General features: G+C 66.3%; 208 protein-coding genes (2 of these 208 cut by a window edge). 117 read left to right on the top strand and 91 right to left on the bottom strand.

Translation table 11 applies throughout. The annotated features are described in order from the left end of the window. Nucleotides 1-2,869, top strand: partial view of a 3-keto-alpha-glucoside-1,2-lyase-like domain-containing protein gene (locus EV560_RS08290; protein ID WP_131855259.1) — the 3' portion only. It extends 3,362 nt beyond the left edge of the window; the window shows 2,869 of its 6,231 coding nt (coding positions 3,363-6,231); its start codon lies off the left edge, out of view; the stop codon is at nt 2,867-2,869. 240 nt (nt 2,870-3,109) lie between these two features. On the opposite strand, the gene EV560_RS08285 is transcribed toward EV560_RS08290, so the two are convergent. From EV560_RS08285 to EV560_RS08275, 3 genes are all read right to left on the bottom strand, one after another. After that, complete coding sequence (locus tag EV560_RS08285) at nt 3,110-4,492, bottom strand: aldehyde dehydrogenase family protein (protein ID WP_131855258.1); 1,383 nt, start codon at nt 4,490-4,492, stop codon at nt 3,110-3,112. 25 nt (nt 4,493-4,517) lie between these two features. Further along, the gene (locus EV560_RS08280; RefSeq protein ID WP_131855257.1) at nt 4,518-6,176 is read right to left on the bottom strand and encodes an acetolactate synthase large subunit; all 1,659 of its coding nucleotides are present in this window, start codon (nt 6,174-6,176) and stop codon (nt 4,518-4,520) included. 123 nt (nt 6,177-6,299) lie between these two features. Then, nucleotides 6,300-7,235 carry a glutaminase gene (locus EV560_RS08275; RefSeq protein ID WP_131855256.1) on the bottom strand — a complete coding sequence of 312 codons (936 nt, stop codon included), beginning with the start codon at nt 7,233-7,235 and terminating at the stop codon, nt 6,300-6,302. Between the two features lie 218 nt (nt 7,236-7,453). Here EV560_RS08275 and EV560_RS08270 point away from each other — a divergent pair, with 218 nt between their 5' ends. Then, nucleotides 7,454-7,975, top strand: a complete 522-nt coding sequence (locus EV560_RS08270) for a hypothetical protein (RefSeq protein WP_131855255.1) — start codon at nt 7,454-7,456, stop codon at nt 7,973-7,975. Between the two features lie 103 nt (nt 7,976-8,078). Here the strand turns inward: EV560_RS08270 and EV560_RS08265 are convergent, their stop codons facing one another. From EV560_RS08265 to EV560_RS08250, 4 genes are all read right to left on the bottom strand, one after another. Continuing rightward, nucleotides 8,079-9,254 (bottom strand): GGDEF domain-containing protein, encoded by a 1,176-nt coding sequence (locus EV560_RS08265; RefSeq protein ID WP_248311940.1) that lies wholly within the window; start codon nt 9,252-9,254, stop codon nt 8,079-8,081. A 182-nt stretch (nt 9,255-9,436) separates the two neighbouring features. Further along, a complete protein-coding gene (locus tag EV560_RS08260) occupies nt 9,437-10,006 on the bottom strand; it encodes an NADPH-dependent FMN reductase (protein WP_131855253.1) in 570 nt (189 codons plus the stop codon). A 153-nt stretch (nt 10,007-10,159) separates the two neighbouring features. Beyond that, entirely contained in the window at nt 10,160-10,960 is an 801-nt protein-coding gene (locus tag EV560_RS08255) for a class I SAM-dependent methyltransferase (RefSeq protein WP_348982198.1), read from the bottom strand. A gap of 125 nt (nt 10,961-11,085) precedes the next feature. Continuing rightward, a complete protein-coding gene (locus EV560_RS08250; RefSeq protein ID WP_131855252.1) occupies nt 11,086-11,841 on the bottom strand; it encodes a Crp/Fnr family transcriptional regulator in 756 nt (251 codons plus the stop codon). Between the two features lie 203 nt (nt 11,842-12,044). Here EV560_RS08250 and EV560_RS08245 point away from each other — a divergent pair, with 203 nt between their 5' ends. The 3 genes from EV560_RS08245 to EV560_RS08235 all read left to right on the top strand — a co-directional run bounded on the left by EV560_RS08245 (nt 12,045) and on the right by EV560_RS08235 (nt 15,319). Next, nucleotides 12,045-13,850: an ABC transporter ATP-binding protein/permease gene (locus EV560_RS08245; RefSeq protein WP_131855251.1), complete on the top strand. Its 1,806-nt coding sequence runs from the start codon at nt 12,045-12,047 to the stop codon at nt 13,848-13,850. A 119-nt stretch (nt 13,851-13,969) separates the two neighbouring features. After that, on the top strand, nt 13,970-14,251 hold the full coding sequence (locus EV560_RS08240) for a hypothetical protein (protein WP_131855250.1): 282 nt from the start codon (nt 13,970-13,972) through the stop codon (nt 14,249-14,251). 189 nt (nt 14,252-14,440) lie between these two features. Beyond that, on the top strand, nt 14,441-15,319 hold the full coding sequence (locus tag EV560_RS08235) for a transglutaminase family protein (RefSeq protein ID WP_131855249.1): 879 nt from the start codon (nt 14,441-14,443) through the stop codon (nt 15,317-15,319). 18 nt (nt 15,320-15,337) lie between these two features. Here the strand turns inward: EV560_RS08235 and EV560_RS08230 are convergent, their stop codons facing one another. The 3 genes from EV560_RS08230 to EV560_RS08220 are packed head-to-tail and all read right to left on the bottom strand — an operon-like array spanning nt 15,338 to nt 17,761. Next, the gene (locus tag EV560_RS08230; protein WP_131855248.1) at nt 15,338-16,987 is read right to left on the bottom strand and encodes a histidine kinase dimerization/phosphoacceptor domain -containing protein; all 1,650 of its coding nucleotides are present in this window, start codon (nt 16,985-16,987) and stop codon (nt 15,338-15,340) included. Then, complete coding sequence (locus EV560_RS08225; protein WP_114828726.1) at nt 16,987-17,547, bottom strand: sigma-70 family RNA polymerase sigma factor; 561 nt, start codon at nt 17,545-17,547, stop codon at nt 16,987-16,989. Before EV560_RS08225 ends, EV560_RS08230 begins: the two co-directional genes overlap by 1 nt. Further along, entirely contained in the window at nt 17,534-17,761 is a 228-nt protein-coding gene (locus EV560_RS08220; RefSeq protein ID WP_248311939.1) for a NepR family anti-sigma factor, read from the bottom strand. The genes EV560_RS08225 and EV560_RS08220 overlap by 14 nt, the downstream gene beginning before the upstream one ends. Before the next feature lie 235 nt (nt 17,762-17,996). On the opposite strand from EV560_RS08220, the gene EV560_RS08215 reads away from it, so the two are divergent. Then, nucleotides 17,997-18,791, top strand: a complete 795-nt coding sequence (locus EV560_RS08215) for a response regulator (RefSeq protein ID WP_131855247.1) — start codon at nt 17,997-17,999, stop codon at nt 18,789-18,791. A gap of 149 nt (nt 18,792-18,940) precedes the next feature. Here the strand turns inward: EV560_RS08215 and EV560_RS08210 are convergent, their stop codons facing one another. Further along, nucleotides 18,941-19,162 (bottom strand): DUF1328 domain-containing protein, encoded by a 222-nt coding sequence (locus EV560_RS08210; protein WP_131855246.1) that lies wholly within the window; start codon nt 19,160-19,162, stop codon nt 18,941-18,943. A 248-nt stretch (nt 19,163-19,410) separates the two neighbouring features. Here EV560_RS08210 and EV560_RS08205 point away from each other — a divergent pair, with 248 nt between their 5' ends. Then, nucleotides 19,411-20,163, top strand: coding sequence for an extensin-like domain-containing protein (locus EV560_RS08205; RefSeq protein ID WP_165923382.1), 753 nt, complete (start codon nt 19,411-19,413; stop codon nt 20,161-20,163). 16 nt (nt 20,164-20,179) lie between these two features. On the opposite strand, the gene EV560_RS08200 is transcribed toward EV560_RS08205, so the two are convergent. Beyond that, entirely contained in the window at nt 20,180-20,428 is a 249-nt protein-coding gene (locus tag EV560_RS08200) for a hypothetical protein (protein ID WP_131855244.1), read from the bottom strand. 119 nt (nt 20,429-20,547) lie between these two features. Here EV560_RS08200 and EV560_RS08195 point away from each other — a divergent pair, with 119 nt between their 5' ends. Both EV560_RS08195 and EV560_RS08190 read left to right on the top strand, forming a co-directional pair. Next, nucleotides 20,548-21,051, top strand: a complete 504-nt coding sequence (locus EV560_RS08195) for a DUF992 domain-containing protein (RefSeq protein WP_131855243.1) — start codon at nt 20,548-20,550, stop codon at nt 21,049-21,051. Between the two features lie 191 nt (nt 21,052-21,242). After that, nucleotides 21,243-21,602, top strand: coding sequence for a response regulator (locus EV560_RS08190; protein ID WP_131855242.1), 360 nt, complete (start codon nt 21,243-21,245; stop codon nt 21,600-21,602). A 39-nt stretch (nt 21,603-21,641) separates the two neighbouring features. Here EV560_RS08190 and EV560_RS08185 read toward each other — a convergent pair whose 3' ends face one another. The 10 genes from EV560_RS08185 to EV560_RS08140 all read right to left on the bottom strand — a co-directional run bounded on the left by EV560_RS08185 (nt 21,642) and on the right by EV560_RS08140 (nt 33,646). Continuing rightward, nucleotides 21,642-22,544 carry a sensor histidine kinase gene (locus tag EV560_RS08185; RefSeq protein ID WP_131855241.1) on the bottom strand — a complete coding sequence of 301 codons (903 nt, stop codon included), beginning with the start codon at nt 22,542-22,544 and terminating at the stop codon, nt 21,642-21,644. After that, nucleotides 22,466-22,966: a CHASE3 domain-containing protein gene (locus tag EV560_RS08180; RefSeq protein ID WP_165923381.1), complete on the bottom strand. Its 501-nt coding sequence runs from the start codon at nt 22,964-22,966 to the stop codon at nt 22,466-22,468. The genes EV560_RS08185 and EV560_RS08180 overlap by 79 nt, the downstream gene beginning before the upstream one ends. A gap of 258 nt (nt 22,967-23,224) precedes the next feature. Further along, nucleotides 23,225-23,653 carry a hypothetical protein gene (locus EV560_RS08175; protein WP_131855239.1) on the bottom strand — a complete coding sequence of 143 codons (429 nt, stop codon included), beginning with the start codon at nt 23,651-23,653 and terminating at the stop codon, nt 23,225-23,227. 2 nt (nt 23,654-23,655) lie between these two features. Then, nucleotides 23,656-24,006 carry a glycine zipper domain-containing protein gene (locus EV560_RS08170; protein ID WP_131855238.1) on the bottom strand — a complete coding sequence of 117 codons (351 nt, stop codon included), beginning with the start codon at nt 24,004-24,006 and terminating at the stop codon, nt 23,656-23,658. A gap of 98 nt (nt 24,007-24,104) precedes the next feature. Then, nucleotides 24,105-25,244: an AI-2E family transporter gene (locus tag EV560_RS08165; RefSeq protein WP_131855237.1), complete on the bottom strand. Its 1,140-nt coding sequence runs from the start codon at nt 25,242-25,244 to the stop codon at nt 24,105-24,107. Nucleotides 25,245-25,455: 211 nt separating this feature from the next. Next, nucleotides 25,456-28,506: a DNA polymerase I gene (gene polA / locus EV560_RS08160; RefSeq protein WP_131855236.1), complete on the bottom strand. Its 3,051-nt coding sequence runs from the start codon at nt 28,504-28,506 to the stop codon at nt 25,456-25,458. Nucleotides 28,507-28,777: 271 nt separating this feature from the next. Continuing rightward, nucleotides 28,778-29,716: an aldo/keto reductase gene (locus EV560_RS08155; RefSeq protein WP_131855235.1), complete on the bottom strand. Its 939-nt coding sequence runs from the start codon at nt 29,714-29,716 to the stop codon at nt 28,778-28,780. Nucleotides 29,717-29,819: 103 nt separating this feature from the next. After that, nucleotides 29,820-30,323, bottom strand: a complete 504-nt coding sequence (locus EV560_RS08150) for a hypothetical protein (protein ID WP_165923380.1) — start codon at nt 30,321-30,323, stop codon at nt 29,820-29,822. Nucleotides 30,324-30,397: 74 nt separating this feature from the next. Then, nucleotides 30,398-32,221 (bottom strand): translational GTPase TypA, encoded by a 1,824-nt coding sequence (typA, locus tag EV560_RS08145; protein WP_131855233.1) that lies wholly within the window; start codon nt 32,219-32,221, stop codon nt 30,398-30,400. Nucleotides 32,222-32,359: 138 nt separating this feature from the next. Beyond that, nucleotides 32,360-33,646, bottom strand: coding sequence for a TAXI family TRAP transporter solute-binding subunit (locus tag EV560_RS08140; protein ID WP_165923379.1), 1,287 nt, complete (start codon nt 33,644-33,646; stop codon nt 32,360-32,362). A gap of 121 nt (nt 33,647-33,767) precedes the next feature. Here EV560_RS08140 and EV560_RS08135 point away from each other — a divergent pair, with 121 nt between their 5' ends. From EV560_RS08135 to EV560_RS08100, 8 genes are read left to right on the top strand one after another with little or no spacing between them, the layout of a single operon-like run. Then, the gene (locus EV560_RS08135; RefSeq protein WP_131855231.1) at nt 33,768-34,436 is read left to right on the top strand and encodes a phosphoribosylanthranilate isomerase; all 669 of its coding nucleotides are present in this window, start codon (nt 33,768-33,770) and stop codon (nt 34,434-34,436) included. A 16-nt stretch (nt 34,437-34,452) separates the two neighbouring features. Continuing rightward, on the top strand, nt 34,453-35,670 hold the full coding sequence (gene trpB / locus EV560_RS08130) for a tryptophan synthase subunit beta (protein ID WP_131855230.1): 1,218 nt from the start codon (nt 34,453-34,455) through the stop codon (nt 35,668-35,670). Between the two features lie 31 nt (nt 35,671-35,701). Beyond that, entirely contained in the window at nt 35,702-36,427 is a 726-nt protein-coding gene (locus EV560_RS08125) for an SIMPL domain-containing protein (protein ID WP_131855229.1), read from the top strand. A 41-nt stretch (nt 36,428-36,468) separates the two neighbouring features. Beyond that, on the top strand, nt 36,469-37,317 hold the full coding sequence (gene trpA, locus EV560_RS08120; RefSeq protein WP_131855228.1) for a tryptophan synthase subunit alpha: 849 nt from the start codon (nt 36,469-36,471) through the stop codon (nt 37,315-37,317). Between the two features lie 36 nt (nt 37,318-37,353). Next, nucleotides 37,354-38,259 (top strand): acetyl-CoA carboxylase, carboxyltransferase subunit beta, encoded by a 906-nt coding sequence (accD, locus tag EV560_RS08115; protein ID WP_131855227.1) that lies wholly within the window; start codon nt 37,354-37,356, stop codon nt 38,257-38,259. A gap of 33 nt (nt 38,260-38,292) precedes the next feature. After that, nucleotides 38,293-39,615 carry a bifunctional folylpolyglutamate synthase/dihydrofolate synthase gene (locus EV560_RS08110; RefSeq protein ID WP_131855226.1) on the top strand — a complete coding sequence of 441 codons (1,323 nt, stop codon included), beginning with the start codon at nt 38,293-38,295 and terminating at the stop codon, nt 39,613-39,615. Nucleotides 39,616-39,652: 37 nt separating this feature from the next. Next, on the top strand, nt 39,653-40,066 hold the full coding sequence (locus tag EV560_RS08105; RefSeq protein ID WP_131855225.1) for a hypothetical protein: 414 nt from the start codon (nt 39,653-39,655) through the stop codon (nt 40,064-40,066). A gap of 40 nt (nt 40,067-40,106) precedes the next feature. Further along, nucleotides 40,107-40,949: an aldo/keto reductase gene (locus EV560_RS08100; RefSeq protein ID WP_131855224.1), complete on the top strand. Its 843-nt coding sequence runs from the start codon at nt 40,107-40,109 to the stop codon at nt 40,947-40,949. Between the two features lie 181 nt (nt 40,950-41,130). Here the strand turns inward: EV560_RS08100 and EV560_RS08095 are convergent, their stop codons facing one another. Further along, a complete protein-coding gene (locus EV560_RS08095) occupies nt 41,131-41,889 on the bottom strand; it encodes a sulfite exporter TauE/SafE family protein (protein ID WP_131855223.1) in 759 nt (252 codons plus the stop codon). Nucleotides 41,890-42,135: 246 nt separating this feature from the next. On the opposite strand from EV560_RS08095, the gene EV560_RS08090 reads away from it, so the two are divergent. Next, nucleotides 42,136-42,804 carry a L,D-transpeptidase gene (locus tag EV560_RS08090; protein ID WP_131855222.1) on the top strand — a complete coding sequence of 223 codons (669 nt, stop codon included), beginning with the start codon at nt 42,136-42,138 and terminating at the stop codon, nt 42,802-42,804. Nucleotides 42,805-43,065: 261 nt separating this feature from the next. Here EV560_RS08090 and EV560_RS08085 read toward each other — a convergent pair whose 3' ends face one another. Continuing rightward, a complete protein-coding gene (locus EV560_RS08085) occupies nt 43,066-43,956 on the bottom strand; it encodes an aldose epimerase family protein (RefSeq protein ID WP_131855221.1) in 891 nt (296 codons plus the stop codon). 69 nt (nt 43,957-44,025) lie between these two features. Then, nucleotides 44,026-44,817 carry an IclR family transcriptional regulator domain-containing protein gene (locus tag EV560_RS08080; RefSeq protein ID WP_465246994.1) on the bottom strand — a complete coding sequence of 264 codons (792 nt, stop codon included), beginning with the start codon at nt 44,815-44,817 and terminating at the stop codon, nt 44,026-44,028. A gap of 64 nt (nt 44,818-44,881) precedes the next feature. On the opposite strand from EV560_RS08080, the gene EV560_RS08075 reads away from it, so the two are divergent. The 10 genes from EV560_RS08075 (at nt 44,882) to EV560_RS08030 (ending at nt 55,156) form a co-directional block, all read left to right on the top strand. After that, nucleotides 44,882-45,739 (top strand): CoA transferase subunit A, encoded by an 858-nt coding sequence (locus EV560_RS08075; RefSeq protein ID WP_131855220.1) that lies wholly within the window; start codon nt 44,882-44,884, stop codon nt 45,737-45,739. A gap of 11 nt (nt 45,740-45,750) precedes the next feature. Next, on the top strand, nt 45,751-46,521 hold the full coding sequence (locus tag EV560_RS08070; protein WP_131855219.1) for a CoA-transferase subunit beta: 771 nt from the start codon (nt 45,751-45,753) through the stop codon (nt 46,519-46,521). After that, nucleotides 46,518-47,228 carry a protocatechuate 3,4-dioxygenase subunit beta gene (pcaH, locus tag EV560_RS08065; RefSeq protein ID WP_131855218.1) on the top strand — a complete coding sequence of 237 codons (711 nt, stop codon included), beginning with the start codon at nt 46,518-46,520 and terminating at the stop codon, nt 47,226-47,228. The genes EV560_RS08070 and pcaH overlap by 4 nt, the downstream gene beginning before the upstream one ends. Continuing rightward, complete coding sequence (gene pcaG, locus EV560_RS08060; protein WP_131855217.1) at nt 47,221-47,799, top strand: protocatechuate 3,4-dioxygenase subunit alpha; 579 nt, start codon at nt 47,221-47,223, stop codon at nt 47,797-47,799. The genes pcaH and pcaG overlap by 8 nt, the downstream gene beginning before the upstream one ends. A gap of 187 nt (nt 47,800-47,986) precedes the next feature. After that, complete coding sequence (locus tag EV560_RS08055) at nt 47,987-49,114, top strand: tetratricopeptide repeat protein (RefSeq protein ID WP_165923378.1); 1,128 nt, start codon at nt 47,987-47,989, stop codon at nt 49,112-49,114. A 5-nt stretch (nt 49,115-49,119) separates the two neighbouring features. Then, the gene (locus tag EV560_RS08050) at nt 49,120-50,961 is read left to right on the top strand and encodes a tetratricopeptide repeat protein (protein ID WP_165923377.1); all 1,842 of its coding nucleotides are present in this window, start codon (nt 49,120-49,122) and stop codon (nt 50,959-50,961) included. A gap of 69 nt (nt 50,962-51,030) precedes the next feature. Next, entirely contained in the window at nt 51,031-51,927 is an 897-nt protein-coding gene (locus EV560_RS08045) for a 2-dehydro-3-deoxygalactonokinase (RefSeq protein WP_131855214.1), read from the top strand. Further along, nucleotides 51,924-52,832, top strand: a complete 909-nt coding sequence (locus EV560_RS08040; protein WP_131855213.1) for a ribokinase — start codon at nt 51,924-51,926, stop codon at nt 52,830-52,832. Before EV560_RS08045 ends, EV560_RS08040 begins: the two co-directional genes overlap by 4 nt. A gap of 144 nt (nt 52,833-52,976) precedes the next feature. Beyond that, on the top strand, nt 52,977-53,510 hold the full coding sequence (locus EV560_RS08035; protein WP_131855212.1) for a retropepsin-like aspartic protease family protein: 534 nt from the start codon (nt 52,977-52,979) through the stop codon (nt 53,508-53,510). 146 nt (nt 53,511-53,656) lie between these two features. Further along, complete coding sequence (locus EV560_RS08030; protein ID WP_131855211.1) at nt 53,657-55,156, top strand: phosphomannomutase/phosphoglucomutase; 1,500 nt, start codon at nt 53,657-53,659, stop codon at nt 55,154-55,156. Nucleotides 55,157-55,364: 208 nt separating this feature from the next. On the opposite strand, the gene EV560_RS08025 is transcribed toward EV560_RS08030, so the two are convergent. The 3 genes from EV560_RS08025 to EV560_RS08015 all read right to left on the bottom strand — a co-directional run bounded on the left by EV560_RS08025 (nt 55,365) and on the right by EV560_RS08015 (nt 57,296). Then, on the bottom strand, nt 55,365-55,904 hold the full coding sequence (locus EV560_RS08025; RefSeq protein WP_165923376.1) for a TadE/TadG family type IV pilus assembly protein: 540 nt from the start codon (nt 55,902-55,904) through the stop codon (nt 55,365-55,367). Between the two features lie 95 nt (nt 55,905-55,999). Further along, complete coding sequence (locus EV560_RS08020; RefSeq protein ID WP_131855209.1) at nt 56,000-56,614, bottom strand: TadE/TadG family type IV pilus assembly protein; 615 nt, start codon at nt 56,612-56,614, stop codon at nt 56,000-56,002. Nucleotides 56,615-56,792: 178 nt separating this feature from the next. Next, complete coding sequence (locus tag EV560_RS08015; RefSeq protein ID WP_131855208.1) at nt 56,793-57,296, bottom strand: pilus assembly protein N-terminal domain-containing protein; 504 nt, start codon at nt 57,294-57,296, stop codon at nt 56,793-56,795. Nucleotides 57,297-57,706: 410 nt separating this feature from the next. Between EV560_RS08015 and EV560_RS08010 the strand changes: the two genes are divergently transcribed. From EV560_RS08010 to EV560_RS07970, 9 genes are all read left to right on the top strand, one after another. Beyond that, a complete protein-coding gene (locus tag EV560_RS08010; RefSeq protein WP_131855207.1) occupies nt 57,707-57,877 on the top strand; it encodes a Flp family type IVb pilin in 171 nt (56 codons plus the stop codon). Between the two features lie 215 nt (nt 57,878-58,092). After that, nucleotides 58,093-58,605, top strand: a complete 513-nt coding sequence (locus tag EV560_RS08005; protein WP_131855206.1) for an A24 family peptidase — start codon at nt 58,093-58,095, stop codon at nt 58,603-58,605. Between the two features lie 117 nt (nt 58,606-58,722). Next, nucleotides 58,723-59,502 (top strand): Flp pilus assembly protein CpaB, encoded by a 780-nt coding sequence (cpaB, locus tag EV560_RS08000; protein ID WP_131855205.1) that lies wholly within the window; start codon nt 58,723-58,725, stop codon nt 59,500-59,502. Beyond that, entirely contained in the window at nt 59,499-60,947 is a 1,449-nt protein-coding gene (locus EV560_RS07995; protein WP_131855204.1) for a type II and III secretion system protein family protein, read from the top strand. The genes cpaB and EV560_RS07995 overlap by 4 nt, the downstream gene beginning before the upstream one ends. Before the next feature lie 32 nt (nt 60,948-60,979). After that, nucleotides 60,980-61,711 carry a CpaD family pilus assembly protein gene (locus EV560_RS07990; protein ID WP_131855203.1) on the top strand — a complete coding sequence of 244 codons (732 nt, stop codon included), beginning with the start codon at nt 60,980-60,982 and terminating at the stop codon, nt 61,709-61,711. Next, nucleotides 61,711-62,976, top strand: coding sequence for a CpaE/TadZ family protein (locus tag EV560_RS07985; protein ID WP_131855202.1), 1,266 nt, complete (start codon nt 61,711-61,713; stop codon nt 62,974-62,976). The genes EV560_RS07990 and EV560_RS07985 overlap by 1 nt, the downstream gene beginning before the upstream one ends. Before the next feature lie 73 nt (nt 62,977-63,049). After that, nucleotides 63,050-64,495 (top strand): CpaF family protein, encoded by a 1,446-nt coding sequence (locus EV560_RS07980; protein WP_131855201.1) that lies wholly within the window; start codon nt 63,050-63,052, stop codon nt 64,493-64,495. Nucleotides 64,496-64,519: 24 nt separating this feature from the next. Further along, entirely contained in the window at nt 64,520-65,497 is a 978-nt protein-coding gene (locus tag EV560_RS07975) for a type II secretion system F family protein (RefSeq protein WP_131855200.1), read from the top strand. Nucleotides 65,498-65,507: 10 nt separating this feature from the next. Next, nucleotides 65,508-66,485, top strand: coding sequence for a type II secretion system F family protein (locus EV560_RS07970; protein ID WP_131855199.1), 978 nt, complete (start codon nt 65,508-65,510; stop codon nt 66,483-66,485). A 196-nt stretch (nt 66,486-66,681) separates the two neighbouring features. On the opposite strand, the gene EV560_RS07965 is transcribed toward EV560_RS07970, so the two are convergent. The 5 genes from EV560_RS07965 to EV560_RS07945 are packed head-to-tail and all read right to left on the bottom strand — an operon-like array spanning nt 66,682 to nt 72,303. After that, a complete protein-coding gene (locus EV560_RS07965; RefSeq protein WP_131855198.1) occupies nt 66,682-68,286 on the bottom strand; it encodes an ABC transporter substrate-binding protein in 1,605 nt (534 codons plus the stop codon). 46 nt (nt 68,287-68,332) lie between these two features. Continuing rightward, nucleotides 68,333-69,325, bottom strand: coding sequence for an ABC transporter ATP-binding protein (locus tag EV560_RS07960; protein WP_131855197.1), 993 nt, complete (start codon nt 69,323-69,325; stop codon nt 68,333-68,335). Continuing rightward, a complete protein-coding gene (locus tag EV560_RS07955; RefSeq protein WP_282568841.1) occupies nt 69,325-70,407 on the bottom strand; it encodes an ABC transporter ATP-binding protein in 1,083 nt (360 codons plus the stop codon). Before EV560_RS07955 ends, EV560_RS07960 begins: the two co-directional genes overlap by 1 nt. A gap of 11 nt (nt 70,408-70,418) precedes the next feature. Beyond that, the gene (locus EV560_RS07950; protein WP_131855196.1) at nt 70,419-71,354 is read right to left on the bottom strand and encodes an ABC transporter permease; all 936 of its coding nucleotides are present in this window, start codon (nt 71,352-71,354) and stop codon (nt 70,419-70,421) included. A gap of 16 nt (nt 71,355-71,370) precedes the next feature. Then, entirely contained in the window at nt 71,371-72,303 is a 933-nt protein-coding gene (locus tag EV560_RS07945; protein ID WP_131855195.1) for an ABC transporter permease, read from the bottom strand. Nucleotides 72,304-72,495: 192 nt separating this feature from the next. Here EV560_RS07945 and EV560_RS07940 point away from each other — a divergent pair, with 192 nt between their 5' ends. Next, the gene (locus tag EV560_RS07940; protein WP_131855194.1) at nt 72,496-73,206 is read left to right on the top strand and encodes an isochorismatase family protein; all 711 of its coding nucleotides are present in this window, start codon (nt 72,496-72,498) and stop codon (nt 73,204-73,206) included. 96 nt (nt 73,207-73,302) lie between these two features. Here EV560_RS07940 and EV560_RS07935 read toward each other — a convergent pair whose 3' ends face one another. Further along, nucleotides 73,303-74,727, bottom strand: coding sequence for an amidase (locus EV560_RS07935; protein WP_131855193.1), 1,425 nt, complete (start codon nt 74,725-74,727; stop codon nt 73,303-73,305). A gap of 4 nt (nt 74,728-74,731) precedes the next feature. Further along, nucleotides 74,732-74,920 carry a hypothetical protein gene (locus tag EV560_RS07930; protein ID WP_131855192.1) on the bottom strand — a complete coding sequence of 63 codons (189 nt, stop codon included), beginning with the start codon at nt 74,918-74,920 and terminating at the stop codon, nt 74,732-74,734. A gap of 223 nt (nt 74,921-75,143) precedes the next feature. Between EV560_RS07930 and EV560_RS07925 the strand changes: the two genes are divergently transcribed. From EV560_RS07925 to EV560_RS07915, 3 genes are all read left to right on the top strand, one after another. Continuing rightward, nucleotides 75,144-76,748, top strand: coding sequence for an ABC transporter substrate-binding protein (locus EV560_RS07925; RefSeq protein WP_248311938.1), 1,605 nt, complete (start codon nt 75,144-75,146; stop codon nt 76,746-76,748). Between the two features lie 67 nt (nt 76,749-76,815). Continuing rightward, nucleotides 76,816-77,022 (top strand): hypothetical protein, encoded by a 207-nt coding sequence (locus tag EV560_RS07920; RefSeq protein WP_131855190.1) that lies wholly within the window; start codon nt 76,816-76,818, stop codon nt 77,020-77,022. After that, a complete protein-coding gene (locus EV560_RS07915) occupies nt 77,019-78,455 on the top strand; it encodes an amidase (protein WP_131855189.1) in 1,437 nt (478 codons plus the stop codon). The genes EV560_RS07920 and EV560_RS07915 overlap by 4 nt, the downstream gene beginning before the upstream one ends. 121 nt (nt 78,456-78,576) lie before the next feature. Here the strand turns inward: EV560_RS07915 and EV560_RS07910 are convergent, their stop codons facing one another. From EV560_RS07910 to EV560_RS07900, 3 genes are all read right to left on the bottom strand, one after another. Continuing rightward, nucleotides 78,577-79,281, bottom strand: coding sequence for a GntR family transcriptional regulator (locus EV560_RS07910; RefSeq protein ID WP_165923374.1), 705 nt, complete (start codon nt 79,279-79,281; stop codon nt 78,577-78,579). A gap of 154 nt (nt 79,282-79,435) precedes the next feature. Further along, complete coding sequence (locus tag EV560_RS07905; protein WP_131855187.1) at nt 79,436-80,383, bottom strand: DMT family transporter; 948 nt, start codon at nt 80,381-80,383, stop codon at nt 79,436-79,438. Nucleotides 80,384-80,412: 29 nt separating this feature from the next. Further along, on the bottom strand, nt 80,413-81,120 hold the full coding sequence (locus tag EV560_RS07900; protein ID WP_131855186.1) for an isochorismatase family protein: 708 nt from the start codon (nt 81,118-81,120) through the stop codon (nt 80,413-80,415). Between the two features lie 452 nt (nt 81,121-81,572). On the opposite strand from EV560_RS07900, the gene EV560_RS07895 reads away from it, so the two are divergent. Genes EV560_RS07895 through EV560_RS07870 form a run of 6 tightly spaced genes read left to right on the top strand, consistent with a single transcriptional unit; the run spans nt 81,573 to nt 87,524 of the window. Continuing rightward, complete coding sequence (locus EV560_RS07895; protein WP_131855185.1) at nt 81,573-81,785, top strand: hypothetical protein; 213 nt, start codon at nt 81,573-81,575, stop codon at nt 81,783-81,785. A 1-nt stretch (nt 81,786) separates the two neighbouring features. Further along, nucleotides 81,787-83,202, top strand: a complete 1,416-nt coding sequence (locus EV560_RS07890; protein WP_131855184.1) for an amidase — start codon at nt 81,787-81,789, stop codon at nt 83,200-83,202. Beyond that, nucleotides 83,202-84,215, top strand: coding sequence for a DMT family transporter (locus EV560_RS07885; protein WP_131855183.1), 1,014 nt, complete (start codon nt 83,202-83,204; stop codon nt 84,213-84,215). The genes EV560_RS07890 and EV560_RS07885 overlap by 1 nt, the downstream gene beginning before the upstream one ends. Before the next feature lie 12 nt (nt 84,216-84,227). Continuing rightward, nucleotides 84,228-85,178, top strand: a complete 951-nt coding sequence (locus tag EV560_RS07880) for an acetamidase/formamidase family protein (RefSeq protein WP_131855182.1) — start codon at nt 84,228-84,230, stop codon at nt 85,176-85,178. Nucleotides 85,179-85,199: 21 nt separating this feature from the next. Then, nucleotides 85,200-85,976: an SDR family NAD(P)-dependent oxidoreductase gene (locus EV560_RS07875; protein ID WP_131855181.1), complete on the top strand. Its 777-nt coding sequence runs from the start codon at nt 85,200-85,202 to the stop codon at nt 85,974-85,976. A 33-nt stretch (nt 85,977-86,009) separates the two neighbouring features. Beyond that, complete coding sequence (locus EV560_RS07870; protein ID WP_131855180.1) at nt 86,010-87,524, top strand: MFS transporter; 1,515 nt, start codon at nt 86,010-86,012, stop codon at nt 87,522-87,524. Nucleotides 87,525-87,694: 170 nt separating this feature from the next. On the opposite strand, the gene EV560_RS07865 is transcribed toward EV560_RS07870, so the two are convergent. Beyond that, nucleotides 87,695-88,081 (bottom strand): nuclear transport factor 2 family protein, encoded by a 387-nt coding sequence (locus EV560_RS07865; protein ID WP_131855179.1) that lies wholly within the window; start codon nt 88,079-88,081, stop codon nt 87,695-87,697. A 426-nt stretch (nt 88,082-88,507) separates the two neighbouring features. Here EV560_RS07865 and EV560_RS07860 point away from each other — a divergent pair, with 426 nt between their 5' ends. From EV560_RS07860 to EV560_RS07835, 6 genes are all read left to right on the top strand, one after another. After that, nucleotides 88,508-90,340: a gamma-glutamyltransferase family protein gene (locus EV560_RS07860; protein WP_131855178.1), complete on the top strand. Its 1,833-nt coding sequence runs from the start codon at nt 88,508-88,510 to the stop codon at nt 90,338-90,340. Between the two features lie 143 nt (nt 90,341-90,483). Beyond that, the gene (locus tag EV560_RS07855; protein ID WP_131855177.1) at nt 90,484-92,004 is read left to right on the top strand and encodes an ABC transporter substrate-binding protein; all 1,521 of its coding nucleotides are present in this window, start codon (nt 90,484-90,486) and stop codon (nt 92,002-92,004) included. Nucleotides 92,005-92,022: 18 nt separating this feature from the next. Beyond that, nucleotides 92,023-93,039, top strand: coding sequence for an ABC transporter ATP-binding protein (locus tag EV560_RS07850; RefSeq protein ID WP_131855176.1), 1,017 nt, complete (start codon nt 92,023-92,025; stop codon nt 93,037-93,039). Continuing rightward, a complete protein-coding gene (locus EV560_RS07845) occupies nt 93,036-94,157 on the top strand; it encodes an ABC transporter ATP-binding protein (protein ID WP_131855175.1) in 1,122 nt (373 codons plus the stop codon). The genes EV560_RS07850 and EV560_RS07845 overlap by 4 nt, the downstream gene beginning before the upstream one ends. 3 nt (nt 94,158-94,160) lie before the next feature. Further along, nucleotides 94,161-95,102 (top strand): ABC transporter permease, encoded by a 942-nt coding sequence (locus tag EV560_RS07840; protein ID WP_131855174.1) that lies wholly within the window; start codon nt 94,161-94,163, stop codon nt 95,100-95,102. A gap of 2 nt (nt 95,103-95,104) precedes the next feature. Beyond that, on the top strand, nt 95,105-95,986 hold the full coding sequence (locus EV560_RS07835) for an ABC transporter permease (RefSeq protein ID WP_131855173.1): 882 nt from the start codon (nt 95,105-95,107) through the stop codon (nt 95,984-95,986). Nucleotides 95,987-96,007: 21 nt separating this feature from the next. Here EV560_RS07835 and EV560_RS07830 read toward each other — a convergent pair whose 3' ends face one another. Beyond that, nucleotides 96,008-96,289, bottom strand: coding sequence for a GNAT family N-acetyltransferase (locus EV560_RS07830; protein WP_131855172.1), 282 nt, complete (start codon nt 96,287-96,289; stop codon nt 96,008-96,010). 26 nt (nt 96,290-96,315) lie between these two features. Then, nucleotides 96,316-97,551 (bottom strand): MFS transporter, encoded by a 1,236-nt coding sequence (locus tag EV560_RS07825; RefSeq protein ID WP_165923372.1) that lies wholly within the window; start codon nt 97,549-97,551, stop codon nt 96,316-96,318. 354 nt (nt 97,552-97,905) lie between these two features. Between EV560_RS07825 and EV560_RS07820 the strand changes: the two genes are divergently transcribed. From EV560_RS07820 to EV560_RS07795, 6 genes are all read left to right on the top strand, one after another. Next, entirely contained in the window at nt 97,906-99,501 is a 1,596-nt protein-coding gene (locus EV560_RS07820; RefSeq protein ID WP_165923371.1) for an ABC transporter substrate-binding protein, read from the top strand. 124 nt (nt 99,502-99,625) lie between these two features. After that, a complete protein-coding gene (locus EV560_RS07815) occupies nt 99,626-100,669 on the top strand; it encodes an amidohydrolase family protein (protein WP_131855169.1) in 1,044 nt (347 codons plus the stop codon). Nucleotides 100,670-100,929: 260 nt separating this feature from the next. Then, nucleotides 100,930-102,006 (top strand): toxic anion resistance protein, encoded by a 1,077-nt coding sequence (locus tag EV560_RS07810; protein ID WP_207907968.1) that lies wholly within the window; start codon nt 100,930-100,932, stop codon nt 102,004-102,006. 26 nt (nt 102,007-102,032) lie between these two features. Then, nucleotides 102,033-103,625, top strand: a complete 1,593-nt coding sequence (locus EV560_RS07805) for a substrate-binding domain-containing protein (RefSeq protein ID WP_207907981.1) — start codon at nt 102,033-102,035, stop codon at nt 103,623-103,625. A 3-nt stretch (nt 103,626-103,628) separates the two neighbouring features. Continuing rightward, entirely contained in the window at nt 103,629-104,285 is a 657-nt protein-coding gene (locus EV560_RS07800; RefSeq protein ID WP_131855167.1) for a 5-bromo-4-chloroindolyl phosphate hydrolysis family protein, read from the top strand. Next, on the top strand, nt 104,286-105,392 hold the full coding sequence (locus EV560_RS07795) for a type 2 periplasmic-binding domain-containing protein (RefSeq protein WP_131855166.1): 1,107 nt from the start codon (nt 104,286-104,288) through the stop codon (nt 105,390-105,392). Between the two features lie 10 nt (nt 105,393-105,402). Here EV560_RS07795 and EV560_RS07790 read toward each other — a convergent pair whose 3' ends face one another. Beyond that, complete coding sequence (locus EV560_RS07790) at nt 105,403-106,596, bottom strand: citrate synthase family protein (RefSeq protein ID WP_131855165.1); 1,194 nt, start codon at nt 106,594-106,596, stop codon at nt 105,403-105,405. Nucleotides 106,597-106,826: 230 nt separating this feature from the next. Here EV560_RS07790 and EV560_RS07785 point away from each other — a divergent pair, with 230 nt between their 5' ends. The 8 genes from EV560_RS07785 to EV560_RS07750 all read left to right on the top strand — a co-directional run bounded on the left by EV560_RS07785 (nt 106,827) and on the right by EV560_RS07750 (nt 118,114). Continuing rightward, complete coding sequence (locus EV560_RS07785; protein ID WP_131855164.1) at nt 106,827-107,969, top strand: M20/M25/M40 family metallo-hydrolase; 1,143 nt, start codon at nt 106,827-106,829, stop codon at nt 107,967-107,969. Between the two features lie 127 nt (nt 107,970-108,096). Next, on the top strand, nt 108,097-109,638 hold the full coding sequence (locus tag EV560_RS07780; protein ID WP_165923370.1) for an ABC transporter substrate-binding protein: 1,542 nt from the start codon (nt 108,097-108,099) through the stop codon (nt 109,636-109,638). 33 nt (nt 109,639-109,671) lie between these two features. Further along, nucleotides 109,672-110,625 carry an ABC transporter permease gene (locus EV560_RS07775; protein WP_131855162.1) on the top strand — a complete coding sequence of 318 codons (954 nt, stop codon included), beginning with the start codon at nt 109,672-109,674 and terminating at the stop codon, nt 110,623-110,625. Next, a complete protein-coding gene (locus EV560_RS07770; protein ID WP_131855161.1) occupies nt 110,622-111,506 on the top strand; it encodes an ABC transporter permease in 885 nt (294 codons plus the stop codon). The genes EV560_RS07775 and EV560_RS07770 overlap by 4 nt, the downstream gene beginning before the upstream one ends. A 13-nt stretch (nt 111,507-111,519) precedes the next feature. Next, nucleotides 111,520-112,896: an MmgE/PrpD family protein gene (locus EV560_RS07765; RefSeq protein WP_131855160.1), complete on the top strand. Its 1,377-nt coding sequence runs from the start codon at nt 111,520-111,522 to the stop codon at nt 112,894-112,896. A gap of 17 nt (nt 112,897-112,913) precedes the next feature. Next, nucleotides 112,914-114,770, top strand: a complete 1,857-nt coding sequence (locus EV560_RS07760; RefSeq protein ID WP_165923369.1) for a hydantoinase B/oxoprolinase family protein — start codon at nt 112,914-112,916, stop codon at nt 114,768-114,770. 10 nt (nt 114,771-114,780) lie between these two features. Then, nucleotides 114,781-116,832 carry a hydantoinase/oxoprolinase family protein gene (locus EV560_RS07755; protein ID WP_131855158.1) on the top strand — a complete coding sequence of 684 codons (2,052 nt, stop codon included), beginning with the start codon at nt 114,781-114,783 and terminating at the stop codon, nt 116,830-116,832. Further along, nucleotides 116,723-118,114, top strand: a complete 1,392-nt coding sequence (locus EV560_RS07750) for an MFS transporter (RefSeq protein ID WP_131855157.1) — start codon at nt 116,723-116,725, stop codon at nt 118,112-118,114. The genes EV560_RS07755 and EV560_RS07750 overlap by 110 nt, the downstream gene beginning before the upstream one ends. A gap of 69 nt (nt 118,115-118,183) precedes the next feature. Here EV560_RS07750 and EV560_RS07745 read toward each other — a convergent pair whose 3' ends face one another. Then, nucleotides 118,184-119,092: a LysR family transcriptional regulator gene (locus EV560_RS07745; protein WP_165923368.1), complete on the bottom strand. Its 909-nt coding sequence runs from the start codon at nt 119,090-119,092 to the stop codon at nt 118,184-118,186. A gap of 92 nt (nt 119,093-119,184) precedes the next feature. Here EV560_RS07745 and EV560_RS07740 point away from each other — a divergent pair, with 92 nt between their 5' ends. The 5 genes from EV560_RS07740 to EV560_RS07720 all read left to right on the top strand — a co-directional run bounded on the left by EV560_RS07740 (nt 119,185) and on the right by EV560_RS07720 (nt 123,734). Next, the gene (locus tag EV560_RS07740) at nt 119,185-120,324 is read left to right on the top strand and encodes a PrpF domain-containing protein (protein WP_131855155.1); all 1,140 of its coding nucleotides are present in this window, start codon (nt 119,185-119,187) and stop codon (nt 120,322-120,324) included. 22 nt (nt 120,325-120,346) lie between these two features. Beyond that, a complete protein-coding gene (locus EV560_RS07735; RefSeq protein ID WP_131855154.1) occupies nt 120,347-121,294 on the top strand; it encodes a tripartite tricarboxylate transporter substrate binding protein in 948 nt (315 codons plus the stop codon). A gap of 155 nt (nt 121,295-121,449) precedes the next feature. After that, complete coding sequence (locus EV560_RS07730) at nt 121,450-122,862, top strand: CoA transferase (RefSeq protein WP_165923367.1); 1,413 nt, start codon at nt 121,450-121,452, stop codon at nt 122,860-122,862. A 62-nt stretch (nt 122,863-122,924) separates the two neighbouring features. Continuing rightward, entirely contained in the window at nt 122,925-123,110 is a 186-nt protein-coding gene (locus EV560_RS07725; protein WP_131855152.1) for a hypothetical protein, read from the top strand. A 231-nt stretch (nt 123,111-123,341) separates the two neighbouring features. Further along, nucleotides 123,342-123,734 (top strand): hypothetical protein, encoded by a 393-nt coding sequence (locus EV560_RS07720; protein ID WP_131855151.1) that lies wholly within the window; start codon nt 123,342-123,344, stop codon nt 123,732-123,734. A 63-nt stretch (nt 123,735-123,797) separates the two neighbouring features. On the opposite strand, the gene EV560_RS36010 is transcribed toward EV560_RS07720, so the two are convergent. The 4 genes from EV560_RS36010 to EV560_RS07705 all read right to left on the bottom strand — a co-directional run bounded on the left by EV560_RS36010 (nt 123,798) and on the right by EV560_RS07705 (nt 127,838). Beyond that, nucleotides 123,798-124,613 (bottom strand): ABC transporter permease, encoded by an 816-nt coding sequence (locus EV560_RS36010; RefSeq protein ID WP_207907966.1) that lies wholly within the window; start codon nt 124,611-124,613, stop codon nt 123,798-123,800. Beyond that, complete coding sequence (locus tag EV560_RS36005) at nt 124,610-125,446, bottom strand: ABC transporter permease (protein WP_207907965.1); 837 nt, start codon at nt 125,444-125,446, stop codon at nt 124,610-124,612. The genes EV560_RS36010 and EV560_RS36005 overlap by 4 nt, the downstream gene beginning before the upstream one ends. A gap of 154 nt (nt 125,447-125,600) precedes the next feature. Further along, nucleotides 125,601-126,731, bottom strand: a complete 1,131-nt coding sequence (locus EV560_RS07710) for an ABC transporter substrate-binding protein (RefSeq protein WP_131855149.1) — start codon at nt 126,729-126,731, stop codon at nt 125,601-125,603. 15 nt (nt 126,732-126,746) lie between these two features. After that, on the bottom strand, nt 126,747-127,838 hold the full coding sequence (locus tag EV560_RS07705; protein WP_248311937.1) for an ABC transporter ATP-binding protein: 1,092 nt from the start codon (nt 127,836-127,838) through the stop codon (nt 126,747-126,749). A gap of 140 nt (nt 127,839-127,978) precedes the next feature. Between EV560_RS07705 and EV560_RS07700 the strand changes: the two genes are divergently transcribed. Further along, entirely contained in the window at nt 127,979-128,494 is a 516-nt protein-coding gene (locus tag EV560_RS07700; RefSeq protein WP_131855147.1) for a 2'-5' RNA ligase family protein, read from the top strand. A 12-nt stretch (nt 128,495-128,506) separates the two neighbouring features. Here the strand turns inward: EV560_RS07700 and EV560_RS07695 are convergent, their stop codons facing one another. Genes EV560_RS07695 through EV560_RS07670 form a run of 6 tightly spaced genes read right to left on the bottom strand, consistent with a single transcriptional unit; the run spans nt 128,507 to nt 135,412 of the window. Next, nucleotides 128,507-129,091 (bottom strand): NUDIX domain-containing protein, encoded by a 585-nt coding sequence (locus EV560_RS07695; RefSeq protein ID WP_248311936.1) that lies wholly within the window; start codon nt 129,089-129,091, stop codon nt 128,507-128,509. Then, complete coding sequence (iolB, locus tag EV560_RS07690) at nt 129,088-129,891, bottom strand: 5-deoxy-glucuronate isomerase (protein WP_131855146.1); 804 nt, start codon at nt 129,889-129,891, stop codon at nt 129,088-129,090. The genes EV560_RS07695 and iolB overlap by 4 nt, the downstream gene beginning before the upstream one ends. Nucleotides 129,892-129,904: 13 nt before the next feature. Beyond that, entirely contained in the window at nt 129,905-130,804 is a 900-nt protein-coding gene (gene iolE, locus EV560_RS07685; protein WP_131855145.1) for a myo-inosose-2 dehydratase, read from the bottom strand. 12 nt (nt 130,805-130,816) lie between these two features. Next, complete coding sequence (gene iolD / locus EV560_RS07680) at nt 130,817-132,658, bottom strand: 3D-(3,5/4)-trihydroxycyclohexane-1,2-dione acylhydrolase (decyclizing) (protein ID WP_131855144.1); 1,842 nt, start codon at nt 132,656-132,658, stop codon at nt 130,817-130,819. Nucleotides 132,659-132,669: 11 nt separating this feature from the next. Further along, the gene (locus EV560_RS07675) at nt 132,670-134,571 is read right to left on the bottom strand and encodes a bifunctional 5-dehydro-2-deoxygluconokinase/5-dehydro-2-deoxyphosphogluconate aldolase (protein ID WP_131855143.1); all 1,902 of its coding nucleotides are present in this window, start codon (nt 134,569-134,571) and stop codon (nt 132,670-132,672) included. Next, nucleotides 134,564-135,412: a MurR/RpiR family transcriptional regulator gene (locus EV560_RS07670; RefSeq protein WP_131855142.1), complete on the bottom strand. Its 849-nt coding sequence runs from the start codon at nt 135,410-135,412 to the stop codon at nt 134,564-134,566. The genes EV560_RS07675 and EV560_RS07670 overlap by 8 nt, the downstream gene beginning before the upstream one ends. A 112-nt stretch (nt 135,413-135,524) precedes the next feature. Between EV560_RS07670 and EV560_RS07665 the strand changes: the two genes are divergently transcribed. From EV560_RS07665 to EV560_RS07640, 6 genes are all read left to right on the top strand, one after another. Then, nucleotides 135,525-136,325 (top strand): SDR family oxidoreductase, encoded by an 801-nt coding sequence (locus EV560_RS07665; RefSeq protein ID WP_248311935.1) that lies wholly within the window; start codon nt 135,525-135,527, stop codon nt 136,323-136,325. Between the two features lie 36 nt (nt 136,326-136,361). Next, on the top strand, nt 136,362-137,357 hold the full coding sequence (gene iolG, locus EV560_RS07660) for an inositol 2-dehydrogenase (protein WP_131855498.1): 996 nt from the start codon (nt 136,362-136,364) through the stop codon (nt 137,355-137,357). Nucleotides 137,358-137,359: 2 nt separating this feature from the next. After that, on the top strand, nt 137,360-138,142 hold the full coding sequence (locus tag EV560_RS07655; RefSeq protein ID WP_131855140.1) for an inositol monophosphatase family protein: 783 nt from the start codon (nt 137,360-137,362) through the stop codon (nt 138,140-138,142). Between the two features lie 92 nt (nt 138,143-138,234). Beyond that, nucleotides 138,235-139,266: an ABC transporter substrate-binding protein gene (locus EV560_RS07650; protein ID WP_131855139.1), complete on the top strand. Its 1,032-nt coding sequence runs from the start codon at nt 138,235-138,237 to the stop codon at nt 139,264-139,266. A gap of 27 nt (nt 139,267-139,293) precedes the next feature. Beyond that, entirely contained in the window at nt 139,294-141,483 is a 2,190-nt protein-coding gene (locus EV560_RS07645) for an ABC transporter permease (RefSeq protein WP_131855138.1), read from the top strand. 7 nt (nt 141,484-141,490) lie between these two features. Then, nucleotides 141,491-142,552, top strand: a complete 1,062-nt coding sequence (locus EV560_RS07640; protein ID WP_131855137.1) for an ABC transporter ATP-binding protein — start codon at nt 141,491-141,493, stop codon at nt 142,550-142,552. A gap of 36 nt (nt 142,553-142,588) precedes the next feature. Here the strand turns inward: EV560_RS07640 and EV560_RS07635 are convergent, their stop codons facing one another. Then, entirely contained in the window at nt 142,589-143,347 is a 759-nt protein-coding gene (locus EV560_RS07635) for an IclR family transcriptional regulator (protein ID WP_131855136.1), read from the bottom strand. A gap of 99 nt (nt 143,348-143,446) precedes the next feature. Here EV560_RS07635 and EV560_RS07630 point away from each other — a divergent pair, with 99 nt between their 5' ends. From EV560_RS07630 to EV560_RS07580, 10 genes are all read left to right on the top strand, one after another. Next, on the top strand, nt 143,447-144,208 hold the full coding sequence (locus EV560_RS07630; RefSeq protein WP_131855135.1) for an SDR family NAD(P)-dependent oxidoreductase: 762 nt from the start codon (nt 143,447-143,449) through the stop codon (nt 144,206-144,208). Between the two features lie 202 nt (nt 144,209-144,410). After that, nucleotides 144,411-146,456, top strand: coding sequence for a hydantoinase/oxoprolinase family protein (locus EV560_RS07620; RefSeq protein WP_131855133.1), 2,046 nt, complete (start codon nt 144,411-144,413; stop codon nt 146,454-146,456). Further along, nucleotides 146,453-148,441, top strand: a complete 1,989-nt coding sequence (locus EV560_RS07615; protein WP_131855132.1) for a hydantoinase B/oxoprolinase family protein — start codon at nt 146,453-146,455, stop codon at nt 148,439-148,441. The genes EV560_RS07620 and EV560_RS07615 overlap by 4 nt, the downstream gene beginning before the upstream one ends. Further along, nucleotides 148,438-149,181 carry an SDR family NAD(P)-dependent oxidoreductase gene (locus tag EV560_RS07610; protein ID WP_131855131.1) on the top strand — a complete coding sequence of 248 codons (744 nt, stop codon included), beginning with the start codon at nt 148,438-148,440 and terminating at the stop codon, nt 149,179-149,181. Before EV560_RS07615 ends, EV560_RS07610 begins: the two co-directional genes overlap by 4 nt. Nucleotides 149,182-149,210: 29 nt before the next feature. Beyond that, nucleotides 149,211-150,779, top strand: coding sequence for an ABC transporter substrate-binding protein (locus EV560_RS07605; protein ID WP_131855130.1), 1,569 nt, complete (start codon nt 149,211-149,213; stop codon nt 150,777-150,779). Between the two features lie 33 nt (nt 150,780-150,812). Then, a complete protein-coding gene (locus tag EV560_RS07600; RefSeq protein ID WP_131855129.1) occupies nt 150,813-151,817 on the top strand; it encodes an ABC transporter permease in 1,005 nt (334 codons plus the stop codon). Beyond that, nucleotides 151,814-152,656, top strand: a complete 843-nt coding sequence (locus tag EV560_RS07595) for an ABC transporter permease (RefSeq protein WP_131855128.1) — start codon at nt 151,814-151,816, stop codon at nt 152,654-152,656. The genes EV560_RS07600 and EV560_RS07595 overlap by 4 nt, the downstream gene beginning before the upstream one ends. Before the next feature lie 3 nt (nt 152,657-152,659). After that, nucleotides 152,660-153,646, top strand: coding sequence for an ABC transporter ATP-binding protein (locus EV560_RS07590; RefSeq protein ID WP_131855127.1), 987 nt, complete (start codon nt 152,660-152,662; stop codon nt 153,644-153,646). Next, nucleotides 153,639-154,625, top strand: a complete 987-nt coding sequence (locus EV560_RS07585; RefSeq protein ID WP_131855126.1) for an ABC transporter ATP-binding protein — start codon at nt 153,639-153,641, stop codon at nt 154,623-154,625. Before EV560_RS07590 ends, EV560_RS07585 begins: the two co-directional genes overlap by 8 nt. 16 nt (nt 154,626-154,641) lie before the next feature. Next, entirely contained in the window at nt 154,642-155,871 is a 1,230-nt protein-coding gene (locus EV560_RS07580; protein ID WP_165923366.1) for an MFS transporter, read from the top strand. 39 nt (nt 155,872-155,910) lie between these two features. Here the strand turns inward: EV560_RS07580 and EV560_RS07575 are convergent, their stop codons facing one another. From EV560_RS07575 to EV560_RS07560, 4 genes are read right to left on the bottom strand one after another with little or no spacing between them, the layout of a single operon-like run. Next, nucleotides 155,911-156,717 carry a shikimate dehydrogenase family protein gene (locus tag EV560_RS07575; RefSeq protein WP_131855124.1) on the bottom strand — a complete coding sequence of 269 codons (807 nt, stop codon included), beginning with the start codon at nt 156,715-156,717 and terminating at the stop codon, nt 155,911-155,913. Between the two features lie 30 nt (nt 156,718-156,747). Beyond that, on the bottom strand, nt 156,748-157,824 hold the full coding sequence (locus tag EV560_RS07570; RefSeq protein WP_131855123.1) for a LacI family DNA-binding transcriptional regulator: 1,077 nt from the start codon (nt 157,822-157,824) through the stop codon (nt 156,748-156,750). 34 nt (nt 157,825-157,858) lie between these two features. Beyond that, nucleotides 157,859-158,548, bottom strand: a complete 690-nt coding sequence (locus EV560_RS07565; protein WP_131855122.1) for a DUF4286 family protein — start codon at nt 158,546-158,548, stop codon at nt 157,859-157,861. A 10-nt stretch (nt 158,549-158,558) separates the two neighbouring features. Continuing rightward, nucleotides 158,559-159,302: a 3-ketoacyl-ACP reductase gene (locus EV560_RS07560; protein WP_131855121.1), complete on the bottom strand. Its 744-nt coding sequence runs from the start codon at nt 159,300-159,302 to the stop codon at nt 158,559-158,561. Nucleotides 159,303-159,447: 145 nt separating this feature from the next. On the opposite strand from EV560_RS07560, the gene EV560_RS07555 reads away from it, so the two are divergent. Beyond that, on the top strand, nt 159,448-161,073 hold the full coding sequence (locus EV560_RS07555) for an acyl CoA:acetate/3-ketoacid CoA transferase (RefSeq protein WP_131855120.1): 1,626 nt from the start codon (nt 159,448-159,450) through the stop codon (nt 161,071-161,073). Nucleotides 161,074-161,085: 12 nt separating this feature from the next. Here the strand turns inward: EV560_RS07555 and EV560_RS07550 are convergent, their stop codons facing one another. Then, nucleotides 161,086-162,021 (bottom strand): ketopantoate reductase family protein, encoded by a 936-nt coding sequence (locus EV560_RS07550; RefSeq protein ID WP_165923365.1) that lies wholly within the window; start codon nt 162,019-162,021, stop codon nt 161,086-161,088. 181 nt (nt 162,022-162,202) lie between these two features. Between EV560_RS07550 and EV560_RS07545 the strand changes: the two genes are divergently transcribed. From EV560_RS07545 to EV560_RS07520, 6 genes are read left to right on the top strand one after another with little or no spacing between them, the layout of a single operon-like run. Continuing rightward, nucleotides 162,203-163,066, top strand: coding sequence for an ABC transporter permease (locus EV560_RS07545; protein ID WP_131855118.1), 864 nt, complete (start codon nt 162,203-162,205; stop codon nt 163,064-163,066). A gap of 50 nt (nt 163,067-163,116) precedes the next feature. Next, nucleotides 163,117-164,115, top strand: a complete 999-nt coding sequence (locus EV560_RS07540; RefSeq protein ID WP_131855117.1) for an ABC transporter substrate-binding protein — start codon at nt 163,117-163,119, stop codon at nt 164,113-164,115. A 58-nt stretch (nt 164,116-164,173) separates the two neighbouring features. Next, nucleotides 164,174-164,686, top strand: a complete 513-nt coding sequence (locus tag EV560_RS07535) for a MaoC/PaaZ C-terminal domain-containing protein (RefSeq protein WP_131855116.1) — start codon at nt 164,174-164,176, stop codon at nt 164,684-164,686. A gap of 11 nt (nt 164,687-164,697) precedes the next feature. Beyond that, nucleotides 164,698-165,531, top strand: coding sequence for an ABC transporter ATP-binding protein (locus EV560_RS07530; protein ID WP_131855115.1), 834 nt, complete (start codon nt 164,698-164,700; stop codon nt 165,529-165,531). A gap of 2 nt (nt 165,532-165,533) precedes the next feature. Continuing rightward, the gene (locus EV560_RS07525) at nt 165,534-166,337 is read left to right on the top strand and encodes an enoyl-CoA hydratase/isomerase family protein (protein WP_131855114.1); all 804 of its coding nucleotides are present in this window, start codon (nt 165,534-165,536) and stop codon (nt 166,335-166,337) included. A 31-nt stretch (nt 166,338-166,368) separates the two neighbouring features. Continuing rightward, nucleotides 166,369-167,181, top strand: a complete 813-nt coding sequence (locus EV560_RS07520; RefSeq protein ID WP_165923364.1) for an IclR family transcriptional regulator — start codon at nt 166,369-166,371, stop codon at nt 167,179-167,181. 111 nt (nt 167,182-167,292) lie between these two features. Here the strand turns inward: EV560_RS07520 and EV560_RS07515 are convergent, their stop codons facing one another. Further along, a complete protein-coding gene (locus EV560_RS07515; RefSeq protein ID WP_131855112.1) occupies nt 167,293-167,559 on the bottom strand; it encodes a hypothetical protein in 267 nt (88 codons plus the stop codon). 304 nt (nt 167,560-167,863) lie between these two features. Here EV560_RS07515 and EV560_RS07510 point away from each other — a divergent pair, with 304 nt between their 5' ends. From EV560_RS07510 to aspT (EV560_RS07495), 4 genes are all read left to right on the top strand, one after another. Next, nucleotides 167,864-170,623 (top strand): aminotransferase class I/II-fold pyridoxal phosphate-dependent enzyme, encoded by a 2,760-nt coding sequence (locus tag EV560_RS07510; protein ID WP_131855111.1) that lies wholly within the window; start codon nt 167,864-167,866, stop codon nt 170,621-170,623. A 42-nt stretch (nt 170,624-170,665) separates the two neighbouring features. Next, nucleotides 170,666-172,357, top strand: a complete 1,692-nt coding sequence (gene aspT / locus EV560_RS07505) for an aspartate-alanine antiporter (RefSeq protein ID WP_131855110.1) — start codon at nt 170,666-170,668, stop codon at nt 172,355-172,357. 123 nt (nt 172,358-172,480) lie between these two features. Next, nucleotides 172,481-174,124: an aspartate 4-decarboxylase gene (aspD, locus tag EV560_RS07500; protein WP_131855109.1), complete on the top strand. Its 1,644-nt coding sequence runs from the start codon at nt 172,481-172,483 to the stop codon at nt 174,122-174,124. A gap of 99 nt (nt 174,125-174,223) precedes the next feature. Continuing rightward, nucleotides 174,224-175,909 carry an aspartate-alanine antiporter gene (gene aspT, locus EV560_RS07495; protein ID WP_131855108.1) on the top strand — a complete coding sequence of 562 codons (1,686 nt, stop codon included), beginning with the start codon at nt 174,224-174,226 and terminating at the stop codon, nt 175,907-175,909. A gap of 48 nt (nt 175,910-175,957) precedes the next feature. On the opposite strand, the gene EV560_RS07490 is transcribed toward aspT (EV560_RS07495), so the two are convergent. The 3 genes from EV560_RS07490 to EV560_RS07480 form a co-directional block, all read right to left on the bottom strand. Further along, nucleotides 175,958-176,167: a hypothetical protein gene (locus tag EV560_RS07490; protein ID WP_131855107.1), complete on the bottom strand. Its 210-nt coding sequence runs from the start codon at nt 176,165-176,167 to the stop codon at nt 175,958-175,960. Nucleotides 176,168-176,308: 141 nt separating this feature from the next. Further along, complete coding sequence (locus EV560_RS07485; RefSeq protein ID WP_131855106.1) at nt 176,309-177,562, bottom strand: hypothetical protein; 1,254 nt, start codon at nt 177,560-177,562, stop codon at nt 176,309-176,311. After that, the gene (locus tag EV560_RS07480; protein ID WP_248311934.1) at nt 177,559-178,752 is read right to left on the bottom strand and encodes a glycosyltransferase family 4 protein; all 1,194 of its coding nucleotides are present in this window, start codon (nt 178,750-178,752) and stop codon (nt 177,559-177,561) included. The genes EV560_RS07485 and EV560_RS07480 overlap by 4 nt, the downstream gene beginning before the upstream one ends. Nucleotides 178,753-178,901: 149 nt before the next feature. Here EV560_RS07480 and EV560_RS07475 point away from each other — a divergent pair, with 149 nt between their 5' ends. After that, on the top strand, nt 178,902-180,077 hold the full coding sequence (locus EV560_RS07475; protein ID WP_131855105.1) for a DUF1972 domain-containing protein: 1,176 nt from the start codon (nt 178,902-178,904) through the stop codon (nt 180,075-180,077). After that, the gene (locus EV560_RS07470) at nt 180,074-181,321 is read left to right on the top strand and encodes a glycoside hydrolase family 5 protein (protein ID WP_131855104.1); all 1,248 of its coding nucleotides are present in this window, start codon (nt 180,074-180,076) and stop codon (nt 181,319-181,321) included. The genes EV560_RS07475 and EV560_RS07470 overlap by 4 nt, the downstream gene beginning before the upstream one ends. On the opposite strand, the gene EV560_RS07465 is transcribed toward EV560_RS07470, so the two are convergent. Then, entirely contained in the window at nt 181,290-182,615 is a 1,326-nt protein-coding gene (locus EV560_RS07465; RefSeq protein WP_131855103.1) for a VpsF family polysaccharide biosynthesis protein, read from the bottom strand. The two genes, EV560_RS07470 and EV560_RS07465, sit on opposite strands and share 32 nt — an antisense overlap. Continuing rightward, a complete protein-coding gene (locus EV560_RS07460) occupies nt 182,616-184,766 on the bottom strand; it encodes an exopolysaccharide transport family protein (RefSeq protein WP_131855102.1) in 2,151 nt (716 codons plus the stop codon). Between the two features lie 140 nt (nt 184,767-184,906). Here EV560_RS07460 and EV560_RS07455 point away from each other — a divergent pair, with 140 nt between their 5' ends. Continuing rightward, a complete protein-coding gene (locus tag EV560_RS07455) occupies nt 184,907-186,520 on the top strand; it encodes a glucosamine inositolphosphorylceramide transferase family protein (protein ID WP_248311932.1) in 1,614 nt (537 codons plus the stop codon). Between the two features lie 98 nt (nt 186,521-186,618). Here EV560_RS07455 and EV560_RS07450 read toward each other — a convergent pair whose 3' ends face one another. Then, nucleotides 186,619-187,773, bottom strand: a complete 1,155-nt coding sequence (locus EV560_RS07450; RefSeq protein WP_131855101.1) for a GNAT family N-acetyltransferase — start codon at nt 187,771-187,773, stop codon at nt 186,619-186,621. Next, entirely contained in the window at nt 187,770-188,768 is a 999-nt protein-coding gene (locus tag EV560_RS07445) for a sterol desaturase family protein (protein WP_131855100.1), read from the bottom strand. Before EV560_RS07445 ends, EV560_RS07450 begins: the two co-directional genes overlap by 4 nt. A 498-nt stretch (nt 188,769-189,266) precedes the next feature. Here EV560_RS07445 and EV560_RS07440 point away from each other — a divergent pair, with 498 nt between their 5' ends. Next, entirely contained in the window at nt 189,267-189,827 is a 561-nt protein-coding gene (locus EV560_RS07440) for a polysaccharide biosynthesis/export family protein (RefSeq protein ID WP_131855099.1), read from the top strand. 136 nt (nt 189,828-189,963) lie between these two features. Here the strand turns inward: EV560_RS07440 and EV560_RS07435 are convergent, their stop codons facing one another. Further along, nucleotides 189,964-190,653 carry a GntR family transcriptional regulator gene (locus tag EV560_RS07435; RefSeq protein WP_131855098.1) on the bottom strand — a complete coding sequence of 230 codons (690 nt, stop codon included), beginning with the start codon at nt 190,651-190,653 and terminating at the stop codon, nt 189,964-189,966. 167 nt (nt 190,654-190,820) lie between these two features. On the opposite strand from EV560_RS07435, the gene EV560_RS07430 reads away from it, so the two are divergent. The 6 genes from EV560_RS07430 to EV560_RS07405 all read left to right on the top strand — a co-directional run bounded on the left by EV560_RS07430 (nt 190,821) and on the right by EV560_RS07405 (nt 195,702). Next, nucleotides 190,821-191,810, top strand: coding sequence for a TRAP transporter substrate-binding protein (locus EV560_RS07430; protein WP_131855097.1), 990 nt, complete (start codon nt 190,821-190,823; stop codon nt 191,808-191,810). 89 nt (nt 191,811-191,899) lie between these two features. Next, on the top strand, nt 191,900-192,448 hold the full coding sequence (locus tag EV560_RS07425) for a TRAP transporter small permease (protein ID WP_131855096.1): 549 nt from the start codon (nt 191,900-191,902) through the stop codon (nt 192,446-192,448). 5 nt (nt 192,449-192,453) lie between these two features. Beyond that, nucleotides 192,454-193,734 carry a TRAP transporter large permease gene (locus EV560_RS07420; protein WP_131855095.1) on the top strand — a complete coding sequence of 427 codons (1,281 nt, stop codon included), beginning with the start codon at nt 192,454-192,456 and terminating at the stop codon, nt 193,732-193,734. 13 nt (nt 193,735-193,747) lie between these two features. Then, nucleotides 193,748-194,584, top strand: a complete 837-nt coding sequence (gene kduI / locus EV560_RS07415) for a 5-dehydro-4-deoxy-D-glucuronate isomerase (RefSeq protein WP_131855094.1) — start codon at nt 193,748-193,750, stop codon at nt 194,582-194,584. Next, nucleotides 194,584-195,354 (top strand): 2-dehydro-3-deoxy-D-gluconate 5-dehydrogenase KduD, encoded by a 771-nt coding sequence (kduD, locus tag EV560_RS07410; protein ID WP_131855093.1) that lies wholly within the window; start codon nt 194,584-194,586, stop codon nt 195,352-195,354. Before kduI ends, kduD begins: the two co-directional genes overlap by 1 nt. 9 nt (nt 195,355-195,363) lie before the next feature. Beyond that, nucleotides 195,364-195,702, top strand: coding sequence for a cupin domain-containing protein (locus tag EV560_RS07405; protein ID WP_131855092.1), 339 nt, complete (start codon nt 195,364-195,366; stop codon nt 195,700-195,702). Between the two features lie 21 nt (nt 195,703-195,723). Here the strand turns inward: EV560_RS07405 and EV560_RS07400 are convergent, their stop codons facing one another. From EV560_RS07400 to EV560_RS07360, 9 genes are read right to left on the bottom strand one after another with little or no spacing between them, the layout of a single operon-like run. Beyond that, nucleotides 195,724-196,164 (bottom strand): CoxG family protein, encoded by a 441-nt coding sequence (locus EV560_RS07400; RefSeq protein ID WP_131855091.1) that lies wholly within the window; start codon nt 196,162-196,164, stop codon nt 195,724-195,726. A gap of 20 nt (nt 196,165-196,184) precedes the next feature. After that, complete coding sequence (locus tag EV560_RS07395; RefSeq protein ID WP_131855495.1) at nt 196,185-196,889, bottom strand: ABC transporter ATP-binding protein; 705 nt, start codon at nt 196,887-196,889, stop codon at nt 196,185-196,187. Then, nucleotides 196,882-197,637, bottom strand: coding sequence for an ABC transporter ATP-binding protein (locus EV560_RS07390; protein WP_131855090.1), 756 nt, complete (start codon nt 197,635-197,637; stop codon nt 196,882-196,884). Before EV560_RS07390 ends, EV560_RS07395 begins: the two co-directional genes overlap by 8 nt. Beyond that, the gene (locus tag EV560_RS07385) at nt 197,634-198,632 is read right to left on the bottom strand and encodes a branched-chain amino acid ABC transporter permease (RefSeq protein ID WP_165923363.1); all 999 of its coding nucleotides are present in this window, start codon (nt 198,630-198,632) and stop codon (nt 197,634-197,636) included. The genes EV560_RS07390 and EV560_RS07385 overlap by 4 nt, the downstream gene beginning before the upstream one ends. 10 nt (nt 198,633-198,642) lie before the next feature. Further along, nucleotides 198,643-199,515 (bottom strand): branched-chain amino acid ABC transporter permease, encoded by an 873-nt coding sequence (locus EV560_RS07380; protein WP_131855089.1) that lies wholly within the window; start codon nt 199,513-199,515, stop codon nt 198,643-198,645. A gap of 34 nt (nt 199,516-199,549) precedes the next feature. Then, complete coding sequence (locus EV560_RS07375) at nt 199,550-200,788, bottom strand: ABC transporter substrate-binding protein (RefSeq protein ID WP_131855088.1); 1,239 nt, start codon at nt 200,786-200,788, stop codon at nt 199,550-199,552. A 39-nt stretch (nt 200,789-200,827) separates the two neighbouring features. Next, nucleotides 200,828-203,203, bottom strand: coding sequence for a xanthine dehydrogenase family protein molybdopterin-binding subunit (locus EV560_RS07370; RefSeq protein ID WP_131855087.1), 2,376 nt, complete (start codon nt 203,201-203,203; stop codon nt 200,828-200,830). After that, nucleotides 203,200-203,712: a (2Fe-2S)-binding protein gene (locus EV560_RS07365; RefSeq protein WP_131855086.1), complete on the bottom strand. Its 513-nt coding sequence runs from the start codon at nt 203,710-203,712 to the stop codon at nt 203,200-203,202. Before EV560_RS07365 ends, EV560_RS07370 begins: the two co-directional genes overlap by 4 nt. After that, entirely contained in the window at nt 203,709-204,569 is an 861-nt protein-coding gene (locus tag EV560_RS07360) for an FAD binding domain-containing protein (RefSeq protein WP_131855085.1), read from the bottom strand. The genes EV560_RS07365 and EV560_RS07360 overlap by 4 nt, the downstream gene beginning before the upstream one ends. Before the next feature lie 163 nt (nt 204,570-204,732). On the opposite strand from EV560_RS07360, the gene EV560_RS07355 reads away from it, so the two are divergent. Then, the gene (locus EV560_RS07355) at nt 204,733-205,404 is read left to right on the top strand and encodes a TetR/AcrR family transcriptional regulator (RefSeq protein WP_465246981.1); all 672 of its coding nucleotides are present in this window, start codon (nt 204,733-204,735) and stop codon (nt 205,402-205,404) included. Nucleotides 205,405-205,434: 30 nt separating this feature from the next. Here the strand turns inward: EV560_RS07355 and EV560_RS07350 are convergent, their stop codons facing one another. Together EV560_RS07350 and EV560_RS07345 are read right to left on the bottom strand one after the other, a co-directional pair. Then, nucleotides 205,435-206,304: a carbohydrate ABC transporter permease gene (locus tag EV560_RS07350; RefSeq protein WP_131855084.1), complete on the bottom strand. Its 870-nt coding sequence runs from the start codon at nt 206,302-206,304 to the stop codon at nt 205,435-205,437. Next, complete coding sequence (locus EV560_RS07345) at nt 206,297-207,235, bottom strand: carbohydrate ABC transporter permease (protein WP_131855083.1); 939 nt, start codon at nt 207,233-207,235, stop codon at nt 206,297-206,299. The genes EV560_RS07350 and EV560_RS07345 overlap by 8 nt, the downstream gene beginning before the upstream one ends. A gap of 182 nt (nt 207,236-207,417) precedes the next feature. Here EV560_RS07345 and EV560_RS07340 point away from each other — a divergent pair, with 182 nt between their 5' ends. Next, a complete protein-coding gene (locus EV560_RS07340) occupies nt 207,418-208,455 on the top strand; it encodes a hydroxyacid dehydrogenase (RefSeq protein WP_131855082.1) in 1,038 nt (345 codons plus the stop codon). 31 nt (nt 208,456-208,486) lie between these two features. On the opposite strand, the gene EV560_RS07335 is transcribed toward EV560_RS07340, so the two are convergent. The 4 genes from EV560_RS07335 to EV560_RS07320 all read right to left on the bottom strand — a co-directional run bounded on the left by EV560_RS07335 (nt 208,487) and on the right by EV560_RS07320 (nt 213,612). Further along, nucleotides 208,487-210,403, bottom strand: a complete 1,917-nt coding sequence (locus tag EV560_RS07335) for a DUF2264 domain-containing protein (protein WP_165923362.1) — start codon at nt 210,401-210,403, stop codon at nt 208,487-208,489. After that, a complete protein-coding gene (locus EV560_RS07330; protein WP_131855080.1) occupies nt 210,400-211,044 on the bottom strand; it encodes a ThuA domain-containing protein in 645 nt (214 codons plus the stop codon). The genes EV560_RS07335 and EV560_RS07330 overlap by 4 nt, the downstream gene beginning before the upstream one ends. Nucleotides 211,045-211,061: 17 nt before the next feature. Next, nucleotides 211,062-212,342 (bottom strand): ABC transporter substrate-binding protein, encoded by a 1,281-nt coding sequence (locus EV560_RS07325; protein WP_131855079.1) that lies wholly within the window; start codon nt 212,340-212,342, stop codon nt 211,062-211,064. A gap of 397 nt (nt 212,343-212,739) precedes the next feature. Beyond that, on the bottom strand, nt 212,740-213,612 hold the full coding sequence (locus EV560_RS07320) for a tetratricopeptide repeat protein (RefSeq protein WP_131855078.1): 873 nt from the start codon (nt 213,610-213,612) through the stop codon (nt 212,740-212,742). Nucleotides 213,613-213,736: 124 nt separating this feature from the next. Here EV560_RS07320 and EV560_RS07315 point away from each other — a divergent pair, with 124 nt between their 5' ends. The 3 genes from EV560_RS07315 to EV560_RS07305 all read left to right on the top strand — a co-directional run bounded on the left by EV560_RS07315 (nt 213,737) and on the right by EV560_RS07305 (nt 216,563). Then, nucleotides 213,737-215,122: a leucyl aminopeptidase family protein gene (locus EV560_RS07315; RefSeq protein WP_131855077.1), complete on the top strand. Its 1,386-nt coding sequence runs from the start codon at nt 213,737-213,739 to the stop codon at nt 215,120-215,122. An 80-nt stretch (nt 215,123-215,202) separates the two neighbouring features. Then, nucleotides 215,203-215,556, top strand: a complete 354-nt coding sequence (locus tag EV560_RS07310; protein ID WP_131855076.1) for a MarR family winged helix-turn-helix transcriptional regulator — start codon at nt 215,203-215,205, stop codon at nt 215,554-215,556. Nucleotides 215,557-215,705: 149 nt separating this feature from the next. Next, the gene (locus EV560_RS07305; RefSeq protein WP_131855075.1) at nt 215,706-216,563 is read left to right on the top strand and encodes a C40 family peptidase; all 858 of its coding nucleotides are present in this window, start codon (nt 215,706-215,708) and stop codon (nt 216,561-216,563) included. A gap of 3 nt (nt 216,564-216,566) precedes the next feature. Here EV560_RS07305 and mutS read toward each other — a convergent pair whose 3' ends face one another. Both mutS and EV560_RS36335 read right to left on the bottom strand, forming a co-directional pair. Further along, on the bottom strand, nt 216,567-219,305 hold the full coding sequence (gene mutS, locus EV560_RS07300) for a DNA mismatch repair protein MutS (RefSeq protein ID WP_248311931.1): 2,739 nt from the start codon (nt 219,303-219,305) through the stop codon (nt 216,567-216,569). 14 nt (nt 219,306-219,319) lie between these two features. Next, complete coding sequence (locus EV560_RS36335; RefSeq protein WP_248311972.1) at nt 219,320-219,592, bottom strand: hypothetical protein; 273 nt, start codon at nt 219,590-219,592, stop codon at nt 219,320-219,322. Between EV560_RS36335 and EV560_RS07295 the strand changes: the two genes are divergently transcribed. Continuing rightward, nucleotides 219,576-221,240, top strand: a complete 1,665-nt coding sequence (locus tag EV560_RS07295; RefSeq protein ID WP_348982196.1) for a methyl-accepting chemotaxis protein — start codon at nt 219,576-219,578, stop codon at nt 221,238-221,240. The genes EV560_RS36335 and EV560_RS07295 overlap by 17 nt on opposite strands. Nucleotides 221,241-221,383: 143 nt before the next feature. After that, nucleotides 221,384-223,669, top strand: a complete 2,286-nt coding sequence (locus tag EV560_RS07290; protein ID WP_131855072.1) for an NADP-dependent malic enzyme — start codon at nt 221,384-221,386, stop codon at nt 223,667-223,669. Between the two features lie 166 nt (nt 223,670-223,835). Here the strand turns inward: EV560_RS07290 and EV560_RS07285 are convergent, their stop codons facing one another. The 6 genes from EV560_RS07285 to EV560_RS07260 all read right to left on the bottom strand — a co-directional run. After that, entirely contained in the window at nt 223,836-224,804 is a 969-nt protein-coding gene (locus EV560_RS07285) for an SMP-30/gluconolactonase/LRE family protein (RefSeq protein WP_131855071.1), read from the bottom strand. Beyond that, on the bottom strand, nt 224,801-226,087 hold the full coding sequence (locus tag EV560_RS07280; protein WP_131855070.1) for a TRAP transporter large permease: 1,287 nt from the start codon (nt 226,085-226,087) through the stop codon (nt 224,801-224,803). The genes EV560_RS07285 and EV560_RS07280 overlap by 4 nt, the downstream gene beginning before the upstream one ends. Before the next feature lie 4 nt (nt 226,088-226,091). Continuing rightward, a complete protein-coding gene (locus tag EV560_RS07275; protein ID WP_131855069.1) occupies nt 226,092-226,613 on the bottom strand; it encodes a TRAP transporter small permease in 522 nt (173 codons plus the stop codon). A gap of 29 nt (nt 226,614-226,642) precedes the next feature. After that, nucleotides 226,643-227,659 (bottom strand): TRAP transporter substrate-binding protein, encoded by a 1,017-nt coding sequence (locus tag EV560_RS07270; RefSeq protein WP_131855068.1) that lies wholly within the window; start codon nt 227,657-227,659, stop codon nt 226,643-226,645. Nucleotides 227,660-227,723: 64 nt separating this feature from the next. Next, on the bottom strand, nt 227,724-228,743 hold the full coding sequence (locus EV560_RS07265) for a Gfo/Idh/MocA family protein (protein WP_131855067.1): 1,020 nt from the start codon (nt 228,741-228,743) through the stop codon (nt 227,724-227,726). Continuing rightward, nucleotides 228,740-228,948 carry the final stretch of an isocitrate/isopropylmalate dehydrogenase family protein gene (locus EV560_RS07260; RefSeq protein ID WP_131855066.1) on the bottom strand. It continues 901 nt past the right edge of the window, so 209 of the gene's 1,110 nt are visible here — the last part of the coding sequence; its start codon lies beyond the right edge, outside the window — the gene reads right to left on this strand; its stop codon occupies nt 228,740-228,742. The genes EV560_RS07265 and EV560_RS07260 overlap by 4 nt, the downstream gene beginning before the upstream one ends.

Here is a 228,948-nt window from a genome sequence, read left to right as displayed (position 1 = left end):
GCTGATGCTCAAGGTCGCCGTCACCGACGGTGCGATCAACATCTTCCTGGGTGACCGCAACGTCTTCGACGGCCCGGTGGTCGATGCGAGCAACCCGCTCACCCATGGCACGATCGGCGTCTATTCGAGCGAGCAGCGCAGCTCGATCTTCGACGATGTCGTCGTCACCCGCATCGGCCTCACCGCCCATGCCGGCGAGAACGAGCGCGCCTATGACCTCGACGGCGATGGCCACGCGAGCGTCACGCTCGATGCCGGCAGCTCCTTCGGCCGCGCCGATATCGCCTCCTATGTCTGGACCGACAAGGACGGCAATGTGATCGCGACCGGCAAGAACCCGGCCGTCGACCTCGCCGCCGGCCTGCACCAGCTCACGCTCACCGTGACCGACACGCAGGGCAATGTCGCGACCGACCGCGTCGATATCGACATCGTCGCCAAGGCGAAGCTCCTGGTCGCCGAGGACTTCTCCTCCGCCGCCTCGCTGTCGAAATGGACGATCGTCGACGAGGGCGAGTTCGGCGGCGTCGGCCCCGACGGCAAGTCCTCGGAATGGCACGTCACCGCCGATGGCAAGCTGATCCAGACCAGCGACCTGCAGAGCCGCGAGCTGACCTGGAACGGCGCCAGCAATCCGGATGTCTGGCAGGATGGCTGGAGCCCGCTCGGCGACGGCGTCAACGTGCTCAGGCTCGGCACCTACGCGCTCTACAACGATCCGGCGGCACGCAACTGGGATGATTACGCCATCGAGGCGACCTTCCAGACGCCTGATAATGACGGGCTCGGCTTCCTGTTCCACTACACGGACAACAAGAATTACTACAAGCTCGAGCTCGACGCCGAAGGCACGCTCGACCGCAGCCCGGGCAACGGCGCCGGCAGCATCTTCAACCTGATCCGGATGCGCGACGGCATCGAGGAGATCCTGGCGCAGGTGCCCGGCAAATATGAGCCGGGCCTCGCGACCCAGCTCCGCGTCGAGATCGTCGACAACCGTGTCCAGGCCTGGCTCGGCGGCGATCAGCTCTTCGCCTATGCCATCGAGGATCACGGCAACGAGAAGGGCACGTTCGGCCTCTATTCCTGGGGCAACCAGGGCCTGACCTTCGACGATGTCCGTGTCACCGACCTGACGCCGGTCACCGCTGGCGGCAACAATGGCACGCCGGGCGACGACGCGCTGACCGGCACCGCCGGGGATGACGTCATCGCCGCCGGCGCCGGCGACGACCAGGTCATGGCTCTCGCGGGCAACGACATCGTCCGAGGCGAGGCCGGCGACGACGAGATCGACGGCGGCGCGGGCAATGACCAGCTCTCCGGCGGCGAAGGCGACGACAGCTTGCTCGGCGGCGCGGGTGACGACGTCCTCGCGGGTGGGGCTGATGACGACACGCTCGACGGCGGCGACGGCAGCGATACGGTCGATTATTCCGGCGACACTGCCGGCGTGACGGTCGACCTCGCAGCGGGCGAAGCCTTCGGCGACGACTCCGGCGCGGACGAGCTGTCGGGCATCGAGAACGTCATCGGCGGCGCAGGGAACGACACGCTGCTCGGCGATGCCGGCGCCAACGCGCTGAGCGGCGGCGCAGGCAACGACATGCTCGAAGGCGGGGCGGGTGACGATACGATCGATGGCGGCGAAGGCAGCGACACGCTCGTCCTCGCCGGCGCGATCGGAACCGTCCTGCTCGACCTCGGCGCGCATACCGCCTCAGGCCAAGGCATCGGCAGCGACAGCTTCCACGCGATCGAGCGTGTCCTGTTCGGTGACGGCGACGATACGATCCGGCTCGCAGGGGCTTCGGTCGTGACCTCCGCCATCGCCTCGGCCCCGATTGCGATCGACGGCGGCGCCGGCCATGACGTGCTGGAACTCGCCGGCACCGGCGAGAGCTTGCTTGGCCCGATCACGGGGATCGAGGAGCTGAAGCTCGTCAGCGGCGCCTGGCTCGTGTCGCAGGAAGGCGTGGCGATCGACTTCCAGGACGGCGCGCAGACCCTGCGCATCGATCTCGACCTGCTCGGCGACAACCAGTTTGCCGGCACGATCTCCGGCTTCGGCCAGGAGGACCTCATCCAGATCCAGGGCATCGGCGACGCCAACGCCGCGACGCTCGGTGCCGGCAACCTGCTGACCGTGCTTGGCGGCGCGACCGGCCCGATCACCCTGCAGCTCGATCCGGCCGAGGATTTCGCCGGCATGGCCTTCAGCGTGACGTCGGACGGCAATGGCGGCGTCAACCTGAGCTATGCTCCCGCTGCCACCGACGACGTCCTGACCGGCGGCAATGGCGATGACACGCTCGATGGCGCTGCCGGCAACGACACGATCACCGGTGGCGCCGGCAACGATACGCTCTCCGGCGGCACTGGCACCGACTCTGTCGATGGCGGCTCGGGCAACGACCTCGTCTCCGGCGGCGCCGGCGACGACCAGCTCAAGGGCGGCTCAGGCGTCGACCAGATCGACGGCGGCGACGGCAACGACGTGATCGACGCCGGCTCCGACAATGACACCGTCCTCGGTGGCGCCGGCAACGACCAGCTCAAGGGCGGCTCCGGCGACGATCGTCTCAATGGCGGCGCCGGCGTCGACATGCTCTCCGGCGGTTCCGGGCACGACACTTTCGTGTTCCAGGCCGGCATGGGTCGCGACGTGATCGCCGATTTCACCGTGACCGGCTCGAGCTCGGATGTGATCGAGTTCTCGCTCGAGCTGTTCGCGGATTTCGCGGCGGTCATGGGCAGCGCCGAGCAGAATGGGCGCGATCTGGTGATCACGGTGGACGAGCAGAGCTCGATCACCCTGGCCAATGTCACGCTCTCCTCGCTCCAGACGGACGATTTCCGCTTCGTCTGAGCCGGGGAAAGCCATTCTCCAATACGAAGGGGCGCCATGGGCGCCCCTTTTTCTTGCCTGGTCTCAGCCGGTTTCTAGAGCGCTTGCTTTATCGCATCGTCTTCACGCGAACCGGTGCCCACTTCGCTCGACAATGCTCTAGAGCATTTCCGCGTTTCTTCGAATCGCGAAAATTCTCTATCTACTTGTTTTGACGCATTTTCTTCACGCGAACCGGTATCCACTTCGCTCGAAAATGCTCTAGCGCCGGTGCAGCAGGATCATCTTCTCCTGCGTCATGTCGCGCATGGTGAAAGGGATGCCGCCGGTGCCGTAACCGGATTCCCTGCGGCCCGCGAAAGGCATCCAGTCGGTGCGGAAGGTGGTCGGGTCGTTGACCATCACCGCCGACGCATCGAGCCGCTCGGCGGCCCGCAAGGCGACGTCGATATCCTGTGCGAAGACGCTGGCCTGGAAGGCGACGGGCAGCGAATTCGCCTGCGCGATGGCATCGTCCAGCTTCGTGTAGCGGTAGATGCAGACCACGGGCCCGAACACTTCGAGCTGCGAGACCTTGGCGTCGGCCGCCGGGTCGAGCAGCACGGTCGGCTGCAAGGTGGTTTCCGAAATGCGTCCGCCGCCGGTCGCGATCTTCGCTCCGCCCTTGACCGCCTCCTCGATCCAGCCAGCGACGCGATCGGCCTCGCGCGGCTGGATCAGCGGGCCGACCTCGGTATCGCCGAAGGTCGGGTCGTCGACCTTGAGTTTCGCGACCCGGGCGACGAGCCGCTCGGTGAATGCGTCGGCGATGTCCTGATGCACGAAGATGCGCTGGGTCGACACGCAGACCTGGCCGGCATGGTAGTAGCCGCCCTTCACCATCGGCTCGATGATCTGGTCGAGAGCAGCGCTGCGGTCGACGATCGCGGGTGCCGCTCCGCCATGCTCGAGCGCCGAGCGCGCGCCATGGGCAAGCTTGGAATGCAGGTACCAGCCGACCTTGGCCGAGCCGATGAAGCTCAGGAAGGCGATGCGCCGGTCGGTCGCGAGCCTCTCGGCGAGCTCGGTCGTCTCAGGGATGAAGGTCTGGCACCAGGCTTCCGGCAGCCCGGCCTCATGCACGAGCGCGACGAAGTCGCGGCAAGAGAGCGGCGTCGTCCCGGCCGGCTTGATGATGACCGGACAGCCGACCGCGATCGCCGGTGCGACCTGATGCACGATCAGGTTCAGCGGGTGGTTGAAGGCCGAGATCGCCGCAACGATGCCGATCGGCTCCTTGGTGGTGAAGGCCCAGCGCCCCGCCGCGGCCGGCGAAAGCCCCATCGGGATCTCGCGGCCGGCGAGATTGCGCAACTCGTCGGCGGCGTTGTGGATGCCGTCGATGGCGCGTGTCGTCTCGATGATCGCGTCCGGCAGCGGCTTGCCGCCTTCGCGTGCGATCTGCCTGGCGAAATGGTCGCGCTTGCCTTCGAGCAACCCGGCGAGCTTGCGCAGGATCGCCATCCGCTGATGCGGCTTCAGCCAGTTGTCCCGATCGCGAAAAGCCTTTTCGGCGGCCTGCAGCTTGGCTTCGAGCGCGGCCGCATCATCGGTTTCGATCTCCTCGATCGGCGCGCGATCGAATGCCTGCACGACTTGCAGCATGGGAGTTCTCCTTGAAAGGCCGTGATCAGGCCAGCTCGACATTCGGCGTGCGGTTCTGCAATTCCTCGACGAGCACGCGGGTATTCTCGGAATAGTCGATGGGAACATCGACGAGATGGACGCCGCCGCCGGCAAAGGCCGCCTCGAGCGTCGGCAGAAGCTCCTCGACCGCCGTCACCCGCGAGCCCTTGGCGCCGTAGGATTCGGCATAGCGCACGAAGTCGGGATTGCCGAAGGTCAGGCCGAAATCGGGGAACTTGTCGACCGCCTGCTTCCAGCGGATCATGCCATAGGCGCTGTCGTTGAGGATGAGGACGACGAGGTTGAGGCCGAGCCGGACGGCGGTCTCCATCTCCTGCGAGTTCATCATGAAGCCGCCATCGCCGCAGACCGCCATGACGCGCCGGTCGGGATGCAGCATCGCCGCCATCATCGCCGAGGGCAGGCCGGCGCCCATCGTCGCCAGCGCATTGTCGAGCAGGAGCGTGTTGGCGACATGGGTGCGGTAGTTCCGCGCGAACCAGATCTTGTACATGCCGTTGTCGAGGCAGACGATGCCGTCCTCCGGCATCACCGCCCGCACATCGTGGACGATGCGCTGCGGCGTGATCGGGAAACGGTCTTCCTCGGCGCGGTCGTTGATCCGCGCCAGGATTTTCTGGCGCAGATCAAGCATGGCGACATCCGGGTCGAGCTTGCCGCCGAGCCGGTCGGCGAGCGCGACGACTGTCGCGCCGATATCGCCGATCACCTCGGCATCGGGATGGTAGACCTGCTCCACATTGGCGGATTGGTAGCCGACATGGATCACCTTCGGCCCGCCCGCGCTCTTCATCAGGAAGGGCGGCTTCTCGACCGTGTCATGGCCGATCGAGATGATCAGGTCGGCGAGATTGACCGCTTCATGGACATAGTCGCGCTCGGAGAGCGCGGCCGTGCCCATATAGAGATTCGAGCCGCCGGTGACGGCGCCCTTGCCCATCTGCGTGTTGAAGAAGGGCAGCCGCGTGCGCCTGACGAAGGCCGAGAGCGGCTCGACCAGCCGCGGCCGGTTGCCGGCGGCGCCGATCATCACCAGCGGCCGCTTGGCGGCGAGGATCATCTCAGCCGCCCGGTCGAGCGCGGTCGCCTGCGCCACCGGCCGTTCCAGCGGATGGACCGGGATCAGCGGCACGTCCTCGATCTCCTCGCCGGCAATGTCCTCGGGCAATTCGAGATGGACCGGGCCCGGCCGCTCTTCCATCGCAACGCGGAAGGCGTCGCGCACCATCGAGGGAATGCTGGCGGCGCTGACGATCTGACGCGTCATCTTAGTCAGCGGCTTCATCGAGGCGACGACGTCGACGATCTGGAAGCGCGCCTGCTTCGCCGTCATGATCGCCTTCTGGCCGGTGATCAGGATCATCGGCATGGCGCCGAGATGGGCATATGCCGCACCGGTCGAGAAATTGAGCGCGCCGGGCCCGAGCGTCGCGATGCAGACGCCGGGCTTGCCGGTCAACCTGCCATGGGTCGCCGCCATGAAGGCGGCGGCCTGTTCGTGCCGGGTCAGGATGAGCTGGATGCTCGACTGCCGGAGCGATTCGACCACATCGAGGTTTTCTTCGCCGGGCACGCCAAAGATGCGATCGACACCCTCGTTCTCAAGCGCCGCAACCAGAAGATCAGAGCCCTTCTTCTTCATCGCCCGCCGCCTTTCCCAAGAGTGCTGTGTGGTGTCAGCGCATGAAGCTATGGTGTCGCGCCGCCAAGGAAAAGGCGTCGCAGGGCGGACATGCAGCCGAAGCAATGGCAGCGGCGAAAACGTTCACCGCGGCGGGCTGAACACCGACCAGCCGGTCGCCTCGGCGATGCGCTCCAGCGCGAGCGTGCCGAGCAGGGAATTGCCGTTCTCGTTCAGGCCCGGCGACCAGACGGCGATCGAGGCTTTGCCCGGCGCGACGGCGAGAATTCCGCCGCCGACTCCCGACTTGCCGGGCAGGCCGACGCGGAAGGCGAAATCGCCGGAGGCATCGTAATGGCCGCAGGTCAGCATCAGCGCGTTGATGCGGCGCGCCCGCTGGGCCGAGATCACCCGCGCACCGCCGGGTTCGAGCAGGCCGCCGAGCATCAGGTAGCGACCGGCCATGGCGAGCTGGCGGCAGCTCATCGCGATGGCGCATTGGTGGAAATAGACGCCGAGTGTCAGCTCCGGCGCATGCGTCAGGTTGGCGAAGGCCCGCATGTAGTTGGCCAGCGCCACGTTGCGGAAGCCGGTCTCCTGCTCGGAGCGCGCGACATGCTCGTCGATCAGGATCGTCTCGTCCTCGGCGAGATAGCGGATGAAGCGCAGCAGCTCGCCGATGGCGACGCGCGGCGCATGGCCGGCGAGGTTGACATCGGCGACGACGAGCGCGCCGGCATTGATGAACGGGTTGCGCGGAATGCCCTGTTCGCGCTCGAGCTGGACGATCGAGTTGAACGGCGTGCCGGACGGCTCGCGCCCGACCCGGCGCCAGAGCGTGTCGCCGATCTTGCCGAGTGCCTGCGTCAGCGCAAAGACCTTCGAGACGCTCTGGATCGAGAACGGCTCCTCGGCATCGCCCGCGCTATGGACCTCGCCCTCTGCGGTGACGATGCAGATGCCGAAATGCTGGGGGTCGACCTTGGCGAGCGGCGGGATATAGGTCGCGACCGCCCCACGCTCGGCCTGTGCCGCCATCTCCTGCGCCACCTCGCGGACGATCCTCGCAATATCTGCCACGCCCGCTCTCCGCTTGACCCGCCCGCACCAAGCTCGACCACCGGGAGGTGGTCAAGCCGACGCTCGCGCGGCGATCCGATAGAGCATTTCCGCGTTTCTTCGAACCGCGCAAGTGCTCTATCTCTTTGGTTTGACGCATTTTCTTTACGCGAGCCGGCGTCCACTTCGCTCGAAAATGCTCTATGCTCGCTCCCGCATTCACGCGCTGGGGAGCGATCATGCGATTAGCCTTGATCATTGCCGCGATGGTCCCGGCCGTCCTGGCCTTGCCGGCCGCGGGTCGCCCGCTCGAGCGCGAATTGCCGCCGAAGCGCGATGCCTGTTGGGAGCGCGTCTATGACGAAGCCCATCTCGGGGCCCATCCCGGCCAGAAGGTGGCGCGGATCCGCCTGGTCCATTTGCCCAGCAGATGGGCCGACGCGCAGGCCCATGGCTTCTACGTCACGCTCTATATCAACCTGCGCCAGCACAAGGCGGCGACGGGGTTTGACTACCAGCTCGGCGGCTTTTGCAAGCCGAGCGGAGAGGGCTTGCGCTGCGAGCCGGAATGGGAGGCGGGCACCTGGCGGATCGAGCGCGGCCCCAACGGCACGCTCCGGGTCAGGAATAACGGCATCACCGCCAACCCAAACCCCTATGATGCCGAGGAGATCGCGGACAACGCCGTCCGGATTCCGGCGAAGCCCGATGACGGCATCTGGCAGCTGGCCCCGGCGAGCGGTCGCTGCGAGCTGGAATAGGGGCTCGGAATTTCCGCGTCTCTTCGAATCGCGAAAATTCTCTAAAGTTTTGTTTTATCGCATTTTCTTCACGCGAAGCGGTAGCCGCTTCGCTCGAAAATGCTCAGTGCAGCCGCCGGACGTTGGCGGGCAGCGTCGCCTCGGCGAAGGGATTGGCGTGCGGACCCGGCGGCGCGATCAGGCAGCGTGACTTGCCTTTCGACTTGGCCTGGTAGAGCGCCATGTCGGCGGCGCTGAGCAGGCTCGCCATGTCCATCCCGTGCTCGGGTGCAAGCGCGATCCCGATCGAGGCGCCGACCGTGACCGCGCTGCGGTTGTCGAGCTCGTAGGGCAGCGAGATCTCGCGGATCAAGCGCTCGCCAAAGCCCATCAGCTGGGCGGTCTCGGTCTGCTCGGAGAGCACGATGAACTCGTCGCCACCGATCCGGGCCGCGAGATCGCCGGAGCGGATCATGCCGCGCAGCCGTTCGGCGACGAGCTGCAGCAGCCTGTCGCCGGCCATGTGGCCATGGGTGTCGTTGACCGCCTTGAAGCCATCGAGATCGAGATAGATCAGTGCGAGGCGACGCGGGTTGGCCTCACGGGCGAGGCGAGTGTCGAGCGCCTTCGACAGGCCGGCGCGGTTGGAGAGGCCGGTCAGCATGTCGTGGCGGGCATGGAACTCGTTCTCGCGCTCGGCCCGCATGGTCGAGACCAGCATGGCGTTGAGCTTGAAGCCGGCCATGGTCATGCTGAACAGGTAGAACGGGATCTGGAAGAAGACGATCAGCATGATCGGCTCGCCCAGAAACGGCGCGGCGAAGCAGCAGGCGCCGAGCGTCAGAACGATCATCAGCCCCGCCATGCGTGGCGCGCCAAAATTGCGGAAGCAGATGCCGCCGACCATCGCTGCCGCCGAGAGGCAGGCCAGCGTGGCGACGACCCAGTCGCCGCTCGTCAGGCTGATGAAGGTGCCGTAGCCGACCCCGCCCGCCCAGGCGAGACCGAGCAGGATGTAAATATCGGTCGGCGTCGACTGGCCCTGCAAGGCCCGCTTGTTCGCCGTGATCAGCACGGCCAGCCGGACCAGGCAGCAGATGATCTCGAAGGCTGACCAAAGGATGAAGGGCAGGGTCGGGATGCGCAGCGTGATCAGCAGCGAGACAGCGATCGTGTTGATCACGCCGCCTGCGAAGATCGGCAAGGTGCCATAGAGCGAGCCGATCAGCGCCACCCTGATCTCGGCCGGAACGTCCGGGCCGGCATCCGTCAGCCAGCGCGTCCAGCGCCAGCGTGGCAAGCTATAACTCGGAGCCTCCGCCCTCATTCGCCCTGCACAACCTTCACGCCAAGGTTGCAGGCCCTGGGCCTGCAATCCTTCTGCGCTCTTAGATCGCAGGCGTTACGATTCAGTATGAGGCATCCGCATCTTTGCATGAATTGCGCAGCTGCGCGCTTATGCCCCAGCCACGTTGCATCCCGTCAAATGTCGAGGGCGGCGAGCTTGATCAGCCGCGCCACCTGCTTATCGAGGAAGCCGTTGTTGCGCGCGTCGACAAGCTCGCCGGCATCGTCGAAAGCCTTGTGGGCCGTGGCGATGGCGACCATTTCCGGCACCATCAGTGCGCCGAAGCCCAGCTCCAGCGAGGTCCTGAGCTGAGTCATGCCGCGATAGGCGCCGCGCTCGCCGGGCGAGGCGCCGCCGAGCGCCACGACCTTGCCGGCAAGGCCGCTGGCCGAGGGGCCGCCCTTGGCGACCGAGGCCCAGTCGAGCGCGTTCTTCAGCGCGGGCGCATAGCCGCCATTATATTCGGGGCTGGCGATATAGAGCCCGTCATGCGCGTCGATCACCGCATGCAGGTCATGGGCGACCTGTGGGGTGGTGCTGAAGCCGGTCGCGTCCACGAGCGGCAGCGGGTAATCGCCGAGCGAGATCTGCCTCACCTCGCCGCCGGCGGCGCGCAGTCGCTTCGCTGCGAGGGTGGCGAGCTTGGTGTTCAGCGAACCCTCGCGCCAGGAACCGGAAAAGACGAGAATCTTGGGCGCGGACATGGAGGCCTCTCAGGACGTTGCCGCAGGACATGGCCTGCGGATTGAGCTCTACCCCTCGGGCTCGGCCCGACCAAGGCAGGCTCTCGCCAGCACCTGATTGCGCCGATGCATAGGCCAATGCGCCGGAAGGCAGCGCCGGGCGGGAAGAACGGGTCAGACGTACTGGCGATAGACCCAGACGCGTGCCGGCGGGATGTTGCGCAACACCCAATCCGAGACGAAGGCCTTCAGGCCCGAGCCCTTGCGCGGCACCGGCGAGATCACCGAATAGGTGAACTGGATGAAGGGGGCGCCTTCGACCACGAGCGTGAACGCGTCCTTGACCAGCGCGCTGCGCACGGCCGGCGGGCGCGTGAACAGCGGCAAGCTGGAGACGATGGCGGCCGCCTTCTCGTGGAGATGGTCCTTCAGCGTCGTCGACAGGGCATAGGCGTCGCCCTCGACCACGGTGGCGCGGGGGAAGCGCTCGCGCAGCAGCTTGCAGAATTCCGGGCTGTACTCGACCAGGATAAGCCTGGATTCGTCGATGCCACGTTCGATCAGTGCTTCCGTCACCGGGCCGGTGCCGGGGCCGATCTCGATCACCGGGCCCTCCTGCGCGGGATCGACGAAAGAGGCCATGCGCCGTGCCAGGAACGGGCTCGACGGCGTCACCGAGCCGGTGCGCAGCGGGTCGTCGATCCAGGATTTGAGGAAGCGGGCATCGTCGCTGAGCTTGGCTTTGGCCCCGTCGGCGGCGCGGCTGACGCGTGATCTCAACTTGTCGGCGTGGTTGCGGAACTCGTCCTCGACCTTGTAGCGTACGGCCGCGACCTTGAGCCTGGCCTCGGCGACGCTATCGGCGAGTTCTGCCGCCGTGACGCGCATTTCACCCTCGATACGCGCCGCCACGCTCGATTGGCCGAACCTGGCAGCGAGCGTGCGGGAAGCCCGTGGGGTCGAAGAGCGTGTCATGATAGGCCTCTTGCCGCCGGCAGCGGAATCGCAGGTCGGGCCGGTTCTTCGCCAGCGGCGCGACGTTAGCCGCCGGAATAAGGCCGTTCAAGGGCGGAATGGGATGGTCTCCCATGTCGTCCCCGTCAGATCAGTGGTCTTGGCACAGGTGTTTCATCGAAGATCAGTGCCATCCGCTTGGTCAGGCGCGGATTGAGCAAGGTCAGCCGGCCGTTCGACAGCGAGAACAGCCCGGCCCGGCGCAGCCGCGCCCAGGTCTTGTTGGTATGAACCAGCGAAAGCCCGAGCGCATCGGCGAATTGCTGCTGCGTCAGCGGGAATTCGAAGCTGTTCTCGCTGACGAGGCCGACCGCCTCGGCACGGCGATAGAGCGAGATGACCAGCGCCGCGATGCGCTCGCTGGCATTGCGCTGGCCGACCGAGGTCAGGTTCTCGTCGATCAGGGATTCCTCGCGCGAGCCGAGCCAGGCGATCTCGAAGGAGAGCTGCGGCATGCGCTGGAACAGCTCGTAGATCCGCTTGCGCGGAAAGGCGCAGAGCTCGATATCGGTCAGCGCCTCGATGCCGTGCTGGGCGGCGTTGAGGAGCGAGGCCTGCAGACCGACGAGATCGCCCGGCAGCAGGAAATTCAGGATCTGGCGCCGCCCGTCCGGCAGCGACTTGTAGCGGAAGGCCCAGCCCGAGAAGAGCGTATAGAGTTCCGCGTCTTCCTGGCCGGGATGGATGATGTCGGCGCCGGCCGGCAGCCAGCGATGGTCCATTTTCATCGATTGGATGAAGCGGACCTCCTCATCGCTCTTGTCCTTGAAGGCAGGCCTGAGCCGAAGCGGGCAGGCCAGGCAGGGCGCGCCGGGGCGAGGCTGGCTGCCGGGGCCGATCATATGTCGTTGCACTCCAGAATGAACCCCGACCCAACGTCGGATCGCGGCCTTTGTTCCGGCTCCATGCGTTGCAGCATCCCCGCGGCGCCTCTGGAACTGCGCCGCTCGCATGACGTTTTCAGGCTGCGGCCCTGGTTCGCGTCGAGCCGGGCCTGCCGCAATCAGTCCTGCGTTCCCGCGACTGGACGAGGAGCCGCAAGGACATGACCGAGACGCCTGCTCCCGCGCGCTCGCGCATGCGCCGCTTCTTCCGTCAGGCGCTGCGTTTCTGGACGGGAGAGACGCGGCTGCGCGCCTGGCTGCTGACCATCCTGGTCCTTGCCTTCATCGCCGCCCAGCTCGGCGCCGCCGTTGGGCTCAATCAATGGAACCGGCTGTTTTTCGATGCGCTCGACAAGCGTGACGTTGCTGCTGTCTGGAATGTCGTCACCTGGTTGCCCTTGCTCGTCGTCGCCTCGGCCCTGGCGCTCTCCGGGGTGGTGGTCAGCCGGTTGCTGCTGCAGGTGCGCTGGCGCGAATACCTGACCCATCGCATCGCCGGCTGGTGGATCGCGGATCAGCGCTATTACCGGCTGCAATTCATCGCCAAGGAGCAGGCGGCGCCGGAATATCGCATCGCCGAGGATGTCCGCCTCGCCATCGAGCCGCTGGCCGAATTCGCGATCGGCCTGATCAGCGCCTTCGTCACCGCGGCGACCTTCGCCGCCATTCTCTGGCAGGTGGCGGGCACGGCCCGCTTCACGCTGGCGGGCACGCAGATCGTCATTCCCAGCTATATGGCGATCGCGGCCATTCTCTATGCGCTCATCGCCTCCCTCGCCGCCTACCTGACCGGCAAGCCGCTGGTCGGCAGGATCTCCGCCAAGAACGAGGCGGAAGCCCGGTTCCGGGCCGAGATGACGCGGCTTCGCGAAAATGCCGAGAGCGTCGCGCTTATCAGGGGCGATGCCGACGAGCGTTCCTCTGTCGGCGAGACTTACGGCCGCGTCGTCGCGGCCTGGCTAAGTGTCGTGCGCCAGCAGGGCGTCATCGCGCTCGTGCTCAACACCAATGGCGCGCTCTTCCCGGTCGTGCCGCTACTGCTGATCGCGCCGAAATATCTGGCGGGCGAGGTCACGCTCGGTGCCGTCATGCAGGTTGTCGCGGCTTTCAGTGCCGTGCAGGCGGCGCTGATCTGGTTCGTCGATAATTTCGTCAGGCTGGCCGAATGGTTCGCCTCTGTCACCCGTGTCGACGAACTGGCCGAGGCGCTGGAGGGACTCGATATCGGCACGATCATGGAGAGCGACACGCAGATCCAGCTCGGGGAGAGCGATGACGGCGCCATCCATATCGAGAATCTCTCGCTCGCCCACAGCAACGGTCGGGTCGTCATCGCCGATGCCTCGGTGACGATCGGGCTCGGCGAAAAGGCGCTGATCGTCGGCGAGAGCGGCTCGGGCAAGTCGACGCTGATCCGGGCGCTCGCCGGGCTCTGGCCCTGGGGCTCGGGCATGATCACGGTACCGCGCGGCAAGATCATCGCCTTCGTGCCGCAAAAGCCCTATTTGCCGATGGGCACGCTACGCACCGTGCTGCTCTATCCGGAAGCGCAGTCGGCGGCGGATGAAGAGACGATCATCGCCGCCCTCAAGCGCTGCGGCCTCGCCTATCTCGCCAAGCGCCTCGACGATGACGACAAATGGGACCGCATCCTGTCCGGCGGCGAGCGTCAGCGCGTCGCCTTCGTGCGACTGCTGATTCAGCGGCCGGATATCGTCATCATGGACGAGGCGACCTCGGCGCTCGACGAGGACAGCCAGACCTCGCTGCTCGGCCTGTTCGATGCCGAGCTTGCCGATGCCACCGTGATCAGCGTCGGCCATCGCCCCGGACTCGAGGAGTTCCACGACCGGAAGATCACGCTCGAGCGGCGGGAGGCCGGCGCGCATCTAACGTCGCGGCGTCTCGGCAAATCGCTCTGGCGCCTCTTCCGCAGCCGTCAGGCGGATAATGACGAGGCCCACTGAACGCGCCACGGCTCACGTGGCCGTGAGTATGAGTCGGCGGAACTTTGTGAGTTAGATCACGTTCTCTCCCGTGGAAACCGTGCGATATCGCCGGGTCGTGGCGTCGGGGAGGAAACAGAATGTTGAACGACAGCCTTGCCCCTATCGGGCGCGCCTTCGCCTTTTTCGGAATCATGGCTACCGTCGTCGCCGCGCTGACCTTCGGCGCAGGCGTGCAGGGCGGCGCCGACCAGAGCTCGGCTGCGGTCGCCCAGGCGAAGCAGCGCCAGAACCTGCCGGCGGGGAGCGAGTTCGCCTCGGTCGATCCGGCGCATCGGACTGCCGACCGGACCAAGCGCGCGATCGCAACCTCCTCGCAGGAGGCGCATCTCGCCAATCCCGCTCGTACAATTCTCCGCTAATCTGAGATTTTCGTCCGGACAGCCGGAACCTTTCGGGGGCCGCCGCGTTCTCCATGCGGCGCTCCCCTGGCGCAGAATACGAACGAGCCGCCCTCCGGGCGGCTTGTTTTTTGGCTTGGGTCGGCCGCCAGCGCTCGTTCCGTTCGGCGCCGCCGCGTCTCGGCTTGGCGCGCGCACCAAGAGGCCAGCATGTATCTGCGCATCCGCCACGCCACCACCTACCGCTATACCGGGCCGGTCGAGTTCGGGCCGCACCGGCTGATGCTTCGGCCGCGCGACAGTTTCGACCTGCGCGTCGTCGATACCGCGCTCACGATCACGCCGCAGGCGAGGCTGCGCTGGATGCACGATGCCTATGGAAATTCCGTCGCTATCGCGAATTTCGAGGCACCGGCCGATACGTTGGAGATCGTCAGCGAATTGGTGATCCAGCGTTTCGGCTCGGCTTTGCCGCGTTCCGAGATCGAACCGGAAGTGGCCATGACGGGCGTGGTCTACAGCCCGGCCGAGAATGCCGTGCTCCAGCCCTATCTCGATCTGGCGGCGGCCGATCCCGATGGCATGCTCGATCAATGGCTCGCCGATTTCCGCGCCCGGATCGGCCAGGGCTCCGGCCATCTGCTCAGGGATCTCGCCCATGCCATCTCCACGAGCCTGACCTATGCGGTGCGCTATGACGAGGGCACGCAGCACCCGGCCGACACGCTCAGGGCCGGCAGCGGCTCGTGCCGCGACTATGCCTGGCTCTTCATCGAGCTGGCCCGGCGCATGGGTTTCGCGGCGCGCTTCGTCACCGGCTACATTCATGACCGGACCGGCGCGGGCGCCGACATCGCCTCGCCTGTGGGCCTGACCCATGCCTGGGCCGATGTCTTCATCCCCAATGACGGCTGGGTCGAGTTCGATCCGACCAACGACCTGGTCGCCGATCGGCAATTGCTCCGGGTCGCGGTTGCGCGCGTGCCGGAGGACGCCTCGCCCGTCGCTGGGAGTTATATCGGCTTGCCCGGGTCCTTCCTCGGACTCAGCGTCGGCGTCAGCATAGAGCCGGCAGAGCTGGTGGGCTGAGGCGGCTCTGGTGCGCGTTCAGCCGCGATGCACCACCCGCCAGGAACCCAGGATCTGCCTCTCCGGCTTCTTCACTTGCACCGCTTCGATCTGCGTCAGCAGCCCGGCGAAGAGCTTGGGCGGCTCGCTATAGGCGATCTCGCGGTCGGCCTCGATCATGACCTCGATCGTCTGGTCATCGATGTCCCTCACCAGAACCGCGATGCTGACATCGGGCGTGCTGCGCAGCGCGCGTGAGACGACGTCGACGATCATGAAGCCGAGTGGGATGATCCGGTCGACCGAGAGCGAGGATACGGTCTCGATCTTGCCCGTGACCCACTGATCGCGCCGGCGGATCAGGTTGGAGATCATCGTCACCACGTCGTCGAGGAAGAGATCGACGCGCACCGGCTGCATCTCGCCATCGGCCAGGGTGAAGCGATAGGCGGCCGAGAGCACATGGACGCGGCATTCCGCATCTGCCAGCGCCAGCCTGGCCTCGCCGCGATAGTCGCGCTTGGAGAGGCCGATATAGCTCTGCACCACCTGAAGGCTGTTCTTCACCCGGTGGTGCAACTCGCGCACCAGGAAGCGGTTGTCGTCGAGCGCGGTCTGCAGCCGGCGCTGGCGCACCTCCTGGTCGTCGACCATGGTGTTGAAGGCCTCGGCGACGCTGCGGATATCGCTCGGCATGTCCTCGGCCACCGCGGCGCGCGCGCTCGAGACGGTAGCGCGCGCGCGGGCGGCCGCCTCGATGCCGCGCAGCCAGCGCACGCAATGCTGGTCGATGGCGCGCAGATAGACGAAGCAGAGCAGCGCCAGCGTCAGCAGCGGCGTCACCAGCAAGGCGAGGAACTGCGTCCTCGCCGCTTGCTCGGCCGTGTCGTCGAAGCTGGCGATGACATAGAGATCGGGTTCGGCCACCATCCTGGCCGCATAGGACCGCATCGAGCCCGAGCGATTCTGAGCTTCCCAATGCGCGTCGCTCACCGGCACGATCTCCTGTGCCGGCAGCCAGGAATTATCGGTCTCGGCCGGACCGCGGCTGGTGATGACGTCGCCGCCCCGGTTCACCAGGGCGACAGCAAGACCGATATCGGCGCTGCTGACCTCGAAGACCTGGTTCAGCAGATCGGGATCGATCAGCAGCAGAGCGTCCTGCATCGCTCCATCCGTCTTGGACTGGGCGTAAACAGCCAGGTAGCGCCGACCCTTTAGCGTGATCTGATCGTAGCGGGCTCTGGCGAGCTCGGTCCCGCCCCAGACTTGAACCGCGGGCCGGGTCTTCAGCGTTTCGACTTCCCTGGCGAGCTCGTTCTCGCCGATCCCGGCCTCGAGCGAGGCCGAGCAGATCCGGCCGTCCCGCATCCGGATATGGACCGCGCGGTAGCCGACGACCTGGGTGAGCATCTCGCGTTCGATCTGGCTGCAATCGCTGTCGCTGGTCTTCACCGCGGCGAGCGTCGTTCCGACCGTCAGCAGCGAGCGCAGCGCGCCGCGATACCAGACTCGCGTACGCACCGCGAAATCCTCCGCGGTGCGTATCTGGAACGATTGGATGGAGCCGATGACCGATCGGTAGGTCGTGATCGCCGCGATCGCCGTCAGGAAGGCGATCGGCAGGACAATCGCGACCAGCAGAGCGAGAAGGCGGCCCCGGACGGTCTTGAACCGCGCCAGCCGCATCAGAGTCTGACGATTTCGGCCCCGGTTCTCTGCACGGCGGCCGCGCTTTGCCGGTCAGGTCCGAGATCGTCGAGACCGCCGATGGAAAGAAGCTCGGCCAGCTTCGTCCGGGCGCGGTTCACCCGGCTCTTGATGGTACCGATCGCCACGCCGCAGATCTCGGCAGCCTCTTCGTAAGAGAGGCCCGTGGCGCCGACCATGATCAGGACCTCACGCTGCTCCTCGGGCAGCTTCGCCAGCGCCTTGCGGAAATCGGCGAGGTCGAGATGGCTTTCCTGGTTGCCGTGCACGGCGATGCGCTCGGCATAGGTGCCTTCGGAATCCTGCACCTCGCGCCCACGCTTGCGGTAGAGCGAGTAATAGGTGTTGCGCAGAATGGTGAAGAGCCAGGCGCGCAGGCTGGTGCCCGGCTCGAACTTGTCGGAATTGCCCCAGGCCTTCAGCAAGGTGTCCTGGACCAGATCGTCGGCGAGCTGCATCGAGCCCGAAAGCGAGGCCGCGAAGGCTCGCAGGTTCGGGATTTCCTTGATCAGCCCGTCCTTGAAATCAGAGGCGCTCATTGGTCGTTCCCCCGGCGGACGCACGCTGCTCCTGTGCCTCCAACTGCGCCAGCAGAACCAGAAACTTGTCGGGTATCGGGGCGTTGACCAGATCGTCGTAATGAGCCTTCAGCGAGCGGCCGATCGACTCCTGCACCTTCGGGTCCAGGATCGGTTCCAGCTCCTGATCGTCGCCCCGGTCGGGCTCCGTCATCTCCAGGTCCACGTCGCTCATAATGCCCTCACGCCCGCGAGCCGGCCTGCTTTGCGCAGGTCCCGCTCAACTTCAACATTCAATCGGTATTCGCATCCCAGGCGGTCAAGGCCCTTACGGAAGGCAGATATACCGACACTCATCCGGCCAAGTAACAGTCTGTTGCCGGAAAAGTTCCCGTTCCAAGAAAAAATAAATCGCTTGTCAGAAAGCGACTCTGGGTGCTCATTTTCAGTAGGTTAAAAAGGACGTTTCCATGTCGATTGCGAAAGAAATTGCGCCGAATCTGCCTTATCTGCGCCGCTTCGCGCGTGCCCTCAGCGGCACCCAGGCAAGTGGCGATGCCTATGTCGTGGCAATGCTCGAAGCGCTCGTCGTTGATCCCAGTGCGTTTCCGCGCGACGTGAATTCACGCATCGGTCTCTACCGCACCTTCCTGAAGCTCTGGTCCTCGGTTGGCCTCAATACCAACCCGATCCCGATCGGCAGCGAACGCTCGCCCGCCGAGCGCAATCTCGAGGCCCTGACGCCGCGCCCACGCCAGGCCTTCCTGCTGCGCACGGTCGAGGGTTTTCCGATCGAGGATGTCGCGGCGATCATGGAGGTCTCCGCGGCGGAGGCGGCCAATCTCGTGCAACTCGCCGGTCAGGAGATCGCCGAGCAGGTCGCGACGGATGTGCTGATCATCGAGGACGAGCCGATCATCGCGCTCGATATCGAGACCATGGTCGAGGAGCTCGGCCATTCCGTCACCGGTGTGGCCCGGACCCATCGCGAGGCGATCGCATCGGTGGCGAAGAAGCGGCCGGGCCTGGTGCTGGCCGATATCCAGCTGGCCGATGGCAGCTCTGGCCTGGATGCGGTGAACGAGATCCTGAGCGCGATCGACGTGCCCGTGATCTTCATCACCGCCTATCCGGAGCGACTGCTGACCGGTGACCGGCCGGAACCCGCCTTCCTGATCACCAAGCCGTTCCAGCCCGAGGCGGTTAAGGCGGCGATCAGCCAGGCGCTGTTCTTCGATCGTCGCGCCGGGCGCAAGGCCGCCTGAGGCTCGGTTTCGATTTCGGTTTCCCGCCCGCGGCGCTTGCGCCGCGGGCATTTTCGTGCGCGCTCACCAGCCCATGAAGTAAAGCACGAGCAGGACCGGGAACGGCGCTATCAGCATGGTCAGTCCGGCCCATTGCATCTCAATCGCTCTCACACTTGTTTCTCCTCGTCGCGACCGGGCATGTCGTCGGTCAGTCTTCGTGCCCGTCGCGTCTTGCGCAGAAACGCTACCAGCCCGGCCAGCGCCGCTGCTGTGAGCGCGATCACAAAGATCACCTGCGCGATCGTGACCGCCAGCCCAGGGACCCCTCCGAAGGCCAGCATCGCTGCGACGAGGGCGACGATCAGAAAGGTCACGGCCCAGCCGGACATCGGGTATCCCTCAACGCTCGCTTAGTCGCCTTGAGAAAACCGCCGCCTGCCGGCAAAGGTTCCGACCCTCAAGCCGGCTGAAGACTCTTACCCCCGTGGAACCGGTTCGGCTTGAAACCGTTGCGCTTAGCGAAGCCGACGGCGTGAGCCGTCGTGCAATGGCGAAGCGGATGACAGGCCTGCGAGCCCATGCAAGAGCCGGCGGATTAGGCATTTTCCTTCTGGTGACAGGCTCGCTGGTGACAGGCTTGAGCGTTGCTGCAGCGGCGCCTCGTCCGATGCCCGCCCCGGTGCCGCCAGCGCGCCCTGCCGATCTGGCCCGGCCCCAGCCGCCCGCCGCAACCCCGGCTGCTCCACAGCAGGACAGCAAGCGCCAGGGCGAGGGCGCGCCGCCGGCCGCGCCCGCTACCGCCACCGAAGGCGCGTGCCTGCGCGCGCTCGGGGCGGTGTCGGGCAACAGGATCCGCCCCCCCGAACCGAAGCTGATCGCGACATCCGACCCGGCCTGCCAGATCGTCGAGCCGGTCACGGTCGAGGCGCTCGCCGTGCGCAACGGCGACGCGCCGGGGCAGATCACTTTCGAGCCGCCGGTCACCATCGGCTGCGAACTGGCGCGCGGCCTCGCCGATTGGCTCGAGGGCAGTCTCCAGCCGCTGGCGCGCGGCTATTTCGGAAGGGATCTCTCGCGGCTGCGGGTTGGCGGTGGTTATGAATGCCGCCGCCGCAACCGGCAGAGTGCCGGACCGATCAGCGAGCACGCGACGGGCCGGGCGCTTGACATCTTCGCCTTCTCGATCGGCGAGCCTAAGGCCGGGGGCTTTGATGTCGTGGTCGAAAAGCCGGCCGGCCTGCTCCAGGCCCGTTTCGTCCAGGCCATCCGCCATTCAGCCTGCGGCGCGTTCTCGACGGCCCTCGGCCCCGGCTCGGACGCGGCGCATGCGAACCACGTGCACCTCGATATCCAGGCGCGACGCTCGGCCTCGACACGATTTTGCCAATAATGAAAAGCGGATAAGATCAGAAGGAAATGTCGGAGAGATCGTCCATGCCGACCGGGATCGACGGTTCGGACAAAGCCAGAGGCAGCGATGAACTCCGCCCGCGTTCGCGCCGTTCACGGCGCAACGCCAGAACGGCGAGCGCCGTATCCCTGTCCAGCCCCGACGAGATCAGGTCTTCCAGCTCCCAGAACGGTGGGAGTTCCGCCTGGCAGACTTGCATCGGGAGATGCTTTGCGTACAGCGCATGGGGGATACGGATGGACATCTGCGTTTCCGGCCGAAGTAGAATGTTAACGTATCATCTCCGAGGAGGTTCCAGCGTGATTAGGAACTGTGGAGCGAATGCGGCGTTTTCAAGTAACCATGTTGCCTAGGAGATTCGTGATGAGCCATCGGTTTGCCAATGCCGCGACTGTGGTCGCATTCGCCGTCGCCGCCTTTGGCGCGCTTCCCTCCGCGGCTCAGGCGCAGACCGGCGCTCCCGCGGGCCGGCTCAACTGCAGTGTCGAGGGCGGAATCGGCCTCGTCGTGACGTCGCAGCGTCCGATGGCCTGCACTTTCACGCCCCGTCGTGGGCCAGTCCAACGTTACACCGGCGTCGTTCGCAGCTTCGGGCTCGATCTCGGCACCATCCGCCGCAGCACCATGTCCTGGCGCGTCTATGGTCCCTATGCGCGCGCTCCGCTCGGCGCGCTCGCCGGCACCTATGTCGGTGCGGCTGCGGGCGCGGCGGCCGGAGCAGGCGGTTCCGGAAACCTTCTGGTTGGCGGCGTCAATAACGAGGTAACGCTTCAGCCCCTCTCCTTGCAGAGCCGTCGCGGCTACAACGTCGCGGTCGGGGTCACCGGCTTCGAACTCTCGCTGGTGCCGCCGCGTCGCCGGCGTTGAACCGAATAGACCGGCGCCGAAATGCCCTTCGGCGCCATGGTTACGGTTCGATAACCTTCTTGTCGCAAGTTTAGTTCAATTTGATGCTATTCCGGCCCGATCACTGGTCTCGGGCCGGAACAACGCGATATCTCCGACGTTCCCCCCGCCATTGGGTAGGGTTCGAGTTGGGGAAGGGACGCCGGATTCACATGGCCGATATCCGCATCCTGATTGTTGAAGATGATCCGTTCATCGCGATGGACATCGAATATGCCGTCATGGAGAAGCTCGGGGACCGCGCCGAGCTGATCGTGGTCGAGTCCGTCGAGGAGGCGCGCCGCGCCGCGGCCACGCCCGTCTCCTGCGCTTTGCTCGATATCGACGTGGTCGGCGGCAAGACCTTCGACATCGCGGCGAGCCTGCTCGACCGGGGCACGCCGATCGCCTTCGTCTCGGGCTCGACCCCGAGCGACGTGCCGCTGCCGCTGCGCGCCGTGCGCTTCCTGCGCAAGCCCTTCTCGACGCGCGAGATCGTCAACTTCGTCTCGGGCGCGCTCAAGGTCCACTGACGGTCCGGGCCGGACCGAGCCTCAGCCACGACCGCCGTCCTATTGCCGTTTCGGGAATGTCAGCGTCACCCGCGTTCCCGGCCGCTCGGCGTCCGGCGACACGGCCTCGGTCGCCATCGTCGCCCGCATGCTGCGCAGCAGGCTGGCGATCACCGTCTGGCCAAGGCCCTTGGTCTCCAGCTCCAGCGGCGTTCCGACGCCGTCATCCTCGACGCTGAGGCTCAGCCCCGGCCCCTCAGATCCGTTGTTCTGGCGCAGCCCGATGATGATGCGGCCCGGAATATTGCTGGGAAAGGCGTGCTTGATCGCGTTGGTGACAAGCTCGTTGACGATGACCACGAAGGATACCGCATCACGGCCGGGCAGCCGGATCGAGTCCATGTCGAGCTCGATATGGATCGGCCGCCCCTCCGCCGCCTTGCCGATCTCGGCCAGGAGATCCTCCATATAGGGCCGGGCGTCGATCTCGTCGGTCTCGATGTCGAGGCGCAGGCGGCGCTGACCGGCCGCGATAGCCTGGATGCGCGACTGCGCCTGGGTCAGCGCGTCCTTGACTGCGGGCTCGCGTGTCTGCCGGCTCTGCACGTTGAGCAGCGCCGAGACCATGGCGAGGTTGTTGCCGACACGGTGGTTGACGTCGCGCAGCAGCGCCTCGATGCGCACGCGCTCGCCTTCGAGCTGCTGCGTGCGCTCGGCGACGATCTGCTCGAGCTCGGCATTGGTCATCGCCAGCACGGCGCTGCGGCGCTGGCGCGAGCGCAATTGCGACCAGGCCACGAAGGCGAGCGCCGCCAGCGCCACGACGATGCCGATGCTGGCCCAGAGCCGCCGGCGCGCCTCGCGGTTGTTGAGCGCGACCAGCCTTATGTTCTCGGCGAGCTGGATCTGCTGGACGGAGTTGCGCAGCTCGTCCATCGCGACGATGCCATTGCCGTCGCGCACAGGGCAAGCGCCTCCGGCCGCTTGCCGTCGCGCGCCAGCGCGATCGTTGCGTCGAGCTCGTTCAGCTTGCGGATGGCCTGGCTGCGCATGAGCTCGGCCCGCTCCCGCTGCATGGGAGCATCCTGGACTAGCCGCTCGAGCGACTCCAGTTCCGGCATCGCAGCGGCGCGACCGCTGGTATAGGGCGCGAGATACGCGTCGACGCCGGTCAGCAGGAAACCGCGCTGGCCTGTCTCGGCGTCGCGGATATGACCGAGGAAGCGTTCGGCCCGCTCGCGGATCTCGATCGAGAGCGACACCTGCCGCGCCGCCTCGACCGCCTTGGTGTTGATCCAGGCGGCGAGCACGATCGCAAGGCCGACGACGCCGATCGCGGCGATCGTCGTTGTGGCGGAGCGCAATCTCGCGCTGAGCTGCATCATCGGAAGTCGGGACGACCGATCGCGTTGCGTTGCGTGGGCGAGCATGGACACCGTGATAGCCGACGGAGTCGCGATTCCCTACGTAAAAAGATGGACCCAGTCCGTGCCCTGGCTGGCGGGTCGCCCATCCGCATCAGCGCATACGGCCCAAAACGAGCCGTGTCTGCGGGGGAGATCGTCCGCTAAAGTCTTGGCATGATACGGCTTCGTAGCTCGGGCCGGGGCGCTTGACGCGCCTTGCCCGGGCGGCGCCCATGCCTAGGCCTCCTCATCGTCGCGATCGCCGGTTGCCTTGAAGATCTGCCTGCCGAGGACCGCGCCGAGCACGACGACGGCGCCGGCAAGGCCGACTCGCCAGCCCTTGCGCGAGCCCAGCAAGGTCGCGGCGAGCGGCGCCGCAGCGAAGGCGGTTGCCGCCACCGGCCGTGCCGGGCGGGGCCTGCTCTTGATATAGGCGGCCATGGCGAACACCAGCAACGCCAGCACGAAGAGCCCGCCGGCGACGATCAGGCTGGCCGAGACCGAGCCGTAATACTGCGCCAGAGCCGTGTGGAGCGCGCCGAGCGCGAATCCCACCGCTGCGAGCAGCAGCAGGACGGCGAAGCCGTAAAGACCGTAGATCGTGACATTGCGCCTGACCGCGCCACTGACCTCGGATGTGATCAGTGCTCCCAGCCCCCCGAGCATGGTCAGCGCGCCGCGAGAAAGCCGACGAACAAGCCGACCGCCGCCGCCAGCCCGAGCGCACGCAGCGGCCGTTCACGGATCTCATCCTCGATCAGCCGTTGCAACTCGCCCGCCTGCTCCTTGGCGACATCGGCCATCTTGTCGGTGTCGACGCCGACGGATTTCAACTTGTCGCTGACGCTGGCGGCGAGTTCCTCGGCGCTGCGCATCAGCGCATCGGCCTCGCGGCTCGCGCTCCGGCTGGCCGAGGCGGCGCGGTCCACCGCCTCGTCTGCAGCGGCGGAGGCTTCGGCCTTGGCCCGCCTGACGGTGGCGCTCGCCTGGCGCTTGGCGGAAGCGGCGGTGGTGGCCATGTCTGTCATCCCCTCTGCATGAGATCGCGTGCTTGCCGAGCGTGCCCCGGCTGCTCATCGTGCCAACGTCCCAAGGGAACTCCGGTTCCGCTTCGGGTTCAAGCCGCATTGCCGGCCGCTTCGGCCTCGGCCCCGGCCTCTTCGGCCTGCGCCCGGCGATATCTGGAGAATTCCTCCTGCGCCACCAGGCCGACCAGCACGATCGGCGTCGACAGCACGGCCCCGACCGGACCCCAGAGCCAGAGCCAGAAGATGAAGGCGATGAAGATCAGGAAGGGCGAGATCGTCAGCCCGCGCCCGACGAAGACCGGCGTCACCGCATTCCCCTCGACGAGATGCATCACGTAATAGACGGCCGCTGGCCAGATCGCGCTGATCAGAAGCGGCGCGGTGAGCAGCGCCGCCGCAAAGAGCATGATCGCGACGATGATCGGGCCGATGAAGGCGAGATAGTTCAGCAGGAAGGCGAGCGCGCCCCAGAAGACCGGGAAGGGCAGGCCGGCGAGCCAGGCGATCGCCATGGTCAGCAGGCCCATGGCGAGATTGATCAGCGTCACCAGCCCGAAATAACGCGCTACCCGCGTCTCGATCTCCTGGAAGAACGAGCCGGCCGAGCGCCGCGCGCTATGGCCGAGGCAGAGCCTGAGCGCCCGCGCCTTGAGGTGCCTGCGCGTCGCCAGCCAGAAATAGACCGTCGCGACGAAGATCAGCAGGCCGCCGGCCGCCGCCGACGAGCTCATCGCGATGTCGACCAGAGGATTGCCCTGCGATACATTGAGCTCGACGCCTTCCTTGCCCGAGAGGCTCGCCGCCGCCTTCTTGAACTCCTCCATGAAGGCGAAGACGCCGGAGAGCTTGGCCCGCAACGCTGCCAGCATCGCCGGGAACTGGTCGCTCCAGGCCGCGATCGGCACGGCGAGCACCGTGATGGCGGCGAGCAGGGCGACGATACCGAGAATGACGATCGCGGCCGCCGCGAGATGCTGCGGCACGCCGTGCCGGACCAGCCAGTCGACCAGCGGTCCGAGCACGAGCCCGAAGATCATGCCGGCTGTGATCGGCAGAGCGATGACCCGCGTCTGGTAGAGCGCCGCGGTAGCGAGGATGACGAAGATGCCGACGATCGCGTAACGCAGGATCAGGTCGTGCTCATAGGGCGTCACCGCGCCATCGTCCTCGATGGTCTCGGGTTCCGCCATATAGCGCGGAAACGGCCTCCAGGCCGACGTGCTGAGCATGGTCTACGTTCCCCCGCGCGCCACGCTCCCGGCGCGTCGGGCCAATAACCTTTGGCTATCGGGGAAGTTCCGGGGCAGGCCCGAAAGCTATTGCTTCTGTCCTGAAGCCTGATCCGCAGGCTCACGCCTCGACGGATGCTCCAGCGTTCTCAGGCATATCCTTCGCGGCGCCGCCTTGCGACATCCCGGACGTGGCTGGACAGATGGCGAGCTAGTGCGCCTCGTCCCAGTTATGAGCTGCCCGTGCGTCGACCTGCAGCGGCACGCGCAGCTGTACCGCCGGGTGCGGCGCGTCGACCATCACCTTGGTGATCACCGGCAGCGCCGCCTCGACCTGGTGCTCCGGCACCTCGAAGACCAGTTCGTCATGCACCTGCAGCAGCATGCGCGCGTCGATCTTCGCAGCGGCGAGCGCGCCGTCCATCCGGATCATGGCACGGCGGATGATGTCGGCGGCCGAGCCCTGGATCGGCGCATTGATCGCCTGGCGCTCGACGAAGGCGCGCTCCGACGGATTCTTCGAGGCGACAGCCGGGAAATGGCAGACGCGCCCGAAGATCGTGGTCACCAGCCCGTTGGCGCGCACATTGGTGCGGGCCTGGTCCATGTAGTCGCGGATGCCGGGGAAGCGCTCGAAATACTTGCGGATATAGGCGCTCGCCTCCTCGCGCCCGATGCCGAGCTGATTGGCGAGGCCGAAGGCCGAGATGCCGTAGATGATGCCGAAATTGATGGCCTTGGCGCGCCGACGCACCTCGCTCGGCATGCCCTCGACCGGGACGCCGAACATCTCGGACGCCGTCATCGCATGGATGTCGACTCCATCGGCGAAAGCCTGCCGGAGCTGCGGGATCTCGGCGATATGGGCGAGGATCCGCAGCTCGATCTGGCTGTAATCGGCCGAGATCAGCTTGTGACCCTTCTCGGCGACGAAGGCGGTGCGGATCTTGCGGCCGGCCTCGGTGCGGATCGGGATGTTCTGCAGGTTCGGCTCGGAGGAGGAGAGCCGGCCGGTGGTCGTCGCAGCCAGTGCGTAGGAGGTGTGGACGCGGTGGGTCTGCTGGTTCACATAGCCCGGCAGCGAATCCGTATAGGTCGATTTCAGCTTGGCAAGCTGGCGCCAGTCCAGGATCTTGGCGGGCAGCTCATGGCCCTGCTCGGCGAGGTCTTCCAGCACGCCGGCGCCGGTCGCCCATTGGCCGGTCGCGGTCTTCGAGGCGCCGGCAAGCCCCATCTTGCCGAACAGGATATCGCCGAGCTGCTTCGGCGAGCCGATCGTGAATTTCTCGCCGGCCAGCGTGTAGATCTCGTCCTCCAGCCGGGCCAGTCCCTGCGCGAAATCGCCGGAAAGGCGCGACAGGATCTGCCGGTCGATGGCGATGCCGCGCCGCTCCATATTGGCGAGCACCTCGACCAGCGGTCGCTCCAGCACCTCGTAGACCGAGGTCTTGCCCTCGGCCGCGAGCCTGGGCTTCAGCGCCCGCCACAGGCGCAGCGTCACATCGGCATCCTCGGCCGCGTAGGCCGTCGCCTTGTCGAGGGGCACCTTGTCGAAGGTTACCTGCGCCTTGCCGGTGCCGGCGACCTCGGAATAGGCGATGGTCTTGTGGCCAAGATGCAGCTCCGAGAGCTTGTCCATGCCGTGGTTGTTCTTGCCGGCATCGAGCGCATAGGAGATCAGCATCGTGTCCTCGACCGGCGACACGGGCATGCCGTGGCGTTCGAGCACGAGCAGGTCGTATTTCAGGTTCTGGCCGATCTTCAGGATGCCGGGATCGGCGAGCACGGGCTTCAGCGCCGTCACGAGATCCGCGACCGGGATCTGCCCCTCGATCAGACCTGAATCGAACAGCCCGTCGCCGGCCCGGTGCTGCAACGGGATGTAGCAGGCCTTGCCGGGCGCGACCGCGAGCGAGATGCCGACGAGATCGGCCTGCATTGCGTCGAGCGAATTGGTCTCGGTATCGAGCGCGACATGGCCGGTCTCGTAGGCCCAGCCGATCCAGCGCGTCAGATCGGCGAGCGAGCGCACGCATTCATAGCTCGCGCGGTCGATCGGCGCCTTCGCCACCTCGTCGCGGCGCTGCGCCACCAGATCGCCCGGTTTCAGCATGCCGTCGGCCAGCGCAGGGGCGGCAGATGCAGCGCCTTCGACCACGACGGCGGCTACCGCGACATTCGCACCATCGGTCGCGACGGCGACCGCAGCTGCGACCGGCAGATCCGCTCCGGCATAGAGCGCCTTGAGCTCGGCCGCGCGCGAGCCGCCCGGTGCCAGCGCCGGATCGGGATCGACCGCGGCGACATCGACTTCATAGGCCTCGGAGACGCGCTTGGTGATGGTGGTGAACTCCATCGCCTTGAGGAAGGCGACGAGCTTTGCCGGGTCGGGCTGGGCCAGCGTCAACTCGTTGAGCGGCGTCTCGACCTTCACGTCGTCGACCAGGCTGACCAGCTTGTGCGAGACGCGGACTTTCTCGATCACCTCGGGATTGGTAAGCGTCTCCCGGCGCTTCGGCTGCTTGATCTCGCCGGCCCGCGCCAGCAGCGTTTCGAGATCGCCGAATTCGCCGATGAGCTGCGCGGCCGTCTTGATGCCGATACCGGGCGCGCCCGGGACATTGTCGGTCGCGTCGCCGGCGAGCGCCTGCACGTCCACCACCTTGTCCGGCGTCACGCCAAAATATTCGACAACCTCAGGCTCGCCGATCTTGCGCTCGGGCCGGAAACCCGCGCCCTTCTTGGCGTCGCCCGAGGCCGGGTCGTACATCGCGACGCCCGGCCGCACGAGCTGCATCAAATCCTTGTCGGCCGAGACGATCAGCACGTCGGCTCCAGCCTCGCGCGCCTGCCGGGCATAGGTCGCGATCAGGTCGTCGGCCTCGTAGACATCCTGCTCTACCGGGATCAGCCCGAAGGCACGCACCGCCTCGCGCATCAGCGGGAATTGCGGGATGAGATCGGCCGGCGGCTCGGAGCGGTTGCCCTTATAGGCCGGGTAGATCTGCTTGCGGAACGAGTTCTCCGACTTGTCGAAGACGATGGCGAGATGGGTCGGCCTGACGCCGAGCACGCCCTCGCGCACGAACTGAAAGAGCTTGGTGGCGAAGAGCCGGACCGCGCCTGAGGGCAGCCCGTCCGAGCGCGACAGGTATTTCCGGTCCTGGTTGATCGACTGGAAATAGGCGCGGAAGATGAAGTTCGAGCCATCGACCAGGAAGAGATGGTCGCCGGGCTTCAGATCGGGTGCGGTCGTGCTCATGGCGCGGACCTTATTCGGGCAGGGCGGGCCGGTCCATGCTTGTTGAAGCGGGCTGACGCAAAAGCCTGTCAGCAGTCTGACACTGCCGCGTCATTGCGAGCGCAGCGAAGCAATCCAGGCTCGTAGAGCTCTACGGCTCCTGGATTGCTTCGCTGCGCTCGCAATGACGGGAGTGAGGTCATGACGGGGGCGAGGTCGCGGCAGGGTCTTCAACCGGCCGACCTCACAAGCCCTCTCCTTACAGGAGAGGGCTCTCGCAGCCCAATCGGGCTCACTTCGTGATCGTGTCGATCTCGGCGAGTTCTTCGGCCGTCAGCGCCCAGCTGGCCGCCTTGACGTTGGCCTCGACCTGCTCCGGCTTGGTCGCGCCGGCGATGACGCTGGAGACGACCGGCTGGGCTGCGAGCCAGGAGAAGGCGAGCTCGACCAGGGTCTTGCCGCGCGCCTCGCAGAAGGCGGCCAGCTTCTCGGTCTTCTCCCAGTTCGCGTCGGTCAGCACCTCGGCGGCGCGCTGCGATTCCCGGGTCATGCGCGCGCCTTCCGGCAGCGGCGCGTTGCGCTTGTACTTGCCGGTGAGCAGGCCGTTGGCGAGCGGGAAATAGGGCAGGAGGCCCATATTGTAATGCATTGCGGCGGGAATCAGCTCCTTCTCGGCGCCGCGCACCATGAGGCTGTATTCGTCCTGGCAGGAGACGAAGCGCTCGGTGCCGAGCAGCTTGGCGGTCCAGGCGGCATCGCCGACCTGCCAGCTCGCGAAGTTGGAGCAGCCGATATAGCGCACCTTGCCCTGGCTGATCAGGTCTTCGAGCGTGCGCAGCGTCTCGTCGATCGGGGTCAGCGGGTCGTAGCGATGCATCTGGTAGAGATCGATCCAGTCGGTCTTGAGCCGCTTCAGCGAGGCTTCGACCGCATCCATGATGTAACGGCGCGAGCCGCCCTTCTTGATCCCGGCCTCGTCCATCACCATGCCGAACTTGGTCGCCAGCACGATCTGTTTGCGCCGGTCGCCGAGCAGCTTGCCCATCACCTCTTCCGAGCCGCCGCGATTGCCGTAGACATCCGCGGTGTCGAACAGGGTGATGCCGCTGTCGATCGCCTTGTCGATGACTTTGCGGGTCGATTCATCATCGATCCGGCCGCCGAAATTGTTGCAGCCGAGGCCGACGAGGGAGACGCGCAGGCCCGAGCGGCCGAGGTTGCGGGTGAGCATGGGGAGGAGTCCTTCGATGGGAAGGACGATATATCAACAGAGCCGGCGCGCCGCGGCAACAGCGTCCCACGCAACGCCGTTCAGGCGCAGATGGCGGGCCGGTTCAGGCCGGCGCCGCCGCCAGCCAGCCGATGCGATCAAGAAGCTCGCGCGCGACCTCCTGCGGCGAGCGTCCATCCGTATCGACGACCAGGAAATCCCGGGCATCCTCGCCGTTCATCCGCTTGGCCTGCCGCAGCGAGCGCTCGATCTGCGCGTCACGCCCGACGCCGATCTCGCGCCGGTCGAGCCGCTCCAGCAGCGTCGCGTCGCTGCCGCGCAGGCGCACGACCATGATCGTCGCGTCGGGGATGGCGGCCAGGATCCAGCGCTTGTCATGGGCGACATGCATCATGACGCCGGACATGATCAGCCTGTTATGGCCGAGGCTGCGATAGGTGCCCCAGAGCGCCGCCAGGTTGAGCTGGCTGACATCGCTCGCGCAGGGCTTCAGCGCGTCGAGGGCCGGCCGGTCGGGGCGCGGAAACACCCGGTCGAGCTCGTCGCTCTCGATCGTCGCATGGGGGAGGCCGGCCTCGGCGAGGCGCGCGGCGATCTCCCAGCACAATGTCGATTTGCCGATCCCTGCCGGCCCGGTGACCAGCAGGATCTCGGTCGTCGTGGTGGCGGAGGCCAGATCGCTCAGGCCACCGCTTCCTTCTGCTTCTGCGAGCGCTTGCGATCGTTGGGGTCGAGAATGCCCTTGCGCAGGCGGATCGACTTCGGCGTCACCTCGACCAGCTCGTCATCGTCGATCCAGGCCAGCGAGCGCTCCAGCGTCATCCGGATCGGCGGGGTCAGGCGCACGGCCTCGTCCTTCGAGGTGGTGCGGATGTTGGTCAGCTTCTTGCCCTTGAGCACGTTGACCTCGAGGTCGTTCTCGCGGGTGTGCTCGCCGACGATCATGCCCTGATAGACCTTCCAGCCCGGCTCGATCATCATCGGGCCGCGGTCTTCGAGGTTCCAGAGCGCGTAGGCCACGGCCTCGCCGGTCTCCATCGCGATCAGCACGCCATTGCGGCGCCCGCCGATCTCGCCCTTATAGGGCAGGTAATCGTGGAACAGGCGGTTCATGATCGCTGTGCCGCGCGTGTCGGTCAGCAGCTCGCCCTGGTAGCCGATCAGGCCCCGCGTCGGGGCGTGGAAGACGAGACGCAGGCGATTGCCGCCGGACGGACGCATCTCCAGCATGTCGGCCTTGCGCTCCGACATCTTCTGCACGACGACGCCGGAATGCTCCTCGTCGACGTCGATGATGACCTCCTCGATCGGCTCGAGCAGCTGGCCGGCCTCATCGCGCTTCAGCACGACGCGCGGACGCGAGACGCCAAGCTCGAAACCCTCGCGGCGCATGGTCTCGATCAGGATGGCGAGCTGCAACTCGCCGCGGCCGGAGACGACGTAGCTGTCCTTGTCGGAGGCTTCCTCGATCCGTAGCGCGACATTGCCCTCGGCCTCCTTGAACAGGCGGTCGCGGATGACGCGGGTGGTGACCTTGTCGCCTTCGGTGCCGGCGAGCGGCGAATCGTTGACCATGAAGGTCATCGAGACGGTCGGCGGATCGATGGGCTGGGCCTTGATCGGGGTTTCGACGATGGGGTCGCAGAACGTGTCGGCGACGGAGCCCTTCACCAGGCCGGCGATCGAGACGATATCGCCCGCAATCGCTTCCTCGATCGGCTGGCGCTCGAGGCCGCGGAAGGCGAGGATCTTGGTGATGCGGCCGGTCTCGACCACCGAGCCGTCGCCCGAGAGCACCTTGACGGTCTGGTTCGGCTTGGCCGAGCCGGAAGTGACGCGGCCGGTGATGATGCGGCCGAGATAGGGATTGGCTTCGAGCAGCGTGCCGATCATGCGGAACGGGCCTTCCTCGACCTTCGGCTCCGGCACGTGCTTCAGGATCAGGTCGTACATCGGCGCCAGGCCCTGGTCCTGCGGGCCTTCCGGCGAATGCGCCATCCAGCCCTGCTTGCCCGAACCGTACAGGATCGGGAAATCGAGCTGTTCGTCGCTGGCATCGAGCGCGGCGAAGAGATCGAACACCTCGTTGATCACCTCGGTGACGCGGGCATCAGGCTTGTCGACCTTGTTGATCGCCACGATGGGCCTGAGGCCGAGCTTCAGCGCCTTGGCGACCACGAACTTGGTCTGCGGCATCGGGCCTTCGGCGGCGTCGACCAGCACGATCGCCGAGTCGACCATGTTCAGGATGCGCTCGACCTCGCCGCCGAAATCGGCGTGGCCGGGCGTGTCGACGATATTGATGCGGACATCCTTCCAGACAACCGAGGTGGCCTTGGCCAGGATGGTGATGCCGCGCTCCTTTTCGAGGTCGTTCGAGTCCATCACGCGCTCGGCGACGCGCTGGTTCTCGCGGAACGAGCCCGACTGCTGCAGCAGCTTGTCGACGAGCGTGGTCTTGCCATGGTCGACGTGGGCGATGATGGCGATGTTGCGCATGGACATCGGAACGGGCCTTTTCATGACCGCGAGCCGGCACGGAAAGCCCGGCCGGCGCAGCCCCTCTTCAAGAGAATCTGGAATTCGCTGCGCTGCACATAAACGTTGGAGGGCGTTTGGGCAACCTCGCCGGCGCGGATGTGCTTAAGGCGCCGGGCTTTCCTGCGCCTCGACCAGCACGAGCCGCCGCTCGGCCACGGCCCGGCCGACCTGGTCCATTGCCAGCCGGTAGGCCGCGAGACCGGCCGCGTCGACATTGCCCTGGGAGAAATTGCCCAGCACGTCGGCGAGCACCGCATCGGCCTCGCGCTCGTAGCTGACGAGGGCCGCCTCGTTCTCCTCGGCGCGGATGGCCGCGAGCATGGCGACCAGCCGGTCGAGCCCGGCCATCGCCTTGCGCCGGCGCGCCGCGCTCTCCTGGCTGAGCAGGCCGGCAAAGCCGGTGCCGACCACGGAGAGAACCATCGCGCCGAGATAGAACCAGTCGCCATAGCGCTCGAAGAAGGTCTCCTGCTCGCCATCGATATAGGCGGCGGCGCCGGAATGGACCGAGAGCGGCGCATCCTTGTCGGTCGATGGCGCTTCCAGCCCCTGGATCGACGGCAGCTCGCCGGCCAACGTCATGCGCAGGCCCAGAAGCGCCTTCACCAGGTCGCCGACGGTACTGTCGTCGAGCGACTGCGCCGCCATCAGCCGCGAGGTGATCGCGATCGTCGGCAGGTTCTCCGCCGGGCGGGGCGGGTCGCCGCCGAGCGCGCCACGTACGATCTCGCCGGTCTCGATCGGCCGATGCCGCGCCGCGATCGCATCGGCCTCGCGGATCGGGATCAGGACGGGGTCGTTGCCCCAGGCCGAGCGCAGCCGGCTGAGCCCTTCGTTATTCGTCCGCGAGCCGACTGCGTTGATCGAGAAGAACGCGTCGATGCGCTTCTCCTGCGCCGCGGCGACGACTTCATCGCGGTTGAGCGGGACGATGTCGACCTCCTCGGAGCGGACCTCGTATTGCTCGAGCACCAGCTTGAGCAGTGCCAGATTGCCCTGCGGGTTGCGGACGACACCGACCTTGTGGCCGCGCAGATCGGCGATACGGCCGATCGCGCTCTCCTTGCGGGTGATGAAGAAGGGAAAGGAGCGGCGGATGATCAGAGCGGTATCGGCCTGCTCGGGCAGGGCGATATCGGGTCGCACGATCGCGAGCTCGGCCTGGCCCTCGTCGATCCGCTTTGCGCTTTCCTCGGAACCCTCCGTCAGGATGAGCCGGATGCGGATCTCGGATTTCTCCCGGCTCAGGCCCTGCACGAAGCCCGCAGCCAGACGCGCATCCTCGGAGCCGAGCGGGCCGACGGCAAGGCGCAGGGTCCTGGGCTGGTTGAGGACATAGAACACCGAGGCGGCGATACCGAAGATCGCCAGCAGGCCGGCCAGACCCATGAAACCTCGCCGTCCCATGCCGGATCACCGCCGCCTGATGTTGCCCTTGCGCCCAAGCATTGCTTTGCCCGCCAAGATGTCGCAAGTGCGGCGCGACCTGCCGATATGATATGGCGTGCAAATGTCCGGACCGACTGCTCCCTTCCTCGTCAAGATCTGCGGGCTCTCCACGCCGGAGACCCTTGAAGCGGCGCTCGCTGCCGGCGCCGACATGATCGGCCTCAACTTCCACCCGAGGAGCCCGCGCTTCGTCACGCGCGAGCGGGCGAGGGAACTCGCCGCCATGGCCCGCGACCGCGCCGAGATCGTTGCGCTGGTCGTCGATTTCGAGCCGCACCAGGCGGCCGAACTGGCGGCGGACCTCGAGGCCGACTGGGTGCAACTGCATGGCCGCGAGACGCCGGAGCAGGTCGCCGCCATCCGCGCCGCCACCGGCAGGCGCGTGATGAAAGCCCTCGGCGTCGCCGGCCCTGCCGACCTGGCCGTCATCCCGGCCCATGCAGCGGTCGCCGACCTCATCCTGCTCGATGCCAAGCCGCCGAAGGACGCCGCCTATCCCGGCGGCCACGGCAAGCCCTTCGACTGGAGCATCCTGGCCGAACTCGACCCAGGCTGGCGCTTCATGCTATCGGGCGGGCTCGGGCCTGCGAATGTCGCGGACGCCATCCGCGTCACCAGGCCGGCCGGCGTCGATGTCTCCTCGGGCGTCGAAAGCGCGCCGGGCGTCAAGGATATCGGCCGGATCAGGGATTTCATCGCCGCGGCACGCCGCGCCGCTGAGCAATTGTAAGAAGGCAGGCTTGAGCATGAACGCGCCCCGCAACCCGAACACCTTCCGCTCGGGCCCGGACGAGAATGGCCGCTTCGGCCTGTTCGGCGGCCGTTTCGTTGCCGAAACGTTGATGCCGCTGATCCTGGAGCTGGAAGAGGCCTATAACGCCGCCAAGGCCGATCCCGCCTATCACGCCGAGACCGCCGAAGGGCTGAAACATTATGTCGGCCGGCCCTCGCCGCTCTATTTCGCCGAGCGCCTGACCGATCATTTCGGCGGCGCAAAGATCTATCTGAAGCGCGAGGAGCTGAATCACACCGGCTCGCACAAGGTCAACAATGTGCTCGGCCAGATCCTGCTGGCCCGCCGCATGGGCAAGAAGCGCATCATCGCCGAGACCGGTGCCGGCCAGCACGGCGTCGCCACCGCGACGCTCTGCGCCCGCTATGGCCTCGAATGCATCGTCTACATGGGCGCGGTCGACGTCGCCCGGCAGGCGCCGAACGTCTTCCGCATGCAGATGCTGGGCGCCACCGTCATTCCCGTCGAATCCGGCACCAAGACCCTCAAGGACGCGATGAACGAGGCCCTGCGCGACTGGGTCACCAATGTCGCGACGACCTTCTACTGCATCGGCACGGTCGCCGGCCCGCATCCCTACCCGGCCATGGTCCGCGATTTCCAGTCGATCATCGGCAAGGAGACGCGTGAGCAGATGCAGGAGCTCGAAGGCCGCCTGCCGGATTCGCTGATCGCCTGCATCGGCGGCGGCTCCAATGCGATGGGCCTGTTCCACCCCTTCCTCGACGATCCCAGCGTCGAGATCTATGGGGTCGAGGCCGCCGGCCATGGCATCCCGTCGGGCTTGCACGCGGCTTCGCTGAGCGGCGGCCGCCCCGGCGTGCTGCACGGCAACCGCACCTATCTGCTCCAGGACGAGGACGGGCAGATCAAGGACGCCCATTCGATCTCGGCTGGACTCGACTATCCCGGCATCGGTCCGGAGCATTCCTGGCTCAACGATGTCGGCCGGGTGAAGTACATCTCGGCCACGGACGAGGAGGCGCTCGAGGCCTTCCAGCTCATCTCCAAGCTCGAAGGCATCATTCCCGCCTTGGAATCGGCACATGCGCTTGCTCGTGTCGCGGAACTCGCGCCGCAGAAGCCGAAGGATCACCTGATGGTGGTCAATCTCTCCGGTCGCGGCGACAAGGACATTCCGCAGGTGGCGGAGATCCTGGCGAAGCGCTGATCTTCGCCGGCCCGCCGAGAAGGAGCAGACGATGAAGAAGGCGATCCTGTTCGCGGCCATGCTGGCCCTCTCCAGCCAGGCGCAGGCCCAGAACCGCGACGCGGCCCCCGCCGAAGGCATCGTCATCCGCACTGAGGCGGAAGTCCGGGTCAAGCCGGATATCGCCACCATCCAGGTCGGCGTGGTCAGCGAGGGCAAGACGGCCGCCGAGGCCCTGGCCAAGAACACGCCCGCGCTCGCCAAGCTGGTCGAGGCGGTCAAGGCGGCCGGCATTGCACCGGGCGACCTGATGACCTCGCAGGTCTCACTGACGCCGCGCATGACCCAGCCGCCGGTGAACCCGGGCCCGCGTCCGCCGCGCGCCGCGACGATCGACGGCTATGAGGCCCGTACCGGCCTGACCGTCACCGTGCGGGACCTCGCCAAGGCCGGCCCGCTGATCGACGCACTGGTCGCCGCCGGCTCCAACGAGATGTCGGGCATCAGTTTTGGCTTGGCCGACGAGAGCAAGGTGAAGGACGAGGCTCGCCGGAAGGCGGCGGAGGCTGCGCGTGGGCGCGCGACGCTCTATGCCCAGGCGCTCGGCGTGAAGGTCGGCGAACTCGTCTCGATCGTCGAGGCGGAGGCCGAGTCGATCCGCCCTCAGGGCGACATGCGCGCCTTCCGCATGGCGGCAAGCCCCGCGCCGATCTCGATCGAGCCCGGCGAGATCACCGTGACCAGCTCGCTGCGCACCGTCTGGCGGATCGCGCCCTGAGCCCTCGCCAGCCCGCCCCCTTCATGCTAACCGCAAGCCCCATGACTGACACCGGCCAGACCCGCATCCAATCCCGCTTCAAAGCCTGCGCTGCCGAAGGCCGCGCTGCGCTCGTGACCTTCGTCACTGCCGGCGATCCGGATTTCGACACCGCCAGCGCGATCCTGAACGCCCTGCCCGCAGCCGGCGCCGATGTGATCGAGCTCGGCGTGCCCTTCACCGATCCGATGGCCGACGGCGTGCCGGTCCAGCTCGCCGGACAGCGTGCACTGAAGGCCGGCCAGACCCTGAAGAAGACGCTGGCCATGGTGGACGCCTTCCGCAAGGCCGGCCATGACACGCCGATCGTGCTGATGGGCTACTACAATCCGATCTACGCCTATGGCGTCGAGCGTTTCCTGCAGGATGCCCGCGCCATCGGCATCGATGGCCTGATCGTCGTCGACCTGCCGCCCGAGGAGGATGCCGAGCTCTGCATCCCCGCGCTCGAAGCGGGGGTCAGCTTCATTCGCCTGGCAACCCCGACGACCGACGACAAGCGCCTGCCCAAGGTGCTCAGCAACACCTCGGGCTTCGTCTATTATGTCTCGATGACCGGCGTCACCGGCGGCGCCATTGCGAGCTATGACGCGGTCGGCGAGGCTGTCGCCCGCATCAAAGAGCATACCGACCTGCCCGTCGCCGTCGGCTTCGGCGTCAAGACTGCGGCCGATGCCATCGCGATCGCGAAGGGTGCCGATGGCGTCGTCGTCGGCTCGGCCCTGGTGGAGCGCGTCCGGCTCTCGCTCGATGCCGAAGGCAAGGCCACGGAAAAGACGGTTTCGGCTGTCACCTCGCTGGTCAGCGAGCTTGCTGCCGGCGTCCGCTCGGTGGCGAAGGCTGCGGCCTGACCGGCCGCGCCTGTCTCAAGTTTCAAGGATGATCCGATGAACTGGATTTCCGAAGTCGTCCGTCCGCGCATCAAGACGCTGTTCAAGCGCGAGAGCCCGGAGAACCTCTGGATCAAGTGCCCCGATTCCGGGCAGATGGTCTTCCACAAGGATGTCGAGGCGAATGGCTTCGTCATTCCCGGTTCCAACCATCATATGCGCGTCACCGCGGTCGACCGGCTGCGCCTGACCTTCGACGAGGGCAAATGGCTCGACGTGCCCTTGCCCGAGGTCGCTGTCGATCCGCTGAAATTCCGTGACGAGAAGCGCTATACCGACCGCCTGAAGGACGCCCGCACCAAGACCGGCGCGCAGGATGCCTTCAAGGTCGGCTATGGCCGGGTCAAGGGCCTGCCGCTGACCATCGCGGTGCAGGATTTCCACTTCATGGGCGGCTCGCTCGGCATGGCGGCGGGCGAGGCCTTCGTAAAGGGCGCGGAGACCGCGATCGAGAAGAAGACGCCTTACGTCGTCTTCGCCGCGTCCGGCGGCGCGCGCATGCAGGAGGGCATCCTCTCGCTGATGCAGTTGCCGCGCACGACGGTCGCGGTTCGCCGCCTGCGTGCTGCCGGCCTGCCCTATTTCGTCGTGCTGACCAACCCGACCACCGGCGGCGTCACCGCCTCCTACGCCATGCTCGGCGATGTCCATATTGCCGAGCCGGGCGCGCTGATCGGCTTCGCCGGCCCCCGCGTGATCGAGCAGACCATTCGCGAGAAGCTGCCGGACGGTTTCCAGCGCGCCGAGTATCTGAAGGATCACGGCATGGTCGATATGGTCGTCCACCGCCACGACATCCCCGAGACCCTGGCCCGCCTCGGCCGCCTGCTCACCAGGCAGCCGGAGGTCGAGGTGCTGGAGGCGGCTCCGAAACCGGAGCAGCCCGTCACCGAAGCCGCCTAAGGCAGATGCGGCGCAGCGGGCAGGCTTGAGCGCATGGGGTCATCCGACACGCTGCTGGCGCGTTTCCTGGCGCTGCACCCCAAGCTGATCGACCTTTCGCTCGGCCGTATCCTGCGCCTGCTCGAGCGCCTCGGCGATCCGCACCACCATTTGCCGCCGGTCATCCATGTCGCCGGCACCAATGGCAAGGGCTCGACCATCGCCTTCATGCGGGCGATCCTCGAAGCGGCGGGCCTCAGCGTCCATGTCTATACCTCGCCGCATCTGGTGCGCTTCCACGAGCGCATTCGGCTGGGTGCCCCGGGCGGCGGCCGCTATGTCGACGAAGCCCTGCTGGTCGCGGCATTGGAGCGCTGCGAAAAGGCCAATGCCGGCGATCCGATCACCTTTTTCGAGATCACGACCTCGGCCGCCATTCTGCTCTTCGCCGAGCACAAGGCCGATGTGCTCCTGCTCGAAGTCGGCCTCGGCGGGCGCTATGACACGACCAATGTCGTCGCCCATCCTGCCTGCACGGTGGTGACACCGGTCTCGATGGATCATTCCGAATATCTCGGCGACACCGTCACCAAGATTGCCGGCGAGAAGGCGGGCATCTTCAAACGCGGTGCGCCGGCTGTAATTGCGCCGCAGGAGCCCGAGCCCACGGCGGTCCTGGAAGCCGCGGCGGAGCGTGCCGGCGCCTCGAAGATCCTGATCGGCGCGCAGGATTTCAACGTCCATGAGGATGGCGGCAGGCTGGTCTACGAGGATGGCGACGGCCTGCTCGACCTGCCCTTGCCGCGCCTGGCCGGCCGCCATCAGCATATCAATGCCGGCACGGCCATCGCCGCGCTCCGCGCAGCCGGCTATGGCGGCCTGCCGGCCAAGGCTTTCGAGCGCGGCATGCTCGAGGCCGAATGGCCGGCCCGGCTGCAAAGGCTGGCGCGCGGCAGGCTCTCCGAGCTCGTGCCCGCCGGGGCCGAGCTCTGGCTCGATGGCGGCCACAACCCCGATGGCGGACGCGTCCTCGCCCAGGCCATGGCCGATCTCGAAGAGAAGAATCCGGCCCCGCTGGTGATGATCGCCGGCCTGCTCTCGACCAAGGACGCCAAGGCGACGCTCGGTCATTTCAAGGGCCTGGCACTCGCGCTCTTCGCCGTGCCGATCCAGAACCAGCTCGTGGCGCGCCCGGCAGAGGAGGTCGCGGCGCTGGCGCGCGAGGCGGGGCTGAACGCCGAGGTCGCCGGTTCGGTTGAACAGGCTTTGCGCGAGATCGCGGCACGGTCCTGGCCGGCCCCGCCGCGCGTGCTGATTTGCGGCTCGCTCTATCTGGCGGGCGAGGTGCTTTCGGCGAACGGCACGCCGCCGGTTTGAGTAACCTGAAGGGCCTGTGACTGAAGGAGATCCTGTGGTGTCGACGCTTGCCAGCAAGATCTCGCTGTTGGTCGCCGTTGCCGCGCTCGGGGGCTGTGTCTCCGCGGATATGAGCCTGGACGGAAAGGCGCCGCAGGCGGTGAGGGCCGGCAGGCCGACTCCCATGGAGCAATCCTTCCTCACGCTCGACAAGAACTGCAGGCCGAAGGCCCGGCCGAGCGCGGTCGTCACGCGGCCGCCGGGCCACGGCTCGGTGCGCCCTGTCACCCGCACCTCCGAGGCGATCTACGGGCCCGGCCCCTACCGCCACTGCAACGGCAAGCTCGCGCCTGCGCTGGCCTTCGAATATAGGTCGAAGCCGGATTATCGCGGGCCGGACAGCTTCGATGTCCGCGTTCGCTATTCCGATGGTGAGCTGCGGCCGGCCAGCTACGCCGTCGAGGTCTGGTAGCTTTGAGCTGCGGCAGGCCGTTCGAGGAGGAAAGGCGCGCATGAAGCGAGCATTCGGAACCGGCGGCCCCGATGTGGTCAGCATCGGCCAGGGTACCTGGAATATCGAGCATGCCGATCGCAAGACCGCGATAGCGGCGCTGCAGCGCGGGCTCGATCGTGGCCTGAGCCATATCGACACCGCCGAGATGTACGGCTCCGGCGCCTCCGAGGAGATCATTGGCGAGGCTATCGCCGGCCGGCGCGACGAGGTCTTCCTCGTCTCCAAGGTGCTGCCGCATAATGCCTCGCGCAACGGTACGCATGCCGCTTGCGAGCGCATCCTGCAGCGGCTGCGCACCGACCGGCTCGACTGCTACCTGCTGCATTGGCGCGGCTCCTACGATCTCGAGGATACCTTCGGAGCCTTCGAGGAGCTGAAGCGCGAGGGCAAGATCCTGTCCTGGGGCGTCAGCAATTTCGATGTCGACGATCTGCAGGAGGCGCTTGCCGTTGCCGGCGAGGGCAAGATCGCCTGCAACCAGGTGCTCTATCACCTGCGCGAACGGGCGATAGAGCACGCGGTCATCCCCTGGTGCGAGCGCCATGGTATCGCGATCACCGCCTATAGCCCCTTCGGTCAGGACGATTTCCCGGCGCCGGGCAGCGCCCATGACAAGCTCCTGAGCGGCATCGCCAAGACCTATGGCGCGACGCCGCGCCAGGTCGCGCTCGCCTTTCTCACGCGCCGTCCGTCCGTCTTCGCCATCCCCAAGGCGGCCAATCCGGCCCATGCCGAGGAGAATGCCGGTGCGCTCGAGCTTGCCCTGTCGGAGCGCGACATTGCCCTGATCGGCGACGCCTTCCCGCTCGGCCCGAAGCCGCGCTCGCTGCCGATGCTCTAGCTAGAATTTCCGCGTTCTTCGAATCGCGAAAATTCTCTATCTATTTGTTTTGACGCATTTTCTTCACGCGAACCGGTATCCACTTCGCTCGAAAATGCTCTAGAGCCGGATCCGATCAGGTTGAATCACCTGATCGGTGAAGCCGCTTTTCAACGATTGATAGATTGATAGAGCGCGCGCCCTAGCTCCAGAGGCCGGCGGCACGGCGCAGTAGGTCGAGCCCGACCACCGTCAGCACCGTCCTGATCGTCACGAGAAACCAGCGTTCCGGCAATGTCTCCAGCAGCTTCGTTCCGGCCATCGTGCCGGCGAAGCCGAAGAGGATCATCGCCGCGACCAGCGGCAGCCAGTCGGCATAGGCGAAGCCGAGCGCGCCGAATGCCAGGACCTTGAGCAGGTGCTGGACCATCGTGCAGGCGGCCTGGGTCGCGATGAGCTGACGCTTATCCAGCTTGAGCGGCAGCAGAAGCGCCTGCACGAACGGACCGGTCGCGCCGGCGAACATGGTGACGAAGGTCGAGACGGCGCCGCCAATGACGATGCCGCCCGAGGCCAGGCCGGGAAGCTCCGGCTTCGGCACCCAGGTCATCAGCAGGATGAAGCCGCCGAGGACGCCGAGCAGCAGCCGCTCCGGCAGCGCCACGACGAATGTCGCCCCGAGCGCGACGCCGACGAGCGAGCCGATGGCGAAGCGCAGGACGAGCGGCCAGACCGCATGCGCCCGCTGGATATAGGTCCGTCCGACATTCGAGCCGACCTGGACCAGCCCATGCACGGCGATGATCATCGCCGGCGATACCGTGCCGGCGAGCGCGCCGAGCATCGCCACGCCGCCGCCAATGCCGAAGGCCGCGGTGAAGGCCGAGGTCAGGAAGCTGATGCCGATGAGCAGGAGCGCGATGGCGGGCGAGATGCCTGCCGGCAGGATGGTTTCGAGCATGGGGACGACACGGGAGGAGGCCTGGAGCGCCCTGTTACAGCGCCTTGCGACCGAGGACAAAGTCCCGCCGGACCACGGCTCACGGTTACGTGCGCCGGATCACGGAAACCAAGTTACGGCTTTGTACTTTACAGGCTCCGGCTAAGTGGCGTTTTCTTGTCTGAAAGGCGGCGGAGCCCAAGGCCCGACAACGCCGATGATCACAACAGTTGCGTCTTCAGAGTCTGTGTCTTCAGGAGTGGTGTGATGCGTCGCGTCTTCGGCATCCTGTCCGTCTTGTTTCTGTCCCTTGTCGGGATCGCGTCGGCCGAGGCCGGCGTCCAGGTCCGCGTCGATATCGCCGCCCAGCGCATGCAGGTCACGACGACCGACGGCGAGATCTATAACTGGGCCATCTCCTCCGGCCGCAAGGGCTTCCGCTCGCCGAACGGCGTCTACCGCCCGACCCGGCTCGAGCGCTCCTGGTATTCGCGCAAATACGGCGGCGCGATGCCCTATGCCGTGTTCTTCCGCGGCGGCTATGCCATCCATGGCACCACGGCCGTCGGAGCGCTCGGCCGCCCGGCCTCGCATGGCTGCATCCGCCTGCACCCGGCCAATGCCGCCAAGCTCTTCGCCCTCGTGAAGAAGCATGGCGCCGGCAGCACCCGCATCGCCCTGAACGGCGCCGCGTCGGATGGTCTCTCGCAATTCGCCAGGGCCGGCGGCTCGAAGGCCAAGATCGCCAAGGCGAAATCGCACAGCAAGGCCACGATCGCGCAGGCCAAGGCCAAGCAGAAGGCGGCTGCGATCGCCCAGCAGCAGCGCACGCCGAACTGGGATGCAGCTCGCGATCAGCTGTTCATGCGCCCGAGCCTGCCCGCCGATGCCTATGGCTATCAGCCTTACCGGACGGGTCCCTACGGCTGGCGCTAGCGCATCGGCCCGAAAAGTGGATTGCGGCTTTCGGAAAAGCCGATGCGAAAACAAGAAGCTAGAGCATTTTCGAGCGAAGTGGATACCGGTTCGCGTGAAGAAAATGCGTCAAAACAAGTAGATAGAGAATTTTCGCGATTCGAAGAAACGCGGAAATGCTCTAGCGCATCGGTCAGTGGACTCCACTTTTCGGGAGATCCGAGGCTGAAACAGAAAGATGGATCGCGACTTCGCGTCCGATAGACGCGCCGCGCTCTGATCTCAGATCGTTTCGGCCCCGATCCGAAACCAGCCCGATAGCGTCTCGCCGGGCTGCAGCCGCTTCAGCGGGGCGATCTCGTGGACCACCGGCTCGCTCGGCGCGCCGATCGCGTGGCTCTGCGGCTCGACGCAGACGAACTCCGCACCGGCCGGTGCCCAGACCACCGGCACGCGCAGGCTCTCGCCGGCGGTCAGCATGATCGCGATCCCGCGTGAAGGCGTCTCGATCCGCGCCTTGCCGTCCCAGTCGAGAAAATTCCAGGCCTGCTCGGCGCCGGTTGCGAAGACCGGCTTCTTCGCATAGGGGCCGCGGCCCTTGAGAGTCTCGGAACCGGTTGGCCGGAACGTCTCGTCGAGCGTGAGTGCGCGCGTGGCGCTCATGCCGAGCCGCGTATCCTCGGCACAGGGGAACCAGGGATGGTGGCCCAGACCGAAGGGCAGGGCGCGGTCGGCCTCGTTCGTGACCGAGAGCGCGACGGTCATACCGTCTTCGCTCAGGCCGATCTCCTGTCTTGCGAGGTAGCGATAGGGGTCCTCGCCCTCGCTGCGGCGGTGCTCCAGCGCGGCATAAGTGCGGTCATACTGCGCGACGTCCCAGGCCGACTGCCAGCCGAAGCCATGGATATTGCCGCCGCCGCGCGGGTTGTTGTGCACCACATGGAAGCAGTGCTCGCCATCGTCCACCAGCCCGCCGAAGGCGCGGTTGGCGAAGGGCACCATTGGCCAGGTGCCGAACATGTTGGGCGCCGCGGTCGAGGGTGTGGCGCCGAAGGGCGCGTGCAGGAGGGAGTGCTGGCGCTTGTCCGGCGCCGTCCAGTCGAGCCTGCTGATGATGCCGCCGCTCTCCGGCGCGATCCGCGCGGTATAGCCGCCACCTTGCAATATGATCATTCTTCCGTCCGCTATGTCCGACGGGATGACTCTTCAGGATGAGCGTTCACAAAGCGTTGCCGAAGGGTCCTACTTGATGAGCGGGCGAAGCATTGTCTGCATCGCCTGCATTCGCGGCAGGAACTGGGCGGCGATGTCCGCGGCCGAGGTACGCTGCACCTGTCCTGAAAGGTTGAAGGCCGCCACGACCTCGTTGCGTTGGTTGATCAGCGGCACTCCGAGCGAGACCAGCCCGAGCTCGAGCTCCTGGTCGACGATCGCGTAGCCTTGCCCGCGCACCTCGGCGAGTATGGCCAGCAGCTCGTCGATATCGGTTTCGGTTTGCGCCGTTCGCGCCCGTGGCCGGCCGGCGAGCATGCGCCGCCTCGCCTCGTCCGGCGGTAGTGCCGCAAGTAGCACTCGGCCCATCGAGGTGCAGAAGGCGGGCAGACGGGTGCCGACCGACAGGCCGACCGACATGATCCGTCGCTGCTGCGAGCGCGCGATATAGACGATTTCGTGCCCGTCGAGCAGCGACGCCGAAGATGATTCGTGCGTTTCCTCGGAAAGCCGTTCCAGGAAAGGTTGGACGAGCTGCGGTAGTGCCGAGGAGGCGAGCCAGGCATGGCCGAGCCGGAGCACGCGCGGTGTCAGGCGGAAGAACTTGCCGTCGAATTCCGCGTAGCCGATCTTGGCCAGGGTCAGCAGGCAGCGCCGCGCCGCAGCGCGCGAGAGGTCGGTTGCGCGCGCGACTTCGGCAATGGTGAGCTTGTCATGGCTCGCATCAAAGCACTCGATCACTGCGAGCCCTTTTTCCAGGGCCGCCATATGGTCACGGTCGGGCGCCGCGCTGGCCTCGTCCAAGCTTGACCCCTCCGGCATCGCATCATAAAGTGCGAAAATCAAAACGATGTGCGATAAACGCACAATCTGAGGAGATGTCAAGGTGGCGGAGTTCCTCTCCCTTGCCGAGGGAATCGAGGCGGTCCTTAGCGATGGCGCATCCGTCGCGATGGAAGGCTTCACGCATCTGATCCCGCATGCGGCCGGCCATGAGGCGATCCGCCAGGGCCGCAAGCGTCTGACGCTGATCCGGATGACGCCGGATCTGGTCTACGACCAGATGATCGGCATGGGCTGCGCCGAGAGGCTCATCTTCTCCTGGGGCGGCAATCCCGGCGTCGGCTCGCTGCACCGGCTGCGGGATGCGGTCGAGAACGGCTGGCCGAACAGGCTGGAACTGGAGGAGCATAGCCACGCCGCGATGGCCAATGCCTATGAGGCCGGCGCCGCCAACCTGCCCTTCGCCGTCTTCCGCGGCTACAAGGGCGTCGACCTGCCCAAGGTCAATCCGAAGATCAGATCGGTCACCTGCCCCTATACCGGCGAGGTGCTGGCGACGGTGCCGGCGCTTCGTCCCGATGCGGCGATCATCCATGCGCTGAAGGCCGATCGCGAAGGCAATGTCCTGCTCGAGGGCATCGTCGGCGTGCAGAAGGAGGCGGTGCTGGCGGCGACGCGCTCGCTCGTCACGGTCGAGGAAATCGTCGATGACTTCGGCGAGCGCAACGCCAATGCCGTGATCCTGCCATCCTGGACCGTCACCGCGATCGCCCATGTGCCGGGTGGCGCCTATCCGTCCTACGCCCATGGCTATTACAAGCGCGGCAACGATTTCTACATCGCCTGGGACAAGATCGCCCGCGAGCGCGATACATTCGCGGCCTGGATAAAGGCCAATGTGCTGGAGCAGGGGCCGGAAGCCTTCGCACGCTACGCAGCGCCTGCAAGACAGGCGGCGTGAGGATGAGCGCCATGAGCCACACCCACACCGAGATGATGACCGTCGCCGCGGCCCGGCTGCTCACCAATGACGATGTCTGCTTCGTCGGCATCGGCGCGCCTTCGGCCGCCTGCAACCTCGCCCGCTTGACCCATGCGCCGAAGATCACGCTGATCTACGAATCCGGCACGCTTTCGACCCGGCCCTCGGTGCTGCCGCTCTCGATCGGCGATGGCGAGCTTTGCGACACGGCGCTGACCACCGTTTCGGTACCGGAGATGTTCCGCTACTGGCTGCAGGGCGGGCGCATCACCATCGGCTTCCTGGGCGGCGCGCAGATCGATCGCTTCGCCAATCTCAATACCACCGTCGTCGGCCCCTATGACGCGCCGAAAGTGCGCCTGCCCGGCGGTGGCGGCGCGCCGGAGATCGCCAGCAATTGCGGCCAGATCTTCATCACCATGGCGATGGGCACGCGCGCCTTCGTCGACAGCTTGCCCTTCATCACCTCTTTCGGACACGGCGCCGGCAAGGGCGACCGCGAGAAGCTCGGCCTCAGGACCAGGGGCCCGACCAAGGTCATCACCGATCTCTGCGTGCTGGAGCCGGATCCGGAGACCTCCGAGCTCACCGTCGTCTCGCTCCATCCCGGCGTGACGCGCGAGCAGGTCGAGGCCGGCTGCGGCTGGACCTTGCGTTTTGCCGCCGATCTCGCCGAGACGCCCGCGCCGACCGCGCAGGAGCTCGATGTCCTGCGTGAACTTCACGCCCGTACCCGCAAAGCCCATGGAGTCGCGGCATGAGCCTGATCTATCCGCGCGAGGGGCTCAAAGCCCACCCGCTCAACAATTCGCCCGAGTACAAGAGCACGCTGAAGCGCGCTCCCTCGCAGCCGCTGATCCTGCTGCCGCATACGCTCTCGGAGACGAGCGGGCCGGTCTTCGGGCATGTCGCGGTGCAGGAGAGCGATTCCGACCTCACCCGCCAGCACGCGGGCGAGCCGCTCGGCGAGCGCATCATCGTTTCCGGCCGCGTGCTCGACGAGGATGGGCGCCCGGTGCCGCATACGCTGATCGAGATCTGGCAGGCCAATGCGGCGGGGCGCTATGTCCATCTGCGCGACCAGCATCCGGCCCCGCTCGACCCGAATTTTTCGGGTGCCGGCCGCGTCGTCACCGATGCGGAGGGGCGCTACCGCTTCACCACGGTCAAGCCCGGCGCCTATCCCTGGCGCAACCACCACAATGCCTGGCGCCCGGCCCATATCCATTTCTCGCTGTTCGGGCCGAGCTTCCTCTCGCGCGTCATCACCCAGATGTATTTCCCGGGCGACCCGCTCTTCCCCTTCGATCCGATCTTCCAGACGATCACCGACGAGAAGGCGCGCGAACGCCTGATCTCGCGCTTCGACCTCGCCACCACCGAGCCGGAATGGGCGCTCGGCTACCAGTTCGATATCGTGCTGCGCGGGCGCGATGCCACGCCGCTCGAGGAGCCGCATGATGACTGAGCCAAAAGCCCCGCTTGGCCTGACGCCGTCGCAGACCGTCGGCCCCTTCTTCGCCTATGCGCTGACGCCGCGCGCCTATGGCGGCGCCGAGCTTGCCAATGAGCAGGTCGCGACCGATGCGGTCGCCGGCGAGCGCATCAGCGTTCGCGGCCATGTCTACGATGGCGATGGCGCGCCGGTCGGCGACGCGATGATCGAGATCTGGCAGGCGGATGCCGAAGGCCGCTTCCACGCCCAGGGCAATGTCGGCTTCACCGGCTTCGGCCGGGCCGAGACCACGGCCGAGGGCGGCTATCATTTCGACACGATCCGCCCGGGCGCGCTGCCGGGGCCGAACGGCACCAGCCAGGCACCGCATCTGACCGTCTCGGTCTTCGCGCGCGGCGTCCTGGTCCGGCTGGCGACTCGGATCTATTTCTCGGACGAGCCGGCGAATGAGGCCGATCCGGTGCTGGCGCTGGTGCCGGCGGGACGACGGGGAACGCTGATCGCCCAGCGCGGTCCGGACGGCGCCTTCATCTTCGACATTCGCCTGCAGGGCGAGGGCGAGACGGTCTTCTTCGACGTATGAGCAAAGCGGCCTCGGCGTCATTGCGAGCCAGGCGAAGCAATCCAGACTCGTAGCGCTCGGCGGCCCCTGGATTGCTTCGCCGCTCGCAATGGCGGAGGAGGCACGGCCAGCTTCATATTGCCTGCATCTCCGCCTTGTAGGAAAACCGGCTCTCCGGCTGGTCCGGCCTGCTTTCGACGACGGGGCGATGCGGCGCGCTTTCAGATTTCTCGTTCCGGCCTTCGCCTGCCTGCTGATTGCGCCGCTCGCGGCCCAGACGCTCCCGCCCGAGGCTGACATCCCCGCCCTGCAGCGCCGCGCCGAGCAGGGCGATGCCCAGGCTCAGTTCGATCTCGGCAAGCGCTACCAGCAAGGACAGGGCGTCCGCGCCGATTTCCGCAAGGCACTCGGCTACTACCGACAGGCCGCTAAGCAGAACCATCCGCTGGCGCTCAACAATCTCGGCGTGTCCTACGAGACCGGGAACGGCGTGCCACGCGACCCCGTCCAGGCGAAGGCATACTACCAGGCGGCGGCCAAGCTCGGCAGCATGGTCGCCCAGTACAATCTCGGGACGTTCCTCTATAAATCCGCCGCGGGCGACGACGCGGCACTGCGTGAGGCCTTCCGCTATTTCACGCAGGCGGCCGAGCTCGGCCATATCAACGCGATGCGTGCGCTCGCCGAATTCTACCGCGGCGGCCGGATCATACCGAAAGACGATGCCGCGGTGCTGCTCTGGATCCGCAAGGCGGAGGCGGCCGGATGCGTCAAGGCGAAGACCGACCTCGCCATTGCCTATCAACGCGGCCTGGGCGTCGTGGCGGATCTCCCGGTCGCGGTCGCGCTTTACCGTCAGGCGGCGGAGGGCGGCGACGTCGTCGCCCAGCACAATCTCGGCCTGCGCTATGCAAGGGGCGAGGGCGTGCCGCTCGACAATGCCGAGGCCGTGCGCTGGTTCAGGAAGGCGGCGGATCAGGGCTTTGCCCGCTCGATGAGCGCGCTCGGCGTGACGTACGAGGGCAGTGGCGACAAGGCCGAGGCCTTGAGGCTCTATCGCCTCGCGGCAGAGCGCGGCGATTCCGACGGGCAGACCAATCTCGGCCGCGCCCAGGCCGAGGGGGTGCCGGCCGATCTTCCCGCCGCCTTCATGTGGCTGACATTGGCGGCGAACCAGAATGGCGCCGCAGCCAGGGCGGAGCTTGCCAAGCTCACGCCGCGGCTCACCCCGGCGCAGCTTCGGCAAGGCGAGGCCGCTGCGCGGAGCTGGCGCCCGCGGCCGGCGCCCGCCTCTGTCGGGCCGAGCGACAAGGAGTTGGGATGCGAGAACGGATGAGGGCGGTGCTGGCGGCTGGTATCCTGCTGGGCTCCGCGATGGCGGCCGAGGCGCAGACCAGTCGCGAGGCGCGGGCCTGTTTCGGCACCACTATCGCTGACCAGTTGCTCGCCCGTTGCCAGGCGCTGATCGCGCGCGGGACGCGCGAGAAGCCGGCCGTGCTCGCCCGCGCCCATGGCCGCATGGCCGATGTCTTCCGCGAGCGCAGCGAGTATGACCGCGCCGTCCAGGAGCTGAACGAGGCGATCGCGCTGCAGCCCGGCGAGCTGCGCTACCTCTCCAATCGCGCCGTCTCCTATTCCGACAGGGGCGAGCGCGCCAAGGCGATCGCCGATTACAGCGCCATCATCGCCCGCGACCCGAAGAATGGGCTGCACTACTTCAACCGCGGCGTCGACTATGGCGCGATCGGCGAATACGACCTCTCGATCGCCGATTTCAGCCAGGCCATCGCGCTCAGGCGCGATTTCACCGAAGCCTATGACAATCGCGGCGCCGCCTATTTCCACAAGAAGGAGTTCGACAAGGCCGGCGAGGATTTCGGCAAGGCGATCTCGCTTGGCCCGAAATTCGCCAATCCCTGGTACAATCGCGGCGTGCTCCTGACCGAGCAGAACAAGCTCGACCTCGCGCTCAAGGATTTCGACGAGGCAGCGAAGCTCGCGCCGTCCGATGCCTCTGTCCGCGTCAAGCGTGGCAAGGTGCTCTTCCTGCAGGGCGAGCTCGGCCGGGCGATCGGCGAGTTCAACCTGACCCTGCGCCTGGCCTCGGGCTCGGTCGAGGCCTATCAGCTCCGGGCGGCCGCCTATATGAAGCTGCGGCAGCCGCAGCGCGCCATTCCCGACTATACCAGCCTCCTGCGGCTGACTCCGGAGGATGCCGGCGCCTTCTACAATCGCGGCATCGCCTATTTCCAGAGTCGCGACCACGACCGCGCGGTGCTCGATTTCAACGACGCCATTCGCCTGAAGCCGGACGATGCCGCGATGATGACCGCCCGTGCCGAGGCCAGGCTCGCACGCGCCGATACCGACGGCGCGCTCTCGGACGTGACCGCCGCGCTGGTGATCGATCCTAAGCTGCAACGCGCTTTCGCCGTGCGCGGCAATATCTTCGCCCAGATCGGGCGCGAGCCCGAGGCGATGGCCGATCTCGACAAGGCGGTCGAGCTTGCTCCCGATCATGTTGAGGCCCGCCGCATCCGCGGCGATCTCCTCGCCAAGCAGGGCAAGCTCGAGGCGGCGCTGGCGGATTACGACGTGGCGCTGAAGCTCGCGCCCGACAATGCGCGCAACTACTGGACGCGTGCCGGCCTGCACGTGCGGGCGCGCGACTATGACAAGGCGATCGCCGATTTCAGCAAGGCGATGGAGCTCGATCCGGCCAATCTCGGCACCTTCCTGGTCGAGCGTGCCAATGCCCGCTCGCGCAAGGGTGACAAGGACGGAGCCCTGGTCGATCTGACGGCGGCCGTCGATGTCGGCCAGAGCCGCCCCGGCCTCGCCCATTACCAGCGCGCCCTGCTCTATGCCCAGCTCGAGCAATACGCCAAGGCCCTGCCGGACGTGACCGAATCCCTCTCGCGGGATGGCAACCGCGCGACGGCCTATAACCTGCGCGCCTGGACGCTCTACAAGCTCGGGCGGGCGGCGGAGGCCCTGCCGGATATCGAGCAGGCCTTGCTCAAGGAGCCGAAATCCGGCCCCTTCCACGACACGCGCGGCCATATCCGCGAGGCTCTCGGCCAGCGCGAGGAGGCGATCGTCGATTATCGCGAAGCGCTGAAGCTCGACCCTGATATCTCGGAATCGCGCGAAGCGTTGAAAAGGCTTGGAATTGAGCCTTGAAGCGTGGCGGCGTCGCGCTATTCATGCCGGACGCTCATCCGCCCGGATGATCCTTCGCCGGAGCCTGCCATGCCTAGACCCGTGATCGCGCTCGACTGGGGCACGACGCGCGCCCGCGCCTTCCTGATTGGCGAGGATGGCGCCGCGCTCGCGCGGCGTATCGCCGATCAGGGCATCCAGTCCGTGCCGGCGGGCGGATTTCCCGCCGCTTTCGAGGCGATTGCCGGCGATTTCCGTCGGGCCAGGCCGGAGGCTGCGATCGTGCTCGCCGGCATGGTCGGCAGCCGCAATGGCTGGGTCGAGGCGCCCTATGTCGCCTGCCCCGCCTCGGTCGACGAGATCGCCTCGGCCGGCATCACAGTCTCGCTTGCCGAGGGCACTGTGGCGACCATCCTGCCCGGCCTGTCCTCGGATGAGGGCGCCTTCGACGTCATGCGTGGCGAGGAGACGCTGATCGTCGGGCTCGGCCTCGATGACGGGATCGCCTGCCTGCCCGGCACCCATTCGAAATGGGCCGAGCTGAAGGGCGGCCGCATCACCCGCTTCGCCAGCTTCATGACCGGCGAGATCTATGGCCTGCTGCGCCAGAATTCGATTCTCTCCCGCCTGGCCGAGGAGCCGGGCGCTGATGATGCGGCCGAGGGCGCCAGGCGTGGCTTTGCCGGCGCAGCCCGTCCCGGCGGCTTGCTCAATGCCGCCTTTGCCGCGCGCACCGAGGTTCTCGCCGGCCGCATGAGCGGCGGCGCGGTCGGCCCCTATCTTTCGGCGCTGCTCGTCGGGCAGGAGATCGCCGGCGCCCGCGCGCTCTATGGCGAGCCGGGCACCATCCACCTCGTCGCCGACGGCGCCCTGGCGGAAAGTTATGGCCAGGCGCTGGACGCGGCCGGCCTCGCCTTCACCACGACGACGCCTGAAGCCGCCTTCATCGCCGGCATCAAGCGGCTCGCCGGAGGGCTTGCGGCGTGATCGTCGTCTTCGGCTCGCTGAATGTCGACCTCGTCACCACCGTCGAGCGCCTGCCGGCGCCCGGCGAGACCGTGATGGGGCCTGATTATGTGCTGCATCCCGGCGGCAAGGGCGGCAACCAGGCGCTCGCCGCGCGCCGGGCCGGTGCCCAGGTAATGCTCGTCGGCGCGGTCGGGCGCGATGCCTTTGCCGGAACCGCGCTCTCGCTCCTGGCCTGGGAAGGGGTCGACACCGCCAACGTGGCGCAGGTCGCCGCGCCGACCGGCGCCGCCTTCATCGCGGTCGACGGCACGGGCGCCAACCAGATCGTGGTCGCGGCCGGCGCCAACGCCTATGCCAGCGCCCACGCCCTGCACGAGATCAAGCTCGGCGAGCGCGACATCCTGCTGCTGCAGCGTGAGGTGCCGGAAGCAGAGTGCATCGCCGCGGCAACGCTGATGAAGAAGGCCGGCGGCCGGGTCATCCTCAATCTGGCGCCGGCGCGCGCCCCCGCGCCCGAACTGCTCGCCGTCATCGATTTCCTGATCGTCAACGAGCTCGAGGCGCTGGTGCTCGGCCGGGCGCTGGGCTGGCCGGAGCTCGAGCCTGACGCTTTCGCGCAACGCCTGGATGCCGAGCGCCGCATCGCCACCATCGTCACGCTTGGCGCCGACGGCGTCGTCGGTTGGCAAGGTGGCGTGCGCCGCCAGCTTGCCGCACCCAAGGTCCAGGTGGTCGATACCGTCGCGGCCGGTGACAGTTTCGTTGGTGCCTTCGCGGCCGCGCTCGCTGGAGGCTACGGCTTCTCGGGAGCACTCCAGCGCGGGCTCGCCGCCGGCTCGCTGGCTTGCACGGTCGCCGGCGCGCAGCCGAGCGTGCCCCGGCTGGAAGAGATCGAGGCCCTGGTCGGCAGCGCGTTCCTCTGAAATGCGACGGTCGGAGTGACCAGGGATTAAGCCTGTTTTGCATCCGCCAGCCCGCCGGCCGTGGAGTGGGCGACTTCTCGTGGACGCTTTCACCTTTCCTCAGGGTCTTGCCCACACCGTCGGCCGCGTTGAACGGGGGCAGGGATGGCGCAACGGCCAATCGTCTGGGCAATCGGGGTCGCCTTCGCCGTGGGCTATGCGGCGATGAGCTCGGGCACGCAGATCGCCGGCTTCTTCAAGGCCGACGACTCGGCCGCCGCCGTGATGCCCGCGACCCGGGCGCCCGCGGCCGGCAGGCCGGCCGAGCGCCCGACGCTGACCGTCTCCGCCGACTATCTCGGCCATTTCGTCGTCCACCCGCAGGTCGACAATTATCGCGTGAAGATGATGGTCGATACCGGGGCGAGCCTGGTCGCCCTGACCGAGGAGGATGCCCGCGCCCTCGGCATCCGTCCCTCCAGTTCCGAGTACAAGATGGGCCTGCGCACCGCCAATGGCGTCGTGCGCGGCGCTCGCGTCAATCTGCGCGAGGTCAAGCTCGGCCCCATTCTCGTGCGCAACGTCGAGGCGGTGGTGCTGCCGGCCGGCGCGCTCTCGGTGAGCCTGCTCGGCACCTCCTTCCTCAGCAAGCTCCAGGGCTACGAGGTCCAGACCGGCCGCATGGTCCTGCGCGGCTGACGCCTGCCGCGGCAGTTCCGCCCACGTTCCCATTCCCGCCTCGATCCGCTATGTCTGGACTTGCGTCGTAGTCGTGTCGTGGTCAGGCGGCATTCATGTCGGCTGTGTCTCGTCTGTTCCGTATTTTTCTTGCGATGGATGGTCTGATGTTCCCAAAGCCCCTGCCCGAGCTCTTCCCGAACACCTTCGACTACGAATCGTTGCCGATGGTGAAGCCGACCGGCTTCCGCGAATACGATGCGCGCTGGTTCTTCGGCAAAGAGCTGAACCTGATGGGCGTGCAGGCAGTCGGCATGGGCCTTGGCACCTTGATCCGCCGCATGGGCGTCAAGCCCGAGATCGTCACCGGCCATGACTTCCGTGGCTATTCCGCCTCGATCAAGATGGCGCTGGTCACCGGCCTGATGGCGGCGGGCTGCAAGGTCCATGATATCGGGCTCGCCATGTCGCCCATGGCCTATTTCGCCCAGTTCGAGCTCGACGTGCCCTGCGTCGCCATGGTCACCGCCTCGCATAACGACAATGGCTGGACGGGCGTGAAGATGGGCGCCCAGCGCCCGGTCACCTTCGGACCCGACGAGATGGGTCAGCTGCGCGACATCGTGCTGGCGGCCGATTTCGACCTTGTCGGCGGCGGCTCCTACCAGTTCGTGCCCGACTTCCCGGCGCGCTATATCGCCGACCTGACCAATCGCCCCAAGATCAAGCGCAAGCTCAAGGTCATCGCCGCCTGCGGCAACGGCACGGCCGGCGCCTTCGCGCCGAAGATCCTGGAGATGCTCGGCTGCGAGGTCATCCCGATGGATGCCGAGCTCGACCACACCTTCCCGCGCTATAACCCGAACCCCGAAGACATGAAGATGCTCCATGCCATGGCCGATGCCGTGAAGGAGCAGGGCGCCGACGTCGCGCTCGGCTTCGACGGCGACGGCGACCGCTGCGGCGTGGTCGACAACCATGGCGAGGAGATTTTTGCCGACAAGATCGGCGTCATGCTGGCGCGCGATCTCGGCAAGCTGCATCCAGGCGCCCAGTTCGTCGTCGACGTCAAGTCGACCGGGCTGTTCATCACCGATCCGGAATTGCAGAAGCTTCAGGTCAAGACCGATTACTGGAAGACCGGCCATTCCTACATCAAGCGCCGCGTGCGCGACCTGCAGGCGCTCGCCGGCTTCGAGAAATCCGGCCATTTCTTCTTCAACGCCCCGGTCGGCCGCGGCTATGACGATGGCGTCGTCACTGCGATCGCGGTCATCGACATGCTCGACCGCAACCCCGACAAGTCGATGTCGGAGCTTTATGCGGCCGTGCCCAAGACCTGGGGCACGCCGACCATGGCCGCCAAATGCGCCGACGAGATCAAGTACGAGGTCAGCGACCGCGTCACCAAGCGCATCGAGGCGATGTGCGACAAGGGTGAGAAAATCGCCGGCCAGTCCATCCGTGACGTCATCACCGTCAATGGCGTGCGCGTCGTCAATGAGGACGGCACCTGGGGCCTGGTGCGCGCCTCCTCGAACAAGCCGGAACTGGTCGTGGTCTGCGAGAGCCCGGTCTCCGAAGCGCGCATGCGCGAGATGTTCGCCGCGATCGACGGCGTGCTGCGCGAGAATCCGGAAGTCGGAGCGTATAATCAGACGATCTGAGGCGACGATCGCACCGGCCCGGCTTTGGCCGGGCCGGTCACGGCGCCGGCTGGAGCCGGATCCATCAGGCTGAATCAGCCTGATCGGAGAATCCGCCTCTCAACGATTGATCGACAACGCGTGATCCGATCTGATCGCATGGCGATCAGATCGGCGCGTGCTCTTGAGCATTTTCGAGCGGAGCGGACACCGGTTCGCGTACGATGCTCTAGCTGAAGCCCGGGCACATCGCGACGCCTTCACGCTCGATCTGCTCGACCGAAGGAGAGCCTCCGGATTTGCCGACGCGCGGGCGCATGAAAATCTTGCTGCCGCCGATCTCGACCGCGCCGGTCAGGACATAGCCGACGGTTGGCATGAAACTATAGCTCGCCTGGGACATGATGACCGAACTGTTGGCGATGCGCAGGCCTTCGGGCAATGTCACCGTCGTGCCCCGCGCAAGCGCCGTGGTATTCTTGGCTTCGCTCCAGCAGACCTTGGCGATGCTCGAATTGTCGACGACGATGCTCGCGATCATCATTTTCGGGTTCCCCGTATAGGGAGCCATGATCGACTTGGCGGCCTCGAAGATATTGTCGCGGTCGGCTGTCGGCAGCGAGCCCTTGGCTTGGGAGGTCAGGTCGGCGAGGGCACGATTGAGCTGGCTGACCTTGCGATCGATCATCACGCCCTGCGCGATCTCGACCACACCGAAATAGACCAGCAGCATGACCGGCATGACGAAAGCGAATTCGATCGCGGCCACGCCTTTCTCGCTTCGCGCAAGTAGGCGGGCGAGGTGGCGCAGGGCGGGACCGTTGCGATGACGCGGAAGAACGAAGCGCATGATCGAGCCCGCCACTATGTCGCCGGAGCTGCCGGAGTATTGAACGGCTCCGCGCGGAACGTGGTCGAGGCCACGATGGCCCGCTTGTTGCTGCCGATATTGGCCAGCGAGCCGCTCCAGCCGGTCAGCAGGACCGGATATTCCATCACCGCGCGCGCCACGACGATCTGCTCGGCCTGGGGCTGGCTGTAGCCGAAACCGCCGACATTGAGATTGCCGCCGCTGACCGGGCTGCTCGCTGCCGTCTTGGTCCGCGCATCGCTGAAGGAAGTATAGGCACGGACATCGATCCACAGCCGGTCGCAATTGATCAGTGCCGGGGCATTGGCGCAGAGGTCGCGCTTGAAATCGGCGGCCTGCGTCGCCGGGTTGGCGTAGCGGGCGAGCGCCTCGCCGGTGAGCAGACGCCGCGAGGTCCGGGTCAGTGCTTCGTCCAGGACCTGGTTGGTCCAGAACATCAGCGCCGTCTCGAACGTCGCCATCATCAGCATCAGGAACGGCCCTGCCACCATCGCGAATTCGATGATCGTTGCGCCATTCTGATTCCGCTTGAAGCGCCTTAGGACATGCCAGCGTCCCTGACCAGGCCTTGCCGCTGCCTCGCTTCGTTCACTCGCTTGAACCGTCATGATCTGCACGCCTGAGCTCACGGGCCGATGCGCTTCGCAGGCCGGCCGGTCCTGCCGCTGCGGACGGTGTCCCGCGGCAAGCACAAACTAGCGTGAAAGCATTTCCGATCCGTTAGGGACGCTGCCGCGGAGGAAAAGCCGGCGTTAGCGGCTTGTTCACCCTGCCGCGGCCGGCGCGCTATTTCGCTTCGCCGCCGCCGCCGGTGGCGAGTGCATTGCGCCGCGAGGTCTGGCCGCCGACCTGGCCGAAATAGGTATTCGCGTCACCGAGCTGGACGGTTGGCTGGCAGGTCGGCGTGCAGGAATAGCTTTCGCGATCCAGCCCGCGCTGCACCGTCAGGATCGAATCCGAGCCCGCGCGTACGCGTACGAGCGATTCCGCCAGAAGCGAGCCGCTGCTATCGAGGGCGATCAGGTTGGTGGTGCCGAAGCTCTTGCCGGTCACGACCATCACGCCATTCTTCTGCACCGTGACATCGGCGATGCTCGGATTGCCGACGATCACTGTCTGGGCCTTTTCCGGCAACCTGATGACCTTGGCCTGGTCGACCGTGACCAGCACCGTGTCGAGCTTCGGCTGATCGGTGCTCGATTGCGCCGTCGCCGCACAGGCCGCGAAGGCGAGCCATGACAGGGTCACGGCCACGACCCGCAGCGGGGCACCGGGCAGGATAGTCGACATGACAGCGCCTCAAGATTTCCGACCGTGTGAGGGAAGCCGAAAATGATGAATGAAATCCTAAGATCGGTCCGGAGAGATGTCTCGGCGCCGCCTTATGCCTCAAGGGAAAGGGGCGCCTACGATCGTGTTGCGCCGAAGCGTTGTTGCAATGATCGGAGGGCGAAGTCGAAAGCTTGTAGTCGCACGTATATTATTGGGCGGGGGAGGAGAAAAATTGCGGAAAGCTTCGAGGCTCGCTCTACGATTATATAAATCCGCGATTAACCATCGAGACGAACTCCGTAAAATCCATCGAATTCTTCATTCCGCTTAACTGATCGGCAAGGGGGCGAGAGTAGTGTCCTCCTTGTCGCTGACCGAAGCCGCTAGAGCGAAGGCAGCCGTCAAACCGTGGTGTAAGGAGTTCTCACATGTCCAATCTCTTCGCTCGCTTCGTCAAGAACGAGTCCGGCGCGACCGCCATCGAGTACGGCCTGATCGCTGCCCTGATCGCCGTTGTCGCCATCACCGCCATGACCACTGTCGGCACCAACCTGACCGCGATCTTCCAGAAGATCGCCGACAACCTCAAGGTCACCTAGTCGCCGCAAGTTGCGGCACACGCCGCGCAGACATTGAACGCTCCGGGCTGGTCTCGGGGCGTTTTCTGGTTTGGAGCGCGGAATGGCTCGAAAGCGCGCCAACTGCGAGCGGAAACTGCAGCTTTCTGGCATGCGCGTAACGGCTTGGTCAGCCTTCGGCGCTATCATGCTCCAATGTCCGCCGACTTGAGGCGAAGAATGTTCGGAGACGGGCTATGACGCCTGCAATGGTCGTGCTTCTCGTCATCTTCCCCGCCGCCATGGCCTATGCGGCCGCGAGCGACCTGGTGACGATGACCATCAGCAACCGGCTCTGCCTGGCGCTGGTCGCAGCCTTTGCGGTATGCGCGGTGCTGCTCGGCCTGCCCTGGAGTGTGATCGGGAACCATCTCGCCGCTGGCGGCCTGGTGCTCGCCATTTGCTTCGGCCTGTTCGCCGCCGGCTGGATCGGCGGTGGTGACGCCAAACTTGCGGCTGTGACCGCGCTCTGGTTCGGCTTCGGCCAGTTGATGCCTTATCTCACGCTAGCGGCCGTGTTCGGCGGCGTCCTGACCCTGCTGATGCTCATGCTGCGTTCGGCCCCGCTGCCGGCCGTTGCCGCGAACTGGTCCTGGGCCCGGCGGCTGCATGCAGCCAATAACGGCGTGCCCTATGGCATCGCTCTGGCCTTGTCGGCGCTCTTCACCCTGCCGGAGACCGGCATCTGGCGCGCAGCGATTGGCGTTTGAGGCGGCCTGCCGCACGCGAAGCCGCGAAAAAGATACGTCCGATTAACCATAAGTTGACGATTCGGAAGGCACGGTCCTGCCCAAGGGTCAGCGCGTGCTGGCTGAGGATCGTTAGCAATGAGTCCCGCCCGCATCGTCATTCTGGTTGTCGCGCTGGTCGCCGGCCTCGGCGCGGCCCTGCTGATTCAGCGACCGTCCAAGGCTCCGCCCACGACAGTCACGGAATATCAGCCGGCGCCGACCGTCCCGGTCCTGGTGGCGGCTGCCGACATTCCCCTCGGCAACACGCTTGCAGCCGGCGACCTGCGCTGGCTCGATTGGCCTGCCGCCAGCGTTCCGGCGGGCGTGATCCGCAAGGATGAGGCACCCGAGGCCGAGACCGAGGTGGTCGGCCAGCTCGCCCGCGTCGCCCTTCAGGGGGCAGAGCCGATCAGGCGCGAGAAGCTGATCAAGACCGACGGTACCGGCTTCCTTTCGGCGGTCCTGCCCTCTGGAAAGCGGGCCACTGCGATCTCGACAGATAGCCGCGGTGCCAATACCGCCGGCGGCTTCATTCTGCCGAATGACCGCGTCGACGTCGTCCGGACCTTCAAGGAAGACAGCGGCAACAACTCCAACGAGAGCTATGTCAGCGAGACCATCCTGACCAATGTCCGCGTCCTGGCGATCGGCCAGAACGTCCAGGAGCGCAATGGCGAAAAGGTCGTTGTCGGCGAGACGGCGACGCTCGAGCTCGATCCGCGTCAGGTCGAGATCGTCGCCCAGGCGCAACGGAGCGGGACGCTCTCCCTCGCCCTGCGCAGCCTGAAGGATGCCGGCGACACCAGCAGGCCGGCTGAGGAAGGTGGCCTGACCCTCGTACGCTACGGCGTCACCAGCAGAAGCGTGAAACCATGATCGTCGGACGCATCCTCACAGCCGCGCTGCCTGCGCTGGCGCTGCTGCTCGCCGCTCCGGCGCAGGCGCAGTCGACCGGCCCCGCCCCGGTGCTCAATGTCGGCACGAGCGAGCACGCTATCTCCCGCAAGCTCGATCTTTCGATCGGGCGCTCGCTGATTATCGAATTGCCGCGCGACGCCAAGGAAGTCTTCGTCGCCAATCCGAAAGTGGCGAATGCCGTCGTTCGGTCGGCACGCAAGCTCTTCATCATCGGCATCGCCGACGGTCAGACCTCGATGTTCGTGATCGACGCCGAGGGGCGCCAGATTTCCGCGCTCGAGATCGAGGTCGGGCGCGATCTCAACGTGCTGCGCCAGACCCTGCGCGCCGCCATGCCGAGCGCGCAGATCGAGGTCAAGGCCGCAGGCAACTCGATCCTGCTCGTCGGCAATGTCGCCAACGCCTCGGAGGCGACACAGGCCGTCGACATCGCCAATGCGTTCGTCGGCACGTCCAGCGGATTGTTCACCTCGTCCAAGGGCGCAGTGATCAACTCGCTCACGATCCGGGGGCGCGACCAGGTCATGGTCAAGGTCGTCGTCTCCGAAGTGTCGCGCAAGGCGATCAAGCAGCTCGGCATCAACTCGACCGGCGAGTGGAAGATCGGCAATTTCTCGATCACGCCGACCATCGACAATCCCCTGCCGCTGCAGCCGCAGGCGCTCGCGGCCACCGCGGTCACGGCCGGCATCGGCAATTCCAACAACTTCACCTTGCGCGCGCTGGAACGGGCCGGCCTCGCGCGCGTCCTGGCCGAGCCGACTGTCACGGCGATCTCCGGCGAGAGCGCCAAGTTCACCGCTGGCGGCGAGGTGCCCGTCCCGCAAGGCTATACCTGCGACGGCGCCGGAAACTGCACGCTCGGCATCACGTACAAGCCGATCGGCGTCGCGCTCAATTTCACGCCGATCGTGCTGTCGGACAACAAGATCAGCATGCGTATCGCGACCGAGGTCACCGAGCTCGACTTCGAAAACCAGCTCCGCCTCAGCGACAACCGCAATACCAACCAGCAGATCGTCAATGCGCCGGCCTTCCGCGTCCGCAAGTCCGACACCACTGTCGAGCTTCCATCCGGCGGCACGCTGGCGACGGCGGGCCTGATCCAGCGCGTCACCAAGCAGTCGATCAACGGCTTCCCGGGGCTGATGAACCTCCCGATCATCGGCGCACTGTTCCGCTCGCGCGACTATCAGCGCGAGGAAACCGAGCTGATGATCACGGCGACGCCCTACATCGCCAAGCCGATGGAGCCGAACCAGGTCCAGCGCCCGGATGACGGCTTCGTCGATGCCCATGACGCCCAGGCCATTCTGCTCGGCCGGCTGAACAAGATCTACGGCACCGCCAACGGGCCGCTGCCGCAGGCCTACAAGGGCCGCGTCGGCTTCATCGCCGATTGATGGCACTCGACATGCGAAGGGATGGCGGGACCATGATGGCTCGATCAAAGAACAGGCTCCGTAGCGGCCTCCCGGCCGTGCTGGCTCTGACGCTCCTGCTGGGCGCCTGCGCGACCAAGACCGACATCACCGGCTCGATCGCACCGAGCGATGTGCGCGAGCGTCATCCGATCGTCTTGCGCGACGCTCCGCGCTCGCTCGATGTCTTCATCGGGCGCGCGGGCGGCGGGCTCGACTACCGGCAGGCCGAGGATGTCGCCGCCTTCGCCGGCGAATATCGCCGCAACGGCCGCGGCGGCCTCGTTGCCCAGGTGCCGACCGGTACCCAGCGCGAGATTGCCGCGCATGACACGCTGAACGACATTCGCAGGGCGCTGGCGCGCGGCGGCGTTTCGCCGGGCGCGCTCCAGGTGCAGACCTATCCGGTCCAGGACCTGAATCTCGCCTCGCCGATCCGCCTCTCCTTCGCCTCGCTTCAGGCTGTCGTGCCCCATAGTTGCGCGCAATGGCCACAGGATGCGGGCGTCTCCGAGTGGAAACACGACGCCTCCAACGAATCGCTGTGGAATTTCGGCTGCTCGAGCCAAGCGCTGCTGGCGGCGCAGGTCGCCGATCCGATCGACCTCGTCCGCGGACGCAGCGAGGGCCGCGCCGACATCGTCAAGCGCATGAACGCGATCAACAAGCTGCGCGAAGGCAAGGATCCCTCGACTCAGTACCGGCAGGAAACGCCGCAGATCAACTCCAATGTCGGGGGTCAGTAATGGACCCGACCGATAGCACCGAGTCCCAGGGCGTAGCGGTCGGCGGCGAGGAGATCATCGCGCCGCTGCCACGCATCACGCTGCAGGCCTTCTGCGAGACTCCGGCGGTTTCAGCCGCCATGCAGACGGCCATGGCCGACCGGCGCATGGACAAGGCGCATGCCCGCATCCAGATGGGCGGGCCCGCTGCGGCGGTCGAAGCGTTCCGCTCGGCACCCACCCCGAATGTCATCATTCTGGAGACGGTGTCCGATCCGGCCGCCCTGATCGCCAGCCTCGAGGCACTGGCCGAGAGCTGCGATGCCGGCACCAAGGTCGTCATCATCGGCCATGTCAACGACGTCCTGCTCTATCGCGACCTGATCCGCCGCGGCGTCAGCGACTACCTGATCGCGCCGCTCGGGCCGCTCGATATCCTGCGGTCGCTGTCGGAGCTCTATATCGCGCCGGAAGCCCGCAATCTCGGCCGCACCATCGCGGTGATGGGGGCCAAGGGCGGCGTCGGGGCCTCGACCGTGGCGCATAACGTCGCCTGGGCGATCGCCCGCAATCTCGACGCCTCGACCGTGATCGTCGATCTCGACATCGCCTTCGGCACGGCCGGACTCGATTTCAACCAGGATCCGCCGCAAGGCATTTCCGAGGCGGTCTTCGCCCCGGAGCGGCTCGACGCCGCCATGCTCGACCGATTGCTCTCGCGCTGCAGCGACAATCTCGCCCTGCTCGCGGCGCCCGCGATGCTGGACCGCACCTGCGATCTCGCCGAAGACGCATTCGACCAGGTTTTCGACCTGCTGCGCGCCAGCGTCCCCTATGTCGTGCTCGACGTGCCGCATGTCTGGAGCGCCTGGGTCAAGCGCAGCCTGATCGGCGCAGACGAGGTCCTGATTGTCGCCGGCCCCGAGCTGGCGTCCCTGCGCAACGCCAAGAACCTGATCGACCTGGCACGTGCGGGCCGGCCGAACGATTCGATGCCGCGCCTGGTGCTCAATCAGGTCGGCCTGCCGAAGCGGCCAGAGATCGATGCGGGCGAATTCGCCAAGGCGCTCGGCGTCGAGGTGCTGACCTCGATTCCGTTCGAGGCGCAGATCTTCGGCACCGCCGCCAATAATGGCCAGATGATCGCCGAGCTCCAGGCCGGCGGAAAGATCAACGAGGCCTTCGTCCAGATTGCGAGCGCGGTCACCGGCCGCGGCGAGGCCAAGCGCAGCAAGCGCAGCCTGTTCGAGCCGCTGGTCGCGAAGCTGAAACGCCGCAAGGCCTAGGCGACGCCGTGCGCGTGTCAGATGACCGGCTGGCCTGCCTGCCTGCCGGTCGCTTGGCGTGAGAGGGAATGAGATGTTCGGAAAGCGGTCTACGAGCGCATCGCCAGCGCCGGCTCTGAATCCCAAGGCTGCCGCCGCGCGGCCGCCTGAGCCGCGCCAGCCTGCGTCCGAGGCGCGGCGTCCGGCTCAGCCGATGGCGATCGCCCCGGTGGAGACACCGAGATCCGACGAATACTACCAGATGAAGAGCATGATCTTTGGCGCTCTCATCGAGGCCATCGATCTATCCCAGCTTGCCAAGCTCGACGGTGAATCGGCGCGGGAAGAAATTCGCGACATCATCAACGAGATCATCTCGCTCAAGAATGTCGTGCTTTCGATCGCCGAGCAGGAGGAACTGCTCGACGACATCTGTAACGACGTTCTCGGCTATGGACCGCTCGAGCCCTTGCTGGCGCGTGACGACATCGCCGACATCATGGTCAACGGTGCAGGCCGGACCTTCATCGAGGTCGGCGGCAAGATCCAGCTGACCAATATCCGCTTCCGCGACAACGCCCAGCTGATGAATATCTGCCAGCGCATCGTCAGCCAGGTCGGCCGGCGCGTCGACGAATCCTCGCCGATCTGCGACGCGCGCCTCGCCGACGGCTCGCGCGTCAACGTCATCGCGCCGCCGCTGGCGATCGACGGCCCGGCGCTCACCATCCGAAAATTCAAGAAGGACAAGCTGACGCTCGACCAGCTCGTCCGCTTCGGCGCGATCTCGCCGCCCGGCGCCGAGCTTTTGAAGATCATCGGCAAGGTTCGCTGCAATCTCGTGATCTCGGGCGGCACCGGTTCGGGCAAGACGACGCTGCTCAATTGCCTGACCAACTTCATCGAGCATGACGAGCGCGTCATCACCTGCGAGGACGCCGCCGAATTGCAGCTGCAGCAGCCGCATGTCGTACGTCTCGAAACGCGTCCCCCCAATCTCGAGGGCACCGGCTCGGTCACGATGCGTGACCTCGTCAAGAACTGCCTGCGTATGCGGCCCGAGCGGATCATCGTCGGCGAGGTTCGCGGCCCGGAGGCATTCGATCTGCTGCAGGCGATGAATACGGGCCATGACGGCTCGATGGGCACGCTCCACGCCAATACGCCGCGCGAGTGCCTCAGCCGTATCGAATCGATGATCACCATGGGCGGCTTCACGCTGCCCTCGAAGACCCTGCGCGAGATGATCTGCTCGTCGATCGACGTCATCATCCAGGCGCAGCGCCTGCGTGACGGCTCGCGTCGCATCACCCAGATCACCGAGGTGATGGGCATGGAGGGCGACGTCATCATCACGCAGGACCTGATGACCTATGAGGTGCTGGGCGAGGACGCAGCCGGCAAACTGATCGGCCGGCACCGCTCGACCGGGATCGGCCGCCCGCGCTTCTGGGATCGGGCGCGCTATTTCGGCGAGGAGCAGAGGCTGGCGACGGCCATCGACCAGCTTGCCGCCATGGACGACGCCGATGCGGCGTGACGCAAGCCGAGCGGAGCCGATAGCATGGATCTGAGCCTCATCGCCGTCATCGTGCTTGCGACCCTCGCGGTGGGCGGCGTGGTCTATGCGCTGTTCTATCCGCTGCTGAGCGGCCAGGCGCGGGCCGAGAAGCGTCGCAAGGAATTCGCCGCTCCGGTGGCGGCGCGCATGGTCGATCGCGAAGCCCAGGCCAAGCAGAAGCGTGGCCAGATCGCGCAGAGCCTGAAGGAGATCGAGAACCGGGAAAACGCCCGCAGCAAGGTCTCGCTCGAGACGCGCCTGCTGCAAGCCGGTCTAAGCTGGAACCGGCGCCGCTACTATATCGTCAGCGCGATCAGCGCGGTGATCACAGGTATCCTGCTGCTGATCCTGACCGCCAACCTCATCTTCTTCGCAGTCGGGCTGTTCATTGGCGGCTTCGGCTTGCCGTCGTGGTTCCTGTCCCGGGCCAGGACGAAGCGGCTCAAGAAGTTCGCGATCGAATTCCCCAATGCGATCGACGTGATCGTACGCGGCATCAAGTCCGGATTGCCGCTCAACGATTGCTTGCGCATCGTCGCGAGCGAGGCTGCCGAGCCGGTCGGGGGTGAATTCCGGCTGATCATCGAAAGCCAGACGCTCGGCCTGCCCCTGACCGATGCGTCGGCCAAGCTGTTCGAGCGCATGCCCTGCGCGGAGGCCAATTTCTTCGGCATCGTGCTCGCCATTCAGCAGAAGACCGGCGGCAACCTCTCCGAGACGCTTGGCAATTTGTCGCGCGTGCTGCGCGAGCGCCGCAAGATGCGCGACAAGATCCAGGCAGTATCGATGGAGGCGAAAGCGTCGGCCGCGATCATCGGCGCCCTGCCGCCGACCGTCGCGATCCTGGTTTATCTCACCAGTCCAAAATACATCGAGCTGCTTTGGATCACCCAGACCGGCAAGGTCGCCCTCGTCGCTTGCGGCGTCTGGATGCTGGTTGGCATCATGATCATGCGCAAGATGATCAACTTCAACATCTGAGGCGGCGCACATGATTGCCCTCATCGCCGACAAGCTCGCCGACAGCCAATTCCTCCTGACGCTGCTCGTCGCCGTCGCCGCCGCGGCGACCGTGCTGACGCTGGCGATCCCGTTGGTCGAGGGCAATACGCTCGGCAAGCGCATGAAGAATGTCGCGACCGAGCGCGAGAAGATCCGGGCACGTGAGCGTGACCGGCTCAATCGGCAGAAGGACAAGGTTTCGCTGCGCCAGGAGCCGAAGGAGTTCATGCGCCGCGTCGTCGATCAGTTCAAGCTGGGTGACTGGCTCGGCACCGAAACCGCAAAGAAGCAGCTCGCCATGGCCGGCTATCGCGGGCAGCAGGCCGAGATCGGCTTCCTGTTCTTCCGGCTGGTCACCCCGGCCGGTCTGTTCCTCTTCGCGCTGTTCTACGTCTTCTTCATCAAGGATTTCGGTCAGCCGCCGATGATCCGCATCGGCATCGCCATCGGCGCGGCCTATCTCGGCATCAAGGCGCCTGAAATCTTCCTTTCGAACCAGATCTCGAAACGCCAGGCCTCGATGCAGCAGGCCTTTCCCGACGCGCTCGACCTGCTGCTGATCTGCGTCGAGTCCGGCATGTCGGTCGAGCACGCCTTCCGCAAGGTGGCGAGCGAGATCGGTAGCCAGTCGGTGCCGCTGGCCGAGGAGTTTGCGCTCTGCACGGCAGAGCTGTCCTATCTGAGCGAGCGCCGTCAGGCCTATGAGAACCTCGCGCTGCGGACCGGGCTCGAAAGCGTCAAATCGGTCACGACCGCGCTGGTCCAGGCCGAGCGCTACGGCACTCCGCTCGGCACGGCGCTGAGGACGCTTGCCCAGGAAAGCCGCGATCAGCGCATGAATGCGGCCGAGAAGAAGGCCGCCGCACTGCCGCCGAAGCTGACAGTGCCGATGATCCTGTTCTTCCTGCCCGTGCTGTTCGTGGTCATCATGACCCCGGCCTTCATCCAGGTCTTCGGTTGGAAATAGGCTTGGCCGGGCCCACCGGGTCGAGAATGGGCCAAAGCCGACTCACCGCTGATGTTGGAAATGCCCGCCTTGCGCGATAGCGAGGTTACCTTGATCTGCACGCCCGTGGCGCTCGATGGCGGGCGCTGCCTTAGGGGCGCCACGCCGAAGGCAGCGCTCCAGATGCGGAGCCGGCGCGTCCGCGGGCCAGGGAGAGCTACTTCGTCACCGTGACCTGGGTCAGGTCCTGGAACCAGCTCTGGGCCGGCACGAAGCCCTTCACCTTGGCGGTCATGGCGCGCGGGTTGAGGTCGTGGACGATGAAGAGCCAATAGGCCTCGTCGACGATCTGAGCATTGGCCTGGCCGAGCAATTCGTCGCGCTTGGCGGGATCGAAGGTGTTGAAGGCCTCGTCCAGCGCCTTGTCGACGATCGGGTCGTTGGTGACACCCCAGTTCGAACCGTTCGGCGGCATCGAGCCGGAATGGAAGAAGCGGTAGATATTGGTCGGGTCGCTGAAGGGCAGGCTGATATTGACCGCGTGGCTGCCCTGCGACATCGCCGCGGTCGGCGGGTTGCGGAAGGCGACGAGCATCGTGCCCCAGTCGACCACGTTGTACTCGATGTCGAAGCCGACCTCCTTGAGGTTCTGCTGCAGGAACTCGTTCATCGGGATCGGCATCATCTGGCCGGAGCCGGAGGTCGAGATCATGATCTTGGCCTTGACCGGCTTGTCCGGACCGAAGCCGGCTTCCTTGAGCAGCGCCTTCGCCTTGGCGGGATCGTAGCCATAGGGGGTCTTCGGCTTGCCATAGGCGGGATAGCTCGGATCATAGAAGCCGGTCGCGGGCTTGGCCGTGCCGTTGAGCAGGGCGACGAGCCCGTCGCGGTCGATCGCGTAGTTCAGTGCCTGGCGGACGCGCTTGTCCTTGAAGGGCGAGTTGTCGGCGACGCTGAGCACCCAGGGCCAGAGATGCGGATAGGGCTTCAGGCTGATCTGGAAGCCGGCCGATTTCAGCGAGGGGATGGCGTCCGGCGGCGGCACCTCGATCCAGTCGACCTGGCCGGAGCGCAGCGCGGCGAGGCGGGTCGTCGCCTCCGGCATCGGCACGAGCACGAGCTTCTCCAGCTTGGGCACGCGCGCCTTGTCCCAGTAATCCTCGTTGCGGGCGAGCTCGATCGAGACGCGCTGCGTGACCTTGGTGACCTTGAACGGGCCGGTCCCGGCGGGCTGCTTGCCGAAATCGACCCATTTGCTCCCGACCTTGGCGAATTGCGCCGGGCTGACGAAGAGCACGCGGGTGATCAGGTAGGGAAAGGGGCTGAATGGCTTCTTGGTCCAGAGCACGATCGTGTCGTCGTCGAGCTTCTCGTATTTCTCCAGCATAGGCAGCGAGACGCGCACGATCGCCGCCTGGGCGCTGTCGTAGTTCGCGGCCTTGTCGTTGAAGATTCGGTCGAAATTCCAGATTGCCGCATCGGCGGTGAAGTCCGTCCCGTCATGGAACTTCACGCCCTTGCGCAGCTTGAACACCCATTTGCGCGGGTCTTCCGGATCGGCCTTCCACTCGGTGGCGAGACCGGGCGTCAGATCGGCCGGCTGGTCGGTCTTGCCGAAATCCCAGTTGACCAGGGCGTCGTAGACCGGGAAGCCGGTGAAACGGTAGCCCTCGCTGCCATTGTCCGGAATGCCGCCGACCGTCGGGATATCCGAAGCGGTCATGGCGATGCGCAGGGTCTGGGCGCTCGCGCCTGACAGTCCGAGGCCTAGCCCCGCCGCCGCGAGCGCGGCGAAGGTGGCGAGTTTCGCGAGACGGGACATGGCTTCTGGACTCCTGTGCTGAACGAACGGACGGAACGGAAACGGCTTATTCGGCGGCGAGCAGCGGTTGCGCGCGGATGCAGCGCACGAGGCGGCCAGGGCCGAGCGTGACGGCGGGCGCCTCGACGCGGTGGCAGCTCTCGACCGCCTGGCTGCAGCGCGGGGCGAAGGAGCAGCCGGGCGGCAGCGCGGCGAGGTTCGGCGGCTGCCCGCGGATCATGTCGAGCGGCTGGCCTTTCATGCCGCCATGAACCGTCGAGGAGAGCAGGCCCTCGGTATAGGGATGCGAGCGCTCGCTCAGCACCTCGTAGACCGTGCCGGTCTCGACGAGGCGGCCCGCATACATGACCGCGACCTGATCGGAGATCTCGGCGGCGACGCCGACATCGTGGGTGACGAAGACCACCGCCATGCCCATCTCTTTCTGGATCTGGCGCAGCAGCAGCAGGATCTGGATCTGCACGGTGACGTCGAGCGCCGTCGTCGGCTCGTCGGCGAGCAGCACGCTCGGCCGGCAGGCGAGCGCCATCGCGATCATCGCGCGCTGGCGCATGCCGCCGGACATCTCGTGCGGATAGTTCTTCAGCCTTCGCGCGGCCGACGGGATCGAGACCATCTCGAGCAGCTCGAGCGCCCGTTTCATCGCGGCGCGATGGCTGAGCCCCTCATGTGTCTTGATGATCTCGGCGATCTGGTCGCCGATGGTGAAGACCGGGTCGAGCGCCGTCATCGGCTCCTGGAAGATCATCGAGACCACCGGGCCGCGGATCTGGCGCAACTCGTCCCTGGACATGCCGACCACGTCCTTGCCGTCGACCAGGGCCTGGCCGGTGACATGGGCATAGTCCGGCACGAGCCCCATCAGCGCCTTCAGCGTCACGCTCTTGCCGGAGCCGGACTCGCCGAGGATGGTCAGAACCTCGCCGGGCATCAGCGAGAAAGTGACGCCGTTGACGGCGGCGACGGACTGCTCGCGACGCCGGAACTCGACTTTGAGGTCGCGGACGTCGACGATCGGTTTGGGTGCGGCTTCAGCCATCAGACGAGCCCTCCCGAGATGGCGCGGCTATGGCCGGAGCCGGCGACGAACATGTGGCAGGCGACCGCGTGCTGGGGCGGGGAATCCGGGGTCGCGTCGAGCTCAGGCGCCGTGGCGGCGCAGATGCTTTCGGCGAAGGCGCAGCGCGTGCGGAAGCGGCAGCCCGAGGGCGGGTTGAGCGGACTCGGCGGATCGCCGGTCAGCGGCATCTCGGTGGTGCGATGGGCGGGGTCGAAGCTCGGCTTCGAGCGCAGCAGCGCCTTGGTGTAGGGGTGGCGCGGGTTGCGGTAGATCTCGTCGACCGGCCCGGTCTCGACCACCTTGCCGAGATACATGACCAGCACGCGATCGGAGATGAACTCGACCACGTTGAGGTCGTGGCTGATGAACATATAGGTGAGGTCGCGCTTTTCCTTGAGCTCGACCAGCAGGTTCAGCACCTGCGCCTCGACCGACTTGTCGAGCGCGGAGACCGACTCGTCGAGGATCAGCAGCTTGGGCTCGAGCGCGAGCGCGCGGGCAATGTTGACGCGCTGGCGCTGGCCGCCAGAGAGCTCATGCGGGTAGCGCCTGGCGAACTGAGCCGGGTTGAGGCCGACATCGCGCAGCAGCCGCTCGGTGCGCTCCTCCGCCTCGGCGCGCGCCGTGCCGTGCATCTTCGGCGCGTAGGAGATTGAGTCCGAGATCGACAGGCGCGGATTGAGGGAAGCGAAGCTCTCCTGGAAGACCATCTGGACCTTGCGGCGCAGCTGCGAGACCGAGATGCCGCGGAACGCGCCGACAGGATCGCCGTCATAGACCAGCGTGCCGGAATCCGGCTTGATCAGCTGCATGACGAGACGGGCGGTCGTGGACTTGCCGCAGCCGGATTCGCCGACGATGCCGAGCACCTCGCCCTTCTGGACCTCGAAGGTGACGTCGTCGACCGCCTTGACCACGGCGGTGACGCGATTGAGCACGCCGCCACGGACCGGAAAATGCTTCTTGAGCTTGTCGACGATGAGGAGCGGCTGGGCCTTGCCGCCGCGGATCTCCTCGGGGACCGGCGGCATGTAGACCTTGTAGGACGCAGGCGCTGACATGGGCTCGCTCCTCACTTGTTGAGCTTGATGTCCATGGCGCCGCGGAAGCCGTCGCTCATGAGGTTGAAGCACATCGAGGTGATGAAGATCATGAAGCCGGGAATGGCGGCGACGAGCGGCTGCACGTAGATGGCCTGGCGCAGCGAGGTCAGCATCAGCCCCCATTCCGCCTCCGGCGGCTTGGCGCCGAGGCCGAGGAAGGAGAGGCCGGCCGAGAGTACGATCGAGATCGAGATCAGGCTGGTCGCGTAGACCAGGATCGTGCCCATGACGTTATTGAGGATGTGGTGGCGGATGATCTGCGAGGTCGTGGTGCCGCTGGCGCGGGCCGCGTCGACGAAATCGAGCGTGCGGACCTGTGTGGTCACGCTCTCGGCGATACGCACCATCGGCGGGATGAAGACGATGGAGAGCGCCAGGATCGCGTTCGTCATGCCGCTGCCGAGCATGCCGCAGATGGCAATGGCGAGCAGGATGGACGGGAAGGCGTAGAACACGTCCATCGTGCGCATGATCAGCGTGTTGACGATGCCGCCCGCATAGCCGGCGACGATTCCGAGCAGGCCGCCCACCGCGAGCGCGACGCCGACGGGCAGAATGCCCGTCAGCAGCGAAAGCCGCGCGCCATAGGCGATGCGGGTCCACATGTCGCGCCCGGTCTCGTCGGTGCCGAGCCAGTGGCCGGGCGTGCCGACCGGCTTGAGTCGCCGCATGATGCCGCCGGCATAGGGATCATAGGCGGTGACAAAGGGCGCGAAGATCGCCATCAGGATGATCATCAGCAGGATGAAGGTGACCGTCATCGTCACCTTGTCGCGCTTCAGGCGGCCCCAGACGGTGCGCCAGTAGCCCTGGCCGACCTCGTTGGCGGGCTGCTTTCGGACCTCGGCACTGGCGACCTGAGCCTGGCCGCCCTTGGCCTCGGCATAAGCGGGCACGTTCGTCATGGGATCGCAGGCTCCGTCAGCGGCGAATGCGGGGGTCGATCATCGCCTGGGCGATGTCGACGGCGAGGTTGAGCAGGACGAAGAAGAAGGCGAGCACGAGGATCGTGCCCTGCAGCACCGGGATGTCGCGGCGGAAGATCGCGAGGTTGAGCAGGTTGCCCGAGCCCGGCCAGTTGAACACCGTCTCGACCAGGATCGAGCCGCCGAGCAGGTAGCCGAATTGCAGGCCCATGATGGCGAGCACCGGCGGGGCCGCGTTCTTGGCGACATGAAAGAGGATGCGCCCCTTGCTCAGGCCCTTGGCCTCGAGCGCGCCGACGAAATCCTGGCTGCGGATGTCGAGCACGGTCGCCCTGACCAGCCGGGCGACGACGCCCATCGGGATCAGCGAAAGCGTGATCACCGGCAGGATCAGGAAGGGAATCTGCTCGGTGAGGGAGCCCTCGCCCATGCCCTGCGCCGGCAGCGCGTTCAGCGTCACCGAGAAGATGACGACCATGATGATGGCGAACCAGTAATGCGGCAGGCTGACGCCGGCGATGGCCAGTGCCGAGAACAGCTTGTCGAGCCAATGGCCGGAATTGAAGGCCGCCAGCATGCCGAGCAGGATGCCGAGCGAGAAGCCGAGCACGGCGGCCGGCAAGGCCAAATGCAGCGTGTTCTTCAGCGCGACCGCGATCTCGCCGGCGACAGGCTGTCCGGAGAAGATCGAGTTGCCGAAATTGCCGGCGAGCGCCCGCAGCAGCCAGTTGAAATATTGGATGTAGAGCGGCTTGTCGAAGCCGAACTCGGCCTTCATCTGCGCGATCATCTCGGGCGAGGCCTCGGGCGGCAGCAGGAGGTCGATCGGGTTGCCGGGGACGATCTGGAGCAGCCCGAAGACGACGAGTGAGACCCCGAGCAGGATCGGAATGGCCTGGAACAAGCGGCGCGTGGCGAAGAGGAACATTCACGTCATCCATTCGACAATTGAGCCGTTTGGATACCTGCAAGGGGTGTGCCAGCAGAAACGCCTCGTAAAATCGAAGGTGAATGCCGCGCGACTAGCCTGAATGCATACAATATGAGCGCCAGGCAGGTTTTGGATGTCGATGGCTCGGCGCTTGCTTGCCCGTTTCCTGCCCAATGACAGGAGAGAGCGATGCACAGGATCGAGATCCCCGCCTATGCCACGGAACGCGCGATGCAACGGCGCGGCCGCATCCACTTGTTCGACAGCATCGACCCGGCGAAGACGGCCCATATCGTCGTCGACCTGCAGAACGGCTTCATGGCGCCGGGCCAGCCGGCCGAGATCGCGACCGCACGCGAGATCGTGCCCAATGTGAATGCGATCAGCGCCGCCTGCCGGCAGGCCGGAGCGCTCAACGTCTTCATCCAGAACACGATCGACGAGGAGACCCATGCCTCCTGGGCAAACTGGTTCGCCTATTTCTCGAACCCGGAGCGGCGCAGGCGCATGGATGCCGCCTTCGCCGAAGGCAGCTTCGGCCACCAGATCTGGCCGGGGCTGGAGGTCGCCGACGCGGATCTCAAGGTGTTGAAATACCGCTTCGGCGCCTTCGTCGACGGCTCGTCGGGCCTGCACGCGGAACTGCAGAAGCGCGGCGTGGACACGCTGATCATCACGGGAACCGCGACCAATGTCTGCTGCGAGTCGACGGCGCGCGACGCGATGATGATGAACTACAAGGTGATCTTCATCTCTGACGGCACAGCAACCTTCACCGATGCCGAGCATAACGCCACGCTGGCTAACATGTTGACGATCTTTGCCGACGTGATGAGCACGGACGAGGTGGTCGCGCTGCTGGAAGGCGCAGCCAAGCCGGCGCTGGTCGCGGCCGAGTAAGCGTTCGCCGACGAAAGACGGGAAGGCCGCGGGAGTTGCCTCCCGCGGCCTTCTCGCTTCGGCGGGCGTCGAGGGCCGCCCGCCCGGGGGAATCGCTTAGGCGGCAACCGCCTTGGCCTGCCAGCCGAGCGCGATCGCAGGGCGGCGCGAGCGCCAGGCCGTGGCGGCCTCGTAGGCGTCGCCGACCGCCAGCACCATCGCATCCTGGAAGGGCTTGCCGACGATCTGGATCGAGAGCGGCATGCCGCCGGCATTGTAGCCGACGCAGACGGCATGGGCCGGCAGGCCGGTGACGTTGAACGGGCAGGTGATGCTCGGGCGGTCATACATCAGCCATTTCGGCACGGACTCGATCTTCTGCGCCGGGAAGGGCGAGGCGGCGCTGATCAGCACGTCGACATCGGCCATGGCTGCCGCCACTTCGAACGAGAGCTCGCGCCGGCGCTTCTGGGCGTTGACGTAGTCGGAGCCGCGGATCAGTGCGCCCAGCATGATGCGGTCGCGGCAGATCTCGCCATAGAGCTCCGGCGTCGTCGTCAGGTAGGGCTCGTGGATCGAATAGGCCTCGGCCGACATGATGGTGGTGTTGACCGCGGCGAACTCCGCCAGCGGCGCCAGCGTCACGTCCTTGACGGTGCAGCCCATCTCCTTGAAGGCGACGAGCGAGGCCTCGATCGCAGCCTTCACATCGTCGGTCGCGACATTGTCGGTCTCGTAGAAATGCCTGACGACGCCGATGCGCAGGCCCTTCAGCGACTTGCCCATCAGCGCGGAGAAATCCGGGATCTCGACATCCGCCGAGGCCGGATCATCGGGGTCGTGACCGGCAAGGACCTGCAGCATCAGCGCGCAATCCTTGCTGGTCCATGCCATCGGGCCGGCATGGTCGAGCGATTGCGAGAGCGGCAGCACACCCTTGCGGCTGAGCAGCCCGTAGGTCGGCTTGATGCCGGCGATGCCGCAAAGCGCGGCCGGGCTGCGGATCGAGCCGCCGGTATCGGAGCCCATGGCGCCGAGCACCATGCCCGCCGCAATCGCAGAGCCGGAGCCGGAGGAGGAACCGCCGGTCTGGCACTCGGTGTTCCAGGGATTGCGCGCCGGCGGGTGGAACAGGTCGAAAGACGGGCCGCCAATGGCGAATTCCCAGGTGCCGAGCTTGCCGGTGAAGACCGCGCCGCCTTCGCGCAGCTTGGCGACGGTGGTCGCGTCCTCTTCCGGAACGCGCTCGAGCATCAGGCGGGAATGGCCGGTCGTGCGCAGGCCGGCGGTGTCGTAGATGTCCTTGAGGCCGATCGGGATGCCATGCAGCGGGCCTCGCCTGTCGCCGGCCATGATCTCGGCCTCGGCCTGCTTGGCGGCCTGGAGCGCCGCCTCGGGCGTGAAGGTGACATAGGTCAGCAGCGTCGAATCCAGCGCCTCGGTCTTGGCGATGCAGGCCTCGGTCAGTTCGACCGGGGAGAGCTTCTTGTCGGCGATCAGGCTTGAGGCTTCGTCGATAGTGAGCAGGGTGAGATCGGTCATGGCGTCAGACCTTCGCTGAGAAAACGGCGGCGGGCTCGGCGCTGACCGGGCGCGGCTTGCGCAGCCGGGCGGCCATGGCCTCGAGCTTGGGGAAGACGCCTCCGAGCTCGGCATATTGCGTCGGCGTCAAGTTCAGTCCGGCCCTCGCGACGAGGGTGCGGAAGGCCTCCTGGGAAACGGCTTCGTCACTCATGGCATGACTCCTTCGAAGCGTCGGGCGCTCCCTGCGCCCGGGCCTGGCCATGCAAGCGTCGCGCCAGATTGTATCCATCGTTTGAATGTGAGCGCAGTATGACTGCGATTTACCGGGCGCAAATTGTGACAAATGCACAAATTGTATCCACTGGCACACTCCTTGAAGGGAATGGATGCGGCTGGTCCGCTTGGCCCAGTGCTAACCAACGGGGACAATGACGATGCGCAGATCTACGGCAATTGCCGCCGCATTCATCGCGGCGTTGGCTCTCGGAACGACTGGCGCTCAGGCTCAAGGCACGCTCAGGATCGGCATGACCTCGGTCGACGTGCCGACCACCGGCGGCATCCCGAACAATGGCGGCGAGGGCTACCGCTTCCTCGGCTTCCCCGCCTATGACGCGCTGGTGAACTGGGAGCTGAAGGAGAAGCAGGACGACATCGCCAATGTCCGGCCCGGCCTGGCCGAGAGCTGGTCGTCCGACCCGAAGGACCGGACCAAATGGGTGTTCAAGCTGCGCCAGGGCGTGAAATTCCATGACGGCTCGCCCTTCAACGCCGATGCCGTGATGTTCAATATGCGCCGCGTCTTCGACGAGAAGGCGCCGGAATACGACGCCCCGGCCGCTCCGATCGTGAAGTCGCAGCTCTCGATGGTCGACCGCTGGGAGAAGATCGACGACATGACGGTCGCGATCTACACCAAGACGCCCTTCGCCTATTTCCCCTACATGATCACGCGCCTGCTGATCGTCAGCCCGACGCAATACGAGAAGGCCGGCAAGAACTGGGTCGAGTTCGGCAAGACGCCGAGCGGCACCGGGCCGTTCAAGATCGTCAAGGTGACGCAGCGCGTCAGCGCCGAGCTGGCCAAGAACCCGGACTATTGGGACAAGGACCGCGTCCCCAAGCTCGACCGGATGATCCTCTATCCGATGCCGGAGCCGACCACCCGCCTCGCCGCGCTGCGCTCGGGCCAGGTCGACTGGATCGAGGTGCCTCCGCCGGATGCGATCCAGAGCCTCAAGCAGGCCGGGTTCGAGATCAATCTCAAGCCCTATCCGCATACCTGGCCCTATGTCTTCAACACCGTGAACCCGAAATCGCCGTTCTTCGACAAGCGCGTGCGCCAGGCGATGAACTATGCCGTCGACCGGCAGGCGCTGGTCCAGCTCCTGAACGGCACCGCCAAGCCGGCGGCCGGTCTCTATCCGCCGGAAAGCCCCTATTTCGGCAAGCCGGCCAATCGCTACAGCTATGATCCGGAAAAGGCCAAGGCGCTGCTGAAGGAAGCCGGCTACGGACCGGGCAAGCCGGTCAAGGCCAAGATCATGGTCTCGACCGCCGGCTCCGGCCAGATGCTGCCGCTGCCGATGAACGAGCTGATCCAGCAAATGGTGAAGCCGCTCGGCATCGATCTCGACTTCGAGGTGGTGGAATGGGGCACGATGCTGGTCGCGGTGCGCAGCACGCCGGATTCACCCCCTTCGATGGGCGTCGACGCGATCAATATCAGCCTCGGCTTCGCCGACCCCTCGACCATGTACCGCTACTATCACTCGGATTCGAAGTCGCCGACCAACTGGAACTGGGCCCATTTCGGCAATGCCAAGGTCGACGAGCTGCTGATGGCGGCCCAGACCGAGTTCGACGTGGAAAAGCAGCTCGACCTGCTCGCCAAGGCGCATGCGATCATCGTCGACGAGGCGCCCTGGCTCTTCATCGTCCACGATCTCAACCCGCGGGCGATGTCGAAGAAGGTCCAGGGCTTCAGCCCGGCCCAGAGCTGGTCGCAGGACTTCACGACCATCTCGATGGCAAAGTGATTGCAGGCAAGGTGGTGCCGGTCCGCCCGGCATCATCCGCTCGCGCTCTTGAGAGAGGAGACGACCCATGTCGATGGACATCAAGGCCTTGGTGAAGGAACAGGCCGAGGCCTGGTCCGGCGTGGTGCCGCCAAACGCGGTCAGCGAGGAGCTGGCGGCCGGCTTCGCCAGCCTGATGGCGGGCCTTTCCGCGCTGCGCGGCCAGCTCGCCTTCGAGGACGAGCCGTCGAGCTTCGAGGCCGCGCTGCAGGCGACGAAGGAGCCAAACCCATGAATATCGCGATCAAGCCCCCGGGCACGCTCACCTCGCTCAGCCTGACCGAGGCGGCGGACGCCGTCGCCAAGGGCGAGACGACCGCCGTCGCGCTGACCGAAGCGGCGCTTGCCGCCATCGCGGCCGGCGACGAGCGGGTCAATTCCTTCATCTGGCTCGAGGGCGAGCAGGCGCTGGAGACTGCGGCCAGGCTCGACAAGGTGCCGAAGGCCGAACGTGGCAAGCTCCACGGCGTGCCGCTGGCGCACAAGGACATGTACTACAAGGCAGGCAAGCTCTCGACCTGCGGCTCGAAGATCCGCGCCGAATTCCGGCCGGGCTATACCGCCACGGTGATCGAGCGGCTTGAGGCCGAGGGCTCCTTCGCGCTCGGCGGGCTCAACATGGCCGAGTTCGCCCAGAACGCCACCGGACACAACCAGCACTATGGCCATTGCCATAATCCCTGGGGGCTCGACTATTGCCCCGGCGGCTCCTCGTCCGGCTCGGGCGCGGCCGTGGCTGCCCGCTTCGTTTATGCCGCGCTCGGTTCCGATACCGGCGGCTCGATCCGCCTGCCGGCCTCGCTCTGCGGGGTCACCGGCATCAAGGGCACGCAGACCCGCGTCTCGCGCCATGGCGTGATGCCGCTTTCCTTCTCCGCCGACAATGTCGGCCCGCTGGCGCGCAGCGCCAGGGATTGCGCGCGGATCATGGCCGTGATCGCTGGGCACGACCCGAAGGATGCGACATCCTCCAAGGAGCCGGTGCCGGATTACGAGGCCGCGCTCGACGGCGATCTCAAGGGCATCAAGATCGGCGTGCCCAAGAACTATTTCCTCGATGATGTGGACCCTGACGTGATGGCCGGGTTCGAGGCGATGCTTGGGGTGCTCGAGGGCCGTGGCGCGACGCTGGTTCCGGTCACGATCCCGCATATGGACGCGGTCGCGACCTATGGCGGCGTCGTCTCGCGTGTCGAGGGCGCGACGATCCATGCCGAATGGATGCGCAGGCAGGCACAGGATTACGCCATTCACCTGAACTCGCGGCTCTACGCCAGCCTGGGCATTCCCGCGGTCGCCTATGTCGAGGCGCTGTCACGGCGTGGACCGATCCTCAAGTCTATCGCGGCGGCGCTATTCTCCGAGGTCGATGTCTTCGTCGCGCCGACGATCCGCTGCAAGTCGCCGACACTGCTCGCGACCGATGTCGATGCCGGCACGCCCGGTGCGCTCGACGCCTTCAATACGCTCTCGCTGAACACCCGGCCGATCAACTATATGGGCCTGCCCTCGGTCAGCGCGCCCTGCGGATTGGATTCCAGGGGCATGCCGATCGGCTTCCAGGTGCAGGGGCGGCCCTTCGGCGAGGGCAAGGCGCTGAAGGTCGTGGATGCGTTCCAGCGCGACACCAGCTTCCACCGCGAGCGGCCGTCCGGCTTTGCGGTTTAGGCCGTCGGCTGCGTGATAGCGGGTTAGCCATCATGGTCGGGCTTGTCCCGACCATCCACGTCTCTTCCAGGCTGCGATCGAGTTCGACGCCGCAAGGCGCGGATGTTCGGTACGAAGCCGCCTAAGCCGCGTTGCGCGGACGCTCGCCGCGCTCGGGCCGCTTCGCCTCGTGCTTGCGCCAATGCGTGACGATGCGCCGACCGGCGCGGTAGGAATGCTCATAGGCGAGCGCTTGCGCCCGGCCGCCCTGCCCATTGACCAGCGCGTCGAAGATCTCGGTGTGATCCTGCTGTGATTGCAGCAGGTCCTCGCCGTCGAACCAGCGAAAGCGCAGCTGCGCGATCAGCGGGATGTCGCGCGCCTTCCGGATCAGGCCGCCGAGATAGTCGTTATTGGCCGCCTCGGCGATGGTGGCATGGAAGCGATGGTTGAGCTCGACCCAGCGCTCGCGCACCTCGTCCGACCAGGCCGCGCTGGCCACGAGCTCGTCGCCATCGGCAACGATCTTGTGAATGATGCCGCGATGCGCGTCCGAAAGGCCCTGCTCGGCGGCGAGCCTGGCCGCGAGCCCGTCCATCGTGGCACGGACCTCGTAGATGCCGGCAATATCTTTGGACGTATAGGTGCGCACGACATAGCCGCTATTGGGCGTGTAATCGAGCAGCCCCTCGGCGCCGAGCGTGGAGAGCGCGTTGCGGATCGGCGTGCGCGAGACACCAAGGGCCGCGGCGAGATCGGCCTCGTTCATGCGCATGCCGCCGGTATACTCGCCCGTCAGCACGGCCTCGCGCAGCCGCGACAGGATCTGCAAGCCCCGAGTCGCCATTCCAACTCCCTCCTCGATCGTCGCCGCAGGTTCGGTCCACGAGGGCTTCCGTCCAGCGGTCGGCGCGTGGAGGCGATGCATGGTGTGCATGACCAGAAAAGTCAATTGCATGCAGACAACAGGATTGAGGAATTCTGGATACTAAGCTGGCGCCCTATTGCCGCGCCCCGGAAGGCTTCAAGCCCGAACGCGCGTTGCGGGCGGCATGCAATAGCACCGCGGTCGAGGCGATGACGATGGCCGAGCCGGCCAGGACACCGAGCGTTGGAACATCGCCGAACCAGAGATAGCCGATGATGATGGCCCAGAGCATGTTGGTATAGTTGATCGGCGCGATCGCGGCGGCGCTGGCATGATAGAGCGCCTGAACCGTCAGCCATTGGCAGAGGCCCGAGGCGACGCCCATGGCGACGAGGCCGGCGAGGCCGGGCAGCGAGGGATGCTCCCAGGAGAAGGCGAGCGTCGGCGCCAGCGCCAGCGAGGACAGGCCCATATACCAGGTGGTGATCACCAGCGGGTCCTCGCGGGAGGCGAGGCTGCGCTGCAGCAGCATCGAGGTCGCGCTGCAGAACGTGCCGAAGACGGCGGCGACTGCGCCGATATTGAAGCCGGCGCCGCTGGGCTGGACCATCAATTGGACACCGGCGAGCCCACCGAAGACCGCGATCCAGCCCGCCGGCGGAATCCGCTCCTTGAGCAGCAGGGCCGAGGCGACCGTAACCAGGATCGGCTGGGTGAAGCCGATCGCCATGACATCGGCGAGCGGCATGAGGTGGAAGGCGGTGAAGCTGAAGAACAGCCCACCGGTCATCGAGGTGGCGAGCAGGACATGGCGCAGGGCGTGGCGCGTGCGCAGTTCGGGCAGCCGCCCGCTCCAGAGCAGGATCAACAGCAAGGGCAGCACGCCGCCGGCATTGCGGAAGAAGACGATCTGGTTGACCGGATAGTGCTGCGCCTGCGCCTTCACCACGCCGTTGAGGATGGAGAACAGCGCCATCCCGATGAGCATGATGATGGCTCCGCGCAACGGATCCCGCCGCGGGCCCGACGTGATGGAGGCTGCGCCGGCCGCGAGTTGGTCTCCAGCCGGCTCGGTCCGCATCGCCGCCGCTCCATCTGCCTCGGATCGCCCTATTCGGCCGCCTGCTTGACCACCTGATTGCGCTCCAGGCAACCGATCAGAAAGTCGGTATCCATCACGTCGCCGAAGATCAGGTAGATCGCGATCAGCGAGGCGTTGTGTTCATCGTCGGTTGCCGTGGCGTTGCCATCGGAGACCATGATCGTCTTGAAGTTCAGCATCATCGCGTCGCGCGCGGTCGACTCGCAGCAGACATTGGTCATGGTGCCGGTGATCAGCACGGTGTCGTAGCCGCCGGCGCGAAGCCGGGCCTCGAGGTCGGACGAGCCCTGGATCAGGGCGCTGTAGCGCGACTTCTGGACGGTCTCGTCACCGGGCTGGACATCGAGATCCGCCCAGAGCTGGTGGCCCAACGTGCCCTCCGACATCGACTCGACGCGCTTCCGTTGCTGCGCCGGTGGCGACATCGCATGCATATGCGACCAGGAGGTCAGGCATTCCTCGTCATGGGTATTCTTGATCCAGAACACCTTGCCGCCGGTGCGGCGCACCGCATCGGCGAGGCGGTTGACGTTCGGCACGATGTCGATGGCCTCCTTGCAGAGCGCATGCGCCACGCCCTCCATCATGAAGCCGTTCTGGAGGTCAACCACGATCAGGGCAGTGCGCTCGGGATCGAGATTTTCGTGCGGATGGGCGGTTCCCCGCCGCGCCACGACGCGATCGACGACGGATTGCGGAATCTCGACCTTGTGCATGCGATCCTCCCGGCATGGTCAGCGACGACAAGGCACCATGCAGCAGACATGCCAGCAGTCATGAATTGTACGCAATCCAGCCAATGCACGATCGGGCGATCGAGACGCGCCCATCTCTGTCGATTTTTGAGATATTCATACGCTTCACGTCCTGCCCCGAAGGCTGCCGGCGGAGCAAATGCACCAAATCGAAGAGATCGGGAGAGCCGTTGTCGCCGGATCCGGAGCGATGCAAAAAAGTTGCACAAGCAGGGCCATTGCTTGCGCGAATCGTATGCAGCCCTGCGATCTCCTTGAAAACCATTCACAAAGCGGCGCCTATGGTGCCGTATCGGGCATTTTGAAGCCGGACCACCGACGCGCAATGCTCAGAATTTCACAGTGCGCATTGATTGTGCGCTCGACCTTATTGGATACAATCACGCCGTTCCATCGAATTGAGGAGTGAGGTCATGGCGACGCAGCCCGACGACACCGCGCTGATGCAGGAATTCGACGTTTTCGCCGCACGCGCCGGCCTCGAGATCCCTCCCGACCGCAAGGAGACGCTGTTCCTGGGCTTCAAGGACCTGCGGAAGATGCTGGCGGTCATTCGCCAGCCGCGCACCGCTGCCGCCGAGCCGGCCGGCACCTATTCGCTCGACACCATCACGCGGAGCGTCTGAGATGACCGGCAAGCCGCTGCACGACTATTCCATCGCCGAGGCCGGCAAGATGCTGCGCGAGGGCAAGGTCACCTCGGTGGAGCTGACCAAGCATGCGCTCGACCGGATCGCGGCGCTCGACGGCGCCATCAACAGCTTCATCCTGGTGACGACCGAGCGCGCGCTGAGCGATGCCGAGACGGCCGACGCCGATTTCGCCGGAGGCATCGACAAGGGGCCGATGCAGGGCATCCCCTATGCGCTGAAGGACATCTACGACACCGCCGGCATTCCCTCGACCTGCCATTCCAAGCTGCGGGTCGATGTTGTCCCGGAGGCGGATTGCGTCGTCGAGCAGGCCTTCAAGGCGCAGGGCGGCGTGATGCTCGGCAAGCTCGCGACGCATGAATTCGCAATTGGCGGCCCCAGTTTCGACCTGCCCTTCCCACCGGCACGCAACCCCTGGAATCCCGAACACATCCCGGGCGGCTCCTCCTCGGGCTCGGGCGCCGCCGTGGCGGCGGGCTTCATGCGCATGGCAATGGGATCCGACACCGGCGGCTCGATCCGTGGTCCGGCCGCCTATTGCGGCACGGTCGGCCTCAAGCCGACCTATGGCCTGCTCTCGCGCCGTGGCATCTTCCCGCTCTCCTATACGCTCGACCATGCCGGTCCGCTGGCCTGGACGGTGGAGGATTGCGCCATCGCGATGGATGCAATCACGGCCTACGATCCGCTCGACCCCGGCAGCGCCGACGTGCCGAAGCCGGACTATCTCGGCGGCCTCGACAAGGGCGTCGCAGGGTTGAAGATCGGCATGCCCCGTCATTGGTACGAGAAGGCCGAAGGCGCCTCGCCCGAGACCGTCAAGGCGATCGACGATGCGGCGCAGGTGCTCGCCAAGCTCGGGGCGGAGATCGAGACGATCGAGCTGCCGGAATACGATCTGTTCAATGCCTGCGGCCGGGTGATCATGTTCTCGGAGGCCTTCGCCATCCACGAGCAGGACTACCAGACGCGGCCGCTCGACTACGGGCTCCTGACCTATATGCGGATGACGCTCGGCGCTTTCATCACCGCCGCCGACCTGACGCAGGCGATGCGGCTGCGGCGTGAACTGGCACAGGCCGTCAACGCCAAGCTCAAGAGCTATGACGCGATCGTCTGCGCCTCGTCGCTGGCGCCGGCGCCGCGCTTCGCCGACATGCCCGTCGGCATGCCCGCGAACTGGCCGATCCACACGATGCCGTTCAACGTCACCGGCAATCCGGCCATGTCGATCCCGACCGGCTTCTCGGCCTCCGGTCTGCCGCTCTCGATGCAGATTGCGGGCAAGGCCTTTGACGAGCCGACGATCCTGCGCATCGGCGCGGCTTTCGAGGCGGCGACGCAGCTCTACACCAAGCGGCCTTCGTTCGAATTGGCGCAGGCCGCCTGATGTTCCACGCCGCGGGATCGCGAGCCGCCGAGGCGCTCGGCGAGGTCGCGGCCGTCCATGCCGAGATCGGAGACACCACGCTGCCGGCGGCGGCGTGGCGTTCCCGCGTCTCGGGGTGGTGGCGCGAGGCGCCGCATAATCTGCGCGGCTCGGTCTACATGATCGCGGCCTTCGTCTTCCTCTCCGCCATGGTCGCGGCGGTGAAGGCACTCGGCACGCGGCTGCCGCTGGCCGAGGTGCTGGTGATCCGCCAGGTCATCATCGCGCTGCTGCTGGCGCCTCTGTTTCTGCGCGGCGGCATGGCGGCGTTCCGGACGCGGCATCCCGGCCTGCAGATCCTGCGCGGCCTCTTTGCGCTTGGGGCGATGTTCGCCGGCTTCACCGCAGTGCTTCACATTCCGCTGGCCGAGGCGACGGCGATCAGCTTCAGCCAGGCGCTGTTCGTCACCGTCGCGGCCGTGATCGTGCTGAAGGAGAAGGTCGGTCCGAGGCGTTGGCTCGCCACCGCGATCGGCTTCGTGGGCGTGCTGATCATGGTCAGGCCCGGCGGGCACGGACTCGATGCCTATGCCCTGCTCGCCGTGCTCGGCGCATTGTTCTCCTGCGGCATCACCATCACCGTGCGCGTGCTCGCCGATAGCGAGCGCACGGAATCGATCATGGCCTACCAGTCGCTCGTGCTGTTTATGGCTCTCTCCTATCCGGCCTGGAGCGCCTGGATCTGGCCGACGCCGGACGAATGGCTGCTGCTCGGCTTCATCGGCACGGTCGGCACCGTCGGGCAATGGCTGATCACCCGGGCATACCAGATTGGCGATGCCGCCGCGCTCGCCCCGCTCGACTTCGTGCGCTTGCTGATGGCGACCGCCATCGGCTACCTCGTCTTCGCTGAAACCCTCACGCTCTCGACGCTGATCGGCGGCACGATCGTCGTCGCGGCGACCCTCTACACCGTCCGTCACAATGCCCGGCGCGTCGCCCGCGCCGGGCTGGTGGCGGAGCCCGCCACCTGAACGGACGCGACCATGGCTCATCACCACCTGAAATCCAGCCCCGAGACCTGCCACTGGGGCTATTTCGACGCGAAGCTGAAACCCGCATTGACGATCAGGAGCGGTGACGAGGTCACGGTCGAGACGGTGAGCGGCGCGCCGGAGGTGACCCCGACCGATCCGCGCTTCGAGGTCCCGCCGGAGCTTGCCGAGGTCCACGCCAAATGCGACCGCACCATCCCCGGCCATATCCTGACCGGGCCGATCGCGATCGAGGGCGCCGTTCCCGGCGACATGCTGGAGGTCAAGATCCTCGACATCCAGCTCCGGCAGAACTGGGGCTACAATGTCATCCGTCCGCTTTCCGGCGCGCTGCCGACCGATTTCCACGAGACGCGGCTGCTGCACATCCCGCTCGACCGGGAGAGGATGGTCGGCACCATGCCCTGGGGCGTCGAGCTGCCGCTCAAGCCTTTCTTCGGCGTGATGGGCGTCGCTCCCGTTCCCGGCTGGGGCCGCATCACCTCGATCGTGCCGCGCAGCATGGGCGGCAATCTCGACAACAAGGAACTGGTGCCGGGCGCCTCGCTCTTCCTCCCGGTCTTCACCGAGGGCGCGCTGTTCTCCTGCGGCGACGGCCACGCCGTGCAGGGCGATGGCGAGGTCTGCGTCACCGCGATCGAGACCGCGCTGAGCGGCCGCTTCGCCTTTTCGCTGCACAAGGGGGCGGGCCTGACCTATCCGCGTGCCGAGACGCCGACCCACTACATCACCATGGGCATGGACCCTTCGCTCGACCAATGCGCGGTGATCGCGTTGCGCGACATGATCGTCTTGCTCGGCGAGAAGCGCGGCCTCTCGCGCGAGGACGCCTATACGCTCTGCTCGCTGGCGGCCGATCTGCGCGTCACCCAGGCGGTCAATGTCTGGAAGGGCATCCACTGCATGATCGCCAAATCGGCCGTCCATGGCGCAGCGGCCTGACACCGGAAAGGGAATCCTGCCGTGGATCTCGAGCTGAATGGCAAGGCCGCGATCGTGACCGGCGGCAGTCGCGGCATCGGGCTGGCTTGCGCCAGGGCGCTGGCGGCCGAGGGCTGCTCGCTGCTGCTGGCCGCGCGCGGTAAGGACGGCCTGCACAAGACCGCGGCCGATCTCGAAGCGGCAGGCGCCAGGGTCGCGACTCTGGCGGTCGATGTGACCGCTCCGGGGGCCGGGGCGGCAATCGTCGAGGCGGCTATGACCGCGTTCGGCCGGCTGGATGCGCTCATCGCCAATGCCGGCGGCGTGGTCGGAGCGCGCAGCTTCACCGAGGCGGACGATGCGGCCTGGCTCGGGACGTTCCAGCTCAATGTCGGCCATTCCGTCGCGCTGCTTCGCGCGGCCGTGCCGCATCTCGCGGCGAGCGGGCAGGGCTCGGCGATCTTCATCGCCTCGATCTCCGGCCGCAATCCGATGAGTTCCGGCGCGCCTTACGCTGCGGCAAAAGCGGGACTCATCCATGCAGCGCGCAGCCTTGCCTGGGAGCTCGGGCCGAAGCATATCCGCGTCAATGCGCTCTCGCCCGGCTCGATCCTGTTCGAGGGCGGTGGCTGGGCCCGGCGAAAGGCCGAGATGCCGGATGTGATGGCAAGTTTCGAAAGCACCGAATTCCCCTGGGGCCGGCTCGGCACGCCGGAGGAGATCGCCAGCGTGGCCGCCTTCCTCGCCTCGCCGCGCTCGGCCTGGATCAATGCCGCCGACATCCCGGTCGATGGTGGCCAGCGCCGTCCCTCGCTCTAGTACTTTTATGGACCGACAGGTGAACGAAGAACAATGAGTGTCGGTTCGATCGATCTCGCCGAGCGCGAGGAAGGCAGAATCCCGGCCGACAAGAGCACGTTCCGCGCGCTGTTCTCGTCGATCGCGCTGCCCATGTTCCTCGCCATCATCGACCAGACCATCGTCGCCGCGGCGCTGCCCGCGATGGCGGCGACGCTCGGCAATGTCGAGAACGTCTCCTGGGTCGTGGTCGGCTACCTTGTCGCCGCCACGATCGCTGCGCCGGTCTATGGCAGGCTCGGCGATGCTTTCGGCCGGCGGCGGATGATGTTCATCGCGCTCGGCGTCTTCGCCGTCGCCTCGGTGCTCTGCGCGCTCGCCGACAGCATGCTGATGCTGATCCTGTGCCGGATGCTGCAAGGGCTCGGCGGCGGCGGGCTGATGACGACCTCGCAGGCGCTGATCGGCGAGATCGTGCCGCCGCGCGAGCGCCCGCGCTACCAGGGCTATATGGCGACGATCGTCGTCTCCTCGAACATGTTCGGCCCCGTCGCCGGCGGTTTCCTGACGCATGCCTTCGGCTGGCGCTCGATCTTCCTGATCAACCTGCCGGTGGCGCTGCTGGCGGCCGTGCTGGTGGCCTGGCGCCTGCCGGCGCGCAAGATCAGGCGGGACACCAGGTTCCGCTTCGATTTCCTGGGCCTGGCGCTATTCGTGGCGCTGGTCGTCTCGCTGCTTCTGACGCTGTCGCACCTGCCGCATGGCGGAATCTCGCTGCCGCTCTGGCTGCTCGGCCTCGGCGGCGCGCTCTGGCTCGCGCTGCTCGCGCTGCTGCTCCGGCACGAGAGCCGCACGGAACAGCCGCTGATCCCGGTCAAGCTCTTGCGCCATTCCGCGATCTGGCGCGCGAACATGCTGGCGACCTTCCACGGCGCCGCGCTGGTCTCGCTCGTCACCTACCTGCCGATCTATTTCGTGGTGGCTCGCGGAGCGAGTCCGGCGCAGACCGGCCTGCTGCTGATCCCGCTGACGGCGAGCGTCGGCATCGGCTCGATGCTCACCGGGAAACTCGTCACCGCCAGCGGGCGCGTCGCCATCATCCCGACGATCGGCCTCGTCCTGACCACCGCATCGATCATCGCGCTGACGCTGACCGCGCGCTATCTCAGCCTGGTCGAGCTCAGCCTGCTGCTCGGGCTCACCACGTTGTTCATGGGCAGCGTCATGGCGGTGGTGCAGTTGATCGTGCAATCCTCGGCGAAGCCGGATTCGATCGGAGCCGCCGCAGCATCCGTGCAGCTCTTTCGGACGATGGGCTCGGCGCTCGGCACCGCGATCGTCGGCGCGGTGCTCTTCGCCGTGCTGGCCGCGAGCGACGTCAGGACGGCCGAGCATTTCACCCGCATCGTCGAGCACGGGCCGGTGGTGTTCGAGACGCTGGCGGCGGCGGAACGGCTGGTGCTGCGCGACGCGATCGCCAATGCCTTCCAGATCGCCTTCGGCACGATCGCGGTCTTCACCACGGTCGGCATCTTCCTCGCCGCCACCAATCCGCTGCGGCGGCTCTGACGCCGCGCCTCGCGGTGGCGTCAGAGCTGGGAAGTCCGTTCCGGGGAATATCCCGATGTCTGCAATGAGGGCAGCAACCGAGCGCTGACCCAGATCAATCCGGCGGCAGGAGGTCAGCATGCCACCGACGTCGGGACGGTTGTGTCGCCTCGGAGCGCCCGCTGATCTCCCTATCTCTCGATATGCGAGACGTGGTTGAGCGCGATGACCCATTTGCCATCGCGTTTGCGCATCAGGCGGGTATTGATGCCGGTCTGGTTTCCGGCGGCACGCACCAGCTTGTAATTGCTGATCAACTGGGCGGCGTCCGGCGCCAGCATCTCGATACGGATGTTGGAGAAGGCGAGCTCGCCCTGCGAGCCCGGCGCGCCGCCATAGTCGGCGATGTAGTGGTCGAGCGTCGCCTGCCAGTCCCTTTGCATGCGGCCGCGGGAGACGAAAACCACGTCGGGATTGGCGAACCCAGCCATATAGCCGTGGAAATCGCCGCGGTTCCAGGCCGCCTGCATCCCGGCGATCAGCGCGGTGATGGCCTCGTTCTCGATCGTAGCGGACATCTCGGACTTACCTTTCGAAGCATCTGGCTTGCCAGCTGGTTGCCCTCTCCCGCCGCTGTCTGACGAGGACTTCATGTGCCGTCAATGGCTCTCTCACGGAGGTGCCGGGCTCACCGAACGGCCGGGCGATCGGCGTTTCGCCCAGCCGCGCGCCCACCGCAATCCGGCCGGTGACGATGGCCTCGTGCGACTTTTCCTGGTGGCGATCGGCCCGTCCGGGATCGCGGATCCTCTTTTCCGGCATGCCGGCTGGTCGCTCCGGATCACACAATCGGATTGCATTCTGGCTCGTAAATATACAAAAGGCGGCATCGGCATGCGGGTGAACGCATGTCACCGAGATTTGTATACAATATACGGCCATATCGATAGCGTCCGCCAGGAAGCCTCAAGGCGGGTCGCAAACGGCTGGACATGAGGATGGCGATGACATTCACGACGCGACCGGAACTGAGGGGCACATTCGGGGCCGTGTCCTCGACACATTGGCTGGCTTCGACCGTCGGCATGTCCATTCTGGAAAAGGGGCACACGGCTTTCGACGCCGCGGTCGCGACGGGGTTTGTCCTGCAGATCGTCGAGCCGCATCTCAATGGCCCCGGCGGCGAGGTGCCGATCATCGTCACGCCGGCCGGCGCCCCGGCCCCGATCGTCATTTCCGGCCAGGGACCATCCCCTTCGAAGGCGACCATCACCTATTTCAAGGAACTGGGCCTCGATATCATTCCGGGCACCGGCCTGCTCGCCGCCTGCATTCCCGGCGCTTTCGGCGCCTGGCTGACGCTGCTGCGCGACTACGGCACGGCCGAGCTCGAGGATGTGCTCGCGCCGGCGATCTCCTATGCCAGGACCGGCCATCCGCTGGTGCCGCGCATCGCCAACACGATCGCGACGATGCGTGAATTGTTCGAGACCCATTGGCCGAGCTCGGCGGAGCTCTACCTGCCGGGCGGCGTCGCTCCCCAGTCCGGCAAGCTGTTCCGCAATCCGCAGATCGCCGCGCTCTATCAGCAGATTCTCGACCACGCGAAATCCGGCAGGAGTCGCGAGGCGCGCATCGATGCGGCGCTGGACTTCTGGTATCGCGGCCCGGTTGCCGAGCGGATCGAGGAATATTGCGCGACCGAGGAGGTCTGGGACGTCTCGGGCCGCCGCCACAAGGGCTTGATCACCGCCCAGGACATGGCCGACTATCAGCCGCTGATCGAAAAGCCGGTCTCGGTGAGCTATGGCGACTGCGAGGTCTTCAAATGCGGTCCCTGGTCTCAGGGACCCGTGCTCCTGCAGATGCTGCAGATCCTCAAGGGCACCGATATTGCGGATCTCGATCCGATGAGCGCCGATTTCGTGCATCTCGTCGTCGAGACGGCAAAGCTCGCGATGGCCGACCGCGATTCCTGGTATGGCGATAGTTCCGACGTGCCGACGACTGCGCTGCTCTCCCCGGGATATGCCGATATCCGGCGGGCGCTCATCACGGCTTCAGCCTCGATGGATGTCCGCCCCGGCGCTCCCGGAGGCCGCAATCCCAACCTGCCTCCGCTGCGAACGGTCGGCACCATTCCGCAGCCCGGCATTGGCGGCGGCGAACCCACGGTCGCCCGCGAGGCCAGGCTGCCGAACGACCGGCAGGGCGAACCCGCGCTGACCCGGGAAGGCGCGCAGCGCGGCGACACCGTGCAGGTCAGCGCCGTCGATCGCTGGGGCAACATGGTCTCGGCAACGCCGTCCGGCGGCTGGTTCCAGTCGAGCCCGGTCATTCCGGGCCTCGGCTTCAGCCTGACGACCCGCGGGCAGATGTTCTGGCTCGAAGAGGGCCTGAATTCCAGCCTGGCGCCGTCGAAGCGCCCGCGCACGACGCTGACCCCGTCCACCGTGTTCCGGGATGGCCAGCCCTACATGGCCTTCGGCACGCCGGGGGGCGATCAGCAGGATCAATGGCAGCTGATCATGCTGCTGCGTCATCTCCACAAGGGCATGAACCTGCAGGAAGCGATCGACGCGCCATCCTTCCATACCGACCATTTGCCGAGCTCCTTCTGGCCGCGCGAAATCAATTTCGGCGCGATCACGCTCGAATCCCGCTTCCCGGAAACGGTCCGTGATGAGCTGGCAGCGAGGGGGCACAAGATCACCGTCGGCGACGCCTGGTCCGAAGGGCGCCTGTCGGCGGTTGCGCGGGAGATGGATGGCGACGTTCAATTGGTTAAGGCCGGCGCCAATCCGCGCGGCGTACAGGGTTATGCGGTCGCCCGCTGATCCCAAGAAATCGGCGTTCCGGAGCATTTTCGAGCGAAGTGGATACCGGTTCGCGTGAAGAAAATGCGTCGAAACAAAAGGTTAGAGGATTCTCGCGGTTCGGAGAAGCGCGGAAATGCTCCAGATCAAGGGAGAGACCATTGATGAGACCAGCTTACCTCGCACTCGCAGCCAGCCTGGCGCTTGCTGGCCTGGCGGCGACTGCTGTGCCTGCCGCTGCCCAATCCGTCCTGAGGATCGGCCTGCAGGACGATCCCGATACGCTCGACCCCGTCTCCAACTGGAGCTTCGTCGGCCGGCACGTTCTCCAGTCACTCTGTGACAAGATCGTCGATATCGATGAGAGCGGCAAAATCATCCCGATGCTCGCCGAAAGCTGGGAATGGAGCCCCGACAGTACCGCGCTGACCCTGAAGCTGCGCAAGGACGCCGTCTTCCATGATGGCACCAAGGTCGACGCCGCGGCGATCAAGTACAATCTCGAACGCGCGCTCAGCGCGAGCATCTCGCGGCGCAAGGCCGAGATCAGCGCGATCAGCAGCGTCGACGCCGTCGATCCGACCACCGTCAAGATCAATCTCAAGGAGCCTTCGGTTCCGCTGCTCGCCGCGCTCAGTGATCGCGCCGGCATGATCATCAGCCCGGCGGCCGGTGCGAAGCTCGGCGACAAGTTCACCGACGCGCCGGTTTGCTCCGGACCCTATAAATTCGTCGAGCGCGTCGTCCAGGACCGCATCGTCCTCGAGAAGTTCCCGCAATATTACGACGCGGCGAAGTATCATTTCGATCGCCTCGTCTATCGCGGCATGCCGGATTCCAACGTTCGCCTGCTGAACCTGCGCTCGCGCCAGCTCGACCTGATCGAGCGCCTCGCTGCGACCGACGTGGACGCCGTCAAGGCCGACAAGGCGCTGGCCGTCGACCCCGTCATCGGCCTCGGCTATTACGGCATCACCTTTAGCATCGGCGGCGACGGCGCCAATCTCGATGCCGGCAAGAAGGCCGCGATCCGCGAAGCGTTCAGCCTCGCGATCGATCGGCAGGCCATCAGCAATGTCGTCTTCGACGGCCAGGCCAGCACCGGCAATCAGCCCTTCCCGCCCTCCAGCCCGTTCTTCGACAAGAACTTCCCGGTTCCGGGCCGTGACGTTGCGGCCGCCAAGAAGAAGATGGCCGAAGCCGGCGTGAAGTCGGTCGATCTCGAATTGCTGGTTCCGACCGATGCGGAGCGTCAGCAGGTCGCCCAGCTCATCCAGGCGATGGTCCAGGAGATCGGCATCAAGGTCTCGATCAAGCCGACCGAGCTGATGACGCTGCTCGACATCGCGCGCCAGGGCAAGTTCCAGGCGCATCTCGTCGGCTGGAGCGGCCGTGTCGATCCCGACCTGAACATCACGCCGATGCTCACCTGCGGTGTCGCGACCAACGATGCCCGCTATTGCAACGAGACGCTCGACTCGATCCTCGCGAAAGCCCGCTCGCTCGGCGATCCCGAAGCGCGCAAGGCCGAATACGGCAAGGCAATCGCGATCCTGCTCCAGGACCTGCCGATCGTGTATCTCTACCACTCGCAGTGGATCTTCGCGCACAGCTCCGCGATCACGGGCTTCAAGCCCGCTCCGGACGGCATCATCCGCCTGACCAATGTCAGCCGCAAGAACTGACCCGGCGCCAAGGCTGCGATGAGCACCTCGCTCCGACCCGTTCAGGCCACGGACGCCTCTGCGTCCGTGCTCGACGTCAACAACCTGCGTGTCGTCTTCGAAGGCGACACGCGCACCGTGACCGCGGTCGACGGCGTCAGCTTCTCCGTTCGGAAGGGGCGCACGCTGGCGATCGTCGGCGAATCCGGCAGCGGCAAGAGCGTCACCTCGCTCGCCGTCATGCGGCTTCTGCCCGAACACAGCGCCCGTATTTCAGGCAGCGTCAATTTCGACGGCCGCGAGCTGCTCGAGGAGAGCAAGAGCGGCATGCGCAGCCTGCGCGGCAACCGGCTGGCGATGATCTTCCAGGAGCCGATGACCTCGCTCAACCCGTCCTACACGGTTGGCGAGCAGATCAATGAGGTCATCCTGCGCCACCGGCCGGTCTCGAAGAAGGAGGCGACCGAACGCGCCATCGCCATGCTCAAGCTGGTGCGCATTCCCTCGCCCGAGACCCGCTACCACCAATATCCGCACAATCTGTCCGGCGGCATGCGCCAGCGCGTGATGATCGCCATGGCGCTCGCCTGCGATCCCGAACTGCTGCTCGCCGACGAGCCGACGACCGCGCTCGACGTCACCATTCAGGCGCAGGTGCTCGAGCTGATGCGCGAGCTGCAGCAGAAGACCGGCACGGCCATCATCCTGATCACCCACGACCTCGGCGTGGTCGCGGAATCCTGCGACGACGTGATCGTCATGTATGCCGGCCAGGTGGTTGAGCAATGTTCGGTCGAGGACCTCTTCACCTTCCCGCAGCACCCTTACACGGTCGGCCTGCTCGGCTCGCTTCCGCGCCTCGACGAGCGGCGCGAGCAACTGGTCGCCATCACCGGCACCGTGCCCGACATGGCCAATCCGCCGTCGGGCTGCCGCTTTCAGGCGCGCTGCCCCTTCCGCATCGAACGCTGCGCCGAGATGCCGGATCTGATCGAGGTCTCGGCGGGGCATCTCAGCCGCTGCTGGCGCGCGCCGATGGAGGAGCTCGTCCCATGATCCAGAACGCCTCCGGCTCCTCGGCCACCCGGCCGATCATCGAGGCCCGTGGCCTCGGCAAGACCTTCGTGGTCAAGCGCTCGCTGTTCGGCCGCCCGCTGGCTTCGGTCGGTGCGGTCGATGACGTCACGCTGGCGCTGATGCCGGGCGAGACATTGGCCATCGTCGGGGAATCCGGTTGCGGCAAGTCGACCCTCGGCCGTCTGCTGATCCGGCTGATCAAGGCCAGCACCGGCGAGGTCTTCATCGACGGGCAGAACGTCACCCATGCCAGCCACGCCGTCATGCGTGCGCAGCGCCGGCATGTGCAGCTGATTTTCCAGGACCCGTATGCCTCGCTCAATCCGCGCATGACGATCGCCCAGACGATTGCCGAGCCGCTGATGCTGCACGGCATCGTGCCGGCTGGCCAGCGCGCCAGGCGCGTCTCGGAGCTCCTGGAGATGGTGGGCCTGCGCCCGGAACAGGCGAGCCGCTATCCGCATGAATTCTCCGGCGGCCAGCGCCAGCGCGTCGTCATCGCCAGAGCGCTCGCCTCGGAGCCCAGGGCGATCATTTGCGACGAGGCGGTGTCCGCCCTCGACGTCTCGATCCAGGCGCAGATCCTCAACCTGCTGAAGGATCTGCAGAAGCGGCTCGGCCTCGCCTTCGTCTTCATCTCGCATGATCTCGGCGTGGTGAAGCACATCGCCGATCGCGTCGCCGTCATGTATCTCGGCAAGGTCGTCGAGATCGGGACGTCCGAAGACATCTTCGCCGCGCCGCGCCACCCCTATACGCGCGCGCTGCTATCGGCCATTCCGGTCGCGGCACCGCCGAGCCATCCGCGCTCGCGCGCGGTGCGGCTGCATGGCGATCTTCCGAGCCCGCTTTCGCCGCCCGAGGGATGCCGGCTGCATACCCGCTGCCCGCATGCCCGGCCGGACTGCAAGAGCGTCAGCATGGTGCTGGAGGTCGAGGCGAACGGCCATGCCAATGCCTGCGCCTTCTGGAACGAATTGCCGGCACAGGATGCGGCGGAGATCGTCCGCGAACCCCGCAATCCCAAGCTCGAAAAGCTGTTCGCGGCCTTCGAAGCCATGGCCGCTCGGCCGACCCAGGCCATGACGGGAGGCTGAGCCATGTCGTCACTTCTCGCCCGCCGCCTTCTGCAACTCGTCCCGACGGTCATTCTGCTGTCGATTATCATCTTTTCGCTGCAGCATCTCCTGCCGGGCGATCCGGCGCTGGTGCTCGCCGGTGAGAATCCGGACGAGGCGACGCTGGCCGCCATCCGCGCCCAGTACCATCTCGATCAGCCGCTGATCGTCCAGTATCTCTACTGGCTGAAAGGCGTGGTGACCGGTGATCTCGGCGAATCCATGCGCCATAACCGCCCCGTCCTCGACCTGATCCTGCTCAAGCTGCCGGTGACGCTGCAACTGGCGATCATGGGCATCTGCATCGCGATGGTGGTTGGCATCACCGCCGGCGTCATCTCGGCCCTGCGCCAGAACACCGCCATCGACTACGCCACCAATGTCGTCTCGCTCGCCGGCATCTCGGTGCCGAACTTCTGGCTGGGCATCATGCTCATCCTGTTCTTCTCGGTGTATCTCGGCTGGCTTCCGGCTTCCGGCTTCGTCAGTCCCTGGGAAGACCTGAAGATGAACCTCGCGACGACGATCATGCCCGCGACCGTGCTGGGCACCGCGATCGCCGGCGTCATCATGCGCCATACCCGCGGCGCCATGCTCCAGGCGCTCGAAAGCGACTACGTTCGCACCGCCCGCGCCAAGGGCCTGAGCGAATGGGTCGTCGTGATCAAGCATGCGATGCGCAATGCGCTGACGCCGATCATCACGCTCGGCGCGCTCGAATTCGGCGCGCTGCTCTCCGGCGCGGTGCTGACCGAGCAGATCTTCACGATTCCGGGCTTCGGCAAGCTGATCGTCGATGCCGTCTTCACGCGCGACTATCCGGTGGTACAGGGCGTCGTCCTGGTGACCTCGCTCTTCTACATCATCCTCAACCTGCTGGCCGACATCGGATACATCCTCGTCAACCCCAGACTGAGAAGCTGACTGTGGCGACGATCTCGGAAACCGCTCCCTCGACCAACCCGCTCGCGAATGTCTTGGGTGGCCGCCTCTGGCGGCGGCTGTCGAAGCGCAAGAGTGCGCTGGTTGGTCTCGCCGTCGTGCTGCTTGTCGTGTTTGTGGCTGCCTTCGCGCCGCTTCTGGCGCCCTACGACCCGGCGGCGCAGAGCTGGACCGCGGTGCGCAAGGCTCCCTCCGCCGCGCACTGGTTCGGGACAGACGAGGCCGGCCGCGACATGCTTTCGCGCATCATCTGGGGTGCCAGGGCCTCGCTGATGGCCGGCCTCACCTCTGTCGGCATCGCCATGGCGATCGGCGTGCCGCTCGGGCTCGCGGCGGGCTTTCTCGGCGGCCTCGTCGACGGCTTCATCAGCCGCTTCACCGATGCGATGCTCGCCTGCCCGTTCCTCATCCTCGCGATCGCGTTTGCAGCCTTCCTCGGGCCCAGCCTGACGAATGCGATGCTCGCGATCGGCATCACCGCCATGCCGCTCTTCATCCGGCTGACGCGCGGCCAGGTGCTGTCGATCAAGGCGGAGGACTATGTCGAGGCGGCGAGCGCGGTCGGCAATCCGCAATGGCGTATCGCCGTGCGGCATATCCTGCCCAACATCCTGCCGCAGCTCATGGTCCAGGCGACGCTGACGATCGCCTCGGCGATCATCGCGGAAGCGAGCATGTCCTTCCTCGGCCTCGGCCTCCAGCCGCCGGCACCGTCCTGGGGCTCGATGCTGAACTCGGCCCAGCGCTTCCTGAGCAATGCGCCGTGGATGGCGCTCTGGCCGGGCATGGCGATCTTCGTGACGGTGCTGTCCTTCAACCTGCTTGGCGACGGCCTCCGCGACGCCCTCGACCCGCGCTCGCGCTGAAGCGCGGAAATTCTCTATCCCTCATCCATCGAGCATTGCGGCATATTCGGGATGGCGTGACGCGTAGCCTGCCATGAAAGGACATGTCGCGACGGCCCTTTGACCGCGCGCCCGCAGAATCTCGAATACGCCACGCGCCAGCGTGGAGCCTTTGCCCTGCCCCGAGAATTCCTGCGGCACCTCGGTATGGAGAAGGTGCACGCGGCCGTCTTCGATCTTGTAATAGGCGGCGGCGACCGTGCCGCCGGTGAGCGGCATCTCGAAGCGGCTCATCGCGGGATTATCCCGAACCTGTTCATCCATGGCACCCTCCAATATGAGAACAGACCCTAGCGCTTGGTCATCTCGATGTCGGGAATCGTCGGCCTGGTCGTGCCCAGCTCGCTATCGACATGGGGCGGCGAGGGATTTCGCGAGATCCGGAGCGCGATATAGATCGCGACGGCGAGCGACAGGGCGACGAGATAGGCCAGCATGCCCTGCGGACCCATGAGCTGCATCAGCAGGGTCGCGGCGAGCGGCCCGAGCGCCGAGCCCGTCCCCCAGAGGAACAGTAGTTGCGCGGAGAGCCCGACCGCATGGTCGCGCCCCATCCGGAAATAGGCATGCGTGACCGCGACCGTGTAGAGCGGGATGCTGCAGCCGCCGATCAGCGCGAACAGGGCGAAGAGCCAGAGCCGGCCATGGCTCGCATCGAGCTGCAGGAGCGTCGCGAGCACCGCCGCAGCCACGGCGACGAGACTGGTGGCAATGAGCATGATCAGGCGGCTCGGGACGCGGTCGGCGAGCAGGCTCATCGGCCATTGCAGCAGCAGGGCGCCGATCTGGATGCTGGCCGTGAGCAGGATGGTCGCTCTCTGGTCGAGGCCGGAGAGGATGCCATAGGCAGGGGCGACATTCGTCAGCGGCCCGCCCACCAGCCCGACATAGAGGCAGCCGACGACGGCCGCCGGCGCGTGCAGCCACAGCGTCCGCAAGCCGACCGAGACGATCTCGCTCGATTCAGGGCCGCGCGCGCGTGTCAGGGCGACGGGGATGAGCGCGATCGAGAAGGCCATGCTGGCGAACAGGAAGATGTCGTGCGTCTGGATCGCGACATAGCCGACGCCGATCTGGGAGCCGATCAGCGCGACGCGATTGAGGATCTGGTAGATACCGAAAATCCGGCCTCGCTGGGCACGGTCAGCCTGCCCGCTGATCCAGCTCTCGATGCAGATGCCGTGACCGGCCGCGGCCAGGCCCATCACCAGCCGCGACACGCCCCACCAGGCTTCCGGCAGCAGGGGGAAGCTCAGCGTCGAGACCGCCTGAAGCGCGGCGAACACCGCAAAGCCGCGTATATGGCCGACCCGCCGGACCAGGGAAGGATTGGCGAAGCAGCCGAGCAGGAAGCCCAGCGAATAGGACGATGCGACGAGACCGATCAGGAGCGGGGGCTGGTTGGCGATCGCCATTTGCAGCGGCACGACCGTGTTCACGATCGTTCCGGCGACCTGCAGGATCAGCGCCCCCGCAACAATGGCGCCGAGCGCGCCAACTGAGCCGCCACGGGCCTTGGTTGTCACTTCGCCATCGCATCCGAGAAGCCCATTCCGGGACGCTATCAGGTCTCACAATCTCGGAAAAGCCGGCGGCGACCGCGACGATGTTGGCCCCGCTGCAAATCGCGTCAGCGTGACTTTCAGTCAGTAAAAAGCAACGCTCTGGAGCCAAAGAATCCGTGTCGCCGGCGATACGTTTGGCTTCCACGCGGAGTGATCGGCGGGCTCGTCCTCGGGGATGGTCGTCATAAATGATCATTGTTTTACAAAAAACATTCTGTTAGCATTTCGTTGGCTGCCGCAGGCCCCATCGCAACAAGACCGGCTACGGCAACGCATCGGTCGGCCACGACGATTCGACGGGGCGTTACCCGGGAGATGTTGATGGACAGGCGAGATTTTCTGAAACAGGCCGGCGTGTCCATGGTTGCCTCGATTGCATCCCCGGCACTCGTGCGAGCGGTCGAGCGCACGACGCTCCGCTTCGTTCCGCAAACCGAGCTCGTCCTGCTCGATCCGATCTTCACCACCGCCTACGTGACCCGCAATCACGCCTATATGGTCTTCGATACGCTCTACGGAATGGACGGGACCTACCAGATCAGGCCCCAGATGCTCGAGGGCGACAAGGTCGAGAATGACGGCCGTCTTTGGACCCTGATGCTGCGCGAGGGCCTGCTCTGGCATGACGGAGAGAAGGTTCTGGCGCGCGATTGCGTCGCGAGCATCAGGCGCTGGGCCGCCCGCGACACGTTCGGAAGCTATCTGATGGCGGTCACTGAAGAGCTGGTGGCTGTCGACGACCGCACGATCCAGTTTCGTTTGAAACGTCCCTTTCCAGGGTTGCGCATGGCGCTCGGCAAGACGACGCCTCCGATGTGCGCGATGATGCCGGAGCGGCTCGCCCTGACCGACCCGATGAAGGCATTGACCGAGATGGTCGGCAGCGGGCCGTTCCGCTACAGGGCCGAGGAGCAGCAGGCGGGCATCAAGAGCGTCTACACCAAATTCGAGGGCTACCGGCCGCGGGATACCGGAACGCCCGATTGGACCGCCGGGCCGAAGATTGCCCATTACGACGAGGTCGAGTGGACGACAATATCCGATGTCGGCACCGCCTCCGCCGCCCTGCAGGCCGGCGAGCAGGACTGGCTCGCCTATGCCTCGCCCGATCTCGCCCCTTTGCTTCGGGAGACGAAGGGCATTCGCCTTCAGCAGCTCGATTCGAGCGGCATGGTCAACATGCTGCGCGTCAACCACCTCCAACCGCCATTCGACAATCCGGCAATCCGTCGCGCACTGCTCGGTGCCTTCGACCAGACCGCCTGCATGGAGGCGATCGTCGGCTCGGATCCAGCCTCCTATCGCGTGCCCCTGGGCTATTTCTGTCCGGGCACGCCGATGGCAAGCGAAGCCGGGCTCGAGACGTTTCGCGGACATGCCGATCCCCGGAAGACGCGGGAAGAGCTCACGCGGGCGGGCTATGCCAATGAACGCATCGTCCTGATGGTTCCGGCCGATAATCCGCCCCTCAAGGCGCTCGGCGATGTCTGCGCCGAGCTGATGAAGGATGCCGGCCTTAATGTCGAATACGCCGCGATGGATTGGGCCTCGATGCTGGCGCGGCGCAACAAGCGGGAGCCGATTTCCCAGGGCGGCTGGCACGCTTTCGTGGTCGGTTCCGCGGGCATGGATTGGCTCAGCCCCGCCGTGCATTCCTATATTCGCGGCAATGGCACCGCGGGTATCACGGGCTGGCCGACGAGCGCGAGGCTGGAGCAATTGCGGGTCGACTGGTTCGAGGCGCCGGACGAGGCGGCGCAGCGGCAAATCTGCGCCGACATTCAAATGCAGTGCCTTGTCGATGTCCCCTACTATCCGCTCGGCCAGTATCTCCAGCAGACCGCCAGCCGGACGAGCATCGACGGCATCCTGAACGGCTTCCCGGTCTTCTGGAATGTCCGGCCGGCATAGAGCATTTTCGAGCGAAGTGGACACCGGTTCGCGTGAAGAAAATGCGTCACTACAAATAGCGAGAGAATTTTCGCGCTTCGGAGAAGCGCGGAAATGCTCTGGCGCGGTCAGCGCGAGCCCGACGATGCTGGACTACGACTACACCCGCAATGCCATCCGCTCACGCGCGGAGATGAACGACTGGCACGCGCGCCATGGCGAGCCGGTGCTCGAGCCCGAGCTCCCGATCATCGACGCGCATCATCACATCTGGACGCATCCAGGCCGCGAATATTCTGCCGAGGACATGCTGGCCAATGCCAATCTGGGCCACAACATCGTCGCCACCGTCTTCATCGAAGGAAGCTCGCAGCACCTGAGCGACGGCCCGGTCGAGCTGAGGCCGACCGGGGAAACCGGCTTTGTGGTTCGGAACGTCTCCTGTCTGCCCGAAAAGGGCGATCGGATCGCTGCCGCGATCGTCGGCCATGCCGACCTGCGCCTCGGCAAAGGCCTTGCTCCCGTGCTGGATGCCCATATCGCGCTCGCCGGAGGGCGGTTCCGCGGCATCCGTCAGCATTTGCGCTGGGACGCCTCGGGCATTGGCATGTTCGGGCGCGCCGATCCCGCTCATCTGGCCGCCGATGCCGCATTCCGCGCCGGCTTTTCGCTGCTTGCCTCGCGGCAGCTGAGCTTCGACGCCTGGGCGTTTCATCATCAGTTGGACGAGATCGCAGATCTCGCGAGGGCCTTTCCCGACACGACCGTCATCGTCAATCACGTGGGCGGCCCGCTCGGTGTCGGACCCTATTCCAACCGCCGCAATGAGATTTTCCTGGAATGGCGGGAGGGCATCAAGGCACTCGCCGGGTGTCCCAACGTGGCGATGAAGCTCGGCGGGCTCGGGATGCTCTATTACGGCTTTGGTTTTCACAGGCGCGATACGCCGCCGAATTCTCTCGATCTGGCCTCCGCCTGGCGGCCTTACGTCATGACATGCATTGACTGTTTCGGGGTCGGCCGATGCATGTTCGAAAGCAATTTTCCCGTCGATGGCCAGTCGACCAGCTATCTTGTCCTCTGGAACGCCTTCAAGCGCATCACGAAGGATTTTACGGCTGAAGAGAAGCTGGATTTATATTGTCGATCTGCGGCTAGCGCATACAAGATAACCAGCACTAAATTCTGAGAGCTTCCAGCTGAGGCGCTCCCATCGCGAGCGACAGCGGGCCACGACGATCGGGCCTAAGCCTCAAGGCGATCTCGATAAAACCTGCTCCCGTCCCGCCCGCTCAGCCGGATCGGTCAACCTCCGTCGGCGATGGCGGGCCTGAAAGGCCGGGGGCCACTGACCTCACAGGCTGATCCGGCCGCATCCCGACCATCACCCAACTGTCGTAAAGCTGTCGCAAAATTCGGCGCGTGGTCGAGCCCGGGAATCAGGAGATCATGATGACCGAGGATCTTACGACCATGACGACCAACCTGCCGACGGTCGTCGCCGATCCCAATCTCGTAGCGCAGATCAAGCAAGGCATCGATCTCGGGGACCGCGCGCTGGTCACGAGTTTCGGCGACAGGTCACAGCGCGACGTCGTCGCCTTCGCCGATCGCGTCCTGGCCCAGACCCGTAACCGGGAGATGGGCGATACCGGAGCATTGCTGCTCGACGTGATCGAGAAGGCGCGCGGCCTCGACCCCGCCACGGTTCAGAAGGCCGGCTTCTTCGAGAAGCTGATCTCATCGGCCGAAAGCCGCCTGCGTCGCTTCGTCGGCCGGTTCGAGGACGTCGCCAGCCAGATCGAAGGCATCAATATCCAGCTCGACAAGCACAAGGACATCCTGCGGCGGGACATCTCGCTGCTCGACGATCTCCATGAGGAGACCCGCCGCTCGATCCAGTTTCTCGAAGCCCATATCGCCGCCGGCAAGGTCTTCGCCGAGGAATTCCGCAACGGACGCCTGCTGGAGCTGAAGTCCGAGGCGGATAGCGCGCAGGCGACGGGCGATGGCCTGATGGCGGCGCAGGCCTATCAGGATGCCGCCCAGGCGGTCGACCGGCTGGAAAAGCGCGTCTTCTATCTTCAGCAGGCGCGCCAGATCGGGATCCAGCAACTCCCCCAGATTCGCCTCGTCCAGGCTGGCGACGAGACGCTGATCGAGAACCTGCAGGCCACGACACAGCTGACGATCCCGGTCTGGAAGCAGAAGATGGTGCTGCTGCTCGGCCTGACCCGCCAATCGGCCGCGCTCGACCTCCAGAAGACGGTGACCGACGCCACCAACACGATGATGCGGCAGGCCTCCGAGATGATGAAGAGCCAGGCGATCGAGATCGAGAAGCAGGCCCAGCGCGGCATCATCGACATCCAGACCCTCGAGAAGACCAATCGCGATCTCATCGACACGGTCACCGGCGTGCTCGCGGTGCAGCGCGAAGGTCGCCAGAAGCGCGCCGCGGTCGAGACTCGCATGCAGCAGCTGACCGGGGAGTTGAAGACCGCGCTTGCGAGTTCCGCCGCGTGATCGGCGGCGGTGCAGCGGGCACGCCGATGGTCCTGTCCCGCTTCGCGGTCCGGCTGGCGCTTGCCCTCGCGGGGGCGCTGGGCCTGAGCCTGGGCATCGCGGCCTGCTCGCCCTCCGGGCCGGAGATCGCGATCGCCGCCGGCTCGGAGAACAAGGTGCTCGAGCCGCTGGTGCAGGAATTCTGCAAGTCGCGCGGCGCCAAATGCGGCTTCAACTACCAGGGGTCGCTCGATATCGGCTTCGGCCTGAAATCGGCGACCGCCCCGCTCCAGGCCGATGTGGTCTGGCCGGCAGCATCGATCTGGATCGATCTCTTCGACGAGAACCGCAAGGTCAAGCATCTGGCCTCGGTCTCGCAGAGTCCCGTGATCCTGGGCGTGCGCAAGTCCAAGGCCGAGGCGCTGGGCTGGACCAGGGACGAGGTGACCACCGCAGATATCGTCGCGGCGGTCGAGAAGGGCGATCTGAAATTCCTGATGTCCTCGGCGACGCAATCGAATTCCGGAGCCGGCGCCTATCTCGCGATGCTGACCACGGCCGTCGGCAAGGGCGATGTCCTGACCAGCGGCGATCTCTCCAGTCCCGATGTCCGGCAGAAGGCCCGGGCGCTGCTCGCCGGCGTCGAGCGCAGCTCGGGCTCGAGCGGCTGGCTCGGCGACCTGTTCCTCGACCAGGACAAGCGTGGCGTCCGCTACGATGCGATGTGGAACTATGAGGCGGTGCTGAAGGAAACCAACGACGCGCTCGTCGCGCGCCGCAGCGAACCGCTCTGGTTGGTCTATCCGAAAGACGGCGTCGCGGTCTCGGACGGGCCGATTGGCTATCTCGATCGCGGCCGCGGCAAGGATGTCGAGAGCTTCGTGCTCGATCTGCAGAAATTCCTCGCCTCGGCTGAGATCCGCAAGCGCATCGCAGCGACCGGCCGCCGCCTTCCCCTCGGCGCCGGCGACAACGCCCCTCCGGTCGCGGACTGGAATTTCGATCCGTCCCGCCCGATCACGGCGGTGCGGCCGCCCGAGCCCAAGGTCATCTGGGACGCGCTCAATCTCTACCAGGAGGCGTTGCGGCTGCCTTCGCTATCGGCACTTTGCCTCGACGTCTCCGGAAGCATGGAGGGCGAGGGCATCCGCCAGCTGCATGAGGCGGCCTCCTTCCTGTTTACCCCCCAGACCACCCGCGCGCTCCTGGTGCAATGGTCGGCGGAGGATCGCATCATCGCGATCCCGTTCTCCAGCGTGCCGGGCAAGGCCGAGCAAGGCACGGGTGTCCCTGCCGATCAGGATCGGCTGAAGGCCTGGGGCCTGCAATTGCGGGCGGGAGGTGGAACCGACATGTATAGCTGTGCACGTTCGGCGCTGCAGGCCATGGCGGCCGATCTCGGCACCGGCAGGTTCCTGCCCGCCATCGTCATCATGACCGACGGTCAGAGCCAGGGCTCTCCCGAAAGCTTCCTGCGCGACTGGCGGCAGGACGGGCACAGGGTGCCCGTCTTCGGCATCACCTTCGGCGATGCCGACCGCTCCCAGCTCGAGCGTCTCGCAAGCGAAACCGGCGGGCGGATATTCGACGGGCGCTCGGGGCTGGTCGAGGCGTTCCGCGCCGTGCGCGGTTATAACTGACGCATGGATCCGGGTGGCGCCAATGGCTGGAACCACCTGCTCGCCGGCGGCGTCGCGGCGCTCGCCATTCCGGCCGGCGTCTTCGGCCTCGGCCTTCCGTTCCTGGTCGTGGTTCCGGTCGCGCTCGGGCTCTATCTCGGCACCGCCTTCCTGCTCGCGCCGGCGCGGGCGATCGACCGGATCTCCGCAGAGCGGATCGGCCGGGCGCAGGCCGAACTCGTCGCCGGCCTGATCGAGGAGGGCGAGACGCTGGTCGCGCGCCTGCGGCAGGCGTCGGGCAACCTGACGTCGAAGGAGGCGGCCAGGCGCGCCGCGCATATGGCCGAGATCGCCCGCAGCATTCTCGACCGCCTTGCGCAGGAGCCGGGCAGGCTGCCGGCGATACGGCGGTTCCTCACCTATTACCTGCCGCGCTCCGTCGATATCGCGGAGGGCATGGCCGTGGTCGAGGGGCAGCGCAGCGGCGATCCCAAGCGGCTCGCCGAGCTCGGCGAGATGCTGGGCAAGCTCGACCAGGCCTTCACCTACTATTCCGACAGTTTCGCGCAGGCCCAGCTCGACCTTCTCGATGTCGAGCTGAAACTACTCGGACGCTCGCTCGCCGAGGATATCGGCAGCCCGACGGGACTTGCGAGCCTGCCCCAGAAGGGAAACTCCTGAATGGCGATCAGTCGCCGCACCCTCGGCCTTGGCCTTCTCGGCTTCAGCGCGGCGGCGACCGGCGCCGCGCTCTACGGGCGCTCCAACCCGCTCATTCGCGGCTATCTCGGTGAAACGACCAAGCTTTCCGGCTTCATCGGGGGCGAGAAGGAGCGTTTCGTCGCCGATCCCGACGTCGTCACGGCACTGCGCCGGCGCGCTGGCCTGGAACTCGACGCGCGGCGCGCCGGTAGCATCGAGATGGCGCGCGAACGCGCGATCCTCGACCAAAAGCCGCAATTTCTCTGGCCGTCCTCCTCGGTCGTGGTCGATCTGGCGCGCGCGAGCGGGGTGAAGATCCGGCGCGATCAGGTCATCCTGAATTCCCCGATCGTGGTCTATTCCTGGGACAATGTCGCCAAGGGGCTGGTCGCCGGCGGCTTCGCGAAGGCCGATGGCGATCTGCGCTATCGCCTCGATCTCTCCGCGCTGCTCGGCGCGATCCTCCAGAACAAGCGCTGGTCGGATATCGGCGTGCCCGGCCTCTACGGCAATGCGCGCCTGATCTCGACCGATCCGAACCGGTCGAATTCCGGCTTCATGCTCGTCGGCCTCGCCGCCAATCTGCTGGGCGGAGGAGTCGCCACGAGCGCGACGCCTGCCACGATCGGCGAGCAGGTCGCGACCATCTTTGCCCGCATGGGCTACAAGCCGAGCTCCTCCGGGAAGATGTTCGAGGACTATCTCGCCGGCGGGCCCGGCGCCCAGCCTCTCATCGTCGGCTACGAGAACCAGCTCGTCGAATGGGTGCTGGAGGACGAGGCGCGCTGGCGGCGGCTCGAGGCGGCGGCCCCGGCGAAGCCGGTCATCCTCTATCCTGAGCCGACCGTGTTCTCGGCGCACCCGCTGATCGCCGTCGACGATCAGGCTGGAGCCCTGATCGAGGCGCTGATGACGCCGGAGGTCCAGGAGATCGCCTGGACGAAGCACGGCTTCCGTGGTCCGCTCGGCATTGCCGGCGAAAGCGGCAACCCATTGGTCAAGGACCGCATCCTGCCGCGCATCGATGCCGTGATCCCGATGCCCGACTTCCACACGATGCTGGCGCTGATCGATCGTCTGGCGTGAGCCGGGGCCGTCAATCCGGCGCGAGCGTCGCGTGAGAGGCGCGGGGGCGGATCCGGATGCCGCTCGCGCGTTGTTCGGCCGCATGGGCGATCCAGCCGACCGAGCGGCCGGTCGCGAACATCGCCTCGGCCGCCCCGACCGGTAACCCGTAACCGGCCTCGGCGATCACCAGCGCGATATCGATGTTCGGGCGCAGGCCCGTGCGCCGCTCGACAGTATCGATCAGCCGTGGCGCTTCGGGGATGATCCGGCAGCGCGAGAGCACCATCGCCGCGCGCGGATCGCCGTCGGGATAGAGCCGATGGTAGAACCCCGCGAGCGGCTTCTCGCCCGCCTGCGCCTCGTCGATGAGCGCGTCGAGATCGACGCCGCGTCGGGCGGCTGCGAGCAGGGCCCTGGACAGGCCGATCACCCCGGTATGTTCGTAGCCGCAGAACGCGGTCAGCGCCGAGACCAGGACGGTGCAGCAATCCACGTCGGTCGAGGCGACGACCCGCGCCGTGAAGGCGGATGTATTGAGTTCGTGGTCGGCGCTGCAGACGAGGATGCGGCGAATGACATCGGCGGCATCGGGGGCGTTCCAGGCCTGCGCGAAGGCCTCGTGCATGGGAAGCCTGGTATCGAGGGCGAGCCCGGTCGCGGCGCAGCCAAGCGCCTGGACCAGCTTCGCCTCGTTGAGGCCGGGAACGGCGGAAAGCTGTCGTGCCCAGGCCACCCGGCGCATCAGGGCCATCAAGGCGATGGCACGGTCGACCGGGCTTTCCGTCTCCAGCAGCGCCACCAGTTGCGTCCAGCCGGCAACGCCGGCGGGGTCGAAACGTGCCTCGCTGAAAGGCTCGTCCGACACGCCCCAGAGCAGGGCCGCGACCTCTTCGAGGGAGGCTTCTTCCGCGAACTCGCCGATCGGCCGGCCGCGATAGCTCAGCATGCCCCGCTCGATCTGGCTGACGCCGGTCTCGAGCACCGGCAGCCCCCAGCTCAAGGCTGTCGCCGCGGCGCCGGCGGGCTTACGGGCCCGCGTCTTGCGCCAGACCAGGCGTTCGATATCGGCCAGCGCATAGAGATGGGCCCGTCCGTTCTCCGCCTGTCGCTCGGAGCGGATCAGCCCGCGGCTGACATAGGCGTAGAGCGTCGCCCGGCTGACGCGCAGCCGGCGCGTCGCCTCGTCCACGTCGATCAGCGCCTTGGCGGGGTCGATGCTCATGACGGCCAATCTCGAAACATGTTGAAATATTGATTCAACCTTGACCCCGATTCAAGTGGTTTATACGCTAGCTTTCAGCGTACTCGATCTGCACATTCTGCATGCGCCTGTGCATAATATTGCGGCTGCGACGCTATTCGGTAGGTCTATTGCAGTATCTCGTGGCGAGTGATTGGGCTCGATATCATGTGGCGCTGCACAAAATGCGATGAGATTGATCGAGTCCAGCCATGAGTTCAGTCGATAAGCAGGCAAGTCTTCTCAATTTGATCGCTCAATCCGGCGAGTTGCTTCTCCAGGAAGCGATCGGCGTCGCGACGATCCCCGCTCCGCCGTTCGCAGAAGCTGAGCGCAGTGCGCATATCGCCAGGCGCTTCCGTGAGGTCGGGCTCGAAGATGTCGCCGCCGACGAATTGGGCAACGTCGTCGGACGCAAGCGGGGGCCGGGCCCGCGGGTCATGGTCGTCTCGCATATGGACACGGTATTCCCGGCGGGGACCACGCTCCAGCCCCGTATCGAGGACGGATCGATCTATTGCCCTGGTATCCGGGACAATTCGACGGCCGTCGCCAATCTGATCAGCCTGGCCTCTCTGGCCGCCAAGGCGGACTGGCAGGCGCCTTGCGACCTGATCCTGGCCAGCAGCGTCGGCGAGGAGGGGCTCGGCGACCTGCGCGGCATGCGCCGGCTCATGGCCGATCACGGCGGCGAGCTCGACGCCGTGATCGCCTATGACGGCGATCTCGGCAATGTCGTCTATGGCGGCGTCGGCAGCGAGCGCTACAGGGTGACCTATCGCGCCGCTGGCGGCCACAGCTTCGCGGCCTTCGGCAACCCCAGCGCCATCCATGGCCTGGCCACGGCCTGCGCCCGCTTCTGCCGGATCGAGGTTCCGAAGGAGCCGAAGACCACGTTCAATATCGGTACGATTCAGGGCGGTACCTCGGTCAACGCCATTGCCGAGGAAGCGGTCGCGCTGACCGACATGCGCTCGGTCTCGCAGGGCGTGCTCGACAAGCTGAGCGCTCAGGCGCTGCGGATCTTCGAGGAGACCGCCTCGGAATTCGACTGCCGGGTCACGCTGGAGAAGGTCGGCGACCGGCCGGCGGGAAGCGTGCCCGCCGATCATCCGCTGGTCACGACGGCGGCCGCGGTGCTTGAGGAGATGGGTCGCAAGCCGCGCTTCTCGGCGTCCAGCACCGATGCCAATATCCCGCTCTCGCTCGGCATCCCCGCGATCTGCGTCGGGTCCAGCCTGGGACGCGGCGTGCACACGCTCGGCGAAAGCATGGAGATTGCCTCGGTGGTGCCGGGCCTGCAGCAGCTCGTGCGGCTGCTGTCGCGCATCGATACGGCCGTCACCAGGGCCTGAAAATGACGCAGCCAGTCCAACGAGGCGGCTGAAACCAAAAAAGAGGGGTATCGGCATGTCAGAAGGATTCATTTCATCAGGTTTGTCCCGCCGTTCGCTGCTGGCGGGACTTGCAAGCGCTCCGGCGATGGCGAGCCTTCTGGCTGGTCCGGCCGGAGCGCAGGCGCCGGTTACGGGCGGGGCTTTCACGATCCCGGTCATCAGCAACCCGGCGCTGTGGCCGCTGATCGGCGGCGTGCAGAACGTCATGGTCAATCGCGTCCTGTTCAACAGCCTGACCAGCTATGACGACCCGAACCAGAAGGTCGTCGGCGATCTCGCGGAAAAATGGTCGGTCTCCACGGACGGCCTCACCTGGACGTTCTCGCTCTATCCGAACGTGACCTGGCACGACGGCAAGCCGTTCACGGCCGATGACGTGGTCTTCACGATCAACAAGATCTGGCTGAACCCCAAGATCGCATTCCCGCAGCGCTCGAATTTCGCGACCCTGACCGGTGCCGAGAAGGTCGATGAGCGCACCGTCAAGCTGACGACGAATGTTCCGACGCCGGCCTTGCCGGTGATGCTCGGCTATCTCGCGCCGATCCTGCCGGCGCATATCTTCTCGACCTGGTCCAACGAGGATTTCACCAAGCCGACGGCCTTCACCAAGAGCCCGGTCGGAACCGGCCCGTTCAAGTTCGGCGAATTCACGCCGGGATCCTCGGTCCGCCTGGTGCGGAACGACGCCTATTTCCGCGGCAAGCCGCTCCTCGATGCGCTCGTCTTCAAGGTCATGCCGGATGTCGAGCAGCAATTCGCCCAGCTGCAGAGCGGCCAGCTCGACTGGATGATCATCGAGCCCTACCAGATCGACGCGCTCAAGGGGAACACGCGCGTCAAGATCAACGACGTGAAGTCCAACATGTACTTCTATGTCGGCCTCAACGACGCGATGCCGCCCTTCGACGACAAGCGCGTGCGCCAGGCGTTTTCCTATGCCGTCGATCGCCAGGCGATCATCGACGGCGCACTGGCGGGCCGCGCGGATATCGCGGCCTCGCCGATCACGCCCGTGCTGGCGAATTTCCACAATGACAAGGTGGAAAGCTACGCGATCGACCTCAAGAAGGCCGGCGAGCTGCTCGACCAGGCCGGCTGGAAGATGGGCTCCGGCGGCATCCGGACCAAGGACGGCAAGCAGCTCAAGATCACGCTGGATGTCGATGCCGGCAACACGACCCGCGAGCAGATCGCGCTGATCGTGCAGGACAACTGGAAGAAGATCGGCGTCGACACCACAATCAAGACCGGCGATTTCGGCGCCTTCGTCCAGCGCATGCGCGCAAAGCCCTCCGAGCTGCAGGCCTTCATCTGCTGGTGGATCACCGCTCCGGATCCGGACATCATCAGCTATTACGGCACCGACAAGACCCTCAACATCTTCGCCTATTCGAACCCTGAGGTGGACAAGCTCCTCGACGAAGGCCGCAAGACCATCGATCTCGCGCAGCGCGCCAAGCTCTACAAGGACGCGCAGGTACTGATCGCGCAGGATGCGCCCTGCGTCTTCCTCTACTACGCCCGCGAGATCGAGAGCGTGAGCGCGAACCTGCGCGGCTGGTCGCCGACGCTCGGCTATCGCTACGCCCTCGGCCAGGCCGAGAAGATCTGGAAGGCCAGGTAGCATGCTGGCGCGAAACGGAGAGGGCCTGCCGTCATGGCGCGCTATCTGATCCGGCGTACGGGCGAGGCGGCCGTTCTGATCCTGGTCGTCTCCTTCGTCGCGTTCCTGCTGGTCTATATGGCTCCGGGCGGGCCTGCGATCCTGCTCGACCCCAACATGACGCCGGAAGACGCGGCGCTCATGAAGAATCTCATGGGGCTCGACGAGCCGTTCCACGTCCAGTACTGGCGCTGGCTCGCCGCGATCGCCCAAGGCGATCTCGGCCTCTCGCTCAGCGTCAGGCTTCCGGTCTACGACATCATCCGGCAGCAGCTTCCCAACACGATGGTGCTCGCCACGTCTTCGCTCGTCCTCGCCGTGGCGATCTCGGTCCCGCTCGGCGTCATCGCCGCGGCGAAGCGTAACGGCCCGGTCGACCAGGCCGTCGCCTTGCTGAGCTCCTTCGGCCTCGCCGTGCCCGCCTTCTGGTTCGGCCTGCTGCTGGTGATCGCGTTCTCGCTGAAGCTGGAATGGCTCCCGGCTGGCGGCATGGCCACCGACGGCGACGGCAGCTTCTGGGACGTGGCCAAGCATCTCGTCCTGCCGACGCTGGTGCTCGCGACCAGCAATATGGCCCAGCTCACCCGGCACACGCGCTCGGCCATGATTTCGGTGCTGCGGCAGGACTATGTCCGCACGGCGCGCGCCAAGGGCGTCAGCGAGCGCTTGACGATCTTCCGGCACGCGCTGCGCAACGCCTTGGTCCCGGTCCTCAGCGTCATCGGCCTGCTTCTTCCGCAGCTCTTCGGCGGCGCGGCCGTGACGGAGACCGTCTTCGCCTGGCCGGGAATCGGGCAGCTCGCCGTCCGGGCCGCCTTCGAGCGCGACTATCCGGTCATCATGGGCGTCGCGATGGTGGCCTCGGCCATCGTGATCCTGGCCAGCCTCCTGGTCGACCTGCTCTACGCCTGCATCGATCCTCGCATCAGCGTCGCGGGGAAGCCATGAGCGTCTCGACCCTCGAGCAGGCGCCTGCGCCTGCCACTGCCGGCAAATCGCCGGGACGGCGCGCCTGGATCCGCTTCCGCAGCAACAGGATCGCGATGCTCGCGCTCGTGCTGCTCGGCGCGATCAACATCGCCGCGGTATTCGCGCCGGTTCTCGCGCCCTATCCGCCCAATGCGATGTCGATCCGCGAGCGCCTGCAGCCGCCGAGCATCAAGCACCCGCTCGGCACCGACGAGAACGGCCGGGACATGCTGTCGCGGCTGCTCTACGGCGCGCGGATCTCGCTCTCCGTCGGCCTCGCGGCGGTGGTCTTCGCCGTTTTCCTGGGAGCCATCGTCGGCGGCGCCGCCGGCTTCGCCGGAGGGATCACCGACAGCGTGCTGATGCGCGTGACCGACGGCATGCTGTCCGTGCCGATCTTCTTCTTCATGATCACGACGCTCGCCCTGTTCGGCGCGACGCTCGGCAACATCATCCTCGTCATCGGCGCGACGAGCTGGATGAGCGTGGCGCGCATCGTGCGCGGCGAAGTGCTGCGCAATCGCGAGATGCCCTATGTCGAGGCGGCGCGCAGCCTGGGTGCCGGACCGCTCTACATCCTGTTCCGGCATGTCCTGCCACAATCCTGGCCCGCCATCATCGTCTCCGCCACCCTCGGCATCGGTTGGGCGATCCTGATGGAATCGTCGCTGTCCTTCCTCGGCCTTGGCGTCCAGCCGCCGGATTCGAGCTGGGGCAACATGCTCGCCAAGGCGCGCGGCTACATGTGGAACGCGCCGCTGCTGGCCTTCATTCCCGGCTTTGCGATCTTCCTGACGGTGCTGCTCTACAACTGGCTCGGCGATGGCCTGCGCGATGCGCTCGACCCGACGAGCACATGAGGAGCGCCGGCCCGTGACGATCTTCGAAGCCATAGCCCGCTGGGGAAGCGAGACGACCGCGTTCACGCCGCTGGCCCGCGAACGCGCGACCCACGCCATTCTCGACACGGTCGGCTGCATCGTCGCCGGCGCGGGCGACGAGGCGACGGTGATGAGCTCCGCCTTCCTCGACGATCGCTGGCAGGGTCCGTCGACGACCGTCACCGGCAGGAGGGCGACGCCGGGCCATGCGGCGCTCGTCAACGGGACGGCGGCTCATTGCCTGGATTTCGACGATACGTTTCGTCCGCTGATGGGGCATGCCTCGGCCGTTCTCGTGCCAGCGCTCCTGGCGGTGGCCGAGGCGAGGGGAGCGAGCGGCGCTGAGCTGATCGAGGCCTATCTCGTCGGCCTCGAGGCCCAGGCCGTGATCGGCGACGGCATGAACCCGCGGCACTATGCGCTGGGCTGGCACGCGACCTCGACCATCGGCGCGGTCGGCGCCGCCGCGGGCGTCGCGCGGCTGCTCGGGCTGGACGCTGCCGGAATCGCCCGCGCGCTCAGCCTGGCCGCCAGCATGGCGGCGGGCGTCAAAGGGCAGTTCGGCACGCCGGCCAAGCCGCTTCATGCCGGCCTCTCGGCCCGCAATGCGGTCGAAGCCAGCTTGCTCGCCGTGACCGGCATGACCGGTCGGCTCGACATCCTGGAGCACCGCTTCGGCTTCCAGGCGCTTTACGGCGGCGATGGCGAGAGCTGGGACGCTGTCATCGGCCGGATCGGCGCGCCGCATTCGATCGAGACGATCGGCCTGACTCCGAAGCGCCATCCCTGCTGCGCCTCGACGCATAATACGCTCGACATGGTCCTCGACCTGCGCGCAGCCCATGGCTTCGGCGCGGGCGATGTCGCGGCGGTCGAGACGCTGGTCGGCTCGATCAACAAGAACAACCTGTCCTATGACGCCCCCGTCGACGAGATGCAGGCCCGCTTCTCGATGCATTACTGCGTCGCCGTCGCGCTGGAGCGCGGCCGGCTCAGCATTTCCGACTTCACTCCTGCAGCGGTCGCGCGGCCGGAGATTCGCAAGCTTCTGCCGCTGACCGCGATGCGGGCCTATGCGCCGGAGGAGGAAGCCTCCTCGGCCTATCTGCCGCACAAGGTCCTCGTCCGCCTGACCGACGGCACCGTCCTGCGCGCCGAGCGCGACATGGAGCGCGGCACGCTCGCCGATCCGTTCGACGAGGCCGACCGCCGCGCCAAGTTCATGGATTGTTGCGCCGGCTATTTCGACGAAATCCAGGCTCGCGATCTCTATGGCGAGCTTTGCGCGATCGAGGCGAAGGGCAGTCTCGATTTCCTGTCGCAGGCGCTGTTGCGGTCGAAGCCGCAGCCGGTGCGCCACGCATCCTGATGTCCGAGAGGCCTATCGTGAATCACATCGTCCCCGAGAACCAATTGCGCAATGCGCCTGCCGTGACGCCGGTCACGCTGGAGATCGTGAAGGGTGCGCTGCGCTCCGCCCAGGCGGAAATGGAACGGCTGCTCCAGCGCACGGCGATGTCGCCGGTCATCCGCGAAAAGCAGGACTATTTCTGCGGCCTGTTCGACCGGGACGGACGCCTGCTGATCGGCACGAAACTGCCGATCCTCGGCAACATCCTCGCGCCCATCCTCGAGGAATTCCCGATCGAGACGATGCGCGAGGGCGACGTCTACTGGTACGACGATCCCTATCTCTCGAAGGGCGGCGTCTCCCATACCCCGGACCAGGTTTTCGTCAGCCCGATCTTCGTCGACGGCAAGATCGCCGGCTTCACCCATTCCTGGGCGCATTTCCTCGATATCGGCGGCATGCGCTCCGGCTCGACGACGCCTGACGCCACCGAGATCTTCCACGAAGGCATCCTGATCCCGCCGGTGCGGCTCTATCGCGAGGGCGTGCTGAACGAGGACCTGTTCCGGACCTTCCTGCGCAATTCGCGGCTGCCCGAGATGAGCAAGGGCGATGTGCGGGCGATGATGGCGGCCGTCGAGCTCGGCCGGCGCCGCATGATCGAGCTGTTCGACCGCTTCGGCGTCGAGGGTGCGCATATCGCCTTCGACCAGCTCATCCGGCAGACCCGCGACTATGCCCGCGCGCAGATGCACGAGATCTTCAAGCCGGGCGAGTACCGCTTCGCCGAGCTGATCGACACCGACGGCCACGGCACCGGCCCGATTGCCATCCGCATGACGCTGACGGCGACGAAGGACCGCATCGAGATCGACTGCACCGAGACCGACGACCAGACGCGCGGGCCGATCAACTTCATCATGCATCCCTCCTGCGTGCAGATGATGTTCGGCATCTACGCCGTCGCCGGGCATCCCGAGTTCATGTTCAACGAGGGGCTGCTTTCGATCATCGACGAGGTGAAGCTGCGCGAGGGCAGCGTGATCCAGCCGCGCTTCCCGGCTTCGCTCGGCCAGCGCTCGGTCACCCTGTCGCGCGTTACCAGCGCCTGCCTCGGCCTGATCAACGTCGCCAGCCCCGACAGGGCGATGGGCTCGAGCTCCGCCTACAGCGCCAACAAGCTGCGCGGCACCTGGGCCGGCAGCGGCGAGGCCTTCCTCAAGACGATGGCGATCGCGGCCGGACAGGGCGCCAGGCCGAACTCGGACGGGCCGGACGCGATCTACTACCTGAATCAGCAGAACTACCCGGTCGAGTTCGCCGAGCAGAACTATCCGCTTGTCGTGAAGCGCTATGCCGTCAACCCGGATTCCGGTGGCCCCGGCCGCTGGCGCGGCGGCTGCGGCGTCATCCGAGAATTCGAGATGCGTTCCGAGACCGCCTCGATCTCGCTGCGCATGAGCAATGTCGACTTCCCGGCCTATGGCGTCGCCGGCGGCATGAGCGGGCGCTCCGGCCAGTTCATCATCAATCCCGGCCGGCCCGACGAGCGCGTCCTGCCCAGCCTGCAGGATGGCGTGGTGCTCAGGACCGGCGACGTGCTGCGCATCGCGATGCCCGGCGGCGGCGGCTTCGGCCATCCCTTCGACCGCGAGCCCGAGCGCGTGCTGGCGGATGTCCTCGGCGGCTTCGTCAGTCCGGAAAGCGCGCGGGACGAGTATGGCGTGATCCTCGACGTGGCCAGCGAGACCGTCGACCTCGAGGCGACGAAGGCTCATCGCGCGGCCCATCGCTGGCAGACCAAGCTGCTGCATCGCCGCGATTATTTCGACCCTGACCAGTGGTGGGACCATGCCGACAGCGTGACCCATGCCAAACACGCCCGTTCCTGAGAGCGCGACAATGACCCAGATGGTATCCATCGCCGTCGATACCGGCGGCACCTTCACCGACGTCACGCTCGTCGACCGGCGCACCGGCGCCCTGCACAAGGCCAAGACGCCCTCGACGCCGGAAGATCCCTCGATCGGCTTCGTCAACGGCGTGCGCCAGATCCTGACGGAAGCGGGCGTGGCTCCGTCCGATGTCAGCCATGTCTTCCATGGCACGACCGTCGCCACCAACACGATCCTGGAGATGAACGGCGCCGAATGCGCGCTGCTGACCACGACCGGCTTCCGCCATGTCCTGGAGATCGGCCGCCACGACATCCCGCGTGCGGACAATGTCTATTCCTGGGTCAAGCCGAAGCGCCCGGTCGCGCCGCAGCGCATCTATGAGATCGACGGGCGGATGAATTTCGAGGGCGAGGAGCTCGAGCCGCTCGCCGAGGACGCCGTGCGCCGGGCCGCAGCCGAGATCCGCAGCCGCGGCATCAAGGCGATCGCAATCTGCTATATCCATTCCTACGCCAACCCGGCCCACGAGCAGCGCACGCGCGAGATCATCGCCGAGGAGTTTCCGGACGCGCTGATCTCGCTGTCCTCGGACGTGCTGCCGACCTTCCGCGAGTTCGAGCGGAGCATGGTCACGCTGCTCAACAGCTATGTCATGCCGAAGGTGTCGCGTTACGTCGCCAATCTGGAGCAGCGCATCGCTTCCGACGAGATCTCGGGTCGCCTGCTGCTGATGAAGTCGAGCGGCGGCGTTACCGGCGTCGAGACGATCCGTCGTCAGCCGGTTCATACGGCCCTGTCCGGTCCTGCGGCCGGTGTGGTCGGGGCGAGCCTGGTCGGCAGGCTGACCGGCGAGGACAAGCTGATCTCCTTCGATGTCGGCGGCACCTCGGCCGATATCGCCCTGATCAACGGCCATGATCCCGACATCACCATGGAAGGCAATATAGGCGACTGGCCGCTGAGCCTGCCGATGATCGATATCCATACGATCGGGGCCGGCGGCGGCTCGATCGCGCGGGTCTCGAACGGCTCGCTCGTCGTCGGGCCGATGAGCGCCGGCGCGATGCCGGGACCGGTCTGCTACGGGCGCGGCGGCACGGAGCCCACCGTGACCGACGCGCATGTCGTTCTCGGCCACCTGCCGCCGCACCTGCTCAAGGGCAGCATGGCGCTCGATCTCGACGCCGCCGCCAAAGCAATCGAACGCCAGGTCGCGCGGCCGCTCGGCCTGTCGATCCAGGATGCCGCCAGCGGCATCATCGAGATCGCCAACAACAACATGGTCGGCGCGATCCGCGTCGTCTCGGTCGAGCGCGGGCATGATCCGGCGGATTTCGCGCTGGTGCCCTTCGGCGGCGCAGGCCCGCTGCATAGCGGCTTCCTGACCCGGCTGCTCGGCATGAAGGGCTCGATCGTCGCGCCCGAGGCCGGCGTGCTCTCCAGCCTGGGCCTGCTCTGGTCGGACCTGAAGAACGACTTCTCGATGACGAGCATCCTGCGCCCGCCATCCTATGATCTTGAAAAGCTCACCGCCGTCTTCGCCCAACTCAACGCCGACGCCATTGCCTGGCTCGACGCCGAGAACGTGCCCGCGGCCGGCCGCAAGATCGAATGGTCGGTGGGCATGCGCTACATCCACCAGGGCTTCGAGCTGAGCGTGCCCTGGCCGGCGCAGGCCGTGAACGAAGGCGCGCTGCGGGCCGCCATCGAGGGCTTCCACGCCGCGCATCACCAGCTCTACACCTTCTCGCAGCCGGAAATGCCGGTCGAGATCGTCCTGATCCGGGTGAACGCGACGGGTCAGCTCGCCAAGCCGCGCACGCAGACGGTGGCGGCGGGAACGGCGATCGAGGAGGCGCGCTCCGGCGCGCAGAAGGTCTATGCCGGCGGGCAATGGCTGAATTGCCCGATCTACGATCGCACGCGGCTGGGCGCCGGCGCGACCATTGACGGGCCGGCCATCGTCGAGCAGCTCGACGCCACCACCTACCTGCTGCCGGGGCAGAGAGCGGTCGTCGACGTCCACGGCAACCTGTTCATCCGCGAGCAGGTCTGATCGGCAGGCGGGGAGACGCGGTATCGTGAATGGTGCCGGCATCTCTCCGCCGCCCCCGCCATCAGCCTGGATCGCCCCGGTCGTGGCGATCCTCGTCCTGCAGACGATGGCCGCCTTCCTCACCCGGGTGATGCCGACCATCGCTCCGGCGCTGTTCGCGGAATTCGGCTGGAAGGACAGTTTCGTCGGCTATGCGGTCGCCGCAACGACAGCCGGTTCGATGCTGGTGCTGCTCTTCGGCGCGGAGACTGTCCGGCGGGTCGGATCGATCAGATCGATGCAGCTCACGCTCGGCCTGGGCGCGCTCGGCATGCTTCTGCTGCTTGCCCCCTTGCCGGTGGTCGCGATGCTGGCAAGCGCCGTCATGGGCCTGGCGCACGGCGTCGCCACTCCGGCCGGAAGCGATATCCTGCAGCGCTTCACGCCACGGCGGCGGCGCAATCTGGTGTTCTCGATCAAGCAGGCGGGCGTGCCTCTGGGTGGCGTTCTCGCCGGAGCCATGCTTCCCTTCATTGTCGACCACGCCGGATGGCGCAGTGCTCTCGCCGTGGCGGCCGGCATGGTCGCCTGCTTTGCCGCCTCGGCGTTCCTGCTGCAGGGATATTCCGATCGAACGGATGCCGGCGAGGAAAAGCGGATCCGTCGGCCAGGCCGCTTCGCACGTTTGATGGCCCAGCCGATCGACGCTCTCGCGAGCCTGTCGAGCGAAGCCTCGCTCTGGCGCCTGTCCATGGCCGGGGCCCTGCTCGCGACGGCTCAAAGTTGCTGGCTGGCCTTCAGCGTCGCCTTTCTCGTCAGCGTCATCGGGCTACCGCTCACGGTGGCGGGCTTCGTCTTCGCCGTGATGCAGGCCTCCGGTGTCGTCGGGCGCATCCTGCTGGGCTGGATTTCGGACCGCGTCGGCTCCGGCATTGCGATCATGCAGGTCGCCGCCCTGGCCTCGGCCGTGACGATGGCGCTCCTGGCGCTGGTCGACAGGCAATGGCCGGTCTGGGCTCTGACATTGCTGGCTGCGGCCGGCGGGCTGTCCGCCTCGAGCTGGAACGGCGTGCAGATCGCCGAGATCGCCGCGCGTTCGCCGCCTCCGCTCGTCGGCTTGACGGCGGCCGGGTCGACGATCCTGATCTTCGTCAGCAACATTCTGGCGCCGGCCCTGTTCACGCTCTTCGTGACCTTCACAGGTCGTTACGACCTCGCATTCGCGATCGTCGCGCTCGTGAACCTTGCCTCGCTTCCCTGCCTCTTCGGTCTCAGCCGCTCGGCGGAAGCAGCGAAGATATGAAGCTGCGGCGCGCCGTGAGCGGGTGCTGAATGAGCGCGCTCTTGCCGGGCCCGCAGGGCGATTCGAGACCTATTGCCGCTCGGAGCCGGCAACCTGTTGCGCAACGACAGCTTCGAAATGTGCAAGCGTCGGGGAGGCCGCTTCCTTCTGCCTGACGAAGGATAGCAGGGCCGGCGGCAGGACATCGTCCGAGACGCGTTTGTAGACGACGAAGTCGGTATAGAGGCTGGCCATCGACGCCGGCACGAACGTGATCCCGAGATCGGCCGCGACCAGGCTGAGGATGGACGTCATCTGCGGAGCGTCCTGCTGGGCGATGATCGGGCTGAAGCCGGCGCCCTCGCAAGCGGATATGATCCGGTCGACCAGTCGTGCGCCGATAGGGCGTGGGCGCAGGATGATCACCTCGTCCTTCAAGGCCGACAAGGCGATACTTTCGGCGCCGGCGAGCCTGTGCCGCGACGGGATCGCCGCCAGCATCGGCTCTTCCAGCACGGTCGTCGCAACCAGGCCGGTGAGCCTGATATCGGTCGGTCTTACGAAGGCCCCGTCGAGCGCGCCGGCATGAACTGCCTCGATCTGCGCGGGGGTGTTGGCTTCCGACAAGGAGAATTCCACGATCGGGAAGCGCTCCCGGTAAGTCCGCAGGATCGAGGGCACGATGCGGTTGAAGGCTGCTGAGGGCGTCAGCCCGATCCGCAACTGGCCGACCTCGCCTTCGCTGGCCCTCCTTGCTGCCAGAGCGGCCTCTGAAACCGATGCCAGGATCCGCTTCGCATCGGCGTGGAAGCGCTGCCCGGCAGCCGTAAGCGAAACGGACCGGCGCGTTCGCTCGAAGAGCGCGACGCCAAGCTCGCTTTCAAGCGACTGGATCGCCATCGAAAGCGGTGGCTGCGACACGCCGAGCTTTTCCGCCGAGCGCCTGAAATGCAGCTCGTCGGCCAAGGTGACGAAATAGCGGAGACGGCGAAAGTCCATCGCCATTGATAGTACAATCGGATCACAGGCCATCGAAAGATATATTTTACCACGGGAGAGACGCGGCGTTATCTGAGTGCAGGAGCCATCGAATGACGACTGCGATCAAAGCCAGACGGGCCAGCGCAACTGCGATCTACATGCGCGGCGGAACGAGCAAGGGCGTATTCTTCCGCGAGGATGCCCTGCCGGCGGCGGGCCCGTCGCGAGATCGCTTCCTGCTCTCCGTGATGGGCAGCCCGGACCGCTATGGCCGTCAGCTCAACGGCCTCGGTGGCGGCATCTCGTCGGTCTCGAAAGTGATCATCGTCCGCAGATCCAGCGACCCTCAGGCAGATATCGAATATCTGCACGGACAGGTCTCGGTCGACACGCCGCTCGTCGACTACAGCGCCAATTGCGGAAACCTGTCATCCGCGGTCGCGCAATTCTCCCTGGAGGCCGGGCTCTTCGAGCCTTTCGATCAGGCCGAGACGGTCGTTCGGATGCGAAATCTGAATGCGGGGCTTCTGATCAATTCACGCTTTTCGCTGGTGCAGGGTCTGCCCGACTATGAGGGCGATTTCGAAATGCCGGGAGTGTCGGGAACGAGCAGCCGCGTCACCCTCGAATATCTGATGCCGGCAGATCCGCTGTTTCGGTCGGGCGCACCGATCGACGTCGTGCAAGCCGCGGGAGGCGAGGTCGAGGTCAGCCTCGCCGATGCGGCGCTGCCATGCGTATTCGTCCGTGCAGCCGATCTCGGCGTGGCGCCGGGCGCGAGCCCTTCCGACATCGATGCCGATACCGAGGCCATGCGGCTGCTCGAGGCGTTGCGACGTCAGGGCGCGGTCAGGATGGGGCTGGCAGATACGGTTGAGACCGCCGCGCAGGCCAGCCCCAAGATCGGAATCGTCAGCACGCCGGCCGACTATATCGCACTCGATGGCACGCCGGTCTCCGCAGGTGACTACGATATCGGAATCAGGATGATCTCGATGGGCAAGGCTCATAAGGCCGTGCCTCTGACGGCGGCGATGTGCCTTGCGGCCACGGCGTTGTCGGCGGGAACGGTCCCGGCCGAATTGGCCAGAATCCGCAACGCGCCGGAGGTTCGGGTCGGGAACCCGTCCGGCGTATTGAGCGTGGGTGCCATCGTCTCCCAGACGGGCGGGATCGCCCGGGCGGACAGGACGATCGTCTACTCGACCGCCAACAAGCTGATGGCGGGAACCGTCTACGGCTATCTCTAATCAAGAAAATCGGAGGAAATGCATGAAGCGATTTCTGGCTGCCCTGACGCTCGTATGCGCTGCCGCCGCGGCTCAAGCGGCGGAACTGACCTCTTTGGAGATCATTGCTCCGGCCGGTCCCGGTGGAGGCTATGACCAGCTCGCGCGCGCCGCGCAGAGCACGCTCATGGAAGAACGGCTGGCGACGTCCATCGTGGTCAGCAACCGGCCTGGCGCAGGCGGCACGCTCGGGCTGGCGGAATTCGTCAACAAGAACAAGGCAGGGGTCAATCTGATTGCGACCGGCATCGGCATGGTCGGCTCGATCGTGACCAGCAAGTCGCCGGTTCGCATGGATCAAACCAGGCCGCTTGCCCTGATGACGGGCGAGTATCTCACCATCGTCGTGGCGAAGAACTCGCCCATCAAGAACATGGCCGATTTCGCCGAGGCCTATAAGAAGAACCCGGCCACGCTTTCGCTCGGCGGCTTTGCCGCGGGCGGCAGCGACCATCTGCTTTACGGCTCCGTCGTCCAGTCCTTCAACGGCGACATCTCGAAGATGAACTATGTGGTCATGGGGGCTGGCGGCGAGATGCTGGCCCAGGTGATGGGCGGCAATATCTCGACGGGCGCGGGCGGTTACAACGAATTCGCGGGCCAGATCAAATCGGGGACCTTGCGCGCGATCGGGATCGCCGCCCCGGCACGCTTGCCGGGCATCGATGTCCCCACCATGAAGGAACAGGGCTTCGACGTCGATCTCGTGAACTGGCGCGGCTTTCTCGCTCCCGCCGGCATCTCCGACACGGACCGCGTCAGGCTCGACAAGGCGCTGGGCGAGATGGTGAAGAGCGAGCGCTGGCAGAAGCTCCTCGCCGATCGCGGCTGGGTCGACCTCTATATGCCGTCCGACACGTTCGCCGATTTCCTCGCGAATGAGGACAGGAAGGTGACCGGCACGCTGAAATCCCTCAAGCTGATCGACTGAAGCCAACGAGGCGGCCGGAGGAACAGTTCCGGCCCCTACTAGAGCATTTCTGCGTTTCTCCGAACCACGGAAATTCTCTATCCCTTTGTTTTGACGCATTTTTCTTCACGCGAACCGGTGTCCACTTCGCTCGAAAATACTCTAGAAGCATGGTCATGAAATCGGTCTTCGACAGTCTCGCCGATCTCTGGTCTTCGGTCGGAGGCGAGCCCGATGCCCTGAACGATGTCCGGCTCACAGGCGAGGAGCCGGGCCTCCCTTCCTCGTTCCGGATCGGCGCTGCCGCGCAGGCGACGATCGCGGCACTCGGACTGGCTGCCTCGGTGCGGTATCGCCGCCGCACCGGAAAGTCGCAGACCGTGTCCGTCGCGATGCAGCACGCTGTCGCGGAGTTCGAGAGCGAGCGCTTCGTCTCGATCGATGGCGTCGCCGCCAAGGGCTTCCGCGATCCGCTGGCGGGAATTTACCGCTGTCGCGACGGTGGCTGGTTCCGGCCGCACATCACCTTCCCGCATCATAAGCGCCTGCTGACGACCCTTCTGGGGCTGCCCGAGGCGCCGGACCGCGAGAGCCTTGCCGCAGCGATCGCGGACTGGGATGCCGTATCGCTTGAAGACGCCGTGATCGCCCGCGGCGCGGCCGGCGCCGCCCTTCGCAGCTTCGCCGAATGGGACGCTCTCCCCCAGGCGCGCGCCGCAGCGCAGGAGCCCCTGGTTCGGATCGAGCGCATCGGCGACGCGCCACGGGATCTGTCCGTTCAGGCCGGGAATGGCGTTCTCAGCGGCTTGCGCGTCCTCGATCTCACGCGCGTCATTGCGGGCCCGGTCTGCGGACGCGCTTTCGCGGCCTATGGCGCGCAGGTTCTCGCGATCAGCTCGCACACTCTGCCCTCGATCCCGCAGCTCGTGCTCGATACCAATCGCGGGAAATTCAGTGCCGATCTCGATCTCGACATGGCACCGGCTGCAGCGCGCCTGCGCGAACTCGCGGCCGAAGCCGATATCTTCCTGCAGAGCTATCGCCCGGGCGCGCTCGAACGGCGTGGCTTCGGCCCCGAAGCGCTGGCGCGGCTGCGGCCCGGAATCGTCTATGTGCAGCTCTCCGCCTATGGGCGCGAAGGTCCCTGGGCTGGCCGGCGCGGCTTCGATTCCCTGGTCCAGACCGCAGCGGGATTCAACCATGCGGAGATGCTCGCCGCCGGGGACGGGATTCCCCGCGAGCTCCCTTGCCAGGTCCTCGATCACGCTTCGGGCCAGTTAATGGCTCTGGGGGCTATGATCGCGCTCGACCACCGTCATCGCGAGGGGGGCAGTTGGCTCGTCGAGGTCTCGCTCGCTCGCACCGCCGCCTGGCTACGCGGGTTGGGCCGGCTGGAAACCGGGCTCACGGCGGCCGGCAAACCTCCGGACCCTTCATTCTATTGCTACCAGCGATCCGCGGAAGGAGGTCGGCTCGGCGGTATCTCGCCCGCGGCGGCGCTTTCGGCAACTCCGCCAAGATTGATCCGGGCGACACCTCGATTAGGCGCCGATCCTGCTTGCTGGCAGTCATCGGTTCCGCGACAATAAGCTCAATCTGGTGCGAAACGCAGAAGGCGACATCCACGCAACGAAGGATGGAGGAGCCGGTCATGGCCAGTGGCAACCACGAAGCGCTGGACGATCAGATTGCGCTCTTGCGCAGGGAAATTTCCGACCTGACCGAACAGGCTGCAGCCGCATCAGGCGCCGGACAGGAGGAGCGCCTGGCCGCTCTGATCAACGATAAGCAGGACCGGCTCAACGAGCTCCTGAAAAAGCGGGGCGACGCGGGCTGAAACACGCGGAGCCCGATGTCGCAGGCCGCTTCTCCGCGTGGGTAGACGTGGCGCCAGATCGCGATGGGGTGTAAATTCCTGCCGAGGAAGACGGTTGGCGTTGGAGAGCCGGCCAAAGGCAGCGCTTCGCTCGCGGATGCCGGAAGCGGACCTGCATAGGCCGGCACGCGAATGATCGTGCTTCGGAACTGGCCTTGTCCTGCAGCGTCACAGCAATTGGTGGAGGTTGTCATGAGGAAACTCGCAACCATGGCCACCGCCGCTCTGATCATGACCGGCGGTATCGGTGCGGCCAACGCGCAATATTGGCGTGGTGGCGGTTGGGGATACCGCGGCGGCTATTATGGCTATGGCGGCGGAGCCGTTGCGGCCGGGCTCGTCGGCGGAGCCCTGCTGGGCGGCTTGATCACCGCTGCGGCAACGGCTCCCGCCTATGGCTATTATGGGTATGGCTATCCGGCCTATGGGTATGGCTATCCGGCTTATGCCTATGGCTATTACCGGCCGCGGGTTTATTACGCTCCGCGCTACTATGCGCGGCCGGTTTACTACGCACCGCGCTATTACGCTGGCTATCGTGGCTATTATGGTCCGCGCTTCTACGGACCACGATATTACTATTGAAGCCGTCGTTTTCGCGGGCCAGTCCTGCGCCTTGACCAACGCGCGCTTTGCGGGAGTGCGGCATCACGCCCCGACTTTGGCCAGGACGTCGGCGCGCAGGAAGCGCTCGATGAACAGCATGAACAGCACGGAGGGCACGAGCAGGATCAGCGCCGTGATCGAGGCGACCTGGTAGTTGCCGCCCTGCGCCGCATTGTAGAGCAGCAGCGGCAAGGTCGTGACCTGCGGCACGCCGACGAAGAATGTGCCGGTGAACTCGTCGAGCGATTCCAGGAAGACGAAGATGCCGCTCGCGATGATGCCCGGAGCTGCGAGCGGCAACGTCACCGTGAAGAAGGTGCGCAGGCCGGAGGCGCCGATATTGCGGGCGGCCAGCTCGAGATCCTTGTCGACGGCCGCGAAGGCCGCGGCCGCGATCCAGACCGAATAGACCAGACCGTGGGCGGCATGGACCAGCACGACGCCGAGCACAGTGCCGTTGATGCCGAGATTGTAGAAGATCCGGGCGACGTTGATGTAGATCGCGACCGACGGGAAAGCCTGCGGCAGCAGGAACACGATCATGAACAGGGCGCGCATCGGCAGCTTCAGCCGCGCCAGCGCGTAGCCGGCCGGCACCGAGAGCGCGAGCGCGACGACGACGGTCAGCACCGCGATCCAGACCGAGGTCCCGAGCGAGGCCATGGCGTCGCCCGTCGGCCGGAAGACCTGCTCCCAGTAGCGCGTGCCGTAGGTGACCGGCAGCTTGTAGGGCGTGTACCAGCGCTCGGCCACCGACCACAGCGCCAGATTGGCGAGCGGGCCGATCAGCACGAAGGCGAAACCCGCGAGAAGCAGGCCCGCCAGCGCGGCGCGTAGCCAGGAGACGACATGGCTCACGGCGCGTTCTCCTTGGCCATGCCGTGCCTGAGATAGATGATCGCGGCGCCAGCGCTGATCAGATAGGTGATGACGCCGAGCGCGTTCGCTGTGGCGTAGTCGCCATAGGCATTGATCCGGAAGGCCATGTCGACGGTCAGCATGGTCGGCTGCGAGCCGGCCACCATCATCGGCACCGAGAGCACCGAGAGCATCGTCACGAAGGAGAGGACGAGTGCGACGAGCAGCGTCGGCATCACCTGTGGCAGCGCCAGCTCGATCAGCACGCGCAGGCGCGAAGCGCCGAGATTGCGCCCCGCCTCCAGCGTCGCCCGGTCGATCGAGGCGAGCGCGCCGGCGAGCAGCAGCGCGACGAACGGGGTCTGCTTCCAGACGAAGGTGATGATGATCCCGCGCCAGTCGAGAAAGCTCATCGCCTGCAGCGGCTCCATCAGGCCCATCGAGACGAAGGTGTTGTTCATCAGCCCGTTCTTGGCGAGGAAAGTGCGCATGCATTGCGCCGCGACGATGAAGGGGATGAACAGCGGCCAGCGATAGAGCGCCTTCAGGGTCCCCACCACCCAGCGGCTTTCGCCGAGCGTCAGCGTGCCGGCGATGGCGATCGCCGCCAGCGCGGTCAGCGCGCAGGAGGTCACGACGATGAGGATCGTGAAGAGAATGTCCCCGGAATAGAGCTCATAGGCCTTGGCGAAGGCCTGCAACGAGAAGCCGCCACCGGGGCCGGTAAAGGCAGAGATGAGCGAGAAGCACAGCGGGTAGAGGAACAGCGCTCCGACGAGCGCGAGGCCGGGCGCGATCAGCAGCAGAGCGAGCTGGCGTTGGGAGAGGCTCATGTTCGGGCGCTTCTCGGCATGGTCGGGCGTCATTCCCCGGCAGATCGGGGCAGCGACGACGATGCGGGACCCATGCCTGAACCGGTCAGGCATGGGTCCCGATGATTCACTCAGCCTTGAGCGGGATGGCGAGCGCCATCCCGCAGGGCGGGCCTCAGTTCGCGACCTTCTTCTCGTAGCTCTCGAGGATGTCGTTGAAATAGGGCGCGATCGGGAACGACTTCGCCTTCGCGGAGAGGTCGGCCGGGGTGATGTCGGTGAAGAGCTTGTTCCAGGCGGCCTGGTCGAGCTTGCCTTCGAGGTTCTTGGCGTCGATGCCCGGATACCAGTTGAACTTCTTGACGATGCCGTCGGCCTGGACCTGCGGGCTGGTGGCGAGCGCGATGAACTCCTCGGCGAGCTTGCGGTTCGCGGTCTTGTCCGGCACGGCGTAGTACATCGGCTGCCCGGGCATGCCGGGCGCGGCGAGCTTGAGCTTCATGTTCGGCGGCAGCTTGCCGTCGGCCTGCCAGGAGTAGAACATGTCGACCCAGACCGGGCCCATGGCGATCTCGCCGCGGTTGAGCATGTCGAGCGTGCCGGCATTGCCGGGGGTGATCACGACGTTCTTGTTGAAGTCCTTGAGCTCGCCGAGAGCCTTGTCCCAGCCAGCCTTCACGGCCGGATCATAGGGGCCCTTGATCAGCTTGTCGGCATCGCCGCCGAAGGCATAGACCCAGCCGGTGACGAAGGCGACGCCGGACATGCCGCCCTTGATGCCGTTATAGCCGAACTGCTTCGGGTTCTTCGCGACCCAGTCCTTCAGCTCGGCGAAGGTGTTCGGCGGCGTCTTCAGCAGGTCGGCATTGTAGGCGAGCGCGGTCTGCGACTGGAACATCGGGATGACGAAGCCCGAGACGTCCGAGCCGAGCGAGTTCTTGGCTGCTTCGCTGGAGACCATCTTCGCGGTCTCGACCTTGTCGGTGTACTTGGCGAGGAGGCCTTCCTTCACCATCGTGCCGGCGGCCTTCTGGTGGATGACGACGACGTCGAAATCGGTTGCGTTGCCGGCCTTCTGGGCGTCGAGCTTCTCGTAGATCTTCTGCGAGCCGGCATCGCCGGGGCCGGTGCCGACCGAGACGACCTTCACGCCGGGATGCGACTTCTCGAACATCGGGCCGAGATAGTCCTTGACGTAGTCGACCATGTTCTGGTCGCCGGCGGTGGCGACGTTCAGGGTCTGCGCCGCGAGCGGCGATGCTGCGATCAAGGCAGCGAGAGAACAGGCAATGGAGAGAATGCGCATGGGTCTGGCTCCTTGTCAGGCAGCAATGGCGGCCTCGGCCGCCGGGAAGAGGTGAAGGCGTTGCACCGGGATGCGCAGGCCGACCGCCGCGCCCGGTTCGTGGCGAGCGGCATCGTCGACGGTGATCTGCCGGCCGGCGGCTTCGATGCGATAGCGGTAGAGGCCGCCGGGATAGCTGCGGGCGGCGATGCGCCCGGGCACGAGGAGGTCGCCCTGCGGCGCCGCGTCGGGCGCGTCGAGGCTGGCGACATCGTCACGGAAATAGGCCACGGCCTCGCCTGCCGGCAGCGCCGAAGCGGCATCGTCGGACAGCTGGGCGACAGCCGTGCCGGCGCGAACCGCGGTCCCACCGCCCGTGCGGGTGACCTGAACAGGCAGCACATTCTCGGCGCCCATGAAATTGGCGACGAAGGCGCTCGCCGGCCGGTCATAGACCTCCTCCGGCGTGCCGACCTGGGCGATCCGCCCCGCCTGCATGATGACGAGTCGGTCGGCCATGGTCATGGCCTCCTCGCGATCATGCGTGACGTGGATGGCGGTGACGCCGAGCCGCTGCTGGATGGCGCGGATCTCGTGGCGCATCACCATGCGGATCTTGGCGTCGAGATTGGACAGCGGCTCGTCGAGCAGCAGGATGCCGGGATCGACTGCCAAGGCCCGGCCGAGCGCGACGCGCTGGCGCTGCCCGCCCGAGAGCGCGGTGACCTTGCGCTCCTCGTAGCCGCTGAGGCCGAGCATCGCGAGCAGGGACGCTACTTTCGCCGAGATCTCGGCCCTGGAGATGCCGCGCAGCTTCAGCCCGTAGCCCATATTCTGCAGCACGGTCATGTGCGGCCAGAGCGCATAGGACTGGAACACCATCGCCATGCCGCGCTTCTCAGGCGGCAGCGGCGCGACATCGCGGTCTCCGACCACGATCGAGCCGGAGCTCACCGGCACGAAGCCGCAAAGCGAACGCAGCAGGGTGGTCTTGCCGCAGCCGGAGGAGCCCAGCAGAGCGGTGAAGGTGCCGGGAGCGAAGTCGAGGCTGACCCCGTGCAGGACCGGCGTGCCGCCATAGGAAACGTGCAGGTCGCGCACCTGGATGGCCGCGCCGACGCATGACACGCCTTGCGTTTCCGCCTGCACGATCCGTCCCCTCCATGCCGCTCTAATTTTTCCAGAATGGAATTGTTCTTCCATTCCGTGACCGGCTTGGAATAAACATAACGACCCGTAGCGCGCTCTTGCAACAGATTTGTGAAGCCATGCCGACCGACGTGAGATCTATCTGGCTGATGCCAAAAAACGACGACGAAGCCTTCCTTTCGTCGCTGGTCAGGGAGCTCGCGGGACGCTTCGGCACGCCGGTTTTCACGCCCCATCTGACGCTCAGGGGCGATACGGATGTCCCGGCTAATAAACTCGCCGAGGATATCGCGGCGGCAGCGAGCCAAGTGCCCGCCTTCGCCGAGCCGATCAGCGCGATCGAGACCACCGAAGCCTTTTTCCGGGCCTTCTATGCGCGTTTCGCGGTCTCAGCCCCGCTGGCGACGCTGAAGCGCGGCCTCGACCCGCACGCGGCCGATCCGTTCATGCCGCATGTGTCGCTGCTCTATGGAAATTTGGAAGCGGATGTGAAGGCGCCTGCCGCCGCGGAGTTCGGGCAGCGGCTCGCGGGCCGCGCGATCGGCTTCGACAGGATCTGCGTGGTCAGGTCGGGCCAGGACGTCCCGATTGCCGACTGGTCGATCCTGGCGACGGCTCCGCTGAAGCGGCTCTGATGGGGATCGGCGTCAGACCAGTCCCTTGAGGCGCAGGAGCCCGAAGGCGGCGACGGTGCCGGCGTCCCTGATCGAGCCCTCCACGATCATGCGCTCGAACTCGGCCAATGGCACCGATGCCGAGACGAGATCCTGCTCGGAATGCTCGAGCCTGGCCTCGCCGGGTGAAAGCTCGGAGGCGAGGAAGATGCGGAAGCTCTGCGTCACCGTCCCATAGAGCGGGTAGAGGCGGCCCGCCTCCTCGATGCGCCCGGCGCGAAGCCCGGTCTCCTCCGCCAGTTCGCCCCGCGCCACCTCCACGGGATCGATATCCGGAGAGGCTTCCCAGCTTCCCTGCGGAAACTCCCATTGCCGCGAGCGGATGGGATAGCGGAACTGCTGGACGAGATGGACGAGGCCGCGGTCGATCGGCGCGATGATGACGAAATCCGCCTTCTCGACAAAGCCGTAGAGGCCGGCCGTGCCATCGCGCAGGCGGGTTTCGTCTTCGCGAACGCGCATCCAGCGGTTCTCGTAGGCGACCCGGCTCGAGACCGTGGTGATGTCGTCCCCGGTGGCGTCGTCCTCAGGCGCAGGCTGGCTCGACGGAAGGGTCAAGCGCCCAGCATCCACTCATGTGCGGGGTCGTTATGGAATTTCCAGACGCGCTTCGGCCCCGCCATGACGTTGAGATAGTACAGGTCATAGCCATGCGGCGCGCCGACCGGGTGATAACCCCTGGGCACGAGCACGACATCGCCGTCCTTGAAGGCGAAGGTCTCGTCCAGCGAGCCGTCATCGGTATAGACGCGCTGGAAGCCGAAGCCCTGCGGCGGGTGCAGGCGGTGATAATAGGTCTCTTCGAGCTGCGACTCCGCCGGCAGCCGGTCCTCGTCATGCTTGTGCGGCGGGTAGCTCGACCAGCAGCCGGCCGGCGTGACGACCTCGACCACCAACAGCCCGTCCGCCGGCTCGGTCTCCGGCAGGATGTTGCGGACATGGCGGGTATTGCTGCCCTGTCCGCGCGTCAGGCTGCCGACATCCTGCGGCGCGATCACGCGCGCCGGTCGCGAACCGGCGGTGCCGGGGGCCGAGCAGATCGCAACCTCGCACGGACCCTTGGCCGTGATCGACCATTGCGAGCCAGCCGGCACGTAGAGCGACCAGGGATCGGGCTCGAAGGGCGAGGCGCGCCCGCCGATCGTGCCGAAATCCTCGCCGCCCGACATGGCCGAAACCTTGCCTGAGAGCAGGACAAGGCAATGCTCGCGATCCTCGGTCTCGCGGGCGAGGCTCTGCCCGTCGGCGAGCCGATGAAGGGCGAAGCCGACATGGCTCCAGCCGGCATTGGCGGGCGTGACATTGTGAATGCGCCCCTGCGTATCGGGAGCGCTCGGCTTGACCAGAAGCTTGGACATGGTGGTTCGGGGTTCAGGCGAGCCCCGCCTCCTTCAGGCTCTGCTTGAGATGGGCGACGCCCTTCTTTGCGTATGTCAGCGGATGCGCCTTCTCCGGATCCTGCTCGGCCTCGACGACGACCCAGCCGGAATAGCCGGGCAGCTCGCGGAAGACGGCGGGATAATCGACCATGCCGTCGCCCGGCACTGTGTAGACGCCGAGCTCCGCGCCCTGGCCGAGCACGGCGTCGAGGAAGCTCCAGCCCTCGCGGCGCGCCTGCTCCATCACCGGGCGGCGCACATCCTTGGCATGGACATGGCTGATCCGGGCACGATAGCGCCGCGCCAAGGCAGCCGGATCGGCCCCGCCCCAGGTGGCATGGCCGGTATCGAGCAGAAGATGCGCCGGCTCGCCCGTCGCCGCCATGAAGGCGTCGATATCGGCCTCGCTCTCGACGATCGTGCCCATATGGTGGTGGTAGACCAGCCGCACGCCCTCGGCGAGCGTCCGCTCGGCCACTTCGGTGATGCGCCGCCCGAACTCGGCCCAGTCACCGGCCTGCATCAGCGGCCGCTGCGACAGCGGCTTCGTCCGGTCACCATGGATGGCGTTCGAGGTCTCGGCGAAGACCAGAACGGGCGATCCCATCGCCTTCAGCAGGTCGAGATGCGGCCGCAGGTGCTTCATCTCCTCATCGGCGTCGCGGCGCAGCAATTCGGCGGAATACCAGCCGGATATGCAGGCCATGCCGAAGGGTGCGAGCGCAGCCTTCAGCGCATTCGGCTCGCGCGGGAACTTGTGGCCGAGCTCCATGCCTTCGAACCCGGCCTCCCGGGCCTCGGCAAGGCAGGCTTCCAGCGGTGTCGCACCGCCGATCTCCTGGAGGTCATCATTCGACCAGCCGATAGGGTTGGCGCCGATACGGATGGGCATGTCGTCCTCGTCTCAGTTGTCGCGGCGCGCCAGCGCCTCGTCATAGCGGCTGCGTGCCGCGCGAACCTCGTCACGTCCGGATACTTCCGGCACCGCGACCTCCCACCAATGCCCGCCGGCATCGGTCGAGCGCATCGGGTCGGTGTCGATCACGATGACGCTGGTACGCTCATGGTTGCGCGCCTCGGCCAGGGCGGTCTCCAGCTCGGCGATGCTCTCGACCTTGCGCGCGAGCGCGCCCATCGCGCCCGCATGGGCGGCAAAGTCGATCTCGGGCAAGGTTTCGTGGCGGGCGTCGCGCAGCAGGTTGTTGAAGGAAGCCCCGCCCGTCGCGTTCTGCAGGCGGTTGATGCAGCCGAAGCCGCGATTGTCGAGCACGACGATCGTCAGCTTCACGCCCAGCATCACCGAGGTCGCGATCTCCGAGTTCATCATCAGGTAGGAGCCGTCGCCGACCATGACGACGACCTCTCGCGCCGGATCGGCGAGCTTGGCGCCGAGACCGCCGGCGATCTCGTAGCCCATGCAGGAATAGCCGTATTCCATGTGGTAACCGCCGGGCGCGCCCGGCTGCCAGAGCTTGTGGAGTTCGCCGGGCAGCCCGCCGGCGGCGCAAAGCACGACATCGCTTTGCCGGCTCTGGCGCTGCACCGCGCCGATCACCTGGGCGTCGCTCGGCAGGGCCTCGTTTCCGGCCGCCGTGTAGCGCACGGCGGTTGCGAGCCAATTGGCGCGGCCGGTTTCGGCCTCCGCGCTCCAGGCCGCAGGCGCCTTCCAGCCGGCGAGGGCCGCGGAAAGTTCGGCGAGCCCGGCCTTGGCGTCGGCGACCACGGGCTGGGCGCGATGCTTGCCGGCATCGAAGCCTTGCGTGTTCAGGCCGATGATCCGGCAGGCGGGATCCGCGAAGAGCGCACGCGAGCCGGTGGTGAAATCCTGGAGCCGCGTGCCGATGGCGAGCACGAGATCGGCCTGCCGCGCCGCCTCGTTGGCAGCGCCGGTGCCGGTTACGCCGATGGCGCCGAGATTGAGCGCGTGGTCGTGGGGCAGGGCGCTCTTGCCGGCCTGCGTCTCCGCCCCGGGAATGCCATGAGCGGCGCAGAAGGCCGCCAGCTCGGCCTCCGCCTCGCTGTAGAGCACCCCGCCGCCGGCGATGACGAGCGGGCGTTTCGCAGCCTTGAGCAGCGCGACCGCATCGTTCAGTTCGGTCTCGTCCGGCCGGGGCCGGCGCGGCTGCCAGAGCCGTTCCGCGAAGAAGTCCTCGGGATAATCATAGGCCTCCGTCTGCACGTCCTGGCAGAGCGCGAGCGTCACCGGACCGCATTCGGCCGGGTCGGTCAGCACCTGCATGGCCCGCTCGAAGGCCGGGATCAGTTGCTCCGGCCGGGTGATGCGGTCGAAATAGCGCGAGACGGGCCGGAAACAGTCATTGGCTGAGACGGTGCCGTCGCCAAAATCCTCGATCTGCTGCAGCACCGGGTCGGGCCGGCGCCCGGCGAAGACATCGCCCGGCAGCAGCAGCAGCGGCAGGCGGTTGACATGGGCTACGGCGGCCGCTGTCACCATGTTGGTCGCGCCGGGGCCGATCGAACTCGTCACCGCCATCATCCGCCGCCGCCGCGAAGCCTTGGCGAAGGCGATGGCCGCATGTGCCATCGCCTGCTCGTTATGGGCGCGCAGGGTCGGCAGCCGGTCACGGACAGCATGCAGTGCCTCGCCGAGCCCGGCGACATTGCCATGGCCGAAGATCGCCCAGACACCGGCGAAGAGCGGCTCCTCCCGTCCGCCGACGAGCGTCTTCTGCGCCGCCATCGCGGCGACGAGCGCCTGCGCCATGGTGAGTCGGATGGTTGCCATCGTCCGTTTCCTCAGCCGCGCCGCCAGGTCTCGACCAGGCGGCCGAAGCGCTCCGCCATCGCAGCGGTCGCGGCCTCGTCGTCAATCCGCCCGGCGAGCCAGTCGCGCGCCGCATCGCCGAAGATCGAGCGACCCACGGCAAAGCCCTTCACGCTGGCCGCACCCTGCGCCAGCCGGAATGCATCTTCCAGCTGGTTGAGCGGCGCGTCGAGCCCCAGCAGCACGACGCCGCGGCAATGGGGATCGTTCTCGGCGATGGCGGCATCGACCGCGGCCCAGGCCGCCGCGCTCGGCTGTCCCTCGAGCTTCCACCAGTCGGGCTTGATCCCGATCGCGTAGAGCCGGCGCATGACCTGCGCCATGGTGTCGTCACCGACCGGGCCGTGCTTGGAGCAGATGATCTCGACGAGCAGTTCCCGCCCGACCTGACGGCAGGCCAGCGCGACGCGCTTCAGCGTCGCCTCCTGCACGGCTTTCAGCGCCGCGTCGTCATCGGGATGATAGAAGCACAGGCATTTCACGACATGGTCGACCGGCCATTCGTTCAGCGCCGAGCCGAGCGAGCCGTCCGTGTCGGTCTCCAGCGCGAGCGGGCGCGAGCCCGGCACTTCCAGCGGTCGCGCCACCCAGAAACGGTGATCGCCAGCCCGGAACAGCGCCTCGCGGCCATGCCGCCCGTCGAGCAGCATGCCGAAGCCCGGAGCGCCCTTGGCGACACGGGCCGCGGCCTCGACCGCCAGCCGCTTGAAGGCCGCGATACGCTCATGCGGGACGCCGGCCTCGTCCGCCATCGCCTCGATCTGCGCGCGATGGTCGATGGCGAGCGCCAGCAGCGTGTCGGATTGCGGACGCCGGGTCGTCGCCCAATGGATGTGGTTGATGTCGACATCGTGCCGGAGTGCGCGATGCGGCGAGCCATGCTCGAGGAAATACTGGAGCTCGGTGAAGGTCGGGCTTTCCGGCGAGCAGAGTAGTCGCGAGACGGCGAAGGCGCCGCAGGCATTGGCCCAGGCGCAGCAGGTCTCGATCGGCTCCTCGCGCAGCCAGCCGCGCAGGAAGCCGGACATGAAGGCGTCGCCCGCGCCAAGCACGTTATAGACCTCGACGGGGAAGCCCGGTCCCTTGATGCCCGCTTCCAGCGAATCCGGGATCGCACCGGGAAAGACCACGCAGCCCATCGGCCCGCGCTTGCAGACGATCGTTGCCGCGCTGAGCGCCCGGATGTTGCGGATGGCGGCGAGCGTGTCCTCGCTGCCGCCGGCGGCGTGCAGTTCCTCCTCCGTGCCGACGACGAGATCGCAATCCGGCAGGATGGCCTGGAGATGGCCGGTAACGGTGTCCGAGCGGATATAGCGCTCCTCACCTGCCCCATGGCCGGCGAGGCCCCAGAGATTAGGGCGATAGTCGACGTCGAAGACGACCTTGCGGCCATGCTTGCGCGCCAGCGCGATCGCCCTGCGCTGGGCCTTGGCCGCATTGGCAATGGCGAAATGCGTGCCGGTGACCACGACCGCGCGGGCCGAGGCGATGAAGCCCTCGTCGATCTCGCTCTCGTCGAGCGCCGCGTCGGCGCAGTCGGTGCGGTAGAAGATCAGCGGAAACGTCTTCTCGTCGCGCACGCCGAGGATGACGAGCGATGTCAGGCGCTTCGGATCGACGACGACGCCCGATATGTCGACGCCTTCGCGCTGCAGCTGCTCGAGGATGAAGCGGCCCATCTGCTCGTCGCCGACGCGCGTGATCACCGACGATTTCAGGCCGAGCCGCGCGGTGCCGATCGCGATATTGGTCGGGCAGCCGCCGACCGCCTTGGAGAAGCTCGCCATGTCCTCGAGCCGGCCGCCGATCTGCTGGCCGTAGAGATCGACCGAGGAGCGGCCGATCGAGATCAGGTCGAGCGTCGGTTCAGCCATCGGTCTGCACTTTCTCGGCGGTGCCCACGGCCAGCGTCATGGCGAGGGCGAAGGTGGCGGCCATCGAGCGGAAGGCGCCGTAATCCGCCTCGCGCACTTCGAGCCAAAGGCGGCAGTTCTGGGCGAGCGGGCTGAGCGGGCCGTCGGTCAGGGAGATCACGGGAACCCCGCGCCGATGCGCGTCGGCCGCGATGTCGATGGTTGCCGGCGTATAGGGGGCGCAGCTGACGACGAGCATGACATCGTCTTTCCGCGCCACGGCGGCCTGCTCCGCTCCGAGCCCGGCAACATGGTCGACCAGGATGGCGCGGATGCCGAGCTTGCCGAAAGCGTAGGCGAGATAGGAGACGACCGGGAACATGCGCCGGGCGCCGACGAGCACGATGCTCTGCGCCCCCGCGAGCAGATCGGTGGCGCGGTCGATATCGGCGTGGACGATCCCGGATTCGAGCTGAGTCAACGATTTGCGGCTCGCCGCGACGAAACCGTCGAGCAGCACGCGCGCCATGTCCGGTCCGGCCGCGCCCTCGTCACGCAAGGTCTCGATGCGCTCGCGATAATCGGGGAACTGCTGGCGCAGGCGGGTGCGAAAGACCTGCTGCAGCTCGCTGAAGCCGGAGAAATCAAGCGCCTGCGCGAAGCGCACGAGCGTGGAGGCCTGGACACCGGCCTGCTGGGCCACCTGCGCGGCTGTATGCAGCGCCATGTCGTCGGGATGGGCGAGCGCAAAATCGGCGACCTGCCGCAACCGCTTGGGCAGCGCCTCGGCCCGGTCGCGCAGCCGCGCGACGAAGCCCTCATAGTCGGGCCTGACCTGCTCCGGGGACAACACTTGCGACATGAGGGTGAACGGCTCTCCCGCCTTGACTTGGCGGCGCAGAGAATGGAATGTTTGTTCCATTAGTCAAGAAGAACAAAACGAATGTATCATTTCGACCCGGGAGCGGAGCGACTTGCCTGAGACGGCCCCCTTTGACCGAGATCTCGGCGGCAAAATCGCCGTCGTCACCGGTGGTACGCAAGGCCTCGGCGAGGCGATCGCGCGCGAATTCGCAGCCCGCGGACTTGCCGGCATCGTCGTGACCGGCCGGAATCGGGAGCGCGGCGAGTCTGTCGCAGCGGACCTGTCGGCGCAAGGCTGCCGCGCCGTCTTCCACCGGGCCGATCTCGCCGAACTCGACTCGGTCCGCGCCATCGTGCCGGCAGCCGAGCGCGCATTCGGGCGTCTCGATATCCTCGTCAATGCCGCTGGCGATACCGACCGCGGCACGATCTTCGACACGACGCCGGACCTCTACAACCGGATCATGGCGGTCAACCTGACCGCACCGTTCTTCCTGATCCAGGACGCGGTGACGCTGATGAAGCGGCTCGGCATCGCCGGCGCGATCGTCAACATCCAGTCGATGTCGGCGCATGGCGGCCAGCCCTTCCTCGCCGCCTACAGCGTCTCGAAAGGCGCGCTCGCCACGCTGACGCGCAATGCCGCCTACGGGCTGCTCTCCGACCGGATCCGGGTCAATGGGCTCAATATCGGCTGGATGGCGACGCCGGGCGAGGACGCGATCATGCGGCTGCGCCATGGCGCGCAGGATGGCTGGCTCGAAGAGGCGGTCAAGGGCCAGCCCTTCGGCCGGCTCGTCGACCCGCGCGAGGTGGCCAAGGCCGTCGCCTATCTCGCATCCGGGGAATCCGGGCTGCTGACCGGCGCGAATATCGATTTCGACCAGACGATCCTTGGCGCCCATGATTGACGGCGCCGCGACGAGACGAAGACGGACACGGATATGGTGATGCGATTTGGACTTCTCGGCGCCGGCAGGATCGGGCGCATCCACGGGCTCAATGTCGCCCAGCGCGGCGATGCGCGGCTCGTCGCGGTGGCGGACGCTTCCGCCGAGGCCGCGGCCTCCCTGGCCCAGGCCACGGGCGCGAAGACGGCCGATACGGACGCCATCCTGGGCGATGCCGGTATCGACGCCGTGCTGATCTGCACGCCGACCGATACTCATGCCGACCTGATCGAGGCCGCCGTCTCCGCCGGCAAGGCGGTGTTCTGCGAGAAGCCGGTCGATCTCGACGCGGCCCGCATCCGTCGCTGCCTCGATGTGGTGGCCAAGTCCGGCAAGCCGCTGATGATCGGCTTCAACCGCCGTTTCGACCCCAATTTCGCCGCGCTCGAGAAGCGGCTGCGGCAGGGCGAGGCCGGCGAGATCGAGATCGTCAGCGTGATCTCGCGCGATCCCGGCCCGCCGCCGGTCGACTACGTGAAGCGCTCGGGCGGCCTGTTCCGCGACATGATGATCCATGATTTCGACATGGCGCGCTTCCTCCTCGCCGAGGAGCCGGTCGAAGTCTTCGCGCTCGGCTCTTCGCTGGTCGACAAGGCGATCGGCGAGGCCGGCGACGTCGACACTGCCGCCGTCCTGATGAAGACGGCGAGCGGACGCATCGCCCAGATCTCCAACTCGCGCCGCGCGACCTATGGCTACGACCAGCGCATCGAGGTCCATGGCTCGCAGGGTATGCTGCGCGCCGGCAATATCCACGAGACGACGGTCGAGATCGCGACGGGCAAGGGCTTCCGCGCCGACCCGGTCCAGAACTTCTTCCTGGAGCGCTATGCCGCCGCCTATCGGGCCGAGCTCGACGCGTTCATCGCGGCCTGTTCCGGCAAGGCTGCGCCGTCGCCGAGCGGCCTCGACGGGCTCAAGGCCCAGCTCCTCGCCGACGCCGCCACGCAATCCGCGCGCACCGGCAAGCCGGTCGCCATCGAGGCCGCCTGACCATGACGCCGGCTGAGCTCGCATTGCGGCGCTATGCCGTCCAGGGCCTCGTCAACGAGGCGGGGCGGATGGCGCTCGACTATTTCGGAAAGCAGGACAGCCTCGGCGTCACCATGAAGGGCGCCCAGGACTGGCTGACTGTCGCCGACGGCGCCGTCGAGGATTTCCTGCGCCAGCGCCTCGCCGTGCTCTTCCCGAGCGACGCGGTGATCGGAGAGGAAGGCGGCGGTCAGGCGAGCGACGCGGTCTGGATCATCGATCCGATCGACGGCACCGCGAATTTCGCCCGCGGCGACCGCAACTGGTGCATCTCGATCGGTTTCCTGCTGAACCGCGTCCCCACGATCGGGATCGTGGCCGCCCCGGCGCTCAACGAATTCTACGTCGCCCAGCGCGGCGAGGGCGTGACGCTGAACGGGCGGCCGATCTCGGTCTCCGGCGCCGATGACCTCAAGCGCGCCTATGTCGAGCTCGGCTGGTCCACCCGCGTTCCCTTCGAGCACTATCTTGCCGTCCTCCAGCGCGGCCAGGCCGCAGGTTGCTCGATGAAGCGCTCGGGCTCGGGCACGCTCGGGCTCTGCCATGTCGCGAACGGGCGCACCGACGCCTATGCCGAGCTGCACATCAACGCCTGGGATGTCGCCGCCGGGATCGTCATCGCCGGCGAGGCGGGCGCATCGATCAACGACTTCTTTGCCGGCGAGGGCATCAGCAAGGGCAATCCGATCCTCTGCTCCACGCCGGCGCTGGCGGCCCAGCTGCGCGAGATCACGGGGATTTCTTAGCCGACGATAGACCTATTGCTCAAAGACGGTGGTGGTTCCACTGTCTGGGACAAGACCGAAGAACGCAAAGTTCTCGTATCAGGGAGGTAGTCATGCAGTTCAAAACCTGGCTCGGCGCCGGCGTACTCGCCACAGCCGCAGCATTCACATCCGTCCCGGCCTCGGCGCAGGGCTCGCTCGTCATGTATTGCGGCGTCCAGGAGGAATGGTGCCGCGCCATGTCGACCGCCTTCGAGAAGGAGACCGGCATCAAGGTCGCGATGACCCGCAAATCGGCCGGCGAGGTCTATGCCCAGGTCAAGGCGGAAGCGTCGAACCCGCGCGGCGACATCTGGTGGGGCGGCACCGGCGATCCGCATCTGCAGGCAGCCGAGGAAGGGCTGACCCTGGAATACGAGTCGCCCAACAACAAGGACCTGCAGGACTGGTCCCTGTCGCAATGGAAGGCGGCGAAGCAGCGCGCGATCGGCATCTATGCCGGCGCCCTCGGCTTCGGCTTCAACACCCAGCAGATCAAGGCCAAGGGCCTGGCCGAGCCGAAATGCTGGGCCGACCTGCTCGACGCCAAGCTGAAGGACGACGTCCAGGTCGCCGACCCGAACTCGTCCGGCACCGCCTATACGCTGCTCGCGACGGTCGTGCAGCTGATGGGCGAGGACAAGGGCTTCGACTATCTCAAGGCCCTGCACAAGAATGTCAGCCAGTACACCAAGTCGGGCGCTGCGCCGGCCAAGGCCGCGAGCCTGGGCGAGACGGCCGTCGGCATCGTCTTCATCCATGACGCCGTCGTCTTCGCCGTCCAGGGCGATCCGATCAAGCCGGTCGCGCCCTGCGAGGGCACCGGCTACGAGATCGGCTCGATGTCGATCATCAAGGGCGCACGCAATCTCGACAACGCCAAGAAATTCTACGACTGGGCGCTGACCCCGGCGGCGCAGGCGCTCGGCGCTCCGGCCAAATCCTACCAGGTGCCGTCGAACAAGAATGCACCCGTGCCGGCGCAGGCTCCGAAGATGTCGGAGATGAAGCTGATCAACTACGACTTCGTCAAATACGGCTCCTCGGCCGAGCGCACGCGCCTGCTGACCAAGTGGGACAAGGAGATCAAGGCGCTGCCGAAGTAAGACGCGTCCGCTTCGGAGAGAAGGCCCATGCGTCCCTCGACACGGCTCGCCCTGCTGGCCGGCTGGCTCGGCTACGCGCTCATCCCCTGGTATCTGCCGGAGGGATGGGGCCTCGCCGGCTACCCGTTCGGGCGGGCCGGCACGGCGCTCGCGCTCGTGCTCTCCGGAGCCTCGCCCTGGCTGATGCCGATCGGTCTCGCGCTCGTCGTCGCCACCCTGCTCTCCGGGCGCGCGGAGACGGCCGGCACCGGGCGGGCCCTGGTCTGGATCGGCCTCCTCGGCCTTGTCGCCTTCTTCGCGCAGGGCTTTGCGGTGACGCTGCCCGAGCAGGGGATCCCCTGGCTGGCGGCCCTGCTGGGCGGTGCCGGCCAGTCGCAGCCGGGCATGGGCTTCGGCGCGCTGCTGACGCTGTTCTCGCTGCTGCTGCTGATGTGCCACGGTCTCGCCTATCGCGGCGTCTGTCGCGGCGACATCTTCACCACCTCGACCATTGGCGTCGTGGTGCTGCTGATTGGCCTCTTCATCTTCTTCCCGGTCGCGACGATCCTGCGCAGCGCGCTCATCGACCAGAACGGCGCGCTCGCTCTCGCTGATTTCGTCGAGCGCCTGTTCTCCCCGACGATCTGGGGCCTCGGCTGCATCAGTGCCGGCACGAATTGCGGCGTCGCCTGGAATACGCTGATCCTCGCCGTGCTGACCGGGGTCATCACCACTCTGCTCGGGCTCGCCTGCGCGCTGCTGGTTCTGCGCACCGGCATGCCCGGCAAGCGGCTGATGCGCGCGATGACGGTGCTGCCGATCATCACGCCGCCCTTCGTCATCGGCCTCGCGCTCATCCTGCTGTTCGGGCGTTCCGGCGCCGTCACCGGCCTGATGGCGGATTGGTTCGGCATTCCCCGCTCGCGCTGGATCTACGGACTTCCCGGCGTCCTGCTGGCGCAGGTGCTCGCCTTCGCGCCGATCGCCTTCCTCGTGCTGATGGGCGTGGTCCAGGGCATCGCGCCGAGCCTGGAGGAGGCGGCCCAGACCCTCGGCGCCAAGCGCTGGACCACCTTCCGCACGGTGACCTGGCCGCTGCTCAGGCCCGGGCTCGCCAATGCCTTCCTGCTCGGTTTCGTCGAGAGCATGGCCGATTTCGGCAACCCGCTCGTGCTCGGCGGCAATTTCGAGGTGCTCTCGACCAAGATCTTCTTCGCCGTCGTCGGCGCGGCGCATAACCAGGGGCAGGCCGCCGTGCTGGCGATCGTGCTCCTCGTCTTCACGCTCGGCGCCTTCTGGGTCCAGCAGGGCTGGCTCGGCTCGCGATCCTACACGACCGTCTCCGGCAAGGGCGATTCCGGCCTCCCGGCCAAGCTGCCGACCTCTGCGACGGTGCTCTCGGCGATCGTGATCGTGCCCTGGGTGCTGCTGACCGCGGTGATCTATGCGGTCATCCTGGTCGGCGGCTTCGTCAAGACGATGGGCCGCGACCACACGCCGACGCTGGAGCACTACCGCACCGGCTTCGCGATCGATTTCAGCCACGGGCTCTATTTCGAGGGTGCCGCCTGGCCCTCGCTGTTCACGACGCTGAAGGTCGCCGCGATCTCGGCGCCGCTGACTGCGCTGATCGGGCTGCTCACCGCCTATCTGCTGACGCGCCAGCATTTCGCCGGAAGGCGGCTGCTCGAGTTCACGACGATGCTCAGCTTCGCCATTCCCGGGACGGTGCTCGGCGTCGCCTATATCCTCGCCTTCAACGTGCCGCCGGTCGAGATCACCGGCACGGGGCTGATCCTGGTGCTCGCCTTCGTCTTCCGCAACATGCCTGTCGGCGTGCGCTCGGGCATTGCCGGCCTCGCCCAGATCGACAAGAGCCTCGACGAGGCGTCGGCGACGCTGCGCGCCCGCAGCTTCACCACCTTGCGCCGCGTCGTGCTGCCCCTGCTGAAGCCGGCCTTGGTTGCCGCGCTGGTCTATAGTTTCGTGCGCAGCATCACCTCGGTCAGCGCCGTCATCTTCCTCGTCTCGGCCGAGTACAATCTCGCCACGGCCTATATCGTCGGGCGCGTCGAGGCCGGGGAATTCGGCCTGGCTATCGCCTATTCCTCGGTGCTGATCGTCGTCATGGCGGCCGGCATCGCGCTGATCCAGCTCGGCGTGGGCGAACGCAAGCTCGGCCGCCGGCACGTCGCGCTGGCGAGTTCGGCCGCCGAACCCTCTCCAAGTAGGACCTGACGCCGCCATGCCCAAAGCAGGACCCGCCTCCGTCGAGTTCCGCCATGTCAGCATGCGCTACGGCGCGGTCACGGCGGTGGACGATGTCAGCTTCACCATCGAGGCCGGGCAACTCGTCACGCTGCTCGGCCCCTCCGGCTGCGGCAAGACCACGACGCTGCGCATGATCGCCGGGCTCGAGATCGCCAGCGAAGGCCAGGTCCTGATCGGCGGCAAGGACGTGACGCGCCTGTCGGCGGCCGATCGCGACGTCAGCATGGTGTTCCAGTCCTATGCCCTGTTCCCGCATATGAGCGTGCTGGAGAACGCCGCTTACGGCCCGACCGTGAAGGGCTTGTCGAAAGCGCAGGCGCAGGAGATGGCCCTGGAGAAGCTCGCGCTGGTCGGGCTGAAAGGATTCGAGAAGCGCTATCCGTCCGAGCTGTCCGGCGGCCAGCAGCAGCGCGTGGCGGTGGCACGCGCGCTCGTGCTGGAGCCCCAGGTCCTGCTCTTCGACGAGCCGCTCTCGAATCTCGACGCCAAGCTTCGGCGCAGGGTGCGGCAGGAGATCCGTGACCTGCAGCAGGCCCTGAACCTGACGGTCGCCTATGTCACCCATGACCAGGAGGAGGCGCTCGCCGTTTCCGACAGGATCATCGTGATGTCCAATGCGCGCGTCGCGCAGCAAGGCACGCCGCGCGAGCTCTACGAGGCCCCCGCCGACGCATTCGTGGCCGATTTCATCGGCGACGCCAATCTGCTGGATGTCACGATCACCGCCGTCGCGGATGGGCGCGCCGAGGTCGCGCTCGGGCCGGCGCGGCTGAGCCTGCCGTCGCGCGGGCTCCCGGCCGGTGCGGCCAAGATCGCGATCCGCCCGCACAGTCTGCTGGTGACGCGCTCGGGGCCGGAAAATGCCCTGCCGGGAACGATCCGCAAGAGTTCCTATCTCGGCAACCATGTCGACCTGATCGTGGACACGCCCGTCGGCGAGCTTTTCGTGATCAGTCCGCATAACGAGCACCTGCCCACGGCCGGCGACGCCATCCGGCTCGCCTTCGCGGATACCGGCATCGTTCTCGTGCCTTGACCGATCGACTCGATTTCCGCTCCGCTCGAGAATGCTTTAGCCGTCGAAGCCAAGCCGCTTGCTGATCTGACCTGCGGCGTCCCTGAGCATCTCGATCAGGTCCACGCTCCGCTCGCGATAGCGCGTGGTGACGACCCCGAGATTCAGCGCGGCGACCACCGTACCGTCCCGTCCGCGGATCGGGGCCGCCAGGCCGGTCGATCCGATCACATGCTCTTCGTCGCAGATCGACACGCCCGTCTCGCGGATCGACCTGAAGATCTCACGGATCGCATCGGGCTCGACGACGGTCCTGGGCGTGCGCGCAATCAGCGGAACCCGCGCCAGATAGGCGTTCGCCTGCGCACTGTCCCAATGGGCCAGCAGCAGCCTGCCCGTCGCCGTGCAATAGGATTCGCTCTGGCCGTCGAGCTCGATGTCGAATCTGATGGCCTGCCGGCTGACGCATTTGGCAAGCCGCTTCGTTTCTCCGCGCGTCGTGCGCACGACGAGGATGGCCGTTTCCCCGGACCTGTCGCGCAGTTGCTCCATGATCGGATGCGCCGCCGATAGCAGGCGCGCCTCATTCGCCCGCGTGGCCGAGCGGTGCCGGCTGGCATGAACCAGCACGTAGCGCTCCGCCGCGTCCTGGATGGCATAGCCGCGCGAGACCAGGGTCTGCGCCAGTGCATGCGCGCTGCTCTTGGGAAAGCCCAGGGCGGCGACGATTTCCTTTAATCGCACGGGTTCCGGGCAGCCGGCGAGATACTCCAGCAAATCGAGCATACGCGCCGCCGACTTCACCTCGGTATTCATATATGTGAACCCAATCCAGCTTGCCGGACAATTTAGCCGCCGATACGCTTCCCCTTAATCGGCTGGAATTCAAGACGCTTTGCGGGGTGAATTCGTATCATGGCAGCATCTGATCAACGCTCCGTAGCGATCGTGACCGGTGGCGCGCGCGGCATCGGCCGCGCCTGCGCAAAGGCATTGGCCGGCGCCGGCTTCGATATCGCGCTCGTCGACCTGCTCCGTCCGGAACTCGATCGCACGGCCGGGGAAATCCGCGAGCTCGGCCGGGAGGTCATGACCTTCGAGGCGGACGTCTCCTCCTTCGTCGACGCTCAGGACATCGCTCGGAAGGTCGTCGCGCAGTTCGGTCAGATCGACGTGCTCGTGAACAATGCCGGGCGCTCGATGCCGAAGGGCATCCTCGAGATCTCCGAGGAGGAGTTCGATCGGACCCTCGCGATCAACCTGAAGAGCTGCTTCAACTATATTCGCGCCGTGGCGCCGGTCATGCTCGAGCAGGGCGGCGGCCGCATCATCTCGATGTCCTCGCTCAACGCCCATAGCGGCGGCGTCACGGCGGCGGTCAGCCGCTTTGCCTATGCCTCCGCCAAGGCCGGCATCATCGGCATGACCAAGGCTCTGGCCAAGGAGCTCGGCCCCTCGATCCTGGTCAATGCGGTCTGTCCCGGCGTCATCGAGACCGAACTCGGCAATACGCTGACACGCGAGCGTGGCGCGGCCCTCGCGGAAGCCGGCATTTCCCTGCGGCGCATGGGCAAGCCCGAGGATGTCGCGCAAACCGTGCTGTTCCTGGCCAATTCGAAACCGTGTTTCATCACCGGCCAGGCGCTGATCGTCGATGGCTTCCAGTACCACATCTAGAGCATTTTCGAGCGAAGTGGAGACCGGTTCGCGTGAAGAAAATGCATCAAAACAAAAGGATAGAGCATTTCCGCGATTCGGAGAAACGCGGAAATGCTCTGAGGGTCGGCTCATGAACCCGTCGCCACCCGAGATTGCGCGGCATGCCGGAGCGAAGGCACGTCCCTTGCCTGTCGACGCAGCGAACGGACGGAGCTGAACTTTGGGATACCGTATCGGCGTCGATATCGGCGGCACTTTCACCGATTTCTGCGTCTTCGACGAAACCTCTTCTGCGCTGCATACGCTGAAGGTGCTGTCGCGGCCGGATGCTCCCGGCGCCGAGGTTCTGCAGGGGCTGGACGAGATCGAAGGCCGCTTCGGCATCGCTCCATCCGACGTCTCGTATTTCACCCATGGCTCCACCGTGGGCGTGAACAGCATCATCCAGGGCACCGGCGCCAGGCTGTGCCTGTTCGTCACCGAAGGCTTCCGTGACGTGCTCGAGCTGGCTCGGCTCAAGATCCCGGATCCCTATGATCTGTTCTCGCGCCGGCCGCCGCCGCTGGTTCCGCGTGATCGGGTCATCCCCCTGCGCGAGCGCATGAATGCCGATGGCAAGGCCGAGATCGTGCCGCAGGAGCCGGCGATCGCGGCCGCCCTCGCGCGAGCCGAGGCCGCCGGCGCCGAGGGCGTCGTACTCGCTTTCCTGCACAGCTACGCCAATCCCGCGCATGAGCGCCTGGTCAAGGAGATCCTGAACCGCCTGCGCCCTGGGCTGCCGGTTTTCTGCTCGGCGGAGGTCTGGCCGATCGTGCGCGAATACGAGCGCACCATCACGGCCTGCATTCACGGCTCGGTACAGCCGCGCGTCTCGCATTATATCGGCCGGCTCGAAGAGGCCTTGCACCAGCGCGGCGTCGTTCCGCCTCCGATGATCACCAAGTCCAATGGCGGCGTGATGACCGCAGCCGCAGGCAAGGAGCGCAGCATCGAGATGCTGCTGTCCGGCACGGCGGCGGGCGTGATCGGCGCCGGCTTCGTGGCGCAGCGCTCCGGGTTCGACCGGCTGATGAGCCTGGATATCGGCGGCACCAGCGCGGATGTCGCCTTGCTCCGCGACGGCATGCCCGATTTCCGCTCCGGCGAATTGGTCGGACGCTACCCGATCTATCTGCCGACAGTCTCGGTCTCCTCGATAGGCGCCGGCGGCGGCTCGATCGCGAGCGTCGATTCTCTGGGTGTGCTGCGCGTCGGCCCGGAAAGCGCCGGCTCCATGCCCGGCCCGGCCTGCTATGGGCGTGGCGGCCAGCGGGCAACGATCACCGACGCCTTCGCGGTCACCGGCGTGCTGGGCGCTGCCGAACTCGGCTATGGCGCCGTCAGCGTCGATCGCGCCCGCGCGCTTGCCGCGATCGAGCCGCTGGCAGGAGGTCTTGCGCGCAGCCCTGCCGCGACCGCCGAAGCGGTGATCGATCTTGCCGTCGCCAACATGTATCGCGAGACCAGCCGGCTGTTCTCCCAGGTCGGCGAGGAGCCGAGCGGCTATGCGCTGCTCGCCTTCGGCGGCGCCGGTCCGATGCTGGGCTGTCTCCTGGCCGAGGCGATGGGAATGGAGACCGTCATCGTGCCGGAGACGCCCGGCGTCCTTGCCGCGCTCGGCGGTCTGCTGGCGGATCTGCGCTCCGATTTCGTGCGCGTCGTCTTCCAGGACGTCGAAGCCGCATCCATGCCTGCCTTGGCGCAGGCGCTCTCCGACCTCATCGCCGAGGCGCGCGCCTGGCTGCAGGACGGACAGGGCCATCGCGGCGAGGCTGCCGTCACGATCTCCGGCGATATGCGCTATCGCGGCCAATCCTACGAGATCGAGACGCCGCTGGAGGAAGCCTGGATCACGCTGGGAGACGACAAGGCAATCGCAGCCGCCTTCCATGCCCGCCATGCCGAGATCTACGATCATGCCGATGAGCAGGCCGCCGTCCAGATCGTCGCCCTGCGCGTCGTCATCGCCGGGCTCACGCCGAAGCCGAACTTCCCTGAGCGCGCCGCCGATCCTGTCGAAACAACGCCGCAGCGGAGGCTGCGGGTGAGTCATCGTGGCCGCGAGATCGATGCCGGCCTGTTCGAGCGCCGCGACCTGAAGCCCGGCAGCCGCTTCGCCGGCCCGGCCGTGGTGATCCAGGACGACACGACGACCTGGGCTCCGCCCGGCTTCACCGGCGAGGTCGATGGCTATGGCAACCTGATCCTGAGGCGGGGCACGGCATGACGACGCTCGATCCGGTCACGCTCCAGATCCTGAAGAGCCATTTCGAGGCTGCCGCCGAGAGCATGGCCTATACCTTGCTGCGCACCGCCCATTCGGCCTTCGTCAAGGAGACCGAGGATTTCACCAGCGGCCTGACCACGCCCTGCGGCCAGACCTTCGCCAGTCCGAAGGATCTCGGCGCGACCTGGTTCATCGGGCTCGACTACAAGGGCGCGATCGAGGCGATCCCAGGTTATGCGCCGGGCGATATCTGCATCACCAACGATCCCTATTCCGGCTATGTCTGCACCCATGCGCCGGACATGCATCTGTGGATGCCGATCTTCGAGGGCGAGACCCTGGTCTGCTTCGCCGTTGGCCATATCCACAACACCGACATGGGCGGGGCGGTGCCGGCCTCGCTGTCGCGGGCACTGACCGAGGTCCAGCAGGAAGGCATCCGCATCCCGCCGACCAAGCTCGTCGAGCGCGGCGTGATGAACCAGGACGTGCTGCGCATCATGCTGCGCAATGTCCGCATGCCCGACCAGAACTGGGGCGACCTCAAGGCCCAGATCGCCTCGCTCAAGACGGGTGAGCGCAAGATCCGCGAGGCGATCGCCCGCTTCGGCGTCGAGACCGTCTGCGCCGCCACCTATGGCGTGCTCGATCTCGCCGACCGCCAGGCCAGGCGCCTCTTCGCCTCGATGCAGGACGGCGACTACACCTTCACCGACTATATCGACGAGGACAGCCCGGGCGGCGTCCCGTGCCGGCTGAAGCTCACGGTGCGCGTCAGCGGCGACGAGGCGGTGTTCGACTTCAGCGGCAGCGACCCCCAGCTGCAATCGGCGCTCAACATGCCGACCGGCGGGTTGCCGCGGCACATCCTGCCGCTGGTCGGCTACAACTACGTCGTCTACTCGCTCGATCCGACCGTGGCGCTCAACACCGGGCTGCTGCGCCCGGTCCGCTGCATCCTGCCGGAGGGCTCGGTGGTCAATCCGGTCTATCCGGCTGCGACCGGCATGCGCAGTCTGACCTGCGCCCGCATCCAGGGCATGGTCGTCGGTGCCTTCTCGCTCGCCTTGCCCGATCGGCTCCCGGCCGGGCCGGCCGGCGGCGGCGGTATCCTCAATGTCCGTACCACCGACAGCCGCACCGGCCGCCTCGCCATGGCCTCGATCAATCCGATCACCGGCGGCGGCGGCGGCTGCGGCCGCGAGGACGGCCAGGACGGTTCCAACTCCTTCCTGAAGAACACGCCGATCGAGATCACTGAATCCGAGGTGCCGATCCGTGTGCTCAGCTACGAGCTCGTTCCCGATAGCGGTGGCGCGGGGCGCTATCGCGGTGGCCTTGCCGCGCAGATGACCTTCCAGATGTTCTCGCCGAACTCGGTCGTCACCGCGCGCAACCGCGACCGCGTCCGCTTCTCGTGCTGGGGCCTGGAAGGGGGCCAGCCCGGCGCGACCTGCGGCTTCCTGCGCAATCCCGGGACGGAGCGGGAGGAGAATCTCGGCAATACCGATGTGGTGCGCTGCTCGCCCGGCGACGTGCTGAGGATTTCGGCGGCAGGCGCGGGCGGTTGGGGCGATCCCTTCAGCCGCCCGGTTGCCGAGGTGATGGACGACGTGGCGCAGGGCAAGGTCAGCGAGATCGGTGCTCTTGCCTATGGCGTCGTCGTCAGGAACGGCTTGCTCGACAAGGCGGCGACCGAGGCTTCGCGCGCGGACAGCCAGCAGCGCGAGACCGGCATCGTCTTCGATCCGGCCCGCCTCGCCTTCGAGCGGGTCTGGTCGAACGCAGCCTGGGATGCACTGTCGGAAAAGCTCTTCGCGCTGCCGATCGAATGGCGCTTCTTCATGAAGCACGAGATTTTTGCTGGGGTGAACGCCGATACAGCTGCGGAGGGCGATCCTGTCGCCGCGATCGAGCGTGCCTATCGCCGCCTGCTGGAGCTCTATCCCCAGATCGTGCCGCGACGGCTCGGAGAAGCGGCATGAATATTGAGTTCACCAGCCAGTCCGTCCTGATCGCCGGCGCCGCGCGCGGCATCGGGCGCGGCATCACCGAGGCCTTCGCCGCGCGCGGCGCGCAGGTCTTCGCCGGCGACCGGCTCGGCGATGAGATGGCGGGATTGCCGGCTCACAAGACCGAGCTCGATCTCTTGAACAAGGCGGCGTTGCGCGGCTGGATCGAGACCAGCGAGAAGACAGCCGGCCGCAGCCCCGACGTGCTGGTCTATGTCGCGGGCGGCGTGCTCGGGCAGAGCGCCAAGCCGCTCGAGGAGGTCGACGAGGAGGCCTGGCGCGCCATCCTCGACGTCAACCTCACCGGCGCCTTTCTCTCCGCCCAGGCGGTGACGCCCGGCATGAAGCGGCGCGGCAAGGGCCGCATCGTCTTCATCGCCAGCGGCGCAGGCCTGCGCACCTCGCTCACCGGCATCCAGGCCTATGCCTCGGCCAAGGCCGGCGAGATCGGCCTGGCGCGCCAGCTAGGCCAGGAGCTCGGGCCGTTCGGCATCACCGTCAACGCGGTCGCGCCCGGCTTCCAGCGCACCAGCCCGGACTATGAGCGGCAATGGCAATCCTACTCGCCCGAGCGGCAGGAGAGCCTGATCGCCAATACGGCGCGGCGCCGGCCCGGCACTCCGCAGGACATCGCGCATGCCGTCATGTTCCTGGCCTCGGACTATGCCGACTTCATCACCGGCCAGGTTCTTTCGGTGACGGGCAGCCCCTGAATCCAGCAGAGTTTAGAGAGGAGGACGGCATGACGACGACGCGTAGAGACGCCTTGAAGACGGTTCTGGGCTCGGTCGCCCTCTCCTCGGTCGGCTGGGAAAGCGCCTCGGCCCAGGCAGGCGGCAAGTTCGTCTATGCCAATAACAGTCCCTACGACAATCTCGACCCGCACACGATCTTCGACACCGCCCGCGCCGCGACGCGCTTCAACCTCTATGACGGGCTCTACCGCTGGGTCGACAACCCCCCGAAGATGATCCCCTGGCTGGCCGAGAGCCATACCGTCTCCGAGGACGGCAAAGCCTATACTTTCAAGCTGCGCAAGGATGCGAAATTCCATGACGGCAAGCCGGTCACGGCCGAGGACGTGGTCTATTCGATCGAGCGCATGATCGCGCTGAAGAAGGGCGCCGCCAGCCTCTATCTCGATGCGATCAAGCCCGGCACGACCAAGGCGCCGGACGCCCATACCGTCGTCTTCAACCTGGTGCAGCCCTCGGCGATTTTCCTCACAACTGTTCCCGACATCCTCGTCGTCAACAGCGCGCTGGTGAAGGCCAATGAGAAGAGCGGCGACTGGGCCGAACCCTGGCTGGCGCGCAACGAGGCCGGCAGTGGCTCCTACGCGCTGCGCCGGCACGATCCGGCGGTCGGCTGGACCGCGCGCCGCTTTCCCGAGCATTTCGCCGGTTGGACCGGCCAGCCCTTCGACGATCTCGAATTCCGCACCGTGCTCGAGACCAATACGCGCGTGCTCGGCCTGATACGCGGCGACTATCAGGGCGCCGACGGCTACCTGCCCTATGACCAGATCCAGCGGCTGCGCCAGTCGCCGAACGTGCAGATCATCGAGCAGGAATCGATGCGCGTCTTCATCCTCGCGCTGAACAACAGCAAGCCGCTGATGAACAACGCGAATTTCCGTCGCGCATTGGCCTATGCCTTCGACTATGACGGCTTCATCGCCAATATCATGAAGGGCTCGGTCAACCGCAATCCCGGCCCGAACCCGAACAATATCTGGGGCACGCCGGCCGGGTTGAAGGGCTATAGCTACGATCTCGATAAGGCCCGCGAGGAGCTGAAGAAGGTCACCGAGCCGCTTCGGCCGATCACCATCAATGCGCTCGCCGGCTTCAGCGAATCCGAGCAGGCGGCCACCTTGTTCCAGAACACGCTGCGCCAGATCGGCGTCGAGGTCGTGGTCGAGGTCTCGCCCTGGTCGGTCGTCTCGGGCCGGATGCGCAATGCCAACACCCAGGCCGATATCGTGCCGCTCTGGAAGAGCACCTATTATGTCGACCCGAACAACTGGGTCGGCGAACTCTATGGCACGCGCTATCACGGCACGCGCACCTTCTCCTATTACAGCAATCCGGAATTCGACAAGCGGCTCGACCGCGCGCTGGTGTCGGGTGACCAGGAGGAGCGCCGCAAGCTCTATGAGGAAATGACCCAGATGGTGAACGACGATGCCGCCGGCATCTTCGTCTACAACACCAAATGGTACGGTCCCTATTCGAGCAAGGTCGAGGGCATCCGCTTCTCGCCGGTCAGCAACGGCCAGGACATTCGCTGGGCCTCGCTCAAGCGCTGAGGAGAACGATCTGGGACGGGCGGAGACGATGCGGTGAACTGGCTGTCGATGGTGGCGAACAGGCTGATCTGGTTCGTACCGACGCTGCTCGGGTTGCTCGCCATCGTCTTCACCCTGTCGCGCGTCGTGCCGATCGATCCGGCGGTCCTGGTCGCTGGCGAGAATGCCTCGCGCGAGCAGGTGCAGCAGGTGCGCGAGCGCTTCGGCTTCGACAAACCGTTGCCGGTGCAGTTCTTCAACTATGTCCGCGACGTTGCCGAGGGCAATCTCGGCACGAGCCTCTTCACCCAGCAGCCGATCGTCGACGACCTCGCGACGCGCCTGCCTGCGACGCTGGAGCTGACCGTCGTCGCGGTGTTGATCGCGGCGCTGATCGGCATTCCGCTCGGCGTCTTCTGCGGGCTCAACCGCAATTCCTGGATGGACCATGTGCTGCGCGTGGTCACGGTCTCCTGCCTCGCGGTCGCTTCCTTCTGGTTCGCGATGCAGCTGCAGTTCCTGTTCTCGATGAAGCTTGGCTGGCTGCCGCTCTCCGGACGGATCGAGGGGTTCCCGCCGGAGACGGTGACCGGGCTGATGGTCGTCGACGCGCTGATCGCGGGTGACACCGAGATCCTGGGCTCGGCGCTGCGGCACATCGCGCTGCCGGCGCTGACACTCGCCCTGCCGGCGGCGGCGACCGTCGTGCGTTTCACCCGCAACGGCGTCATCGGCGTGATCAACTCGCCCTCCGTCGCCTACCAGACGGCGATGGGCTTTCCGCGGCGGGTCATCGTCTGGAAATACGTGCTGCGCATGGCGCTGACCGCGACCGTCACCCAGCTCGGCCTGATCTTCGGCATCCTGCTCGCCGGCGCCGTGGTGGTCGAGACGGTGTTCGACTGGCCCGGGCTCGGCGCCTATGCCGTGCGCTCGATCCTGCAATCCGACTACAATGCCGTGATGGGCTTCACCCTCTGCACCGGCGCTCTCTTCGTGCTGATCAACCTCATCGTCGACATGCTGCAGGCGGCGATCGACCCGCGCGGGGCGGCATGATCGCGCTGCTCAAGCGCTTCGCCCGGGACCGGGCGGCCCTGCTCGGCGCCAGCCTGCTCGCGCTCCTCGTCATCGCGGCGATCTTCGCCCCGCTGCTCGCGCCTTATCCTAACGATGTCGTCGACTTCCATATCCAGCGGCGCCTGCTGCCGCCGACAGCCGAGGCGCTGTTCGGCACCGATCGCATGGGCAGCGACATCTTCAGCCGCATTCTCTTCGGCGCCCGCATCACCCTGACATTGGCCGCGATCGCGGTCGGCTCGGCGCTGGTCATCGGCGTCCCGATCGGCCTGATCGCCGGCTATTACCAGAGCTGGATCAGCGATGCGCTGATGCGGGTCGCGGAGATCTTCCTGGCCGTGCCGCAGATCGTGCTGGCGATCGCCATCGCCCAGACGCTCGGCCCCTCGATCGAGAACGTCATCCTCGCGCTCTCCTTGACCTATTGGCCGTTCTGGGCGCGCCTCGTCTATGCCGAGACACGCTCGATGCGGAACGAGGTCTTCGTCGAATCCGCCGTAGCGCTCGGGGCCTCGCCCTGGCGCGTGATCGTGCTGCACATCCTGCCCAATATCGCCTCGCCGATCATCGTGCGCACCTCGATCGGCATGGGCGCGACGATCCTGACCGCGGCGACGCTCGGCTTCCTCGGCCTCGGCGCCCCGCCGCCGACGCCGGAATGGGGCCGGATGATCGCCGAGAGCCGCGAATACCTGCCGGAGGCCTGGTGGTACGCGCTGGCGCCGGGCATAGCGATCTTCCTGACCGTGCTCGGCTTCAACCTGTTCGGCGACGGCCTGCGCGACATCCTCGACCCGCGCACGCGGCGCAGCCTCTGATCGATGACGACCCTGCTCGACATCCAGAAGCTGTCGCTCAGCTTTCGCACCGAGAAGGGCCCCGCCCGCGTGCTCGACATGGTCGATCTCGCGGTGAAGCCCGGCGAGATTGTCGGCCTGGTCGGCGAATCCGGCTGCGGCAAGACCACGCTCGCCCGTGCCATCCTCGGCACTTTGCCGGAGGGACTGACCGAGATCGGCAGCGGCCATATCCGCCTCGACGGCGTCGATATGCTGCGTGACGGCAAGGCGGCCGAGCGTGTCCGCGGCAGCACCGTCACCTTCGTGCCGCAGGACCCCTTCGCCAGCTTCAACCCGCTCTTCCGGGTCGGGACGCAGATCCGCGACCTGATGCGCTGGAAGGCGCCGCGCGAGGGCGGCAAGCGGCCGGGCGACGACGCGATCATCGCCATGCTCGACGCCGTGCAGCTGCCGCAGCCGAAGGCGATACTCGCCAAATATCCGCACGAGCTCTCCGGCGGGCAGCGCCAGCGGGTGATGATCGCCATGGCGCTGCTGCCGCAGCCGCGGCTGATCATCGCCGACGAGCCGACGACCGCGCTCGACGTCACCGTGCAGGCACAAATCCTCGGCCTGCTGCGGCGGCTCGCGGTCGAGCGCGGCGTCTCCGTGCTGTTCACCACCCATGATCTCGGCGCTGCCTGGGAGATCTGCGACCGGATCGTCGTGATGTATGCCGGGCAGACGGCGGAGATCGCACCGCGCGACGAATTCTTCGCCGCCCCGCGCCATCCCTATACGAGCATGCTGCTCGACAGCCTGCCCGAGCCCGGCCGCAACCCGGTCGGCATTCCCGGCGGCGTGCCGAGCCCGCTTTCGCCGCCGGCGGGCTGCCGCTTCAATCCGCGCTGTCCGCGCGCGAGCGATATCTGCAACAAGACGCGGCCGGAGCTCACCGAAGGCGAGGCCGGCCATCTGGTGGCCTGCCATCATCCCGTTACCGCGAAGGCGCCGGCGCTCCATGTCTGACGCTTTGCCCCTTCCCCTGCTCGAAGTCGAACGGCTCGCCCGCCACTTTCCGGTGCGCGGCTTCCTGAACCGGCAGGTCGGCACGCTGCGTGCGCTCGACGATGTCAGCTTCTCGGTTTCCGAGGGAGAAGTCCTCGGCATCGTCGGCGAGTCCGGCTGCGGCAAATCCACCCTCGGCAAGACGCTGATGGGCATTCATGACCCCAGCCGAGGCGAGGTGCGCCTGCAGGGCGAGCGGATTGCCGCGCCCGGCCAGAAGCGCGCCGCCGCCGTCCGGGCAAGGCTGCAATATGTCTATCAGGATCCGGGAGCCTCGCTCGATCCGCGCTGGACCTTGCGGCGCTCGTTGCACGAACCCCTGATCATCCATACCGACTGGCCCCGCGCCAAGCGCGAGGCCCATGTCCAGGCGATCGTGAAATCGGTCGGGCTGCCCGAGGCGCATCTCGACCTCTATCCGCACGAGATCAGCGGCGGCCAGCAGCGCCGCGTCGGGCTCGCACGCATCCTGGTGCTCGGCCCGCAACTCGTGATCTTCGACGAGCCGACCTCGGGGCTCGACGTCTCCGTGCAGGCAACGGTGCTCGCGCTGTTTCGCGATCTCCGGCAGGAATTCGGCCTGACCTATCTGTTCATCAGCCATGACCTTGCGGTGGTGCGCTCGATCTGCGACCGGGTGATCGTGATGTATCTCGGCCGCATCGTCGAAATCGGCAGCACGGCGGATGTCTTCGCCGCCCCGCGCCATCCCTATACGCGCTCGCTGCTCTCGGCGGCGCCTCGCATCGGCGGGCCACGCGTCACCGAGAATTTCTCGCTCCAGGGCGAGCCGCCGGACCCCTCGAACGTGCCCTCTGGCTGCCGTTTCCGGACGCGCTGCCCGTTGGCGATCGACCGTTGCGCCAAGATCGATCCGCCTGCCGAGTTCGAGGGCGGGCATGGCGTCGCCTGCCTGCGCTGGCGTGAGCTGGCGGCATGAGCGCGGGATAGAGACAGTGCAGCCCAGCAAGCCTTCCGGTGGCCAGCCGACCTGGCTCGTCGCGCTCGTGACCATGGTCGCGGTACAGACGGCCACGGCCTTTTTGTCCCGGATTCCGCCGACGCTCGCGCCGGCGCTGACTGCGGAGCGCGGCTGGTCCGATGCCGTCGTCGGCTATCTCGCCAGCCTCAACACGCTGGGCTCCATTCTCTTCCTCGCGCTTGGATCTCCATTCCTGCGCAGGCTCGGGTCGATCCGGGCCTTGCAGGTCGGCCTTGCCGTCGGCATCCTCGGCCTGTCGCTCTTCCTGCCCCCGTTCTGGCCCGCAGCGGCCCTGGCCTCGCTGCTGATCGGCGTGGGCTACGGTCCTTCCTCGCCGGCAGGCAACGACATCCTGCACAGGACCGCACCGGCATCCCGGCGCGCCATGATCTTTTCCATCAAGCAGGCGGGCGTGCCCGTCGGCGGCATCGTCGCCGGCCTGTTCCTGCCGCCGATCGTCGAAGCCTTCGGCTGGCGCGCTTCGCTGCTGGCGGCGGCGATCTTCGTCCTGGTGGTGATCCTCGCCGTCCAGCCGATCCGCGAGGGGCTCGACGCTGACCGCAAATACGACGAGCCGCTGACGATGCGCGCGCTGCTCTCGCCCGCCAACATGTCGTCGTCTCTGGCAGCGCTGCTCACCTCCACCTCGGTCTTCAGGCTCGCCGCGGCTGGCGCCTGCCTCGCGGTCGGGCAGGGCATCTGGTTCGCCTACCTCATCACCTTCGCGGTGTCCGCCCTGAAATATGATCTCAGCGCCGCGGGTGTCGCCTTCGCGATCATGCAGGCGATGAGCGTCATCGGTCGCATCCTGCTCGGCTGGGTCGCAGATAAATTCGTCGCTCCCCGGCGGCTGCTCGGGCTGCTGGGACTGGCCTCGGGACTGACATCCGCCGCGATGGCCTGGGTCGGCAGCGACTGGTCCTATCTCCAGTTCTGCGGTCTCGCCGCGATTGCCGGCGTCACCGTGTCGAGCTGGAACGGAGTCCAGCTCTCGGAGATCGCGAAGGCCAGCCCGTCGCACCTCGTGCGCGAGACCTCGTCCGGCGCCACGCTGATCATCTTCATCGGCTATGTGATCTCGCCGGCGGCTTTCGCCCTGCTGCTCGGCGCGACGGGCCGCTTCGATATCGGCTTCATGATCTGCGCCCTGTTCGGAGCCCTGTCCTTCGCCATCACGCAGCGATCATGGTCAGGACGCGCCTAGCTGAACATTGGCCTGCTGATACCGCTCGGGGCTTCAGTACTAGAATCCGAGAAAGCCCAGGATCGCCTTGGTCTGGGCCTGAACCATGGCGCCGCCGCCGGCATGCGGGCAACCGAGCCGGGCAGCACCACGCAGCAGCGGCGTTTCCGGGCGGGTCACGATGTCGATGACGGCAGTATGGGGCTTGAGATCGCTCACATCGATGGCGATGCCGTCGAGATCCTGCATTCCGACCGGTGTCGCATGGACGAGGAGGTCGAGCCTGCCGACATCCAGCGCCCCCGATTTCGGTCGGAGCGACGAGATCGCGGCGACACGCTCGCAGAGGCGTTCGGCACGGCCGCCGTCGCGATCCATGATCGTCAGGCTGGCGACGCCCGCATCGGCGAGCGCGAAGGCGATGGCGGAGCCCGCTCCTCCCGCCCCGACGAGGCCCACAGTCAGGCCGCGCGGCGAGATGCCGAGGCTTTCGACCGCGCCGATCAGGCCGGCGCCGTCGAAGATGTCGCCGACCCAGCGGCCATCCTCCGTGCGCCTGGCGGCATTGACGGCGCCGACCGCCCGGGCGCGGACGCTGATCTCGTCGAGATGGGCGATCAGCCGCTCCTTGAACGGCATCGTCACCACCAGGCCGTCGAGATTGGCGATCGACATGATGCCGCCGATCGCCGCATCGAACCGGTGCTGCGGGATATGCAGCGGCATCAGCAGCGCGTCATGGCCGCCAGCGGCGAGCAGCGGATTGACGTTCTGGGGCGATTTCGCGTGGATCACCGGATCGCCGATGAAGCCGAGCAGACGGGTGGCGCCGGTGATCGGCGGTGCGGGAGCTTGGGCGGATGTCATGGCGGCCTTCTCTTGACGGCTTGTTCGACCCTAGGGCGTTGGAGGCGGGCCGGAGGAGGCGCGGATCACGAGTTCCGCAACGGCCTCCAGCGGCGCGGAATAGTCCTTCCCTTCCACGCGCGCGACGAGGACCCGGGCAGCGATCCGGCCGATCTCGGCGCTCGGAACCCGCACCGTCGTCACCGGCACCGGGAGATGGCTCATGACCTCGATATCGTCATAGCCGACGATCGAGAGATCCTCCGGTAGCCGCAGGCCCATGGCGGCCGCTTCCAGCACGGCGCCGACGGCGAGATGCGCATTGCCGCAGACGACGGCGGTCGGTCTGGGATCCGTGTCCATCAGCTTGCGGAAGAGGGCGCGGCCCTCGGCGATCGTCCACTCGCCCATGGCGAAATGCTGGGGGCGCACGGCAAGGCCGCGCAGCGCCAGCGCATCGCGCACGCCTTCCAGACGCGCGCTCGCGCGATCGTTGTTGCGGGTCGACTGGGCGATGACGCCGAAGCGGACATGGCCGAGATCGGCCAGGTAATCCGTCATCGTCACCAGTGCCTTGTGATTGTCCGGCCCGATGCAGGTGCCGTGCGTCTCGCGGTCGTAGACGAAGGTGTTGACGAAGGGCATCGCCCGCTGGACCAGGAGCGGCTCGAGCTCGGGATGGTGCGCCTGTCCGACCAGGATCAGGCCATCGACTCCGCGCTCGACGAATTTGCGGACCTGATGCAGCTCAAGCTCGGGCTCGTATTCCGAACAGGCCAGCAGCAGCGTATAGCCGGCTTGCGACAGCTCCGATTGAATCGCATGGGTCGCATGGGCGAAGTCGCCGACAGAGAGTGCCGGGAAGACGGCGCCGATCGTGTGCGACCGCCGCGTGCTGAGCGCACGTGCCGCGCCATCGGGCACCCAGCCCAGCTCCTTGACCGCGCCGGCGATGCGCTCGCGCAGATCGGCCGAGACCACGTCGGGATTGTTGATGGCGCGGGACACTGTCGCGGTCGAGACGCCGGCCGCGCGCGCGACCTCGCGCAGACCGACGCTGCGGCGCAGATCGGCGACCGCGGGGACGGTCTCGGTAGCCCTGGTCTGCGTGGTCCTTGCTCTTGGCATCGGCTCCGGTGGCTCTGATCAGGTGTTGCGGCGCTCAGGCGAGCTGGTTGCTCGCCAGGCCGAATTGGAAGCGATAGATGCCACAATCGCGCGCCGGCTCGAAACCTGCTGCGATCCCGTCCAGCGCCTGCGCGGACGCGTGCCGGTCCAGTGCGGCGTCCAGCGGCGCCAGATCGGCCGCCTCGACCAGCAGGACCCAGTCCACGGTCTCGTCGGGCCCGCCGCGCAGCTCCTTCTCCGCGGTCTGGCCGCTGCCGCCCCCGCCCCGTCCCTCCAGCAGATGGACGGCGACGATCGATGGTGCCTCGCTCAGCGCGCCGATCACCTCCTCCATTCCGTGCAGGAACGCGGCGCGATCGCTTGTTGCGCTCAGTCGCACTGTGGCGATGAAGGCGCCATCGCCGAGGCCACCGCCGGCGGCAACCGTGCAGATGGTTCGGGACGTATCGAGAAAGTGCCGGACCACCCGCCGGGTCCAGTCCGATGGCGCATTGAGCCGCGCGAGATAGGCCGGGGCGGTCAGTGTCTCCGGCGTCTCCGTCTCGTAGAAATTGAAGTATTTCGGCGCGCCGCGCTCGGCGACGTAGCGGCGGCCGCGCAGGAAGCCGGGCACGCCGACCCGCTCCGGAATATGCTCGCGCATGTGCCAGGCCACGAAATCCGCCTCGGCCTCCGCGGCGATGCCATTCCAGATCGCCAGCACGCCCTTGCCCGCCAGTGCCACGTCAATCTCCTCAGACTCGATGAAGCTGCAGCCCGCCGCCGACATCGATATGGATGCCGGTGGCATAGGGAATCGCGCCCGTGGCCAGCGAGACGACGGTTCGGCCGATATCGGCCGGCTCGCCCCAGCGCCCCATCGGAATGCCGCCATCGGCAAGCAGCGCATCGTATTTGGCAGCGGCGGGTTCGGTCATGGCCGTGCGGATGACGCCCGGGCGAACCTCGAACACGGCAATGCCCTCGCCAGCGAGCCGCGCGGCGAAGAGCTTGGCCATCATGGCGACTCCGGCCTTGCTGATGCAGTAATCACCCCTGTTCTCGCCGACGATCTCGGCATTGGCCGAGCCGATGAAGATGACCGAGCCCGGCTTGCCGGGAGCGTGCGCGAGACGACGGCGCGCGAAGGCCTGCGTCAGGAAGAAGCCGGCCCGGAGATTGATCGCGAGGGTCCGGTCATAGCTCTCGGGCGAGAGAGCAAGCAGGTCGCCACGCGCCAGCGAGGTGACGCCGGCATTGTTGACGAGGCATTCCGGCTCGCCGAGTTCCGTCGCGATGCGCTCGAGCAGGGCCTCATGCGCCGCGATATCGGAGACGTCGCAGCTGTAGTAGCGGCCTTGCCGAGCCGCATCGGTTGCGTCGTCCGGCCCATCCTCCAGGCTCACGCCGGCGACGGCGAAGCCGGCATCGCCGAGCGCATCCGCGATCGCCCAGCCGATGCCGCGTCCCGCGCCGGTGACGATCGCAACACGGTTCATCGCACGCTCCCGGGACGGGCGCTGATCGAAAGCGGGATTGGGTTGCGGCTTGACACTGAAAGGCTCCGAACTTTATGAAACCGGTTACAAAATCCGGCGTGAAAGTCAATCGCGGCTGTTGTCGGAACAGGTTCGGGAGCGGGACATGAAGGTGATCAGCGCGAGCGAAGCGGCCTCGCTCATCGAGCCGGGCGACAGCGTGCTTGTCAGCGGGTCGGGCGGCGGCCACTGCGTTCCGGAGGCGATCCTCGAAGCGGTCGAGGCGCGCTTCCTGGAAACGGGCGCGCCGCGCGATCTCTGCCTGATCCATGCGGTCGGCATCGGCGACCGCAAGCTGAAAGGCGCCGCGCGCTTCCGCCATCCCGGCATGCTCAGGCGCAGCATCACCGGCGCGCTGGTCGATTCGCCGCCGCTGATCGAGCTGGCGCAGAAGGACCTGATCGAATCCTACACCTTGCCGCAGGGCGTCATCGCCCAGCTGACCCGCGAGATCGCGGCCGGCCGGCCCGGGCTGATCACCAAGACCGGCCTGCATACCTTCGTCGACCCGCGCCAGCGCGGCGCGCGGCAGAGCGAGAGCGCCCGCGAGGATCTCGTCGAGCTGCTCGAGATCGCCGGCGAGGAATGGCTGCGCTTCAAGCCCTATCCGCTCGATATCGTGCTGCTGCGCGGCACGAGCGCCGATGAGGACGGCAATATCAGCATGGAGCAGGAGGCGATCCCGGGTGAGATGCTGTCCTCGGCCCAGGCCGGGCGGCGCCTCGGCGCGGCGGTGGTCGTACAGGTCAAGCGCCTGGCACGCCGCGGCACGCTTCCGCAGCGCAGCGTCAAGATCCCCGGCGTCCTCGTCGACTATGTCGTCGTCGACGAGAACCAGCGCCAGACCTATTGGAGCGACTATAATCCGAGCTATTCCGGCGAGATGCGCATCCCGCTGGAGGGCATGCGCAAGCTTCCCTTCACCGAGCGCAAGATCGTCGCACGGCGCGCCGCGATGGAGATCGCGCCCGGCGCCATCTGCAATCTCGGGGCGGGCATCTCGACCGGCGTCTCCGCCGTCGCAGCCGAGGAGGGCTTCCTCGACGAGATCGTGCTGACCAACGAGCAGGGCTTCCTCGGCGGCGCGCCGCTCACCGGCCCCGATTCGGGCGCCGCGCAGAATTACGACGCCATGGTCGACCAGCCCTATCAGTTCGATTTCTACGATGGCGGCGGGCTCGACATCGCCTTCCTGTCCTTCGCCGAGGTCGATGCCGAGGGGCATGTCAATGTCAGCCGCTTCGGCGACACCATCGTCGGCATCGGCGGTTTCGTGAATATCAGCCAGAATGCCCGCAAGGTCGTGTTCAGCGGCACCTTCACCGCCGGCGGCCTGCAGGTCGCGACGACCGATGGAAAGCTGCGCATCCTCCAGGAAGGACGCAGCCGCAAGTTCGTCAGTGCCGTCGAGCAGATCTGCTACAATGGCAGCTTCGCGCGCGAGCAGGGGCGAGAGGCCGTCTTCGTCACCGAGCGCGCGGTCTTCCGCGTCGGCGCGACCGGCCTCGAGCTCTGCGAGATCGCGCCCGGCATCGATATCGAGCGCGATATCGTGGCGCATATGGCCTTCCGCCCGGGCATCGCCGCGGATCTCAAGACGATGGACGAGCGGCTGTTCTCGCCGGAGCCGATGGGCCTGAAGCGCGACATTGCCGCGCGTGGGCCACAGACGCGCCAGCCGCGTCGGCGCCTGGCGGACAAGCAGGCGGCCCGCGTCTCCGAGCCTGCCTGACCCACCTTCGCATCAGGCCGCGCGTTGCGCGGCCTCGACGCCGAGAACCAGGGCCGCAAGCGCCTCGAGCGTCGGCGTCGCGATCCCCCTGGCCCGTCCGCGCTCGATCACGCTGAGATAGATCGCCTCGACCTCGCTCGGGCGCCCCGCTTCGATATCGCGGCGCATGCTGGTCTTGTTGCGTGCCGCGCCGCTGGTGACGATGCCGTCGAAGATGGCGTAGCGCGTCGCCTGCGGCAGCGGGACGCCGCAGGCCTCGGCCACGGCGGCAGCCTCGTCCATGGCGCGCCGCGCCACGTCGGCGAGCGCGGGCAGGCCGGCGACCTCGCCGATCGTCAGCCCGGTGAGGCCGCTGGTCGCCGACATCGCGACGTTCAGCATCAGCTTGCGCCATTTCTCGGCGAGAATGTCGGAGCTCGCGGTCGTCGGGATGCCGTGGGCCGACAACAGCGCAGCGAGCGTGGTCGCCCGGGAGGACAGGCCGCCACCGAGTTCGCCCACCACAGTCGGGAGCGCGGCGTAGTTGCGCACGACGCCCGGGGCTTCCAGGGTCGCCCCCAGCGAGGTCAGGCCGCCCAGGACGGTCTCGCTGCCCAAGGCCTCCGCCATGATCTCCTCGTTGCCGAGACCGTTCTGGAAGCTCACGGCCAGCGACCCGCGCCCCATCAGCGGGGCGATGCTCTCGGCCACGGCCCGCGTCGCGCTCGCCTTGCATTGGACGAGGACGATATCCGCCGGCGCGATGTCCGAGACGGTGGTCGCGGCACCGACCGGGACGGAGCGTTCGCCGCCCTCGCCGACGATGCGCAGTCCATGCTGCCGGATCGCGCCGACATGCTCGGCGCGACGCGCGAGCAAGGTGACGCGCAACCCCGCCTCTGCCAGCAACCCGCCGAACAGGCTGCCCATCGCGCCTGCTCCGGCGACGACCACATGCGGATCTTCCATGTCTCTCCTCCCCAAGCCGTCGGCGCGGCGCGCGCGACCAAATGTAAACGGATACATTTTGCTTGTCATCGGCCGGAAGATTGAATAGCGTTCCAGCATCGAGGCTGACCGGTGCACAGGCATGGCGGCCCAAGAAGCGCGTCACTAGCGCGCCGGTCGCTGAACGAGGGAGAGCCGAGGAATGGCTTCGCAACTGACGTCGCCCGCGACGTCCGACTTCGACTTGTCCAATCCTTCGACGGACCTGGAAGCGATGCCGCGGCGGCGCTCGCGCACGGTGCGCCGGCTGAAGCGCATCGGCTGGAACCTGATCCCGCCGCTGACCTTCGTCGCGATCGTCGCGTTCTGGTCGCTCGCCATCCAGATCTTCAAGATCCCGGCCTATCTGCTGCCGGGCCCTGGTGCGGTGTTTCAGCGCCTGGTGACCGATGCCGGCATGCTCTGGCTCAATGCCAAGGTGACGCTGACGGAGATTATCCTCGGCTTCGGCCTGACGATCGTCCTGGCGATCCCGCTCGGCCTGCTCATCGCGCTGTCGCCGCTGGCGAAGCAGACGCTCTACCCGCCGATCATGCTCCTGCAGCTCGTGCCCAAGATCGCGGTCGCGCCGCTCTTCCTGGTCTGGCTCGGCTTCGGCATGGAATCGAAGGTTCTGCTGACCATCCTGATGACCTTCTTCCCGCTCCTGCTCGCCAGCATCAGCGGCTTCCAGATCCTCGACACGCGGCTGCTCCATCTCACCCATTCGATGGGTGCGAATATCTGGCAGACCTTCTGGTATCTGCGCATTCCAGCCGCCCTGCCGGTCATCTTCTCCGGCATCAAGACCTCGGCGACCATCGCCGCCACGGCCGCCATCGTTGCCGAATTCGTCGGCGCCAATCAGGGCCTCGGCTACGTGCTGCTGAAGGGCACGAGCACGCTCGACATCGAGCTGACCTTCGCCGTCCTCGTCGTCCTCACGCTCATCGGGATCGTCATCAACTACGTCGTCGAATTCAGCGAATGGCTGATGACGCCATGGCAGCGCTCCAGCGGGCCGTGATCCACTTCACCACGAACGAACCAGCACAACAAAGAAACGGGAGGAACATCATGAAGCATTGGGTCAATCGATCGCTGGCCGCAGCCACGCTCGTAGCCGGATTTGGGCTTTCGGCCGCCTTCGCCCAGACACCGGTCACATTCCAGCTCAACTGGACCGCGGGCGGCCCCAATGCCGGCTTCGCCGCGGCCGTGGGCGAGGGCTACTACAAGGCCGCCGGCCTCGACGTGACCATCGTCCAGGGCAATGGCTCCGGCAACACCGCCCAGCTCGTCGCCAGCGGCCGCTCGCAGCTCGCCTATGCGGATGCCGTCGCCGTCGCGCAGCTCATCGCCAAGGGCGCGCCGATGAAGGTCGTCTCGACGATCTACCAGTCGAACCCGAATGCCGTGAACGCTCTGAAGAAGACCGGCATCAAGTCGGTCGCCGACCTGAAGGGCAAGAAGATCGGCGTGCCGGCCGGCGGCTCGCAGGGGCCGATGCTGCCGCTTCTCCTTCAGGCCAACGGCCTCAAGGAATCGGACATGACGCTGATGAACATGCCGGTCGCCGCGATGGTGCCCTCGCTCCTGCAGGGCCAGGTCGACGCGATCCTGGGCTCGACCGACGCCTACCAGATCCAGCTGGAGATGCAGGGCGCCGAGCTCGACAACTACACCTTCGCCGATAATGGCGTACCGACCGTGGCGACCTCGATCTTCGCCTCGAACGATTTCATCAAGCAGAATCCGGACGTCGTGAAGAAATTCATCGCGGCGAGCCTCAAGGGCTGGTCCTTCGCCCTCGACAACCCCGCGAAGTCGATCGAGCACGTCAAGAAGATCTTCCCGGACGTGAACGTCAAGCTCGCCACGGCCGAGCTCGCCGCGATCACGCCGCTCTTCTGCAGCGGCGGCGCCAAGTATATCGGCAAGGCCGAAGACGCGCATTGGGTCCGCACGCAGAAGCTCCTCTCGGAGGTGAAGCTGCTGCCGGAGGGACAGGACCCGAAGAGCTACTACACCAGCGAATTCCTGCCGCCGGACGGCGAGATGAGGGCCTGCAAATAAGGCTGGCCGCAGCGCGGCCATTCCCATCGCGCGAGAAAGATAAAGCATAGGCCTTGCCATGAAAGATAAGCCGAGATTGGGCTATCGCTATGACGACCTCTTCGTCGGGATGCGGTTCCGTAGCCCGGGCCGCACCATTACCGACGCCGATCTGGTCGGCTTCGCCGGCCTGACCGGAGACTATTCGGAGCTGCATACCAGCGACGTCTACGCGCAGAGCAGCCAGTTCGGCCGCAAGGTCGCGCATGGCATGCTCGGCCTCGCCTATGCCCATGGCCTGATGTGGGCCCGCACCGGCGAATTGCGGGAAACCGCAATCGCCTTCCTCGGCATCGACGGCTGGAAATTCCTCGGCCCGATCTTCGTCGGCGACACGATCTTCGTCGATTACGAACTGGCCGAGCTGCGGGACAGCCGTTCGCGCCCGACCCAGGCGATCGCGACCTTCGAGGTGAAGGTCGTCAAGCAGGACGGCGCAATCGTGCAGCAGGGCCGCAAGGCCCTGCTGGTTTCCAAGGTTCCTCTGGAAGCCGTGGCAGCCTCGACCGGCGCCGCGGCCGCCGCAAGCTGACAGGTTCGGACATGGCCGCGAAGCTGGACACCGAGGCGCGTTCGGGCGTGCCGATCGTCATCCGCAATGTCTCCAAGGTCTTCGGGGAGGATGGCGACAAGCCGTTCCGTGCGCTGAAGCGCGTCGATGTCGAGATTCCCGCAGGACAGTTCATTTCCGTGGTCGGCGCCTCCGGCTGCGGCAAGAGCACGCTGATGCTGATGGTCGCCGGGCTGCTGGCCCGGACGACGGGCGAGATCATGGTCGACGGTAAGACCGTGACGCGGCCGATCACCGATGTCGGCATCGCCTTCCAGGACCATCTGCTGCTCGATTTCCGCACGGCGTTCGAGAACGTCATGCTGCATGCCGACATCCGCCGGATCGACCGCGAGGCATTGGCGCGCCGTGCCAAGGACCTGTTCGCGCAGCTGCGGCTCACCCATGCGATGGACAAATATCCGCGCCAGCTCTCAGGCGGCATGCGCCAGCGTGTCTCGCTGATCCGGACACTGGTGCATGAACCCTCGGTCATCCTGATGGACGAGCCTTTCGGCGCGCTGGATGCGCTGACCCGCCTGCAGGTTCGCATGGATCTCGAGGCCCTCTGGCTGCGCAAGCGGCCGACCGTGGTCTTCATCACCCATAGCGTCGAGGAGGCTGTCGGCCTCTCCGACCGCATCCTCGTGATGAGCCCCAGTCCGGGCGAGGTCATCGACGACATCAAGGTCGAGCTGCAGCGGCCGCGACCGATCGTGCTCGGCGATGCGCCGGAATTCGCTGGTTATGTCGATCGGATCCATCGGCAGTTCGAGCGCATGGGCGTGCTTCACGGCCAGCCGCTCGCACAGCCCGCGGCGGCCTGACCATGACTGCGGGCACAGCGGCACAATTCGTTGCAAGCGGCTCGGCCAAGCTGGTCGAGGACGGTTTCGTCGCCGAGATCGAGCTGGCGAACGGCCCGCTCAACCTCGTGACGCGCCCGCTGCTGCGCCAGCTCAACGCTATTCTCGCCGGCCTGGCAGAACGGCGCGATCTGCGCTGCGTCATCCTCCATGGCGGCGCGGCACGGGCATTCTGCGCCGGCAGCGACATCAGGGAATTTGGGCCGATCCGGCACGATGCCAGCGAGCAGAAGATCCTGTTCGAGGATATGGTCCTGCGCAATCTGGCGCGCCTGCCGATGCCGACGATCGCCGCGATCGACGGACCCGCGCTTGGCGGCGGCTTGGAAATCGCACTGTGCTGCGACCTGCGGATCCTGCGCAGCGGCGTCGATGTCGGCTTGCCGGAATCTCAGCTCGGCGGACTCGCCGGCAGTGGCGCGATCCGGCTGACGCGTCTGATCGGGCCGGCGCGGGCGAAGCGAATGCTCTTCACCGGCGAGCCGATATCGAGCGAGCAGGCGCTGGCCTGGGGCGTCGTGAACGAGATCGCCGAGCAAGGCAGCGCGCTCGAGGCCGCCCGCGCCATGGCGGCGACGATCGCCCGGCGCGGCCCGATCTCGAATCGGCTGGCGAAGGAACTGGTCGATGCCGCCGCTGATCTCGCGCTCGATGCGGGGCTGTCGCAATCGACCGTCGCCCAGCAGCGCATTTTCGATTCCGATGATCTGCAGGAGGGAGCGGCTGCCTTCTTCGGCAAGCGCCCCCCGGTATTCACCGGCCGCTAGCGGCACCGACGCAAGGAGATCCAGACCCGTCATGGCCCATATCCCCGCCGAGCGTTGCCTGTCGATCGTCCAGCTTCTGGTCGAAGCCCCGGTCGGCATGCAGCTCGGCGAGGTCGCGCAGCGCCTGGCGCTGCCCAAGAGCGGTGTCCATCGCCTGCTTGCGGCGCTGATCGAGCAAGGCTGGGTCGAGCAGGATCAGCAGAGCGGTGCCTATCGCCTGACGATGCGCCTGACCATCCTGGGCCAGCGCCACTACATGGCGACGGGCATTCCCGACATGTGCCAGCCCCTGCTCGACGAGCTCGCTGCGCGAACCAAGGAATTCATCCGCCTCGCGGTGATCGACGCTCACGCGCTGGTCTGGGTCGCGGATGCGCAAGGCGCCCGCGGCGGGCTGATGTACCAGCCGCTGTTGACGAGCAATACGGTGCCGCTGCATGCGACCGCCAGCGGCAAGTCCTGGCTGGCCTGCCTTCCCCGGCAGCAGGTCCGCGATATCATTGGCCGCAATGGCGGCTTCGGCGAGCCGGGGCAATTCGGACCCAACGCCATCCGCAGCTTCGACCAGCTCTTCGTCGAGCTCGAGCGCACGAAGACCCGCGGCTTCGGCATCGCGGTCAGCGAGGCCGAGCCCGGCGTCACGGCCGTAGCCGCAGCGATTTGCTCGGGCCTCGACGGGGCGCCGGTCGGGACCGTCAGCGTCGCGGGTCCGGGTGTGCGCATGGGCGAGCGCCGGCTCAGCGAGCTCGGCCCCCTCGTCATGGACGTCGCCAGGCAGCTGTCGGAGCTATGGCCGCTGCGCAAGCCGCACAAGCCGTCCAGGCGTGAATCCGAGGCGGCCTGAATTCAGCGATAGACTGCACAAAACGGGCAGCGCTCAAGCAGAGCCTGCCGTTCTGTCAGACGAATTTGCCAATCTCTGGCCGGATGCCTTGAAGTTACAGAGCTGACTCGCTCATTTTTTCCGGCGGGCGGAGTTGCCGCCCTGTGCCCAGGCCCGTTCAGATTCCTGGAGCCGCTTGAATGCCGCGATATTCTCCTGGCCCTCGCGCATCGCTCCGATCATCTTGCCGGATTGCATCATGTCTCGGCCTTCCTCGATAACATCCATCGCGCAGCCTGCGGTCCTGTTGCAGGCAAATGCCGGCCTCAGTCCGATTTCCTGCGAGGCTATGCTGACAACGACCACGACGAATGTTCCGAGAACGATCTTGCTGATCATGACGTGAACTCCGTGACGGTTGCACTGAGCGTAGGCGCAATCCCGCGGGCCGCCGCCGCTTCCACGGAGAGAGCGCGGGTCATGATCGGGCGGCGTTTCACGCCCAATTCTCGTGGCCAATTCTAGCGGATTCAGCGCCACAAGAACCTGTCCCTAAGGACAATACGCTGGCGATCTCCGTTGTGTTGAATTTGGCCGCACTGACACGCTGCCGTGCCTGCCTGGAAACCGGGCCGGCCAACGACGCCTGCAAGAAACGCGACGAGCCGGCTCTCAGACCTCACCAGTCACGGAAGGATTCGAGATGGCCTCCACCGTCCAGGACTCGCGGTCCATCGATCATTTCTTTTCGGCGCCCTCAGGCCGCCAGGATCGCTGGCGGGAGCTTCATGCCGTCGCCAGATCCTGGGCCAAGGGCGACGAGAAGCGCAGCGCGGTGGAAGCGGCCCTGGCGGAGGTCGGCGTCGTCGAGGAATTCTTCGCATTTCCGGGGCAGGAGCTGATCGCCGCCTTGCGCGAGCGACTCCACAATGACGATTCAGGTGGCTTCCTCTCTCTCGCCAAGCGCATTTCGCTGGCGATCATCACCGGCAATTTCAAGCACGACCCCAAGGAATGGCAGACGGTCGACGTCTCCCTGGCCGATCCCGTCGACGTGCTTCCGTCCTCGCTCGGCGATGTCCAGCCGCACCGCCCCTATTTCGAGCTGTTGACACTGACGCCGGCGCCCGAGGGTCGCTGGCACCATATCGCCGCCGAGTTCCGCCGGCTGCGACGGCCCGAAGACGCTTTCGTCTACGAAAGCGTGCTGGTCGGCAGTCTCGAAGACGCGATCTGTGCGGCCGTGCTCAATCCCGATATCGCGGCGGTCGCGATCTATGAAGGTTTTGCGCTCAAGTCGCGCCATGACGCGCCGATACTCCGCGGCGTGCTGGCTGCTCAGCAGCCGCTGCTCGACAAGGCGGACGAGGCCGATCTGGCGCTCCGCCTGGCCGCCGGGCTGAAGGCGATCCGACCGGAGTTCGACATCTACCTCCTGTCCGACCGGCGGGTCGAACAACTCGCCGGCGACCCGCGGGCGGCGATGATCCGCCGCGTCATGTACCAGATCGAGGAGCCGCTCGAATTGCATCTTTCGGTGCTGGAAGGCATCAAGGCCCGGTTCGAGACGCCGTTCTTCGACAATCTCAAGCTCTATGCGCAAAGGCCGATCGGCACCTTCCACGCGCTGCCGATCGCCCGCGGCAAATCGGTGTTCCGCTCGCCCTGGATCCGCGACATGGGACACTTCTACGGCATCAACCTCTTCCTGGCGGAGAGCAGCGCCACGACGGGCGGGCTCGACAGCCTGCTGGAGCCGACCGGCAACATCAAGCGGGCGCAGGACATGGCCGCGCGCGCCTTCGGCGCCGATCACGTGTTCTTCGTGACCAACGGCACGAGCACGTCGAACAAGATGGTACTGCAGGCGCTGATCGCGCCGGGCGACATCGTCATTCTCGATCGCAACTGCCACAAGTCGCACCACTACGGGCTGGTGCTGAACGGCGCCCAGCCCTTCTACGTCGAGGCCTTCCCGATGACGGAATTCTCGATGTACGGCGCAGTCCCGTTGCGCACCATCAAGAAGGCGCTGCTGGATCTCAAGGCCGAAGGCCGGCTCGACCGCGTCAAGATGGTCGACCTGACCAACTGCACCTTCGACGGTCATATCTACAATACGCGGCGCGTGATGGAGGAATGCCTGGCCATCAAGCCGGACCTCATCTTCCTTTGGGACGAGGCCTGGTTTGGCTTCGCGCGCTGGTCGCCCTTCCTCCGGCCACGGACTGCGATGGGTGCGGCCGCCGATATCGAAGCCTCGATGCAGGGCGCGGACGCGCTCAAGCAATATGAGAGGCAGCAGAAGGAACTCGGCGGCAACCCGTCCCAGGACAAGCTCTTGGATACGCGCCTCGTTCCGGACCCGCGTGCCATTCGGCTGCGCGTCTACCAGACCAACTCGACGCACAAGTCGATGTCGGCGATCCGTCAGGGCTCGATGGTCCTGGTCAAGGACGTCGATTTCCATTCCGTCGAGGCGCAGTTCCACGAGGCGGTCTTCACCCATGCCTCGACCAGTCCGAACCAGCAGCTCATCGCCAGCCTCGATGTCGCGCGCCGGCAAATGGAGCTCGAGGGCTACGGGCTGGTAATGAATGCCATCGAGGTCGCCCTCGATATCCGGCGCGAGGTCAACAGCCACCCGCTGATCTCGAAATATTTCTCGATCGTCGGCGCCGACGGCATGGTGCCCAAGGAGTATCGCAGCAGCGGCTTCGTCGATTTCCTCGCGCCCGGTACGCGCTGGGACGACCAGTTGCGCAGCATGCGGGAGGACGAGTTCTGCCTCGATCCGACCCGGATGACGCTCGTCTGCGGCACCGCGGGCTTCGACGGTACCGGCTTCAAGGGCCTGCTCGCCGCAGAGTACAATATCCAGGTCAACAAGACCTCGCGAAACTCCGTCCTGCTGCAATCCAACATCAACAATACGCGCAGCGATGTCGCGCTCCTGATCAGCGTCCTTCTCAAGATCGCCAATGGCATCGAGACCCGCCTGCGCCAGGGCGGCGAGGAAGAGCGCAAGGCCTTTGCAACGCGCGTGCACGCCCTGATGAACGATGTGCCCGATCTGCCGAATTTCAGCCGGTTCCATGAGGCGTTCCGGAAGGATGCCGGCGATATGACGCCCGAGGGTGATATTCGCAGCGCCTTCTTCGCGGCCTATGCGGAGGAGCAGTGCGAATACCTGCGCATCGACAGCCCTGAATGCGACCGCCGCCTCAGCGAGGGGCCGGAACTGGTCTCGGCCAATTTCGTGATCCCCTATCCGCCGGGCTTCCCGATCATGGTGCCGGGCCAGGTCGTGACCCGCGAGACAATCACCTTCATGCGCAAGCTCGATGTGAAGGAGATCCATGGCTACGAGAAGGCCAGGGGTCTCAAGCTGCTGCGAGCCGATGCGCTCGGCAAGAGGAGCGCGAATACCGAGGGCGCGCGCAAGAAGCCGAGAGCCGCATAGCCTGAATTCGGAGAACGATACGTCTGGAGATAGGGGGAGAACATGTTCGACTGGTTCGTCAGTACGTTACGTAGTTACCCCGAGATCGCGCTCTTTCTCTCGCTGGGGATCGGATACTATGTCGGCGGCTTCTCCTATAAGGGCTTCAGCCTCGGCGCGGTGACGTCGACACTCATTGCCGCCGTCATCATCGGACAGCTCGGCATCACGATCTCCCCGAACGTCAAATCGACCTTCTTCCTGATGTTCCTGTTCGCGGTCGGCTACGGCGTCGGGCCGCAATTCGTCCGCGGCATCGCCAAGGATGGCGCGCCTCAGGCCCTTTTCGCCGTGGTCGTGACCGTCTTCTGCCTGCTCACGGCATGGATCGCTGCGCGGGTGGCGGGCTATCACCCGGGCTATGCGGCGGGTCTCTATGCCGGCTCACAGACGATTTCCGCCTCCATGGGCCTCGCCACCGACGCGATCAACCGGCTTGGCCTCTCGCCTGAACAGACCAAGGAATGGCTCGATGCGATGCCGGTCGCCTATGCCGTGACCTACATATTCGGCACGGTCGGCTCCGCCATCGTCCTGGCGCTGCTTGGACCGAAGCTGCTTGGAATCGACCTCGTCAAGGCCTGCAAGGACTACGAGGCGCGGCTTGGCGGCGGCAAGGAGCTCGGCGGCCCCGGCTCGGTCTGGCGGCGCTTCGAACTGCGCGCCTACCGCCTGCGCAGCGGTGCGCGGGTCGCTGGCATGCGGGCCGTGGAAGCCGAGGCCCTGGTGCCGGACGCACGCGTCTTCGTCGAGCGCATCCGACGCAACGGCGTGATCGAGGACGCGAAGGCTGACACGATCCTGCAGGAGGGCGACATCGTCGCGATCGCCGGCCCGCGCGAGATTCTGGTCAACGTCATCGAGCCCAATGCCGACGAGGTCGAGGATCCCGAACTCCTCGACGTCAAGGCCGAGGGCGTCGACATCTATGTCACGAGCAAGGCGGTCGACGGCAAGACGCTGAGCGAGATGGCCCAGCTCCCTTCGGCGCGCGGCGTCTTCCTGCGCAAGATCGTCCGGGGCGCGACCGCGGTCAGCATCCCGATCCTGCCGGACACGATCATCCATCGCGGCGACATCCTCACCGTTGTCGGCCGCACCCAGGATATCGCCGCGGCGGCCAAGGTCATCGGGCATCCCGACCGACCGAGCGATGTTGCCGATGTCGCCTTCATCGGCGGCGCGATCACGCTCGGCGCGCTGATCGGCGCACTCGTCTTCAAGGTTGGCGGCGTTCCGCTGACCCTGTCGACCGCGGGCGGCGCATTGATCTCCGGCCTCGTCTTCGGTTGGCTGAGATCGGTCCGACCCCTCTTCGGCCGTATCCCGAGCTCGACCGTCTGGTTCATGAATTCGGTCGGCCTGAACATCTTCATCGCCGTCGTCGGCATCTCGGCAGGACCAGGCTTCGTCAAGGGACTGCAGACGCAGGGGGTCGGCCTGTTCATCTGGGGCATCGTCGCGACCTCGGTCCCGCTGATCCTGGGAATGTTCGTCGGAAAATACGTCTTTCGCTTCGACCCCGCGATCCTGTTCGGTTGCTGCGCCGGGGCCCGTACCACGACGGCTGCGCTCGGAATGATCTGCGAGACCGCCAAGAGCCAGGTTCCGGCGCTCGGCTACACCGTGACCTACGCGGTCGGCAACACGCTGCTCACGATCTGGGGAATGGTGATCATCATCCTGATGACATAGCCGCCGCGCCTCTCCGGGTGCGCAGAGATGGCCTAGGCCTTTGTTCTATCGTCCGATTTTCAGAAGCGGGTCCCGCTTTCCGAAACCGATGATGCGCCGGCGATCACGATTGGGAGAAGACCAATGGATGTCGTTACACTGCGGAATTTCGAGAAGCTCAGCCCGTTCGAGATCAAGGACGAACTGATCAAGATCGCAAAGCAAGTGGCGCAGGAGTCTGCGATCACGATGCTGAATGCCGGCCGCGGCAACCCGAACTGGGTCGCGATGGCGCCACGCGAAGCCTTTTTTCTGCTCGGTCAGTTCGCCATCACCGAAAGCCGGCGGGTCATGGACAAGCCCGCAAGTATCGGCGGCATGCCCAAGGCCGACGGAATCGCGCAAAGGCTCGAAACCTGGCTCGCTGGACATCCGGATTCGCCTGGCGCCAAGCACCTGGGCGAGATGGTCAATTTCGCGATCAAGAAATTCGACTTCAAGCCCGATGCCTTCGTGCATGAGCTCGTCGATTCCATCATCGGCGACAACTATCCGGTGCCCGATCGCATGCTCGTCCATAACGAGCGCATCGTGCACGAATACCTGATGTGGGCGATGTGCGGCGAGCCGCGCCCGCCCGGCCAGTTCGACATCTATGCGGTCGAGGGCGGCACCGCGGCGATGTGCTACATCTTCAAGTCACTGAAGGCGAACCGGCTGCTGAATGCCGGCGACACGATCGCGCTAGGGACACCAATCTTCACGCCGTATCTGGAGATGCCGCATCTCGAGGATTACGGCCTCGATATCGTCACCATCGCTGCGCCGCAGGAGAACCGCTTCCAGTTCACCGACGCGGAGCTGAAGAAGCTCGAGGATCCGAAGATCAAGGCCTTCTTCGTCGTCAATCCCGGCAATCCCTATGCGGTCGCGCTGAGCGAGGAGACGATCGCCAAGATCGTCAAGCTGGTCCAGACCAAGCGTCCCGACCTGATGATCCTGACGGACGATGTCTATGGCACCTTCGTGAAGGGTTTCCGCGGATTGCTCGGCGCGCTGCCGCACAATACGATCGGCGTCTATTCATACTCCAAGTATTTCGGCTGCACCGGCTGGCGTCTCGGCACCATCGCGATCCATCGCGAGAACATCTTCGACAAGGCGATCGCCAAGCATCCCGAGAAGATCCTCGGCGCGCTCGACAAGCGCTACGGACCGATCACGCTGAAGCCGCGCGAGCTCAGGCTGATCGACCGGATCGTCGCCGACAGCCGCGATATCGCGCTGAACCATACGGCCGGGTTGTCATTGCCCCAGCAGGTGATGATGACGCTGTTCTCGCTGTCGGAAATGCTCGATGAGGCCAAGCTCTACCAGAAGACCTGCATGGACATCGTCCAGCACCGGTTCACCAAGATGATCGAAGGCCTGGGCATCGAGCTCTCGGAGAACCTGCTCTACGATCGCTATTACGGCCTCGTCGATTTCGAGTTCTGGGCCAATAAATATGTCGGCCCCGAAGTGGTCGAATACATGAAGAAGAACGTCCACCCGCTCGACATCGTCTTCCGTCTCGCTGAGGACCACGGCATCGTCCTGCTGAACGGCGGCGGCTTCCATGCGCCGGACTGGTCCGTGCGCGTCTCCTTCGCCAATCTCGACGACGAGGTCTACGGGCAGATCGGCCGCGCGACGCGGGCCGTGGCGCGCGGTTACCGCCAGGCATTCGAGGCCTACAAGCTGGCCCTGTCCCAGAAGGCGCAGCCGGCGCCGGCAGCAGGCGAATAGTCGGCCTGCCAAGGCAGGCCCGCGGCGGAGCCGCCTTGGATATCTGCCGGATCGGGGTTTGGCCCGGTCCGGGGCTCTCTTGCCTCATCGAGGCGGCCCATGAGCTATGTCGCGAACGCGCTGCGGGACAATCCTGATCTTGCGATATTCCTGACCGTCGCGCTCGGCTTCCTGATCGGCCGACTTAAATTCGGCAGCTTCAGCCTCGGAATCGTCGTCGGCTGCCTGCTGGCCGGCGTGCTGATCGGGCAGCTCGACATCAAGGTCTCGCCGCTGGTGAAGGCGATCTTCTTCGATCTCTTCCTCTTCACCACCGGCTACAAGGTCGGTCCCCAGTTCTTCCGCGCGCTGAAGCGGGACGCCTTCCCTCAGATGGCGCTGACCGTCGTCCTCTGTGTCGCCTGTCTGCTCACGGCCCTCGGCTTCTCCAAGCTATTGGGCTACGACATCGGCACGGCCGCCGGGTTGCTTGCCGGCGCGTTCTCGGAATCGACGGTGATCGGCACGGCCGGCCAGGCCATCCAGCGCCTCGATCTTCCCCAGGAGCAGCGAACGGCGCTGATCAACAACATCCCCGTCGCCTATGCCGTGACCTATCTCGTCGGCACGGCCTCGCTCGTCTGGTTCCTGCCGAAGATCGGCCCGAAGCTGATGGGCATCGACCTCAAGCAGGAAGCGGCGCAGATGCGCTCCCAGTCGGCCGGGTCGGGCGGCGAGACCGAAGGCGTCGTCTCAGCCGCGCGGATGTTCGACGTGCGCGCCTACCGCGTCACCAACGCCGTGCTGTTCGGCAAGACGATCGCCGAGATCGAGGCGTTGCCGCGGGATGCGCGCGTCTATGTGCTGCGCGTCCGCAGCGGCGGCTCGCTGCAGGAGCCTGCGCCCGATCTCGCCATCCGCGAGGGCGATATCATCGCGGTCATGGCGCGGCAGGAGATCCATGCCGGCCGCGGCGATGTGATCGGCCCCGAGGTCAGCGACGCCGGCTTGCTCGACATACCCCTCGAATCGCTCGACGTGGTCCTGACCAACCGTGCGCTCGATGGCCTGTCGCTCGCGGTCCTGGCCAAGGAGGAGTTCGCGCGCGGCGTCTTCCTCTCCAGGCTGACGCGGTCCGGCATCGCCATGCCGATCACGATCGAGAGCCAGGTCAACCGCGGTGACGTGCTCTCCCTCGTCGGGCCGTTGCCACTGGTCGAGCGCGCTGCGGCCCAGCTCGGTTATGCCGACCGGCGCACCACGGCGACGGACATGGTCTTCGTCGGGCTCGGCATCTTCCTGGGCGGGCTGGTCGGCCTGTTGACCCTGGTTGTCGGCGGCGTGCCCTTGACGCTCACCACGAGCGGCGGCGCCCTGATCATGGGTCTCGTCTTCGGCTGGCTCAGATCCGTCTATCCGTTCTTCGGCCGCATCCCTGAGCCGGCGATCTGGATCTTCGACACACTCGGTCTATGCATGTTCATCGGCATCGTCGGGCTGGGCGCGGGGCCGAGCTTCATTTCGGGCCTGAAGACGACGGGCCTCAGCCTCGTCGCGGTCGGCCTGGTCTCGGCGCTGCTGCCGCATACGATCGGCATCCTGTTCGGCCGCTATGTCCTGAAGATGAACCCGCTGATCGTGCTGGGCGCCTGCGCCGGTGCGGGCACGATCACCGCGGCGCTGAGGGCCGTTCAGGACGAAGCGCAAAGCAGCATCCCCGCCCTGGGCTACACGGTGCCTTACGCAATCGGGAATATCCTGCTGACGGCCTGGGGGCCTGTCTTGGTCGCGTTGATGTCGCTCTGAGGATTGCGCCAGCGATGACGATCCCAGCTGGCTCCTATCGCAGGGCCGTCAATCCAGGGCTGCGAAATTGACCCTGGTTGGCACCGACCAGGTCAGGACCGGCCAGGCCAGGAAAATCAGCGGCCAGGCGGCCGCGACGATGGCTATGACGCCATATCCGGCCAGACGATGACCACGATCGTGCGATTCGAGGATCGAATTCAGCAGGATCCAGCCTGCAATCATACCGTAGACGGCAGTGGCGAAGGACGACGCCATGTGAATGCTCCAGCTGCCGCAACGGATAAATGGTTAAGAGACCATAAATCGGCGGCAGGAAAAAGCAAACTATCTCCGGTGGATACCGGTCGTTCTTACGCCGCGATGGTTACCCGGCTGGGTAGCCGTCCCGCCGCGCGCTCACGACGTGGCCAGACGCTTGGCCGCGACGCCCTGCCTGCGCCACACCACGATCCACGAACCCGCCAGAACGATCAGTTCCGAGACCGCGCTGCCGAAGAGTGACCAGGATGGCGAGCCGGTCAGCAGGATTCCCAGGACGAGCGACAATCCGACCGCCGCGGCGAGGCCCGAGAGGATCGCGATCGTGCGGAAGTCCAGCATGATCTCGAGCCAGATGCGCGGCATGACATAGAGCATCGGCACGGTGTAGATCGCCCATGCCAGCGCCGCGATCTTGTAGAATTGCGTGTTCTCGAGTGTATCAGGCTGTATGAACGGCAGGGCAACCATGATCACGACGCCATAGAGCAGGCCGAAGAGCCCTAGCGGAATCGGCCACGTCCGCATCAACCGCCAGACCTTTTGGATCTCGCCCCGCGCCAATGAGATCGACATCTCCGGATGCAGCATATTGGCGAAGGCCGTGGAGATGATCCGCAACGGGACGAACATGACGAGCGCGGCCGCGATCGGGGCGTAGGCCGCAGGCCCGGCGATGCCGGCGACGAGCAGGGCCATGCCCTGTCCCTGGACATTCGTGATCGTCACGCTGAGCAGCGACCAGCGCAGATCGCGCCACAGCTTCGCGTATCGACGCCAGACATGAACGCCCAGGCTGATCCGGACCGGCCGCTTGGCGAAGCCGAGCAGGACCGCGATGCCCAGCGCATTCGCGCAGACCAGCGCCAGGAAAGTGTGCTGCAGCACATGCTCGGCATCGAGCAGGACGAGTGCCGCGCCGGCGGCGCCGCTGAGCGTGAAGACGAGATCGCTGACGCTGACCAGCCTTTGCCGGTGCCGGGCGAAGAATACGGTGCGCAGATGGCTGCGCAGCGTCCACAGGCCGACGAAGGCGCCGCCGGCCAGGACGCCCTCCTTGAGCCAGACGTTCAGGACGCAGGCGAGGCCGATCGCCAGCACGACCGACAGCAGAAGCGCGGCCGAGCCGAAGGTGATCTCGAACGCATTCGCGGCGGCGCTGCTGCGGCTTTGCGTGATGCAGATGCTGGCGGGCAGGGCGGTGAGCGAGCGGATATAGGTGAGGCCGAGCCCGCCGATCACCATGACCAGCGCAAAGATTCCGTATTCATAGGCCGAGACCGCATGGAGCAATGCGAGGTTGAGCGCCAGATGGAATGCGCTCTGCATCGCCTCGCCGCCGATCATCATGACCAGGCGGCCGAGGATGCGCCGGATATTCCGTGTGTTCATGCGGAATCCGCCGCGTGCTGCTGCGGGTTCGCGCTCGCTCGCCTCGCCTCGGCGGCTTCCAGCATCTCCCGCGCGACAGCGGAGATCGCGCTGGCGACGGCCTCTGCGCTGAACAGCCGCTCATAGCGTTCGCGCCCGGCTCGGGCCATCGGGGCAAGCCGTCCGGGAGACTCGATGATCTCGATCAGCGCTTGCGTCAGCGCCTCCGCATCGCCCGGCGGCAGGAGCCAGCCGGTCACCCCGTCGGCCACGACCTCGCGCAATCCGCCGATCGCCGACGCGAGCGGAGGCCGCCCGAAGGCCATTGCCTCGATCGCGACGCGCCCGAGCGATTCCGGGCGGCGCGACGGCACCGCGACGACATCGGCCCAGCGATAGAGGGGGGTCGGGTCGTCGAGAAACGGCTCGATACTCACGCAGTCCTTCAGGCCCATCGCCGGAACCATGTCCCGCAAGGCCTGTTCGAGGCCCTGGTCCTCGAAGGCGCTTCCGACGATCCGGACGGAAATACTTGCGTGAAGCGGCGCCGGCAGCGCGGCCAGCGCCGCGAGAAGGATCTCCTGTCCCTTGATGCGATTGATCCGGCCGAGTAGCAGCACATGCAGGGGGCGCGAGCCGTCATAGCGCGTCGGCTGCCAATCGGGCGGCCCGGCAATGCCGTTATAGATCACGTCCCAGGGCTGTCCGGGCGGCGGCGCGAAGGCCTCGCGCGTCGCCTGCGAATTGAAGATCAGCCTGCTCCGGCCCCAGAGCGCTAGCGCCCGGAGCGCCCGGCGCGTCGAGCCCTCGGGAATTTCATGAATATGCTGAATTACTTTCCCGGGGAAAAACCGAGCGGCGATGCAATAGTCGACGATCACCGAGGTGTTCACATAGACCAGATCGCAGCGTGCGATCCGCGCGGCGGCGCGCCTGACGGCCAGCGGCAACGTGACGGCGCCGGTGGCGAGGAGCTTCGGCAGTGCCTTGCGCCTAAGGATCCAGAGCGGCTCGAAGGACACACGGCTGGCGACGTTTTCGAGCAATGCGAGGATCGGGCCCGGCCGCGGCAGTACGACCTCGATCTCGGCCGTCGGATAGGCCGCGCGCAAGGCGGCGACGCTTTCGGCGAAGCTGCGATCCGAGCCATAGAGCTCATAGCCCTGATGGACGCAGGCAATCTGGATCGGCACGACCAGGTTCCGTTTCACGATGATACAGCTTCCGCCGGTGACCACCGACCCGAGCAACAGGCATGCCAAAGGTCGCCGGGCCATGCACCAGTTTTAAGTACTTAATTTCAATGGTATCTTAAACCCTGTGGGCGTTGATCCAGGCTCCTTATACGGCTGGACAACGCATGGCTGCTTCTCCTCCATCGATCCTCATTCTGGGAACCCGCGGCATCCCTGCGGCGCACGGCGGTTTCGAGACCTTCGCCGAGCATCTCGCGCTCTTCCTGGCCGATCGGGGCTGGCAGGTCGGGGTCTACTGCCAGGACGAGGTTCCAGCCGTGACGCAACGCTTCCGCAGCGAGCAGTGGCGCGGCGTCGAGCTCATCCAGACGCAGGTTGCGTCGACGGGACCGCGCGCGACCCTGGAATTCGATTGGCACTGCATCCGCGATGCCGCCCGCCGGTCCGCTCTCTGCCTGGTGCTCGGCTATAACAGCGCCGTCTTCCTGCCTTATCTCCGGCTGTCCGGCCGCAAGATCCTCACCAATATGGATGGCATCGAATGGCGCCGGCCGAAATGGTCGCGCCCGATCAAGGCCTGGTTCTGGCTCAACGAGTGGATTGCGGCCTGGACCTCGCATCGCCTCGTCGCGGATCATCCGATCATTGCCGACCACCTCGCCACCCGGCGCCCGCGCAGCGCCACCGCGATGATCGCCTATGGCGGCACGCCCGTGCCCTCGGCGCCCGAGGCGCCGGTGCGCGCGATGGGGCTGGAGCCCGGCCGCTATCTGATCTCGATCGCGCGCATCGAGCCCGATAATTCCATCCTGCCGATCGTCGAGGCTTTCTCGCGGCAACGTCGCGGCATGCGCCTCGTCGTGCTCGGCACCTTGGCCGACGACAATCCTTATCACCGCGAGATCAAGGAAGCGGCCGGCGACGAGGTCCTGTTCGCCGGGGCGATCTACGATGCCGGGATCGTGCAGGCCCTGCGCTTCCATGCCCGCGCCTATCTGCACGGGCACACGGTTGGCGGCACCAATCCCTCGCTGGTCGAGGCGCTCTGGGCGGCCAATCCGGTCATCGCCCATGACAACGCCTATAATCGCTGGACGGCCGGCGAGGCCGGGCTCTTCTTCTCCGACCGGGACGGTTGCGCGCAGGCGGTGGAGACGCTGATCCAGGACGATGCAGTGGCAGCGAAACTGGGCGCCGCCGCCCTGGCCCGCGCCAAGGACGCGTTCAGCTGGCCGGCGATCCTCGAGCATTACGAGCGCGAGGCGCTGGCGCTCTTGCGGACCGCGCGCGGCGCCGAGATCGCGCCGCTCGATCCGGCGATGGGCAGCCGCCAAGGGTGAGGATCGCGCGGCGCAGCTTCATCGCGGGCGCCGCAAGCGCGGCGCTTGGCTTCGCGGGCACAGGATCTGCCACCGCCGCGCAGCCGCTCGCGCTGCGGCGCGGCGTCAATCTCTGGCCGTGGTTCTCGCTGACGCGGGAGTTCCCGGCGCCGCGCACCGATTACGACTGGCCGCCCTTCCAGCTCGACCGTCCCGTGCCGACAGCGCTCGATCTCGCCCGGCTGCGTCGCTCAGGCCTCGATTTCGTGCGGATCCCCGTCGATCCCGGCCCGTTCCTGGCCGGCTCGGCAGCCACGCGCCTTGCGCTGATCGGACAGGTCATGGCGGCGGTCGCCGAGGCGCTGCGGAGCGACCTCTCGGTGATCCTCAACCTTCAGGTCAATGCGGCGACGCATCATTGGAACGTCGCGCGCATCCTCGATGGCCCCGAGGCTCCCGCTTTTCCCGCCTATCGCGATCTCGTCGGCGCCTTGGCGGCGCGCCTCTCCGATTTCGATCGGGGCCGGGTGGCGTTGGAGCCGGTCAACGAGCCGCCGCAAAGCTGCGGCGCGCCGGCATGGACGCGGATGCAGCAGGCGCTGCTCGGGGCGGCCCGCCATGCGGCGCCGCAGCTCACCTTGGTCGCGACCGGCAGCTGCGGCAGCATGGTCCAGGGCATCGAGGCATTGTTCGCGAAGTCTCTCGCCGCGTTCGAGCCACTGCTTTTCACCTTCCATTTCTACGAGCCCTACCTGTTCAGCCATCAGGGCGCGCCGTGGATGAGCGAGCCGGTCTATCGGTCGCTCAATGCCGTGCCCTGGCCCGCCTCGAAGGGCAGCCTGACGGCGACGCTCGCCGCGGTGCGAGCCAGAATGGCTGAGGACAGGGAGAGGTCGGAGCAGGCGAAGCGCGCGGCCTATGCGGAGACCGAGCGTGTCCTCAAAGTCTATTTCGATGCCCAGCCCGATCGCCGCTTTGTCGACGGCTATCTCCGCAAGGTGCGTGCCTGGGCCGAGCGCGAGGGCATCGCGCCCGGGCGCGTCCTGATGGGAGAATTCGGCGCCCTGCGTTCGGATGCGCGCTATGTCGCCGCGCCGGCGGAGGACCGCGCGCGTTATATCGCCGATGTCCGCGAGAGCGCCGAGGCGTTCGGATTCCCCTGGGCCTTCTGGAATGCCTTCGACGGCATGGGACTGATGGACGACGTGACCCGGCAGTTCGATCCGCCGATCGTCAGGGCGCTCGGCCTGTCGCTGGTGCCCTGAAGGCGCGCGGCGCGATCGGCCGCTCCGGCCGGTACATGCAGAGCACGACCACCGCGAATTTCGCCGGAATCGTGGTCTTGGTCGCGATGCTCTCGGAGCCGTTCAGCAGAATGACCCAGACGATCATTGGGAGCCACACGCCTGGCCGGCCGGCATTGGCGAGTTCATACATGAACAGCGTGAAGGCGACGGTCACCATCAGCGTGACTACTGCGCCCTGATAGAGCGTCATGCGGATGAACGGGTTTTCGATGCCCCATTCGAGCCCGTTGATCCGGCGCAGCGTGTCGACCAGGTCGATATCGGGGCCGATGATCAGATCCCGCACGGAGAACATGTTCAAGAGCTCGAACATCTCTTTTCGGGCATTGGCACTGCCGCCATCGGAGACGAAGCGGGTCGCGACCTCGTCGAAAAAGCCGCCTGCGACCAGGCCTGCGATCGCAGCCGGAATGAAGGCGACGAGGACGAGGCCGGCTGCGGCGCCGATGAGCGAGACGCGCCCGCCCTTCAGCGAGCGAAGCAGGGCCATGATGCCATAGGCCCCGCCGAGGAACAGCGACGACAACAGCGCGGTGCGGCCGCCGAAGGCGACGAGCGCGGCGCTCTGCAGCCCGATCAGCGCCGCCCGCACGGGGGTGGACATGTCGCGGCTGCCGGTCAGGAGTGCCATCAGATAGCAGCCGGTGATCATGGCATTGGCGAGCGGATGCCCGTGCAAGGCCGCCGAGCGCGTGTCGGTCTCGAACACCGCCCCGTCGAAACGGTAGGGGAAGAGCCTGACATGGGTGGCGAATTCGCCGAGGGCGAGCAGCGCGTTCACGCCCATCACGACATGCAGCAGCCGTTCCAGCCGTGCCAGCAGGGGCTCGTCGGCATCGGCCAGGAGCAGGACGAGCAGGCAAGAGGCGACATAGGTATCGATGATGCCGCCGAGTCCGGGGCCGTCGCGCAGGACGGTCACGATCAGGATGGCAATGCTGACGGCCAGCATCAGCACCGTGGCGGGCCTGCGATTGGCGAGGTGGATGCTCCGGCTGATCGGGTCCCCGCAGGCGACGACGCTCCAGGCGAAGACCAGCACGATCATGTAGGTCGAGGGATGGATCTTGGTGGCCGCGCCCCCCGTGAGCCCGTCGTAATTATAGCCGACGAGCCAGAGCATTCCGCCCGATACGCAAAACAGCACCAGGATGGCGGCAGTGATGCCGAAAGTGGTGAAACGGTCGAGGCGCGCCCAGCGCGGCGAGGCGGCACGTCCGGGGTTGGCCCCCAGCGTGATTGCCGTGCGCATTCAGCGGCGATCCAGCGAGTCGATCAGGACGGCGGCGGTGACGGTCCGCCCCATCAGGCGGGCAGCCTCGACGACCCGGCCGATCTCGTTCTGCTGGGTGACGTAGAGCTGGCCCACCAGGACGATATGCTCGACGGTGGCGACGAGCGGCGCGATCTTGATGTTCTGCGTGAGCACGCCGCCATCCATGACGACGATGTCGAAATGCCGGCTGGCCTCGGCGAGCATGCGCGAGGCGAACGCCCTCCCGTCGACCTTCTGCGGCGCCGCCTTCTGGCGCCCTTTCGGCATCAGGGCGACATCCTGCGTGCTTTCGAAATGGATCGCGACATCGAGCCCGCATTCGCCGCGCAGGACGTCGAGCAGGCCGGCGGCGCCGCTCTCCTGGCTCTTGTCGACATCGGCATCGACCAGGAGGACGCGCTCGCCCTGGTCGGCCGCGGCGTCCGCCAGCAGCAGCGCCGTCCTGAGACGTTCGCTGGAATCGCCATCGGTCGAAATCAGCAGGATGCTGCGCGCGGCATTGCGCGGCGCCGCTCCCCGCATCTCCATCAGCCGCAGCAGCGCGAGGCCGGCAATGCCGTCGACATGCGCGTCTGGAGGCAAGGGGGCTTTCGCGCCGGCGACGGATTTTGGCTTGCCGCCTGGCTTTCTTTCCGGCGGCAGGAGTCCGATCACCGGCGCGCCGATCAGGGCTTCAGCCTGCTTCGGCGACAGCAGCGTCGGCGATGCATATTCCCGGATCAGCGCAATGCCCGCGCCGAGACCGAGTCCGAGGCCGCCGGCACCAGCCAGCAGCAGGCCGAGCGGCGGCCAGCTCTTCTGCTGCGGCGGCTGCGCCCGGCCGATGATGCGCGCATTCGTCGTGTCGATAGTCGCCTGCTCGCGCGTCTCCTGGGCGCGCAGCAGGAAATTCGCATAGACGGCGCGAACCGCCTCGAGATCGCGCTGCAATTCCCGCAGCCGGACCGAAGCCTGGTCGGAGGTCTGCGTCTGCTGCGTCAGGCCGTCCAGCTTGGCCGAGAGCAGCTTCTCATTGGCGAGAGCGCGGTCGTAATCGGCGCGCGTCGCCTGCTGGATGCGCTCCAGCTCGGTCGTGATGAGCTGGCGCACATGGGCGAGCTGGCTTCGCGCCGCCGCGATCGACGGATGGCGCGGGCCGAGCTGGCTCTGGAGATCGGCTTCGCGCTGGACCAGCGTCGATTCCTGCTCGCGCAGCTTCGCGACGACGGCAGATTGCATCGCCTCCGTCGAGCCGCCGGCCAGCCCTCCACTGCGGCGCTGCTGCGCGACCTGCTCGACCTGGGCCTTCAGCAGCGCGCTCCGGGCCTGGGCGGCCGAGAGCTGCGTGCTGATCTCGGTCAGTTGCTGCTCGCTGATCAGCCGGCCCGAGGCGGCCGTGAGATTATGCTCGGCGCGGTAGCGCTCGATCGCGTTCTCGGCCGCTTCGACGCGCTTGCGCTGTTCGGCGAGCCTGGCAGTGAGGGCTTCGGAGGCTTCGCGCGCACCCTGGCTGCGCGCTTCCGCCTGATCGGCGAGATAGGCATCGGCGATGGCGTTCGCGAGCCTTGCCGATTTGTCCGGGTCCTGCGTGGTCACGACGACGTCGACGACGAAGACCTTGTCCGCCCGGCGGACCGAGACCTTGCGCCGGAGATTGGCGAGCGTGCGCGTTTCGGCCTGGCTCAGCTTCCCGTCGCGCGCCGGCTCCTCGGTCCGAAGGAACCCGAACAGGCCGCTCAGGAAGCCCGCGCCGTTGAATTCCCTGTCCTGCGTCAGCTTCGTATCGGCGATGGCGCGCAGGAGGACGCTCGTCGATTGGATGACGCTGGTCTGGCTTTCGATCTGCGCGATGCCGCCATCCGGCGAGACCGTGTTCGGGTTGACGTCGTTGCTGACGACGATCCGGTCGCGCGGATCGATCAGGAGCTGCGCGGATGCGGTATAGGTGGCGGGCGTGATCAGGCCATAGACCAGCGTCGCCGCGACGAGCAGGCCTGCTACCCCCAAGATGAGATATCGGCGGTGCCACAAGATCCGCCACAGTTCAGCGATCTCGACGGTTCCGTCGCTCTGGCGACGGTATGTCTCCGGCACAGCCGCCTCCGTCGGCTGGTCAGGCCGACGTGAGGTGGAAACAAGGCTTGTCATTCCTATTCCCGGGCCATGAAATCCTGCAGATCCGCCGCGGAACCCCTCGCGTCCTTCCGGATCATTGCCATCAAGTCCTTAACAACTGATCAGGCAAGGCGGCCATTTTCAGGCCGATCGGAGGTCGCCGCAGCGTCCGGTTGCCGTTGCTGTGTTTCCGTATATTTCTGGTAATAACCAAATCGAAATCTCGGCATGGAGAGATGGCGCGCGGTCGATTCGACGATCGGCCAATAAGCTGGTTTGAGGGCATGCGACTGGTTCTCCGCATCGACGGTTCTTGTGTCCGCCGATGGCATCTGCAGCTGCTGGAACGGCTCGGCGCCATTGCGGGACTACAAGCGTCGGTCGCTCTATCGACCAGCGAAGCTTCCAGTGAAGGCTTTGACCGGCTTTTCAAGCTGGAAGCATTGCTCCATGGCCTTGCCACGAGCGGCCCGGCGGCCTTGCTGCCCGCGACGGCGTTCGACAGGTACCGCGCCGATACGGGCGCCCGACCCGATCTCGTTATCGATCTCGGCGGCGGCAATGGCGCGGGCGCTTCACGCCATTGGCGCCTGAGCTTCGATGGTGTCGCGGGAGAGGCGGCACTGCTCAACGCGCTGCTGGCCGGGCGTACGCCCCTGGCTGAAATTCGCGAGGGCGACGCGCTGGTCGCGGCCGGCCGCCTCGGGACCGAGAATGGCCACATCGTCCTGGCCGCATTCACGGATGTCCTCGAACGCCTGATGACGTTGATCGTTGCCGCGGTGTCCGGATGCGGCGCCAAGGTTCCCGCATTGCCCGGCGCGGAGCCGGTACGCGGATCCGCGGATGCGGTCGGCACCGGCGTCCTGGCCAAGGTCGCGGCCAAGGAACTGGCGAGAACGCTGACGGCTCGCGTCTATCGGCATCTCTACCAGGCGCCGCACTGGCGGGTCGGCTGGCGCAAGCTCGGCGGCCCGGATCTGTTAGATCTGCGGCAGCATCCGGATGGCGGTTGGCGTGAGCTCGCCGATGACGGTCAGCGCTTCTACGCCGACCCGTTCCCGATCCAGCATGATGGCGAGGTCACGCTCTTCGTCGAGGATTATGCCCACGATCTCGGCAAGGGCGTCATCTCCGCGGTGGCTTTTGGTCCGGACGGTCCGCTCGGCGCGCCGCAATGCGGGCTCGAGCAGGATTATCATCTCTCCTATCCCTTCGTCTTCGAGCGCGAGGGGCAGGTCTGGATGATTCCGGAAACCTGCAACGCGGCGCGGATCGAGCTGTTCCGCGCCACCGCCTTTCCCGGCGGCTGGGTCCGGGAGGCGACGCTGGTCGAGGGCACCGTCGCGAGCGATGCGACGCTCATCGAGCATGGCGGCCGCTGGTGGCTCTTCGCCACGGTGCGCGATGGCGGCGGCGCCTTTTCCGATGCGCTCCATCTCTGGTCGGCCCCGGATTTCCGCGGCCCCTGGTCGCCCCATCCCCGCAATCCGGTGCTGATCGACATCGCCTCGGCGCGGCCTGCCGGCCGCATGGTCTTGCGCGATGGCGCTTTGCTGCGCCCGGTTCAGGATTGCCGGCGCGGATATGGCACGGCGCTCGGCATCGCCAAGGTGACGCGGCTCGATCCTGATGGCTTCGCGCAGGAGGTCGAAACCATCATCGGCACCGGCAAGCTCTGGGCCGGGCGCAAGCTGCACACGCTCAACAGCGCCGGCGGCTTCGAGTTCATCGATGGCTCGGCCTTCGCGCGTCGCAGCCTGTTCGGTTCGCGGGCCCGACCCTAGCGCATCGGCCCGAAAAGTGGATCGCGGTTTTCGGAAAAGCCGATGCGAAAAACAAGAAGTAGGCCCATCGGACCGCATACGATATCCGGTCCGATGGGCTAGTCCGCTGTTTCCGCCTGGCGAGGTTCAGCACGCGCACGCATCCGCTGGCGCAGTTCCTTGCCGTTATGAATGGCCTGATCAGCAAGCGCGGCGAGCGTGCCGCGCAGCGTCCGCGCGCCGAGGACCGAGTCGAGCGTCACGGATTGCGTGGCGAAACGCCGCTTGAAGTCTTCGCCGCCGCACAGGAAGTCCACCATCGTGAGGCCGCGGTCGAGCGACCACTGGATGTAGTCCATCATCAGCACCATGCCGGGCGAGGCGCGCTCGAAATCGGAATCATAGGTGGTGACGAAGGCCATCATCGTATTGCGCTGGACGAAATTGATCGCGACCGCGACCACCGACCCGGCGCATTCCAGCACGAAGACATGCAGCAGCCCTTCCTTCGCCAGGACGGCGACCAAGGCCGCGAGCGCCGGAGCCCCTTCATCGAACAGATTGGATTCGTGGCCATGCGCGGCGAGCCATTTGCGCTTGAAGCCGGCGAGCCTGTCGAGAACCGGCTGCATCGGCTCGTCCGGCGACATTAGGCGGAAACGGACCTCACCGGCTTCCTCGAGGAACTTGCGGCCGCGGCGATAGTTCTGGCGCGTCTTCTTCGATTGCAGGGCGAACCAGTCCGCGCCCTTCTGCCAGGGGCCGGCGACACGGAAGCTGGTTTCGCTACGGTGGTTGGGGCGCAGCCTGACGCCCGGCATCCGGGCGGGGGCGAGGAGAGGGCGCATCGCCGCATCGGGCAGCAGGCGGTTGAGATAGACGAGGTCGAAGCCGCCCTCGGCCGAAAGCTTCTTCCAGAGGGGCATGATGGCGGCCGGATCACAGCCCGGAGCGACCAGCACATCGCCATAGTCGCTATGGTCCTTGGCAGCCCATTCGAGGACGCGGACGCCTTTGCGCCGGAAGGTCGCGAACGGCATCACGGCGTCGAGCCGCTCGCCGCTCCAGAGCAGGCCGATCCGCAGGTCGCGACGCTCCCGATCAGGGAGCGTGTCCCACCAGGCGGTGACCCAGGCATGGCTCTGGAAGATCAGCCCGTCCGCCCGGCTCCAGAGCTCCGTCCAGGCCGGCCCGATCGCCGCCAGCCGCGCCTCGGAGATGACGATCTCCAACGCATCCGTCCCGGGGCCGGCGACCGTCGCGTGGGCGTTCATGGCTGCGAGCTCTGCGTCGGTTCGCTGGCGTCCGGGGACGTGCGGCGGAACCGCCGTGCGACATGCTCCCACATCTTCTTGAGCGGCAGGAGATAGAGCCCCGACAGTGACTGGTAATCGCGGGCGTTGCGCTCCATCAGGCCGAATTTGAAGTCCTCGTTCGGATGGGGCACGCAGAGCGTTCCGAAGAGCCGGTCCCAGAACGAGAACATCAGGCCGAAATTCTTGTCGTAGTGCCGGGGGTCGACGCTGTGGTGCAGCTGGTGCCAGTGCGGGCACAGGATGACATTGTTCAGGGGCCCGAACGATATCTTGAAATGCGTATGCCTGACGAAGTCCATCATCAGGATATTGCGCATGACATAGACATTGACGCCGAAAATCGTCACCTCCACGAGATTGAGCGACAGCAGCGTCCAGATACCGAAGCAGATCCCGGGGATGACGCCATCCCAGATCCGGTTCATCAGCTCGTCGAGCGGATGAACCCTGTCCTTTGTGATCCCGACCATCACCTCCGCCGAATGATGCACCTTGTGCAGCTCCCACAGGAACGGGAAGCGGTGCTGGGCGACGTGGTAGAGGTAATAGGAAATGTCATAGGCGATGAGCATCGTCGCCGTGAAGATGATGATCGTCACCGGTCCCGGCGGGCCTTGAAAGAGCGGCGGGTCGATCTGGAAGAGCGTGGACAGGACCCGGTTCGTCGCGTAGCCGACGGCGACGACGAAGGTCACGCCGGCGGGGATCATCAGGAAGGGCATGATCGCCTTCTTGGTCACCCAGAACAGCAGGTCCGCCCGAGCCGACGGGTGGGTGATGATCTCGTTGGGGAAGACGAAATCGAAAAACTCCCTGAAGCTCTTGTCCTCGGTCGTCCGCCAATATGCGACCAGCGCGCTCACGAACGCGGTCAGCAGGAGAAGGCCGGCCGTCAGCAGGTTGGCGCCGGATATCTTCTCCATGATCATTTCGACGACGCTGCTGATCGACATAGGCCCGCCCGTTCACGCCCGTGACGTTTCGATTTTAAGCTTCCGCTTTACCATGATGGGCTCGTTGAGCCGGTAGGCCATTCGGAGCTGTCGATGGTTTCGTTCGGCTCTCGAGCATTTCCGCGCTTCTCTGAATCGCGAAAATTCTCTATCCCGTTGTTTTTTCGCATTTTCTTCACGCGAACCGGTATCCACTTCGCTCGAAAATGCTCTAGCCGAGAATTCATAGCGAAGTCTTAATCGCATTAATTTGACGGAATTCTACGGAACATGCAGTTTATATTTCCAAAGGCTGAATGAAATAACTAAAAATGGTGGTATTGGATGCTCTGTCGAGTTCGGGATGACTCATGGAGAGCCTGTGCTCGCGGCCTCGAACAGGCTCGCTCCCTGGACCCCACCAATGCCTGTCGGAATGTCGCGGAAGGCGGCTTGGTCAGCTTATCTTAACCATATCCGCTAACCATGCGCCCGGGCTGCGCATGGGTTTTGCACGTGATGAGTCGACCGCTCACCTCTCTTGCACTGGCCGTCGCGCTGGCGGTGAGCGCCTGCGCGCCGCGCTATGTCGTGTCCGAATTCGCGGTCGCAGATGTCCATGCGCCCTATGTGCTGGCGAGCGGCGACAGGCTGCGCATCATCGTCTTCGGCCAGGATAATCTCTCGAACATCTATGCGGTCGACGGCTCCGGCCGGATCTCGATGCCGCTGATCGGCGCGGTCGAGGCGCAGGGGCGCACGACCCAGCAGCTCGAGCGCGCCATCGAGGGCCGCCTGCGCGCCGGCTTCCTGCGCGAGCCCAAGGTCTCGGTCGAGGTCGATGCCTACCGGCCCTTCTTCGTGCTCGGCGAGGTCACCAGTTCCGGACAGTTCCCCTTCGTCAACGGCATGACCGTGCAGACCGCGGTCGCGATCGCCGGCGGCTTCACCCCGCGCGGCCAGCGCGACTGGGCGGAGGTCACCCGCCAGATCGACGGGCAGCTCGTCACCAGCGCCGTGCCGATCACCTTCCCGGTCCAGCCCGGCGACACGATCGTCATCAAGGAACGCTGGTTCTAGAGCATCGGACCGAAAAGTGGAATCCACTTTTCGGGTAAATCCGATGCTAGATCAAAGGGATAGATCGCCACTTCGCGTCCGAAAGGACGCGCGGCGATCTAGAGGCCTCCGGAAGCCATCCTCGCCGAAATCTGAGTCACTCGAACAGGTGCGGGTAGGCCGCCTCGGTTCGAGGCAGGGCGCGCAGGATCTCGGTGAGATGATGACGCATGGCGGCCTCAGCCGCGTCGGCATCCCTGGCGTCGACGGCAGCCATGATGCGGCGGTGCTGCTCGACCAGCGGCAACATCGACTCGGGGCCGGGAATCGTTAGCTGGCAAACGCGATCCATATGCGCCTTGATGTCGCGGATCGCCTCCCAGGCCAGCGGCATGCCGACTCCTTCCGTCAGCTCGACATGGAAGAGCTCGTCATAGCGCTGGAACGTGTCGTGATCGCCGCGCGTGGCCGCCTTCTCCTGGAGATCGATGAGGTCCTCGATGCGGGCGCGGCTCTGTTGCGAGAACACGCTGCAGGCCTGGCGCACGACGGCGGTCTCGACCGCCTCGCGCACGAAGCGCGCCTCCATCATCTTCCTGACCGAGAACTTGACCACGACGGTGCCGCGCTGCGGCAGCACGTCGACCAGCCGCGTCCTGGCGAGCGCGATCAGCGCCTCGCGCACCGGCTGGCGCGACACCCCGTATTTCACCGCGATGTCCTGCTCCGAAAGCCGCGTGCCGGGCGGCAGCTCGAGCGCAATGATCGCCCGGCGCAACTCGGCCTCGACCCGGCCGGCCGCCGAAGCACCGGAAGAAGCAGGCGATGTCGCAAACGAAAGACTCAAGGCGCACTCCTCCGCGGCCTGTTGATTACCATACAATGTTATACTACCATACAATCACTGGGCGCCATGGCATGGCGACGCAGCCGTAGCATGACCCCCGGAGCGCGAACGAACAAGCCGGAGAGCGGCGCGCGCGACGGGATCAACAGTTCTGGGAGAACGCCTCGATGATCTCACGCCGTCTTTTGGCGTCGGCTGCGGCCGCCGCGCTCGCAGCCATGACCCTTTCGCCCGCGCCGGCCGCCGCTCAGACGGTGACCCTGCGCTCGGCCGATATCCATCCGGACGGCTATCCGACCGTCGAGGCCGTGAAATTTTTCGGCGAGCTCGTCGAGAAGGGCACCAATGGCCGCATCAAGGTGCAGGTCTTCCACTCGGCCCAGCTCGGCCAGGAGAAGGAGACGATCGAGCAGGCCCGCTTCGGTGTCATCGACCTCAATCGCATCAATATGGGGCCGTTCAACAACATCATCGCCGAGACGCTGATCCCGTCGCTGCCCTTCATCTTCCGCGACACCGCCCATATGCGAAAGGTCATGGACGGGCCGATCGGCGAGCAGATCCTGAAATCCTTCGAACCGCAGGGCCTCGTCGGCCTCGCCTTCTACGATTCGGGCGCGCGCTCCTTCTACAACTCGAAGCGGCCGATCAAGACGCTGGCCGATATGAAGGGCATGAAGGTCCGCGTCATCCAGTCCGACCTCTTCCTCGATCTCGTCAACGCACTTGGCGCCAACGCGACCCCGATGCCGCCCGGCGAGGTCTATTCGGCGCTTCAGACCGGCGTCGTCGACGGCGCCGAGAACAATTGGCCGAGCTATGACAGCTTCCGCCATTTCGAGGTGGCGAAGTTCTATTCGATCACCGAGCACTCGCTTTCGCCGGAGGTCTTCGTGATGTCGAAGCGCAGCTTCGACAAGCTCTCGCCGGCCGACCAGGAGGTCGTGCGCAAGGCGGCGAAGGAATCCGTCCTCAAGATGCGCGAGCTCTGGGAAGCCCGTGAGAAGGCCTCGGAAGCCAAGGTCCGCGCCGCGGGCGTGCAGGTCAACAGCGTCGACAAGGCGCCCTTCATCGAGGCGATGAAGCCGGTCTACGAGAAATACGCCAAGGATGCGAAGCTGAAGGACATGATCCAGCGCATCCAGGCGACGCCCTGAGCGAACGATCAGTCGCCGGCGCTGACGCGCCGGCAGGGCGGGGCGATCAGGCCCCGCCTGCACCGCATCTCCCAATCCATCGGTGAACCATGCGCAGTTTCGTCTCCGCGCTGCCGCCACTTCTCGGGCGCATCAGCACCGCCGCGCTCTGGATCTCGGGCGCCGGCCTTCTCCTGATGACGCTCTTCGTCGGCTGGCAGGTTTTTGGCCGCTACGTGCTCAACGATTCCCCCAGCTGGACCGAGCCCGGCGCGTTGCTGCTGATGAGCTGGTTCATCCTGCTCGGCTCGGCGATCGGCGTGCGTGAGGGCAACCATCTCGGCTTCGAGACCGCGCTGCATTACGCGCCGCGGCCGCTGCGCTTCCTGATGCTGCTGACGACCGAGGTGCTCACCATCGGCTTCGGCATCGGCATGGCCTGGTACGGCGCCATCCTCTCGATCGAGACCTGGTCGGCCAAGATGGCGGGCCTGCCGATCCCGCAGGGCATGGACTACCTGCCGCTCGCCGTGGGCGGCGTGCTCATCGCGATCTTCGGCCTGGAGAAGCTGGTGCGTCTGCTCGTGCTGGGCGAGGCCACGCCGCTCGTCGCCGAACCCGATCTCTCCGATCCCCATCTCGTCGCCCGGCCGGAGTGAGCGTCATGGAACTGACCATTCTCTTCGGCGTCTTCACCGTCCTGCTGATCATCGGCACGCCCGTCGCCTTCTGCCTCGGCATCGCCTCGCTCGCGACCGTGCTCTACATGGGCCTGCCGGCGATGGTCGTGTTCCAGCAGCTCAATGCCGGCATGAACGCCTTCGCCATGATGGCGATCCCGTTCTTCATCTTCGCCGGTGACCTGATGATCCGCGGCGGCATCGCCGACCGGCTGATCCGCTTCGCCGCGAGCCTCGTCGGCCACCTTCGCGGTGGCCTCGGGCAGGTCAATATCGTCGCCTCCACCTTCTTCGGCGGCGTCTCCGGCTCGGCCATCGCCGATGCCTCGGCCGTCGGCGGCATCATGATCCCGCAAATGGAGAAGCGCGGCTACGCCAAGGACTATGCGGTCAACGTCACCGTGAACGCCGCGATCATCGCGCTGCTCGTGCCGCCTTCGCACAACATGATCATCTATGCCATCGCGGCAGGCGGCATCGTCTCGGTGGCGGATCTTTTCACCGCCGGCATCATCCCGGGCCTGCTGCTCGCGGCGGCGCTGATGGTCACGGCCTATGTCGTGGCGGTCAGGCGCGGCTATCCCTCCGAGCCCTTCCCGGGCCTGCGCATGGTCTTCGTCTACCTGATCGCGGCCTTCCCCGGCATCCTGCTGATCGGCCTGATCTTCGGCGGCGTGCGCTCGGGCATCTTCACGGCGGCGGAAAGCTCGGTCGTGGCGGTGTTCTACGCCGCCTTCGTCACCGCCTTCGTCTATCGCGAGCTCAGCTTCGCCGATTTCATCCATGCGACGCTCGGCGCCGTGCGCACCACCGCCATGGTGCTGCTCGTCATCGGCACGGCCAGTTCCTTCGGCTGGCTGATGGCCTTCCTGCAGGTGCCGCAGGCGGCGATCACCTTCATGAAGTCGATCTCGGACAACCCGATCGTCGTCCTCCTGCTGATCAATGTCGCGCTGCTGATCCTCGGCACCTTCATGGACATGGCGCCGATGATCATCATCTGCACGCCGATCTTCCTGCCGGTGGTCAAGGCCTTCGGCATCGACCCGATCCATTTCGGCATCATCATGATCCTCAACGCCGGCATCGGCCTCAACACGCCGCCGGTGGGTTCGGTCTTGTTCGTCGGCTGCGCCGTCGGCAAGATCACGATCGGCGAGGCGATGAAGACGATCTGGCCCTTCCTCGGCGCCAGCGTCGCCGTGCTCATGCTCATCACCTACGTGCCCGGCCTGTCCATGTGGCTGCCGCGCCTGTTCCATTGAAGGATTGCAAGCGATGACCATCGACATCCGCCAGGCCAGCCATCCCGAGGCCGCCCGCCATTACGACACCGCCGAGCTGCGCCGGCACTTTCTCATCGAGAAGCTCTTCGTCTCCGGCGAGATCCCGCTGACCTATAGCCATGTCGACCGCGTCATCGTCGGCGGCGCCATGCCGGCGGCCAAGAGTTTGACGCTCCCGACGCCGAAGGCGGTCGGCACCGACGCCTTCCTGGCGCGCCGCGAGCTCGGCATCGTCAATGTAGGCGGCCCCGGCCGCGTCACGGTCGGCGGCGAGGCGCATGCGCTCGGCCATCGCGACGCGCTCTATGTCGGCAAGGGCGCCGGCGAGGTCGAATTCTCCAGCGACGATGCCGCCAACCCGGCCAAGTTCTACCTGATCTCCACCCCGGCGCATCAGACTTATCCGACCAAGCGGATCACCGCCTCCGACGCCAAGGCGATCGCGCTCGGCGAGCAGGCGACCGCCAACAAGCGCGTCATCCGCCAGTACATCATCCCCGGCGTCTGCGACTCCTGCCAGCTCGTGCTCGGCCTGACGCAGCTCGAGGAGGGCAGCAACTGGAACACGATGCCGTCCCACGTCCATGACCGGCGCTGCGAGGTCTATCTCTATTTCGATCTCGCCGAGGACGCCCGCGTCTTCCACCTGATGGGCGAGCCGCAGGAGACCCGCCACCTCGTCGTCGCCAACGAGCAGGCCATCCTGTCGCCGGGCTGGTCGATCCATTCCGGCGTCGGCACCCGCTCCTACAGCTTCATCTGGGCGATGGGCGGCGACAACATGGACTACACCGACATGGATCCCGTACCGACGACGGAGCTGCGCTGATGCCGGCCGGCTTCGACCTCACGGGCCGCACCGCCATCGTCACCGGGGCCAATACCGGTCTCGGCCAGGCGATCGCGGTCGCGCTGGCGCAGGCCGGGGCGGGGATCGTCGCGGTCGGCCGCTCTTCCATGGATGAGACCCGCGCGCTGGTCGCCCCGAGCGGCCGGCCCTTCCACGAGGTCGCGGCCGATCTGTCGACGCTGGAGCCGATCGCCCGCATCGTTCGGGAGGCCGAAGCGGCGGCGAAGGCCGATGGCTCGCGGCTCGACATCCTCGTCAACAATGCCGGCATCATCCGCCGTGCCGATGCGATCGACTTCACCGAGGCCGATTGGGACGCGGTGATGGACGTCAACCTGAAATCGACCTTCTTCCTGACCCAGGCCGTGGCAAGGACCATGCTGGCCGATGGCAAGGGCGGCAAGGTCATCAACATCGCCTCGCTGCTCTCCTTCCAGGGCGGCATCCGCATACCCTCATACACGGCCTCCAAGAGCGGGCTTGCCGGGCTGACCCGGCTGCTCGCCTGCGAATGGGCCGGCAAGCTCATCAACGTCAACGCCATCGCGCCGGGCTATTTCGTCACCAACAACACCGAGGCGCTGCGGGCCGACCCGGAGCGCAACGCCGCGATCCTGTCGCGCATCCCGGCCGGCCATTGGGGCAAGCCGGAAGAGCTCGGTGGCGCGGCCGTTTTCCTCGCCTCGGACGCTGCGGCCTATATCCATGGCGTCGTTCTGCCGGTCGATGGCGGCTGGCTCGCAAGATAGGAGATCATGATGAGCCACAAGGACGAGCCCTTCGCGAGCGATGCCGCGCTGCCCTGGGAGCCGGCGGGCGAGGGCGTGGTGCGCAAGATCCTGACCTATCGCGACGAGGTCATGATGGTGCGCGTGCGCTTCGAGGCGGGCGCCATCGGCACGCCGCACAGCCACCCGCATATCCAGTGCTCGCTGGTCGAGAGCGGCGTCTTCGACATCACCATCAGCGGCCGCACCCAGCGTCTGAATGCGGGCGACAGCTTCCTCGTGCCGCCGGATGCGGTGCATGGCGCGGTCGCGGTCGAAGCCGGCACGCTGGTCGACGTCTTCACGCCGATGCGGGCCGATTTCGTCTGATCGTCGCGTATCCCGCGGCCGCTATGCCTTGAGCCGCTCGGTGAAGGCGGAGAAGAATTGGTCGGCGAGCTTGCGCGACGTCGCCTGCACCAGGCGGCTGCCCAGTGCCGCGAGCTTGCCGCCGATCTCCGCCTTGGCGTCATAGCTCAGCACCGTCTCGTCGCCGTCGGCGACGAGCCTCACTTCGGAGCCGCCTTTGGCGAAGCCGGCAATGCCGCCATTGCCTTGGCCGGTAATGCGGCAGCCATTCGGCGCGTCGATATCCTGCAGCTCGACAGTGCCCGCGAAGGTCGCAGAGACCGGGCCGACCTTGAGCTGGACCTTGGCGGCGAAGCTCGTCGGCGAGCTCTGCTCCAGCTCCTTGCAGCCGGGGATGCAGGCTTTCAGCGTCTCCGGATCGAAGAGCGCGGCCCAGACCTGCTCGCGCGGAGCCGCGATGCGGTGTTCGCCGGTGATGTCCATGGCTTTCTCCCGGGCGCCGCTCAGACGGCGCAGTAGCGTTCCTGGATGGCCTTGTCGGCGAGCAGCGCGGCAGCCGTGCTGCGATGAACGACCTCGCCCTGGTCGATGATCACGGCGCGGTCGGCGAGCTTCAGCGCCCATTCGACATTCTGCTCGACCAGAAGCAGCGTCACGCCCTGGTCGCGCAGACGGCGGAACAGCGCCCCCATTTCCTCGACGAGGACGGGCATAATGCCCTCGGAGGGCTCGTCGAGCAGGATCATCCTCGGCTTGGCGATCATGGCGCGCGCGATCGCGAGCATCTGCTGCTCGCCACCCGACATGGTGACGCCCTGCTGGTCGAGCCGCTCCTTGAGGCGCGGAAAGCTCTCGGCGATCTCGTCGATGGCTCGCTTTTCATCGATCGAGCCGTCGGTCGCGACGAGGCCGAGCTGCAGGTTCTCGCGGACTGAAAGCCCGGGCACGATCCGCCGTTCCTCCGGGACATAGGCGAGGCCGAGCCTGAAGCGGGCATGCGCCGGCAGCGGCAGCAGGTCGGTTCCGGCGAAGCGCACCGAGCCGGTCGCCTTCGGCATCAACCCCATGACGGAGCGGATCGTCGTGGTCTTGCCGGCGCCGTTGCGGCCGACCAGCGCGACGATCTCGCCCGGCTCCACCGTCAGCGAGATGCCGTGCAGGACATGGCTCGCGCCATACCAGGCGTTCAGCCCCTCGATCTCAAGCATAGCCATCGCTCTGTCCCAGATAGACGCGGCGGACCTCCGGGTCCGCCTGGATATGCTGCGGGCTGCCATCGGCGATCAGGCGGCCGTGATGCAGCACGAGGATGCGGTCGCTGAGGCCGAGGATCATCTTCATCTTGTGCTCGACCAGGAGGATGGTGCGCTCGGCCGCGAGCCGCTCGAGCAGCGCGACCATCTCCTTGGTCTCCTCCGGCCCCATGCCGGCTGTCGGCTCGTCGAGCAGGAGAAGTTCGGGAGCGGCGACGAGCGCGATCGCGATCTCCAGCGCGCGCTGCTGGCCATGGGCGAGGAATTTCGCCGTCTCGCCGCGCTTCCCCGTCAGTCCCACCGCGGCCAGTGCGGCATCGGCCTTGTCGTCGAGCTCGGTCATCCCCGTGCGGTCGCGCCAGATGTCGTAGCGCGAGCGGAAGGCCTGCGCCGCGACACGGACATTCTCGTGGACGGAGAGCTCCGGGAAGATGTTCGTGATCTGATAGGAGCGGGCAATGCCGAGATGGGCGAAGCGGTGCTGCGGCGTGCCGGTGATGTCGCGCCCCTTGAAGCGGATCGCGCCGGCCGACGGCGCCAGCACGCCGGAAAGCAGGTTGAAGAAAGTGCTCTTGCCGGCGCCGTTCGGCCCGATGATCGCCGTCACCTTGTTCGGCTCGAACGAAGCAGTGATGCCCTCGAGCGCGACGAAGGCACCGAAGCGCCGGCCGATATTATCGACCGAGAGCAGGGGAGCCTTCATCGCCCGGCCCTCCAGGCGAGCAGCGTTCCCCAGACGCCCTTGGGCAGGAACAGCACGAACAGGATGAAAACCGTGCCGACGACGATCTGCCAGTGCGAGGTCCAGAGCGAGACCACATCCTCCATCAGCAGGAAGGCGAGCGCGCCGACGAACGGGCCGAAGAAGCTGCCGGCCCCGCCGAGCAGCGTCATCATCACGATCATGCCCGAGGTCTGGTAGTGCAGGATGTCGAGCGGGACGATGGCGAGGTGCAGCGCCGAGAGCGTGCCCGCCAGCGCGCAGATCAGCCCCGATAGCGTGAACGAGATCAGCTTGCTGCGCTCGACATCGTAGCCGCAGGCGCGAGCCCGCGTCTCGTTCTCGCGGATCGCCTCGATCACTGCGCCGAAGGGCGAGTTCAGGATGCGCGAGACCAGCCAGAGCGCCGCGGCGGCGAAGACCATCAGCACATAGTATTTCTTCACCGGATCGAGGAAGTCGATCGACCAGCCGAAAATGTCGAGCTTCGCCACGGTGAAGCCGCGCAGGCCGTTCTCGCCGCCGGTCCAGGACGAGGCCTGCAGAGCGGTGTAGTAGACGAGCTGCGACAGCGCGAGCGTCACCATCGAGAAATAGATGCCACGCGTGCGGATCGAGAGCAGGCCGATGACGAAGGCGAGCGCACCGCCGACAGCTATGCCGAGCAGGACCGCCGCGAACCAGGGCACGCCGAACTGGCCGATGGCGATGCCGGTGGCATAGGCGCCGGCCCCGAAGAAGGCGGCATGGCCGAAGGAGAGCAGCCCGGTATAGCCGAAGAGCAGATTGTAGCCGACGGCGACCAGCCCATAGACCAGCACGTTGACAGCGAGCGCCTTGGACGGCAGCAGCCAGGGCAGAAGGCACAGCGCCAGGATCGAGAGCGGCACGCGCCAGGCGACGAGCCGTGCGCGCCAGCCGCGCTGCCCGGCTTGGCCGGGCATGCCGGCGGCGATGGAGGAGGTCGAGGCGCTCATCCTGGTCTCCTCACGCCCGCCCGGGCTTGCCGAACAGGCCCTGGGGCCTGACCAGCAGCACGAGCGCCATTAGCGCGAACATCACGATCGTCGCCATTTCCGGCGCGAACAGCGCGGTCATGCTGATCGCGACGCCGACCAGCAGCCCGGCCACGACCGCGCCGACCAGCGAGCCCATGCCGCCGATCACGGTGACGACGAAGGCTTCCGCCAGCACGAGCGAGCCCATTTCGGGGTTGACGTTGCGCATCGGCGCGGCGAGCACGCCGCCGAGTGCGGTCAGTCCGATGCCGAGGCCGAAGACGAGCAGCCAGACCTTGGCGATGTCGATACCGAGGACGCGCATGATCTGCGGGTCCTTGGCGCCCGCCCTGACGATCAGGCCGAACTTGGTCTTCTCCAGCCCGAGCCAGAGCAGCAGCAAGATGATGGCGACGACGCCGACGACGAAGAGCCGGTATATCGGGAAGAAGCCGATGCCGAGATCGGCGACACCGGCCAGCTCCGGCGGCGTCGAGAACGGGATGCCGTCGCTGCCGAAGACGATCCGCACAGCTTCCACGAGCACATAGCCGAGCCCGAAGGTCAGGAGCAGCGGATCGTCGACCGAGCGCTTGTAGAGCGGCCGGATCAGGACGCGCTCGATCAGCATGCCGAAGGCGCCGATGGCGAGAGGCGCGATGAGCAGCCCCCACCAGAAGCTGCCGGTAAGCGAGGCGACCCAGAGACCGGCATAGGCCCCGACCATGAACAGGGCACCATGGGCGAAGTTCACCACGCCGAGCATGCCGAAGATGATCGACAGGCCGAGCGCGACCATGATCAGGATCGCGCCGAGCGCGACGCCCGAAAAGAGCTGCATCGCGATGAGTTCGGCATCCATCACGGAGCCTCCATGACTCGGGTTGCGATGTCGGTCAGGCCGGGAAGCCGAGCTCGGAGCAACTGCGCAGGATCTCCTCCGAGGCGGGCTCGCTGGCCAGCACCTTGAAGAGGTCGGCCTCGTTCTTCATCTCGGCCTTCTTCTTCGATTCCAGCACCAGCACCGACTGCACCGACTGATGGTCGCATTTCCGGTAGTGCTGCGGACCCTTGGCGGCGTCGTATTTCAGCGCCTCCAGCGCCGCGATCACCTTGTCGGTGTCGGTCCCGCCCGCCTTCTCCATGGCGAGCAGCAGCGAATAGACGCCGGTGAAGCCATAGGCGCCGTAATCGGTCGGATAGGCGCCGCTATTGGCCGCCTTGAAGGCGTCGTTGAAGGCCTTGGCCGAGGGAATCGTCTCCTCCAGGCCCCAATAATAGTTGGCGCCGCCGATCACGCCCTCGAAGGCTTCCGGCCCGATCGCGAGGCGCTGGTTGTGCAGCAGCACCGGCACGACGATCTTCGACTGGCGGTTCATGCCGAAATCGACCGCCTGCTTGATCGCATTGGCCTGGTCGCGGCCGAAATTGCAGATGCACAGGATGTCGGGGCGCATCGAGCGCAGCCGCGGCATGAAGGTCGAGTAATCGGCCGCGCCGAACGGATGCAGGATCTCGCCGACACTCGTCGCGCCGAGCGCAGCTTGCGCCCGCTTGAAGCCGCGCAGCATCTCATGGCCATAGGCATAATCGGCGACGAGATAGGCGACCTTCGATCCCTGCTTGAACGTATGCTTGGCGACCGCGGCCGTGGTCATGTGCGGGTTCAGCGCCTCATGGAAGGTGAAGCGGCTGAAATCCTTGACCTCGTTGATCGTGTCCGACTGGCTGATCGAGACATAGATGACGCTGCGGGCGCGCGTGACCTCGTTGACCGCCAGCTGCACTGCGCTCGACAGCGCACCGACGATCGCATGCACCTTGTCCTTCTCGATCAGCTCGAGCGTACGCGTCGCGGCCTCGCCGGCATTGAGCTTGTCGTCGCGCACCAGCAGCTCGACCTTGCGCCCGGCAATGCCGCCCTTGTCGTTGACGAGCTTCACCGCGAGCTCGGCGCTCTTGACCTGGTCTTTGGCCTCGGCGGCGAAGGGGCCGGTCAGCGGGGTCGGAAAGCCGATGCGGATCGTTTCGCCCTGCGCGCGGACGAGAGCCGGCATTGCGAGCGCCGCCGTGCCGGCCGTGAGGCCCGCCAGCGCGCCGCGGCGGGTGATGGAATGGCTGCCCTGGCTTGTCATGGTCTCCTCCGGATGTCGTTCTTGTCGTTGGTTCGGTCGTCATATCGCCCCGAGCGCCCTGAGCAGGCGCGCGGGCGTCATTGGGATCTGCGCGATGCTCGCCCCGAACGGGCTCATCGCGTCATTGACGGCATTGAGCGCGGCAGCGGAGGCTGCGGCAGTGCCGGCCTCGCCGCAGCCCTTGGCTCCGAGTTCGGTATCGGCGGTCGGCGTCTCGATATGGCCGACGACGATGTCGGGCATCTCGCAGGCCATCGGCACGAGGTAATCGGCGAGCGAGCCGTTGGTCAGCTGGCCGTTCTCGTCGTAGCGGCATTCCTCGAAGAAGGCCGCGCCCAGCCCCTGCACCACGCCGCCACGCACCTGCTCGTCGACCAGCAGCGGGTTGATGATGCGGCCGCAATCCTCGACCACCCAATGCTTCAGGATCCTGACAAAGCCGGTCTGGGTATCGAGCTCGACATGGCAGCCCTGGACGCCATTGGTGAAGGCGAAGGGATAGCCCTGCGGCGCGTAGTGATGCGCGACCGAGAGCTGCGCGCTGACGCCGGGCGGCAGCGTGTCCGAGCGGAAATAGGCGATGCGGGCGACCTCGGCGAGGCTGATGCGCTCGGCGCCTGTCGGCGCATCGACGATGACGCCCTCGCGCATGTCGAGCTCGTCGGCCTTCGCCTGCAGGATCGTCGCGGCAACCAAGAGCACGTTGCCGCGCAGCTTCCGCGAAGCCTGCAGCGCCGTCTCGCCGCCGATGCCGGCGCCGCGGCAGGCCCAGGTCGCGCCGCCATGCGGTGTCGTTTCGGTGTCGCCGGTCATCACGCGGACGCGCTCACGCGGGACGCCGAGCTGGTCGGCCACGACCTGTCCGATGATCGTCTCGGTGCCTTGGCCCTGTTCGGTCACGGAGATCAGGCAGCGGACCTCGCCCGACGGCGTGACGGTGATGATGGCGCCGTCCTGCGCCGAGATGCGCGCGCCGCCGATGCCGTAAAAGGCCGGACTCGGATTGGAGATCTCGACGAAACTGGCGATGCCGATGCCGCGATGGATGCCGCGCCGGCGCAGCGCCGCCTGCTCGGCGCGCAGGGCGTCATAGTCCATCAGCGCCTTGAGCTTCTTGAGGCTCGCCTGATGCGACAGCGCCTCGAATTTGTAGCCGGTCGGCGAGTCGCAGGGATAGGCGTCGTCTGCGATCAGGTTCTTCTCGCGCATCGCGATGGGGTCGAGCCCGGCCTTCGCCGCCGCCAGATCGACGAGCCGCTCGGTGACGGTGCAGGCGATCGGGTGCCCGACCGCCCGGTACTGGCTGGTCTGCACCTTGTTCTGGAAGACGACGGAGAGCTCGGCCCGGTAGTCGCGGAAGCGATAGGGCGCCCCGATCAGGCGGATCACCTGATTGCCCTCGACCGCGCTGGTGCGCGGATAGGTCGAGAAGGCGCCGATCGCGGTGACGTCGTCGACATCGACGGCGAGGATCGTTCCCTTGCCATCGAGCGCCATGCGAGCTCGTACGCGATGGTCGCGGGCGTGGATGTCGGACACGAAGGATTCGATCCGATCGGCGACGAATTTGACCGGCCTGCCGCACAGCATGCTCAGGCCCACCACGGCCATGTCCTCGGGATAGACATGCAGTTTCATGCCGAAGGAGCCGCCGATATCCGGCGCGATCACCCGCACGCTGGCCTCGGGGATGCCATAGTGCCGGGAATAGAGGTCCTGGAACTGGTAGGGAGTTTGCGTCGCGTGGTGGACGGTGAGCTTGCCTTCGCTCGCGTCCCAGTGGGCGATGATCGCGCGCGGCTCCAGCGTCACGGCGGTGTGCCGCCCGAACAGGAACTCCTCCTCGACGATATGGGCGGCGCCGGCGAAGACCTCGTCGATGCTGCCTGTATCGAGCCGGCTATGGAAGCAGAGATTGTCAGCGACAGCGAGCGCGGCCCGATCGGCATCGGGTTCGCGGGCCTGGTCGATCTCGACCACGGGAGGGAGTTCCTCGAACGCGACGATGATCGCCTCGGCCGCATCCTCCGCTTGCGCTCGCGTCTCCGCCACCACGGCGATGACAGCCTGCCCGGACCACAGCACCTCCTCGACCGGCAGCGGCAGTTGCGGCGCCGACTTCATACCCTTGAAATGGTCGAGCGTGCCGGTCCAGGGCGTGCAGAGCTTCGCCAGCTCCGCTCCGGTTGCAACGAGCCGGACGCCCGGCATGGCGCGCGCCGCCCCCAGATCGACCGAGACGATACGCGCATGGGCATAGGGGCTGCGCAGGAAGGTGGCGTGCAGCATGCGCGGCAGCACGAGATCGGTGACATAGCGCCCGCGTCCGGCGAGCAGCCGCTTGGCGTTCGGGCGCGAGACGGAACGGCCGATATAGGAGTTGGGGCGGTCGAGTGTGCCGAGCGGGGCGTTCATGCCGGCTCCTCCACGAAGGAGGTCGCCGTCTCACCGGCTGCCCGGCGGCGCGCCACCATCTCGATCGCATCGACGATCGCCTCGTAGCCGGTGCAGCGGCAGTAATTGCCCGAGAGTGCGTCGCGGATCTCCTCGCGGCTCGGGAGAGCCTTGCGGCTGAGCAACCCCTGGGCCGTGACCAGCATGCCCGGCGTGCAGAAGCCGCATTGCAGCGCATTGCGCTCATGGAAGGCGCGCTGCAGATCGGCGATTGCCGCGCTCTGGGTCAGCCCCTCCACGGTCTCGACGCTGGCGCCCTGCGCCTGCACCGCGAAGACCAGGCAGGCATGCGTAGGCAATCCGTCCAGCATGACGAGGCAGGCGCCGCAGACGCCCATCTCGCAGCCGGTATGGGTGCCGGTCAGGCTGAGGTCGCGGCGCAGGAAATCGGCGAGCGTCTCGCGCGGCTCGACGAGGCGGCTCACCTCCTCGCCATTGACGGACAGGGTGAGGGGCAGATGCGCGCTCATGCCGCCCCCGCGATCCGGCCGAGAAGCCGGCCGAGCAGGACGCGGGCGAGGTGCAGCCGCATCGCCGCCGGCACCTGTTCGTCCTCAGCCGGATCGAGATCCTCCGACAGCGCCGCCTGGGCCCGGCGAGTGGCATCTCCATCGAGACGGTTTCCAGTCAACGCCGCCTCGGCGGCGCGGGCGCGCACCGGCGTCGGCCCGACCGAGAGGAAGGCGATGCGGGCTTCGCTCACCACCTCCTGTGGCAGCGCCAGCATCACGCCGCAGCCGACAATGGCATAGTCGCCGCGCCTGCGCGCCAGCTCGTCGAAGTCGCAGCGATGCTCAGGTCGCGCCAGCGGGATATGCAGCGCGACCAGCAATTCGCCGGGCTCGATTGCCGTCTGATAGAGATCCTGGAAGAACTCGGTCGCCGGCACACGGCGCCGTCCGGCCGGGCCTGCGATTTCCATCTCGGCGTCCATGGCGAGCATCATCGCCGGGAATTCGGAGGCCGGATCAGCCAGGGCGACGCTGCCGCCGAGCGTGCCCCGGTTGCGGATGGCTGGATGCGCGACATGCGGCGCCGCCAGCGCCAGAAGGGGCGCGCAGGCGGCGATCAGCGGATCGTCATGCGCCTCGACATGGCGTGTCAGCGCGCCGAGGCGCAGCCACTCGCCCTCCTGCGAGATGCCGCGCAGCTCGGCGATATCGGCGATATCGACCAGGCATTCCGGAGCCTGTAGGCGCAGGGCCAGCGCCGGCACCAGGCTTTGCCCGCCGGCGATATAGCTCGCCTCGCCCCCTGCAGCCGCGAAGGCGTCGAATGCCTCGGCCAGCGTCGCTGGACGGACATAGCTGAAGGCGCGGGCTTTCACAGCCGCCGAACTCCGTTGATGCGTTCCCATTCCAGATTTGTGACCATCTGGTCTCAAAAGGATGCACGACATCCGGAGAGCGTCAAGCTAAAATGACCATTCGGTCACAAATTTACCGAGCCGGGCCAATGCGTTATACCCGGATGACTATAGCGGAGTGAGAATGACGACCTCTGAAGATGCGGCGGATATTCGCCCTCGCCGGCGGAATATGCGGGCGCCGGAGCGGGAACAGGCCATCCTGAACGAGGCGATCCGCTTCTTCGCCGAGCATGGTTTCGAGGGGCAGACCCGCGAGCTCGCCAAGCGCATGGGAATCACGCATTCCGCGATCTATCGCCATTTCCCGAGCAAGGAGGCGCTGATCGAGCGGGTCTACCAGCATGTCTATCTGAGCCGCTGGCAGGCCTCCTGGGCGCCGCTGATCGCGGACCGTTCACGCCCGCTCGAGACAAGGCTCACCCAGTTCTACCTGGACTACGTCGCCCGCGTCTTCGACCATGACTGGGTCAGGATCTTCGTCTTCTCGGGTTTGCGGGCGGTCGACATCACAGGGCGCTATCTCGATATCGTGCGGCGCGAGATCATCGAGCCGGCCTGCCTGGAGCTGCGCGCCGAGCTCGGCCTTCCCGGAGCGGCCGAGCAGCCGCTGACGGAACGGGAGACCGAGATGTTCTGGGGCCTGCACGGCCGCATCTTCTACATCGCCATCCGCCGCTACGTGTATCAGACCCCGACACCTCATAGGCTCGACGACATCGTCGCGGATGCTGTGCGTGGCTTCTTCATCGGGGCCCGTCAGATGGCCCCGGACCTCGTTCGACGCGAGGATTGAGCGGCCGGCGTTGGAGGCCGCACCGAGCGTTCAGCGCTTCATGCCGGTCGTCGCGACGCCTTCGATCAGCAGCCGCTGGAAGAAGATAAAGACGATGAAGACGGGCAGGAGCGTGAGCGACGACATCGCGAACAGCGCGCCCCAATCGGATTTGCCGGTCGAGTCGACGAAGCTGCGCAGGCCGAGCTGCGCCGTATAGTTGCTCATGTCGTTCAGATAGATCAGCGGCCCGAAGAAATCGTCCCAGGTCCAGATGAAGGTGAAAATCGCCGCCGTCGCAAGCGCCGGCAGCGAGAGCGGCAGCATGATCTTGCAATAGATCCGCCACGGGCTGCAGCCATCCATCATCGCCGCTTCGTCGAGCTCGCGCGGAATCCCGCGGAAGAACTGCACGAGCAGGAAGATGAAGAACGCATCCGCTGCGAGGAATTTCGGTACGACCAGCGGCAGGATGCTGTCGACCCAGCCGAGATGCAGGAACATCACGTATTGCGGGATCAGGGTCACGTGATAGGGCAGCATCAGCGTGCCCAGCATCAACGAAAAGAAGATGGTCTTGCCGGGAAACTCCAGCCGCGCGAAGGCGAAAGCGGCGAGCGAGCAGGACAGGACATTGCCGATCACCGCCAGCACCGCGATGATCGCGGAATTGAGGAAGAAGGTTCCGAAGGTATCGCGCAGCCCGAACCAGCCCCTGACATAGGAATCGAAATCGAGATGCGATGGCAAGATCGACATCGAATGGAAGATTTCGCTCTCCGGCTTGAACGAACTCGCGAGCATCCATAGCAGCGGATAGAGCATGACAAGCGACGCCGCGCAGAGCAGCACGTGGCGAAGCAGGGAATTGGACGAGATGGCGGCTCGCCCACCGCTTGCGGCGCGGGGCTGATCATTCATCGTAATGCACCCAGTAGCGCGACGTCAGGAATGAAAAGACGGTGAAGATCGCGACGATGACGACGAGGACCCAGGCGAGCGCCGACGCGTAGCCCATGCGGAAATAGGCGAAGGCCTCCTGGTAGAGATAGAGCGTGTAGAACAGGGTCGAATTCACCGGCCCGCCGGTCGCGTCGCTGATGATGAAGGCCGGGGTGAAGGCCTTGAACGCGTCGATCGTCTGCACCACCGCGTTGAAGAAGATCACCGGCGAGAGCAGCGGCAGCGTGATCCGCAGGAAGACCCGCCGGCGACTGACGCCATCCATTTCCGCGGCCTCATAGACGTCCTGCGGAATCTGCCTGAGGCCGGCGAGGAAGATGATCATCGGCGAGCCGAACTGCCAGATGCTCAGGATCACCAGCGTGTAGAGCGAATATTCCGGATCGGCGATCCAGGCTGGCCCCTGCACGCCGAACACGGCCAGCACGATCTGGTTGACCAGGCCGTCGCCGGCGAACAATTGCCGCCATAGCACCGCGATGGCGACGCTCGCGCCGAGCAGCGACGGCAAATAGAACAGCGCGCGGTAGATCGACAGGCCGCGCACGCCCTTGTTCAGCAGCATTGCGACGGAGAGCGCGAAGATCAGCTTCAGCGGAACGGCGAACAGGACATAGGTGAAGGTCACCCGCATCGCCGCCACAAATTTCGGATCGTTGGTCGCGAGGCGCGTGTAGTTCCCGAGGCCGATCCAGCGCGGATCGCGCAGCAGGTCGAATTCGGTGAAGGACAGGTAGAGCGAGACCAGGGCCGGCGCCAAGGTCAGCCCGAAAAACCCGAGGAACCATGGCGAGAGGAACAGGTAGCCTGCCGCCCAATGCGGCAGCCATCTCCTGCCCGGCTCGCGGACTTCGCGCGTGGATACGCCATCGGCAAGCGTTGTCGTCATGGTGCTGGCCTCCATGATCTGTCGTGGCCGCTCGGTGCGAGGGCTGCGCGAGTTTCGAATTGACAACCGGCTGCGGGTGCCGAGATTTTGCCTTTCGGAGTGAGCCTGATCGCCGCGACGAGGACTTGGCCGCGCTCCGCATTCGGGCGTGGCGTGCGGTACGCCGAAGCGGGAGGCCACGTATGAACGATCGCTCGACGGTCTCCGCAAGACAGCGCCCGCGCGCCGCCTACGCCCTGTCGCCGGACCACACGCCCCATGTCTTCGCGGCGGCGCATCTGCAGCGGCTGGCCGAGCTCTGCGATATCCCCGACGCCGTTCCGCTCCGGCAATTCGACGATGCGCGCGCCGCTGCCGTGCTGGCGGAGGTCGAAATCCTGATCACCAGCTGGGGTTGTGCGCCGATCGGCGCGGAGATGCTGGTGCGCGCCCCGAAGCTGCGGCTGATCGCGCATGCGGCCGGAACCGTGAAGACCTTTATCGCCCCGGAGATCTTCGCCGGCGACATCGCGGTGACGCATGCCGCCGCCGCCAACGCTTTGCCCGTCGCAGAATTCACGCTGGCCGCGATCCTCTTCGCCAACAAGCGCGTGCTGCGCTTTCGCCAGATCTATGCCGAGAGCAAGGTGACGCGGCATGCAATGCCGCTCGCGGACGAGCCGATCGGCAATTACCGGAAGGCGATCGGCATCGTCGGTGCTTCGCGGATCGGCCGTCGCGTCATCGAATTGCTGCGTCCGTTCGCGTTCGAGATCCTGCTGCACGATCCCTTCGTGACGCCTTCCGAAGCGAAGGCGCTCGGCGTCACGCTGCTCGATCTCGACGATCTCATCCGCCGCTGCGACATCCTCTCCCTGCACGCACCGTCGCTCGAAGCGACGCGCCATATGATCGATGCGCGCCGCCTGGCGCTGCTGCGCGACGGGACGACGCTGATCAATACGGCGCGGGGCGCGCTCGTCGATCATGCGGCGCTGGAGGCCGAACTCGTCAGCGGCCGCATCGACGCTGTCATCGATGTGACCGAACCGGAAGTGCTGCCGGCCGGCTCGCCGCTCTACACCTTGCCCAACGTGCTGCTGACGCCGCACGTCGCCGGCGCCCTCGGCAGCGAGCGCGAGCGGCTCGGCGCGCTGATCGTCGAGGAAATCGAACGCTATACCCGCGGCGAGCCGCTGCAGCATGGCATCGATATCTCGGCGCTGGAGCGGATCGCGTAGGGGATCGTCACCAGCGCCGCGCATCCGAGGCTCACGATACCGCAGGTACGTGGGTGGTGCGCAGGTCGCTTGCGGCGGGGCTGCGCACAATCGCTTCGACCCGCTCCACCTCCCAATCGGCGTCGCCTGCCAGGGCGATCACCTCTTCCACCGTCGGAAGGCCGTCCCAGGGGCCATCCGGCGCGCCCTTGACCGCGCGCACGGCCGTGATCAGCAAATGGCGGCCGCTCGCGAGCGGCCCCGCCAGACAGGGCGCGGCCGCGTGCGGAAACAGGATATTCGTGTTCGGCGCGGCATCGGTCGCGCTGGCGAAGCGGGCGCTGCCGAGATCGACGATCGCGCTGCGATGCCCGTCATCGAGCAGGATCGCGGTGCCGCGCGCCCCCTGTGATGGCGCTTCCGCGAGCTCGGCGCGCAACCTGCCGCGTGTACCGAGACGGGTCGGCACGCAATGGCCGGTCTCGATCAGCATCAGCGGCTTTTCGCTGTCGACATCGTGCAGGCGCAATTCCCAGCCGCGGACGAATGCCTGCAATGTCACGACGGCCACGCCAGCGGTCGACGACCAGCGTGTTTCCAGCCAGTCATCGCCGAGACGCGACGATGTGATCGCGCGCCGCGCCTGGAAATCGATGCCGTCGTCACTGACGGCGAGGATATTGTCGCCGACGGAGCCGTGCCTGATCCAGCGATCCGCCTCGACACAGAGCCCGAAGCGCGAGGAATAGGCGAATTTGCCGTATTTGTCGGTCGAGTTGCGCATGTCGAGCCGCACCGGCGCCGCCGGCAGGGCGATGACATCGCCCCGATCGCGCTGGATCAGCATCGACGCGCCCGGAACCAGCACAGGCCGGTCCAGCGGCGGCGCATCCTCTTCCGATGCCGTCCAGAACGGATGATCCTCGGGCAATGCGAGCGGCAGGAACGCCTTGAACGCCCAATAGGGCGAGCCCGGCGAGTTATACTCCTCGCTCATCAGATAGTTCGGCCAGCCATAGCCGACCGAGAGATGCCCGGCCGCATCGAGCATCGGCCTCTCCAGCCACCAGCGCATGTGCCGCGCCCATAGGCCTCGAATTCGGCCCCAGGGCAGCGCCTCGACGCCGGCATAGGCGAGCGCGGCCCAGAAGCCGGCCATGGCGAAGCGGTAGGTCAGCGAGCGGCCGATCGCGAGGGCGGCGCCATCCTCGGCGAACCAGTGCTGGAAACTCTGCGCGAAGTCGCGCGCGCGTTCGCGGTACAGCGTCGCGCGCTCCGGGTCGGATGAGGCGGCATGGCGCGCGTAGATCAGCCCGTAAAACTGCAGCGCGAAGCCATTATAGTGGTCGATGAAGCCGCCGGGCCCGTCCATGTACCAGCCGTCGCGGCGATAGAATTCGTCGATGCGCCGCAGATGCGCGTCGCGCACCGCCTCGTCGATCGCGACGCCGACGCGCTGCAGCCCGAGCCCCGCCATCACCGGGAAGAAGCGCCAGTTATTGTCGGCCATCGCCACGGACTGGATATGGCCGAGCCACGTTGCCAGTTGCTCACGGGTCTTCTGCGGCAGAGGCTGCCAGAGCATGTCCGGCGCGAGCGCGAGCGCGAAGCCGAGCGCGGCCATTTCGACCGAGCGCTGGTTATGGTCGGTCGTCAGCTGCCAATATTCGGGATCGTCCGGATCGACACCGCTGCTGATCCCGTCCCTGAACAAGGACCAGAATTCGAAATCGCCACCGCCGGCATGCAGGGGCGCGAGCCCCCAGAGCGGGCGTGCGAAACCCTCGAACCAGGCGGCCTTGCGGTCGAAATGCGCGGCGTCAAGGCCGAGCTTCACCTGCGCCCGGCCCGGGCTGAAAGCCGGAACCAGCGGCTGGAACAGATCGCGCAGCAGGCGGCGTGCATCGTTGCGATTGGCGAGGCGATTACCGCGGATCGACATGTCGAGGGCGTGAATGTCGATCGTCATCGTGCCGCCCATTGCAGGCCGCGGCGCAGGATCATGCGCATCGCGGCATGGTCGAACTCGCGCGCCGAATGCCCGAGCGCGCTGTAGAAGATGCGGCCATCGCCGAAGCGCCTCTTATAGGCCACCGGCATCACGACGCCTTTCGTCCAGGGCGCGCCATGGCCGCCCGAGAAGGTCGTCGTCGCCAGGATCTCGATCGCCGGATCGTAATGCAGGTAATACTGCTCCGAGGCATAATCGAAGCTGTCGATGCCGGCCATGATGGGATCGTCCGGCCGCGTCACCTCGACGCGAAAATCGATCATCCCGCCGGGATGGGCCACCCATTGGCAGCCGCACATGAAATGGAAATCGACCTCTTCGCGGAACGACCCCGCGAGGCCGCCATGGCAGCCCGCGAGGCCGGTGCCGGATTTCACCGCCGCGATCAGGTTGTCGAGCGGCTCGCGGGCGATCTTCGCTCGCGTGATCACGGGCACGACGAGGCTCATGCGCTGCAATGACGGATCGCCGAAAGCGGCGAAATCATGCGTCACATGCACGTTCATGCCGTCCTCGCGCAGCATCCCGGCGATGATCGTCGCGCAGGCTTCCGGCTCATGCCCGGGCCAGCCGCCCCAGACGATCAGCGCCTCGCGCATCCGCCGCGCCCCTGGGCTCAGAGGACGCGCGAGCCGTCGGCGACGAGCTGCTTCGCGGCGTCGCTTGGGCTGAGCTTGCCGAAGGCGAGCTGATCGGCGATCGGCCGCAGCACGGTGCGCTCGAACTCCTGGGCGCCCTTGGGCGCCGGCGCCGGATAGGGCATGACCTTGTCGGCGAGCTGGCTCACATATTTCACCGTCGCCTGCTCGGTCTCGTTGAGCGTCGGCAGGATCGCCTCGCGGATCGCCGGCGAGAGCGGCACGCCGCGCTCGACCCCGAGGATTTCGCCTGCCTTGGCATCGTTGACGAAGAAGTTGATGAAGGCGGCGGCGGCCTCGGGTTGTTTCGACGTGGCTCCGACGCTCCAGATCAGCGCCGGGCGATAATAATGGCCCGAGGGCGCGCTCGCGCTCGTCATCGGGAAGGTCGTGATCCCCAGCTTCGACTTGAGCATCAGCTGATAGCCGATGAGCTGGTTCGAATAGACCAGGCCCATCGCCGCCTTGCCGAGCCCGAGCGGGTTCGATTCGATCAGCAACTGATCGAGCGCCTGCACATCGGCGGGCACGCAGCCACCGCGTTTGCGCAGGTCTTCCCAGTAGTTGAAGAATTCCGCGGCATCATCCGCCACGAAGCCGAGCTTGCCGTCGGCGTTGAACAGGAACTTGTTCCGCTGCCGCAGCCAGACATCGAGCGCATAGTGATAGCGCGCGCCATAGGGCGCGCCCCAATAGCCGGGCTTCTTCAGTGCCTTGGTCAGCTCGACCGAGAGATCGGCGAACTCCTTCCAGGTCGTCTTCTCGTTCGGCGGCGCCATGCCGGCCTGCGCGAAGGCCTCGGTGTCATAAAGCAGTGCAAAGGAATTCAGGCCGAGTCCTACGCCCCATACCTTTCCGTCGACGCGGCAGAGATCGACGATGTTCTTGCCGAACCGCTCGATATCCAGCGTTTTCGGCATATAGGCATCAAGTGGGGCGCAGGCGCCGCGGCGTGCATAGTCCGGAAGCGTCGTCGGCTCGAGCTGGAAGACATCGGGAATATTGCGCCCGACCATCTGGGTCGCGAGCTTCGTCCAATAATCGGCGCCGGTGGTCTCGCCGGCGACCTTCACATTGGGGAATTGCTGCTGGTAGAGATCGGCCACCGCGAGCGTGCGCCGCGCGCGATCCTGCGATCCCCACCAGTACATGCGCAGGCGGAGTTCCTGCGCTGTCGCTGGCCGTGATGAGAGCCCGATCGCCAGTGCACCGGCACCGGCTCCAAGCAGACTGCGCCTGCTGATGCTTCCGCCATCCATGGCGATCCTCCCGTTGTTGAGCTGACGATGCTTTGTCGTCGCTGCTTTTCGGCATTGCCTCGTGCCATTTTCGTCACGAGGGAGGTAACCGATCGGTTACAATTTTTACCCGGAGGTTTGTAACTGACTGGTTACAACTTTCCGCGGGGCGGCGCCAATGTCAAGTCGTCACCTGGATCGGTTTCGACCTGGCGCTGGCTGCCGTCCGGTGGCGTGCCCTAAGGGGGGATTGGTCGCGAGCCGCATCTCGCGCAGAAGCCGAGTGACAGCAGCCGACAGGCTGCAGGCGACCGCCGGGCTGCGACGCCACGAACGGTCATTTGCTGCGAATAGCTGCAGAAATAGGTCTCGTGTGCGCTCGCGCTGCGACCCTATGCGACCCTGCCGAAGACGGTGCTCAGCCCTGCGACGCGCCTTGCTGAAGCGGCGCCGCCTGCTTCGCCGGCGCCGGCTTGTTCCGCCCGCCCGATTTCAGCATGTCCCAGCTGTTCGGCTGGCTGACGCTGCGCTTGAGATAGGCGACGGTGGCGGCCGCCTCGGCCGGGCTCTGGTCCTGCCGCGCCAGCTCCTCGGCCTCGGTGAAGCGGCCTTGCAGGCCGAGCACCAGCACGAGATTCTGCCGGACCCGCGCATCGCTCCTGTTCGAGGAGGCCGCTTCGCGCAGCACGCGCTCGGCTTCCGGCAGGTGCCTGGACAGCGCCAGCGACAGGCCGAGATTGGACATGATGGTCGGCTCGCCCGGAGCGAGCTTCAGCGCGGTCTCATAGAGCTGCTGGGCGCGCGGATGCTCGCCGAGCTGGTCGGCGACGGTGCCCTGCGCCGACAGGATGCGCCAGTCCGGGCGCTCCGGCGAATGCGCCCGCCCGAGCACCTCGTCGGCCTCCTTCAGCCGGCCGTTATCGGCGAGCGAACGGCCGTAGGCGCCGAGCATTTCCTTGTCGTCGCCGAAGGTCAGCACGGCGTTCTGCAGGATCGCCAGCGCCTGGGCGTGCTGTCTTTGTGCGCGAAGCGCGCGGGCATAGTAGAAGGCGGCGTTGCGATCCTTCTGGTTCGCCTCGTAGCGCTTGCCCCATTTGCTGGATTCGCTCGCCCACTCGGCCTGGCTGCGCGGTTGGGTCGGCGCCTGGCCGATCGAGCCCGTGATATCGCCGATGCCACCGCCACGGCTCTGGCAACCGGCCAGCGCCAGCGCAGCGAGGCAGACCGCCGCGAACAGGCCATGCCGGGAGGAAGCGGTCCGGCGTGCGGGCTGGGAAAGGCTGTGAGACATGGGGAAGGGCGCCTCGCCGCGTTGGAAGCTCTGGTCGCTCAGGTGATAAAACGTTAACCCTAATGCTTCCTTAACCGGTCCTGCCGTTCCCTGTTCCTCCCGCTCTCGACCTGGTCCGCCAACCGTGCATAGCCTGCTCCTCGCCTCGGCGCCCGCCGCCATTCCGGTCCATATCGTCTCCAAGGCCGGCTGGGCCGCGCTGGCCGAGACCTTGCCGCCCCAGGCCGGCCGATTCGCGCAGGCTCAGGGCTTTGTCGCGCGGCCCGGCCAGCATCTCGTGCTGCCCGATGCGTCAGGCGCGATCGCTGCGGCGCTGCTCGGCGTCGAGCCGGCTGGCGCACGCTGGCGCGATCCCTTCGCGCCCGGCCGCCTTGCCGCGACGCTTCCCGCCGGCGATTACGCGCTCTCCGGTGAGATCGACGATCCGGGCCTCGCCGCGCTGGCCTGGCTGCTCCAGACCTATCGCTTCGAGCGCTACCGCAAGAAGCCGGCCGCCGCGGCACGCCTCGTTATCCCGGAGGGTGTCGATGGCGCGGAGCTGAGCGCGCTGGCGGATTCCGTCGCGCTCGCCCGCGACCTCGTCAACACGCCGGCCAACGATCTCGGCCCCGCCGAGATCGAGCAGGCGATCCGCCAGCTCGGCCAGGAATGCGGTGCCACCGTCGTTAGCATCGTCGGCGACGACCTGATCGCCCGCAATTTTCCGATGATCCATGCCGTCGGCCGCGCCTCCTCGCGGGCGCCGCGCCTGATCGACCTGGTCTGGGGCGATCCATCCCATCCCAAGGTGACGCTGGTCGGCAAGGGCGTCGCCTTCGACACGGGCGGGCTCAACCTCAAGCCCGATGCCAGCATGCTGTTGATGAAGAAGGATATGGGCGGGGCGGCCGCCGCGATCGCCGCGGCGCGCATGATCATGCTGGCGAAGCTGCCGATCAGGCTGCGCCTGCTCGTGCCGGCGGTCGAGAACGCCGTCTCGGGCTCGGCTTTCCGGCCGGGCGATGTCTTGCCGAGCCGCAAGGGCATCTCCGTCGAGATCGGCAATACCGACGCGGAGGGCAGGCTCATCCTCGCCGATGCGCTGGCGCTGGCCGATGAGGAGACGCCGGAGCTGCTGGTCGATTACGCCACGCTGACCGGCGCAGCCCGCGTCGCGCTCGGGCCGCAGTTGCCGCCCTTCTACACCCATGACGAGGGGCTGGCGGCCGAGATCACCAGGCTGGGGCGGGCGGTCAACGATCCGGTCTGGCGCTTGCCGCTCTGGCCGCCCTATGACGACATGCTCGACTCCAAGGTGGCCGATGTGAACCATGTCTCCGGCGGCTCCTTCGCCGGTTCCGTCACCGCAGCCCTCTTCCTCAACCGCTTCGTCGAAAAGACGCAGTCCTACGCGCATTTCGACATTTACGCCTGGAATCCCTCGGCCAAACCGGGGCGCCCCGAGGGCGGCGAATGCCAGGCGGCGCGGCTGACCTATGCCCTGGTGAAGCAGTTTTACCCTGTCGGTTAAGCCTCTTCGCCGACAGCGATTGCGCGGTTCCGCCAAGCCGATAATGATACGGGTCCGTAACGATCGGGACCCCTTCATTCATGGCGTTGGAGATCAGGCCCTCGCAGGCGCTCAAGCTCTGGCGGCAGGTTCATCTCGACCTGGTGAAGGATAGCGATGCCGATCTCTCGGCGCGCCAGACCGCGATCCTGCTGACGATCTACCTCGAATTGCCACCGCATACGGTCCGCGGTCTCGCCCAGCAGCTCGGCGTCACCAAGCCGGTGATCACCCGCGCGCTCGACACGATGGGCAAGCTCGGCCTGGTCACGCGCCGGCGCGACGAGTTCGACAAGCGCAATGTCGTCATCCAGCGCACGGTCGCGGGCGCCCTCGCGGTCGAGCGCCTGGCCGATCTCATCGTCCAGCGCTCGCGCGAGCTGGGGCCGGGCTAGCCGTCATTGCGAGGAGCGTCAGCGACGAAGCAATCCAGGCGACGTGGAGCGCTGCCGCCCCTGGATTGCATCGCTGCACTCGCAATGACGACGAGGGCAGATGCACCAACGATCTTCGCCCATTAACCGGTAGCGGCTAGATTGCCGCGATGAGCACGATTCTCGACCGCCGCCTGACCCCCGCCCGCCCCGACCTCGCCGCCCGTCATCTCGAAGGGCAGGTCGAAGCCCGCGCCTTCGCCGATCCGATCGCGATGCGCGTCGTCGCTCCCTCCGCGCCGCTGCGGCGCGAGCCGCGCCCCGATGCCCCGCTCGATACCGAGGTGCTCTGCGGCGAGCAGGTCGCGGTCTACGAGCAGCATGAGGGCTGGGCCTGGGGCCAGCTCGGCGCGGACGGCTATGTCGGCTACCTGCCCGACGATGCCTTGCGCCCTGATGTGATGACGCCGACGCATCGGGTCTCCGCCCTGTTCAGCCATGTCTATCCCGGGGCCTCGATCAAGCTGCCGCCGCTTTCGCTTCTGCCGATGGGCGCTGCGGTGGCCGTGACGGGCGAAGCCGGCGAGTTCCTCGTGCTGGCCGATGGCGGCCATGTCTGGCGCGGGCATTTGCAGCCGCTCGGAGCGGTCGAGCCCGATTTCGTCGCGGTCGCCGAGCGCTTCGAGCATTTGCCCTATCTTTGGGGCGGCAAGACCGCTCAGGGCCTCGACTGCTCCGGCCTGACTCAAATCTCGCTCGCCGCCGCCGGCCTTTTCGCTCCGCGAGATACGGACATGCAGGAGAAGGCGCTCGGCGCAGCGCTTCCCTTCGACGAGAGCCTCGCCGGCCTGAAGCGCGGCGACATCGTCTTCTGGAAAGGCCATGTCGGCATCATGACCGATGCCGAGACCCTGCTGCACGCGACAGCCTACACGATGAGCGTCTACCGCGAGCCCTTGCGCACCGCCCGCGATCGGATCGCGAAGAACAGTTTTGGCGCGATCACGGGCATCCGCAGGCTCGGGTGAAACCTAGCTAAGACCCTTGAGCTTGTAGAGTGCTTCCAGCGCCTGGCGCGGCGTCATCTCGTCGAGGTCGAGCTCGGTCAGCGCATCGCGCAGCGCGTCCGCCGCCGGAGCGGCCTCGGCCACGGGGGCAGGGCGCCTGACCGGCGCAGCGAAGAGCGGCAGGTCGTCGACCAGCGAGGCGACCGGCTTCTCGCGCTCGGTCTTCTCCAGCTCGCCGAGGATGGCGCGGGCACGCTCGACCACCGCGGGCGGCAGGCCGGCGAGCTTGGCGACCTGGATGCCGTAGGAACGGTCGGCCGCGCCCGGCACGACCTCGTGCAGGAAGACGACCTCGCCATTCCATTCGGTGACGCGCACGGTTGCGTTGGCGACGCGGTCGAGCCGGTCTCCGAGCGCGGTCAGCTCATGGTAATGCGTCGCGAAGAGCGAGCGGCAGCGGTTGATCTCATGCAGATGCTCGATCGCGGCCCAAGCGATCGAGAGCCCGTCGAAGGTCGCGGTGCCGCGGCCGATCTCGTCGAGGATGACGAGCGCGCGAGGGCCGGCCTGGTTCAGGATCGCCGCGGTCTCGACCATCTCGACCATGAAAGTCGAGCGCCCGCGGGCGAGGTCGTCGGCCGCGCCGACGCGCGAGAACAGCCGGTCGACCACGCCGATATGCGCCTGGCTTGCCGGCACGAAGGCACCCATCTGGGCGAGCACGGCGATCAGCGCGTTCTGGCGCAGGAAGGTCGATTTACCCGCCATGTTGGGACCGGTGATCAGGCAGATGCGCCCACCCCTGGCCTTGGCATCCGGCGGCGAAAGCTCGCTGTCATTGGCGACGAAGGGCTTGCCGTCGCGCTTCAGCGCCGCCTCGACCACGGGGTGGCGCCCGGCTGTGATCGCGAAGGCGGTGCCTTCGTCGACGAGCGGCCGCGTCCAGCCCTCACTCGCGGCAAGTTCGGCGAGCGCGGCGGTGACGTCGATCTCGGCCAGCGCCAGAGCCGCCGTCTTGACGGGCTCCGCTTCGGCCAGCACGGCCTCGGTCAGGGCGGCGAAGATCGTCAGCTCAAGCTTCAGAGCCCGGTCGGCGGCAGAGGCGATCTTGGATTCGAGCTCTCCGAGCTCGACCGAGGAGAAGCGCATCGCGTCCGACATGGTCTGCCGGTGCACGAATGTCGCCCGCCAGGGCTCCTTGAGAAAATCCTCGCCGACGGCCTGCGGCACCTCGACGAAATAGCCGAGCATCGAATTGTGCTTGATGCGCAGCGTCCGGCAGCCGGTCTCGTTGGCATAGCGCGCCTGGAGCTGGGCGATGACCTTGCGCGAATCGACCTGGAGCAGGCGCAGCTCGTCGAGCGCCGCGTCGTGCCCGTCGCGGACGAAGCGGCCGTCGCGCTTGTTGAGCGGCAGTTCGTCGGCGAGCGTCTCCGTCAGCTTGAGCGGCAGCGTGGCATCGGTCTGCGCGAGCGCATCGGCCGCCAATGCGAGGTCGCGCGGCAACTCGCGCCGCCCGCTGAGGGCCATCGCGAGGTCGCGCGCAGCGGTCAGGCCGGCGCCGAGGGCGGCGAGATCACGCGGGCCGCCACGGTCGAGCGAGAGTCGCGCCAGCGCGCGGGCGATGTCGGGCACACGGGCGAGATCGCGGCGCAGATCGTCGCGCAGCGGTGTGTCGGTCACGAGCGCCTCGACCGCGTCGTGCCGCGCTGCGATGGCGGCGGGGTCGGTAAGCGGCCCGGCGAGCCGCTCGGCGATCAGGCGCGCGCCACCCGGCGTCACCGTGCGGTCGATCGCCGAGAGCAGGCTGCCGGTGCGTTCGCCCGAGAGCGTGCGGGTCAACTCGAGATTGGCGCGCGTCGCCGCATCGATCAGCATGGTCGCGCTGCCGCTGTCGCGCACCGGCGGCGAGAGCGGCGGGCGCGCGCCGAACTGAGTACGCTCGACATAGGCGAGGGCGGCGCCCGCCGCCGCGATCTCGGCTCGGCTGAAGGCGCCGAAAGCGTCGAGCGTGGCGACACCGAAGAACTCTTTCAACCTCCGTTCGGCGGAGGCGGCATCGAGCCCCTCGCGCGCCAGCGGCGTCACCGGGACGGTGAGCTCGCGCCAGAATTCGCGCAGCTCCGGATCGTCATGGATCGCCTCGGGGCAGACGATCTCGCGCGGCTCGAGCCGAGCGAACTCGACGGCGAGCCGCTCCTGCGGCGTCTCCAGCACGGAGAAGCGTCCGGTCGAGATGTCGACGGCGGCAAGCCCGTAGAGCGAGCCCGCATCGCTCAGCTTGCGGCGCGCCACCGCCACCAGCAGGCTGGCGCGGCCGGGCTCGAGCAGGCGTTCTTCGGTGATCGTGCCCGGCGTGACCAGCCTGACCACGTCGCGCTGCACCACCGACTTGCCGCCGCGCTTCTTCGCCTCGGCCGGATCCTCGGTCTGCTCGCAGACCGCGACGCGGTGTCCCGCTGCGATCAGCCGTTGCAGGTAGTCGTCGGCGCGCTCGACCGGCACGCCACACATCTTGATGTCCTCGCCGAGATGCTTGCCGCGCTTGGTCAGCACGATGCCGAGCGTGCGCGAGGCGATCTCGGCATCCTGGAAGAACAGCTCGTAGAAATCGCCCATCCGGTAGAACAGCAGGCAGTCCGGATTGGCGGCTTTGATTTCGACATATTGCGCCATCATCGGCGTGACGCGGCCGGCATCGGCCGGCGCCTTGGCGGCGGAAATGTCGATGGCGGGCGGGGTGGCGGTGTCGTCTCGGCGCATGGCGGCGGACGCTATCAAAAAGCGCGGCGCCTCGCCCATGCGTTAGGACGGCTTTCAACAATTGAAAGCATCGTCAGTGAAATCTTACTGGCCGAAAGTCCGCGGATGGCGTTGATTCTCGATTTGATCGAAAGCCTGTCCTTCGTCCTGCTTGCGGCGTTGGCGTTGACGATCATCTTGCCGCGGATTGAACGCTGGCGATATCTGCCGCCGCTGGCGACGGGGCTGATCCTTGGCGCGGCCGGCTTCTGCAGCATGATCGAGCCGGTGATGCTGAAGCCTGGCATCGCCATCGATTCGCGTAATATCGCCATTCTTCTCGCCGGGCCGCTGGGCGGCCCCATCGCGACCATGCTCACTGCCGTGCCTCTGGCGCTCTTTCGCTATTCCAATGGCGGCGCCGGCATGCCGGGCGGCATAGCCGGCATCCTGCTCAGCGCCGCCTGCGGTCTGGCGATCCATCTGCACATTGCACGCAAGCGGCGCCAGCCCGCGATCACGGATGTCTGGCTGCTCGGGCTGGCCGCCGCCTTCGTGCTGTTTCCACCCGTGCTGCTGCTGCCGGATTGGGACGTCGCCCTGTCAGTGCTGCGTATGGCGACGCCACCGGCGCTGCTGGTCAACGTCACCGGCACGATGCTGGCCGGCATGATCCTGTTCGGCGATGCCGAGCGGCGCGAGAACGCCTATCGCCTGCGCTCGCTGATCGATCGGGCGCCGGGCACGCTCTATCAGCGCGTGGTGCGACCCGACGGCACGCTGAGCTACCATTTCGCCTCGTTCAGCATCGACGGATTGCTCGGCATCTCCAAGGAGGCGGTCGAGCGGGATCCCGAGATCTGGCTCGGCAAGATGCTGCCGGAGGATCGCGCCCGCTTCGAACGGGAGCGAGCCGCCCCGGGTGGAGCCGATTTCTGGCGTTTCGAGGCCCGCTATCTCTGCCCGGACGGCTCCATAGCCTGGCTGCGCAGCGAGGCGGCGATGCGCCGGCTCAGGGATGGCTCTATGGTCTGGGACGGCATCCTGCTCGATGTCACCGACGAGAAGACGCTCGAGACGCGCCGGCAGGAGATAGAGGAGCAGCGCAAATCGGCGCTCGACGAGCTTGCCGCCAATCTCGAGATCACGGTCGGCCAGGCGCTGCAGCAGGTCGCGGCCTCGGTGCGCGACATGCATCAGGCCGCGAGCCAGATGGCCGAAAGCGCCAATCAAACCGCCTTGCGCGCCGTCGATGTCACGCGTCAGGCCGAGCACGCCTCGCAGCGTGTCGGCAGCGTCGCGATGGCGGCGGAGGAAATCGATGCCTCGATCCGTGAATTGACGCGCCGCACCGCTCACGCCGACGACACGGCCCGCGACGCCGCAAGCTATGTCCGGTCCACCCGGCAGGATGTCTCGGGCCTCGGCGCTGCGGCTGACAAGGTCAGCGCCGTGCTCGATTTCATCGAGGACATCGCCTCGCGCACCAACCTGCTCGCGCTCAACGCCACGATCGAGGCCGCCCGCGCCGGCGCGGCCGGCCGCGGCTTCGCGGTCGTCGCCGGCGAGGTCAAGAACCTCGCCGAACAGACCCAGAAGGCGACTCGCGATATCGGCGAGACCTTGCAGGAGATCCGCACCGCCGCAGCCACGGCCTCAGACGCCATCGCGCAGATCGAGGGCACGATGAGCGTCATCGAGCAGACCTCCGGCGCCATTGCCGATGTGGTGAGCCGCCAGGCCGAGATCGCTTCCGGCATCGCCTCGGATGCCCAGCTCGTCGCGGGCAGCACCAATGCGGTCAGCGAAAGCGTCGGCAGCGTCGGCACCGAAGCGCGCGGCACCGGCGAGACCGCTATCCGCGTCGTCGAAGCGGCGCGCCAGGTCAGCGATCAGACCGTGGCGCTCGACCGCTATGTCGGCGACTTCGTCCGCAGCGTGCGCGGCCGGCTCTGAGCCTTTTCGCCGCACGCAAAACAGGCAGGCGATTTTTGCTGGACCGTCATGCCATCTGGTTGACAGACGCGCCTTGTGGAGCGGCCTAGCGCTGCCCTATGGTCCGCCTCCCTCCCGGAAACGCTCACAAAAAGAACAAGCGCATGACCGACAAAAAGCCGATCAAGCACGCCCGCCCGACATTCACCGATCAGGAAGCCCTGCTTTTCCACTCCGAAGGGCGCCCGGGCAAGCTCGAGATCGTGCCGACCGTGCCGATGGCGACGCAGCGCGACCTTTCGCTCGCCTACTCGCCCGGCGTCGCTGTGCCCGTCCTCGCCATCGCCGATGACCATACCAAGGCCTATGACTATACCGCCCGCGCCAACCTCGTCGCGGTCATCTCGAACGGCACAGCCATCCTCGGCCTCGGCAATCTCGGCGCGCTCGCCTCGAAGCCGGTGATGGAAGGCAAGTCGATCCTGTTCAAGCGCTTCGCCGATGTCGACTCGATCGACCTCGAGGTCGATGCCGAGGATCCCGACACCTTCATCAACGTCGTGCGCTATCTCGGCCCGTCCTTCGGCGGCATCAACCTCGAGGACATCAAGGCTCCCGAATGCTTCATCATCGAGCAGCGCCTGCGCGAGCTGATGGACATCCCGGTCTTCCATGACGACCAGCACGGCACGGCGATCATAGCCGCCGCAGGCCTGATCAACGCGCTCGACCTGACCGGCCGCGACGTCAAGTCGACCCGCCTCGTCATCAACGGCGCCGGCGCGGCCTCGATCGCCTGCACCGAACTGCTCAAGGCGATGGGCTTCAAGCCCGACAACGTCATCCTCTGCGACACCAAGGGCGTGATCTACCAGGGTCGCACCGAGGGCATGAACCAGTGGAAATCGGCCCATGCCGCCATCACCGACCGGCGCACCCTGGCGCAGGCGATGGAGGGCGCCGACGCCTTCTTCGGCCTCTCGCAGAAGGGCGCCGTGACCGCCGACATGGTGCGCTCGATGGCGCCGAACCCGATCATCTTCGCCATGGCCAATCCCGATCCGGAGATCACGCCGGAAGAGGTCGCCGCCATCCGCGACGACGCCATCATGGCGACCGGCCGCTCGGACTATCCCAACCAGGTCAACAACGTCCTCGGCTTCCCCTTCATCTTCCGCGGCGCGCTCGATGTGCGGGCTACCACGATCAACATGGAGATGAAGATCGCCGCTGCCGAGGCGCTCGCCTCGCTGGCGCGCGAGGATGTCCCGGACGAGGTCGCCGCCGCCTATCAGGGCTCGCGTCCGCGCTACGGCAAGGACTACATCATCCCGGTCCCGTTCGACCCGCGCCTGATCCATGTCGTGCCGATGGCGGTCGCCAAGGCGGCGATGGAGACCGGCGTCGCCGGCAAGCCGATCGCCGATTTCTCGGGCTACCAGGCGCAGCTCTCGGCGCGGCGCGACCCCGTTGCGGGCACGCTGAACCGCATCTTCGAGCGCGTCCGCCGCTATCCCAAGCGCGTCGTCTTCGCCGAGGGCGAGGAGGAGCAGGTCATTCGCGCCGCCATGTCCTTCGTCAACCAGGGACTCGGCAAGGCCATTCTCGTCGGCCGCGAGGAGCCGATCCTGGCGACGGCAGCCTCGCTCGGCGTCGATCTCGCGGCTCGCGGCATCGAGATCCACAATGCCCGCCTCTCGCATCGCAACAGCGCCTATGCGCAGTATCTTTATGAGCGGCTGCAGCGTCAGGGCTTCCTGTTCCGCGATTGCCAGCGCCTGATCAACCAGGACCGCAATCATTTCGCTGCCGCCATGGTCGCGCTCGGCGACGCGGATGCGATGGTGACCGGCGTCACCCGCAACTACTCGATCGCGCTGGAGGAGGTCCGCCGCGTCATCGACGAGAAGCCCGGCCATCGCGTCATCGGCGTCTCCGTCGTGATCTCGCGCGAGCGCACCGTGCTGGTGGCCGATACGGCCATCGCCGAGATGCCGACGGCGCAGGAGCTGTCGGAGATCGCGACCGAAGCCGCCGGCGTGGCGCGGCGCCTCGGCTATGATCCGCGCGTCGCCTTGCTCGCCTTCTCGACCTTCGGCCATCCGGCCGGCGAGCGCTCCGAGAAGGTGCAGGAGGCGGTGCGCATCCTTAATCGCCAGCGTGTCGATTTCGAATATGATGGCGAGATGGCCGCCGATGTCGCGCTCAACCCCGAGCTGATGGCGCAGTATCCGTTCTGCCGCCTCAGCGGGCCGGCGAACGTGCTGGTCATGCCGGCTTTCCACTCGGCCTCGATCTCGACCAAGCTGATGCAGGAACTCGGCGGCGCCACCGTGATCGGCCCGCTGATCGTCGGCCTCGACAAGCCCGTACAGATCGTGCCGCTCGGCGCCAAGGACAGCGACATCGTCAATATGGCGGCGCTGGCAGCGTTCAACATCGGCGGCTGAGCGAGCGCCAGGGACACGCGCAATCCGTCATGGTCGGGCTCGTCCCGACCATCCACGTCTCCGCTCGTCGAAGGCTGTATCCAAGACGCGGATGCTTGGCGCTAGGCCGAGCATGACCGGAATCTTGGCTGCGGCACGCCTCGGGCGTGCCGCAGCCGGAGGCCGGCTAATAGTGCCAGTGCACCGGCGGCAGGCCGGCGACAGGCAGCTCGACCTTGGCGATATGGTCGCCGAGCAGGCAGCCGAGATAGGCGGTGCGCAGCTCCGGTCCGCCAAAGGCGATGCTGGAGAGATTGCGCAGCTTGGCCGCGGGATTTGAATCCATATGCGGCCGACCGAGCGCATTGTCGCCGAAGGCCGCCTCGACCCAGGCGACATGGTCGGCATCGCTCTCGCTCAGCACGATCGCGCAATCGCCGCTCTCGGGATCGATCCGCATCAGCTGGTTCGAGATCACCCCGGCGATCCAGACCTTGCCCTCGGCATCGAAGGCGAGCCCGTCGGGGAACTGGCCTTCGCCGAATTCATAGACGACCTCTTTCGGCCCGAGGCTGGCATCATCCTTCAGCGGGAAGCGGCTGAGCCGCCTGCCATAGGTCTCGTTGACATAGAGCCAGCGCCGATCGGGCGAGATCTGGCATTCATTGGTGAAACCGAGCCCGTCGGCGGCGATGCGCGCGCCCGTCTCGTCCAGCACGGCGATGAAGCCGCTCTTCGAATCGAGCCGATAATCGAGCGATCGTGGCACGACGGTTGTCGAGACGGTGAGCCAGAGCCGGCCGCGATGATCGCGCACGACATAGTTCGAGGGCGGGATCGGCCGCCCATCGATCTCGGTCAGATAGGGCGAGACCTGCCCGTCCCGCGTCAGCCGCCAGACGCCGCCGATCTCGCTGCCGAGATTGGCGATGAGGAAGGAGCCGTCCGGCTCGAGCGCGATGCCGTTCGGGCGCAGGCCCTCCGGCAGATCGGCTGTCGTCCCGGCATAGAGCGCCTGTGTCCTGTCTGGCTTCAGATGGGCGACGCCGCCGCGCCAGTCGGCGGTGAAGAGATCGCCCTTTGCCGTGGCGAGAACGCATTCCGGGCGGCTGAGGCCCTTGCCGAGGAGCGCGACGTCCGAGAGGGAGAGCTTCATCCGCGCATGAACCAGACCAGGGCCATCGGGATCGCCTCGACATAGGTGACGAGGAAGAGGACGCAGAGCGCGAGGATGAACATCGGGATCAACTCGCGCGAAATCGCGACCATGCCAACGCGAGCGATCTTGGCGGCGACGAAGAGCGTGCCGCCGACCGGCGGCGTGTAGAGCCCGATGACGAGGTTGAACACCATGATCAGGCCGAGATGGACCGGGTCGATGCCGAAGGCCTTGGCTGTCGGGATGAAGAGCGGGGCCGTCAGCATCAGCGAGGGCAGCGGCTCCAGGAAGATGCCGACCAGGATCAGCGCCAGGTTCAGCAGCAGCAGGAAGACATATTTGTTCTCGGCAATGTTGAGGATCGACTGCGCCAGGTTTGCAGGGATCTGCTCGACCGTGATCAGCCACGAGAGAGCGCCGGTGGCGCCGACGACGAGCATCACGACCGCACTGGTGCGGAAGCTCTGCAGCAGCATGCCCGGCACCTGCGCCGGCTTGACCTCGCGATAGACGAAGAGCGCCAGGATCAGCCCGTAGAAGACGGCGACGGAAGCCGCCTCGGTCGGCGTGAAGATCCCGGAGAGGATGCCGCCGAGGATGACGACGGGCATGCCCGAGGCCGGCAGGATGGCGACGAAACTCTTCCAGATATCGGCCTTGGTCGGCATCGCGCCGCCGAGATCGCAGCCGAGCGAACGACCCTTCCAGATACAGATCAGGATCAGGGCGAATGCGAGCGTGAAGGCGGGGAAGACGCCGGAGACCAGCAGCTCGCGGATCGAGACATTGCCGACGAAGCCATAGACCAGGAGCGGGATCGAGAGCGGCATCAGCACGCCGATCGTACCGGCGACCGCGATCAGCGCACCGGCGAAGGCGCGCGGATAGCCGCGCTCGGCCATGCGCGGCACCATGATCGAGCCGATCGCAGCGGAATCCGCCACAGCCGAGCCCGAGACCGAGCCGAACATGGTGCAGGCCGAGACGGTGACGACGCCGAGCCCGCCCGGCATGAAGGCGAGCAGCGAGCGGGCAAAATCGATCAGCCGCTTGCCGACGCCGCCATGGGTGATCAGCTCGCCGGTGAAGATGAAGAGCGGGATCGCCGCCAGATGCAGCGGCTCGACGCTGGAGATGTAGGACAGGAAGATCGCCTCGAGCGGGTAGCCCTGCCCGAAGATCCAGATCGTCGCGACGGTGGTCAGCAGCAGCGCCCAGACCAGCGGCATGCCGAGCAGGGCGAGCGCAAAGAAGACGACGCAAATGACGGCGAGAACCATGGCGTCAGTCCTGGAAGGCTTCTTGCGGGATCGGCCTACCCATGGCGAGCAGGACGGTCTCGTAGATGACGAAAACGAGTGCGAAGGCGGAGCCGACCGGCATGGCCAGATACTGCACGCCGATCGGCCAGTGCAGCACGGTCATCTCCTGGCCCATCGTGCTCTCGGAAATGCTCAAGCCGTACCAGATCAGCAGCAGGAGCAGCCCGACAACGCCGACACGCGTCGCGAGCTCGACCGCATGGCCGATCGCGGGCGGGAACGAGTCCACGAACTCGGTGATGCGCATATGGGCGCCGCGCCGAGCGGCCGAGGCGCCGCCCAGAAACGTCGCCCAGAGCAACACGAACTCGCCGAATTCGGTGTTCCAGGCGATGTCGCTGTTGAGCGCCACGCGCGCCGCGACATTGGCGAACATCACGATGAGCAGGGTCGCGGCCAGCAAGGTCACGGCGACGTCGATCGCGTCGCCGAGCCAGCGCAGCGGGGCCGGCTCGGCCCGGTCCGGGCGATAGAGAAAGCTCATGCCGGCCTCCGCCTCAGCAGCTTGGACTGTCAGCTCATGCTCTTGCGGATCTCGGCCGCCTCGTTGAGCATCTGGTCGACAGCCGCGGCGCCGAACTCCTTGCGGGCGCGGTCATAGGCGCCTTCACTCGCCTTGCGCCAGATGGAGAGGTCGGGCTTGGTGATCGTGGCGCCCTTGGCGGTCATCTCGGCCAGCAGCTTGTCGTCATTGGCGCGGACCTCCTTGCGGTTCCAGTCGCCGGATTCCTTGGCCGCCTTGATGACGCCCTGCTGGTCCTCGGCCGACATGCCCTTGAACGAGCGCTCGGCCATGGCGAGCCAGAGCGGCGAATAGACGTGCTGCGACAGCGTCACGTATTTCGCGACTTCGTAGAAGCGCTGCGAGAAGATCGTGTCGATCGGGTTCTCCTGGCCGGAGACGGTATTCTGCTGGATGCCGAGATAGACCTCGGTCACCGGCATCACGACCGGCGAGAAGCCGATCGATTCCATGATCCAGCGGATCATCTCGACCGGGGCGATGCGCAGCTTCTTGCCCTTGGCGTCGGCCGGGCTGTTGAGCGGGAAGTTGGTGGTGAAGCTGCGGAAGCCCGCTTCCCAGTTGCCGATCACCCGCATGCCCTTGGCCGGGAGCTGGTCCGCCTGCTGCTGGATGAACTTGGAGCTGTCATAGAGCTTCCAGCCCTGCTCGTAATTCTCGGCGAGATAGGGCAGGGCGACGAGCGAGAGGTCCTTCACATGCGGCGTGAAGGTGACGACGCCGGTGACCGCGAAATCAAGTCCGCCGAGCTGGAGCTGGTCGAGCGACTTGGCGTCGTTGGCGAGCTGGCCGGAATGGAAGACCTGCACCTTGTAGCGGCCCGAGGTGTATTTCTCGACGGCGGCTGCGAACATCTCGGCTGCCTGCTGGCGCGCGCCGATCGAGGTGTCGGTATGGCTGAAGCGCAGCGTCTTCACATTCTGCGCGCGGGCGATGAAGGGAAAGCCGGTGACGGCGAGGCCGGTCGCGGCAGCAGTGCCTTTCAAGAGATCGCGTCTGTTCTGCATGATATCCTCCCCGGATGATGTGTGATGGCCAGTCGAGCGGCTTCTTCGGCCGCCTTCTCGTGGATCAGAGCGTGATGAAGCGACCCTCCCGAGCGGAGCGGTAGACAGCTTCCTCGATCGCAAGATTGCGCAGGTAGTCGCGGCCGGAATTGACCAGCGGCGTGCCCTTGGTCAGATGCTCGACGATGTGCTGCGACTGCCCGTAGACGCAGTCGCCGCCATAACCGCGATCCTGCCAGGCATAGGGATGTTCGGCTTCCTCGCCGCGCAGCTTGCGCAGGAAGAGCTTGCCGTAACCGTCGAGCCTGAGCACGCCCTGGTCGCCCTCGACCAGCAGCACGCCATTGGTCATGCGCGTATCGTCGGACGGGTGATCGACATGGCGGTTGCCGTCGAACAGCCCGGCCGCACCATCCGCGAAATCGAAGATCACCAGCCCGGCATCCTCACCCTTGATCACCGGGTTGATCCGCCGCAGCCGGGCGAAGACGCCGGTGATCTCGCCGAGCAGGTAGCGGAAGACGTCGATCAGGTGGATGCCGGTCTCGTGGATCAGGAAGCGCGGCATCTGCTGGAAGTAGGGCTGGCGCGAGAGATAGGCCTCCGGCCCCTGGCCATCGCCGGGGCGCAGCCGGAAGGTGATGTTGAGCGGCTTTCCAATCGCGCCCGCCCGGATCAGCCGATGCGCTTCCATGAACCAGGGCATGAAGCGGAAATTCTCGTGCACGGCGAGCATCACACCGGCTTTCTCGGCTGTCTCGACGATGAGGGCAGCCTCGTCATATTCGGGCGCGACCGGCTTCTGGCAGATCATCTTCACGCCGCGTTTCGTCGCTGCCTCGACCAGCGCCCGATGCGTCTGCGGCGGCGTGACGATGTCGATCAGGTCGGGCTTCACCGTATCGAGCATCGCCTCGGCCTCGTTGAAGGCTGCTGCGCCCGGGAATAGCGACGCTGCCGCCATGCGCTTGGCCTCGTCCCGGTCGGCCACGCCGACGACGCGCACGCCTTCCATCCGGCTCCAGGCATCCTGGTGGAACCGGCTGAAATAGCCGCAGCCAGCGATGGCGACGGACAGCGTCATTGCGGATCGGCCCCGCCGCTGCGGATCAGGTCGGCGACAGTCTGGCCGATCTCGCGCGTGCCGTTCCTGCCGCCGATATCGTAGCTGCGCAGGTTCATCGTGCCGAAGGCGAGGTCGATGCTGAGTTCGATCGCACGGGCGGCGTCGCGCGCAGCATTGCTGCCATGGCGCTCGCCGAGCCAGTCCAGCATCATCGCGGCCGAGA

It is taken from the genome of Allobosea sp. BK604, from assembly GCF_004341515.1.
Taxonomy (GTDB): Bacteria; Pseudomonadota; Alphaproteobacteria; order Rhizobiales; family Beijerinckiaceae; genus Allobosea.
Note: the sequence above shows the minus strand (reverse complement) of the source record. Positions and strands in the feature narration are given on the sequence as shown.

Excerpts from the sequence above, each read along its gene's own strand:
- EV560_RS08285 (WP_131855258.1), bottom strand. The coding sequence starts at position 4,492 with ATGCTGCAAGTCGTGCAGGCATTCGATCGCGCGCCGATCGAGGAGATC.
- EV560_RS08280 (WP_131855257.1), bottom strand. The coding sequence starts at position 6,176 with ATGAAGAAGAAGGGCTCTGATCTTCTGGTTGCGGCGCTTGAGAACGAG.
- EV560_RS08270 (WP_131855255.1), top strand. The coding sequence starts at position 7,454 with ATGCGATTAGCCTTGATCATTGCCGCGATGGTCCCGGCCGTCCTGGCC.
- EV560_RS08260 (WP_131855253.1), bottom strand. The coding sequence starts at position 10,006 with ATGTCCGCGCCCAAGATTCTCGTCTTTTCCGGTTCCTGGCGCGAGGGT.
- EV560_RS08255 (WP_348982198.1), bottom strand. The coding sequence starts at position 10,960 with ATGACACGCTCTTCGACCCCACGGGCTTCCCGCACGCTCGCTGCCAGG.
- EV560_RS08250 (WP_131855252.1), bottom strand. The coding sequence starts at position 11,841 with ATGATCGGCCCCGGCAGCCAGCCTCGCCCCGGCGCGCCCTGCCTGGCC.
- EV560_RS08245 (WP_131855251.1), top strand. The coding sequence starts at position 12,045 with ATGACCGAGACGCCTGCTCCCGCGCGCTCGCGCATGCGCCGCTTCTTC.
- EV560_RS08240 (WP_131855250.1), top strand. The coding sequence starts at position 13,970 with ATGTTGAACGACAGCCTTGCCCCTATCGGGCGCGCCTTCGCCTTTTTC.
- EV560_RS08235 (WP_131855249.1), top strand. The coding sequence starts at position 14,441 with ATGTATCTGCGCATCCGCCACGCCACCACCTACCGCTATACCGGGCCG.
- EV560_RS08230 (WP_131855248.1), bottom strand. The coding sequence starts at position 16,987 with ATGCGGCTGGCGCGGTTCAAGACCGTCCGGGGCCGCCTTCTCGCTCTG.
- EV560_RS08225 (WP_114828726.1), bottom strand. The coding sequence starts at position 17,547 with ATGAGCGCCTCTGATTTCAAGGACGGGCTGATCAAGGAAATCCCGAAC.
- EV560_RS08220 (WP_248311939.1), bottom strand. The coding sequence starts at position 17,761 with ATGAGCGACGTGGACCTGGAGATGACGGAGCCCGACCGGGGCGACGAT.
- EV560_RS08215 (WP_131855247.1), top strand. The coding sequence starts at position 17,997 with ATGTCGATTGCGAAAGAAATTGCGCCGAATCTGCCTTATCTGCGCCGC.
- EV560_RS08210 (WP_131855246.1), bottom strand. The coding sequence starts at position 19,162 with ATGTCCGGCTGGGCCGTGACCTTTCTGATCGTCGCCCTCGTCGCAGCG.
- EV560_RS08200 (WP_131855244.1), bottom strand. The coding sequence starts at position 20,428 with ATGTCCATCCGTATCCCCCATGCGCTGTACGCAAAGCATCTCCCGATG.
- EV560_RS08195 (WP_131855243.1), top strand. The coding sequence starts at position 20,548 with ATGAGCCATCGGTTTGCCAATGCCGCGACTGTGGTCGCATTCGCCGTC.
- EV560_RS08190 (WP_131855242.1), top strand. The coding sequence starts at position 21,243 with ATGGCCGATATCCGCATCCTGATTGTTGAAGATGATCCGTTCATCGCG.
- EV560_RS08180 (WP_165923381.1), bottom strand. The coding sequence starts at position 22,966 with ATGATGCAGCTCAGCGCGAGATTGCGCTCCGCCACAACGACGATCGCC.
- EV560_RS08175 (WP_131855239.1), bottom strand. The coding sequence starts at position 23,653 with ATGCTCGGGGGGCTGGGAGCACTGATCACATCCGAGGTCAGTGGCGCG.
- EV560_RS08170 (WP_131855238.1), bottom strand. The coding sequence starts at position 24,006 with ATGGCCACCACCGCCGCTTCCGCCAAGCGCCAGGCGAGCGCCACCGTC.
- EV560_RS08165 (WP_131855237.1), bottom strand. The coding sequence starts at position 25,244 with ATGCTCAGCACGTCGGCCTGGAGGCCGTTTCCGCGCTATATGGCGGAA.
- polA (WP_131855236.1), bottom strand. The coding sequence starts at position 28,506 with ATGAGCACGACCGCACCCGATCTGAAGCCCGGCGACCATCTCTTCCTG.
- EV560_RS08155 (WP_131855235.1), bottom strand. The coding sequence starts at position 29,716 with ATGCTCACCCGCAACCTCGGCCGCTCGGGCCTGCGCGTCTCCCTCGTC.
- typA (WP_131855233.1), bottom strand. The coding sequence starts at position 32,221 with ATGTCCATGCGCAACATCGCCATCATCGCCCACGTCGACCATGGCAAG.
- EV560_RS08140 (WP_165923379.1), bottom strand. The coding sequence starts at position 33,646 with ATGGGTCTGGCCGGCCTGCTGGCGATCTTCGGTATCGCCGCCTCGGTG.
- EV560_RS08135 (WP_131855231.1), top strand. The coding sequence starts at position 33,768 with ATGTCCGGACCGACTGCTCCCTTCCTCGTCAAGATCTGCGGGCTCTCC.
- trpB (WP_131855230.1), top strand. The coding sequence starts at position 34,453 with ATGAACGCGCCCCGCAACCCGAACACCTTCCGCTCGGGCCCGGACGAG.
- EV560_RS08125 (WP_131855229.1), top strand. The coding sequence starts at position 35,702 with ATGAAGAAGGCGATCCTGTTCGCGGCCATGCTGGCCCTCTCCAGCCAG.
- trpA (WP_131855228.1), top strand. The coding sequence starts at position 36,469 with ATGACTGACACCGGCCAGACCCGCATCCAATCCCGCTTCAAAGCCTGC.
- accD (WP_131855227.1), top strand. The coding sequence starts at position 37,354 with ATGAACTGGATTTCCGAAGTCGTCCGTCCGCGCATCAAGACGCTGTTC.
- EV560_RS08110 (WP_131855226.1), top strand. The coding sequence starts at position 38,293 with ATGGGGTCATCCGACACGCTGCTGGCGCGTTTCCTGGCGCTGCACCCC.
- EV560_RS08100 (WP_131855224.1), top strand. The coding sequence starts at position 40,107 with ATGAAGCGAGCATTCGGAACCGGCGGCCCCGATGTGGTCAGCATCGGC.
- EV560_RS08095 (WP_131855223.1), bottom strand. The coding sequence starts at position 41,889 with ATGCTCGAAACCATCCTGCCGGCAGGCATCTCGCCCGCCATCGCGCTC.
- EV560_RS08090 (WP_131855222.1), top strand. The coding sequence starts at position 42,136 with ATGCGTCGCGTCTTCGGCATCCTGTCCGTCTTGTTTCTGTCCCTTGTC.
- EV560_RS08085 (WP_131855221.1), bottom strand. The coding sequence starts at position 43,956 with ATGATCATATTGCAAGGTGGCGGCTATACCGCGCGGATCGCGCCGGAG.
- EV560_RS08080 (WP_465246994.1), bottom strand. The coding sequence starts at position 44,817 with ATGCCGGAGGGGTCAAGCTTGGACGAGGCCAGCGCGGCGCCCGACCGT.
- EV560_RS08070 (WP_131855219.1), top strand. The coding sequence starts at position 45,751 with ATGAGCCACACCCACACCGAGATGATGACCGTCGCCGCGGCCCGGCTG.
- pcaH (WP_131855218.1), top strand. The coding sequence starts at position 46,518 with ATGAGCCTGATCTATCCGCGCGAGGGGCTCAAAGCCCACCCGCTCAAC.
- pcaG (WP_131855217.1), top strand. The coding sequence starts at position 47,221 with ATGACTGAGCCAAAAGCCCCGCTTGGCCTGACGCCGTCGCAGACCGTC.
- EV560_RS08055 (WP_165923378.1), top strand. The coding sequence starts at position 47,987 with ATGCGGCGCGCTTTCAGATTTCTCGTTCCGGCCTTCGCCTGCCTGCTG.
- EV560_RS08045 (WP_131855214.1), top strand. The coding sequence starts at position 51,031 with ATGCCTAGACCCGTGATCGCGCTCGACTGGGGCACGACGCGCGCCCGC.
- EV560_RS08035 (WP_131855212.1), top strand. The coding sequence starts at position 52,977 with ATGGCGCAACGGCCAATCGTCTGGGCAATCGGGGTCGCCTTCGCCGTG.
- EV560_RS08030 (WP_131855211.1), top strand. The coding sequence starts at position 53,657 with ATGTTCCCAAAGCCCCTGCCCGAGCTCTTCCCGAACACCTTCGACTAC.
- EV560_RS08020 (WP_131855209.1), bottom strand. The coding sequence starts at position 56,614 with ATGACGGTTCAAGCGAGTGAACGAAGCGAGGCAGCGGCAAGGCCTGGT.
- EV560_RS08015 (WP_131855208.1), bottom strand. The coding sequence starts at position 57,296 with ATGTCGACTATCCTGCCCGGTGCCCCGCTGCGGGTCGTGGCCGTGACC.
- EV560_RS08010 (WP_131855207.1), top strand. The coding sequence starts at position 57,707 with ATGTCCAATCTCTTCGCTCGCTTCGTCAAGAACGAGTCCGGCGCGACC.
- EV560_RS08005 (WP_131855206.1), top strand. The coding sequence starts at position 58,093 with ATGACGCCTGCAATGGTCGTGCTTCTCGTCATCTTCCCCGCCGCCATG.
- cpaB (WP_131855205.1), top strand. The coding sequence starts at position 58,723 with ATGAGTCCCGCCCGCATCGTCATTCTGGTTGTCGCGCTGGTCGCCGGC.
- EV560_RS07995 (WP_131855204.1), top strand. The coding sequence starts at position 59,499 with ATGATCGTCGGACGCATCCTCACAGCCGCGCTGCCTGCGCTGGCGCTG.
- EV560_RS07990 (WP_131855203.1), top strand. The coding sequence starts at position 60,980 with ATGATGGCTCGATCAAAGAACAGGCTCCGTAGCGGCCTCCCGGCCGTG.
- EV560_RS07985 (WP_131855202.1), top strand. The coding sequence starts at position 61,711 with ATGGACCCGACCGATAGCACCGAGTCCCAGGGCGTAGCGGTCGGCGGC.
- EV560_RS07980 (WP_131855201.1), top strand. The coding sequence starts at position 63,050 with ATGTTCGGAAAGCGGTCTACGAGCGCATCGCCAGCGCCGGCTCTGAAT.
- EV560_RS07975 (WP_131855200.1), top strand. The coding sequence starts at position 64,520 with ATGGATCTGAGCCTCATCGCCGTCATCGTGCTTGCGACCCTCGCGGTG.
- EV560_RS07970 (WP_131855199.1), top strand. The coding sequence starts at position 65,508 with ATGATTGCCCTCATCGCCGACAAGCTCGCCGACAGCCAATTCCTCCTG.
- EV560_RS07965 (WP_131855198.1), bottom strand. The coding sequence starts at position 68,286 with ATGTCCCGTCTCGCGAAACTCGCCACCTTCGCCGCGCTCGCGGCGGCG.
- EV560_RS07960 (WP_131855197.1), bottom strand. The coding sequence starts at position 69,325 with ATGGCTGAAGCCGCACCCAAACCGATCGTCGACGTCCGCGACCTCAAA.
- EV560_RS07955 (WP_282568841.1), bottom strand. The coding sequence starts at position 70,407 with ATGTCAGCGCCTGCGTCCTACAAGGTCTACATGCCGCCGGTCCCCGAG.
- EV560_RS07950 (WP_131855196.1), bottom strand. The coding sequence starts at position 71,354 with ATGACGAACGTGCCCGCTTATGCCGAGGCCAAGGGCGGCCAGGCTCAG.
- EV560_RS07945 (WP_131855195.1), bottom strand. The coding sequence starts at position 72,303 with ATGTTCCTCTTCGCCACGCGCCGCTTGTTCCAGGCCATTCCGATCCTG.
- EV560_RS07940 (WP_131855194.1), top strand. The coding sequence starts at position 72,496 with ATGCACAGGATCGAGATCCCCGCCTATGCCACGGAACGCGCGATGCAA.
- EV560_RS07935 (WP_131855193.1), bottom strand. The coding sequence starts at position 74,727 with ATGACCGATCTCACCCTGCTCACTATCGACGAAGCCTCAAGCCTGATC.
- EV560_RS07930 (WP_131855192.1), bottom strand. The coding sequence starts at position 74,920 with ATGAGTGACGAAGCCGTTTCCCAGGAGGCCTTCCGCACCCTCGTCGCG.
- EV560_RS07925 (WP_248311938.1), top strand. The coding sequence starts at position 75,144 with ATGCGCAGATCTACGGCAATTGCCGCCGCATTCATCGCGGCGTTGGCT.
- EV560_RS07920 (WP_131855190.1), top strand. The coding sequence starts at position 76,816 with ATGTCGATGGACATCAAGGCCTTGGTGAAGGAACAGGCCGAGGCCTGG.
- EV560_RS07915 (WP_131855189.1), top strand. The coding sequence starts at position 77,019 with ATGAATATCGCGATCAAGCCCCCGGGCACGCTCACCTCGCTCAGCCTG.
- EV560_RS07910 (WP_165923374.1), bottom strand. The coding sequence starts at position 79,281 with ATGGCGACTCGGGGCTTGCAGATCCTGTCGCGGCTGCGCGAGGCCGTG.
- EV560_RS07905 (WP_131855187.1), bottom strand. The coding sequence starts at position 80,383 with ATGCGGACCGAGCCGGCTGGAGACCAACTCGCGGCCGGCGCAGCCTCC.
- EV560_RS07900 (WP_131855186.1), bottom strand. The coding sequence starts at position 81,120 with ATGCACAAGGTCGAGATTCCGCAATCCGTCGTCGATCGCGTCGTGGCG.
- EV560_RS07895 (WP_131855185.1), top strand. The coding sequence starts at position 81,573 with ATGGCGACGCAGCCCGACGACACCGCGCTGATGCAGGAATTCGACGTT.
- EV560_RS07890 (WP_131855184.1), top strand. The coding sequence starts at position 81,787 with ATGACCGGCAAGCCGCTGCACGACTATTCCATCGCCGAGGCCGGCAAG.
- EV560_RS07885 (WP_131855183.1), top strand. The coding sequence starts at position 83,202 with ATGTTCCACGCCGCGGGATCGCGAGCCGCCGAGGCGCTCGGCGAGGTC.
- EV560_RS07880 (WP_131855182.1), top strand. The coding sequence starts at position 84,228 with ATGGCTCATCACCACCTGAAATCCAGCCCCGAGACCTGCCACTGGGGC.
- EV560_RS07870 (WP_131855180.1), top strand. The coding sequence starts at position 86,010 with ATGAGTGTCGGTTCGATCGATCTCGCCGAGCGCGAGGAAGGCAGAATC.
- EV560_RS07865 (WP_131855179.1), bottom strand. The coding sequence starts at position 88,081 with ATGTCCGCTACGATCGAGAACGAGGCCATCACCGCGCTGATCGCCGGG.
- EV560_RS07860 (WP_131855178.1), top strand. The coding sequence starts at position 88,508 with ATGACATTCACGACGCGACCGGAACTGAGGGGCACATTCGGGGCCGTG.
- EV560_RS07855 (WP_131855177.1), top strand. The coding sequence starts at position 90,484 with ATGAGACCAGCTTACCTCGCACTCGCAGCCAGCCTGGCGCTTGCTGGC.
- EV560_RS07850 (WP_131855176.1), top strand. The coding sequence starts at position 92,023 with ATGAGCACCTCGCTCCGACCCGTTCAGGCCACGGACGCCTCTGCGTCC.
- EV560_RS07845 (WP_131855175.1), top strand. The coding sequence starts at position 93,036 with ATGATCCAGAACGCCTCCGGCTCCTCGGCCACCCGGCCGATCATCGAG.
- EV560_RS07840 (WP_131855174.1), top strand. The coding sequence starts at position 94,161 with ATGTCGTCACTTCTCGCCCGCCGCCTTCTGCAACTCGTCCCGACGGTC.
- EV560_RS07830 (WP_131855172.1), bottom strand. The coding sequence starts at position 96,289 with ATGGATGAACAGGTTCGGGATAATCCCGCGATGAGCCGCTTCGAGATG.
- EV560_RS07820 (WP_165923371.1), top strand. The coding sequence starts at position 97,906 with ATGTTGATGGACAGGCGAGATTTTCTGAAACAGGCCGGCGTGTCCATG.
- EV560_RS07815 (WP_131855169.1), top strand. The coding sequence starts at position 99,626 with ATGCTGGACTACGACTACACCCGCAATGCCATCCGCTCACGCGCGGAG.
- EV560_RS07810 (WP_207907968.1), top strand. The coding sequence starts at position 100,930 with ATGATGACCGAGGATCTTACGACCATGACGACCAACCTGCCGACGGTC.
- EV560_RS07805 (WP_207907981.1), top strand. The coding sequence starts at position 102,033 with ATGGTCCTGTCCCGCTTCGCGGTCCGGCTGGCGCTTGCCCTCGCGGGG.
- EV560_RS07800 (WP_131855167.1), top strand. The coding sequence starts at position 103,629 with ATGGATCCGGGTGGCGCCAATGGCTGGAACCACCTGCTCGCCGGCGGC.
- EV560_RS07795 (WP_131855166.1), top strand. The coding sequence starts at position 104,286 with ATGGCGATCAGTCGCCGCACCCTCGGCCTTGGCCTTCTCGGCTTCAGC.
- EV560_RS07790 (WP_131855165.1), bottom strand. The coding sequence starts at position 106,596 with ATGAGCATCGACCCCGCCAAGGCGCTGATCGACGTGGACGAGGCGACG.
- EV560_RS07785 (WP_131855164.1), top strand. The coding sequence starts at position 106,827 with ATGAGTTCAGTCGATAAGCAGGCAAGTCTTCTCAATTTGATCGCTCAA.
- EV560_RS07780 (WP_165923370.1), top strand. The coding sequence starts at position 108,097 with ATGGCGAGCCTTCTGGCTGGTCCGGCCGGAGCGCAGGCGCCGGTTACG.
- EV560_RS07775 (WP_131855162.1), top strand. The coding sequence starts at position 109,672 with ATGGCGCGCTATCTGATCCGGCGTACGGGCGAGGCGGCCGTTCTGATC.
- EV560_RS07770 (WP_131855161.1), top strand. The coding sequence starts at position 110,622 with ATGAGCGTCTCGACCCTCGAGCAGGCGCCTGCGCCTGCCACTGCCGGC.
- EV560_RS07755 (WP_131855158.1), top strand. The coding sequence starts at position 114,781 with ATGACCCAGATGGTATCCATCGCCGTCGATACCGGCGGCACCTTCACC.
- EV560_RS07745 (WP_165923368.1), bottom strand. The coding sequence starts at position 119,092 with ATGGACTTTCGCCGTCTCCGCTATTTCGTCACCTTGGCCGACGAGCTG.
- EV560_RS07740 (WP_131855155.1), top strand. The coding sequence starts at position 119,185 with ATGACGACTGCGATCAAAGCCAGACGGGCCAGCGCAACTGCGATCTAC.
- EV560_RS07735 (WP_131855154.1), top strand. The coding sequence starts at position 120,347 with ATGAAGCGATTTCTGGCTGCCCTGACGCTCGTATGCGCTGCCGCCGCG.
- EV560_RS07730 (WP_165923367.1), top strand. The coding sequence starts at position 121,450 with ATGAAATCGGTCTTCGACAGTCTCGCCGATCTCTGGTCTTCGGTCGGA.
- EV560_RS07725 (WP_131855152.1), top strand. The coding sequence starts at position 122,925 with ATGGCCAGTGGCAACCACGAAGCGCTGGACGATCAGATTGCGCTCTTG.
- EV560_RS07720 (WP_131855151.1), top strand. The coding sequence starts at position 123,342 with ATGAGGAAACTCGCAACCATGGCCACCGCCGCTCTGATCATGACCGGC.
- EV560_RS36005 (WP_207907965.1), bottom strand. The coding sequence starts at position 125,446 with ATGAGCCTCTCCCAACGCCAGCTCGCTCTGCTGCTGATCGCGCCCGGC.
- EV560_RS07710 (WP_131855149.1), bottom strand. The coding sequence starts at position 126,731 with ATGCGCATTCTCTCCATTGCCTGTTCTCTCGCTGCCTTGATCGCAGCA.
- EV560_RS07700 (WP_131855147.1), top strand. The coding sequence starts at position 127,979 with ATGCCGACCGACGTGAGATCTATCTGGCTGATGCCAAAAAACGACGAC.
- iolB (WP_131855146.1), bottom strand. The coding sequence starts at position 129,891 with ATGTCCAAGCTTCTGGTCAAGCCGAGCGCTCCCGATACGCAGGGGCGC.
- iolE (WP_131855145.1), bottom strand. The coding sequence starts at position 130,804 with ATGCCCATCCGTATCGGCGCCAACCCTATCGGCTGGTCGAATGATGAC.
- iolD (WP_131855144.1), bottom strand. The coding sequence starts at position 132,658 with ATGGCAACCATCCGACTCACCATGGCGCAGGCGCTCGTCGCCGCGATG.
- EV560_RS07675 (WP_131855143.1), bottom strand. The coding sequence starts at position 134,571 with ATGGCTGAACCGACGCTCGACCTGATCTCGATCGGCCGCTCCTCGGTC.
- EV560_RS07670 (WP_131855142.1), bottom strand. The coding sequence starts at position 135,412 with ATGTCGCAAGTGTTGTCCCCGGAGCAGGTCAGGCCCGACTATGAGGGC.
- EV560_RS07655 (WP_131855140.1), top strand. The coding sequence starts at position 137,360 with ATGACGCCGGCTGAGCTCGCATTGCGGCGCTATGCCGTCCAGGGCCTC.
- EV560_RS07650 (WP_131855139.1), top strand. The coding sequence starts at position 138,235 with ATGCAGTTCAAAACCTGGCTCGGCGCCGGCGTACTCGCCACAGCCGCA.
- EV560_RS07645 (WP_131855138.1), top strand. The coding sequence starts at position 139,294 with ATGCGTCCCTCGACACGGCTCGCCCTGCTGGCCGGCTGGCTCGGCTAC.
- EV560_RS07640 (WP_131855137.1), top strand. The coding sequence starts at position 141,491 with ATGCCCAAAGCAGGACCCGCCTCCGTCGAGTTCCGCCATGTCAGCATG.
- EV560_RS07635 (WP_131855136.1), bottom strand. The coding sequence starts at position 143,347 with ATGAATACCGAGGTGAAGTCGGCGGCGCGTATGCTCGATTTGCTGGAG.
- EV560_RS07630 (WP_131855135.1), top strand. The coding sequence starts at position 143,447 with ATGGCAGCATCTGATCAACGCTCCGTAGCGATCGTGACCGGTGGCGCG.
- EV560_RS07615 (WP_131855132.1), top strand. The coding sequence starts at position 146,453 with ATGACGACGCTCGATCCGGTCACGCTCCAGATCCTGAAGAGCCATTTC.
- EV560_RS07610 (WP_131855131.1), top strand. The coding sequence starts at position 148,438 with ATGAATATTGAGTTCACCAGCCAGTCCGTCCTGATCGCCGGCGCCGCG.
- EV560_RS07605 (WP_131855130.1), top strand. The coding sequence starts at position 149,211 with ATGACGACGACGCGTAGAGACGCCTTGAAGACGGTTCTGGGCTCGGTC.
- EV560_RS07595 (WP_131855128.1), top strand. The coding sequence starts at position 151,814 with ATGATCGCGCTGCTCAAGCGCTTCGCCCGGGACCGGGCGGCCCTGCTC.
- EV560_RS07590 (WP_131855127.1), top strand. The coding sequence starts at position 152,660 with ATGACGACCCTGCTCGACATCCAGAAGCTGTCGCTCAGCTTTCGCACC.
- EV560_RS07585 (WP_131855126.1), top strand. The coding sequence starts at position 153,639 with ATGTCTGACGCTTTGCCCCTTCCCCTGCTCGAAGTCGAACGGCTCGCC.
- EV560_RS07575 (WP_131855124.1), bottom strand. The coding sequence starts at position 156,717 with ATGACATCCGCCCAAGCTCCCGCACCGCCGATCACCGGCGCCACCCGT.
- EV560_RS07570 (WP_131855123.1), bottom strand. The coding sequence starts at position 157,824 with ATGCCAAGAGCAAGGACCACGCAGACCAGGGCTACCGAGACCGTCCCC.
- EV560_RS07560 (WP_131855121.1), bottom strand. The coding sequence starts at position 159,302 with ATGAACCGTGTTGCGATCGTCACCGGCGCGGGACGCGGCATCGGCTGG.
- EV560_RS07555 (WP_131855120.1), top strand. The coding sequence starts at position 159,448 with ATGAAGGTGATCAGCGCGAGCGAAGCGGCCTCGCTCATCGAGCCGGGC.
- EV560_RS07550 (WP_165923365.1), bottom strand. The coding sequence starts at position 162,021 with ATGGAAGATCCGCATGTGGTCGTCGCCGGAGCAGGCGCGATGGGCAGC.
- EV560_RS07545 (WP_131855118.1), top strand. The coding sequence starts at position 162,203 with ATGGCTTCGCAACTGACGTCGCCCGCGACGTCCGACTTCGACTTGTCC.
- EV560_RS07540 (WP_131855117.1), top strand. The coding sequence starts at position 163,117 with ATGAAGCATTGGGTCAATCGATCGCTGGCCGCAGCCACGCTCGTAGCC.
- EV560_RS07535 (WP_131855116.1), top strand. The coding sequence starts at position 164,174 with ATGAAAGATAAGCCGAGATTGGGCTATCGCTATGACGACCTCTTCGTC.
- EV560_RS07530 (WP_131855115.1), top strand. The coding sequence starts at position 164,698 with ATGGCCGCGAAGCTGGACACCGAGGCGCGTTCGGGCGTGCCGATCGTC.
- EV560_RS07525 (WP_131855114.1), top strand. The coding sequence starts at position 165,534 with ATGACTGCGGGCACAGCGGCACAATTCGTTGCAAGCGGCTCGGCCAAG.
- EV560_RS07520 (WP_165923364.1), top strand. The coding sequence starts at position 166,369 with ATGGCCCATATCCCCGCCGAGCGTTGCCTGTCGATCGTCCAGCTTCTG.
- EV560_RS07515 (WP_131855112.1), bottom strand. The coding sequence starts at position 167,559 with ATGATCAGCAAGATCGTTCTCGGAACATTCGTCGTGGTCGTTGTCAGC.
- EV560_RS07510 (WP_131855111.1), top strand. The coding sequence starts at position 167,864 with ATGGCCTCCACCGTCCAGGACTCGCGGTCCATCGATCATTTCTTTTCG.
- aspT (WP_131855110.1), top strand. The coding sequence starts at position 170,666 with ATGTTCGACTGGTTCGTCAGTACGTTACGTAGTTACCCCGAGATCGCG.
- aspD (WP_131855109.1), top strand. The coding sequence starts at position 172,481 with ATGGATGTCGTTACACTGCGGAATTTCGAGAAGCTCAGCCCGTTCGAG.
- aspT (WP_131855108.1), top strand. The coding sequence starts at position 174,224 with ATGAGCTATGTCGCGAACGCGCTGCGGGACAATCCTGATCTTGCGATA.
- EV560_RS07490 (WP_131855107.1), bottom strand. The coding sequence starts at position 176,167 with ATGGCGTCGTCCTTCGCCACTGCCGTCTACGGTATGATTGCAGGCTGG.
- EV560_RS07485 (WP_131855106.1), bottom strand. The coding sequence starts at position 177,562 with ATGAACACACGGAATATCCGGCGCATCCTCGGCCGCCTGGTCATGATG.
- EV560_RS07475 (WP_131855105.1), top strand. The coding sequence starts at position 178,902 with ATGGCTGCTTCTCCTCCATCGATCCTCATTCTGGGAACCCGCGGCATC.
- EV560_RS07465 (WP_131855103.1), bottom strand. The coding sequence starts at position 182,615 with ATGCGCACGGCAATCACGCTGGGGGCCAACCCCGGACGTGCCGCCTCG.
- EV560_RS07460 (WP_131855102.1), bottom strand. The coding sequence starts at position 184,766 with ATGACAAGCCTTGTTTCCACCTCACGTCGGCCTGACCAGCCGACGGAG.
- EV560_RS07450 (WP_131855101.1), bottom strand. The coding sequence starts at position 187,773 with ATGAACGCCCACGCGACGGTCGCCGGCCCCGGGACGGATGCGTTGGAG.
- EV560_RS07445 (WP_131855100.1), bottom strand. The coding sequence starts at position 188,768 with ATGTCGATCAGCAGCGTCGTCGAAATGATCATGGAGAAGATATCCGGC.
- EV560_RS07440 (WP_131855099.1), top strand. The coding sequence starts at position 189,267 with ATGAGTCGACCGCTCACCTCTCTTGCACTGGCCGTCGCGCTGGCGGTG.
- EV560_RS07430 (WP_131855097.1), top strand. The coding sequence starts at position 190,821 with ATGATCTCACGCCGTCTTTTGGCGTCGGCTGCGGCCGCCGCGCTCGCA.
- EV560_RS07425 (WP_131855096.1), top strand. The coding sequence starts at position 191,900 with ATGCGCAGTTTCGTCTCCGCGCTGCCGCCACTTCTCGGGCGCATCAGC.
- EV560_RS07420 (WP_131855095.1), top strand. The coding sequence starts at position 192,454 with ATGGAACTGACCATTCTCTTCGGCGTCTTCACCGTCCTGCTGATCATC.
- kduI (WP_131855094.1), top strand. The coding sequence starts at position 193,748 with ATGACCATCGACATCCGCCAGGCCAGCCATCCCGAGGCCGCCCGCCAT.
- kduD (WP_131855093.1), top strand. The coding sequence starts at position 194,584 with ATGCCGGCCGGCTTCGACCTCACGGGCCGCACCGCCATCGTCACCGGG.
- EV560_RS07405 (WP_131855092.1), top strand. The coding sequence starts at position 195,364 with ATGAGCCACAAGGACGAGCCCTTCGCGAGCGATGCCGCGCTGCCCTGG.
- EV560_RS07400 (WP_131855091.1), bottom strand. The coding sequence starts at position 196,164 with ATGGACATCACCGGCGAACACCGCATCGCGGCTCCGCGCGAGCAGGTC.
- EV560_RS07395 (WP_131855495.1), bottom strand. The coding sequence starts at position 196,889 with ATGCTTGAGATCGAGGGGCTGAACGCCTGGTATGGCGCGAGCCATGTC.
- EV560_RS07390 (WP_131855090.1), bottom strand. The coding sequence starts at position 197,637 with ATGAAGGCTCCCCTGCTCTCGGTCGATAATATCGGCCGGCGCTTCGGT.
- EV560_RS07385 (WP_165923363.1), bottom strand. The coding sequence starts at position 198,632 with ATGAGCGCCTCGACCTCCTCCATCGCCGCCGGCATGCCCGGCCAAGCC.
- EV560_RS07380 (WP_131855089.1), bottom strand. The coding sequence starts at position 199,515 with ATGGATGCCGAACTCATCGCGATGCAGCTCTTTTCGGGCGTCGCGCTC.
- EV560_RS07375 (WP_131855088.1), bottom strand. The coding sequence starts at position 200,788 with ATGACAAGCCAGGGCAGCCATTCCATCACCCGCCGCGGCGCGCTGGCG.
- EV560_RS07370 (WP_131855087.1), bottom strand. The coding sequence starts at position 203,203 with ATGAACGCCCCGCTCGGCACACTCGACCGCCCCAACTCCTATATCGGC.
- EV560_RS07365 (WP_131855086.1), bottom strand. The coding sequence starts at position 203,712 with ATGAGCGCGCATCTGCCCCTCACCCTGTCCGTCAATGGCGAGGAGGTG.
- EV560_RS07355 (WP_465246981.1), top strand. The coding sequence starts at position 204,733 with ATGACGACCTCTGAAGATGCGGCGGATATTCGCCCTCGCCGGCGGAAT.
- EV560_RS07350 (WP_131855084.1), bottom strand. The coding sequence starts at position 206,304 with ATGAATGATCAGCCCCGCGCCGCAAGCGGTGGGCGAGCCGCCATCTCG.
- EV560_RS07345 (WP_131855083.1), bottom strand. The coding sequence starts at position 207,235 with ATGACGACAACGCTTGCCGATGGCGTATCCACGCGCGAAGTCCGCGAG.
- EV560_RS07340 (WP_131855082.1), top strand. The coding sequence starts at position 207,418 with ATGAACGATCGCTCGACGGTCTCCGCAAGACAGCGCCCGCGCGCCGCC.
- EV560_RS07335 (WP_165923362.1), bottom strand. The coding sequence starts at position 210,403 with ATGACGATCGACATTCACGCCCTCGACATGTCGATCCGCGGTAATCGC.
- EV560_RS07330 (WP_131855080.1), bottom strand. The coding sequence starts at position 211,044 with ATGCGCGAGGCGCTGATCGTCTGGGGCGGCTGGCCCGGGCATGAGCCG.
- EV560_RS07325 (WP_131855079.1), bottom strand. The coding sequence starts at position 212,342 with ATGGATGGCGGAAGCATCAGCAGGCGCAGTCTGCTTGGAGCCGGTGCC.
- EV560_RS07320 (WP_131855078.1), bottom strand. The coding sequence starts at position 213,612 with ATGTCTCACAGCCTTTCCCAGCCCGCACGCCGGACCGCTTCCTCCCGG.
- EV560_RS07310 (WP_131855076.1), top strand. The coding sequence starts at position 215,203 with ATGGCGTTGGAGATCAGGCCCTCGCAGGCGCTCAAGCTCTGGCGGCAG.
- EV560_RS07305 (WP_131855075.1), top strand. The coding sequence starts at position 215,706 with ATGAGCACGATTCTCGACCGCCGCCTGACCCCCGCCCGCCCCGACCTC.
- mutS (WP_248311931.1), bottom strand. The coding sequence starts at position 219,305 with ATGCGCCGAGACGACACCGCCACCCCGCCCGCCATCGACATTTCCGCC.
- EV560_RS07295 (WP_348982196.1), top strand. The coding sequence starts at position 219,576 with ATGCTGAAGCCTGGCATCGCCATCGATTCGCGTAATATCGCCATTCTT.
- EV560_RS36335 (WP_248311972.1), bottom strand. The coding sequence starts at position 219,592 with ATGCCAGGCTTCAGCATCACCGGCTCGATCATGCTGCAGAAGCCGGCC.
- EV560_RS07290 (WP_131855072.1), top strand. The coding sequence starts at position 221,384 with ATGACCGACAAAAAGCCGATCAAGCACGCCCGCCCGACATTCACCGAT.
- EV560_RS07285 (WP_131855071.1), bottom strand. The coding sequence starts at position 224,804 with ATGAAGCTCTCCCTCTCGGACGTCGCGCTCCTCGGCAAGGGCCTCAGC.
- EV560_RS07280 (WP_131855070.1), bottom strand. The coding sequence starts at position 226,087 with ATGGTTCTCGCCGTCATTTGCGTCGTCTTCTTTGCGCTCGCCCTGCTC.
- EV560_RS07275 (WP_131855069.1), bottom strand. The coding sequence starts at position 226,613 with ATGAGCTTTCTCTATCGCCCGGACCGGGCCGAGCCGGCCCCGCTGCGC.
- EV560_RS07270 (WP_131855068.1), bottom strand. The coding sequence starts at position 227,659 with ATGCAGAACAGACGCGATCTCTTGAAAGGCACTGCTGCCGCGACCGGC.
- EV560_RS07265 (WP_131855067.1), bottom strand. The coding sequence starts at position 228,743 with ATGACGCTGTCCGTCGCCATCGCTGGCTGCGGCTATTTCAGCCGGTTC.